Below are 224,265 nucleotides of genomic sequence, written 5' to 3' on the forward strand. Positions count from 1 at the left end.
CGGTGCGCTGGGTGAGGAAGCCGATCGCCGCCGTCGCGGCCAGCGCCAGCTCCCGCTTCTCCATCGCCGCCGTGCCGAAGTCCATGCTGGCCGTACCGTCGAGCAGCGTCCAGATCTCCAGCTCGCGGTCGGCGACGAGCTCGCGCACGTGCGGCTCGGCGGTGCGGGCGGTCACGTTCCAGTCCATCCGCCGCACGTCGTCCCCCGGCTGGTACGCCCTGGCCTCGGCGGGCTCGCTGCCCGGTCCGGGGAACAGGCCGAGGTGCTCGCCCTGGAGCAGCCCGTCCAGCCTCCTGGTGATCGTCAGCTCGAGCCTGCGCAGCGCGGGCTCGGCCGTCAGGTAGGAGATCATGCCGCGGCGTCCTGCTGCGGGGCGATGACCGGCAGCGGCACCGCGGCCAGGACCTGGTCCACGATCTGCCTCGGCGAGACGTTGTCGGCCAGCGCGTCGAAGGAGAGCACCAGCCGGTGCGCCATCACGTCGGGCGCCAGGTTGCGGATGTCCTCGGGCAGCACGTAGTCGCGCCCCCGCATCAGGGCCAGCGCCCGACCGGCCGCCAGCAGCCCCAGCGTGGCCCGCGGGCTCGCGCCGAAGGCCAGCAGCCGGGCCAGGCCGGGCAACCCGTAGCGCTCGGGGGCGCGGGTGGCGTAGACGAGGCGGACGGCGTACTCGGCGACGGCGTGGTGCACGAACACCTCGTCGGCGCGGCGCTGCAACGCGATCAGCCGCTCCGGGTCCAGGACGGGCTGCGGCACCGGCGGGTCGACGCTCATCCTGTAGGCGATCGCCAGCTCCTCCGATTCGCTGGGATAGTCCACGTCCACCTTGAGCAGGAACCGGTCGCGCTGCGCCTCCGGGAGGTGGTAGACGCCTTCGGACTCGATCGGGTTCTGCGTGGCCAGCACCAGGAACGGCGTCGGCACCTTGTGCGTGATGCCGCCGATGCTGACCTGCCGCTCGGCCATGATCTCCAGCAGCGCCGACTGCACCTTGGCGGGCGCCCGGTTGATCTCGTCGGCGAGCAGCAGGTTGGCCATGACCGGGCCGAGCTCGATGTCGAAGGTCTCGGTCGACGGGCGGTAGATGCGGGTGCCGACGATGTCGGACGGCACCAGGTCGGGGGTGAACTGGATGCGCGCGAACGTGCCGCCCACCACCGTGGCCATGGTCTCGGCGGCCAGCGTCTTGGCGACGCCCGGCACTCCTTCGAGCAGGCAGTGTCCCCGCGCCAGGACCGCCACCAGCAGCCGCTCCACCATCTGGTCCTGTCCGACGATCACGCGCTTGACCTCGAACAGCGCCCGTTCCAGCAGTGCGGCGTCGGTCATGACCGGACCTCGGGGCAGTCGTCGAGGGTCACTCGCAGTTCCAGGGCGGACGGCTCCGGGTCGGCGTGGGCGGCGCTGCCCGTCATGAGCAGCGCGCCGCCGGCCAGCAGGACGGCCGCGAAACGTGTTGTGCGTGCCATGGGTCCCCTGTCCTTTCTTAGGTACAAGGGCATGTCATCAAGAGCACGCGAAAACGTACGTAACTCCAGCCTTTATACGGTTTTTCGGTGCCTCCCCTGGGCGAGGTCCGCGCGTGCGTCTGACGTGCCGCATCCCCGCGTACGGTGATCGCATGAAGATTGTCGTTCTGGACGACTACCAGCGGGTGGCCCGCGACCTGGGGCCCTTCGACTCCCTGCCAGGCGTCGAGGTCGAGGTGCTGCACGAGCACATCGCCGGCCTGGACGAGCTGGCGGCCGCGCTGCGCGGCGCGGAGGTCGTCGTCGCGATGCGCGAGCGGACGCCCTTCCGGGCCGAGACCTTCGACCGGCTGCCGGATCTGCGCCTCCTGGTGACCACGGGCATGGTCAACGCGGCCATCGACCTGGCGGCGGCCGCGGCCCACGGCGTCACGGTCACCGGCACGACCATGTCCCGCTCGGCCACCAGCTCGAACAGGAGCTCCAACACCGCCGAGCTGACCTGGGCGCTGATCCTGGCCTGCCGGCGGCACGTGGTGACCGAGGACCGGGCGCTGCGCGACGGCCGCTGGCAGACCACCGTCGGCACCGACCTGGCCGGCAGCACGCTGGGCGTGCTCGGGCTGGGCCGGCTGGGCACGCAGGTGGCGCGGATCGGCCAGGCCTTCGACATGCGGGTGATCGCGTGGAGCCAGAACCTGACACCCGAACGGGCGGCCGAGGCAGGCGCGACCTGGGTGCCCAAGGACGAGCTGTTCGCCGCCGGCGACGTCCTCACCGTCCACCTCAAGCTCAGCGACCGCACGACCGGGCTGGTCGGCGCGGCCGAACTGGCCGCCATGAGACCCACCGCGATCCTGGTCAACACCTCGCGCGGGCCGATCGTGGACGAGAAGGCGCTGGTCACCGCGCTGACCGCCGGCACGATCGCCGGGGCCGGGCTCGACGTCTACGACACCGAGCCGCTGCCCGCCGACAACCCGCTGCTGGGCGCGCCCAACACCGTGCTGCTGCCGCACCTCGGATACGTCACCGAGGCCGCGTTTCGTTCGATGTACGAGCAGGTCGTCGAGGATGTCGCGGCCTGGCGGGCGGCATCCCCGATCCGGGTGCTGACGGCCTGAGCACACACTGGGCAGGCGGGTTCGGGGCTTGTGGGCGGTACGCGGGAGGATCGGGCGATGCACGGGAACGGGGAGACGCGCCTGCGGGTGAGGCTGCTCGGCACCCTTGAGGTGCGCCGCGGCGACGCCGTGGTGGCCGTTCCCGGCGCCCGGCTTCGCGGCCTGATCGTACGGCTGGCGCTGGCCGGCGGCCGGCCGGTCGCATCGGGTGTCCTGGTCGCTGCGCTGTGGCCGCAGGATCTCCCGGCCGACCCGGCGAACGCGCTGCACTCGCTGGTCTCCCGGCTGCGCCGGCTGCTCGGCGAGGCCGGCGCGGTCACCCAGTCCGAGGGCGGCTACCGCCTCGGCGTCGCGGAGGACGACGTCGACGCGCTGCGGTTCGAGCGGCTGGCCGCGCACGGCCGTGACCGGCTCCGGGCCGGCGACCCCCGGGCGGCGGCCGGGCCGCTGAGCGAGGCGATCGCGCTCTGCGGCGAGCCGTCGGTGATCACCCCAGCCGCACTCCACGGCGAGCCATCAGTGATCACCGCGGCCCATCTCCGCGGCGAGCCGTCGGTGACCACCGCGGCCGCACTCCGTGGCGAATCGTCGGTGATCGCCGCGGTCGCCCCGGCGGTAGCGACGCGGCTGGCCCGCACCGCGGTCGAGGCGTGCGCGGATCTGGCCGAGGCGGAGCTGGCGCTGGGCCGCGCCGACGACGCCGCCACCCGGCTGACCGCCCTGCTCGCCGAGCACCCGGCGGACGAGCGGCTGGCCGGGCTGCAGATGGACGCGCTGGCCGCCCAGGGCCGCCAGGCCGACGCCCTCGACCTGTACGAGCGGGTGCGCGAGACCCTCGCCGACCGGCTCGGCGCCGACCCCGGCACCGCCCTGCGCGAGCGCCACCTGCGCCTGCTGCAATCGCCGGCCCCCGCTCCCGCTCCCGCTTCCGCTCCTGAGGTGCGGCGCGAGGCGCCAGCGAGCAATCTGCCCGCCGCCCTGACCAGCTTCATCGGGCGCGACGACGATCTCGCTCGGATCGACGCGCTGTTCACCCGCGGGCGCCTCGTCACGGTGGTCGGGCCGGGCGGGGCCGGCAAGACCCGGCTCGCGGTCGAGGCGGGCCGCCGCCACCGCCACGAGTACCCCGACGGCACCTGGCTGGTCGACCTGGCCGCGGTCACCGAGCCGGCCAAGACCGGCGCGGCGATGCTGGCCGCGATCGGGCTGCGCGGCACCGGGCTCTTCGAGGCCTCCGGCCGGATGCGGGCCGAAGGCAGCGAGCTGGACGTACTCGCCGACCAGCTCAGCGGCCGGGAGAGCCTGCTCGTGGTGGACAACTGCGAGCACCTGATCGACGCCGTCGCGCACCTGGTCGCAGCGCTCCTGCCGCGCTGCGCCGGGCTGCGGGTGCTGGCGACCAGCCGCGAGCCGCTCGCGATCGACGGCGAGGCGCTGGTCCCGCTCGGCCCGCTGGCGCTGCCGGACCCCGGCGACGGCCTCGATGACCTCCGCCGCAGCGCGTCGGTGCGCCTGTTCACCGAGCGGGCCGCGGCGGTGCGCCCCGGCTTCGGCATCGACGAGCGGACGCGCGCGGACGTGGTCCGGCTGGTGCGCGGCCTGGACGGCATGCCGCTGGCGCTGGAGCTGGCCGCGGCCCGGCTGCGGACCCTGTCGCTGGCCGAGCTCGCCGCCGGGTTGTCTGACCGGTTCCGGCTGCTCACCACGGGCAGCCGGACCGCGTCGCCGCGGCACCGCACGCTGCGCGCGGTCATCGCCTGGAGCTGGGATCTGCTCAGCGAGAACGAGCGTACGGTGGCCGAGCGGGTCTCGGTCCTGCCCGGTGGCGTGACGCCGGAGTCGGCCGCCGCGGTCTGCGCCGGCACCACGGTGCTCCCGGGCGAGGTCCCCGAGCTGCTCGCCGCCCTGGTCGACAAGTCGCTGCTGCAACTGGCGCCCGACGCGGGCCGCTACCGGATGCTGGAGACCCTGCGCGAGTACGGGATCGAGCGACTCGCCGACCAGGGCGCGCTCGACGCCGTCCGCGATCTCGCCGCCCGCCACCTGGCCGACCTCGTCGCCCGCGAGGAGCCGCTGCTGCGCGGCCCCGATCAGCTCGCCGCGCTGCGCGTGCTGCGCACCGAGTACGACAACGCGCTCGCCGCCCTGCGCCACCTGTGCGACACCGGCAACGCCACCGCGGCCGTCACACTCGCCATGGACCTCTCCTGGTATTGGCAGATACTCGGCCGGCATGCCGACGCGGTGTACTGGCAGGGGGAGGCACTGGCGCTGCCTGCCGCAGGCCACACGCTGGATCGCGACACCGCCGAGACGGTGTTCCTGCTCAACCGCATCAACGCCCGCTCCCCGCTGACCGCCGAGAGGCTGCACGAGAACGAAACCGCGCTGCGGGCACTGGCCGATCGCCTGCTCGCCCACCCGTCGCTGCCCGGATTCGCCGGCGTCCTGGCCGCGATCACGCTCCACTTCCTGCGGGAGCACGAGGCGTCGCGCGCCTTGGTTCAGCGTCTCGCCGACGGCCCCGACGTCTGGCTGTCCGGGCTGGCCCACATGTTCCGGGCCTCGTTCGCCGAGGACCAGGGCGACCTCGACCAGGTACGCGTCGACGTGGCCGCCGCGCTCGACGCCTTCGGCCGGGCCGGCGACCGCTGGGGCCTGGCCACTGCGCTGCCGATGCGCGCGCTGCTGCGGCAGTACGACGGGGACCTCGACGGCGCGTTGGCGGACCTGCGCGAGGCTCGGGCGCAGGCGCGGGAGGTCGGCTCGCTGAGCTTGGCCGACGAGATCTTCCTCGACGTGCGGTGGATCGACCTCCACCTGCGGCGGGGCGAGGACGCGAGGGCGAGGGCGATGCTCGATGCGGTCCGCGAGCGGGCGGAGCGATCGGCGTCGCCGGAGCTGGTCGTCCTCGTCACCGCTCTCGAAGCCGGCACGTGGCTGCGGCTCGGCGACCCGGACCGCGCGCAGACCCGCATCGAGGCGGCCGAGGCGGAGATGACCGGCGGATCCCCAGCCATCGCGCCCTCCGCCAGCGGATCCCCGGTCGGGGGTGGCCATGGCCAGGTGATCGTCAGCTCGGTGCGGGCGTCGCTGTGCCTGCGGCGGGGTGACGCCGAGGGTGCCGAGGCGGCGCTGGTCCGGGCGTACGGGGCGGCGCTGGAGGGCGGGGACTTGCCGATCATGGCGATGGTCGCGGTGACCGAGGCCGAACTGGCCGCGCTGCGGGGGCGGTACCGGGACATGGCCCTGCTGCTCGGCGCGGCGGCCCGGCTGCGCGGCACCCACGACCTCACCGACCGGCAGATCCAGGCGATGGCCGCCCGCGGCCGCACGGCGCTGGGCGAGGACGCTTTCGCCGCGGCGTACCAGGATGGCTGGCAGCTGGACGGGAAGACGGCCTCGCTCCAGGTCGATCCGGCGCGCCTGCGCCGGGAGCCGGACGGTCCAGTGCAACTGCACCCGAAGCCGGACGATACGGCGCGACTACGCCCGAAGGTGGACGATCCGGCGCGGGCGCATGCCGGTGAGTCGGAGTCGCCGCCGTCGGCCGGTCGGTAAGCCCCGCGGCCACGTGCCGTGCGGCCTGGGGGCCGCGGCCGCCACGTCGCCGGAACGCGGCGTACCCGGCGGCGACGCCCGTGGCCCCTATTCCTGGAAAAACTCCAGGTCGAAGGCCTCGGCGATCGCCTGGTTGCCCGCGTCGTTCGGATGGATGCCGTCGCCGGAATCGAACTCGGCGCGCAGCTTCGTCGGTGCGGCCGGGTCACGGGTGGCCGCGTCCAGATCGACCACCGCGTCGAACTCACCGCTGTCGCGGATCCAGCGGTTCACGTCCTGGCGCATGCGCTCGCTCTCCGCCGTGAAGACGAACGTGCCGCCGAACTGCGTCAGCGTGCAGCCGATGATCCGCAGACCGTGCAGATGCGCGCGGCCGATCAGCATGCGGTAGCCGGCGATGATGTCCTCCGCCGTGGCCCGCTCGCTCTCCGGCATGCCCATGAAGCTGAAGCAGATGTCGTTGCCTCCCTCGGCCAGGACCACCCAGCGCACACCCGGCCGGGCCAGCACGTCGCGGTCGAAGCGCGCCAGCGCGCTGGCGCCGAAGCCGTCGGTCTCACGCAGGACGCGGTTGCCGGCGATCCCCATGTTGATCACCGCGCGCGGCGGCAGGTCATGCCGCGCGGCCAGCCGGCGCGCCAGCGACGAAGGCCATGGCGTGTCCGCGCCGGGCGTGGTGCCGGCGCCATCGGTGATGGAGTCGCCGAGGGCGACGATGGTGGCGGCCGTGGGCGGCGCGAGCACGTCGATGCCGGTGAGCCAGGCATAGGACTGGAACCCGATGGCGTCCCACAGGTCCTGCGTGGCGGTCTGGTCGCCCGGTGCGAGCCACGCCGTGCGCAGTCCGAGCTCGTGCGTCGTGGGAGTGACCTTCTCGTCGGGGATGTACAGGGAGACGACCAGATCGGTCTGCGCAGGCACGTCGTACTCAAGGGGATCGCTGTAGATCTGCGCGCCCGTCGGCAACACGACCGCAGCGCGCCCGCCGAAGGTCAGTGCGCGCGAGCTGCCCGCGCGGATCGCCGCGCCGCTGTCGTGCCGCGCGATCTGCGCGGCCTCGACGCGCACCGGCGCGTGGCCGAAGGAGTTCGACAGCGCGACGCGCACAGCCGTGCCGCCCACGGTGGCACGGGCCACCATGCGCACGGTCTGCGCGCTGACCTTCATCGGCGCGGTCGGCGGTTCGGCCAGTGGTTCGGCCGGTGGGGGCGTGGGATCCTGCGCCGGCGCGGCGGCGGGTGTGTCGGCGGTGGGTGCGGGTGCGTCGGCGGCGGGCGGAGCGTCGTCCGGCGGATCCGGCATCCACGGCCCTCCACCGGGCTCGGCGGGTTGCGCCAGTTGCTGTGCCGTGCCCCAGGTAGCGATCCAGTATCCCTGGCTTGTCGGGCTTGGCCTGGTGCTATCGCGGACCTCGTTCATGGCCCAACCTCTCGAATCGTCGTGATCATCATGCGGATCGATGCTTTTGTCCGGGCCGGTCGCTCTCGTTCAGAACCAGCGCGCGAGCACCTCGTCGAGTGACCGGGACGACGCGTCCGTCCACGCGATGCAGCCGTCGGGACGGACGAGCGTCGACGGGCCTTCCTTGGTGCGCGCATGGTGCACGTTGTGCGGGAGTGACCGTTCTGAAGGCGAGACGAACAGGCCGCCGCCCTTCTCCATCAGCGCGTACAGCCGCTCTTCGCCGCCGTCGGCGAGCGTGAGGAGCCGGTCCTTCGTGAGCGTGCCGACGAGCGGGTCGTCGTCGCCGAGGTCGTAACGAATGCCGGCCCCCGAGAGCATCTCGCCGATGCGGCGATTGCCTTCGGGCAACTTGATCAGGTCGCTCACGATGCTGCGAAGCGCGCTCGTGAGCGGGTCGGGACGCACCAGCGCGACTTGCGCGCGCGTGTTCTCCAGGACGCGCTCACCGACGGGGTGGCGCTCGGCGGTGTAGGAGTCGAGGAGATAATCGCGCCCCTTCACCGCCGTGGCGAGCTTCCAACCGAGGTTCGCGGCGTCGACGAGGCCGAGGTTCAGGCCTTGGCCGCCGAAGGGTGAGTGGACGTGCGCGGCGTCGCCCGCGAGAAGGACGCGGCCCGTGCGGTAGTGCGTCGCCTGCCGCGCGTTGTCGGTCCAGCGGGTCGCCTTCGACATCGCGAGAATCTTGACGTCGGTGCCGCTCACGCGCTGGATCGACGCTTCGACCTCGGCCTGGGTGATCGGCGCGGCCCGATCCGGCGGCGGGCCGTCGAACTCCGCCGTGAAGACGCGCCCCGGGATCGACGTGACGAGGCCGCGCGGCGTTCGCTGCCAACCCTTCGCCAGCTTCTCGGGCGCGTCGAACTCGACGTGAGCCTGATAGCCGGTGATGGTCGGATCCGTGCCGGGGAACTCGAAGCCGGCGAGCTTGCGGACGAGGCTCCGGCCGCCGTCGCAGCCGACGAGGTATGTCGCGCGCAGCGGGCCCGCGCTCGTCGCCACGGTCACGCCGTCGTCGTCCTGCTCGAAACCTTCCATCGCGACGCCGCGACGGATCTCGATCCCGAGCTCGCCCGCGCGCACGGTCAGGACTCTCTCCAATGCCTCCTGCGGCACCATACGGCTGCGGCGCTCCGGGTCGCGCTGGAGGTCCTGGTCGATCACGAACAGCGCGGAGAAATGGCCTCCCGGCTTCTTCACCGGCCCGGATCCGGCACGCGCCGCCTTCGCCATCGGCATCGTCACCTGTTCGTCGTCGAGCGCACGCGCGAACCCGCGTCGTTGCAGCGCCTCGGCTCCCACCGCGCCGATCGCGGCGGCCTTGATCCCGCGGTCGGGCTCGGCCAGCCGTTCCAGCACGAGCGGCCGCACGCCGGCGGTCTTGAGCTCGATGGCGAGGAGAAGCCCGACCGGGCCGGCGCCGACGATGACGACGTCGTGCACCACAAGATCGCTCATGTCTCAGTCCTTCCGTCTCGGACCGGAGCCGTGCAGGCTCCGGCCTCGACAGGCAGGCTGCCGCGGCCCTCTGGCATCGCCCGCACACGCCCCTGGCATCGCCCGCGCACGCCTTGGCATAGCCGGTGACTCGCCGGATCCATGGCCTGCTCGCCGAGCCGGATGACACCCAGAACGTGCGACGCCGCCCGTCGCGAGCGGCGGGCGGCGTCGGGGCGGGGACGAAAATCCTCGCCGGAGAGCTAGTCGTTCAGGTGCTGGCGCAGGTAGGAGTCCACCTGGTCGAGGGCGATGCGCTCCTGGCGCATCGTGTCGCGCTCGCGGACCGTCACCGCCTGGTCCTCCAGGGTGTCGAAGTCCACCGTGATGCAGAACGGCGTGCCGATCTCGTCCTGGCGCCGGTAGCGGCGGCCGATCGCGCCCGCGTCGTCGAACTCGACGTTCCAGCGCCTGCGCAGCTGGGCGGCCAGGTCGCGGGCCTTGGGCGACAGGTCGGCGTTGCGGGACAGCGGCAGGACGGCGGCCTTGACCGGGGCGAGCCGGTGGTCGAGCCGCATGACCGTGCGCTTCTCCATGACGCCCTTGGCGTTGGGCGCTTCGTCCTCGGTGTAGGCGTCGAGGAGGAAGGTGAGCGTCGCCCGGTCGACACCGGCGGCGGGCTCGATGACGAAGGGGACGTAACGCTCGCCGGTGTCCTGCTCGAAGAAGCTGAGGTCGACGCCCGACGCCTTGGAGTGGGCGGTCAGGTCGAAGTCGGTGCGGTTGGCGATGCCTTCGAGCTCACCCCACTCGGAGCCGGTGAAGTTGAAGCGGTATTCGACGTCGACCGTGCGCTTGGAGTAGTGGGACAGCTTCTCCTGCGGGTGTTCGTACAGGCGCAGGTTGTCCTTGTTGATGCCCAGGTCGGAGTACCAGCGGAAGCGCTCGTCGATCCAGTACTGGTGCCACTCCTCGTCGGTGCCGGGCTTGACGAAGAACTCCATCTCCATCTGCTCGAACTCGCGGGTGCGGAAGATGAAGTTGCCGGGCGTGATCTCGTTGCGGAAGGACTTGCCGACCTGGCCGATGCCGAACGGGACCTTCTTGCGCGCCGACTGCTGCACGTTGAGGTAGTTGATGAAGATGCCCTGCGCGGTCTCGGGGCGCAGGTAGGCGAGGCCGGACTCGTCCTCGACCGGGCCGAGGAAGGTCTTGAGCAGGCCGCTGAACTGCCTGGGCTCGGTGAAGGTGCCCTTGTTGCCGCAGTTGGGGCAGGTGATGTCGGCCAGGCCCTGCTCCGGCTGCTTGCCGTGCTTCTCCTCGTAGGCCTCGACGAGGTGGTCGGCGCGGAAGCGCTTGTGGCAGGACTGGCACTCGGTCAGCGGGTCGGAGAAGGTCTCGACGTGGCCGCTGGCCTTCCACACCTCGGGCGCCAGGATGACGCAGGAGTCGAGGCCGACCACGTCCTCGCGGGCCTGGACCATCGACAGCCACCACTGCCGCTTGACGTTGTTCTTCAGCTCGACGCCCAATGGACCGTAGTCCCACGACGCGCGCAGTCCGCCGTAGATCTCGCTCGACGGGTATACGAGCCCGCGGCGCTTGGCGAGGCTGACGATGGTGTCCATGACGTCTGTGCGTCGTGCCATTTTGGTTGGATCTCTTTCCGGCTGGAGGTCGGCGAGGAACATTCGATGAAGCTCCCAGCTTAGGGGACGCTCACGCGCCCCCGCGCGCGAGTATCGCTACGCCCGGTCTTGCAGGTAGACGTCTTCGAAGGCGCTGGGTTCGTTGACCATGAGGATCATGAGGGGATACATCGCCATCCGGGCGGCGGACAGGGCCCTGCGGTAGAAGCCGGCGCCCTCCCATTCGCTGACGAGGGCCCACAGGTTGGGCTCGTCGACCGAGCGGGCGAGCCGGCCGCGCAGATAGCCGGGCTGGGTGGCGAGGGTGTCGAGGATGGCGTGGCCCTGCTTGGCGAAGTCTTGGGACTGGGACTCTGGAACGGTGTAACGGATCACGGCGAGCACGTTCACAGGATGTCAGACGGATCCATACCGACGGGGCGATTCGTTCGGCCGCTAGGCTCGGCCACGTGGCCACCAACGACGACCGCCGCAAGCACCCGCTCGCCCAGCCGCGCCCGGCCCAGAGCGGCAAGCAAAGCGGTAAGCAGGGCGGCAAGCCGAAACGCCCGCTGCCGCCGGGCGAGCAGTTCTTCACGCCCGGGGCGACGGGGCTGCGCAAGGCCATGGAGCAGCGCAGCGCCACGCCGCTGGCGTTCCTGTTCACCCAGGTGCCCAAATGGGTGCCGCCTGCCGTGATGGTGGGCCTGCTGCTGACCGGTTTCGTGGTCACCAACTGGCTGGGCGGCGTGGCCGTGCTGCCGGTGCTTGCCTTCATCGTCTGGCTGGCCTACCTGTCCTGGCCTTCGCTCAAGGTCAGCGGCAAGCTCCTGCGGGTCGCCATGTCGACCTTCCTGGTGTTGGTGGTGGCGACCCGGTTCGGGCTGTTCTAGCCGGTTCTGGCTGATCTAGCCGAGCGGGCTTTCGGGCTGCAGCGTGTAGTGCGGGAAGTTGCCGGGCAGGCGCTCGCCGTCGGGGCCCTGGGTGGCGGCCCGGACGAGCAGTTCGCCGCCGACGAAGGCGCCGCGCCACGAGGCGCCGAGCCCGCCGAACAGCTCCTCGCGGTCGCCTCTGGAGCGTGGCCGGTTGTGCCCGACCTTGAAGGCCCGCACGTCGGGGGCGAGTCTGCCGAAGGTCTCCTCCTCGTCGCAGGACAGGGTGGCCACCAGGGCGCCGTTGCTGGCGTTCATCGCGGCCAGCAGCTCCGCCTCGGTGTCCACGAGCACGATCGTGTCGACCGGGCCGAACGGCTCGGCGTGAAACAGCGGTGAGGATCGGGGTGGGTTCAGCAGCGCCACCGGCGCCACATACGCCGAAATATCCTGACCCGGCAGGAAATGTCCGTCAGCCAGGGACGCCCGGTGGATCGGCACCCCGCCCCTCGCGACGGCCTCGTCCACCTGGTCGGCCAGTTCCTTGGCCTTCGAGGCGTTGATCAGTGGCCCGAAGTCCAGCTGCGGCAACGGGTCGTCCGGCTCGGCGACCGCGAGCGGATGCCCGAAGCGAAGCGAGCCGACCGCCGACAGGTAGGCCCCGAGGAACTCGTGGAACAGCGACCGCTGCACCACGAACCGCGGATAAGCGGTGCAGCGCTGTTTGCCGTAGTCGAAGGAGGCCCGGATCTGCCGGCCGAGCGCCTCCCAGCCGGAGTACTCCCACACCCCCCACGCGTTCAGCCCCTCCTGCTCCAGGACGTGCCTGCGCTCCAGGTCGGCCAGCGAGGTCGCGACGTTGGCGCCCGCGTCCCTGCCGCCCACGAACGACACGCACCCGAGCGACTGCCCCGCCACCAGCACCGGTGACAGCTCGGCCCCTCCCCCGCTGACCAGCGTGAAGGGCAGACCTTCCCGTACGGCCAGCGCGGTGGCGAGGGTGAGGCAGCACAGCCCGCCGTCGGTGGGCGTCTTGGCGATGACCGCGTTGCCGGCCAGCGCCTGCACGAGCATGGCGTGCATGAGGACGCTCATCGGATAGTTCCAGCTGGCGATGTTGCTGACCGGCCCCGGCAGCGGCGTGCGGCCGTCCACCATGCGGTCGATCTCGTTGAGGTACCAGCGCACGCCGTCCAGGCAGCGGTCGACGTCGGCGCAGGCCGTCTTCCACGGCTTGCCGATCTCCCAGACGAGCAGCAGGGCCAGCAGGTCGCGGTGCGCGGCCATGGACTCCACGGCCGCGGCGACCCGTGCCTTGCGTTCGGTCAGCGGCAGGTGCCGCCACTGCCGGTGCTCCTCGACCGCGCCTGCCACGGCCCGGCCCGCGCCGGCCCGGTCCAGCCGGGGCGGCCCGGCGATGGCGGTGCCGTCCAGCGGCGAGAAGACCGGCACAGGCCGCCCGTCCCGCTGCCAGAACCCACCCCAGTGATTGAGCACCCGATCGTCGTGGAAGGCCTCGGGCGCCGCCGCACGGCATCCCGCGTAGGCGTCCCGCCAGGCTGTTCCAGGTTTGAGTTGCAAGGAAATCTCCTCAGTCGGACCAGTCGACGCTGATGAGCTCGGGCAGCGGCTCGAACTCCTTGATCGCCTCCAGCGAGGGCCCCATGGCGGCGTTGGCCTCGCGCTCCACCATCACCTCGACGAGCACCGGCAGTTGTTCGCGTTCGGCCTCGGCCGACGCCCAGGCCAGCGCTTCGCTGAGGTCACCGGGCACCTCCACCCTGCGCGCCGGGCAGCCGAAGGCCTCCATCGCCTTGACATGGTCGATACCGCCCTCTCCGTAGTGCAGGTCCACGGCGAAGTTCATCTCGTACGGGATCTCGGCCTGTCTGATCAGCCCCAGGTACTCGTTGTTGATCATGACGATGACGAACGGGATGCGGTACTGGGCGGCCACCGCGATCTCCTCCATCAGGAACTGGAAGGAGTAGTCGCCCACGACCACCACGACGTCGCGCTCGGGATAGGCGCACTTGACGCCCAGCGCGGCGGGGATCTCCCAGCCGAGCGGCCCGGCCTGGCCGCAGACCAGGTAGCGCCGGGGCAGGTAGGTCGTCTGGAACTGACCGGACCAGATCTGGTAGAGACCGATCGCGGTGACGAAGGTGGTGTCCCTGCCGAAGTGCTCGTTGATCTCCTTGAACACCCTGGGCGGCTTGATCGGCACGTCGTCGAAGTCGTCCCGGCGCGCCATCGTGCGGCGCAGCTCGCCGACCTTGCGCACCCACTTGCCGGGTTCGCGGGCCCCGGTGCGGGCGCGCGCCTCGTCCGCCAGCTCGGCCAGCACCGGCTTGGCGTGCCCGACGAGACCGAGGTCGGGCTCGAAGACCCGGCCGATCTGGGTGGGCTCGACGTCCACGTGGATGAAGCGGCGGCCCTTGCGGTAGACGTCGAGGTCGCCGGTGTGCCGGTCGCCGAAGCGCGCGCCCACGGCCAGGACGAGGTCGCTGTCCAGGAACGCGGCGTTGCCCCACCGGGTCTGGGTCTGGATCCCGGCCATCCCGGCGAACAGCGGATGGTCCTCCGGGAAGGCGCCCTTGCCCATGAGCGTCACCTGTACGGGCACCTGCAGGTGCTCGGCCAGCGCGCGCAGCTCGTCGGCGGCGTCGGCGATGATGACACCGCCACCGGCCAGGATGATCGGCCGTTTCGCCGTGGTGAGCAGGTCCACGGCCGCGCGCACCGCCTGGGGCAGCGGCCGCCGCACCTCGACGGGCAGCGGCGCGTCCAGCTCGGGGTCGTACAGGCAGGTGCCTCGCTGCACGTCGATCGGCAGGTCGATGAGCACCGGGCCCGGCCGGCCCGAGCGCGCGATCCGGAACGCCTCGCGGAACACCCAGGGCGCCTGGGCCGGCTCCTTGAGCTGCACCGCCCACTTGGTCACCGGCTTGGCGATCTCCACGATGTCGACCGCCTGGAACGCCTCCTGGTGCAGCTTGCTGGTGGCGGCCTGGCCGGTGACGCAGATCATCGGGATCGAGTCGGCCATCGCGGTGTAGAGGCCGGTGATCATGTTGGTGCCGGCCGGCCCGGAGGTGCCCACGCAGACGCCGACGTTGCCGGTCACCCTGGACCAGCCGTCGGCCGCGTGCGTGCCGCCCTCTTCGTGGCGCACCGTGATGTGCCTGATCGAGCTGTGCTGGAGCGCCGCGTAGAAGGGCAGGATGGCGGCCCCGGGGATGCCGAAGACGGTGTCCACCCCCTCCGACTCCAGCACCGCGACCACGGCCTCCATGCACGGAACACGTTTCATGAGTTGAGCCTTTCGATCACCTTGAGCAGCGCGGAGTGGTCGAGTGAGCCGTGGCCCTGGGCCCTGGCCGCGGCGACGAGCTGGGCGACCTGGCCGGTGAGCGGCAGGGAGACGCCGGCCTCGCGGGCCGCCGCGACGGCGATGCCCATGTCCTTGTGGTGCAGGTCGATGCGGAAGCCGGGGGTGAACTCGCGCTCGATCATGGTGTGCCGTTTGAGGTCGAGGATCCTGGAGCCCGCCAGGCCGCCCGCGAGCACGTCCAGGCCCGCCACCGGGTCCACGCCCGAGGCCTCCAGGAGCACGATCGCCTCGGCCACCAGGCCGTAGATGCCGCCGACGACGAGCTGGTTGGCCGCCTTCACGGTCTGCCCCGCGCCCGAGGGGCCGACGTGCACGATCGTGGTGCCGAGCGCTTCGAGGACCGGCCTGGCCGCCTCGACGTCCTCGGCCGCGCCGCCGACCATGATCGAGAGCGTCCGCTCGATCGCGCCGCGCTCCCCGCCGCTGACCGGGGCGTCCAGCGCGCGGATGCCCCGGCCGGCGGCCAGCCGCGCGGCCCAGCGCGAGGTCTCCGGCCTGATCGTGCTCATGTCCAGGTAGAGCAGGCCGGGGCGGCCGTGCTCGACGACGTCGGGGGCGACCTGCTCGACCTGCGGCGAGTCGGGCAGCATGGTGATCACCACGTCCGCCCCGGCGACCGCCTCGGCCACGCTGGACGCGCCCTTGCCGCCGATGGATTCGAGCTGCGCGATCCGCTCGGCGCTCACGTCGTAGCCGGTCACCTCGTGTCCGGCCGTGACGAGGTTGGCCGCCATCGGGCTGCCCATGATCCCCAGGCCGACGAAACCGATACTCATCGCTGCCTCCAAGCGAACGCTCCTGGCCCCTCGTGCCGGTACTCCAGCCCGATGTGACCGCGATAGCCCGCGACCTCCAGCCGCGAGAAGATCTCCTGGTACGGCATCCGCCCGCTGCCGGGTTGACCCCGGCCGGGGTCGTCGGCGATCTGCACGTGGACGAACCGGTCGACGTGCGTGTCGATGAGGGCGAGCACGTCCTCGCCCATCCGGTGCAGGTGGTAGAGGTCGGCCAGGAAGCCGACGTTCGCCCTGTCCACTTCGTCGATCAGGGCGAAGGCCGCGCCGGAGGTGGTGATGGGATAGTGCGGGTTGTCGTGGGAGTTGACGGCTTCGACGACCACGGTCGCGCCGATCCCGGCCGCCGCGTCCGCCGCCCGCCTCAGGTTCGCCACGGCCAGGTCCCTGTCGACCTCCGGGCCGTTGCCGTACAGCGCGTTGAGCACCTCGCAGCCCAGCTCGCCCGCCAGGGCGACCGCGACGTCGATGTTGGCCACGAACCCGGCCGAGCCGTCCGGCCTGGCCAGCATCCCGCGGTCGCCCGCGGCCATGTCGCCCGCGTAGAAGTTCAGCCCGACGAGGTCGACGCCGGCGTCCTGAACGGCGTCGACGAACGCCCGCAGCTCGGCCGCCGCGGGCTCCGGCGTGTCGAACGGCCACCACAGCTCCACCGCGTCGAACCCGGCCTTGACGGCGGCGGCCGGCCGCTCCAGCAGCGGCAGGTCGGTGAACAGGATCGAGAGGTTGACGTCGAACCTCATGCGGCCGCCCTGCCCAGGGCCGAGCGCATGAGCCTGGCCGTCTCCGAAGGGGTTCGCCCGACCCGGACGCCGACCGCCTCCAGCGCCTCCTTCTTGGCCTGGGCGGTGCCGGACGAGCCGGACACGATCGCGCCCGCGTGGCCCATGGTCTTGCCCTCGGGGGCGGTGAACCCGGCCACGTAGGCGACGACCGGCTTGGTGACGTGCTGCTCGATGTAGGCGGCGGCCCGCTCCTCGGCGTCGCCGCCGATCTCGCCGATCATCACGATCGCGTCGGTCGCCGGGTCCTCCTGGAAGGCCTGGAGGCAGTCGATGTGGGTGGTGCCGATGACCGGGTCGCCGCCGATCCCGACGGCCGTGGAGAAGCCCAGGTCGCGCAGCTCGTACATGAGCTGGTACGTCAGCGTGCCCGACTTGGAGACCAGCCCGATGCGGCCGGAGGAGGTGATGTCGGCGGGGATGATGCCGGCCGACGACTGGCCGGGGCTGATCAGTCCGGGGCAGTTCGGCCCGATGATCCTGGTGCGTCCGGCGGCGAGCGCGCGGAAGCGGACCGCGTCGTGCACCGGCACACCCTCGGTGATGACCACGCACAACGGGATGTCCGCCGTGACGGCCTCCTCGACGGCGGAGCGGGTGAAGCGCGGCGGCACGAACACCACCGACACGTCGGCCCCGGTCTCGGCCATCGCCTCGGCCACCGAGCCGAAAACGGGCACCGAGCGCTCGCCGAAGTCGACCGACCGGCCGCCCTTGCCCGGCGTCACGCCGGCCACCACCTCCGTGCCGGCCGCGAGCATGCGGGCGGTGTGCCGGCTGCCCTCCGCGCCCGTCATGCCCTGGACGAGCACCCGGCTGTCCTTGGTCAGGAAGATCGCCATCACACACCTGCCGCGAGTCTGGCCGCCATCTCGGCGGCGCCGTCCATGGTGGAAACCTGGCGGACGACCGGGTGCCTGGCGTCGCTGAGGATGCGCCGCCCGACCTCGGCGTTGTTGCCGTCCAGCCGCACGACGATGGGCCGGGCCAGGCCGCGCTCGCCGAGCAGTTCTAGTGCGGTGACGATGCCGTTGGCCACCGCGTCACAGGTCGTGATGCCGCCGAAGACGTTGACCAGCACCGAGCGCACGTCCGGGTCGGCCAGGATGATCTCCAGCCCGTCGGCCATGATCTTGGCGGACGCGCCGCCGCCGATGTCCAGGAAGTTGGCCGGGGCCGCGCCCGCTCCGGCGACCACGTCCAGCGTGCTCATGACCAGCCCCGCGCCGTTGCCGATGACGCCGACCCGGCCGTCGAGCTTGACATAGTTGAGCCCTTTGGCCCTGGCCTGGTCCTCCAAACCATCAGAAACCTCCGCGTACGCCCAGGAGTGCCGGAAGGCGGCGGCGTCGTCGAGGGTGACCTTGCCGTCGAGGGCCACGATCCGCTGGTCGGTGGTGCGGATCAGCGGGTTCACCTCGACGAGCAGGGCGTCCTCCTCGACCATCACCTGCCACAGGCGCTCCAGGACCGGCGCCACCGCTTCCGGCAGCCCGGCCTCGGCCACGAGCAGGCGCGCGGTCTCGGCGTCCACTCCGGTCACCGGGTCGATCGGCAGCCGCACGATGGCGTCGGGGTCGGTCTCCGCCAGTTCCTCGATCTCCATGCCGCCCTGGGCGGACACCATGGCCAGGAAACCGCCCTGCGCGCGATCCACCAGGAAGGCCGCGTAGTACTCCTCGAAGGGCACGGTCGCCTCCTCGACGAGCACCGTGCGCGTGAGGTGTCCCTTGATGTCCATCCCGAGGATGCCGGTGGCCTCCTCCTCGGCGCTCGCGGGCCCGGCCGCCACCTTGATCCCGCCCGCCTTGCCCCGGCCACCGGTCTTCACCTGGGCCTTGATCACGACGGGCACACCCAGCTCGGCCGCGACCGCCCCGGCCTCCTCAGGGGTGGCCGCGACTCTGCCCGGCGGGATCGGGATCCCGTGGCGCCCGAAGAGCTCCTTCGCCTGATATTCGTACAGGTCCATTTGAGCCTCCTTTGTAGACGGTATACCGTATGGAATATCCTTCGTCTAGGTCTCGACAGCGGGCTAGTTACTGGATATTCCATACAGTATGGAGAATGCAGCAGTAATCAGGGACTGGCGCGGGCGGTCCTATCTCGTCGGCCCCGTCCCCCGCGACCGCACCCGGATGCTCTGGCTCGCGCTGGCGGCGATGGCCGCCATCAGCCCTCTCCAGTACGGCTTCGCCGCGCTGCTGGCCAGAGACGCTCCGACCCTGTTCCTGCTGGCCGCCTGCCTGGTCTGCCAGGCCGCCGGCGCACTGCCGGCCATCCGGCTCGTCCGCCGCGGCCGCCTGCCGGTCCGCGCGGCCCTGGCCATCGGCGCCGCCCTCAGCGCCATCGGGCTCCTGACCATCGCCCTGACCGGCCCCATGACCGACCCTGTGACCGACCCTGTGACCGGCCCCCCGACCGGCGCCACACCGGCCGCCCTGGCCGGGGACGCCGGCACCTCGTCCGCTTTTCTGACCGCCGACCTCCTGGGCGGGCTGCTCGGGTACGCCGTGCTCGGCGGGCTGGGTGCGGGCATCGTCTACGGGGTCTGCAGCGAGGTCGTCTCCTCCTGGTATCCCGAACGGCCCGCCGCCCAGGTCAGCCTGGTGACCGGCGCCTTCGGCTACGGCGCGGTGCCCATGCTGGTGTGGGTGGGGCTGGCGCCGGGCGCGATGCTGCCCGCCTTCGTGGTCGCCGCGGTGCTGGCGGCGGCGGCCATCGGGGCGGCGGCCTGGGCGCTGCGGCTGCCTCCGCGCCGGTGGTGGCCCGACACCGTGGAGCCGAGGACGCACGCGCTGGACGCGGCGGTCCTGCGCCGCAACCCCGTGGCGGTCAAGCAGTTCGGCCTGGCCCAGGCGCTGCGCACACGCGCACTGCCCGCGCTCGCGGTGATCCTGGCCTGCGCGGGTGCCGTGTCGCTGTTCGACGTGGTCGCGGTGGCGGCCACCGGCTCGTGGGCCGCGCTCGCCGTCATGGTGGCGCTCAACGGCGTGGGCCGGTCGCTGGCCATGCGCTGCTCGGAGCTGTTCGGCCGCAGGCGGGTGCTCGCCGCCGTGCTGACCGTGCTCGCCGCCGGTCAGGTCCTCCTGCTGGCCGCCATGCAGGACGCCCCGACAGGCCTGGCGGTCGCCGGCCGGTCGGCCGCGACGGGCCTCAACCCGGCGCTGGGCACCGGGGCGACACTCCCTCCGGGAGCGGGACTCGTACCCGAGGCGGGGCTTGTGGCGGCGAGCCTGGCGCAGGCGGGCGGGCCGCTGCTGTGGCTGGGGGCCGTCGCCGCCGGGCTGGGCGGCGGCGCGTTCTACCCGCTCGTCGCCAGCCTGGTGCGGGAGTTCTTCGGCGTCGAGCGCGTCGGCGAGATCCACGCCGTGGTCTACAGCGCGAAGGCTGTGGCCGGCGTGGCGGCCGTCGCCCTGGCCCTGCTGTCGCTGACGGCTCCCGCCACCGCGCTCCTGCTCGCCGCCGCACTGGCCGCGCTGCCCGCCCTGGCCACCCTGCGCCTGCGCGCCCCCGGTCTGCCGGCCACCATCCCCGTATGACCTGCCATCACTGCGGACAGCAGCGTGTGACGTGGCTCTCTGTGATGAGACTCACGGCTGGATAGGCGTCCTAAGCAGTATGCTGTAGGCAGTCGACGAAAACCACTGAAAGCTTAGTCCTGGAGTCTGTCATGTTGCTGTCGGATCAGGCCGGTCAGGCGGCGGCCACCAAGATTCCCCGCCCAGCCACGCTCAGGGAGAGCGTGATCGAGGCCATCCAGGAGCTCATCGTCTCCGGCCAGCTCAAGCCCGGCCAGCACCTCGTGGAGAGCGAGCTGGCCGAGCTGCTCGGGGTTTCCCGACAGCCGGTCCGTGAGGCGCTGCAGCAGCTCAGCGGTGAGGGCTGGGTCGACCTGCACCCCGGCCAGGGCGCGTTCGTGCACGTCCCGACGGTGGAGGAGGCCGACCAGTTGCTCGCCGTGCGCGCGCTGCTGGAGACCGAGTCCGCCAGGCTGGCCGCGCTGCACGCGGGTGAGGACGGCGTACGCCGCCTGCGCGCCCTGTGCGCGCGGGGCATCGCGTCCGTGAAGTCCGACGACGTCGAGGCCGCCGTGGCCACCAACTCGGAGTTGCACGCCCTGGTCACCGCCCTGTCGGGCAACCAGGTGCTGGCCGAGCTGGCCAGCCAGGTGGCCCGCCGGGTGCGGTGGTATCACACGCCCGTGGCCCGCCGGCGCGGCATGGACTCCTGGCAGGAGCACACGGCCCTGATCGACGCCATCGAGGCGGGCGACGAGGACCGCGCGGCCCACATCATGCGCGAGCACACCGAGCACACCCGCGCCTCCTACATGGACCAGCGGGGCAGCCAGCCGGTGGAGCCCGCGCCCAAGGCCAAGCCCGTGCGACGGCGGCGACCCCGCACGTCGTCCGCGGATTGACTCGGCGTTCACACAGGAACGCTTGTCCCGTAACACCACGGGCAGAGGATGACACAGAAAGGAGGTGCAACAGAATGAAGAGCGCGCTTGTCCGCTTTCTCCTTGGAGATACCCCCGGACAGTCCGCCGACGGCCGGAGGATCGGCATCGGCCTGGCCACCGCGATACGCAAGCAGCACTCCGCCGAGCAGGCGGAGCAGTACATGACCCAGTGGGTCGCAGAGCGTGACGTGCACAAGAGCACGCGCGGCTGACGGAGATGCCGCGCACAGGGGTGGTCGCTCCCCGCGCGCGGCACGTTCAGCGCTCGATCGAATCCGATTTCACCGGCTCCGCCGCCTCCGCGGCCTTGGCGTCCCGAGCCGATTTGAGCAGGCTCAGCACCGTGGTCACGGCGAGAGTGCCGACGATGACGCCGAGAGACGCCAGAATCGGGATCTGCGGCGCCCAGGAGACGCCGTCGTGGTGCAAGGCTTCGAGGATGAGCTTCACTCCGATGAAGGCCAGCACCACGGACAGGCCCTTGCTCAGGTAGACCAGCCGGTCGAGCAGGCCTCCGATGAGGAAGAACAGCTGGCGCAGCCCCATGAGGGCGAAGGCGTTGGCGGTGAAGACCAGATAGGGCTCCTTGGTGAGCCCGAAGATGGCCGGGATCGAATCGAGTGCGAACAGCAGGTCGGTGGTGCCGATGGCGACCATCACGATCAGCATCGGCGTCACCATCCTGCGCCCGAGATGCACGGTGAGCCGGCCGCCGTGGTAGGTGTCGGTGGTCGGCAGCACCCGGCGCACGGTGCGCAGGGCGAGATTCTCGGAGAACTCCGCCTCTTCGTCCTCGTGCCCGATCAGTTTCCACGCCGTGTAGATCAGGAAGGCGCCGAAGATGTAGAAGAGCCAGTCGAACCTGGTCACCGCCTCGGCACCCGCCGCGATGAAGCCGCCCCGCATGAGCAGCGCCAGGATGATGCCGATGAGCAGCACCTTCTGGCGATACTCACGTGGCACCTGGAACCGGCTCATGATCAGCAGGAAGACGAAGAGGTTGTCCACGCTGAGGGAGTACTCGGTGATCCAGCCGGCGAAGAACTCCCCTCCGTGCTGCGCCCCCGACACGACCAGCAGCCCGATCCCGAAGATCACCGCCATGCTCACGTACAGCGACACCCAGCCCACGCACTCCTTGAAGGAGGGCTCACGCGGGTTGCGGGCCACCAGGTAGAAGTCAAGGGCCAGCACGAGGCCGAACCCGCCGATCGTGGCGAGCCAGATCCAGGCGGGCACATTCATCGGCGAGCTCCCTTCCCCGACCTCGGCTGCGAGGCCTCAGCTTGACGGACGTACTGGCCGAGGAGCGCCTCGGCCCGGGGGTTGCCCTCGGCGTGACGCAGCAGCCAGTGCGGCATCATCCGCTCGTGCAACCAGAGGAAACCGATGGCGAAGCCGAGGCTCACCATCAGCTGGTAGGCCAGGAAGGGCAGCACGCCCTCGGCCAGGCCGACCCCGGCCACGCTCTCCTGGACCAGCCGGGACAGCGGGAAGCCCGCCATCCAGTAGAGGCCGACGGGCCCGAAGGTCCCCGGCCGGAAGATTCCATGACTGAGCAGGACGCCGTACAGACCCCCGAAGAAGGCGAGGGGGACGGCGAGCGCCAGTGCCGACTGCGCCGCCAGGCCGGCGGGCTGCCCTGCGAGGAGGGTCAGCCCGCCGGCGATGGCGCCGGCTCCGGCTCCGATAGACGCCCCTGGCAGGGCGAGTTCGAGGCTTTGCCGTTCGATCATCAGCCCACGACCACACCGAAGGCGAACAGGCTGTAGAACAGCATGCCGAGGTAGAAGAACGCGCCAAACCCGATGATCAGGTTCGTCCACCATTTCGGTCTGATCGGTTTCGGCAGCATGCGGTTGTTCACCAGCAGCAGCGTCACGCAGTACGCGCCCATCGCGAAGGTCGACAGGAACGCCAGCGTGTCCAGGATCCCGCTGGGCCCGTCCGCGGGGCCGAACAGCAGGATCAGGATGCCGAAGATGATGACTCCCCACAGGAAGCCCGCGTACAGGTGGGACATGCGCAGCTTCTTCGCGCCCTTCACGAAGTTGTACGTCATGTCGGCCTGGCCGCGTGAGAAGGAGTCGAACAGCCCGAGCGTGGCGTTCAGCCCGATCAGCGCGATGAATCCGAGGAAGATCACGCCGAGTGCCGAGCTGCCGGCCGAGGAGACGGCGTCCGCCATGGCGGTGAGCGCCACCTCACGGTCATCACCCGCGATGGCCTGCCGGACATCGGGGTTCTGCCGCGCCGCCGCCTGGGCGATCACCGTGAAGGAGATCGTGACCAGCATGGTGATGCCCCAGAAGAGCAGGAGGGCGTCGAAGGTGACCCAGCGCCGCCAGCCCTTCCACTTGGCCATCTCCGCGGGGTCGTCGGTGTCGAACATGAAGCCACGCGAGGGCATGGCCTCTTCCTCGCCCGCGTGCCGCAGCCCGTGGACCTTCGGGATGTGCGCGCCCATGCCGGCGCCGGAGGCCCGCAGGTGCAGCGTGTACCACATCTGCTGCATGCCGGACGGTCCGGCGAAGGCGCACGCCCCGACGATGACCGGGAACCACGCCGCCGTCATGGCTTCGGCCGGGAGGTAGCCGAAGGAGAACATGCCGGTGATCGTGGTGACCACGTCGCTCCAGGTGCCGACCATGGCGGCGACCACCGCGGTGCCGATCACGAGAGCGCCGATGAGCAGCGACAGCACGTTCTCCAGCAGGTTGTAGATCACCTTGGCGAAGCTGAAGACCACGCCGACCAGGATGAGCCCCGCGATGGCGGTTATCATCCACGGAATCCCGGAGATCTGTTCCAGCGCCGCCGCCCCGGCTGACAGGTGTCCCGGCCAGATGTAGACGGCCATGGCGACTATGAAGAAGAACCACATGAGCGGCTTGAACACGCGGGCGGCGCCGGAGAAGATGCTCTCCCCCGTCGCCATCGCGTAACGCGCCATCTCCAGCATGACCACGGCCTGCAGGGTCACGCCGATCAGGAACAGCCACCTGATCTCCGGCCCGAACAGCAGCACCAGCCGAGGCCACATGTAGGACTCGCCCATCCCGACGCCCAGGGCCACGAGGAAGACGGTGGGCCCCAGGATGTGCACCGAGGGAGGCGCTTCGGGAAGTTTTCTGATGGGCATCGGCTCAAGCCGGCCCGCTTTCCATACTCGTTCGTCCTCAGCCGGTGGCGCTGACGCCGCCGGAGTGTTCGATGTGTCCACCTACGGACCTCCTGGGGGGTTGTTTTTCTTACTGCGCGGCCCCGATGCGCCCCCTCGCCCTGCTCCAGCTCGGCTCTTAGCGGAGCAGTCCGGCAGCCCGTGCCCAGCGGTACTTCGCGCCGAGCACCGCTACGGGCTTCTCGGTCGTGTACGGGTACGCGACCACGCCGTGTTCGTACAGGTACTCGCTGGCCTCCTCCACTTCGGTGTCACCGGCCAGCGACACGACGACCGGTTTGACGTTTCCTTTCGCCCGCTCCTCCGCCACGACCTCGGCGATGAGCTTGGCGAAGACCATCGGCGGGGTCACGATGGTGTGCCAGTAGCCCAGGACGAGCGCGTGGATCCGGTCGTCGGAGAGCCCGAGCCGGACCGTGTTCGCGTACGTCGAGGGTGGTTCCCCGCCGGTGATGTCGATGGGGTTGCCCGCCGCGCCGAACGGCGGGATGAAGGCGCGGAAGGCCTCGTCCAGGTCCGGCGGGATGTCCATGAGCGTCAGCCCGGCGTCCACGCAGGCGTCGGACAGCAGCACCCCGGAGCCGCCCGCCCCGGTGATGATGACGACGTTCTCGCCCTTCGGCGCGGGCAGCACGGGCAGCGCGCGGGCGTAGTCGAGCATGTCGTTGAGCCCCGGCGCGCGGACCACGCCGGCCTGCCGCAGGATGTCGTCGTAGACCTTGTCGTCGCCGGCCAGCGCCCCGGTGTGGGAGCCGGCGGCGCGCGCGCCCATCGCGGTGCGCCCGGCCTTCAGGACGATGACCGGCTTGTTCTTGACGACCCGGCGGGCCGCCTCGACGAAGCCGCGCCCGTCCTTGAGGTCCTCCAGGTGCATGGCCACGGCCTGGGTGTTGTCGTCCTGCTCGAAGAAGGTCAGCAGGTCGTCCTCGTCCACGTCGGCCTTGTTGCCGACGCCGACGATCGCCGAGACGCCCATCTTGGTGGTGCGGCTGAAGCCCAGGATGGCCATCCCGATGCCGCCGCTCTGCGAGGTCAGCGCCACGCTGCCCTTCACGTCGTACGGCGTGCAGAACGTCGCGCAGAGGTTCTCCGGCGTGTAGTAGTAGCCGTAGATGTTGGGGCCGAGCATGCGCATGCCGTGCCGCCTGGCGATCTCGACGATCTCCTGCTGACCTGCCACGTTACCGGTCTCGGCGAAGCCGGAGGGGATCATGATGGCGCCCGCGACACCCTTCTGCCCTGCCTCTTCCAGGGCCGCCGGGACGAACTTGGCGGGGATGGCGAAGACGGCCACGTCCACGTCGTGCGGGACGTCGGAGATGCTCTTGTACGCCGGCAGCCCCAGGATCTCCGGGGCCTTGGGGTTGATGGGGAAGATCTGGCCCTGGTAGCCGCCGTTGATGAGGTTGCGCATCACCGAGTTGCCGATCTTGCCGGTCTCGCCCGAGGCGCCGATGACGGCGACCGAGCGCGGCTTGAAGATCCGGTTCATCTGGCCCAGGATCACCTCCCGCGAGAGCCGGGTGACCTGCGCCGGCGGCTCGCCGATGAGGATCCGCACGTCGGCGGCGACCGCGCCGTTCGCGTCGGCGAAGACCGGGTTGAGGTCCACCTCGACGATCTCGGGGAAGTCGCTGACCAGCTTGCCTACGCGCTCGATCAACGCTGCGAGCGCGCCCCGGTCCGCGGGCTCCGCACCACGGGCACCTCGCAGCACTTGTGCCGCTTTGATGTCGTCCAGCATCCCCAGTGCGTCTTCGTCCGAAACCGGGGCAAGTCTGAAGGTTACGTCCTTGAGCACCTCGACCAGGACGCCACCCAGGCCGAACGCGACCAGCTTGCCGAAGGTGGGGTCGGTGACCGCGCCGATGATGACCTCGTGGCCGCCGCCGACCATCTGCTGCACCTGGACGCCGTCGATGCGGGCGCCGGGGTCGTAGGCGCGGGCACTGGCCAGGATGCGCTCGTAGCCGTCCCGTACCTCATCCTCCGTCTTGAGCCCGACCAGTACGCCGCCCGCGTCGGTCTTGTGCAGGATGTCCGGCGAGACGATCTTCAGCACCACCGGGAAGCCGAGCCTGGCGGCCAGCTCGGCGGCCTCCGTCGCCGAGCCTGCCACCCCTTCGCCCGGCGTGGCGATGCCGTACGCCTGACAGATCTCGCGCCCCTCGGGGGCGGTCAGGCCGGTGCGGCCCTCAGCGAGCGCCTTGTCCAGGATCTCTCTGACCGCGCCTGTCTGCTCCACTAGATGACTCCGTTCGTCTTCAGCTCGGCCAGCTCCTCGGCGCTCACGCCGAGCGGGCCGTAGATCTCCTGGTTGTGCTCGCCGAGCAGGGGCGGCGTGGTGATGTCGACCGGCGAGTCCGACAGCTGCAACGGGCTGCCGACGGTGGTGAACTCACCCCGCTCCGGATGGTCGACCGTGACGACGATCCCCTCCTCGCGCAGGCTCTCGTCCTCGACCAGCTCCTTGGTCGACAGGATCGGCCCGCACGGGATGTTCTCGGCGTTGAGCCGGTCGAGGACCGTCCACTTGTCGTGGCGGCTCGTCCACTCCTCGATCAGCTGGAACATCTTGTCCAGCTTGGCCAGCCGCGCCTCGGGGGTCGCCCACTCGGGGTCCTCCGCCAGCTCGGGGCGGCCGATGATGCCCGACAGCGGCTTCCAGCCCACCGGCTGGACGATCACGTAGATGTAGTCGTTCGGGCCGCCCGGCGCGCAGCGCACCGCCCAGCCGGGCTGGCCGCCACCGCTGGCGTTGCCGGAGCGGGGCACCTCGTCGCCGAAGGTCCTGTTCGGGTACTCGCGCAGCGGGCCGTGCGCGAGCCGCTGCTGGTCGCGCAGCTTGACGCGGCACAGGTTCAGCACGGCGTGCTGCATGGCCACCTGCACCCGCTGGCCGCGCTGGGTCTGCTCGCGCTGGTAGAGGGCGGCCAGGATGCCGGCGACCACGTGGATGCCGGTGCCGGAGTCGCCGATCTGCGCGCCGGTGGCCAGCGGCGGGCCATCCTCGAAGCCGGTGGTGGACATCGAGCCGCCCATCGCCTGGGCGATCACCTCGTAGGCCTTGAACTTGGCGTAGCGGCCGGTGCCGAAGCCCTTGATCGAGGCGTAGATCAGGCGGGGGTTGAGCTCCTGCAGGCGGTCCCAGGTGAAGCCCATGCGGTCGACCGCGCCGGGGCCGAAGTTCTCCACCAGGACGTCGGCGTCCTTCACCAGCTCGGTGAACAGCTCCTTGCCGCGCTCGCTCTTCATGTTGAGGGTGACGCTGCGCTTGTTGCAGTTGAGCATCGTGAAGTAGAGGCTGTCGACGCCCGGCACGTCGCGCAGTTGCTGCCGGGTGATGTCGCCTGTCGGGGACTCCAGCTTGACCACGTCGGCGCCGAGCCAGCCGAGGAGCTGGGTGCAGGACGGGCCGGACTGGACGTGGGTCATGTCGAGGACGCGGACACCTTCGAGTGCCTTCATGTCAGGGACCTGCCTACTTGTACATGGTCTGGTTCATGGTTCCGGGGGCGTAGACGTCGGGATCGACCCACACGTTGATCAGCGACGGCTTGCCGGACTGCCTCGCCCGCTCCAGCGCCGGGCGGATCTCCGCCGGGTCGCGGACCTCCTCGCCGTAACCGCCCAGGAGCTTGGCGAAGTCGCCGTAGCGGATGTCGCCCAGGGTGTTGCCGATGCGGGCCCGGTCCTCGCCGTACTTGGCGGCCTGGCCGTACCTGATCTGGTTCATCGAGGAGTTGTTGCCGATGACGCCGATGAACGGCAGGTCGAAGCGGACCATGGTCTCGAAGTCCCAGCCGGTGAGGCTGAAGGCGCCGTCGCCGAACAGGCAGAGCACCTCCTTGTCGCGCCGGGCCTGCTTGGCGGCCATCGCGAAGGCCATGCCGACGCCGAGCGTGCCGAGCGGCCCCGGGTCCATCCAGTGGCCGGGCGACTTGGGCTGCACCACCTGGCCGGAGAAGGTGACGATGTCGCCGCCGTCGCCGATGTAGATGCTGTCCTCGGTGAGGAACTCGTTGATCTCGTGGACCAGGCGGTAGGGGTCGATGGGGCTGGCGTCGGAGAGCTGGCGGGGCAGGCGCTTGTCGTAGGCCTGGATCTCGACGGCGCGCAGCTCCTCCATCCACTCCTTGCGCCGGGCGGCGGCGTTGTCGATGCGGCCGCTCGCCGCCTGGGCCACCGCCGACAGGATGAGGCCGGCGTCACCGACGATCCCCAAGTCGATGTCCCGATTTTTCCCGACAGTGCGGTAGTCGAGGTCGATCTGGACCACCTTGGCGGTCGGCGACAGCCGCTTGCCGTACCCCATCCTGAAGTCGAACGGGGTGCCGACGATGATGATCAGGTCCGCCTCGTTGAAGGCGTACCTGCGGCTGAGCTGGAAGTGGTGCGGGTCCCCCGGCGGCAGCGTGCCGCGCGCCGAGCCGTTCATGTAGGCCGGTACGTTCAGCGACCGGACGAAGTCGATCGCCGGGTCCGTCGCCCGGCACGTCCAGACCTGGCTGCCGAGCAGGATGCACGGCTTCTCGGCGTGCGCCAGCATGTCCGCCAGCCGCTCGATCGCCTCCGGGTCGCCGGCCTGCCGGGTGGAGGCCCGGTAGTTCTTCGGGATCCGCGCCTTCTCCAGCGGGATCTTCGCGTCCAGCACGTCGCGCGGGATCTCCAGGAACGACGGGCCGGGCGCGCCGTGGAAGCACTCGCGGAACGCCATCGACACGATGTCGGCCACCCGCTCCGTGCTCGGCACCGTCGCGGCGAACTTGGTGATCGGGGTCATCATGTCGACGTGCGGCAGGTCCTGGAGCGAGCCCATCTTGTGCTGGCTGAGCGCCCCCTGACCGCCGATGAGCAACATCGGGCTCTCGGCCCTGAAGGCGTTGGCCACACCGGTGACCGCGTCCGTCGTGCCGGGCCCGGCGGTGACGACCGCGCAACCCGGCTTGCCGGTGATGCGCGCGTAGCCGTCGGCCGCGTGCGCGGCCACCTGCTCGTGGCGCACGTCGATGACCTCGATGCCCTCATCGACACAGCCGTCGTAGATGTCGATGATGTGGCCGCCGCAGAGCGTGTAGATCACGTCCACGCCCTCGGCCTTGAGCGCCTTGGCTACCAGATGACCACCGGAGATCGTTTCCGACATCGTGCACCCTTCTTCGTGTCTCCCGCATACTGCATACCGTATGAACGCAATGGTTACCCTCTAGTCACACGCCTGTCTAGCCCCGTAGGGCAACTCGATCAGTTCGACAGGCTCTCCGACTCGTCCTGACCGCCTCGCCCGGCGCCTCCGCCACAGGTCCATGTCGTACGTCGGTCATTCGGCGACTCCTTGACCCGAAATTTTCCATACTGTATACCGAATGCACGATCCGACGCGAGAACGGAGCGAAAGCATGAAGGTCGCTGTTCTTGGCGCCGGCGCCATCGGCGCGTATGTGGGGGCCGCACTCCACAGGGCCGGAGTGGAGGTGCACCTCATCGCCAGAGGGGAGCACCTCCAGGCCATACGCAGATCCGGTGTGCGGGTGCTCACTCCCAGGGGCGACTTCGTCGCCCACCCCCATGCCACCGACGACCCCCACCAGGTCGGGCCGGTGGACCACATCTTCCTGGGCCTCAAGGCGAACAGCTACGCCGCCGCGGGCCCCATGATCACGCCACTGCTGCATGACGCCACGAGCATCATCGCCGCGCAGAACGGCATCCCGTGGTGGTACTTCCACGGGCTCAAGGGCCCCTACGAGGGCTATCGCATCGAGAGCGTCGACCCGGCGGGAACGGTCACCACCGCACTGCCGCTGGAACGCGCGATCGGCTGCGTCGTCTACGCCGCCACCGAGATCGAGGAACCGGGCGTCATCCGCCACCTGGAAGGCACCCGCTTCTCCATCGGCGAACCCAGCGGCGAGTCCAGCGAGCGGTGCCGGAGTTTCAGCCAGGCGGCGGTGGCCGGCGGGCTGAAGTGCCCGGTGGAGCGCGACCTGCGCCGCGACGTCTGGATCAAGCTCATGGGCAACATCGCCTTCAATCCGATCAGCGCCCTGGCCCGGGCCACCATGGCCGGGATCTGCCGGCACAGCGGCACCAGGGAACTGGTGCGGGCCATGATGGCGGAGACCGTCGACGTGGCCCGCAGGGTCGGCTGCGATCCCGGCATCTCCATCGAACGCCGGCTGCGTGGCGCCGAGAAGGCCGGCGAACACAAGACCTCTACCCTCCAGGACCTGGAGAAAGGCAAGCCGCTAGAACTCGACGTGCTTCTGGCGGCGGTGGTCGAGCTGGCCGACCTGACCGGCGCCGAGGTCCCGACACTGCGCGCGATCCACGCGGTGAGCGACCTTCTGGCCGAGAACCTTGTCCGCGCGGTCTAGCGGGGAATACCGTATGCAGAATGGAGGATCATGACGGCCTGACCTGTTCGCCGCCCGCGCAGAGGAGGGGCCCGTCGGATTCCGGCGCGGGAATCCGATGAGCGTCCACGCGGGCGAGCGGCTGAACGTCACCCCGGGCACCGGTCACGGCTCAGCCGGTGTGCCCCATCCACCGGGGTGATGGCGGGATGCCGTACGGCGTAGGCCGGGCCCCCAGCGCCGCCGTCCGGCATCCCAACAATCCACGATTTTGACAACCATTTTCATTCTGCGGCATACTGACTCACATGATGTCAGGACATTCCCGCCTGCGTGCGGTCGGTATGCTCACGGGCGCCATGGTGCTCACCGCCACTGCGTGCGGCTCCACGACGACCGCCACCGCCCCTGTGGACAAGCCCGAGGTGCTCGCGGCCTTCTATCCGCTGCAGTGGGTGACCGAGCAGGTCGGCGGTCCCGACATCACCGTGCAGAGCCTGACCGCCGCCGGCGTCGAGCCGCACGATCTGGAGCTCGGCGCGCAGCAGGTGGCCGACCTCGAGGACGCCACGCTGACCGTCTACATCAAGGGCGTGCAGCCCGCCGTGGACGAGGCGGTCGCCGCCGACCGCAGCTTCGACGCCGCCACCGCCGTCACCACGATCCCCGCCGGTGAGCACGCGGAGGAGGAGCACGCCGAGGAGGGGCACGCGGAGGAGGAAGAGGCCGGCCACGAACACGAGGTCTCCTACGACCCGCACATCTGGCTCGACCCCTCCCGCTTCGCCACCGTCGCCACCAAGCTGGGCGAGCGCCTGGCCACCGCCGACCCGGCGCACGCGCAGGGCTACAAGGACCGCGCCGCCAAGACCGCGGCCGCCCTCACCACCCTGGACCAGGAGTTCACCAAGGGCCTGACCGCCTGCTCCACCAAGACCATGATCACCGCGCACGAGGCGTTCGGCTATCTGGCCGACCGCTATCAGCTCAAGCAGGTCGGCATCACGCTCGACCCGGAGACCGAGCCCTCCCCCGCCCGCATCGCCGAGGTCGCCAAGCTGGCCAAGGCCGAGAAGGTGACCACCGTCTTCACCGAGGCCCTGGTCAGCCCCAAGGTCGCCGAGGTGCTCGCCGCCGAGGCGGGCGCGAAGACGGCGGTGCTCGACCCTCTGGAGAGCAAGCCCAGTGGGGACTACCTTTCCGCCATGCGCGACAATCTTCAGACATTGCGGACTTCCCTGGGATGCACTCCATGAACGAACGCGCCTTCATGATGACCGCCGGACGGGTGACACTCGACCGGCGGTCCATCTTGCGTGGCGTCGACCTGACCGTCCACCCCGGCGAGGTCGTCGCCATCATGGGCGCCAACGGCTCCGGCAAATCCACCCTGATCCGCGCCCTGCTCGGCCTCACGCCCCTGTCCGGCGGCCAGACCCTCCTGTACGGCACCCCGCCCGCGAAGTTCCGGCACTGGTGGCGCATCGGCTACGTGCCGCAGCGCCTGGCGGTGGGCGGCGGCGTGCCCGCCACCGTCACCGAGGTCGTCACCTCCGGGCGCATCGCCCGGCAGCGGAGGCTCCGCCTCACCGGCGCCGCCGACCGCGAGGCGGTGGCGGACGCGCTGGACGCCGTCGGCCTGTCCGGCCGGGCGGCCGACCCGGTGCAGTCGCTGTCCGGAGGCCAGCAGCAGCGGGTGCTGATCGCCCGCGCGCTGGCCGGCCGGCCCGACACGTACGTGATGGACGAGCCCACGGCCGGCGTCGACGCCGCCACCCAGCAGATGCTCGCCGACACCCTGGCCACGCTGGTGGCCGACGGCAAGACCATCGTGCTGGTGGCGCACGAGCTCGGCCCGCTGGAGCCGCTCATCACCCGCGGCGTCGTGGTCAGGGAGGGCCTCATCGCGCACGACGGGCCGCCACCACAACCAGAAGGCGAGTGCGCCAGACCGGGGCACGAGCACGTGCACCCGCATGCCCCCGAGGTCACCGCCGCGGCCGGGCCGCTGCAGGGCTGGCAGGGAGAAGCATGATCGACTTGCTCGGCAGGGAATTCTTCCAGCTCGCGCTGATCGCCGCGCTGCTGGTGGGGCTCTGCGCGCCCGCCGTGGGGACCTTCATCGTGCAGCGCAAGCTGGCTCTGCTCGGCGACGGCATCGGGCACGTGGCGCTGACCGGCGTCGCGCTCGGCTTCCTGACCGGCACCGCCCCCGTGCTCACCGCCGTCGCGGTCGCCATCGCCGGCGCCGTCGCCATCGAGGTGGTCAGGGCGCGCGGCCGCACCAGCGGTGACGTCGCGCTGGCGCTGCTGTTCTACGGCGGCATCGCGGGCGGCGTCATGCTCATGGGCATCGCGCCCGGCGGCAGCAACGCCAAGCTCAACGCCTACCTGTTCGGCGCGATCGCCAGCGTCACCAGGCTGGACATCTGGATCATCGGCGGACTGGCCGTCGCGGTGCTCCTGGTGGTCGGGATCTTCGGCAGGGAGCTGTTCGTGCTCTGCCAGGACGAGGAGATGGCCAAGGCCAGCGGCCTGCCGGTGCGCTTCCTCAGCCTGCTCATCGCCGTCACGGCCGCGCTCACCGTGGTCATCGCCATGCGCGTGGTCGGCTTGCTTCTGGTCAGCGCGCTGATGGTGATCCCGGTGGCCACCAGTCAGCAGCTCACCAGAGGCTTCCGCTCGACTATGCTGCTGGCCATGCTGTTCGGCGTGATCGCCGCCGTGGGGGGACTGCTCGTTTCGTCCCAGTCCGCCAAGGTGGCGCCGGGCGCCGCCATCGTGCTTCTTGCTCTGCTCGGCTTCGTCCTGGCCCTCGGTGTCGGTAAGTTCGTACGTCGAAGCCGATCCCAGGAGTCCACAGTGAGCGAGCGACGCGGCATGAGCGTCAAGGAGGTCGCATGACCACAAGACGCGATGCCGTCCATGACACCCTCCGGCAGAGCGCGGGCTTCCGCAGCGCTCAGGACGTCTACGCCGAGATGCGCCAGCACGGCGCCAAGATCGGCCTGACCACCGTCTACCGTGCGCTCCAGGCGCTGGCCGACGGCGGCCACGTCGACGTGCTGCGCACCGACGACGGCGAGTCGGTCTACCGCGCCTGCGCCACCGGCGAGCACCACCACCACCTCGTCTGCCGCCGCTGCGGCCGGACCGTCGAGGTGGAGGGCCCCGCCGTCGAGCGCTGGGCCGAGACGGTCGGCACCGAGCACGGCTTCACCGAGATCACTCACACGGTCGAGGTCTTCGGCACCTGCGCGTCCTGCTCCAAGACGTCGCTGGCCGGTTGAGGCCGCCGCGAGCCCCACAGCACGCCCGCGACGATCACCGCGCAGCCGGCGAGTTGCGCCACCGACGGGTGCTCGTCGAGCAGCGCCGCCGACAGGGCCACCGTCGTCATCGGCTGGACGAGCAGGAGCAGGGCGGTCAGCGCCGCGGGCTGCCGCGGCAGCGAGTAGGCGATCAGCGACCAGCCGAGCACTTGCGGCCCGAGCGCGAGCAGCAGCAGCCAGCCGTGCGCGGGCCAGACAGGCGCGAAGTCCGCGCCGCCGAACAACGGGCTGAGCGCCGCGATCGCCAGGGTGGCGACCGCGGTGGCGTGCGCGATCGGCCCCACCGCGCGCCCCGCCCCGGCCTTCAACAGCAGCATGAACCCGGCGTAGGCGATCGAGGTGGCGACGCCGGTGAGCACGCCGAGTGCCGGGTTCGCGCCGTACGCCGCGCTGTCGAAGACGCCGGAGATCAGCACCACGCCGGCGAACACCACCGGGGTGGCGAGCATGAGCCGGTTCGACGGCCGCTCATGGAACACCGCCCAGGCGGCGAACGCCACGATGAACACCTGCAAATTGCCCAGCACGGTCGCCAGGCCCGCGCCCACGTAGTCGATCGAGTGGTGCCAGAACAGCAGGTCGAGCGCGAACAGCAGACCGGCCAGCCAGGCCAGGTTGCGCGCCTTGCCGGGCAGCGGCCCGAGCCTGCGGCGCTCCAACCAGGCCAGCACCAGCATCGGCGGCACCGCGTAGGCGCACCGGTACAGCGCGGAGGTGGCAGGCGAGACCTCGGCCATCCGCACCAGGGGCGCGGACGTGGAAATGATCAGAGCACCGGCGACCGCGACCAGCACGATACGGCGATGTGCACTCACGAGCCCCCCTGCTCCCCCGCAGGGGAGATACGCTTGACCACGCTAGAACCAGCCCCGACAGGAGTCAATATGGCGTTTGGCCATGACATGGTGCATGCACTGGCCACCGTCGTCGAGCTCATCAACACCTCGCCGTCCACCGGCGGCGACGACGACCTGGTGAGCCTGGCCGAGCTGCAGTCCTTCGTCGAATCGCGACAGGTCAGCGGCATCACCACGCTCACCGCCCGCGACCTCGGTCAAGTTCGGATGGTACGCGAAGCCTTCCACCGGGTTTTCACCGCCCCCGACCAACCCACCGCGGTGCGCATCCTCAACTCACTGCTGTCGGAGACCCGGATCACCCCCCGGCTGACCGAGCACGACGGCCACCCCCTGCACGTCCACTACTTCGCCCCCGACGCCACCCTCGCCGAGCACCTGGCGGCCGACTGCGGGGTGGCGCTGGCACACCTGCTGGTCGAGGACGAGTGGCAGCGGCTGCGCACCTGCGCGGCCCCCGACTGCGAAAGCGTCTTCGTCGACGAGTCCCGCAACCGCTCGCGCGTCTACTGCGACAGCCGCACCTGCGGCAACCGCATGCACGTGGCCGCCTACCGGGCCCGCCGCCGCGCCTGACGCCGTCCGACGCGTCAGTCGACGATGAACAGCCGGGCGCCTTCCTGAGTGCTGGAGCGATGCGGCCGGACGCCGTCGCCGACCTGGTAGCTGCTGCCCGCGCGCATCGTGACGATCTCGCCGTCGGCCAGCTCGGTGGTGAGCGTGCCCTCCAGCACCAGCAGGATGTGGCCGCGGTCGCACCAGTGATCGGCGACGTAGCCGGGGCTGTACTCCACCATCCGGACGCGTACCGAACCGAGCTCGCGGGTGCGCCAGGTGGCGGTCCCCGACTCTCCCGCGTGCTCGGTGGTGGGCACCTGCGACCAGTCGGTGATCCCGAAAGGAATGTCAGTCAAGGTCATCAGCAGAGCCTAGACCTGATTGGGCAGCGCTCCGCCGTAGCGCCGGTCGCGCTTGGCGTAGGTCTCGCACGCCTGCCACAGGTCCCGCCGGTCGAAGTCGGGCCAGAGCCGGTCCAGGAACACCATCTCGGCGTAGGCCGACTGCCACAGCAGGAAGTTGGAGAAGCGCTGCTCGCCGGAGGAGCGGACGAACAGGTCCACCTCCGGGATGTCCGGCTCGTCGAGGTAGCGGGCGAAGACCTTCTCGTTCACCTTCGCCGGCCTGACGCGGCCGGCCACGATGTCCTCGGCCAGCCTGACCGCCGCCTGGACGATCTCGGCCTGGCCGCCGTAGTTGACGCAGAACTGCAGCGTCAGCTTGTGGTTGTGCTCGGTCATCTCCTCGGCCGTCTGCAGCTCGGAGATGACACTCTTCCACAGCCGCCCCGGCTTGCCCGCCCAGCGCACCCGCACGCCCATGGCGTGGAGCTCGTCGCGGCGGCGCCGGATCACGTCGCGGTTGAAGCCCATCAGGAAGCGGACCTCGTCGGGCGAGCGCTTCCAGTTCTCCGTCGAGAAGGCGTACGCGCTCAGGTAGGGGACGCCCAGCTCCAGCGCGCCCTCGATGACGTCGAACAGCGAGGCCTCGCCCGCTTTGTGCCCCTCGGTGCGCGGCAGCCCGCGGGCCTTGGCCCAGCGGCCGTTGCCGTCCATGACGATGGCCACGTGCCGTGGCACCAGGTCGCGCGGGATCGGCGGCGGCGTCGCACCCGAGGGGTGGGGTGACGGCGGGCGGACGTTCAAACCGGCTCTCTTTCCACGTGTCGAAGCGAGCGAATGCCGTGCTCCAGATGCCACTGCAGGTAGGCCGCCACGAGACCGCTGCACTCACTGCGGTGGCGCGGCTCCGAGGCGTCGGCGGAAGCCCAGTCACCGCGCAGCAGCGCCGTCATGAGCCCGATCGTCTCCCCCGCCGGCACTGCCGAGCCGGCGGGCTTGCACGCGCCGCACACCACACCGCCCGCCACGATGGCGAACGCCCTGATGGCAGGGGCCTGGCATCGGGCACAGACCTCCAGCGCCGGAGCATAACCGGCGACGGCCAGCGAGCGCAGGAAATAGGCGTCGAGCACCAATCTCGACTCGTGCAGGCCGTCCGCCAGCGTGCGTAGTCCGCCCACCAGCAGCAGGAACTGCCGCAGCGCGGGCTCCTTCTCGCCGTGGGTGAGCCGGTCCGCGGTTTCGAGCATCGCGGTGCCCGCGGTGTAGCGGGGATAGTCGGCCGCCAGCGCCTCGCCATAGGGTCTGATCGTCTCGGCCTGGGTGACGATGTCGAGCGAGCGGCCGGTGTGAAACTGCACGTCCACATGGGTGAACGGCTCCAGCCGGGCGCCGAAGCGCGAGGTGGTGCGGCGTACGCCCTTGGCGACGGCCCGCACCTTGCCCGTGCGCTTGGCCAGGACGGTGATGATGCGATCGGCCTCGCCCAGCTTTTGGGTGCGCAAGACCACGCCCTCATCCCGGTAGAGACTCACCAGGCCATCCTACGGCCGTACCAAAGTGGAGAAAGTTCGTGCAACACCCCTTGTGGTGTGACGCGACTTTCCGCAACCCTCACTAGACTTTGACGCCTGTCCCCCATCGCCAGTTGTTCAACCCCCCGTTACCGCCTCGAAAGGGAGTCATGACCCGCGTGGTCCTGCTGGGCTCTTCGCCCGGCCCCGACACCGCTCCGACCGGCTTGAGGCTCGCCGCACTTCCCGGCAATCCCACCGTCGTCGAGCGACTGCGCAGCCAGGTCCTCACGATGGACCCGCGGCCCGCCACGATCGAAACCGGCGACGTGGCCGCCGCCCTGCGCGCCCTGGCCGAAGTCGCGGACGCCGCGACGGAGAACCTGTTCATCATTCCTGACAACTCGGTCGTCCACGACGAGCTGATCTACCAGATCAACAAGACCAAGCGCGGTGCGCTGGTGCTCGTCGCCAAGGAGCCGCGTCAGGAGGCGGCCGACGAGGCGGCCGGCCAGATGACCGGAGAGCAAGAGGTCCCCGAGACCGTCCCGATCGACGAGGCCGACCCCGAGATCGGCATGAGCCGGGTCGAGGGCCTGCCCGTCCGTGCCCGCATCGGCAAGTCCCGGGTGGTGTCCATCGGCACCGCCACCCACAAGGTGACCAGGCCCAACGCCGTGCTGCTCGGGCCGATGCAGATCAGCACACGCAACGCCCCCGTGCTGGCCGAGACGTGCCGCGAGCTGGCCGACATGGCCGACACGTTCGGCGAGAGCGACGACCTGGTGCAGCTCATCGCCTTCGGCCTGGTCCGCAAGGGCGTGTCGGTCGGCATCCGAGGCCGCCGCGACCTGTTCTTCCGCCGGGTCACCACCCAGGAGGAGGCCAACGAGGCCGGCACCGAGATGTCCGGCATGAACGAGGACCGCGCCAGGCTCAACCACGCGGTCAAGGGCGCCGACGGCTTCTTCACCACCTACTTCGTCTCCACCTACTCCCGCTTCATCGCCCGCTGGGCGGCCAGGCGCGGCCTGACGCCCAACCAGGTGACGTTGATCTCGATCGCGCTCGGCGTCGCCGCCGCCGCCTGCTTCGCGACCGGCGACCGGCCCGGGATGATCGCGGGCGGGGTGCTGATCTACTTCGCTTTCGTCTTCGACTGCGTCGACGGCCAGGTCGCCCGTTACGCCCGCAAGTTCGGGGTGCTGGGCGCGTGGCTGGACGCCACGTTCGACCGGTTCAAGGAGTACGTCGTCTTCGCCGGTCTGTCCATCGGCTGGGTGGTCTCGGGCAACAGCGACGACATCTGGATCCTCGCGCTGGCGGCCATCGGCCTGCAGTCCGTACGCCACCTGCTCGACTTCTCCTTCGGCATCTCCAACCGCCGTAGCAAGGCGCCCGCGCAGCTGCCGACGCTGCCGCTCGGCGCGCCCGACGACCGGGACCTGCGCAGAGCCCTGGTGGCCCGTAAGGAGGAGCGCAAGCAGGGCATCCGCGGTCTGCTGAAGATGTGGTCCAAGGCCGGCAAGTACCGTGCCGTCCACTGGGCCCGTAAGATGATCGTGTTCCCCATCGGCGAGCGGTTCGCGGCCATCGCGATCACCGCCGCCCTCTTCGACGCCCGCATTACCTTCCTCACGCTGGTGATCTGGGGCACCGTCGCCGCCACATACACCCTGACCGGACGCCTCATGAGGTCGCTCGCATGATCACCCAACCGCAGGCCGCCGCAGGCCCCACGCCGGACCCCGACGAGGAGCGCCGGCGCGTCCAGACCGCCCGCCTGCTCGCCTACCGCGACGACGGCCCGCTCGTCCACGCGGTGGCCGGCAAGCTGGGCAAAGGCCTTCCCCCCGTTCCCGCCACGCTGGCGGCCCTGCTGGCCGTCATCGCGGTCAGCGCCACCGGGCTGCTCACCCCGGGCCCGATGCTGCTCGTCCCGCCGCTGATCGTGGTGCTGCTGGTGCTGCCCACCGCGCCGCGCCACCACCTCGGCCGGCTCGACTGGCTCACGCCGCCGATGCTGCGCGCGGCCGAGTTCCTCACCATGATCGTGATCGGCCTGGCGGCCGACGCGCCCAAGTGGCTGCTGTTCGTGCTGGTGTACGTCGTCGGCTACCACACCTACGACACCGTCTACCGCACCAGGCAGAGCATCTGGCCGCCGGCCTGGGTCTTCCACGCCGGCCTCGGCTGGGAGCTCCGGCTGCTCATCATCGGCCTGGGCGCCGCGCTGGGCTGGCTCACGCCGGTGCTGGCGGTGCTGACGGCCTACCTGTTCGTGCTGTTCGCGGTGGAGAGCGTGACGAGCTGGGTCCGTCTCGACAAGGCGTCGGCGCAGGCCGGCGCGGACGCCGAGCAGGACCTGGAGGCCTCTCCGGAAGAGGTCATGGAGCAGGCCACGGGCGAGGCCGAGAAGGCCTAGGCTCTCCCGACTTCCCCTTCACGCACGTGGCCGGCCGCCTTCCGAGGCGGCCGGCTTCGTGCGTTTTCCGGGCTGCGGCATCTGCTTGGGGCCGGATGTGACCGATTAGTCTGGGAATCCAGGGCACCCGGAGCCGGGAGACGCGGATGGCGTTCTTGTCACGGCTGTTCAGGCGGAGCGATCTGCTGACAGAGCGGGAGGAAGCGCGCAAGCAGGGCATGCGGGATGCGCGCCGGCACCCGCTGAACGAGTTCACCGATCCTGACCATCAGCCCGCGTACGTCACGGAGGTACGCGCCCGGGCTCGGGAGCGGATCACCGAGGTCGACAGGGAGCTGGCGGCCAGGCGCACCGCCCTGCTGGAGCGAGCCCTGGGGGCCCAGCAGACGATCATGCGCGAGCTGAGCAGACCCGACTTACACCCCGCCCCCCACACCAACGGCCACCCCCCTTCCGGCCCTGACGGCTCCCCCTCCGGCCCCGGCCAGCACCACGAGCCCGGACGTGCCTCTCACCCGGCCTCTCATCCGGCTCCCGAAGCGCCGCCGGCCGACGCCGGGGGCGGAGCGGATCCGTTCATCTCCATCGCCGAGGCCCGGTGGCGGCGGGCCGAGGCGCGGCGGCGGCAGGAGTTGAAGCAGGCCGGTGAGACCGTGCTGCAGGCTCGCGCGCACCTGGAGCGGCTCGCCCAGGAGTGGGAGAGCGCCCTGATCGAGCACGACCACGCCGTGGAGGGCCTGCACGCCCGGGCCGAGCTGCTCATCGCCGCCTACCGGAGCGGCGTGCTGCGCTCGCACCCGCGCCGGGAGGAGGTCCCGTCGCTGTGGAAGGGCGAGGTCATCGCGATGAACTCCACCGGCGACACCACGGCGGGCGTCTCCGGCCGGGAGGAGATGGGCCGCATCCTCCACGAGGTCGAGGAGCGCATCGAGGTGTGGCACGCCGAGGTCCTGCCCCGAGAGCCGGCCGTACGGTCCGGCACGCGCCTCTCCCTCGCCCCACGACGCCCGCCGGCGACACCTGTGCCGGCGATCGAGCAGGACATACCGGAAGGCTCTGGTGAGAGCGGAGAAGAGGGTCAGGGCCTCGCGAAGGACCACAACAGCGACGGGGGCAGCAAAGCGGCGCAGCGTCCCCTGGGAGGTGGCGGTGGGCTTGAGTAGCGGGCGAAGAGTGCGGCGTGGGGTGGCGGCCGGCGCTGTGGTGGTGCTGGCCGCGGCGGGGGTGGCCGGGTGCGGGACGGACGCGAGGGCGGTGTGCGGGGTGGTGGTTGACTCCACTTCGTACGCCGATCCGGACACGTCGAGGAAGGACGTCACCTCGAAGTTGCCGGCGTTCGCCGAGGGGTGCGACTGGGTCGGCTTCGCGGCCGTGACGGGCAGCTCGGAGAGCAGTTCGTGCCGCCAGGACCCGGTGGCCATCGCCGCCACCGCAGCCGAGAACCCGAACGCGAACCCGGTCGTCGAGGAGCGGGTGCGCGAGCATCGCAGCACCGAGGTGCTGCCGCGTGCGGTGAAGCTGTTCGACTGCCCGGCCGAGGGCCAGGGGTCGGATGTGCTGGGCGCGCTGCGGTATGTGGTGAAGCAGGCCGACGCGCGGCGGCAGCCCGACAAGGCGCACCAGATCATCGTGTTCAGCGACCTGATCAACAACCGGGGCGAGCTGGACCTGGGCAAGCTGGACCTGGGCGAGGCGGCCAGGCAGCAGAAGGTCAAGGAGTTGCTGGACGCCCGCCTGCTGCCGGATCTGACCGGCTATACCGTGACGGTGCACGGGTTCCTGCGGGAGAAGACGTCGAGCCCGGACCGGTTCCCGCTGCTGGAGGCGTTCTGGCGGGAAGCGCTGGAGGGGGCGGGAGCGACCTCCGTGGACCTGCTGTGAGCAACTGAGAGCGCTCTCCCATCGGCAGCGCACGGCCTTCACGCCACGGTCAACCCCGCCGTGCGGATCGTTGACAACGCGTTAACCGATGTGTTTACGTTCGTGAGAGAGCGCTCTCTCTCGCGCTTCCGCCTCCGCACCCCCAGGAGCAGCGATGACATTACGTCCCTTAGGAACGGCGGGCCGCAGGCGGCTCGCGGCGATGGCAGCGGCGGTGGTCACGCTCAGCGGCCTCCTCGTCCACGGCGCCGTGAGCGCCGCCGCCGACGTCCCGGCCACCCCCTCAGGCTGGTCCCAGGTCTGGGCCGACGACTTCAACGGCCCGGCGGGCTCGCCCCCGTCCTCGGCCAACTGGATCGTCGACACCGGCCACAACTACCCGGGCGGCCCCGACAACTGGGGCACCGGTGAGATCCAGAACTACACCGCCGACTCCACCAACCTGGGCCTCGACGGCTCCGGCAACCTGCGCATCACGCCGCGGCGCAGCTCCTCGGGCGAGTGGACGTCGGCGCGCGTCGAGACCAGGCGCAGCGACTTCAAGCCCGCCGACGGCCGCATCCTGCGCATCGAGGGCCGCATCCAGATGCCGAACGTCACCGGCGCCGCCGCCTCCGGCTACTGGCCGGCGTTCTGGGCCCTCGGCTCCCCCTACCGGGGCAACTACTGGAACTGGCCCGGCATCGGCGAGTTCGACATCATGGAGAACGTCAACGGCATCAACTCGGTGTGGGCCGTGCTGCACTGCGGCGTCGCCCCGGCCGGCCCGTGCGACGAGTTCAACGGCCTCGGCGCCAGCCGCGCCTGCCCCGGCTCGACCTGCCAGTCCTCCTTCCACACCTACCGCTTCGAGTGGGACCGCAGCGTCAGTCCCAACCAACTGCGCTGGTACGTGGACGGCCAGCAGTTCCACAGCCTGAGCCAGTCGCGGTTCGACGCGGCCACCTGGAACAACATGACCGGCCACGCCGGCTACTTCCTGCTGCTCAACGTCGCCATGGGCGGCGCGTTCCCGAACGGCGTCGCCGGCAGCAGCACGCCGACGGCGGCCACCGTGCCGGGACACCCGATGGTGGTCGACTACGTGGCCGTGTGGCAGAGCGGCACCGGCAATCCCGATCCCGATCCTGATCCCGAGCCCGGCAACGTGGACGCCCGGTCACGCATCCAGGCCGAGAACCACCAGGCCCAGCAGGGCACCTTCACGGAGAACACCACGGACACCGACGGCGGCCGGAACGTCGGCGCCATCGCCAACGGCGACTGGCTCCGCTTCGACGGCGTGAACTTCGGCGGCCAGGCCGCCACCCAGTTCAAGGCCAGGGTGGCGTCCGGGGCGGCCGCCGGGGTGAGCGGGCTCGTGCAGGTGCGGCTCGACAGCCCGACCGCGTCACCGGTCGCCGAGTTCGCGCTGGCCAACACGGGCGGCTGGCAGTCCTGGCGGACGGTCCCGGCGAACATGTCACCGGTGACCGGCACGCACACGGTCTACCTGACGTTCAGCAGCGGCCAGCCGGCCGACTTCGTCAACGTCAACTGGTTCACCTTCTCCACCACCTAGCTCCACCAGGTCAGGCGCCGCGCGCATCCGCGTCGCGGCGCCTGGCCACGATCCGCTCGGCCCAGCTCGCGGCCTCCGGATCGCGCAGCCCCTCCACCACACCGCCGAGGTACGCCGTGGCCAGGCTGTCGAAGCCGCTGTCGAGCTGCCGCACCCGGCCTGCCCGGCGCCGGTCGGCGGACTGCAGGTACTGGGCGATGCTCTCGGCGTGACCGGCGTCCTGCTGGTAGACGGCCTGGGCGGCGGCGTGGGTCCGCGCCTCGGCGTCCCGCTTGGCACGCAGCTCGCGCAGCCTGCGGTCGTTGGGGTTGTGCATCCGGCGGCCGAGGTCCGCCGCGATCAGCGCGGTGGCGATGAGCAGGGCCAGCAGGAGGATCATCGTGGGCAGCTGCCCGACCCCCTCGGAGGTGGGCCCGATCTCCTGCCCGTCCACGACCAGCGGCCTGACGAGGGCATCCCGGCGGAGCACGGCTACGGCGACGATGAGCCCCAGCCAGACCAGTGCCACGCCGGCCAGCAGCCAGCGCCCGCGCGCCGAGCTGCCGTGCTCCTGCCAGGACCGGAACGTCCTGCCGTACAGGTGCGGCGCGACCAGCATGATGAGGGCCGTGCCGGCGGCGAGCAGCGCGGTCATCGCGACGCTGTCGCCCCAGCTGAGGATCACCTGATAGAGGATCGGCACCTCGACGATCAGCAGCAGGAGCAGCAGCAGGGCGGCGGGCAGCCAGCGGCGCACGGTGGGCCAGCGGCTGCCGGACAACGCGATCGAGCTGGGGCGGCCGTCGCCGGGGCGTCTGCTGGGCTGCTCCAGCTCGGCGACCCGTGGCCGGGTGTCGTCCAGGGCCGTGCGGGCGTCGGTGAAGGCGCGCTGCGACTCGGCCAGCTTGATCTTCTGGGCCTCGAAGGCGGCCCGCGCCTGCTGGATCTCCCGCTCGGTGAGGTCCTCGATCCGGGCCAGCTCGCCCAGCCGCTCGTCCTCCAGCTCATGGAAGCGCGGCACGCTGCCGGTCTGCAGGGTCAGCGTGTCGATCTGACCGTCGGCGGCGTGCCCGCGGCCCAGCTCGCGCTCCTCGCGGCGGCGGGCCACCCAGTCGGGCAGGTGGTAGAGGTCGCCGTCGTACGCCACGGCGGGCGCGATGCGGGCGATCTGCCCGGGATCGGTGGGTTCGTCCTTGTGCCGGCGGAAGAGGGGCATCTGGCCTCCAGCGAAGGGCTGTCCTTCGATGCTAGCCGCCAGGCCGCCCGCCGCGAGGTCCCGCGCTCATCCGCTGTCCCGGACCACCAGGCTCGTGGGCAGCACGACGGACGTGGTCGGCCTGCCTTCCAGCCGGGACAGCAGCAGCCTGGCCAGCGCCTTCGCCAGCCCCGCGACGGGGACTCGTACGGTGGTCAGCGCGGGGTCGGTCCAGGAAGCGGCGGCCACGTCGCCGAAGCCGACGACCGCCAGGTCGGCCGGCACCCGCAGGCCCATCCTCGCCACCGCCCGCAGCACGCCGGCGGCCAGCTCGTCGCTGCTGGCGAAGATCGCGTCCAGGCGGTCCACGTCATGCACGAGCCGCCCGGTCGCCGCCACGGCCGTCTCCCCTTCGAGACCGGCGAGGGCCAGGTGCGGCCGCAGGCCCTCCCGCTGGAGGGCCTCGCGGTGGCCGGTGAGCCGGTCCTGGACGGCGATCAGATGGGTGGGGCCGCAGACCATGCCGATGTGCCGGCGTCCCTGGCGCAGCAGGTGCTCGGTCGCGGCGGCGGCCCCCGCCACGTTGTCCACGTCCACGTACGGGACGAGCGAGGTGATGGCGGGCTTGCCGAGCAGCACGACGGGCGCGTCGGTGCGGGCCAGCCGCTCGGTCAGCGGGTCGGTGTCGTCCGCCGGCAGCAGGATCACCCCGTCCACCAGCCCGGCCTCCACGTGCTGGAGGATGCGCCGGTGGCTCTCGGCGGTGTCGGAGAGCATGAGGGTGATCCGCTTGCCCGCGCTTTCGAGCACGCTGGTGACGTACTGGACGACGGCGGCGGTGAGGGCGTCGCCGCGCTGCCCGGGGACCGACAGGACCAGCGCGATCGTGTCGGTGCGGCGGGTGACCAGGCTCCGGGCGGCCGCGTTGGGCACGTAGCCGAGCTCCTTGACGGCCAGCATCACCCTCGCACGCACCTCGGCGCTGACCGACAGCTCGCCGTTGACCACGCGTGACACGGTGGCCCTGGAGACGCCGGCGCGCGCGGCCACGGTCTCCAGCGTGGGCCGCTTGGGCCGGTCGTCGCCGAGCCCGCCGCGCTTGATGACGGCGCGATACCAATGGGCGCTGTCCTTCATGAGCCGCCGCTGGGTGGCGAAGTCGACGTGCACGAGGCCGAACTTGCGCTGGTAGCCGTCGGCCCATTCGTGGCAGTCGAGCAGCGACCAGACGAGGTAGCCGCGCACCTTGGCGCCCGCCTCGATGGAGGTCAGCAGGGCGCGCAGGTGCTCCTCGATGAAGCTGATGCGGTCGGTGTCGCGGACGCCGTCGCCGGTCACGGTGTCGGCGAAGTCGGCCCCGTTCTCGGTGATCATGAGGTTCAGGTCCGGGTACTCCCGCGACAGGCGGTCCAGCAGCAGTGTCAGCGCGTTCGGCACGATGGGCCAGCCCATGGCCGTCACGGCCGTCGGCACGGTGGTGAACAGGATGTCCTCGCTGCCCGGGTAGGCGGGGTCGGCCGGCTCGCCCGGCTGGGCCTGGACCACGCAGGGCGCGTAGTAGTTGACGCCGAGCAGGTCGATGGGCTGGGCGATGATCTCCAGGTCCCCGTCACGGACATGGGCGAGCCCGGCGGCCCGGTCCACGACCTCCAGCAGGCCGTCGGGATAGCGGCCGCGCAGCACCGGCTCCAGGAACTGGCCGTGGATGAGCCGGTCGATCCTGTCCACCGCTTCGGCGTCCTCCTCCGACAGCCGCCTGCCGGGGTCGGTCACCTGGCCGGGGGTCAGCACCGGGGAGAAGTTGAGCGCCACGCCGACCTCGGCGGCACCGGCCGAGCGGAGCGCGCGGGCCGCCAGCCCGTGCCCGAGCAGCAGGTGGTGCGCGCTGGTGAACGCGTCGGCGGCCGACTTCCTGCCGGGTGCGTGGATGCCGGCGGCGTAGCCGATGAACGCCGCCACCCACGGCTCGTTCAGCGTGAACCAGGTGCTCACCCGGTCGCCGAGCCGGTCGTGCACCACCTGCGCGTAGTCGGCGAACCGGTGCGCCGTGTCACGCTCCGGCCAGCCGCCGCGATCCTCCAGCGCCTGGGGCAGGTCCCAGTGGTAGAGGGTCACGTACGGCTTGATCCCCGCGCCCAGCAGCTCGTCGACCAGCTTGTCGTAGAAGTCCAGCCCCGCCGGGTTGGCCCGGCCGATCCCCTCGGGCAGCACCCTGGGCCAGCTCACCGAGAACCGGTAGGCGCCCACGCCCAGGTCCTTCATCAGCCGGACGTCTTCGGGATAGCGGTGGTAATGGTCGCAGGCCGCGGCGGAGTCGGAGAAGGAGTCCCAGATGGAAGGGCCTCGGCCGTCCTCCGTGCCGGCGCCCTCGACCTGGTAGGCGGACGTGGACGTACCCCACACGAAGTCTTCCGGGAACTTCGTTCTGCTCATCTCTTCGGCAACCTTCCGGCCAGTTTGCGTAGCGCCCAGTCTCCCGTGGTTCGATCGTCGCGCGCCACACGGGCGAGGCTGTATACAGAGCGCGTGGAACTGGATCGGTTGGACCGTGACATCATCGCCGCGCTCGTCGACGACGCCCGTGCGACCTACGCCGAGATCGGCCACCAGGTGGGGTTGAGCGCGTCGGCCGTCAAGCGGCGGGTGGACCGGCTGCGGGTCACCGGCGCGATCACCGGTTTCAGCGCCAGGGTGGCGCCGCAGGCACTCGGCTGGACGACCGAGGCGTACGTCGAGCTGTTCTGCCAGGGCAAGACCAAGCCGTCGGACATCGCGCTGGCCGTGGCCCGCTATCCCGAGGTGGTCGGCGCGGCCACGATCACCGGCGAGGCGGACGCGCTGCTGCACATCCGGGCGACCGACGTACGCCATGTGGAGCGGGTGATCGAGCGGATCGCGGCGGAGGCGTTCGTGGTGCGGACGAAGAGCTCGATCGTGCTGTCCAGGCTGGTCGACAGCCCTCCGGGGAGCGCTCCCGGGAGCGCCGTGGCGGAGCCGCGCAACGGATCGCCGGTCGCCGGCTGAGACTCGCAACAAAACCTCACCTACACGCAATACCGCCCACTTACCTGCGACAACGCCGCTTCCTAAGCTGTCATCCGTCCCCTGATGTGAGGACCTTTCACTACGCACCACACCGGAGCCCTGCATGCCCAGACACTTCCTGATGTGTCGCCCCGACCACTTCGCGGTCGAGTACGCGATCAACCCGTGGATGCATCCCGAAGCCGGCTCCGATCGCGACCTCGCCATCCGCCAGTGGGAGGGTCTCAAGGCGGTGTACGAGAGCCTCGGGCACCAGGTCAGCCTGATCGACCCCATCGAGGGCCTGCCGGACATGGTCTTCGCCGCCAACGGGGCGCTGGTCGTCGGCGGCCGCGTCTTCGGCGCCAGCTTCGCCTTCCCCCAGCGGGTCCCCGAGGGCCCGGCCTACCTGCGCTGGTTCGCCGAGCGCGGGTTCGAGACGCTGGAGCCCGCGCACGTCAACGAGGGCGAGGGCGACTTCCTCACGCTCGACGACGTCATCCTCGCCGGCACCGGCTTCCGCACCGACCTCGCCGCGCACCACCAGGCGCAGGAGTTCCTGGGCCGTCCGGTAGTGTCGTTGACGCTGGTAGATCCGCGTTTCTACCACCTTGACACGGCCCTGTTCCCGCTCGACGGCCGCAACGTCGCCTACTATCCCGGCGCCTTCTCCGCAGGCAGCCGTGAGGTGCTGCGCCGGCTGTTCCCGGACGCCGTGCTCGCGACGGCGCTCGACGCCGAGGTGCTCGGCCTCAACGCGGTCAGCGACGGCAGCCACGTGGTGATCAACTCCGAGGCCGGCGACCTTCAGCTGGAGCTGAAGCGGCGCGGCTACGAGGTGATCCCTGTCGAGCTGTCGGAGCTGCGCAAAGCAGGTGGCGGCCCCAAGTGCTGCACACTGGAGATCAGGGGGGAAACTGCATGACCACCAGCGCAGAACTCATAGAGGTCAGTGAGCGCCGCAGCGCGCACAACTACCATCCGCTGCCCGTCGTGATCCACGAGGCGCACGGCTCCTGGGTCACCGACGTCGAGGGCAAGCGCTACCTGGACTTCCTGTCCGGCTACTCGTCCCTGAACTTCGGCCACGGCAACCAGAAGATCATCGAGGCGGCGCAGGAGCAGCTCAAGCACCTGACGCTGACCAGCCGCGCCTTCTACCACGACCAGTTCGCCCGGTTCTGCGCCGGGCTCGGCGACCTCACCGGCAAGGACATGATCCTGCCGATGAACACCGGCGCCGAGGCCGTGGAGACCGCGATCAAGGTCGCCCGCAAGTGGGGCTACCTGGTCAAGGGGGTCGAACGGGACAAGGCCAACATCATCGTGATGGAGGACAACTTCCACGGCCGTACCACCACGATCGTCAGCTTCTCCACCGACGAGGACGCCCGCGCCGACTTCGGGCCGTACACCCCGGGCTTCACGGTCGTGAAGTACGGCTCCACGGAGGCGATCAGGTCGGCCATCGACGCCAACACGGTCGCGGTGCTGATCGAGCCGATCCAGGGCGAGGCCGGGGTGCTGGTGCCGCCGGACGGCTACCTCACCCAGGTGCGCGAGCTGTGCACCGAGCAGAACGTGCTCATGATCGCCGACGAGATCCAGTCCGGCCTCGGCCGCACCGGCAAGACCTTCGCCTGCGACCACGAAGGCGTCGTGCCCGACGTCTACGTCCTGGGCAAGGCCCTGGGCGGCGGCGTCGTCCCGGTCTCGGCCATCGCCGCGAACGAGGACGTGCTCGGCGTGATCAAGCCGGGTCAGCACGGCTCCACGTTCGGCGGCAACCCGCTCGCGTGCGCCGTCGGCAACGCCGTGATCGACCTGCTCAACACCGGCGAGTACCAGGACAGGGCCGCCCGGCTCGGCGAGGTGCTGCACGCCCGGCTGCGCGAGCTGATCGGCCATGGCGTGGTGACGGTGCGCGGGCGCGGCCTGTGGGCGGGCGTCGACATCGACTCCTCCCTGGCCACCGGCCGCGAGGTGTCCAAGGCGCTGATGGCCCGCGGCGTGCTGGCCAAGGACACCCACGGGTCCACGATCCGGCTCGCGCCGCCGATCGTGATCTCCGAGGAGGACCTCCTCTGGGCGGTCGACCAACTCGCCGACGCGATCAACTCCTTCCGCTGACCCACCACGGCCCGGCCCGCACCCCACAGGGGGTGCGGGCCTGTTTCGGTGAAGGGCTCGGTCAGTCTGTCGTGGGCACCGGTGATGCGGACGGTCGAGCCCGCCGGCCGTCGGGGGCCTCGGTGGATACGACGTCCGGCGAGGACCGCGGGACGACGGAGGCGGACGGCACGGCGACCGTCGGGGCGACAGAGGCGGACGGCACGGGGCTCGTCGGGGCGACGGAGGGGGACGGCACGGGGCTCGCGGACGGGGACGGGGTGTCGGCCTCGAGAACAGGCTGCGCCGTGCAGCTGCCGTCCCCCTCGACGTCGCCGACCTCCGGCAGCTTGTCCACGACCATGACGCGGAGCGCGGCGGTGTGCGCGACGAGGCTCCCCACCGGCGCGCCGGCCACCTTCGCGTCCACGACCGTGCCCCGCTCCCCCAGCAGGGTGCGGGTCGCCGGGTCGAAGATGAGCTGGTGCAGCGTCCCCTGCGACCGCCGCCCGAGCGCGACCCCCGTGCGCCCGGCCGAGTCCTGCACCCCCCGGGCCTCCTCGACCCCGGGCATGGCCTTGATGGCCTCGAACACCGCCTCCCGCTGCGCCCTGGGCAGGTAGGTCTCCCTGACCAGCTCGCCCGCCGCGTCGAAGGCGGCCTCGGCCACGTCCCGATCACCCGCGCCGTCCCGATAGAAGCGCTCGCGCATCCGCTCCGGGTCGGCGGGCAGCGTGCTCAGGTAGGAGTAGTCGTCCCGCCGGTCCCCCAGCTGGTCGGGGCAGGCCGCGAGCAGCGATCGGGTCGGCCCTCGCAACCGGTGCGCGTTCTCCGGCAGTTCCTGCCCGGGCCACGGCTTCGGCTCCAGCTGCTCGATCAGCAGCAGCCCGGGGGCCTGCCCGTCGACCGACTGGTAGATCTTCCGGTGTGTCCGGTACAGGTGCCGGGTCGGCTTCGCCGCCGAAGCGGCCGAGGCGGCCGTGAAGCCGTACATGGTGTCGGACTCGATGAGGATGAACTGCCCCGGCTCGGGGTGGAGCTCGGGAAAGCCCTGCTGGGCGAGGCTCGTCACCGAGGTGGCCGTGGAGATCCTCTGGTCGGTCCCCGTGCCCTGGGCCGACAGGGCCACCGCCACGCCGCCGACGAGGGTGATCGTCACCCCGAAGGTGGCCACGACCTGCCAGCCCAGCCGGGGAAAGCGGAAGCCGCGGCGAGCCTCGCGCAGCAGTCGCTCCCGCGCCCTGGCGCGGGCTTCCGGCCGGTACGGCGGCACTGCGGGGGGGTTGTCGGCGAAGTCCTTGAACTCCCCGTTCTTGAAGTCGTCATCCATGCTGGGGCTCCTCTGCGAAGGGATCGTTGCCGCCGAATGCCCGGCGCACTTTCACGCGGAGCCTGTGCAGCCTGGACCGCACCGTGCCGACCGGCACGCCCAGGGCGATCGCCGTTTCCTCGTAGGTGAGGTCGGTCCAGGCCACGAGCAGCAGCAGGTCACGCTCCCCCGGGTTGAGCAGGGTCAGTGCCCGGGCCAGCCTGGGCTGGAGCTGCTGGGCGGTGACCCGCTCGGCGCTGCGGTCGTCGAACGTGCCCGGCCGCTCCGCCCCCACCCTGGTCATGGCGCGGTTACGCCGCCGCTCGGTCCTGCGGTGCTGGGCGACGACCTTGGTGGCGATGCCGTACAACCAGGGCCTGGCATCGGACCAGGCGGGGTCGTAGCGGGCGCGGCGCCGGAAGGCGACCAGGAACACCTCGCCGGTGACGTCCTCGGCCGGCTCCGGGCCGAGGCGTCTGGCGGCGTAGCGGTGGATCTCGTCGGCATGCCGATCGAACAGCGCGGCAAAGCTCTCCGGATCGTCCAACGAACGCCCGATAAGCGTTGAGTCGTCCGTATCGGACAGTTCGTGAACAGCCACCACGTTGCCGGTCCTCTCTCATGCGGTCACCTTGTTCTTGACCGCACGGCGGGATCCGGTTCCGACTATTTCATTCCAGTTTCATGGAGCCCACTTCACGGATGTCGTCGCCCGTGGAGTCGTACCAGGTGGCCTCGGCTCCCGGGAAGGAGAGCATCGCGACCGCGTTCTGGAACCACGGGCCCTTGATCACCCGCCATCTGAACGGCGGCTTCGGCAGTTTCGCCGACCGCGCCAGCAGCCCGCCGATCAGCGTGGCGACGCCGAACTGGGTGAGCACGTTGGCCCAGCGCAGCGTCCGGCTGAGCGGGTTGCGGATCGGCGAGCAGACGAGCTGGTAGACCGGCCCGGTGTTGGCCTTGGAGACGTAGGAGTAGTGCACGTCGCCGGACAGGATCAGCACCGGCTTGCCCAGCCCGATCAGCAGCCGGGACAGATCCTCGAACGAGCGTCTGAAGGCAGCCCAGTGTTCCAGGTCCACGGCCTGCCTCAGCTGTTCCGACAGCCGCGCGACCGGGCGTCCCCAGGCGCCGTCGCAGAGCGCCTCGTTCCAGTTCTGTACGCCGTGCACGCCCTCGGGCAGCAGGAACGGGATGGACGAGCCGATGATCAGCCGGTCGGTGGGCTTGGCGACCTCCTCTTCGAGCCAGGCCCATTCCAGCGGGTCGAGCATCCGGCGGTCGCCCGGCGTGAGCTGCCTGGCGCACCTGGTGTCGATCATGATGAGCCGGCTGTGGCCGAGGTCACGGGAGTAGCTCCACCGGTTGCTGGTCGTGTCGGCGTCGGCCCGCGCCGCGAAGGCGTCGAGTGCGGCCGCGCCGTCGCCGCCACTGCCCATCAGTGTTCGCAGCAGCGGATCGTCCGCCCGCTCGGCCGGCGAGAGGTTGCCGAGGTGCTGGTAGACCCAGTAGGCGCCGAGCCCGGCCACCACCCGGCGCTGCCACCAGCTGGTCTTGGCCATCTGCTCGCGCCAGGTCTTGGAGGTGTTCCAGTCGTCGCGCAGATCGTGATCGTCGAAGATCATCGCCGTGGGGACGGTGGACAGCAGCCATCGGATGTCGGGGTCGGTCCAGGCCTGCCGGTAGAGCTCGGCGTACTCCTCGAAGTCGGCGATCTCGTTCTTCGGCTCGTCGTTGTCCCGCCGGGCGTGGATGAACTCCAGCATCTCGGGCGAAGGACTGTCGGCGTAGACCTGGTCGCCGAGGAGCAGCAGGAGATCCGGCCCCAGCTCGTCGTCGCCCTGCGACAGATGGCAGCCGAGGGAGCGCAGCATGTCGTACCCGTAAGTGATCTCATGCGGCGCGTCGTGCGGCGCGCTGGTCCGGCACGACCCGAACGCGATCCTGCCCGGCCCCTCCGCGGGGAACAGCCGGATCCGGCTGGGTGGCCGCCCTTCCAGCGGCCACACCTCCTCGCCGTCCAGCTTCACGGCATAGGGAGCCGCATCCTGGGAAAGGTCTGTGATGTCGACCATCGCATAATGGTGACCGTGGACGGTGAAGGTAGGCGACTTGTACGGCCTGCCGTCGGCCTCCACGGTCACCTCGCAGGGCTCTTCGGTCTCCACGAAAATCGAAGCGCTGGCAGAATCCACATAGCGCAACATCGGCCCGATCACCAGTGCGGGCATTACACCCCCCGGTCTGACAGTTCGGCACACTTCGGGCCACAAGCTTGCCAGAGTGTCGCGTTCAGGGCACCCGGATCGGTGGCTTGACTTCCAAGGACCGCGCATCGCCTCAGTAACGACGAGAGCCCCCTAGGCAACACCAAACACCCCGCTCTAGGCTGATCACGACAAGTACGCCCAAATGGGTTTAGGCAACGGCGCCTTACCCAAATATAGGGCGTCCATAACAGGAGGACCTCTTTCATGAGCGTCATGGTGCCGTCAAAGACGCCGGCACAGATCACACCCGGCCGCCAGGCCCTCGACACCGCTCTCTACCAACTCGGCCAGGCCGCCGACCATCTCGGGCTCGGCGACGGGCTCCGCACGATGCTCGGCACGCCCCGCCGATCGCTGACCGTCTCGGTCCCGGTGCGCCGTGCGGACGGCCACATGGACGTCGTCCAGGGCTACCGGGTTCAGCACAACGTCTCACGCGGCCCCGCCAAGGGCGGCCTCCGTTTCCATCCCGGCACCGACATCCACCAGGTGACCGCGCTGGCCATGGGCATGACGTGGAAGTGCGCCCTGGCCGACATCCCGTACGGCGGCGCCAAGGGCGGCGTGGCCGTGGACCCGGCCACGCTCGACATCCGCGAGCTGGAGCGGCTGACCCGCCGCTACGTCAACGAGATCCTGCCGATGATGGGCCCGGACAACGACATCCCGTCCCCTGACGTCGGCACCGACGAGCGGACCATGGCCTGGATCCTGGACGCCTACAGCGTCAACGCCGGCCACGCGCTGCCCGGCGTCGTCACCAGCGCCGCGCCGGGCGACTCGCCCGGCCAGGCCGGCGCGACCTCGCGCGGGGTGCAGATCGCGGCCCTGTCCGCGCTGGGCCGCTCGCCGGAGGGCGCGACGGTGGCGGTGCAGGGCTTCGGCAAGGTCGGCGCGCTCACCGCCCAGTACCTCGCCGACGCCGGCTGCAAGGTCGTCGCCGTCTCCGACCTCTCGGGCGCCGTGTACGCGCCCGGCGGGCTCGACCTCGCCGGCCTGCGGGCCTGGGTGGCCGAGTCCGGCCACGTCCTCGGCTACCGCCACGCCGACGCCCTCGGCCACGACGAGCTGTTCGAGCTGGACGTGGACGTGCTGGTGCCGGCGGCGCTCGAAGGCGCGATCACCGAGGTGAACGCGCCGCGCGTGCGCGCCCGCCTCGTCGTGGAGGGCGCCAACGGCCCCACCACGCCCGAGGCGGACGAGATCCTCACGGCCAACGGCACGACGGTCGTGCCCGACATCCTGGCCAACGCCGGCGGCGTGATCGTGTCCTACCTGGAGTGGGTCCAGATCATGCAGGCCTACTCCTGGAGCGTGGAGCAGGCCGAGCGCAGGATGCGGGACCTGATGGTCAGCACCTACGCCGAGGTCGGCACGCTGGCCGCGCGGCGCGGTCTCACGCTGCGCCAGGCGGCCCACGTCATCGCGGTCGGCCGCGTCGCCGAGGCCCACCAGACGCGCGCACTCCTCCCGTGACCAGAACGCCGGCCCGCCCGTGACGGCGCGCCGGCCCGACCGGCTGTCACGCGCGGGCTCCCGCCGTGACAGCCGGTCGCACCCGCCTCTCCATCCAGGTTGGGTAAACACTGATGTCGCAGGTCAAAGGGGTGATCGTTTCCTGCTAGAAGTGGGTAGGTGTTCAGGTTGCTGCTCGCTCTGGCCCTGCTCGACCCGACCGCCGTCACGGAGGTCTCGCATCGCAACATCCCGTCGCACAAGGTGCTCACCCCGGACGGCGACCGGCTGGGGTACGCGCCTGTGTCCCGTCCCTTCACCGGCGCACGGCGGCTGACCGGGGTGCTGGTCGGCCGTGACCCGGTCACCGGCACGCACCTGATGTGCGGCGGCGTGGTGCTCGGCTCGCGCAGCCGCAGCCTGGTGCTGACGGCCGCCCACTGCCTCTACCACGAGGGCCGGCTGCTGCGGCAGCTCGCCTTCCTGCCGGCCTACGACCGGGGCAGCCCGCCGCTGGGCGTCTGGCCGGCCGTGCGGACGTGGGTGCCGGCTCGCTGGCGCGGCCGGCCGTACTCCCCCGCGTTGTTGCCGTACGATGTCGGGCTGGTCGGGGTGGCGACCTCGGAGCGGCGGTCGCTGGAGGACGTGACCGGCCCGGGCCTGCGCCCGCTGGCCACCGGCAAGGGGACCGCGCTGCGCGGGCTGGAACTGCTCGGCTATCCCAAGGGCAAGCAGTATCCGGGCACCCGGATGTATCGCTGCCTGGGCGACGCGGTGGAGGGCACCGAGCGCGGCCCGGGGGTGCTCGTCACGCGTAACTGCCACGCGGCGGCGGGCGGCAGCGGCGGGCCGGCGGTGTACGGCGAGGAGGTGGCGGGGGTGGTGTCCTCCTCCAGCCCGCTGAAGGACGCCAAGGGCTTCACCGTGCTCACCCGGCTCGGCGGCAAGTCCTTCACCCGTATGTACCAGCAGGCCGACCGGGCCATGCGACTCAGGCAGGCGAGCTCGCCATGACGATCTCCTCGCAGATGGCGTGGCTGACCAGCGCGTCGTCGGCGGTGATCAGGCGGCCGTCGCGGACCGCGGCGAGGAACTCCAGGCAGATCTGCTCGATGCCGCGCTGCCGGGCGACCGGCACCCAGTCGGGCCGCCTGGTGAGGACCTCGCCGCCGGCGTAGTCGATCACGTCGCCCAGGTTGACCACGCGGCGCTTGACGCCCGCGCCCATGACCTCGCAGCTCTCCTCGCTCGCCCCGCTCGCCCGGTTCATCACGCCGATGGCGGTGAAGCCGTCGCCGGACAGCTCCAGCACGACGTGCTCCAGCAGCCCGTCACTGGTCCGGGTGCTGAACCTGGTGCCGGTCACCTGTCCCGGCACCAGGAACCTCAGCGTGTCCACCACATGGATGAAGTCGTCGAACACCACCCGGCGCGCCACGTCGGGATGTTCCCGGCGGTTCTTCTCCATCAGCACCAGATGGCGGGGAAGCCGGGCGAGCTCCGCGTAGCCGGGCGCGTGGCGGCGGTTGAAGCCGGCCATCAGCGACCTGCCCTCCTCGCGGGCCATCCGCACCAGCCGCTCGCAGTCGGCCAGGTTGTCGGCGATCGGCTTGTCCACGTAGACGTGCACCCCGGCGCTGAGCAGCTCCTCGACGATCTCCGCGTGGGCCACCGTGGCCGCGTGCACGAACGCCGCGTCGAGGTCGGCCTTGATCGCCTCGGCCACGGACGTGGAGCGGCCGGCCACCCGGTAGGTCTCGCCGAGCCGGTCCAGCGTCGCGCTGTCGCGGGTGCACAGGTGCAGGTCGACGCCGGCCTGAGCGGCGAGCACGGGGAGGTACGCCTTCTCCGCGATGTCGCCCAGGCCGATCATGGCAATCCTCATGCGCCGAGCGTAGCCTTCAGCGCCTCGTCCATGGGCGTGGGCGCGACGCCGAAGGTCCGCTGGAAGGCGGAGGAGTCGAGCTCGTACGGCGCGACGAACTGGTAGCGGGTGTGCTTGAGCTCGCGGATCATGGGCGAGACCAGGCCCACCGCCTGCACGAGCGGCCAGGGCAGCGTCCGCATCTTGGGCGCCGGACGGCCGAGCAGCGCGGCCATCCGCTCGCCGATCTCACGGAACGTCATCGGCGCGTTGCTGGGCACGTGCCACGGCCGGCCCCAGGCGCGCTCGTCGCCGCCCGCGACGATCAGCGCGTCCGCCACGTCGGGCAGGTACGTCCAGCTGTGCGGGATGTCGGCGGGCCACGTGAGCGAGATGGTCTTGCCCGCCTTGAGCGCGGGCAGGAACCGCTCCCCCAGGTAGGACTGGTCGGTGGCGCCGGGGCCGAAGTAGTCCGAGCCGCGCACCTCGGTCACCCGGATCCGGCCCGCCCGGTGCGCGGCCAGGGCGTCGGTCCACATCTTGGTCCGGACCCGCACCTTGGGGGTGGTGGACGCCAGCGGCAGGTCCTCGGTCATCGGGCCGGTGACGGGACCGTACGGGTAGAGGTTGCCGACCATCGTCAGCACCGCGCCGGTCGCCTCGGCGGCGGCCAGGAACGAGGCGGCCATCGGCGGCCAGTCGGTGAGCCAGCGGTGGTACTGCGGGTTCACGCAGTTGTAGAGGACGTCCGCGCCCTTGCTGATCTCGATCAGCCGGGCCTGGTCGGCCACGTCGGCGGCCACCTTGACGGCGCCATCAGGGCCGCCGCCCGAGCGGGTCACCACGGTGACGTCGTGTCCCTGCGCGAGGAGCTTGGTGGCCAGATGCGTGCCGACCTGGCCGGAACCCACCACGATGTGCTTACCCATGATCAGACCTGCTTCCAGACGATGCGGAGGACCGCGTTGAGGATGAAGAGGGCGGCGAAGACGGCGGCCGGGGTCACGGCCCCCGCCGCGTAGAGCGCCAGTGCGCCGCCGCCGAACCAGACGATCTCCAGAACGACCCGGGCCGCGCCCATGGCCGGGAGGACGGCGTTCTCGCCGCCACCCGCGCCGAACAGGGCCCAGAGCGCGATGAACAGGGCCGGCGCGCCGATCCCGGCGAGCAGCTTCACGGCCCAGGTGGGGCTGACGGTGAAACCCCAGTAGCCGGCGGAGACGAGCACACCGAGCTCCAGCAGGAACATCAGGGCCAGGTTCGCGCCCTTTGCCAGAGTGAGCATCGTTTCCTCCGAATGACTGTCGTTCTCGAACAAGAGCAATGCTCTCGCATGAGAGCACCAATCGTCAAGAGCGGTGCTCTCGTTTCTTTCTGCCGCTCTGGTAGCGTGCAGGGCATGACAGCGAGCCGTACCGCGAGAGAACGTGTCAGAGCCGAGCTCACCAAGGAGATCGCCGACATCGCGCGCCGCCAGCTCGCCACCGAGGGCGCGGGCGGACTGTCGCTGCGCGCCGTGGCGCGCGAGATGGGCATGGTGTCGTCAGCGATCTACCGCTACTTCCCCAGCCGCGACGACCTGCTCACCACCCTGATCATCGACGGCTACAACGCGCTGGGCGAGGCGGTCGAGCAGGCCGACGCCGCCTGTCCCGGCGACGACCACTCCGGCCGGTGGCTGGCCATCTGCCATGGCGTGCGGGACTGGGCGCTGGCCCACCCGCACGAGTACGCGCTGCTCTTCGGCTCACCGGTGCCCGGTTACGAGGCGCCCCAGGACACCATCCCGGCCCGGCTACGCGATGTGATCGTCATGGGCCGACTGGTTTCACAGGCCCACGAGGCCGGCGCGCTCGACCCGCCCGCCCTGGCCGGCCCTCCCCCGGAGACGCTGCGCGCCGACGCGGAGAACCTCCGGACCGTCATGCCGGGCGTCCCGGACGATGTGGCCCTCCGGGCGTTCTCGGCGTGGACCGCGCTGTACGGCTGGGTCAGCTTCGAGCTGTTCGGCCAGTTGGAGAAGACCATCTACGAGCGGCGCACGGCCTTCGAGCGCTCCATGAGCATCATGGGCGCGACGCTGGGCCTGCGCCGGCCAGCAGCGGGACCATGACCTCGTCGACCACGTCCACGATGAGCCGGTCGGGGATGGGCGGGCCGTGAAAGAGAAAGTACTGCCTGATCAGCGCCTGGCCGCTGTCCAGCCGGCGCGGTGTGACGGCGGCCGGGTCGATCTCGCCGCGCTCGACGGCACGCCGGGCGATCTCGGCCATCATCTTGCGGCTGGCGCCCTGGGAGTTCTCCCGGAAGGCCTGGGCGACGGACTCGTCCCGCAGCACCTCGCTGAGCAGCCCGCGCATCGCCTCGCCCGCCGGCCCCGACAGCGCCGCCGACGAGCGCCGCAGCACGTCGAGCAGGTCCTCGCGCAGGCTCCCGGTGTCGGGCACGGAGACCATGTCGGGCAGCGAGTGATAGACGGCCGCCATGACCAGCGTCACGCGGGTGGGCCAGCGGCGGTAGAGCGACGCCTTGCTCGCCCTGGCCCGCTCGGCGACCCGCTCCATGGTGAGCTGGGCGTATCCTCCTTCGGCCAGCTCGTCGAGGGTCGCCTGGAAGATGGCGGAGTTGAGCGCCTCGCCCCGGCGCCGGGGAAGCTTGCGGTGGTCGGTGACCATGTCAGGAATCCTACGGAGCCGCCGCCGTGACGCGTCCGGCATCGCCGTCCACGGTCACGAGCTGGCCGTCGGTCAGCGTGGCGGTCGCCTCGCCGGTGCCCATCACCGCGGGGATGCCGTACTCCCTGGCCACGATCGCCGCGTGCGAGGCGCTGCCGCCCGCGTCGACCACCACGGCGGCGGCCCGCTGGAACAGCGGCGTCCACGACGGGTTGGTGTAGGGGCAGACGAGCACGTCGCCGCCGCCGAGCCTGCCGAACTCCGACGGGTCGCGGACGATCCGCACCGGCCCCGTCGCCAGGCCCGCGCTGGCGGGCGTGCCCACGACGAGGGCGTCACCCAGCTCCCTGACGGGGAAGACGGCCCTGGGGTCGATGAGCCGCACGCCCGCGAGTTCCTCGCGCTTGGCGGTTCTGGCGGTCACCAGTGCGCGCAGGTGCCGCCCGGAGTCGCTGTCCGTATCACTGTCCGGGAGCCGTTCGAGCTCCTCCAGCCGCAGGTGGAAGACGTCCTCCGGGGCGTCGAGCGCGCCCGCGTCCCGCAGCCGGCGGCCCATCTCCAGCAGCGACCTGCGCAGGACGGGCAGCGGCATCGTGAAATAGAAGTGGCTGTCCTCCCGGAAGGCGACGCCGGCGCGGGCCGCCCGCACCCAGCGTGCTTTTCTACGGCGCAGGAGAGGATGGGCGAGCAGCTTGTCGAGCGCGTCGTCGCCTGGGATTGCGGGCGTGGGTGGCTCGGCCGCCAGCAGCCTGACCAGGTCGAGCACCGTCTCCGGCGCGTCCGCCCAGGTGGGCGGGGTGACCAGCAGCGGGGTGGCGGTCTCGCGGTGGCCGTACTCGGCCAGGAAGGCCCGGAGCCTCGCCTCGAAGGCGGCGCCGTCGAGCGCGCCGGTGCGCCTGGCCTCCTCGGCCAACTCCTCCAGGGCGTGGTTGGCGTCCCCGGTGCGGGTGCGACCGCCGGCGATCAGGCCGCTGAACAGGGCGCCCCGGCCGAGCAGCTTGACCGCCAGCAGCAGTCGCAGCAGCGCCAGGCCGGTCCCGGGCAGGTAGTCGATGCGCAGGTCCGCCACCGGCTGCACCGCGTCCAGCGCCCTCCTGGGCACCCGGGCCAGCTCCGGCCACGGAAGCGCCTTGAGGTCGAGGGCGGTCAGCTCGCGATTCGTCTCCAGGAACGCTCGGAAGCGCGGGTCATCCGTCCACCGCGCCGGGTCGTACCGCCTGGCCTTGGCCGCGAACCGGAACGGGGCGGTCAGCACGCGCGGGGTGGGGTGCGGGGTCGGCGGCACCATCCGGTAGACGACTCCGTCCTGCTCCTCCAGGAACTTGTCGAACGCCCCGTGCACACCGAAGTACCCCGTCACCCTTCCCATCAGCCCCGCCGGGCCGTGCGGCAGCCAGGTCGACATGTCGATCGGATAGGGCCTGACGGGGACGTACTCGAGCAGGACCGAGCCGAGCTTGCGCTGGATCGGGTTGAGCCGCCTGAGCGGCGGCGGCGGGAGCGCGGTCATCGGACGGGCCTGGACCAGGCTCACCCTGCCGTCCGCGTACGCCCACTCGATGTCCTGCGGGCGGCCGAAGTGGGCGGCCACCTCGGTGCCGAGCCTGGCCAGCTCGCGCAGGGCCTGGTCGGGCAGCCGCTCGACGGGGCTACCGCTCTCGTCGTGGGTGACGCCGCCGCCCGCCGTGCTTCGGACGACCACCTCACGGCGGCCAGGTGTGTACGCGGCGACCTTCCCGGAGGGTTCGAGCACGTAGTGGTCGGGGGTGACGAGGCCGGAGACGACGGCCTCGCCCAGCCCGCTGCTCGCGTCGACCACGAGCCGGTCCCGATCCCCCGTGACGGGGTTCGCGGTGAACAGCACGCCCGCGCTCTCCGCCTCCACCATCCGCTGCACGACCACGGCGATGCGCACGCCGGCGTGGTCGATCCCGAGCCGGTCGCGGTAGGCGACGGCCCGGTCCGTCCACAGCGAGGCCCAGCACCGGCGCACCGCGTCGACCAGCGCGTCCTCGCCGACGACGTTGAGGTAGGTGTCCTGCTGCCCGGCGAACGCCGCGCCCGGCAGGTCCTCGGCGGTGGCGCTGGAGCGCACCGCCACCGGCCCGCCGCCTTCGCCGAGCTCGGCGTACGCCCTGATGATCTCCCGGCGCAGCTCGTCGGGCACCTCGGCCCGCTGGACGCTGTCGCGGGTGCTCAGCCCGGCCGCGACCTGCGCGTAGGCGTCGGTCGTGACGACGAAGCCGTCAGGCACGGGGAAGCCGTGCGCGATCAGCTCCCCCAGGTTGGCCCCCTTGCCGCCCGCCAGGGCGAGGTCCTCACGGCCGAAGGACCGCAGGGGTGCGACGAGTTTCATGAGTGCTCCTCGGCATACGCGGTGGTGCGAAGGGGACGCGCCGGCAGGGCCAGCGCGAGCAGGAAGGCCACCCCGAGCAGCGGCGCCATCGCCGCGAACACGGGCGGCACGGCCTCGGCGAAGGCGGCGGGCAGCTGGGTTCCGGTGGCCCCGGCAGGCAGCTGATGTCCGGTGGTCTCGGCGGACCGCCAGGTGATGAGCGCACCCACCACGGCCACCCCGGCGGAGGCGCCGATCTGGCGCAGGAACGTCACCGACGAGGTGGCGGTGCCCAGGTCGGCATAGGCCACGGAGTTCTGCGCGGCCAGGACCATGACCTGCATGACCAGCCCTACCCCGAGGCCGACGAGCAGCAGCACCCCGGCGAGCGTCGCCGCCCGGCCCGCCGCCATGGGCAGCAACGCCAGCCCCACCCCGGCCAGCGCCGTTCCGGCCACCGGGTAGCCCCGGTAGCGGCCGGTCCGGCTGATCAGCCGGCCGGAGACGATCGTGGTGGTCAGCACGCCGCCCATCAGCGCGGTCACCAGCAGCCCCGCCTGGGTGGCCGACGAGCCGAGCGCGATCTGCAGGTAGGCGGGGATGTAGGTGATGGTCCCGAACAGCGCGAACCCGATGAGCAGGCTGATCAGCACCGGTACGGCGAACGCGCGGTCCTTGAACAGCCGCAGCGGCAGGATCGGATCGGTCGCCAGCCGCGCGCTCACCAGCCACGCCACCACCCCCACCAGCGCCACGGCCAGGAACACCGAAACGCGGGTCTGGCCCAGCATGACCACCCCCACCACGGCGACGGCCAGCGTGAGCGCCCCGGCGACGTCGATCGGCGCCCGCGCGACCGGCCTGGGCAGCTTCAGCGTGGCGGTCAGCACGGCGAACGCCAGCAGCCCGAGCGGCGGATAGATGGCGAAGATCCACCGCCAGCCGACGCTGTCGATGAAGAACCCGCCGACCAGCGGCCCGCCCACGGCGGCCACGACGTACGCCGCCCCGATCAGTCCCAGGTAGCGGCCGCGCTCGCGGGGGCTGACGATCTCCCCGATGATGGCCTGCGCGCCGATCATCAACCCGCCGCCGCCGATCCCCTGCACCGCCCGGAAGGCGATGAACTGCGGCATCGTGGCGGCCATCGAGCACAGCACCGCGCCGACGACGAACACCACGATCGCCACCTGCATGAGCGGCTTACGGCCGAACCGGTCGCCCAGCTTGCCGTACAGGGGCATGACGACGGTCGCGGCGACCAGATAGGCGGTGATGACGGCGGGCATCTGGTCGAGGCCGCCGAGGCTGCCCGCCACGGCGGGGAGGGCGGGGGTCATGATCGTCTGGTCGAGCGCGCCGAGCAGCATCGCGAGCACCAGCCCAGACAGCACAAGCCCCACGGCGACCCCCTAGAGAACTAGTCGTTCTCTAATCAGAGTAGACGTCACCTTTAGGAAACGCAACGTTCACTAACTGGTTGGGATGGACATGCTCGTCCAGCCCCCAGAACACCCATGCCCCGCCCTCGGGTACGAGAGCGGGGCATCACCGTGGCGACCTGCGCGGGAGCTGTCGGAGCTCACCAGCGGGTACGACCACGACCGGCGGTCCGGGGATCACATATGAACGGATTCTCCCGGACCCGCGATCACCACTTCAGGGAGCAGACGTTGATGGTGCGGGTCGAGAACTTCTTGATCGCGATGGACCTGCTCCTCGGTGCGATCCGGCCGTTCGCGAGGCGCTTGATCTTGTAGACGCCGGGCCGGCCCCGGAAGTAGCTCGTGCCCGTGTTGCGGCGAGCGCTGGCCGCGACGCCCGGACCCTGGACGGTGACCGACACCGGGCCCACGTGCGTACACCTGAAGACCAGCTTGACGAGCGCATACGGCGGTGTCGCCGCGGCCGAGGCGGGCGTGAACCCGATGGCGGCCATGGCGACACCCATCGCGAGCGCGCTTACAAGGGCAGAACGCCGAACAATACGAAACACAATGATCCTTTCATGGAGAACCTGGCCAACCCTGGCCACGCCTCCCGTACACAAGGCATGCTTTAGGAAGATGATCATTTTTCGGGATGTTCTCGCGGTCCGTGGATGACGTAGCGCCGCGTCGGCGGCAGCCGGGACCTCGGCTCAGAACCGGCACGTTTCAGCAGGTCACCGACCCCACCAAGCCCTACTCACCAAGCTCGACATCCCCACCCCAAGCAGGTCCTCAGCCTCCAGCCCGCTGAACAGCCAAGACTTCACCGCCCGGAGAAACGCCCTCCAGGCGGCCAGGCCCTACTGGAGCGATCTTTGCACGCGCCGGCAGCACCGTGGAATACGCCGGGAATACGACGGGTTTCCCTACTTTCTCGGCCGAACGGGTACAGCGTCCTGAAACGTCAAGCAGATGGCCCCCGATGAGGTGGGAAGGATGCACCCTCACCGGGGGCCATGCCCGGCCCTGGAACTACGGGGAAGATCCCGGCCGGACGTTGTGGCGACGACTCCGCCGCCCACCCTCCACGAGAAGGCGGAGTCGCCCGGCCCTGACTGACCGCACCGCTCAGCCAGGGCCGCGTCCGCCGACCGATCCGGAGACCGGTTCGACAACGGAGGGGTCAGGGGAAGGATGGGCGGCCCGGATGGCGCACCAGACGGTACGGCCCAGCCCACGGCCGTGCTCGCGACTCCCCCAGTCCTGGGAGATCTCGCGGACGATCAGCAGCCCACGGCCGTCCTCCGCCTCGGGCTCCTGCCGGATGTACGGGTCGGAGAAGGCGGAGCCGGGATCACGCACTTCCGCATAGATCATCCCCTCCGCCTCGGTGACGGTGAGGCCGATGAAGTCGTACGGCCTGGCGTCGGAGTGCCGGAACGCGTTCGTCACCAGCTCGGACACCGCCAGCACGGCGTCGTCGACCGCAGGGTGATCGTCCCCGAGCCAGCTGCGCACTTGTGAGCGGGCGTACGAGACGGACTCGCGAATGCCCACCAGCCGGATCGAACCGATGATCCTCGGCTCCGTGCTCGCTGCTTTCATCACTTCACCCGTTCAAAGAAGTCGACCTTGATGGCCTTTCCACCATCCCAAGCCTCAGCTACATTAAGTAGTCGATTGACTTCAACCAGTCATCAACGGTTCCGATCTACAGCTTGCTGAAACGTTGATGAAATCCCCCGGAGGTCAGATGCCTAAGGAAAGCGATCTATACCCCTCGGATTCTCCAACCGCGCTCTTCGGCTTCGAGTTGCGGCGATACCGCAAGGCTCGGGGCTGGTCCCAGCTCCAACTCGCGAAGATGGTGCCCTACTCCGTTGGCACCATCAGCATGATCGAGACCGCGCAACGATCACCTTCGGAAGAGTTCGCCCGCTACTGCGACGAGGCGCTGGAGGCGGAGGGGGTGCTGATGCGGCTCTGGCCGATGGTCAGTCACACAGCGGCTCCGATGTGGTTCCGGCCTTGGCTCGACGTAGAGGCCACAGCGGAGTCGATCCGTGCCTGGGAACCGTTGATGATCCCCGGCCTGTTTCAGACCGAGGACTACGCCAGGGCCATCCTGAGCGGTGAGCCAGGCGTAGGACCAGAACAGATCGAAGAGCAGGTCACCGCTCGAATGGAGCGCCAGAGCATTCTTAACCGCACCAACCCCCCGATGCTCTGGGTCGTCCTAGACGAAGGGATCCTGCATCGTCCGATCGGTGACTCCGCCATGATGTCGCCGCAGCTCAACCGCCTTATTGAGCTCGGACAAGCGCCACGGATAACCATTCAAATCCTCCCTCTCAACGCCTACTCAACCCCAGGACTCTTGGGAGGGTTCGCTATCGCTCGAACGCAGGGAATCCCTGACACGGCTTACATCGAATCCGCTGGAGTCTTGGGGCGGGTAACAGAGCGACCAGAAGACGTCAGCCTTCTAACATTCAGATACGAGGGGATTCGCGCCGAAGCGCTGTCACAGCGTGAATCCACGAAGATGATCAAGGAGGCAACGCAGCGATGGACGAGCTGACCCAGGAACTCGGCATGGCTACATGGCGCAAGTCCACCTACTCGGGAAGCGATGGTGGCAACTGCGTCGAAATCGCTGACCTGTCCGGTGGACGCCGAGGCGTCCGCGACAGCAAGAACCCCACCGGCCCCGTACTGGTCTTCACCCCAGGAGAATGGGATGCCTTCATCGCAGGTGTGAAGGGCGGCGAGTTCGGCTAAATACCGTCAGCTTCACTTCACAAAGAGGCACCAGCACAGGACCTTCCCCCAGAGCCTCTCTCCGAGAAGGTCCTCTGCCTTAACCTCCCAGTTCTTCTCTGGACACCCGCCATAGTGGGATGGGGGACTCATCGAGGGCCGTGCCGGGATGGAATCATGAACCGAACATCAGAGTGACCAGGCGACCTCAACGTCCTGACATACTCACACGAGGGGATTCACACCAAAGCGCGGCCCCAGCGCGAGCACCTGGACCTCATCAAGAAGCCGCTGCCATGATGGACGAGCCGGCTCGGGAACTCGACACAGCCATGTGGCGCAAGTCCACCCGATCGGGCCCCGATGGCGGCGACTGCGTTGAGGTCGCCGAGCTGAACGTCGAGGCGTCCGCAACAGCAAGGACCGCACTGGTTCAGCATTGATTTCACCGCCGGCGAATGGGACGCCTTCATCGCAGGCGTGAGGAACGGCGAGTTCGGCTAGGCACCACCAGCCCCACTTGCCCGTATCGAGGGCGTTCCCTGCCCCTGCGCCAGTTCGACGCATAGGCAAAGAGCTCCTAGCGCTTCCCTGCAACTCTCCTGTCTTGTTCGACGTCGTCATCAACACTGACGAAGGTTCACCGATCTTACCGCCACGCCAGGAAGACCTGGACGGCATTCGATTGCGCAGCTGGCGGACCGTTGCACCCTCTGCGTCGGCTCGACCCGGGCGACCATGATCCCACCGCTCGGGTCGATGCACCCGTCGCCCATCCGATCCCAGTCTCATTCCGGCGTTTCAACTGATGCTCAGCGAGTGCCCACCGGGTTTCATTCTCATCAGGGTGAGCGACCGTGAATTCTTGCTCGACGAGATAACCTGAAGATCATATTTGTACCAGAACGTCCGCTCCACGCAAATCTGCCTTTGACGGTGGCTAGTAGCCATGCCCCAACCAGGCAAAACATCCAATTCCCGAACGAAACTCGTACTCGCTATGCCTTTCATCGAGGTTGTGCTTGTTTTGTTGATGCAATGTTGATTACCGTGTGAAAGACGTGGGGGACGCCGCCTCCTGACCTGGTTCTTTGCAGCGAGCCATCCAAGGGGATCATCTTGGCCGACCTCGATCGCGAGGCGATGCGAGCCGTGGCGCAGCGCATCCAGCGCCTGTCGGACGAGCACTGGTGGGCGCTCACCCCTTCCTGCCGGCTGATGGAGACCGACGCCTGGGTGGGGCCGACGGGCACCCGATTCGACACGCAGGTCCACGCTGATCAGCGGGAGCTATGGGACATGCTCACGCGGGCCGTACAGAGCGCCAATCAGAAACTGGCCGCGCTCCCGGACAAGCCATGACGGAGTTCAGCGGGGTCAAACAGCCTGAGTTCGACACGATGACGGGCAGGCACGCCCAGGCCGCCCGGCAGTTGGAGGAGTTGGCGCGGAGGCTGCACGGCGAGTTGCAGGGCGCCGGGCTCGACACCTCTCCGGCGACGCGGCTTCGGGAGTTGGCCGGACGGGTCACCACACAGGCCGAAGACCTGCGGCGGCGGCAGAAGCTGGTCCGTGAACTGCAGCGGCAGAAGGTCAGCTTCGGGACGAGCACTCCAGCCGGGAGCTTCCTGGAAATGCCTGACGGCCTGGATGCCGCCAAGAGCCTGCTGGATGGGACGCTGGCCGGTCGGGCCGCGCTGAACGCATCGCGAGGAGATGCCAAGGCGCTGGCCGAGCTGGAGAAGTACGCCTCGCGGGCCGGGGACGCGGAGTTCGTCAAGGTATTCCTTAGCGTTCTAGGAGCCGGAGGGGCGACGCGGCTGCCCGGCGCCATCGCCACGCAGTTGCGCGCCGCCTCCAAGCACGGCGATTTGGCGCGCGTGGCCTCGCTCTCAGCCCAGGGCCAGAGGGCCTTGGGCATGCTCAGCAGGACGCTGGCCAAGGCGACCGATCCGAAGAATCCCGCGTACATGGGGGCTGATTTCACCAGAGACTTGGTGAAGCAGGGCCGGACCGAGCACAAGTCCGGCGATATGAAGTACTCGGGCTACCAGGCTCAGGCACTCATCTGGCGTGCTCACGAGGGGAAGCCGCCGTACTCGAAGGAGTTCATGGAGATCGTCGGGCGTGACGTGATCGTTTACGAGCGGGAGCAGCGCGAAAGCGCATGGAAGGCGAGCGAGGACTACTCGTGGGTCCAACGACCCATCCTCGACCTGGCCAGCGTCCTGGGCCTCGGCACCCTGCTGAGACCGGGGACGCAGGCCGGCCCTCCGGGGGCGAAGAGCTCGTCCTCGGTGGTGGACGACCTGTTCCACGCGGCGAAGTCCAGCCGGGAAGCCTCTCATGCCCTCCTGGCCCACACCCCGGCCGGGTGGAAGGAGTCCATGCTGGACTACCTGCTGACGACCCGGTGGGGCGTCTCCCGCTATCTGGGCAACTACGCGCCGCTGAACGACATGCTGGTGACCGCGACAACGGGCCAGGACGCCACCTCCCAGGCTCTGGCCGCCAAGATGACAAAGATCGTCGCTGACGAGGTGCGCAGCGCCTTCGAACAAGGCGCTGACGGCAACCTGACGATACGAAACAGAGAAACCTTCGATCGACTGGCACCCCTGAGCTACCCTTTGGCCCGCGCCATCTCGGCCAACATTGACCAGCTTTCCGAGCTTCTTCTGAACAAGGGAAGCTTCGGCGAGGTCAAAGCGGGGGATATGTCCTACGCGCTGGTGCTGGCCACCTCCGACAATGCCGGGTTCGAGGCGCTAGTGAGAGCACAGACCGAACACATGCGAGCGGCGCTCGAGACGGTGCCTCCGGTCGGCCTTACCGCTTCCAATGCCGAGCAGTTCGGGTTCACGAAGTCCGACATCAAGCAGTTCGACCTTGATGAGGATGGACGGGTCACTAAGGACGACATCCTCCATTCCCTGGAGGACCGAACCAAGGAAGAGGCCTCCCCCTTCGGCCACATCGTGGAGATCCGCCGCCAGACTCTGATCGCTCAAGGCTTGGACGACAAGAAGGTGGACGAGTCGTTGAAGACCATGGTGCGCAACGCGATAGGACTGCTCCCCGTACCAGGGACCAGGCAGGTGAGCGAACTGGCCGTCGGAGCCTTCGGCGAACTGATCAGCAAGCAATACGACAAACTAGCCGGAGCCACGTACGATGAGATCGCCAAACACGTAGCCCAACAAATGTCCGCGCACCGGGGAGGCCTAGACGAGGCCAACCAAACAATCGCGAACAATCGGCTGGCAGTGGAGCGACTGACAGAGCAGATGCTCGCCACAACAATACTTAACAAGGGCTTGCTCGACGGACGAGAACTAAAAAACCAGCCATTCGCCGCCGACACCCCACCGAAGCTCAAACCATTTATCGAGATGAGTTCGCAGGAGTACAGCCAGTTCCTCGCGTGGGCCCGCAAATCAGGAGGAATTAGCAGCGTGCTAACTGATTTTGAAACCACCTTCCGCACGACCAGTGCCGTGAACGACTATCTCGGCCTTAAAATTCCCTCCTCCGTAGGTGGCAAATGAGGATTGCTCGTCTTCCTATCGCTCTGGCTACCCTCATGGCGCTTGCCGCAGCCTGCACCTCAGAGGCCGACATAATTTCCGCACCGGCCCCACTTTCCCAGCCGATAGTAGATTCCGCACCATATGTCTGCACGTTCGTCCCGGAGAACGCGTTTCGCCTCGTCTCTGGAGTGACCGGGCCTCTTGCCGAGAGAACCAATGGCACTGATAGGAACGGTGACTGCCGAGCCCCTGAGGCAGCCACCCACTCTCTAGAAGTTTGGTGGATGCAGGAAAGCCGTGGAACGCCTCGCGAGGATCTGGATTTTCTTATGGACGACAGACGCGAGGTTTACAGCAGGAATGGCGGAGTCGCGCTTCCAACCGATCTCGGCGATGGCATGGCTGCGCACCTACCCAATCCGCCATCGAACGATCAGCCGTACCAAATAAGCGCGAAATTCAGTTGCTCTAAAAAAGAGCGATTGATTGATATCTCCCTACCCCAGGTCGTTAAAGGAAGGGACGCTATCAAAGACCTCACCGACCTCATGCGCATCGCCCAGAAGCGCTACGGCGAGCTGTACGACTGCACCCCCGGCGCATAGCCTCACTGCCCCCAAAAACACCCCGGCCGCGCCCCCGATGATCACGGAGGACGCGGTCGAAAGATCGGCACATGGCATTGTGGACCTATGCCAGCCTCCACCCCAGCAGGTCAATGCGGGGCTCAGCCAGTAAAAGCACTAACCATCCATCAGCGCGAGGCGCGGTTAACCGCTGAGATGACCGCCTTGAGCGATGCCGTAGTGGTGTTGGCGTCGATCCCCACCCCCCACAGCACCTGCCCGTCCACATCACACTCCAGGTAAGAGGCAGCCTTGGCATCCGCCCCAGCACTCATGGCGTGCTCGACATAATCGAGCACCCGCACCTTGACCCCCACCCCAGCGATGGCATCGACAAAGGCCGAGATGGGCCCGTTGCCAGCACCCGAGATCTCCCGGATCTCCCCGTCAACGCGCACATCAGCGCTGATCCGGTCCTTGTCGTCGACCGTGGACTCGTGTCGGTGCGCCATCAGCCCCAGCCGCCCCCACCGGTTGTCCGGAGTCGGCAGGTACTCATCCTGGAAGATGGAGTACATGGCAGCCGGACTGATCTCCCCACCTTCGGCGTCGGTCCGAGCCTGCACCACCTTGGAGAACTCGATCTGCAGCTTGCGCGGCAGGTCGAGCTGGTGGTCGGCCTTCATGATGTAGGCGACCCCGCCCTTGCCGGACTGGCTGTTGACCCGGATGACGGCTTCGTAGGTGCGTCCGATGTCCTTGGGGTCGATCGGCAGGTACGGCACCGCCCAGGTGAACGAGTCCACCGGGACCCCCGCAGCCGCGGCGTCGCGCTCCAGGTGTTCGAAGCCCTTCTTGATGGCGTCCTGGTGGGAGCCGGAGAAGGCGGTGTAGACCAGCTCGCCGCCCCAGGGGTGCCGCGGGTGTACGGGCAGCTGGTTGCAGTATTCGGTGACGCGGCGGATCTCGTCGATGTCGCTGAAGTCGATCTGCGGGTCGACGCCCTGGGAGAACAGGTTCATCCCCAGCGTCACCAGGCAGACGTTCCCGGTGCGCTCGCCGTTGCCGAACAGGCAGCCTTCGATGCGGTCGGCGCCGGCCATATAGCCCAGCTCGGCGGCGGCCACGGCGCTGCCGCGGTCGTTGTGCGGGTGCAGCGACAGGATGATCGAGTCGCGGTGCGCCAGGTTGCGGTGCATCCACTCGATCTGGTCGGCGTAGACGTTGGGGGTGGCCATCTCGACCGTGGCGGGCAGGTTGAGGATGACCTTGCGGTCGGGGGTGGGCTGCCACACCTCGTTGACGGCGTCGCACACCTCCACCGCGTACTCCAGCTCGGTGCCGGTGAACGACTCGGGTGAGTACTGGAAGCGTACGTCCACGTCGCTGGCGTCGGCGAGCTTCTTGACCAGTTTGGCGCCCTCGACGGCGATCGCGGTGATGCCTTCGCGGTCCATGCCGAAGACGACCCGGCGCTGCAGCGTGGAGGTGGAGTTGTACAGGTGGACGATGGCCTGCTTGGCGCCCTCGATGGACTCGTAGGTGCGCTCGATGAGCTCCGGCCTGGCCTGGGTCAGCACCTGGATCACCACGTCATCGGGGATCCGGTCCTCTTCGATGATCTGGCGTACGAAGTCGAAGTCGGTCTGTGAGGCGGCCGGGAAGCCCACCTCGATCTCCTTGTAGCCCAGCTTCACCAGCAGCTCGAACATCTGGAGCTTGCGGTGAGCGTCCATCGGGTCGATCAGCGCCTGGTTGCCGTCCCGCAGGTCGACCGCGCACCAGCGCGGGGCCTCGGTGATGACCTTGTCAGGCCAGGTGCGATCGGTCAGCCTGATCGGCTCGAAGGGTTGGTAGCGCTGGAACGGCATCGGGCTGGGCTGCTGAGAGGTCATGTCGGGTGCTCCTCGTCGGTCGAAGGGAAACGGCCGACGCGCATGACAGGCTCCGCGGCGAGGGAGCCGGCCTAGAGGCCCCCGCCGCGGCAGCTAAGAAGCAGTCCGCGCAGCATGGCTTTCACGCTATCAGACGTCTCACCGTGACCCCGCCCGGTTCCACATCGTGAGAAGTACATCGTGAGAAGTCACACGTAGAAGGCCCCACCGTAGGAAGCCCCACCGTAAGAAGCCCCACCGTAAGAAGCCCCACCGTAAGAAGTCACGAGGAGATGAGGACGCTGAGGCAGGTGACACACCCCTCCAGCTTCTCAAACTCCGAAATATCCACCACCGTCACCCTGAATCCGCGCTTCTCCAGCATGGCCGCAGTCTGCGGCGCGGACGCCGCCATCAGGACCCGGTCATCGCCCAGCGGCACCGCGTGCGCCCCCGGCTCCTCCAGCGGTACCAGCAGGTCGGGCAGGTCCACGTACGCCGGATCGCCGATGAGCGTGCCGTCCGGCAACGCCGTGACCGCCGATTTCAGATGCAGCACCCCGGTCAGCCGCACGGGGACGATCCGCCGCTCCGGCAGCAGCGCGCTGAGCTGCCTGATCCCCTGGTCGTTGGTCCGCGCGGACCTGCCGACGTAAACGGTGTTCCCGACCTGCAGTACGTCCCCGCCGTCGAGCGTCCCAGGCGCGGTGATGCGCACCGCTTTCACCCCGAGCTCCCGCAGGGCCGCCGCCACGGACTCACCCTCCGGCCGCCGCTCCGGTGCGCCCGGCCTGGTCAGTACGGCCAGCTGCCCGGCCACCACGACCGTGTCCTCCACGAACGGCGCGTCGGGCAGGTGGTCGGCAGGCTCGGCGTACACCGCCCGCCATCCGTTCGCAGCGAGCGCGGCCACGTAACGGGCGTGCTGGTCAGCGGCCAGCGCGCTGTCCACGACCTCTCGCCGGACATGGGTGACGATCCCCTCGGCGATTCGAGGACCAGGCATTCTTACCAGCGCGATACCGGACATAGGGCGTTTTCTATCACGTGGTCGGTAGAGTCTCGGTCATGCGGGACAACGAGATTCTCTCCACGATCAGCGCTCTGGTCGACGAGGAGCACGAACTGCGCAGCAAGCTGCGGACCGGCGAGCTCGGCACCGATGAGGAGAACGCCCGGGTCAAGCAACTGGAAGTGGCCCTCGACCAGTGCTGGGACCTGCTCCGGCAGCGCCGGGCGCGACGCGGCGTCGGCGAGGACCCGGACGGCGCGGCCGCCCGTCCCGCCGACCAGGTGGAGAACTACCGGCAGTAACAGGTGGAGAACCACCGCCAGTAAATGGCTCGCGTGCCCGGCGACGGGTGCGCTTGTGTGGGCTCATGCAGATCCAGCGCATCGACGCCGAGCACCCCGGCCGCCTGCTCGACGACTTCCACGACGCGTTCGTCGCCGCCATGGAGGGGGTGCCCGGCCCGCAGGTCTCTGCCGCCCGCTTCCGGCGGGTGGTCGGCGGGGGCGGCCCCGGGGCGCGTGCGGAGGCCTGGGTCGTGGTCGAGGGCGGCCAGGTCGTCGCGGGTTACGGTCTGAGCTTCCCCCGCTACGACAACACCCACATGGGCATCCTGTTCCCCCTCGTGGTGCGCCCCGAGCGGCGTCGGCAGGAGATGGGCTCGGCCCTGCTCGCCCACGCCCTCGACCGGCTGCACGCCGACGGCCGACGGCTGCTGCTCGCGGAGACGCCCGCCGAGGGCCCCGGCGCGCGGTTCGCGCCGGCGCACGGCTTCACGGTCGGCGTGGCCGAGGCCCGCCGCGTGCTCGACCTCCGCAAGGTCGACTGGGACGCCTTTGAGCGGATGCTCCCCCGCAGCGGGGGCTATCGCCTGGAGCGATGGACCGGCCCCACGAGTCCGGAGCTGCTGCCCGACCTCGCCACGGTGATGGACGGAATGAACGACGCGCCCCGCGACGCGGGCGTGGAGGCGATGAACCTCCCCCTCGAACGGGTCCGAGCCGACGAGCAGCGCACCCGCGAAGGCGGCGACGACTCCTACACCGTCCTGGCCCGGCGGACCTCCGACGGCGCCCCCGCGGGCTACACGCGCGTCTTCCTCAGGGCGGATCGCGCGGACGGCTGGGCGCACCAGGGCGACACGACCGTGCTCAGGGAGCACCGCGGCCACCGCCTCGGCCTGCTGCTCAAGCTCACCAACCTGTTCTGGCTGCGCGAGCGGGAGCCGCACCTCGACCGCGTCATCACCTGGAACGCGACGTCCAACGCCCACATGCTGGCGATCAACGAGGCCATGGGCTTCGAGCTGCTGGACGAGTGGAACGAGTGGCGGCTCCCGCTCCAGACAAGGAAGAGCGCAGAATGGGCGTTGTGACGGAACGGCACATACTTCTTCGCATCGCGCCGGAGCTGATGATGTTCCTGCCCGCGAGCCGCCGTACCAGCACTCAGCGGATCGTCCTCGACGGCTTCTCCACGCTGGGGCACCACGTGGAGTCGGCGGGCGTCCCGCTGACGGAGGTCGGCCCGATGACGGTCGGTGACCGGGGCGTGCCGCCGTCCTACCAGCCGCGTCCTGGTGACGTGGTGGAGGTGCGGGCGGTGCCCCGGCCGCAGCCGTTGCCCGAGGAGCCGCGCTTCCTGCTCGACGTCCACCTGGGCACGCTGGCCAGGCGGCTGCGCCTGCTCGGCATCGACACGGCCTACCACAACGACATGGACGACCCGTCGCTGGTCGTGCAGGCCAACGAGGAGCGGCGGGTGCTGCTCACCCAGGACCGCGGCCTGCTGCGCCGCCGCGCCCTGTGGCTGGGCGCGTACGTGCGCGGCTCGCGGGCTCCGGACCAGCTCCGCGACCTGCTCGAACGCTTCTCCCCGCCGCTGCGTCCATGGACGAGGTGTACGGCCTGCAACGGCGAGCTGAGCACGGTGGCCAAGCGGGACGTGGAGCCGATGCTGCGCGCCGGCACCCGTAGGAACTACGACGCCTACGGCCAGTGCCGGGTGTGCGGCCAGGTCTACTGGCACGGCGCGCACAGCGGCGACCTGGAGGAGATCGTCCGCTCGGCCCGCCAGTGGGTCGCCGGTTGACCTGGTCAGACGGCCAGCAGCCGGTGTACGTCCTCCCCGTTCAGCTCCTCGGCGGCGCCGGTGCGTACGACATGCCCGCCGTCGAGGATGACGAACCGGTCGGCCAGCCGTAGCGCGATGTCCAGATACTGCTCGACAAGGAGCACGGCGAGTCCCGAAGCGTGCAGCCGCTCGATGGCCTCCTCGATCTCCTGGATGATCGACGGCTGGATGCCCTCGGTCGGCTCGTCGAGGATCAGCATCCTGGGCCCGGTCACCAGGACGCGGGCGATGGCGAGTTGCTGCTGCTGGCCGCCGGACAGGTGCCCGGCTCTGCGTTTGAGCAGCGGTTTGAGCCGGGGGAAGAGCTCCAGCGCCTCGTCGATGGCGTTCTTCGGCGCCTTCGCCGCCTCGGCGGTCACCAGCAGGTTGCCGAGCACCGACAGTTGCGGGAAACACTGGTGGCCCTGCGGGACGTACCCCATGCCGAGCCGTACCCGCTCGTGCGGCTTGAGCTTGGTGACGTCGCGGCCGTCGAACCTGACGGCGCCCGCGGTCGCGGGCAGGACGCCCATGACGGTGTTGAGCAGCGTGGTCTTGCCGACGCCGTTGCGTCCCATGACGCAGACGAGCTGGCCGGGCTCGACGTCGAGCGAGACGCCGAACAGCACCCGCGCCCTGCCGTAACCGGATTCGAGGTCACTTACCGACAGCATCGCTGGGCTTCCTCCCCAGATAGACCTCCTGCACCCGCGGATCGGCGCTGACCTGCTCCACCGAACCCTCCACGAGCACCTTGCCCTCGTGCAGCACCGTCACCTTGGAGGCGTGACGGCGCAGGAACTCCATGTCGTGCTCCACCACGATCACCGTGTGGTCGTCGGCGATCCGGGTGAGCAGCTCCCCGGTCCGCTCGCGTTCTTCCCGCGACATGCCGGCCACGGGTTCGTCCAGGAGCAGCAGTCTGGGGCGCTGCGCCAGCAGCATGCCGAGCTCCAGCCACTGGCGCTGGCCGTGGGAGAGAACGCCGGCTGAACGGTCGGCGAGCTCTTCGAGACCGGTCCTGGTCAGCGCCTCCTCGACGGCCTGCGAGATTCCCTTGCGGCGGCGGGCCAGCGACCACAGGGGCCGGCGGAAGCAGGCCGCCAGGTCGAGGTTCTCGACGACGCTCAGCTCCTCGAAGACGACCGAGGTCTGGAAGGTACGGCCGACGCCGAGCCGGACGATCCGGTGCTCCTTGCGGCCCACCAGATCGTGCCCGTCGAAGGTGACCGTCCCGGCGGCCGGGCGGGTGAGGCCGGTGATCACGTCGATGAGGGTGGTCTTGCCGGCGCCGTTGGGGCCGATCAGGAAGCGCAGCTCCCCTTCCGGCACCGTCAGGTCGACGCCGTCGAGGGCGTGGAAGCCGTCGAACACCACCCGTACGTCACGTAGCTCGAGCACTTCGCAACCTCCCCAGGATGCCGGCGATGCCCTTCGGGGCCAGCGTCATGACCAGGATGAACAGCGCACCCTGCAGGTAGAGCCAGCCGTCGGCGAACTGCTCGCTGAAGGCCGTCTTGGCGTATCCCATGAGGACCGCGCCGAGCACGGCCCCGGCCAGTGCGTGCCGCCCGCCGACCGCCACCGCGACGACGAGCTCCAGCGAGGGCACCACGCCGAGCAGCGCGGGCGAGATGATGCCCACCACCGGGACGAACAGGGCGCCCGCCAGCCCGGCCATGCCCGCGGAGGCGGCGAAGGTCACCGTCTTGACCGTCGCCGGGTCGTAGCCGAGGAACCTGACCCGGTCCTCGCCGTCCCGGACGGCCACCAGCAGCCTGCCGAACCTGCTGTGCACGAGCTGCCGGGTGGCGAGGTAGAGCACGCCGAGCACGGTGGCGACCACCAGGTAGAGCCCGCGCTGGGTGGAGTCGTCGGCCAGGTCCGCGCCGAACAGCTCGAAGAAGTTGGTCATGCCGTTGGTGCCGCCGGTCAGGCCCTGCTGCCCTACCAGGAGGATCACCATGGCGGCGGCCAGCGCCTGGGTGAGGATGGCGAAGTAGGCGCCGCGTACCCGCTGCCGGAAGACGAGCGTGCCGAGGACCACCGCGATCGCCACCGGGCCCAGCACCGCCGTGCCGAGGGCGAACACCGGGTTGGCGAACGGCGTCCACAGCGCCGGCAGCTCCTCCACGCCGCTCCACACCATGAAGTCGGGCAGGCCGCCGCCTTCGGCCAGTTTGAGGTACATGGCCATGGAGTAGCCGCCCAGGCCGAAGAAGACGCCCTGACCGAGGGAGAGCATGCCGCCCTGCCCCCAGGCCAGCCCGATGCCGAGGGCGACGATCGCGTAGCAGAGATACTTGGCCAGCAGGCTCAGCCTGAAGGGTTCGAGCAGCAGCGGGGCCGCGACCAGGGCCAGCACGGCGATCGTGGCGAAGGGCAGGTGTTTTCTGATCATGTGAGCGCCCTCGACCTGAGCACGAACATCCCCTGGGGCCGCACTTGCAGGAACGCGATGACGGCCGCGAACACGATCACCTTGGCCAGGCTCGCGTCGGACCAGAACTCGGCGTAGGAGTTGAGCAGTCCGAGCCCGGCGGCGGCGAGCACCGCCCCGCGCAGCTGCCCGAGGCCGCCCGCGACCACCACGAGGAACGCGTCCACGATGTAGTACGTGCCGAGCGCGGGCCCGACCGGCCCGATCAGCGTCAGCGCGACACCGGCCACGCCGGCCAGCCCCGAACCGATGAAGAACGTGAGCATGTCCACCCGGCCGGTGTCGATGCCGCTGGTCGCCGCGAGCTGCCTGTTCTGCACCACCGCCTGCGTTCTGCGGCCCTGCCGGGTGCGGCCGAGGTACGCCCACACGGCGACCACGCCGGCCACGGCGAGCGCCAGGATGAACAGCCTGTTGTACGGCAGGATGCCGATCGCCCCGGTCAGCCACGACGGCGCCGCCACCTGCACGTTCGGCGCGCCGAACAGGTCGCGGGCCAGCTGCTGCAGCACCAGGCTGACACCCCAGGTGAGCAGCAGCGTGTCCAGCGGCCGGCCGTAGAAGTGCCGGATGGCGGCCCGCTCCAGGATCAACCCCATGAGCCCGGCGACCAGGAAGGCCGCGGGCAGCGCGAGCAGCAGGTCCTGGAGCAGGAAGGCGGTGTAGGCGCCCGCCATGATGAACTCGCCGTGCGCCATGTTGATCACGCCCATCTGGCCGAACGTGAACGTCAGGCCGAGCGCGACGAGCAGCAGCACCGCGCCGATCGACAGCCCGATGGGGAGCTGGTTGACGATGGCCTCCATCAGCTCTGCGCCAGCCCGCTCGCCCAGGGGTAGCCCTTGAGGTACGGGTCGGGCTTGATCGGCTTGCCGGAGTCCCAGACCTGCTTGATCAGGCCGTCGGACTGGACGATGCCGATGCGGGCCGTCTTGTACATGTGCTGGGTCTCACCGTCGATGGTGACCAGGCCCTCGGGACGTTCCAGCGCGATGCCGCCCGCCGCCTTCTTGACCGCCTCGACCTCGACCGTGCCGGCCTTCTTGGCGGCCTCGGCCCACAGGTAGACGGCGTTGTAGCCGGCCTCCATCGGGTCGCTGGTGACCTTGTCCTGGCCGTAGGTGTCCTTGAAGGCCTTGACGAAGGCGGTGTTGGCCGGGGTGTCGGTGGTCTGGTAGTAGTTCCAGGCGACCGGCTGGCCGGCGATGTTGTCCACGCCGATGCCCTTGACCTCCTCCTCGGCGATGCTCACCGACAGCACCGGCATGCTCTCGGCGGTGGCGCCGGCGCTCTTGAGCTGTTTGAAGAAGGCGACGTTCGAATCGCCGTTGAGCGTGTTGAACACGGCCTCGGGCTTGGCCTGGGTCACCTTGTTGACCAGCGTGGAGTATTCGGTGTGGCCGAGCGGGGTGTACTCCTCGCCCAGGATCTCCATGCCGTTCGCGGCGGCGTACGCCTTGATGATCTTGTTGGCGGTGCGCGGGAAGACGTAGTCGCTGCCCACCAGGAAGATCTTCTTCTTGCCCTGTTCCTTGAGGTAGTCCAGGCCGGGGATGATCTGCTGGTTGGTGGTGGCGCCCGTGTAGAAGATGTACGGCGAGCTCTCCAGCCCTTCGTACTGCACCGGATACCACAGCAGCGCCTTGTACCGTTCGAAGACCGGCAGCATCGCCTTTCTGCTCGCCGAGGTCCAGCCGCCGAACACGGTGGCGACCTTGTCCTGCCGGATGAGCTTGGTGGCCTTCTCGGCGAACGTCGGCCAGTCGGAGGCGCCGTCCTCCACCACGGGCACCAGCTTCTTGCCGAGCACCCCGCCGGCCTTGTTGATCTCCTCGATCGCGAGCAGCTCCGCGTCCCGCACGGTCACCTCGCTGATCGCCATCGTGCCGCTGAGCGAGTGGAGGAGACCGACCTTGATCTCACTCTCACTGGACGCGGTACCGGACTGCGAACCCGACGCCCCGCACGCCGCGACGGACATGACGAGGATTCCTGAGATGATCGCGTGAGGAATACGCACTGCCGTTCCTTCCTGCAGACGAGCTCTGCGAGTACGGTGATCCGGCCTGATGTCGGCGTGAGATCACGTACGTTAAGAGCCCATTGCCGGTGCCTCACAGGGGGTTCCGGAGCACTGCGACCCAGAGGAAACCGGCCCGACACGCCTCGGCAACACCGTGGAAACGGCGGGTTTCTAGGGTCCGGCCCATGCGGCTGACCCCACACGAGCAGGAACGGCTGCTCATCCACGTCGCGGCCGGAGTGGCGCGCGACCGTCAGGCCAGGGGCCTGCGGCTCAACCATCCCGAGGCCACCGCGATCATCGCGTCGTTCCTGATGGAGGGGGCCAGGGACGGCCGGACGGTGGCGGACCTGATGGAGGCCGGACGCGCCGTGCTCGGCCGGGACGACGTCATGGAGGGAGTCCCCGAGATGCTGGACACCGTGCAGATCGAGGCCACCTTCCCCGACGGCACCAAGCTCGTCACCGTGCACAGGCCGATCCCGTGATCCCCGGCGAGTACGTCCACCCCGAGGGGACGATCCCGCTGAACCCGGGCCGCGAGCGGGTGACCGTGCGGGTCGTCAACACGGCCGACCGGCCGGTACAGGTCGGCTCCCACTACCACTTCGCCGCCTGCAACCCCGCGCTGGACTTCGACCGGCAGGCCGCCTGGGGCATGCGCCTGGACGTGCCCGCCGGCACCGCGGTCCGCTTCGAGCCGGGCGTCGAGCGTGACGTGAGCCTGGTGCCCCTCGCGGGCCACCGGGTGGTGCCGGGACTGCGCGCCGAGCAGGCGGGAGCGCTCGATGCCTGAGATCTCCCGCGCCCGCTACGCCGCCCTCTACGGCCCCACCACCGGCGACCGGATCAGGCTCGCCGACACCGACCTGTTCGTCGAGGTCACCGAGGACCTGTCCATGGGTTCGGCCGGGGCGGGCGACGAGGCGGTGTTCGGCGGCGGCAAGGTGATCCGCGAGTCGATGGGCCAGTCCCGCACCACCCGCGCCGAGGGCGCCGCCGACCTGGTGATCACCGGCGCGGTGATCCTCGACCACTGGGGCGTGGTGAAGGCCGACGTGAGCATCGTCGACGGCCGGATCGCCGCCATCGGCAAGGCCGGCAACCCCGACACGATGGACGGCGTCGACATCGTCATCGGCCCGTCCACGGAGATCCTGGCCGGCAACGGCAAGATCCTCACCGCGGGCGCGATCGACTCCCACGTGCACCTCATCTGCCCGCAGGTCCTCGACGAGGCGATCGGCTCCGGCGTCACCACGATCATCGGCGGCGGCACCGGACCCGTCGAGGGCACCAAGGCCACCACCGTCACCGGCACCTGGTATCTGGGCAGGATGCTGGAGTCCCTGGACTCCTACCCGCTCAACTTCGCGCTGCTCGGCAAGGGCAACACCGTCTCCGCCGACGGGCTGTGGGAGCAGCTCGCGGCGGGCGCGTCGGGCTTCAAGCTGCACGAGGACTGGGGCACCACCCCGGCCGCGATCGACGCCTGCCTGAAGGTCGCCGACGCGAGCGGCGTGCAGGTCGCCATCCACACCGACACGCTGAACGAAGCCGGATTCGTCGAATCCACGCTGGCGGCCATCGGCGGCCGGACGATCCACGCCTACCACACCGAAGGCGCCGGAGGCGGGCACGCGCCCGACATCATCCGCGTCGCCTCGTACGGCAACGTGCTGCCCTCCTCCACCAACCCGACCAGGCCGCACACCGTCAACACCCTCGACGAGCACCTCGACATGCTCATGGTCTGCCACCATCTGAACCCGTCCATCCCCGAGGACCTGGCCTTCGCCGAGTCCAGGATCAGGCCGACGACGATGGCGGCCGAGGACGTGCTGCACGACCTGGGCGCCATCTCGATGATCGGCTCCGACTCGCAGGCCATGGGCCGCGTCGGCGAGACGATCATCCGCACCTGGCAGACGGCGCACGTCATGAAGGGCCGCCGCGGCTCGCTCGGCGGCCCCGCCGACAACCTCCGCGCCCGCCGCTACATCGCCAAATACACCATCTGCCCCGCCATCGCCCACGGCTTGGCGGCCGAGGTCGGCTCCGTCGAGACGGGCAAGCTCGCCGACCTCGTCCTGTGGGATCCCGCCTTCTTCGGCGTCAAGCCCACCCTCGTCCTCAAGGGCGGCGTCGTCGCCTGGGCCCAGATGGGCGACGCCAACGCCTCCATCCCCACGCCCCAGCCGGTGCTGCCCCGCCCCATGTTCGGCGCCGCCCCCGCGACGGCCGCCGCCACCTCACTGCACTTCGTCGCGCCGCACGCACTGGACTCCGGCCTCGCCGACCGCCTCGCCGTCCGCCGCCGTCTGACACCCGTGGCGGATGTACGGGGACGCGGCAAGGAGTCGATGCCGCTGAACGACGCGCTGCCGAGGATCGAGGTGGCGCCGGACACGTTCGAGGTCCGGATCGACGGTGACCTGATCGAGCCCGCCCCCGCCCGGACGCTGCCGCTGGCGCAGCGCTACTTCCTCTTCTGATGAACGCCCTGTGATGAACGCCGCGATCCTGCTCCTCACCGACTCCCGCCTCCCCGCCGGAGGCCACGCCCACTCGGGCGGCGTCGAACAGGCGGTCACGTCCGGCGCCGTACACGACGTGCCCTCCCTGGAGTCCTTCCTCAGGGGCCGCCTGCACACCGCGGGCGCGGTCGCGGCCGCCCTCGCGGCGGCGTCCTGCGCCTTCGCCTCCTATACGGCCGGCGCCCCGCCCACTTGGGACGACCTTGACGCCGAGGTCGATGCCCGCACGGCGTCGCCTGCCCAACGGGCGGCGTCGCGGGTGCAGGGCAGGCTGCTGCTCCGGGTGGCGCGCCGCCTGTGGCCGTCCCCGGTGCTGGAGGAGCTGGCGGAGGCCGTACCGAGCCCGCATCATCCGCTCGCGCTCGGCGCGGCGGCGCACGCGGCGGGAGCCTCACCCGAGGACGCCGCGCCGGCGGCGGCCTATCACGCGATCAGCGGCCCGGCCACGGCGGCGGTCCGGCTCCTCGGCCTCGACCCGGTGGCCGTCCACCGCCTGCTCGCGGACCTGTCCCGCGAGCTTCCCACGCATCCTCCGGGCGCCTGGACGGGCGCCCGTCCGTCCGTCTGGGCGGATCTGCCGGCCCACTCCGCCCCGGCCCTGGACCTGCTGGCCGAGCGGCATGCGCGAGCTCAGGTCAGATTGTTCGTCTCCTAGGAAGGACCCCTCATGAGCGCCGACCATGACGACCACCACCACGCCCCCGACGGCCACGGCCGCGCGCTGCGCCTGGGCATCGGCGGCCCGGTCGGCAGCGGCAAGACGGCCCTGGTCGCGGCCCTGTGCCGGACCCTCGGCCCCGCGCTCCAGCTCGGCGTGGTCACCAACGACATCTACACCACCGAGGACGCCGACTTCCTGCGCAAGGCCGGCGTGCTCGACGAGGACCGCATCCTCGCCGTGGAGACCGGCTGCTGCCCGCACACCGCCATCCGCGACGACATCGCCGCCAACCTGGACGCCGTGGAGACCCTGGAACACCGCTTCGGCCCGCTGCACCTGGTCATCGTGGAGAGCGGCGGCGACAACCTGACGGCGACGTTCAGCCGCGGCCTGGCGGACAAGCAGATCTTCGTCCTGGACGTGTCGGGCGGTGACAAGGTCCCCCGCAAGGGCGGCCCCGGCGTCACCACCGCCGACCTCCTGGTCATCAACAAGACGGACCTGGCTCCCCTGGTGAGCGCCGACCTCGACGTGATGGCCAGGGACGCGGCGGCCGTACGCGGCGACAGACCCGTCCTGTTCACCTCCATCAGGCAGGACCCCACCGCCGACGAGGTGGCCACCTGGGTACGCGACCAGGTCGACTCCTGGCTGCACCAACACCACTGACATGCCCACCACTCCACTGCCCTCACCGCCCTCACCGCCTGTCGTGGGGCGGCGCGCGATGCACGCCCGGGCCGCTCTCGCGACCGCTCTGGTGGCGGGCCGCACCAGCGTCCCGGTGCTGAGGTCCGCGCCCCCGCTGACGCTCCGCCAGACGGGGCCGCACTCCGTTCACCTCGTCTCGACGGCGGCGGGGCCGCTCGGCGGTGACCGCCTCGAACTCGACCTGGACCTCGCCCCCGGCACCACGCTGGAGCTCGGCTCGGTCGCGAGCACCCTGGTCCTGCCCGGTCCGGGCGAGTCCCGGATGCTGATCACCGCCCGCGTCGGCGCCGGAGCCACCCTCCGGTTCACGCCCGAGCCGACGGTCCTCGCCGCCGGCTGCGCCCACCGCGTCGAGGTGCGGCTGACGCTCGCCTCGGACGCCCGGGTGCGGTGGCGCGAGGAGATCGTCTTCGGCCGGTACGGCGAGCAGCCGGGACGCTGCCATGCCCGCTTCGACGCCACCCTCGACGGCCGCCCCCTGCTCAGGCAGGAGTTCACGGTCGGCGACCCGGCTCTCGACACCTCCCCGGCCGTCTACGGCGACGCCCGCTGTGTGGGCAGCACCCTGATCACCGGCGCTGCCCCTCCGGCGGAGGCCATCGTCGCCGACGGGGTCGCCGTGCTGCCCCTGGCGGGCCCCGCCATCCTGGTCTCCGCCCTGGCCCCCGACGCCGTCGCCCTCCGTGCCAGGCTCGACTGGGGCGAATCCACCGTCTCGCCCGGCCGTCCATCGAGCCCCGCGTAGCCGTACGCGATCGTGATCGTCCGGCGGAGATGGTCTCGCCATTCAGGTCGTGCGGATAGTAGGCGGCGCGGCGGCTCCGGCTTATCGTGATCGGGTGGCCGACTACCTTTCGCCGTCTCCCACCGGACAGGGCACCCGCCGCGGCTACGCGTTCGGCGTCATGGTGGCCGGGGCGTCGCTGGTGTTCTGCGCGATCCTGCCCTGGGCGGGCGTCGAGGCCAGGAGTGAGCTGATCGGCGGTGGGGTGTCCGACGACATCCGCGGCGTCGATGACACCCTCGGCGTCCTCGCGCTGCTCGCGGGGCTGGCCGCGCTCAGCTGCGGGGTGGCGGGGCTGCTCATCCGGCCGCGGGTCGCGGCGCTGGCGGCGCTGCCGGGGGCGCTGGCCGCGCTGGTGCTGGTGCTGTTCGTGACCGACTCGGCCGGCATCCGGGACCGGATCTCGATCGATCTGGGCCGCCTGCTGTCGGTCGAGCCGGTGATCAGGTTCGGCTGGTTCGCCGCGCTGGCGTCCGCGCTCGCGGTGGTCGCCCTCGCCGTCGCGACGCTGGTACGCCGTCAGCCGTAGCAAGCCGACCGGCGCGGGGGCCGTCAGCCGTAGCAAGCCGACCGGCGCGGGGGCCGTCAGTCGTAGAAGCCCAGCCGGCGCAGCTGCTTGGGGTCGCGCTGCCAGTCCTTGGCGACGCTGATCCGCAGGTCCAGATAGATCTTGGTGCCGAGCAGCGCCTCGATCTGCTTACGCGCCCTGGTGCCGACGTCGCGCAGCCGCTCGCCCTTGTGGCCGATGACGATGGCCTTCTGCGAGGGACGTTCGACGAACATGTGCGCGTAGACGTCGAGCAGATCGTCACGCCCCTCGCGCGCCATCATCTCGTCGACGACCACGGCGATGGAGTGCGGCAGCTCGTCCCGGACGCCCTCCAGCGCCGCCTCCCTGATGAGCTCGCCGACCAGCACCTGCTCGGGCTCGTCGGTGAGCTGCCCGCCGGGGTAGAGCGGCGGCGACTCGGGCAGGTGCTCGATGAGCACGTCGCCCAGCACGTCGAGCTGCTCCCCCGACCGCGCGGAGACGGGGACGACGGCCGCGAACTCCGCGATCTGCGACACCGCCAGGAGCTGCGCCGCGATCTGCTCCCGGGTGGCCAGGTCGCACTTGGTCACCACGGCGACCACGGGGGTGTTCTTCACCGCGGTGAGCTTGTCGGCGATGAACCGGTCGCCCTTGCCGATCGGCTCGTTGGCCGGCACGCAGAAGCCGATCACGTCCACCTCGGTGAGCGTCGACAGCACGAGGCTGTCGAGCCGCTCACCGAGCAGCGTGCGCGGCCGGTGCAGGCCCGGCGTGTCCACGATGACGATCTGCGCCTCGGGGCGGTGCACGATGCCCCTGATGACCCGCCTGGTCGTCTGCGGCTTGGAGGAGGTGATCGCCACCTTGGTCCCGACCAGGGCGTTCATCAACGTGGACTTGCCGACGTTCGGCCTCCCCACGAAGCAGGCGAATCCGGCGCGATGGTTGTCTGGCGAAGTCACATGTGCATTCTGGCCCATCAACGGGCCTGGTCACGCCACCAGGCGAACGCGTCGGGAAGCACCCCCGGCGACCACGCGGTCATCGTGAGCCCGTCCAGCTCCTGCTCGGTGACCCATCGGGCGTCGGTGATCTCGTCGCCGTCCGGGGTGGGCGTGCCCGAGACCAGGGCGCACCCGTAGACGGCGATCACGTAGGCGACCTCGTGCCCGTTGGGGTAGAGGGTGCGGAACTGCGGCCCGCCGTAGACGCCGATCAGGCCGCGCACCTCCACCTCGATGGCGAGCTCCTCGCGCAGCTCCCGCACCACGGCGTCCTGTGGCCGCTCGTCAGGGTCGATGCCGCCGCCGGGCGACGCCCACAGCCCCACGTCGCCGTGGCGGGCCACCAGCAGCCTGCCGGATCGGTCGAACACGCATCCGCTGGCCGAGGGCAACATCAGCAGGTCGGGCCCGACCTTGGCCCGCAGCGCTGCCAGGAACGGCGACATCGGCATCTCAGCGCCCGCCCCCCGCAGCGCGCGGCGTGCCGTCGGGATCGGCCACCAGCAGGCCCTTGACGCCCAGCTCCGCCGCCACGGCCTCGTCGGCGGCACTCGGCTCGCCGGCGGTCACCAGCGCGACGGCCTCCAGTGACCGCGCGCCGCTGGACACGGCCATCGCCACCGCCACCTGCACGGCGGACAGCGTGAGCGAGGTGAGCGCGACGTCGGTGGCCGAATAGGTGCGGCCCGTCTCGTCACGCACGGCGGCGCCTTCGGCAGAGCCGTTACGGGCCCTGGCGGCACGCGCCAACGTAATGATCTTGCTGTCTTCAGGATCGAGAGTCACGAGGACCAGGTTAGGCGGTGGCCATCCTGATCACCGCGTCGAGGAGCTGCCTCGTCCGCTGCGGCTCGACCTCGGCCATGCTCGTGTGCACCAGCGAGACGAGCGTGTCACCGGATCGGGCCAGCACCACGTCCAGCGTGTACGGGTAGCCGTTCAGCTTTCCGCGCAGCTCGCCGCCCACCGCCTCGTCGGCCACGTCCCCGATCGGCAGGATGGTCGTGCGCAGATGCGTGCCGCTGCCCGCCCGGACCGCCCGGCAGGACTCCAGCGCCCTGGCCAGCTCGGCGATGTGCCCTTCGGCCTCGGAGCCCGCGTATCGGGCCAGCCCCACCCCGACCTGCTCGCCCAGCTCGTCACCCTGATAGCTGGCCGCCGCCTGCGCGGTCAGCGCCCGCTCGGGCGCCCGCCCGCCCGCCGCGTCCAGTACGGCTCGGCAGTTGTGATCCGCCGGCGTGAACGGCGCCTGCCACGCCTGGTCGGGCCGAGGCGAGAAGCCGTCGGGCAATCTGGGTTCCTTGCTCAGGATCTCCCGCATGTGCGCCAGAGCTTTCACGTCGACCCCGTCGACCTCGGCGATGCCCCTGTCGCCGCATCCCCCCAGGGCACCGGCCAGGAGCCCGCAGGCGATGATCCGCAGTACGCGTTTCATGATTCCCCCCGAGTCGCAACCTCCCCGGCCGACGAATACGGCAATCCACCGGAGTTGCCAATAAACGATCAAACGCTAAAAGGGTGCTCTCGCCCGGTTATCCGGACGAGAGCACCCTTTACGCCGACCAACGTCCCGGCCGGCTAGCAGACCGTGACGTTGCCGTCCCCCCAGGGAGTGTCCTGGCGCCGCGAACCCCACCCGGCGTTTCGGACACATCCCTCTGCGACACCCACCGCACAGGGCGTCGATGAAGAGACTGGCCCACACCGCTTGCAGAACGCTTGTAGAAGGCTTGCGCCGCTGCTCAGTTGTGCTCGGCGGCCGCCGGGACGACGTCGCCCTCGGCCGGCGAGACCCGGCGCACCACGACGGTGCTGATCCGGTTGCGCCGGCCGGCCAGGCTTTCGGCGGTCAGCCGGAGCCCGGCCACCTCCGCCTGCGACCCGGCGATCGGCACCCGGCCGAGCGCGTGCGCGAGCAGCCCGCCCACCGTCTCGACGTCGTCGACCTCGATCTCGGTGTCGAACAACTCGGCCAGCTCGTCCACCGGCATCCGGGCCGTCACCCGCAGCGCGCCGTCGGACATGGGCTCGACGCGGGGCGCCTCCTGGTCGTACTCGTCGGTGATCTCGCCGACGATCTCCTCCAGCACGTCCTCGATGGTGACCAGCCCGGCCGTCCCGCCGTACTCGTCGATGACGATGGCCAGATGGGTCTGCTTGGCCTGCATCTCGCGCAGCAGCTGGTCGATCGGCTTGCTCTCGGGCACGTAGGTGGCCGAGCGCATGATCGACTCGATCCGCTCCTCCCCGCCGTCCTCACCGGACTCGTGCACCCGGCGGGTGATGTCCTTGAGGTACGCGATCCCGATGACGTCGTCCTCGTTCTCGCCGACGACGGGGACACGGGAGAAGCCGCTGCGCAGCGCCAGCGACAGCGCCTGGCTGAGCGTCTTGCCGCGCTCGATGTAGACCATGTCGGTGCGCGGCACCATCACCTCGCGCACCAGCGTGTCACCCAGCTCGAACACCGAGTGGATCATCTCGCGCTCGTCCGGCTCGATGACCCTGCGCTCCTCGGCCAGGTCGACCAGGTCACGCAGCTCGGCCTCCGAGGTGAACGGGCCGTCGCGGAACCCCCGGCCGGGAGTCAGCGCGTTGCCGAGCAGGATGAGCAGCATGGGCAGCGGACCGAAGATCTTGGTCAGCCCGTAGACGATCGGCGCGCTAGCCAGCGCGATCGGCTCGGCGTGCTGACGGCCCAGGGTCCGCGGCATCACCCCGACGATCACATAGCTGACCACGATCATCACCGCCGCGGCGGAGACGTACGCCCAGCCCTGGTCGTCCAGGAGGTCGATGAACAGCAGCGTCGCGACCACCGTCGCGACCAGCTCGCAGCTCAGCCGGAGCAGCAGCAGCAGATTGAGGTAGCGCGGCGCGTCCGCGACGATGGCGTGCAGCCGCTGGGCCCCGCGCTTCCCGTCACGCACGACCGCTTCGGCGCGCACCCTGGAGATGCGCGTCAGCGCAGTCTCGGCGCTGGCGATCAGGCCGCCGACCATGACCAGGACGACGGCCAACAGCAACCAGGCGTTCACCGGGAGCTGCGCACCTCCCGCCATCCTTCGAGCAGTCGGGCCTGCAGGCCGAACATCTCCTTGTGCTCCTCGGGCTCGGCGTGGTCATAGCCCATCAGGTGGAGGATGCCGTGGGTGCACAGCAGCTCCAGCTCCTCCTGGGCGCTGTGCCCCGCCTCGGCCGCCTGTCTGGCCGCCACCTCGGGGCAGAGCACCACGTCGCCGAGCAGGGCCGGATCGGTCGGGGTGTCGGCGTCCCCGCGCGCCCCGCCGCCCGGTCGCAGCTCGTCCATGGGGAAGGCGAGCACGTCGGTCGGGCCCGCCTCACCCATCCACTTCTCGTGCAGCTCGGACATGACGTCCTCGTCCACGATCACGATCGAGAGCTCGGCGAGCGGGTTGATGCCCATCTCGCCGAGGACGTGGGTGGCCAGCGAGACGAGGAGCTCCTCGCCGACCTCCGCGCCCGTCTCGTTGTTGATCTCGATGCTCATCGCCGCTTCCCCCGCTGCTGGAGAGGCTTGGGGTCCTGCAGCGCGTCGTAACGGCCGTAGGCGTCGACGATCTCGCTCACCAGCTTGTGGCGCACCACGTCGGCGCTGGACAGGTGGGCGAAGTGGATGTCGGGGATGCCCTCCAGGATCTCCTGCACCACCCGCAGGCCGCTGGTCGTGCCCGAGGGCAGGTCGACCTGGGTGACGTCACCCGTCACGACGATCTTGGAGTTGAAGCCGAGCCGCGTCAGGAACATCTTCATCTGCTCGGCCGAGGAGTTCTGGGCCTCGTCGAGGATGATGAAGGCATCGTTCAGCGTCCTTCCCCTCATGTACGCGAGGGGGGCGACCTCGATCGTGCCCGCCGCCATCAGCTTGGGGATCGAGTCGGGGTCGACCATGTCGTGCAGCGCGTCGTACAGCGGCCGCAGGTAGGGGTCGATCTTCTCGTAGAGGGTGCCCGGCAGGAAGCCCAGGCGCTCTCCCGCCTCGACCGCGGGCCGGGTCAGGATGATCCGGTTGACCAGCTTCTCCTGAAGCGCCCGCACCGCCTTGGCCATGGCCAGGTAGGTCTTGCCGGTGCCGGCGGGGCCGATGCCGAACACCACGGTGTGCTTGTCGATCGCGTCGACGTAGCGCTTCTGGTTGACGGTCTTGGGCCTGATCGTGCGGCCGCGTGAGGAGAGGATGTCCAGGGACAGCACCTCCGCCGGGCGGTCGGAGGTCATCCGCAGCATGGCGATGCTCCGCTCGACCGCGTCGGGCGTCAGCTCCCCGCCGCTGCGCAGGACCTCGACCAGCTCCTCGAACAGCCGCACCACCGTGCTGCTCTCGTCGGGGCTGCCGGTGACGGTGATCTCGTTGCCGCGCACATGGACGTCGGCCTTGAAGGCGCCCTCGATGACGCGTAGCAGCTCGTCACGGGAGCCCAGGAGGCTGACCATCGGGTATTCGTCCGGAATCAGCACCTTGGCCTGTGTGCGCGATGGAGGTGCCGTGCGTCGGGATTCGTGTAGTTCGGACATGGGCAGGCCAGTGGCCTGATGCCTCCCGGTCTGTTCGGCTGTTCTTCTCCCCACATCGTAGCCGGGAGCAGCGGAATTACTCGTGCCAATATATCCGGGCCCAAATCACCGTGCCCAGGTCACCCGGGCGGCCAGGTCAGCTCACGCCCGCCCAGCACGTGGGCGTGCACGTGGAAGACGGTCTGCCCGGCGGCGGGACCGGTGTTGAACACGATCCGGTAACCGGCGCCCGCCACGTCATCGCCGACGGCCACCGCGTGCGCGGTCTTGAGCACCTCGTCGGCGAGCCCGGCGTCGGCCTGCGCCAGAGCGGCCGCGTCGGCGTGATGCTCCTTCGGGATGACCAGCACATGGGTGGGCGCCTGCGGGTTGGTGTCGCGGAACGCCAGCGCTCTGTCGGTCTCCAGGACGACCTCGGCCGGGATCTCCTTGGCCGCGATCTTGCAGAAGATGCAGTCGGTCATCCGGTCACCCTATCGACAGGCTCCGGATTCCCCTGTGCCCCTGATCAGCGTTGCGAATCGGTAATCCGTTCCGTCGTGGCGTCCGAAGATCGGCGCGGTTAGGGTGTGTGTGCGACACTCAAGGAAAAAACACGATTCAGGGTCGGGCGAGGCCACCTGGCGAGGACACGACTGGGTCATGCCCCCTAAGGAACCGGAAGAGCGTAAACCCTCAGGCAAGGCCGCGCGTCCCACTGATGTGACCACCGAAACCCTCCTGGCCGACAGGTCCATGGGGGCGGTGCCGGTCGGGTGGGATGCCGACATGGCCGTGACCGCGCTTTACAGTGCGCATTTTCGGTCATTGGTGCGTCTCGCTGTGTTGCTGGTGCGCGACATGGCAACCGCGGAGGAAGTCGTGCAGGACGCGTTCGTCGCCATCCATGGCGCCTGGCGCAGACTGCGTGACCCCGACAAAGCACTCGCCTACCTGCGTCAGTCCGTCGTCAACCGATCCCGTTCGGTGCTGCGTCACCGCGCGGTCGTGGAGAAGTACGCGCCCAAGGGACTGCCCGATGCGCCCAGCGCCGAGAACGGCGCGATCGGCGAGCTGGAACGCTCCGCCGTCATCGAGGCACTGAGATCCCTGCCGACACGTCAGAGAGAGGCACTGGTCCTTCGTTACTACGGTGATCTGTCCGAGGCTGAGATCGCCCACGCCATGGGCATCAGCAAGGGCGCGGTCAAGAGCCACACCGCACGTGGCATGGCCGCCTTGCGATCCGTCCTGGAGAAAATGTCATGACCCAGCCCCCCGACGAGCACGGCGAGATCCTTCGCCGTGCGCTCCGCGCGGAGGCGGACGCGGTCGTACCCTCGCCGGAAGGACTGGAGATCATCCGCGCCCGCATCGAGCGGCGTGGAGTGCGCAACCTGTTCTGGTGGCGTGCGGGCGCCGCCGCCGCCAGCGCGTTGCTGGTGGCGGGCACCATCGTGATGGTGGTCCCGGAGCTGCGCCAGCGCGTGATCGAGCAGCCCTACCAGGAGGTGCGCAGCACTTCCAGCAGCACACCGCCGGCCAAGTCCTCGACCAGCCGGCCGCCGTCCCCCAAGTCGACCGTCCGCGAGGACGTGCCGCCGCCCGGGATCGTCTCCGTCCCGGCCACGTCGCCGGCGCCGCAGCCCGCGTCGGAGACGGCCAGGTCGACCAGCAAGTCGACGCCCACCCCGACGCCCACGCCCACCCCGACGCCCTGCCCGTCGACCGTGGAGGAGCAGGCGGAGCTGCCGTCGGACTGCCCCACGATCACGCCGACGCCCACCCCGTCCCCGACCCCGACGATGTCCGAGACGGCCTTGCCGGACACGCCGTGCCCGATGGAGGAGTGCCCTCCCGGTGACCCGGCCCCCACGCCGACGGACATCCTCAGCCCGCTGCTCGGCACGCCCGGCAGCTGAGCTGACCCGTCACCAGCGGCCGGTCCGGGCGAGCAGCACCGCCGCCGCCGCCACTCCCGCCGTCGAGGTGCGCAGCACCGTCGGCCCGAGCAGGACCGGCACCGCCTTCGCCGCCTGGAACGCGGCCAGCTCCTGATCCGAGACGCCGCCCTCGGGCCCCACCACCACGACGATGTCGCCCTCCACCGGCAGCGCCACCCGGGACAGCGGCTCGGCCGCCTCCTCGTGCAGCACCAGCCCCAGCGCCGCGTCCGCCAGCAGCGCCTCGACCCGCGCCGTGGAGGCCGGCTCCGTCACCTCCGGCAGGTGGAACCGGCGCGCCTGCTTGCCCGCCTCGCGCGCCGTCGACCGCCACCGGTGCAGCGCCTTGGCGACCCGGTCGCCCTTCCACTGGGTGATGCTCCGCGAGGCCGCCCAGGGCACGATCACGTCCACGCCCGCCTCGGTCATCATCTCGACGGCCAGCTCGCCCCTGTCGCCCTTCGGCAGGCCCTGCACGACCACCAGCCGGGGGCTCGGCGCCGGCGCCTCGTGCCGGGCGAGCACGTCCAGTCTGAGCGCGTCCTTGAGCACCTCGCGCACGACGCACTCGGCCACCCCGCCGGCCCCGTCGGTCAGGTCGATCCGCTCCCCCTCCCGCAGCCGCCGGACCGCGGCGGCGTGCCGCCCTTCAGGACCGTCGAGCACCAGCTCGGACCCGCTCAGATCGGCCGCGAGGAACACCGGAACCGTCACCCCAGGCACTCCAGATTCTTGACGTTATGCAGTCGAGCGAACACGTGGCGCAATATCGTGTCACGTGCAGTCGCACTTTCCTGAGTCACTTTACGAGGGGTCAGCGCGATGACAGTCTCCCGCCGGCTCCCCTGGCCGCCGCCCGTCAGGGCGCGCCTCGCGCTGCCGCTGGCCGTCTCGACGCTCCTGCTGGTCGCGGGCCTGGGGGCGGGCGCCGCGGACCGGCTGAGCGCCAGGGCCGACGCGACCGGGACCGTCCGTCACGTCGGCCGGGCGCTCGCCGCGCAGGAGCTGGTCCACGCACTCCAGCGGGAGCGCGGCCTGGCGCTGGGCGTGCTGGCCGGCGACGACCGGTTCGCGGCCGACCTGGACGCCGAACGCCGTGCCACGGACCGGGCCAGGGCCCGGCTCGACGCCGCGACGCCGGGCCTGCGCACGGCGCTCGCGGACATCCGGAAGGCCCGTTCCGCCACGGCGCAGGAAGCCTTCACCGCCTACACCGGCGCGATCTCGGCCCTCCTGGACGCCACCTTCGCCGCCCGGCCGGGGGGCATGCAGGCGCTGGAGGCCATCAGCAGGGCCAAGGAGGCGACCAGTCAGGAGCGCGCCCTCGTGACCGCGGCGTTCACGGCCGGGTCGTTCACCTCGGCGGGGCATCTCGGCCTGCTCCAGGTCCGGGCGGTCAAGGCGGACGCGTTCGCCAGGTTCGAGCGCCTGGCGACCCCGGCGGGCCGGGCTGCTCTGGCCCGCGCCCAGCAGAGCCACACCCCCAGGCTCGCCGCCATGGAGAGGCAGGCCGTCGACGGCTCCGGCGGCGCGCCGCTGTCGGCGAGCCCGCGCGCCTGGCACCACGCCACCATCGGCTACGACGACGCCCTGCGGAGCGTGCAGCGGTCGGTGGCCGAAGAGGTGCGCGCTCCGGCGCTGGCCGCCGTGGAACGGGCCACCCGGCACCTGGTCATGCTGGGTGCCCTGGGCGCGCTGCTCGTGCTCGGCATGCCCGTGCTGGGCGTGCTCGCCTGGCGTTCGGTGCTGCGTCCCCTGCGGCGGCTCTCGGACCATGCCGGCGCGCTGGCCGACACGCTGGCCGACCAGGTCTCCCGGGTCGCCCAGGAGCACGGCGACGACACCCCGGACCACGCCCTCGCGGCACGTCTCCAGGAGCCGGGGCCGGGCCGCCACGCCGACGAGTTCGCGGAGGTGGCCGGCGCGCTCGGTGACCTGCACCGCAGCGCCGTACGACTGGCGGCCGAGCACACGGCCCTGCGGCGCGTCACCACCGAGTCGCTGGTGGACCTCGGCGTACGCCACCGCAACCTGGCGCACCGCCAGCTGAGCTTCATCAGCGTGCTGCAGCACAACGAGTCCGACCCCGCCACGCTGGCCAGGCTCTGTGAGCTGGACCGCCTGACGAGCCGGATGCGCCGCAACGCCGAGAGCCTGCTGGTCCTGGCCGGCAAGCGGGGGGCGCGCCGCTCGTCGGAGCCCGTACCGGTGGCGGACGTGCTGCGCCTGGCCCTGACCGAGGTCGAGGACCATCACCGGGTGACGCTGCGCGTCGTGGACGGCGCGCCGGTCAGGGGCGCGGTCGTGGCCGAGGTCGCCCACCTGCTGGCCGAGCTGGTGGAGAACGCGCTGACCTACTCGCCGCCCGATTCGGAGGTGGAGGTGTGGGCGCGCGCGGACGAGGGCGAATGCCGGATCACCATCACCGACCACGGCATCGGCATGACCGCCGAGGAGCTGGCCACGGCCAACGCCCGGCTGCGCGGCGCGGAGAGCTTCCTGGTGCCCCCCACCCGCTGCCTGGGCCACCACGTGGTGGGCAGGCTGGCCGAACGGCTCGGCGTCCGGGTGTGGCTGCACGAGTCGCTGCGCTGCGGCGTCACCGCGCGGGTGGCGCTGCCCGAGGAGCTGCTGGCGGTGCGGCCATCGCCACCGCGACCGGAGCAACCGCCAGAGCTGCTCGGCGGCGTCAGCGCCCGTTGAAGGCGTCGCGCAGCCGCGAGAAGAAGCCCTGCTGGCCCGGGGCGAACTTGCCCGGCGGGCGCTCCTCGCCGCGCAGCTTGGCCAGCTCGCGCAGCAGCTCCTCCTGAGCGGTGTCGAGGCGGTGCGGCGTCTCGACATTGACGTGGATGAGCAGGTCGCCGCGGCCCGTCTCGTTGAGCCGCTGCACGCCGCGCCCGTACATGGTGATGACCTGACCCGACTGGGTGCCTGGCCGGACGTCGATCTCCTCGGCGCCGTCGAGGGTCTCGACGGTGAGGATGGTGCCGAGTGCGGCGGCCGTCATCGGGATCTGGACGGTGCAGTGAAGGTCGTCGCCGCGCCGCTCGTAGATCTCGTGCGGGCGCTCGACGATCTCCAGGAACAGGTCTCCGGGCGGGCCGCCGCCGGGGCCGACCTCGCCCTCGCCGGCGAGCTGGATGTGGGTGCCGTCCTCGACGCCCGCGGGGATGCGCACCTTGATCGTGCGGCGGGTGCGCACCCGGCCGTCGCCGGAGCACTCCTGGCACGGGTTGCGGATGATGCTCCCGAAACCGCCGCACTGCGGGCACGGCCGCGAGGTCATGACCTGGCCCAGGAACGACCGGGTGACCTGGCTGATCTCGCCGCGCCCGTTGCACATGTCACAGGTGTCGGGGTGGGTGCCCGGGGACGCGCCCGCGCCCTGGCACACCTCGCACAGCACGGCGGTGTCGACGACCAGCTCGCGGGTGGTGCCGAACGCGGTCTCGCGCAGGTCGAGCTCGACCCGGATGGTCGCGTTGCGGCCCCTGCGCGCGCGCGAGCGCGGACCGCGCGCGCCGGCCGCGTTGCCGAAGAAGGCGTCCATGATGTCGCTGAACGGGAACCCCGCGCCGAAACCGCCGGCCCCGGCCGCCGCACCCGCGCCGCCGAACGGGTCGCCGCCCAGGTCGTACATCTGGCGCTTGCTCGGATCCGACAGCACCTCGTAGGCTTGCGTGATCTCCTTGAACCGCTCCTGGGTGGCGGGATCGGGATTCACGTCAGGGTGCAGCTCGCGAGCCAGCCGGCGGTAAGCCTTCTTGATCTCGTCCTGACTGGCGTCACGGCGCACCCCGAGGGTGGCGTAGTAGTCGCTGTTTGCCACTTATCGACCTCTTAAGATGCAGCCAGGATCTGGCTGACGTAGCGTGCCACCGCGCGCACGGCGCCCATCGTCACGGGGTAGTCCATCCTCGTGGGGCCCAGCACGCCGAGCCGAGCCAGTTGGTTGTCGCCTGAACCGTATCCCGTGGCGACGATGGACGTGCCCACTAGTCCGGTGTAGGCGTTCTCTGATCCGATGCGCACGGTGAGAGCGGACGGTGTGTCTGTGGACGTCTCGCCGAGCAGCCGCATGAGCACGACCTGCTCCTCCAGCGCCTCGAGCACGTCGCGCAGCCCGACGCTGAAGCCGGCCCCCGCGAGGTTGGCCGCGCCGGCGAAGACGATCTTCTCGTCGTGGCGTTCGACGAGCGTTTCGAGCAGGACCGACAGGATCGTGGCCACGACGGGCCGATCCTCGGCCGGCAGCCGCTCGGGCAGGTCGGCCACCAGGTCGGGCACATTGCCCAGCCCGCAGCCGTCCAGGCAACTGTTGAGCACCGCGCGCAGGTGCGCGATGCGGGTGTCCTCCACCACTTCGGGCAGCTCGATCACGCGCTGCTCGACGCGGCCGGTGTTGGTGATCAGAACGAGCATGACGCGCCGCTCGGCGAGCTGGACCAGCTCGACGTGCCGCACCGTGGAGCGGGTGAGCGTCGGATACTGCACCACCGCGACCTGCCTGGTGAGCTGCGCGAGCAGCCGCACCGTGCGGGTCACCACGTCGTCCAGGTCCACCGCGCCGGCCAGGAAGGTCTCGATGGCCCTGCGCTCGGCTCCGGACAACGGCTTGATCTGCGAGAGCCTGTCGACGAACAGGCGGTATCCCTTGTCCGTCGGCACCCGGCCGGCGCTGGTGTGCGGCTGGGTGATGTAGCCCTCCTCCTCCAGCGCGGCCATGTCGTTCCTGACCGTCGCCGGGGAGACCTTCAGGTTGTGGCGCTCCGCCAGCGCTTTGGAGCCCACCGGTTCGTTGGTCGACACGTAGTCTTCGACAATGGCGCGGAGCACCGCGAGTTTACGATCGTCGAGCACGTGAGCACCTCCTACCGCTGCCTTCCGGGAAACGACAGGTCTAGCACTCTGTGTTCCCGAGTGCCAAGTGTACGGCTCTCACTCACAAGGTGCGATAACGCCGTGGGCCCCAGGCTGCTGGCGCAACATCGACCACACGGGTCACACTTGCAACATGACGGACAATTCACACCCTCAGTCATATGGTCCCCCGTCAGAGCCCGGGCATTCCCCGGGGGAGACGCCACAGGGACAACCACCCCCGTACGGCCCGCCGCAGCAGTATGTCCAGCAGCAGTACGGCCAGGCGCCTCCCTTCGACCAGCAGGGCCGGCCCCCGCAGGGGCAGCCCTTCGACCCACGGGCCCAGCCGCCGCAGTACCCACAAGCCCCGCCCCCGCAGTACGGCCAGCAGCCGCCCTTCGCCCAGTACGGCAAGCAGCCGCAGTTCGGTCAGCAGTACCAACCCGGGTCCGGGCCGGGCGTGGATCCGAAGACCCTCAGGCCGCAACTGCGGTGGATCGGCGTCTCCTGGGGCGTCGCCGCCCTGTGCATCGCCGCGGGCGTCATCCTCTTCGTCAGCGGTTTGCTCAGCAGCGTCGACAACGTCGCGCCGACCAGGACGTTCGCCGCCGGCGAGCGGGTCACCGTCGCCCTCGACCCGGCCCAGAGCCCAGTGCTCTACCTCACCAGCCGCACGCGGGTGCGCTACGAGTGCCAGATCGCCAACAGGGCGAAGCTCCTGCCCGTCTCCGGCGTCCAGACCCTCACGGTGAACGGCACGAAGTGGCAGCAGATCCTGCGGATCGACGCACCCTCCGCGGGTGACTACCAGGTCACCTGCACCGTCACGGAGGGCGCGAGCGCGCGGTTCGGCGTCGGCCGGGACATGTCCAGCGCCGTGGGCGGCGTCCTGGGCGGAGTGGTCCTGCTGGTGGCCATCCCCGGAGTAGGCATCCTGGCCGCGATCATCGTGACGATCGTGGTCCTGATGCGCCGCAGCAGCCAGCGTAAGCGCCTTGCGGTCAGCGCGTGATTTGCTACGGTCCCCCGTGTGTACGAGGGTGATGTTCTAGCGGGAAACTGGCGGCGTCCGGGCCGGGGCAAGATCCCGAAGGTGCCGGCCGAGCGCGATCTGGTCGTGGAGGACGCCGACAGCGGCTTCTGCGGCGCGGTGGTCGCCTGCGACAAGGAGGCGGTCACGCTGGAGGACCGTTTCGGCAAGCGCCGGCTGTTCCCGCTCGACCCCGCCGCGTTCCTGCTGGAGGGCAAGGTCGTGACGCTGGTACGGCCACAGGCGGTGCCCGACAGCGCCCCGAGGCGCAGCGCCTCCGGCTCGATCGCCGTGGAGGGGCTGCGGGCCAGGGTGGCCCGGCAGAGCCGCATCTACGTCGAAGGGGTGCACGACGCCGCCCTGGTGGAGAAGATCTGGGGCCACGACCTCCGGGTGGAGGGCGTCGTGGTCGAGTACCTCGAAGGCGTGGACGACCTGCCGGAGATCGTCGAGGAGTTCGCGCCCGAGCCGGGCCGGCGGCTCGGCGTGCTGGTCGACCACCTGGTGCCCGGCTCCAAGGAGAGCCGCATCGCCGCCCGGGTGACCTCCCCGGACGTGCTCGTGGTCGGCCACCCGTACATCGACATCTGGCAGGCGGTCAAGCCGTCCTCGGTCGGCATCCCGGCCTGGCCGGACGTGCCGCGCGGGGTCCCCTGGAAGGAAGGCGTGATCGCCGCGCTGGGCTGGCGCGTGGAGCCGGCCGACGCGTGGCGGCGCATCCTGGGCTCCGTCTCAAGCTTCGCCGATCTGGAGCCCGAGCTGCTCGGCCGGGTCGAGGAACTGATCGACTTCGTTACGGAGACACCATGAGCCACGATCCGCAGCCCCCGCCGGACGACGACGCGACGCGCCGCATCACCGCCTCCGCCGTCCCCGGCGCCCAGCCCCCTCAGCCCGACTCGGGCCCCCAACCGACCCCCGACCCCGGCACGGGGTCCGGGCCGCAGGCGCGAGGCCCTCAGTCCGGGCCTCGACCGGGACCAGAGTCCGGGCCACAGTTTCACCCGCATTCCGGCCCGCAGTACGGCTCTCAGCCCGACTCGGGCTCCCCGTCCGGCGGTTACGGTCAGCCGCTTCCGCCTCCCGGCCACGAGCCGCCGCCGTCCTACGGACAGCAACCCCCGCCCGGCTACGGCCGGCAGCCCCCGCCCGGTTACGAGCCGCCGCCGTACGGCTATGGCCAGCAGCCTCCGTACGGTCAGCAGCCGCCGTACGGCTACGGTCAGCCGCCGCCTGGACAGCAGCCGCCGCCGTACGGCTACGCGGCGCCGCACGGCCGTCAGGAGCCGTACGTGCCCGGACGGTACGGTCCCCGCCCCGGCACCGACGACAACTCGATGGCCATGATGGCCCACCTGCTCGGCCTGCTGGTCTCGTGGGTCGGCCCGCTGATCCTCTACCTGGTCAAGAAGGACGAGTCCCCCTATGTCAGGGACCAGGCCGCCGAGGCGCTCAACTTCCAGATCACCGCGTTCGCCGCCTACATGATCACCGGCATCCTGACGATCGTGGTCATCGGCATCGTGCTGCTCCCGGTCGTCTGGATCGTGGCGCTGATCTTCCAGATCCAGGCCGCCATCTCCGCCAACCGGGGCGAGAACTACCGCTATCCCATCTGCATCCGCCTGATCAGCTGAGCAGGTCGCGCACCAGGGCGTCGGCCAGGAGCCGTCCGCGCAGGGTGAGCACCATCCGGCCGGCCTTGAACGCCTCGACCTCCAGCAGCCCGTCGGCCAGGGCCGAGGCGACGCGCGGACGGGCGGCGGGCGCGACGTCGGCGAGCGGGTAGCCGGTGTCGAGCCTGAGCTCCAGCATCAGCCGCTCGGTGTCGCGGTCCTCGCCGGTCAGCTCCTCGCGCGCGTGGGCGGGTGAGACGCCCTCGGCCAGGCGCTGAGCGTACGGGGCGGGGTGTTTGACGTTCCACCAGCGGGTGCCGCCGACGTGGCTGTGCGCGCCGGGGCCGACGGCCCACCAGTCGCCGCCGGTCCAGTAGAGCAGGTTGTGGCGGCAGCGCGCCTCGTCCGAGGTGGCCCAGTTGGACACTTCGTACCAGCGGAACCCGGCCTCGGCCAGCATCGTGTCGGCGATGAGGTAGCGGTCGGCGGCGACGTCGTCGTCGGGCATCGGCAGCTCGCCCCGGCGGATCCTGGCCGACAGCCGGGTGCCCTCCTCGACGATGAGTGAGTAGGCCGAGACGTGGTCGGGCTCGGCAGCGACGGCGGCGGCCAGCGAGGCGCGCCAGTCGTCGTCGGACTCCCCCGGTGTGCTGTAGATCAGGTCGAGATTGACGTGCTCGAATCCGGCCTTGCGCGCCTCCAGCACGGCCTGGGCGGCCCGGCCGGGCGTGTGCTGGCGGTCGAGCACCTTCAGCACGTGCTCGCGGGCGCTCTGCATGCCGAAGCTGACCCGGTTGAAGCCGCCTTCGCGGAGTCGCTCCAGGTAGCGCTGGTCGACGGACTCGGGGTTGGCCTCCGTGGTCACCTCCGCGCCGGGCTTCAGCCCGAACTCGGCGTCGATGGCCGCCAGGATCCGGGACAGGTCCTCGGCCGGCAGCAGTGTCGGCGTGCCGCCGCCGAAGAACACCGTCTCGACCGGAAGGTCCACGTCACCGAGGACCCGCCGCGCGAGGCGTACCTCCTCGATGGCGGTGTCGGCGTAGTCGCGCTGGGAGGCGCCGGGGCCGAGCTCGGTGGCGGTGTAGGTGTTGAAGTCGCAGTAGCCGCAGCGGGTCACGCAGAACGGGACGTGCACATAGAAGCCGAACGGCCGCTCACCGAGCCCGAGCAGGGCACTGTCGGGCAGCTCGCCGGAGGCGGGCGCGGGATCGCCGTCAGGCAACGTGGAGGGCACGTCTACCAGTGTGCCCGCTGCCATTGACTGCCCGAACCCGTGGCCCTACGATCCGGACAACTTATAGGAAAGTTTCCTATAAGTTCACGCTCCCCGGGAGGCGCCCCCCGTGAAGAAGATCCTCATCGCCCTCTCCCTGTTACTCGGCCTCACGGCGGTCCCGCTGCCCGCCCAGGCGGATACGAGCACGCACGACCGCTTCAAACGGGTCGCCTACTTCATCCAGTGGGGTGTGTACGCCCGTAACTACCACGTCAAGGACATGGACACCAGCGGCGCCGCCGCCAAGCTCACCCACATCAACTACGCCTTCGGCTTCGTCAACCCCGAAGGCGCCTGCTACTCGGCCGACCCCTGGGCCGACTGGCAGCGGCCCGTCCCGGCCGAGCAGAGCGTGGACGGCGTGGCCGACGAGCCCGGCCAGGCGCTCAACGGCAACCTCAACCAGCTGCGCAAGCTCAAGGCCAAGCACCCCGGGCTCAAGGCCCTCATCTCGCTCGGCGGTTGGACCGGCTCGAAGTACTTCTCCGACGCCGTGCTCACCGCCGAGTCCCGCGCCGAACTCGCCCGGTCCTGCGTCGACCTGTGGCTGCGCGGCAACCTCCCCGGCCTCGAACCGGGCGCGGGCGCGGGCGTGTTCGACGGCATCGACCTGGACTGGGAGTGGCCGGGGTCGGCCGGCGCCGAAGGCAACATCATCCGGCCCGAGGACAAGCGCAACTTCACCCTCTTCGTCGAGGAACTCCGCGCCCAGCTCGCGGCGTTCTCCGCCGAGGCGCAGCTCACCGCCTTCCTCCCCGCCGCCGCTGCCAAGATCGACTCCGGTTTCGAGGTGCGGCGCGTCTTCAGGCAGCTCGACTTCGCCACCATCCAGGGGTACGACCTGCGCGGCAGCTGGGAGACCCGGACCGGGCACAACGGCAACCTGTTCACCGACCGCCGCGACCCCAACGAGGTCCGCTACAGCGTCGACCAGACCGTCCGCGACTATCGTGAGCGCGGCGCCCCGGCCCGCAAGCTCGTCATCGGCGTCCCCGCGTACGGGCAGGGCTGGACCGGCGTCACGGCCGGCGGCAACGGTTTGTACCGGCCGGCGACCGGACCCGCCCCCGGCAAGTGGGCAGCGGGCGTCGAGGACTACAAGGACCTGGTGACCAAGCCCGGCAAGCGCCACCGCGACCTGCGCACCGGCACGATGTGGTTGTACGACGGCAACGAGTTCTGGTCCTACGACGACCCGGCGGTGCTGCTGCAGAAGGCGGCGTACATCCGGCTCAAGGGCCTGGGCGGCGCGATGATGTGGTCCATCGACCAGGACGACTCCCGAGCCTCCCTGACCTCGGCCCTCCACGCGGTCCTGAGATGAGCCGGCACTCCCGCTGAGGACCCGTCGCCCCTCGCGCGGACGCGCACGCGCCAGTGTCCGCGCGAGGCCCAGCCCCTACGGGGGCGTGGCGTTCAGCGGGGAGGCGTTGAGCTGGGAGTCGGTGTCGAAGTCGGCGAGTTGTAAGAGTGTCTCCAGGGCCGCCTGGCGCGCCTCCTCGACCGATCCTCCCCGCTCGCCGAAACAGTCAGCCGCCACGTCGAGCAGGGCCGTCACCACGGCGGCGTCGGGCATCGGGACGTCCACCACGACCTTCCCGTCCGCCCCCACCTCGGCGGGCATCAGATGCAGCCGGATCAACCGCCGCGCCTCCTCCGCCACGGCGACCCCCAGAACAGCGGCACGCTCGAATCGCTCAGCAGCAATCATGTCACCCTCCAGTCGCACAGGTGTTCGGGTTCAAAAGCTAGCCGCCGCCACCGACAGAATCCCCGGCGCCGACGGCGATCCCGACCGCCCCGACGAAGTGGCCCGACGGATAGCGACCACTGCCGCCCCGACGAAGTGGCCCGACGGACAGCGGCCCCTGCCGCCTCGGTGAGGTGGCTAGGCTCGGGACATGCACGACATGACCATCTCTGTCAGAGGTCTCTCCGTGGAGCTCGGCGGCAACCCGGTGCTGCGCGACCTGGACCTGACCGTCGCCCCCGCAGAGCTGGTCGCCGTGGTCGGCCCCAACGGATCGGGCAAGTCGACCCTCCTCCGCTGCCTGGCCGGGCTCCTGCCCGCCACCGGCGGCACGGTGGAGGTCTTCGGCGCGCCGCCGGTCGACGAGCCGGCCTTCTGGCGGCGGGCGACGCTGGTGAGTGAGGAGCCGGCCTGGTATCCGGGCCTCACCGCCCGCGAGCATCTGGAGCTGACGCACACGGTGCACGCCGGACCGCGCCTGACCGTGGACGCCGCGCTGGAGCTGTTCGACCTGGCCGTGCGCGCCGACGCGCCGCCGCTGAACCTGTCCACGGGCCAGCGCCAGCGCCTGCTCCTCGCCACCGCGCTGCTGCGGCCCAGCGAGCTCCTGCTGCTGGACGAGCCGGAACGCGGCCTGGACGCCGCCTTCCGCGAGCGGCTGGCCGTACTGCTGGAGGAGTACACCGCCGGGGGCGGCACCGTCGTCATGGCCACCCACGACCCCGCACTCGCCGCGCGCGCCCGCCAGGTCGCCCCTACCGGCGGCCGGCTGACCGCATGACGGCACGCACGCGCATGACACCGAACACCGCGAGTCGACACCCCCACACCACGAGGAAGGCCATATGAGCGCTCACCCTCTCGTCTCCGTGCGCGAGGTGCGGGCGTTCGTCCGGTCGCGGCGGCGTGTCTCCCCCAGCCTGAGCGACCGCTACACCTCCGGGTTCATGCTGGCGCTGCTGGCGGCGGTGCTGGGCCGGCCCGTCTCGGGGGCGGTCGAGGGGCTCGCCGGGCAGGCGGATCTCGCCCGGATGGGAGCGGGGGTGGCGCTGCTGGCGCTGTCGCTGGCGGTGGGCCTGGCCGCGGCGCGGGCCCTGGGGCCGGTCACGCTCCCCGCGGCCGACGCGGCGTGGCTGGTGCTGACGCCGCTGGATCGGCGGGGTGTGCTGGGTCGCTCGGCGCGGGTCCTGGCGCTGGTCGCGCTGGTGGGAGGCGGCCTGCTGGGGCTGGGCCTGCTGGCCGTGCTGGGCGCGCCCGACCAGCTCGGGTGGCGGCTCGTCGGCGCGCTGGTGCTGGGCGTCTCCGCGAGCGCGGGAGGGATGGCGCTGGCCGTGCTCGGCCAGGCGTCCCAGACGTGGCACGCGTGGCTGTCGGTGGCGCTGGTGGTGCTCCTGGTCGTGGCCGTGGTCGCGGCGTTCGGGCCGGTGCGCGCGCCGCTCGCCGCCGTCGCGGGCGCGCCGTTGACGGCGGTGGCCGCCGCCGCGTCGGGCGCAGCGCTGTTCGCCGCTCTTCTGGTACGGCGTGCGTGGACGATGCTCGGCCGGATTCCCGCCAGGTCCCTGCTGGCCGCCTCCACGAGGGCCGGGCATGTGGCGACGGCGGCGGTGGTGCTGGATCCCGGCGCGCTGGCCTGGATCGCCGAGGACAACCACTGGCGGGGCCGCAAGCTGCGCTCGGCCCGCTGGCCGTCTATGCCCGCGCCGCTCGCCATGGCGTGGCTGGACTGGGTCCGGCTCGCGCGCCGTCCGGGACGGCTGGCGGTGGTGGCCGCCTGCGCCGCGCTGCCCGCCGTGCTCGCGCAGGCGGGCGGTGGCAGCGCCCTGGTGGGGGTGACCGTACTGGCTGGAGGGCTGGCGGTGGCCGCCACCGGCGTGTCCGGCACGCGCAGGGACCAGGACAATCCGACGCTGGCCCGGCTGCTCGCCGTGGGGACCCGTCAGGCCGTGCTGGCGCGGGCCCTGCTGCCCGCGCTGCTCAGCGGCCTCTGGATCGCGACGGCGCTGGCGGCCGCAGGGTCGGTCCAGCCCGCAGGCGTGGGCGCGCTGTGGCTGTTCGGGCCGGTGGCCGCCCCCGCGCTGGCGGCGGCGGCCCTGCGGATGGCCAGGAGGGCGCCGGTCGACCATGCGATGCCCGTCATCGACACTCCGGGCGGCGCGATCCCGACCGGACCGGTGCTCTGGGCGCTCACCGGGGTCGATCTGGCGCTGGTCGGCTGTCTACCCGCCTTCGTGGCCCTGACGGCGCCGCCCGCCGGCCTCGCCGCCCTGCTGGCCGCGCAGGCGGTGACAGGCGCCGCGGTGCTCGTCACGTACGTGCTGCGCGCCCGCCCGGCCCGGCCCCGGTAGGCGCCCCCGGCGCCGGGAAGGAATTACTTCTTGGCCTTGTCGGCGCCGCCGTCGGTCGACAGGGCGGCGACGAAGGCCTCCTGGGGCACCTCGACGCGGCCGACCATCTTCATCCGCTTCTTGCCTTCCTTCTGCTTCTCCAGCAGCTTGCGCTTGCGGGAGATGTCGCCGCCGTAGCACTTGGCCAGGACGTCCTTGCGGATGGCGCGGATGTTCTCGCGGGCGATGACGCGGGCTCCGATCGCGGCCTGGATCGGCACCTCGAACTGCTGCCTGGGGATCAGCTCGCGCAGCTTCTTGGCCATGTCGACGCCGTAGGCGTAGGCCTTGTCCTTGTGCACGATGGCGCTGAAGGCGTCGACCGCCTCGCCCTGCAGCAGGATGTCCACCTTGACCAGCTCGGACTCCTGCTCGCCGGCGGGCTCGTAGTCCAGCGAGGCGTAGCCTCGGGTGCGGGACTTGAGCTGGTCGAAGAAGTCGAAGATGATCTCGCCGAGCGGCAGCGTGTAGCGGATCTCGACGCGGTCCTCCGACAGGTAGTCCATGCCGAGGAGCTGGCCGCGCCTGCCCTGGCAGATCTCCATGATCACGCCGATGAACTCGGCCGGGGCCAGGATCGTCGACTTGGTGATCGGCTCGAAGACCTGTGCGATCTTGCCGCCGGTGGGGAACTCCGACGGGTTGGTGACGGTCAGCTCGCTGCCGTCCTCCATGACCACCCGGTAGACGACGTTGGGCGCGGTGGAGATCAGCGTCAGGTCGAACTCCCGCTCCAGCCGCTCACGGATGATCTCCATGTGCAGCAGGCCCAGGAAGCCGACACGGAAGCCGAACCCGAGCGCGGCCGAGGTCTCCGGCTCGTAGACGAGGGAGGCGTCGTTGAGCTGGAGCTTGTCGAGCGCCTCGCGCAGCTCGGGATACTGGTCGCCGTCGATCGGGTACAGGCCGGAGAACACCATCGGGCGGGGATGGTCGTAGCCGGCCAGCATCTCCTCGGCGGGCTTGACGACCGTGGTCACGGTGTCGCCGACCCGCGACTGCCGGACGTCCTTGACGCCGCTGATGAGATAGCCGACCTCGCCGACGCCCAGCCCCAGGTCGGACGGCTTGGGCTCGGGCGAGATGACGCCGATCTCCAGCGTCTCGTGCGCGGCCTTGGTGGACATCATGAGGATGCGCTCGCGCTTGCCCAGGTGGCCGTCGATCACCCGCAGGTAGGTCACGACGCCCCGGTAGGTGTCGTAGACGGAGTCGAAGATCAGCGCGCGGGCGGGCGCCTCGGCGTCGCCGATGGGCGGCGGGACCGTCTGGACCACGTGGTCGAGCAGCTCGCGCACGCCCACGCCGGTCTTGCCCGACACCCGCAGCACGTCGGACGGGTCACAGCCGATCAGGCCGGCCAGCTCCTCGGCGAACTTCTCCGGCTGCGCCGCGGGCAGGTCGATCTTGTTGAGCACCGGGATGATGTGCAGGTCGTTGTTCATCGCCAGGTAGAGGTTGGCCAGCGTCTGCGCCTCGATGCCCTGGGCGGCGTCGACCAGCAGGATCGCGCCCTCGCACGCCTGCAGCGACCGGGACACCTCGTAGGTGAAGTCGACGTGGCCGGGGGTGTCGATCATGTTGAGCACGTGCCCGTCCCAGGGCAGCCGCACGGCCTGCGACTTGATCGTGATGCCGCGCTCGCGCTCGATGTCCATCCTGTCGAGATACTGAGCGCGCATGGAGCGGTCGTCCACCACACCGGTGATCTGCAGCATCCGGTCGGCAAGGGTCGACTTGCCGTGGTCGATGTGCGCGATGATGCAGAAGTTGCGGATCAACGCGGGGTCGGTCTGGCCAGGCTGAGTGCGCACCGAAGTCCATTTCGACAGGGTTGAGGTCGAGCAGTCTTTCATGGTGACATGCCCGGGTGATTGCCCGAACCGTCATCCGCCGTGGCCTGCGCGTCCTCGCGCTTGCCTTGGCCGTCCTGGTCGCGCTGGTCGTCGTCATCGCCGGCGCGTTCCGCCTTCAGTTTACCGGCGCGCCAGAGGGCTGGGCGAAGAGCACCGGCAATGACGCCCTGTGGCTGGGTCACATGTGGGTCGACGGCCGCCGCACCGAGCAGGACGTGGCGCGCCTGGCGGCCCGCCTCCGCCCCTCAGGCATCAAGGACCTGTACGTCCACTCCGGCCCGTTCACGATGGATGGCCGCTTAGATCCAGCCAAATACCCCAACGCCGGAAATTTCGTCAAATGGGTGAAGAAAGAGCTTCCCGGCACCCGCGTCTCCGCCTGGCTCGGCCAGAAGGTGGACCACGGACGACTCGACATGACCGACCCGAAGGCCCGCCAGAACATCCTGAACGGCGTCGCCGCCATCATGAAGACCGGCTACGACGGCATCCACTACAACTTCGAGCCCCTGAGCGACGGCGACACCGACTTCCTCGACCTGCTCGACCTGACCAGGCAGCACACGAGCCTGCTGTCCACCTCGACCCCGCAGATCGAGCCGTACCCTCTGATGCGCGTGGCCGCCAGAGCCGCGATCGACCACGACAAGTACTGGTCCCAGGGCTACTTCAAGCAGGTCGTCGACCGCGTCGACCAGGTGGCCGTCATGTCCTACGACTCCGGCATGCCCCTGCAGAGCCTCTACGGCGGCCACGTCGTACGGCAGGCGGCGCTCGCCCTCGACCTGGCCCCGGAGGTCAAGAGCGTCGTCATCGGCGCCCCGGCCTACCACGACCACGGCGTCCCCTGGAGCGACGCGGCCGAGAGCGTCGCCCTGGCGGCCCAGGGCGCCAAACTGGCCCTGTCGGACCACGGCAGGCGCGAGCGGTTCGGCCTGGCGCTCTACGTGGATTTCGCCGCGACCGAGCAGGACTGGCAGGAGTACTCCGCCGAGTGGCTATCCTGAAAGGCCACAACCCTGGGCGTTGATTTGAGCAGCCTCCCGGGTTATTGATACTCTGTTCACTTGCGTGTGGCGCGCCCTCTCATCGAGCCCGCGCGCCCATCCATCACCCAGACTTTCACCGAGGCTTCTTCGTGGCGAACATCAAGTCCCAGATCAAGCGCAACAGGCAGAACGAAAAGGCCCGTCTGCGCAACAAGCATGTCAAGTCTTCGCTGAAGACCGCTGTCCGCAAGTTCCGCGAGGCTGCCGAGCAGGGCGACCTTGAGCAGGCCGCGACGCTGCAGCGCGCCGCGTCCCGCGAGCTCGACAAGGCAGCCAGCAAGGGCGTCATCCACAAGAACCAGGCCGCCAACCGCAAGTCGGCGATCGCCAAGCAGGCCGCGGCGCTCTCCGCCAAGTAGGTCTGCTCACCGGAGCGCCGCACCCCCATCCGGGTGCGGCGTTTTCTGCTGTCTGGACTTGGTTACTTTGTCACGATTTCGATATCACGTGCGCATCGCCGCAGCGTATCGGCTGCGTCTCCGTTGAAACGATCTCCTTGCCCTCTCCGGCTTCCCTCCCCGATGGTTCGAGTATCGGGCTGAGGGGGGTCGCATGCGGGGGCCGTTGGTCGTCAAGCGGGCGTTCAGCGAGCCGTTGCTCCTGCTGGCGGCGTTCTGCTCGATCCTGCTCGCCACCACCACCCTGGTCGCGCTGACGATGTACGCCTCCTCCATCGCCGAGGCGGGAGTGCGCCGGACGATGGAGACCGCGCCGCTGAGCCAGGTGGCCGTGACCGTCGGCGCGCCCGTGACGGCCGAGACGTTCCAGGAGCGGGACCGGGCCGTGCGATCCCAGGTGGCCGCGGCCTTCACCGGCGCCGCCGCCGAGATCTCCACGAGCTTCCGCTCCGACTCGTACGTGATGCCCGGCCAGGAGCGCCGCGAGGTGCCGGAGCTGCTCAGGTTCGGCAGCTACGACGACCTCGGCGAGCACGCCAGGCTGATCTCCGGCGCCTGGCCACGCCCCACCACAGGCCCAGGCGACACTGTCGAGGCCGCGATCTCCCTGTCCGCGGCGTCGGCGGCCGGGTTCGAGACCGGCCGGGAGATCACCGTCGAAGGCCGCCTCGACCGCCGGCCGGTCAAGGTCCGCATCACCGGGGTCTTCCAGCTCGACGACCCGTTCGGCGACCGGTGGGCCGGTGAGCAACTGCTCGGCCGGGGCGTCGAGACGGGCGAGTTCACCACGTACGGCCCGCTGACGGTGGCGCGCGAGACGTTCCTGGCCCGCTTCGCCACCAACGTCAGCGCCACCTGGACCGCCGTCCCCGACCTGCGGAAGCTGACGCCCGAAGGGCTGCGCCCGCTGGCCGCCGGGGTGGCCGAGCTGCCCGAGGCGCTCAAGGCGAACGGCTGCCCGGCCTGCACCTCCGTCACGCGCCTGCCGGACATGCTCACCCAGCTCGACACCGCCTCCCTGGTGGCCCGCTCCACCATGCTGATCCCGGTGCTGCAACTGCTGCTGCTGGCGACGTACGCGCTCATGCTGACCGCCCGGCTGCTCGCCGACCACCGGCGGATGGAGGTCGCGCTGCTGCGCTCGCGCGGCGCGGGCACGCTGGGCCTGGCCACGCTGGCGGGCGGTGAGGCGCTGCTGGTGGCCGTCCCGTGCGCGCTCGCCGCGCCGTTCCTCGCGCCGCCGCTGCTCTCGCTGGTCCATGCGCTGCCGTGGATCGAGGCCTCCGGCGTCCGGCTCGCGCCGGCGGCGGATCTGGGCACGTTCCTGGTCTCGATCGCGGTGGCGCTGGCCTCGGCCGTGCTGCTCATGCTGCCCGCCCTGACCGGTGCCCGCCATACCTATGTCGAGGAGCAGACCTCGCGCGGTCGCGGCGGCGGGCGCGGCCTGATGGAGCGGGCGGGCGCGGACGTCGCGCTGCTGGTGGTGGCGGCGCTGGCCATCTGGCAGCTGCGGCACTATGGGGCACCCGTCACCGGCACCGCGGGCGGCGCCCTCGGCATCGACCCGCTCATCGTCTCCGGGCCCGCGCTGGCGCTGCTCACCGGCGGCATGCTGGGCCTGCGGCTGGTCCCGCGCATCTCCAGGCTGGCCGAGCGGCTCACCACCAGGCGGCCGAGCCTGGCGCCCGCGCTCGGCGCGTGGCAGGTGAGCAGGCGCCCGCTCAGGTACGCCGGGCCCGCGCTGCTGCTGACCATGGCGATCGCGATCGGCATCGTGTCCATGGCGACGGCCTCCACCTGGCGCACCTCCCAGCTCGACCAGGCACGTCATCAGGCGGGCGCGGACCTGCGGCTGTCCGGTCCGCCTGACGGACCGGAGCTGGGCACGTTCGGCCGGGGCAGCGCGTTCGCGGCGCTGCCGGGCGTCACGGCCGCCTCGCCCGCCTTCCGGGGCCAGGCCGACGTCGGCGGCGACACCGCCACCCTGCTCGGCCTGGACGCCGCCAAGCTGACGCGGATCTTCCAGCTGCGGCCCGACCTGTCGGCGCGGTCCATGGACGAGATGGCCCGCGCGCTGGGCACGAGCAGCGCCGGCACCGGCGCGCTGGAGCTGCCCGGCGCGCCCGCGACGCTCACGGTGGAGGCTCATCTGGACCGTGAGCTGCCGCTGCGCGTGCAGATCTCCGACGCGCTCGGCGTCTGGCGTGAGCTGCCGCTGACCGCGCGCGGTGCGGACCGGCTCGGCGTGGACCTCAAGGCGCCGGCGGGCCGGAGCGGGAAGATCACCTACCCGCTCTCGGTCCGCGGCTTCGTCGCCACCCCGCCGGAGAAAGGCGCGGCGAACGTCAGGCTGACCCGTCTGAGCGCCGACGGCCGTGACCTCGGCGCGCCCGAGGTCACGCTACGGGCGGCGGGCGCCCATCCGGTCGTGGCCGCCTTCGCCCCGCTCCCCGCGCCCGGCCCGCTGCCGGTGGTCCTGACCGCGGATCTCGCCGCCGCGAACAAGCTCACGGTCGGTCAGACCGGGCAGATCAACCTCGACCGCCGGGTCATCGACGTCAAGGTGGCCGGGATCGTCGACCAGATGCCCACCACGGAGCCCGGCCGGCCCGCCGTCCTCGCCGACTGGGCCGCGCTGCAGGCCCACGGGCAGGCGGCGGGGCAGCCGCCCCGGCCCGCCACCGAATGGTGGCTCGCGAGCGAAGGCGGTGACACCGGCCCCGCCCACGCGGCACTCAAGCGCAGCCCGCAGTGGGACGTCACCGCCGTCGACCAGCGCCGGCTCGCCACGGAGCTGCGCGACGACCCGCTGGCGAGCGGCCTGCAGGGCGCGCTGATCCTCGGCTTCGCGGCCGCGCTGTTCTTCGCCGTCCTCGGCTTCGTCGTCAACGCCGCCGTGGCGGCCCGCGAGCGGATGGCCGAGTTCACCATCCTGCGCGCGCTCGGCGTCAGCTTCAGGCAGGTGTTCGGGCTGCTCGCCGTCGAGCAGGCGTTCGTCATCGGCCTGTCCCTGGTCGCGGGCACCGCGCTCGCCGCCGTCGTGGGCGGCCTGGTGGTCCCGCACATCGTGCTGACCGGGCAGGCGTCGGCCGTCACACCCGGCGTACTGCTCGACATCCCGTGGGCTGCGACGGCGGTCATGCTGGCGCTGGTCGCCGCCGTGCTGTTCGCCATCGTCGCCGGGCTGGCGCGCAGCCTGCGCGGACAGGGGCCCGGACAGGGGCTCGGTCAGGTGCTGCGGATGGGAGAGTCCCAGTGAGGCTTCTGCTGCTCGCCCGGGTGCATCTCGGCGCGGTGGCCGTCCTGCTCCTGCTGACGCTGAGCGCGTGCCTGCTCGTGTCGGGCCTGCCGAGAGTGATGCAGGCGGCCTTCGACCAGGCGCTGCGCGAGTCACTGGCCACCGCGCCCGCCCAGCACGCGGACCTGACCGCGGTCCTGAGATCCAACGGCGGCGACCAGGACCTGCGCGAGCCGGCCCTGTTCCAGGCGCAGGACGAGCGGCTGCGCACGCTCGTGCCCGCGCCGCTCAACGGCCTGCTCGCGCCCGCCGGCCACGCCAGCGCCAAGACCTACAACACGCCGGTGTACGCATCGGGCGGGCGGACGTTCGTCAACCTCGGCTGGCTGTCCGACGGAGACCGGCGCGTCGACTGGGTCGAGGGCAGGGCGCCGCGCGAGGTGAGCCAGATGCGCTGGCGCGGGACGACCATCCCGCTCTTCGAGGTCGGCGTCGTGGGCGAGGCCCGGGACAGGATGGGGCTCGGCCTCGGCGAGACGAAGATCCTCGGTGAGAGCGACTACGCCGCCATCAAGATCGTCGGCATCTTCAGGGCCAAGGACGCGGCCGACCGCTACTGGAGCCACAACGGCGACATCCTGAACGTCCGCCAGGTGCAGCAGACCGGCAAACTGGACCTGGAGTGGTACACCACCGCGCTGATCCCCGACGCCGCCCTGACCAGGCTCTCCGGCGATGACCGCAACCTCTCCTACCAGTGGGTCCTGCCGATCGACCACCGCTCGGCCGGCGCGCTGGACGTCCCCGGTTACGACGCCGCGGTGGACGAGTTCGAGCGGCTGATGAGGCTGCAGCCCGGCGTCTACGCCGGAAGCACGCTGTCCACCGGGCTGCCGACGCTGCTCGGCGAGTTCCGGACCGCGCTCGCCACCGCGCAGACCATCATGTTCCTGGTGCTCGGCGGGCTGCTGGTGGTCTCGCTCGGCGTGATCGTGCTGGCCGTGCGGCTCCTGACCGAGCGGATGGACCACGGGCTCACCCTGACGCGGGCGCGCGGCGGCTCGTTGCCACAGGTGGCGGGGGCCGCCGCCGGGCTGACCGGGCTCGCCGTCGCGCCCGGCGCCCTGACCGGATACGCGCTGTCGTACCTCTTCCCCGGCCCGATGGGGCCGCTCGTGCACCTGGGGCCGGTCGTCGTGGTCGGCACGGCGGTCGCGTTCGCCGCCGCGCGGGTGGCCGTCACGCACCGGGCCCCGCTGCACGAGCGGCGCGACGACGTGGTGGCCGCCCGCCCCTCCGCCCGGCGGATCACCCTGGAGGTGCTGGTCATCGGCCTCGCGCTGGCCGGGGCGTACCTGCTGCGCACGCGCGGGCTCACCACCCAGGTGGCGCGGGACGGGCAGGATCCGTTCCTGCTGCTGGTGCCGCTCGCGCTCACGCTCGCCGCCGCGCTGATCACCATGCGCTGCTATCCGTACCCTCTTCGGCTTCTCGTACGGCTGACGGCCCGGATGCGGCCGGCGGTGCCCTTCCTGGGGCTGACCCGGGCCGCCAGGGCGCGTTCGTTCAGTGTGCTGCCGGTGCTGATCCTGCTGCCGGCGTTGGGCGTGTCGGTGTTGGCGTCGGTGATCTCCAGCGGGGTCGCCGGCACCCAGCGGCTGGCGGCGTGGCAGAGCGTGGGCGCGCCCGTCAAGATCACGTCCGAGCGTGAGCTGCCCGCCGACGTGGTCGAGCGCGTCCGCCAGGTGCCCGGCGTGGCGCGGGTGGTGCCCGCGCAGACCGCCACCGTGCAGGTCGGCCACACGGCCGAACGGGCCGAGATCATCGCGGTCGACCTGGCGCGGTGGCGGGAGCTGCTCACCGGCACGCCGATCAGCCTGCCCTCGGTGCCCGCCGCCTCCTCCGGCATCCCGGCGCTGGTCTCGCAGGAGCTGCGCGGGCGCGGCACGTTCGAGATCGGCTGGCAGTCACGGCTGCGGATCACCACCCAGGGCGTGATCCCGGCGCTGCCCGGCTTCTTCACCGAGGGCAAGTTCATCGTCGTGCCGTTCGACGTCAACCAGCGGCCGGCGGTCAACACCCTGCTGATCAGCGGCGACGCTCAGGAGAGCGCGCTGGCGCGGGTGGTCCCGCAGGCCCGGGTCGAGTCCCGGGCCGGAGCGCTGGCCGCCATCCAGCAAGACCCGCTGACCAGCACCGTGAGCGGAACGCTCCTCGTGGTGACGGTCGCGCTGGCCGGCTACGCGCTGGTCGCGGTCGTCATCACGCTGGTGATCGGCGCCGCCGACCGGGCCAAGGCCCTGTCGTTCCTGCGCACCCTCGGCCTGTCCGACCGGCAGGCCGAGCGGCTGACCGTGCTGGAGATCCTCCCGATGATCGTCGTCACCGCAATGGCCGGCCTCGCACTCGGCCTGAGTCTGCCCGCCGCGCTCGGGCCCGGCGTCGACCTGTCCGCCTACGCGGGCGGCCTGCCCGTCGGCGACTACGAGCTCAACCTGGTCACGCCCACCGCGCTGGCCGCCGGGCTCGCGGTCGTCGCCGTGCTCGGCGCCTACGCGCACACCGCCATCAGCCGCCGCCGCAGCCTCGGCGCCGTACTCAGAGTGGGTGACCTGACTTGAACCCGACCCTGTCCGAACTGGAGGCGCAGGCCGGCGAGCGCAAGGCCGCCTTCGGCGGCGACGCGCACATCATCTGCGACAACCTGGTGCGCATCTACAAGACCGAGGGCGTGGAGGTGGTCGCCTTGCAGGGGCTCGACCTGCTCGTCCAGAAGGGCGAGCTGCTCGCCATCGTGGGCGCGTCCGGTTCGGGCAAGTCGACGCTGCTGAACGTGCTGTCCGGGCTCGACGTCCCCACCGCCGGGCTGGCCAAGGTAGCGGGCATGGACCTGCTCGCGATGACCGCCAAGGACCGGCTGCGTTACCGGCGCGAGGTGGTCGGATTCGTCTGGCAGCAGACCGCGCGCAACCTGCTGCCCTACCTGTCGGCGCGGGAGAACGTCGAGCTGCCCATGAAGCTCGCGGGCAAGGCCCGCCGCGGCCGGGCGGCGGAGCTGCTGGAGCTGCTGGGCGTCGGCTACTGCGCCGGACGGAAGGCGCCCGAGATGTCCGGAGGCGAGCAGCAGCGCGTCGCCATCGCGGTCGCGCTGGCCAACTCGCCGCAGCTCATCCTCGCCGACGAGCCGACCGGCGAGCTCGACAGCGAGACGTCGGAGGAGGTGTTCGACGCGCTGCGCAAGGCCAACAGGGAGCTGGGCGTGACCGTGGTCGTCGTCACCCACGACCCCCTGGTGTCGGAGCAGGTGGACCGCACGGTCGGCATCCGTGACGGGCGGACCAGCAGCGAGACGCTCAGACGCGAGGACGCCGAGGGTCAGATCATCGCCGAGGAGTACGCCGTGCTCGACCGCGTCGGCAGGCTCCAGCTCCCCCGCGACTTCATGAACGCCCTCGACATGGAACGCCGCGTACGCCTTGAGCTGGAATCCGACCATATCGGGGTATGGCCGGCACGAGAGGAGCCCTCCGATGAACAGTGAGCCCCTGGTCGTCGTCGAAGGACTGCGCAAGGCCTACCGCAGCGGCCCCCAGGAGGTCGTCGCCCTGAGGGAGGTGTCCTTCGAGGCGTTCCCCGGCGAGCTGATCGCCATCCGGGGACGGTCCGGATCGGGCAAGACCACCCTGCTCAACCAGATCGGCGGGCTGGACACGCCTGATGCGGGGCGGGTGCTCGTGGCCGGGCACGAGGTGACCGCGATGGCGGAGAACGACCTGCTGGCGCTGCGGCGCGACGTGGTGGGGTTCGTGTTCCAGTCGTTCGGGCTCATCCCGGTGCTGTCGGCGGCCGAGAACGTCGGCGTCCCCATGCGGCTGGCGCGCACGCCCGTGCCGGAACGGGACAAACGCGTCCGCATGCTGCTCTCCCTCGTCGGCCTGGAGCAGCACGTGAACCAGCGCCCCTACGAGCTGTCCGGCGGCCAGCGGCAGCGCGTCGCCATCGCCCGCGCGCTCGCCAACCGTCCCCGCCTGCTCATCGCCGACGAGCCGACCGGGCAACTCGACTCACAGACCGGGCGGCAGATCATGCACCTGCTGAGAGCCCTGGTCCGCAGTGAGGGCGTCACCGCCCTGGTCGCCACCCACGACCCGAACCTGATCACACTCGCGGACCGGGTCCTGGAGATCAGCGACGGCGTCCTGCGCGAGACCGCCCTGCAGGAGACCTGACCCCCGAAGCGGCGGCGGTCAGCGGCCGGTGCGGCTCGCCACGATGACCTGGACAGTGTGTTCGAGAGCGTAGGCGGGGTCGGCGCCGCCGCCCTTGACCTGCTCGTCGGCGTCGGCGACTGCCTGCATGGCCTGCGAGAGCCCTTCCGGGCCCCAGCCGTTCAGCTGCCGCTTGACCCGGTCGATCTTCCACGGCGGCATCCCCAGGTGGCTGGCCAGCTGCCCACCACGCAGATTACGAGGCGCGCCCCCGACCTTGGCGATGGACCGCAGCCCGCCGGCCAGCGCGCTCACCAGCAGCACCGGGGCGACCCCGGTGCCGAGCGCCCAGCGCAGCTGCTCCAGCGCCTCCCCCAGCCGCCCCTCGACCGCCGAGTCCGCCACGTTGAACCCGGTGACCTCGGCCCGCCCCTTGTGATAGCGGGCCACCGCATTGAGGTTGATGGTCTTGTCCTGCGTGTCGAACGCCAGCTGGCTGCAGGCCGCCGCGAGCTCCCGCAGATCATTGCCCACCGCGTCGAGCAGCGCCTGAGCCGCATCCGGCGCGATGCTACGGCCGGCCCTCTTGACCTCACTCTTGACGAAGTCGAGCCGATCCCCTGCCTTGGTCACCTTGGTGATGGTGACCACCTTGGCGCCGGCCTTCTTGACCCCGTCGACCAGCGCCTTGCCCTTGGCCCCGCCCGGATGCGCCAGCACGAGGACGACGTCGTCGGAGGGCTGCTTGGCATAGGCCAGGACCTCGGCGCTGACATCCTTCACCAGATCCTGCGCCGACCGGATCACCACCACGATCCGATCCCCGAACAGGGAGGGCGACGTCAGCTGGGTCAGCTCACCGGTCGTCACCTTGGATCCGACCAGATCGTGCACCTCCGCCCCGTCTCCCCCGGCCCGCGCCGCCGCGACGACGGCGGCCACCGCCCGCTCGGCCAGCAACTCCTCGTCGCCGACCACCAGGGTCACAGGTGCTGGATCGGTTCCCGCCATGTCAGGCAGCATGCCACGCCCCACCGACAACCCGGAACTCACCCTGGTGAGTCGTGTGGTCGTACCGGATGGAACGGGGACCGCCGCCGGCCGCCACGCAGCACGCCTAGCGGAGCCGCAGTCCTTCGATGACGAGCCCGACCATGCGGCGCGCGTCGTAGCGAGGGCTTTCGGCCCCGATGCACAGATTGCCGATGCCGCGCATCAGGACGAGGGCGTCCATGTCGGGGACGATCTCGCCCGCCGTGGCGGCGGCGTCGAGCAGGTCCGCGCAGACGGGGACGAGGTGGTCCAGGAAGTAGGCGTGCAGCGTCTGGAACGCCTCCTGGTCGGACTGCAGCGCCTCGGCCAGGCCGTGCTTGGTGACCAGGAAGTCGACGAAGAGGTCGATCCAGCTCGCCAGTGCGGCGTGCGGTGTGGCGCTCTCCGCCAGCAGCGCCGGGCCTGCCTCGGCACACGCCTCCACCTGGTGACGGTAGACCGCGACGATGAGATCGGCCCGTGTCGGGAAGTGACGGTAGATCGTGCCGACGCCGACGCCGGCCTTGCCGGCGATCTCCCGCACCGGGGCGTCGACGCCGGAGACGACGAACACCGAGGCGGCCGCGTCCAGCAGCGCCTTCTCGTTACGCCGGGCGTCAGCCCGTCTCCGCGGGGCCACCGATTCGCCACTGGCGCCGGCCATCGTCCACTCCCGTCTTGCAAAGCGGAACACTGTTCCGTATATTCCAGTCGGAACCAAGTTCCGTATTGACAGGATGCCAGCCCGGCAGGCCGATGCCAAGTCGCGAAGGAACAACCATGCACGCAATGCCAGAGCCCACGCCGGTCGTCTCGGTGCACCCGACCGCGCTGCCAGCGCCGGATCGCGGCGAGGATCTGCGGGTACGGATCTCCGCACCCGTGACCGGCCACGAACTGCCCGTCATCGTCTTCTCCCACGGTTTCGGCCAGTCCGCGACCGGCTACGCCCCGCTGGCCGACTTCTGGGCCTCCCACGGCTTCGTCGTCATCCAGCCCACCCACCTCGACTCGCGGACGCTGAACCTCCCGCCTGACGACCCGCGTACACCGCTCATCTGGAAGTTCCGGGTCGACGACCTGAAGCTCGTTCTCGACCGACTCGACCTCCTGGAGACGTCCGTCCCCGGCCTCGCCGGACGCCTCGACCGCACCCGCATCGCCGTGGCCGGACACTCCTGGGGCGCCCAGACGGCGAGCACCCTGCTGGGAGCCCGGGTGCTCAACGCCGACGGCACCCCCGGCGAGGACATGTCGGACCCACGGATCAAGGCCGGCGTCCTGCTGACCGTGACAGGCACGGGAGGAGCCGACCTGTCCCCGTTCGCGGCCGAGCACTTCCCCTTCATGAGCCCGAGCTTCGCGGACATGACCACCCCGGCCCTCATCGTCGCAGGCGACCAGGACGACTCCCCGCTGTCGCTCCGGGGGCCGGACTGGTTCACCGACGCGTACCACCTGAGCCCGGGCGGCAAGAGCCTGCTCACCCTGGCCGGGGCGGAGCACTCGCTCGGTGGCATCTCCGCCTACGAATCCACCGAGACGACGGACGAGAGCCCCGAACGGGTCGCCCTGATCCAGCGCCTCACCTGGGCCTACCTTCGCGACACCCTCGGCCTCAAGGACGCCACCTGGCCGGCTTCGGTGGACAGCGCCTTGGGCCACCTCGACTCCAAATAGCGCGCCACCCGACCGGGTGCACGCGCTCTCGCAAGCTGCTCATTGGGCCCTGCCCACACGCCCGCAGCACGCTTGGTCCCGGCTCACCGTGACCTTCGACTACTGCGGCTCGCCGAAGCCCCGATCACCAGTCGCTCCTGGCTGGGAAGTCTCCGCCTCGGACCGAGCCGGTTATCCGATCCTGATGACGCCGTCGGAAACCGACACCCGCGTCCCCCTCGGCACGACATCCGAACCTGCCAGCCTGCACGGGTTGGGCACCGGCTGGGGTGCGGCCGTGGTCCTCATCGATGATCATCTACCATCGGGGATCACCCGGTTGGGTTGCGGCGGACGACCCGGCATCCTCCAGTCGCAGGCCGCACGACGCTCTATGCTGAGGCCCTCGCTGATCATGAGATGTGAGGGGTGCCGTGCTCCCGTTACCGCCCCTCTTCCCGCTGCGGCTGGTCATCGTGTCCGCCTTGGCCGCGCTGGCCGCCCCCGCTCTGCGGACAGCGTGGTGGTACCTCCCTGAGGGGCCCGTCTTCACGGCCGAGGGTTTCACCTGTCCCTTGAGCGCCGAACCCTACGCGAGCACCGACGTCGACTGGCTCCTGGCGATCAACTGGCCGACAATCTCGGCGGAGCTGAACGGCTGGCCGACCGGTGTGATGGCCCTCGCTCTGGCCGCCGTCATCGCGCTGAGGGGGCGGTGGAGCGCGATCGCGGCGTGGGCGGGGGCCGGGCTCTTTCTCGTGGGCGCGGTGGTGTTCTCGATCCCGTTCGCGATCGAGGTCGTCGAGGTCGGGTGCCGTGAGACGACCCGGTTCGCCCTCTGGGACGCCGTCTGGTTCGGCCCCTTCCTGAACTATGTGACGGGGGCCGCGCTGCTTGTGACCAGCGCCGCCTTCGCCCGCGAGGTTCGAGGCGTCGCGCCGTTGGGGGCCGACCACCTCATCAATCCAGCGGGATGACAGGCCTGACGAGGGTGCCGCGGGTGTGCGGGCGTTTCGCAGCGAATTCGCCCTGTGCGGGGTCGCGATAGGCACTCGCCTGAATCAACCACTTGGTGAACCAGGGTTCGCCACCGCATTCGGCACCACCGCCGTCGGCGCCGCGGACCTCGCGGCGGTCAGCGGTCAACTCCCACTTGTAGGGGTTTTGGGCCATATACAGTCCAGACAGCGTCGGCGATGCTGCGGCCACGCGGACGCCGTCGGGCATGACCAGGGTGTTGTCGTCTTCAAGCCATCGGGTCGGCATGCGATCGCCCCAGGGGAACAGGCTTCGTGCGCCGAATGCGTAGGCGTGTTCCCATTCATTGGGAGTGGGCAGACGTCGGCCGGTTCGTCCCAGCTCATCGGTGATCGTGTCGTAGGTGGTGTGGGCCGCGAGCCACGCCGCCGTGGGTTTTCCGTCTGGGGCGAAGCGGACTCTGCCGTGGGTGCCCGTATCGGTTTCGGGCAGGATGAGATCGTCGACGAGTTCCTGGTATCCAGGCTTCCACTTCTGGATGAGCGCGGTGATGATCGGGTGATCGAGGGGAGCCTCACTCACACCGGCCTCGTCAGCGTGCACTGCGGCGAGGAACGCCTTCACATGCGCAGCACGGGGGCGCGAGGTGATCGCGGCGATGTGTTCGCGGATCCCGTCGACAGTACTGTCGGTCCGGCGGGCGCGGGCCTCAGCTCGGTCATCCGGCTCAAGGTCGGCGTACTCGGGGAACAGATCCAACGCTGTGTAGCTACCGAGATAGGAAAGAACCTCTTCGTCGGTCGGCGTCCAGGATTCGGGGTCAAAGCCGAGCTGAGCGTGTCCGCCGGGGACGAAGGCGAACGGTCTCCCGTCGACCTCGATGATCGCGTTGTAGGCGGTTCGTCCGGCGAATTCGTGCAGGTGGACGGACGTGACGACACCGCCTACGGCCTGAGCGGTAGCCTCGGCCGTGGCTGCAGCCGCCTTTCGGTCGAAGTGAAGCCACTCGTCGAGGGTGATATGGGCAGTCGACATGCTGCAGGAGTATGCCGGAACCGGCCTCACCGTTGGTGATATCGAATGTGCGGACTTCGTAGGTGATGTGCTGTCCCATCGAGACGATCTCGGACGGGTCCTCGAATCTGCGCCAGGACGGCTCGGGCATGGTGATGAAGCCAGACGCTGGGGAAGACGGGCTGCTTCGGCCCGTCGGCCAGATCGACGAAGATGTCGAAGCTCTCGATAGCCGCCACAGTGCCGAACAACCGCTGTCCCGGTCGCAATGCCTTGGGAACGCCCAGAGTTGGGGGTTCTCGGCGGCTGTTCGGGAGAGCAGGACCTGCCCGCCCTGAGAGTCGACGGCGATGACCTCGGCAGACGCCCGGTCGCCGACCTGCCGGATCCCACCAGCCGAACGTTGGAAGGTGCCCCCGATCGCGTGACGTCGGCCACGATGCCGGCGAGGGTGTCGCCAACGTCCACGGTCGCCATGAACGAGGCAAGGGGCTGATCGTCTTCCGCCGTCCCCATGATTACAAGGCTCTCAGGAGGCACTCGATGGCGGAGTGGCGTCGATACAGCGTAGCCACACCAGGAGAACGCGGTAGTCGGTTGGCGTGCGGCACGGAGGGTCAGTGTCCCTGCGGACCGCACCTCTAGAGCCTTGCGCCGGCACCACCGAGTCGTAACGATGAGGAGGTCACCAGGTCAGGTCGAGCTGAGCAGGCGTACACGGAACCATCAAATCACTGTGCGCGAGAACCCCGGGCTACCACCGCCAGCCCGGTGTCCGTGGCGACGATGGCGAGGTCGCCGGATTTGTCGGTGCGGTAGATGCGGGCTCCGAGGTGGCGTAGCGCGGCAAGTGTCTTCGGGGCGGGGTGACCGTAGCCGTTGTCCGCGCCTACGCTGACCAGCGCGGCGCGGGGGTTGATCGCGTGGAAGAAGGCGGGGACTTGGCGTGGCGAGCCGTGATGGGGCACCTTCAGGATGTCGGCCTGCGGCAGGGGGCCCCGGAGCAGGTCCTCCTGGGCTTCGGACTCGATGTCGCCGCTGAGGAGGGCCGATCCCGTGGGCCAGCGTACGTGGATCACGACGCTGGAGTTGTTGGCGGCGCTGCCCTCTCCTTGTCCGTCCGCTCGGGCGTTCGCCGGGTCGGGGGCCAGGACCGTCAGCTCCGACGGGCCGAATCGCCATCTGGTGCCCGGGTGTGCGGTCCATGTGGGGATGCGGAGGCGGGCGAGGTCTGCGGTGAAGTGGGCACTCGGTGGCGGGGATTCCTGGTACGGGCTGGTCAGGACCGCCCCTACGCGCCTGTGCCGGAGCACGCCCGTCAGACCGTCCACGTGATCGGCGTGCGGGTGTGTGAGGATCACCAACGGCACGTCACGGATGCCGATCCTGCGTAGGCAGCCGTCCATGACGGAAGGGTCCGGGCCCGCGTCGACGACCACTCCCTGTTGTGGACCTGCCGCGATCACCAGACCGTCGCCCTGGCCGACGTCACACATCACCATCAGCCACCCCGGAGGCGGCCAGGGGGCCACGACAGGTCGTAGGACGAGCATCGCGGCGAGAGCCGCTCCCACGACCGTCAGGGTGACCATCCGCCACGCGCGCCGCCTCAACACCGGCACCGTGACCGCCACGACAACGACCAGCAGGCCCAACCCTGCCAGGCCCGCCGGCCACGGGAGATTGGCCATGGGCACGTTCGCGGCCCACTGGGCCACCATGATGATCCAGCCCACCGCGTACCCCGCCGGGATCACCAGGACCTGGGCGGCCTCGGGCCAGAAGGGCGCGATCAGTGCGGCGACGAATCCGAGCAGGGTCGCAGGGGCCACGGCCACGCCTGCGAGCAGGTTGGCCGGGACGGCTATGAGGCTCACCTGGCCCGACATGAGCACCAGCACCGGCGTGACGGCGGCCTGCGCCGCCGCAGGCACCGCCACGGCTTCCGCCGCCCACCGGGGCAGCCGCAGGCGTCTCCCCGTCTCTCCCACCGGCTTTCCCGATGCCGTCACGCGCGCCTCCACAGGCGTGCTGGCTGTGGAGGAGGTGTCGGTGGGGTCGAAGCCCGTCGGGCGGGCGCGCCAGCGTGAACCCGACGGGACGCTGCCTGGCGCGGGAATGCCGCCGATCGAGGGTGTGGGGACGGAACCCGGCAGGCGGGCGCGCCAGCATGGAGCCGGGGGAACAGTGCCTGCGGCGGCAGGAGTGCCGTTGCCCGGGATTGTCGGGTCCGAACCCGGCAGGCGGGTGCGCCGGTATGAGGGCGAAGGGACCATGTCTGGCGCGGGAGTGCCGTTGCTCGGGGGTGCGGAGTCGGAAATCGGCAGGCGGGTGGCTCGGGGTGAGGGCGAAGGGGGGATGTCTGGGGTGGGGGCGTCGTTGTCCGAAGGGGTGGGGGCGGAGCCCGTGAGGCGGGTGCGCCAGCGTGGGGCTAGGAGGAGGATGCCGGCGGTGGCGGTTACCGATAGGGCGAAGCCGTAGGAGCGGGCCAGTTCGGGGGCGAAGAGGATCAGCAGGAGGACGGTCACCGACAGGGCCGCCATGCCGTCCTTGGCTCGGCCGGTGCCGAGGGCGGCGGCCGCCACCAGGCCCATGAGGAGGGCTCGTAGGACGCTGGGCGAGGGTCTGGCCACGATGGCGAAGGCGAGCATGGCGAGGGCTGCGAAGGCGGCTCGGGGGGCTAGGGGCAGGCCGGCGAGGCGGGAGAGAGCGAGGGCGGCTCCCGCGACGATTGCTAGGTTTGCGCCGCTTACGGCATTCAGGTGGCTTAGGCCTGCTTCCTGGAGGTTGGAGTTCACCTGCTGGTCTATGCGGGAGACGTCTCCTACTACCAGGGCGGGGAGGAGGCCGCGCTGGTCCGGGGGAAGGACGTCGGCGGCTCTGCGGAGGCCTTGCCTGAAAGCGCCCGCTGCGGTCTGGATCCACGAAGGCGGCGTGAGGATTCGAGGTGGCCCTCGGACCAGGAGGACGGCGGCTGTCAGGTGGCCCGAGGTGGGTGCGGACAGGCGGCCCGATACGCGCAGGCGCTGGCTGGGCAGGAGGTCACGCCACTCGGAGCCGTTGGCGAACACGACGATCGGGGTGTGTACGGCCATGCGTTGGCGTCCGGTTCGGAGTGATTCCAGAGTGGCCTCGGCTATGACGCTGTCGCGGGTGAAGTAGGCGGTCTTGGAGCGCCTGATCTTGGGGTCGCTCGTCAGGGTGATCTCGGCGGTGACGGTGGCGCCCCTGGCTGCCAGTGCGGCCGTCGGGCCTGTGGTGACCGCGTGGACGCGGAGGGCGATCGAGGCGGCCGTCGCCGCTACGCACACCAGGACGGCGATCGTCACGTTGCGGTGGGAAGACGAGCGGGCCGGCCATGCGGCGAAGCCGGCGGCGGCAGCGGCCAGGGCCGACACCGTCGCGCCGACCGTGGCTGGGCAGCCCAGGAGGATGAGAGCACTGGCCCAGGCCGCCAGGGCGGGGAAGGTGAGCGGCCAGACGCGTCCCAAGACGATGGCGTCGTCCGGGCCACCGTCCGGAGGATCGGCATGCGGAGAGCGGCTTCCGTTTTTCGGGGGCATGTCAGACGCGGACCTTTGGTTTGATCTCCTCGTACTTCTTTGCTCCTATGCCGCTTACGTCGCGGAGTTGGTCGATCGTCGTGAAGGCGCCGTGGGTGGTGCGGTAGTCCACGATGCGGGAGGCCAGGACTTCGCCTACGCCTGGCAGTTGCTCCAGTTGGTCCGGGGTGGCTGAGTTCAGGTCCAGGATGGCTGTTTCCGGCGGGGCGGCGCCGGCTACGGCGGCTGGGGCGGTGGCGCCCACCAAGATCTGCTCGCCGTCCGTCAGGCGTCTGGCCAGGTTGACAGGGCCGAGGGGGGCTCCTTTGCGCACGCCTCCGGCGGCCGTGACCGCGTCGGTCACCCGGGCGCCCATGGGGAGGGAGTAGACGCCTGGTTTGCGGACCTTGCCCGCTACGTGAACCGTCACCTGGGCCGTCGAGGATGGCCGGGGCGAGGCGGCGGGGGGAGGGCTTGAGATGGGGGTGGGGGCGGCCAGTGGCTCCAAGGTGGGCTGTGAGCGCCAGAGGAAGAAGCCGGCGACGATCACGGCGGCGGCGGCCAGTGCCAGCAGGACTCGCAGGCCCGGTCGGCCCGGGTCCAGGCCCGGGGCGGTCACGGCCGCGCGGAACTCCTGGAAGGTTGCCGGCACGTGGGCGAGGAGGGGAGCGCGCTCAGGAGTGGTGATGGATCGCAGCCGGGACTCGGCTATGGTCCGCTCAGCGGTGGGATCTGGAGTGCGCACGGCGGAGAACCTACGTGACCGCCGACCCTACGCATCCCACCGAACAGCGTTCTGTGGACAACGGAGAACGGTCGGCCACAGCGCTGTGGACAACCTCGAAGCTAAACAACCAGCAAGCCGAAGTGACCGGCCAGCCCAAGTGACCGGCCAGCCCAAGTGACCGGCCAGCCGAGATGACCGTCAAACCCAAGTGACCGTGACCGGCCAGGTGAGCGTCAAACCCAGGCGACCGTGACCGGCCAGGTGACCGTCAAACCCAGGCGACCGTGACCGGCCAGTCGAAGTGGCCGTCCAGCCGGCATGGCGGTCAAGCCGACGTGACCGTAAGACCGAGCATGCCCGGCCCCACGTGTACCCCCACCACGGCCCCAACCTCCACCACCCGCGACCGCACCAGCCCAGGCAGCCGCTTGGCCAGCCGCTCCGCCAAGGAAGCGGCGCGGTCCGGGGCCGCCAGGTGCTGGACCGCGATCTCCACGGCCCCCTCCCCCGCGGCCTGTACCGCCAGATCCTCCAGCCGGGCAAGGGCACGGCTGGAGGTGCGGACCTTCTCCAGCAGCGAGATGCGTCCGTCGACGAGGTGCAGCAGTGGCTTGATCATGAGCGCCGAGCCCACCAGCGACGCCGTGGCCCCGATGCGGCCGCCCCTGCGGATGTGCTCCAGGGTGTCGACGTAGAAGAACGAGCGGGTCTGGGCGACGCACCGCCTGGCGGCCTCCGCCACCGACTCCAGGGGGTCGCCGGCCGCCGCGGCGCGGGCCGCCGCCAGGACCGGGAAGCCGAGGCCCATGGCGATGGAGCGGCTGTCGATCACCTCGACCGGCACGGGAGCGTCCACGGCCGCCGCCAGGGCGGAGTGGACCGTACCGGAGAGCTCGCCCGACAGGTGGATGGAGACGACGCCCGTCGCACCGGCTGCGGCGAGCTCGTCGTAGCAGCGCGCGAAGCGCGCGGGGGAAGGGCGCGAAGTGGTCGCTAACGCGAAATCTCCGGAAAAATCCCACTCATCACAGGACTTATCCTGGCAAATCACTTGTACGGGGACGGCGGTGACGCCAGGCAGGTCGGCCAGATAGGCGGTGGAATCGGTGACTACGGCGACGGCTGGCGACATGGACCGAGGTCGGCTACTGAACCGGTGTCCCACCCCGCCAGACGCGGCGCGGCTTGAGGCCGAAGGACCAGGCGAAGGCGCCTTCGTGGTCGGCGTCCCACTGGACGATGTCCGCCAGGCGGCCCGGCGCCAGGACGCCCCGGTCGGGAGCGCCGAGCACGTTGGCGCCACCGAGTGTGGCGGCGCGCAGCGCGTCGTTGACGCTCATCCCGAACGCCGACACGGCCATCGCGATGACCAGTGACATCGAGGTGATGCCGCAGTGGCCGGGGTTGTGGTCGCTGCCGAGCGCGATCTGCACGCCGTGCTTCATCATCTGGCGGACGGGCGGGAGCTTGCCGCGCTGGAGCGCGGTGGCCGGGCAGACCACGGCGGGCACGCCGTAGCGGGACATGATCGCGATGTCCTCTTCGGACATGTTGTGCAGCCCGTCGGCGGAGGCGCAGCCCAGCTCGGCGGCGAGCTGAACGGCGCCGCGCCGGCTGAACAGGCCCGCGTGGATGCGCGGCAGCAGGCCGACGTTACGGCCGGAGGCGAGGACCCAGCGGGACTCCTCGGTGGTGAAGTGGCCCTCGTCGCAGTAGACGTCCACGCTGTCGGCGCCGGCCGCCGCCGCGTCGGCGCACCAGGCGCCCACGGCCTCGACGTACTCGCGCTGACGGCCGAAGTATTCGGGAGGAACCACGTGCGCCGCGAGGAAGGTGACGTGCACCCTTGGCATCATCGGCTCCTTCTCCAGCTCGCGCAGGAGCCGCACGTCGGCGAGCTCGCCGTCGCGGGTGAGGTGGTAGCCGGTCTTGGCCTCGACGGTCGTGGTGCCGTCGAGCAGCCAGTCGCGCAGGCGCTCGCGGACGCCGTTGCAGAGCGTCCAGGGGTCGGTGCCGCGCGTCACGGTGACGGTGGAGCCCACGCCGCCGCCTGCGGCGGCGATCGACGCGGAAGTGGAGCCGCCGGTGCGGATGGCCAGCTCGGCGTAGCGGTTGCCGGCGTAGACGGGGTGGGTGTGGGCGTCGATGAGGCCGGGCGTGACGAGCGCGCCGCCGAGGTTTTCGACATGGTCGACGTCGACGATGTCGTCGACGACGCCGGGCACGCTCTGCGGCAGGTCGGGCGCTCGCCCGACCCACGCGATGCGGTCGTTGTGCACGAGAATGGCCGCGTTGCTGAGGACTTCGTTTCCGGTCCAGAGGCGGCCGATGTTGGTCAGAAGCCGAACGGTCACCGCATCACCGCCCCACGCTTGAGCAGCACGCAGCGCACGGCTGCTTGCGCCGCGCCCACTGAGTCCGCTCCGGGTCCGGACGACATGGGGGGTCTCCTGCTCTCATCCGCGAAAAGCTTGCGGTGACCGTATCGCTGGACTCATGATCCGGCGATTTCAGTTCAGTTACGTTATTTCACAGGTGCGCTCGCTGTACAGGGTTATTCGGAAGAAAGCTCACTGATCCCAACCGTCACCCTGCCACACCTTCGTCCACAGACTCCCGCGTGTGTCCTGGATCGCAGGAGTCATCATCCGAAACCTGTGCCTTAGATCGGTAAGGCTGCGCTAATCCTAGCAATCCCAGCGTTGCGGGACCACTGCGGCATTTGGGCAGCCCTGCGCCCTTTCGAGCGAGAGCTGCCCAGGAGTACCGCTAAGAGACGCGTTCGACCGGCTTGCCCACCCGCTCCAGCTCCTGATGGAGGCTGGGCAGCACGCGGGCGTGCAGGATCGTGCCGTCGCCGACGTGGTCGACGGAGATCACTTCGCCCTCCTTGTGGGCACGCGAGATCAGGTCGCCTCTGTCGTACGGGATCAGCAGCGAGACCTCGTGATCCAGCTGGGGCATCCGGCGCTCGATGAGCTCCAACAGCTCACCGATCCCGGCGCCCGTGCGCGCGGAGACCATGATGCTGTCGCGCTCGCGCCTGGCGATGCGGTCGAGCACCTCCTGGTCGGCGGCGTCGGCCTTGTTGATCACCACGATCTCGGGCACGTCACCCACGCCCTCGATGGTGGCGAAGACCTCGCGCACGGCGGTGAGCTGGCCTTCGGGGTCGGGGTGCGAGCCGTCGACCACGTGCAGGATCAGGTCGGCGTCGGCGACCTCCTCCAGCGTGGACCGGAACGCCTCCACCAGCTGCGTCGGCAGGTGGCGCACGAAGCCGACGGTGTCGGCGATCGTGAACACCCTGCCTTCGGGCGTGCGCGCGCGGCGCACGGTCGGGTCGAGGGTGGCGAACAGCGCGTCCTCGACCAGCACGCCCGCACCGGTGATCCGGTTGAGCAGTGAGGACTTGCCCGCGTTGGTGTAGCCGGCGATGGCCACGGCGGGCACCTCGCGCCGCTGGCGCCGGTGCCGCATGGTGTCGCGTGAGGTGGACATGCCCTTGATCTGGCGGCGCAGCTTGGCCATCCGCTCGCGGATGCGCCGACGGTCCAGCTCGATCTTGGTCTCACCGGGGCCACGGCCGCCGATGCCGACGCCGCCCGCGGCGCGACCGCCGACCTGGCGCGACAGGTTGCCACCCCAGCCACGCAGGCGCGGCATGAGGTACTGCAGCTGGGCCAGCTCGACCTGGGCCTTGCCCTCGCGGCTCTTGGCGTGCTGGGCGAAGATGTCGAGGATCAGGGCGGTGCGGTCGATGACCTTCACCTTGACCGTCTCCTCGAGCTGGCGGAGCTGGCCGGGGCTCAGCTCGCCGTCGCAGATCACCGTGTCGGCGCCGGTCGTCTCGACCACGTCACGCAGCTCCAGCGCCTTGCCGGAGCCGATGTAGGTGGCGGGGTCCGGGAACTGGCGACGCTGGATGAGGCCTTCGAGCACCAGGGAGCCTGCGGTCTCGGCCAGGAGCCGCAGCTCCTGGAGTGAGTTTTCGGCGTCGGTGATGGTCCCGGAGGTCCAGACGCCTACCAGGACGACCCGCTCGAGCCGCAGCTGGCGGTATTCGACCTCGGAGACATCCTGGAGTTCGGTGGAGAGGCCCGCCACGCGGCGCAGCGCCTGGCGCTCCTCGAGGTCCATGTCGCCGTTCTCGAACTCGTCGAGCGCGGAGTATTCGTGCATTCGTGTCATCTCTAATAGGCAACGTCTGGACACCTCAGTGTCTTCCCCGATGGTGACACGACATCCCAGATGTAATCACCTGGTTATCCCGCGATCACGCTGACATTCCCGGAGCCGGTGGTGAGCGACACCTTGCGCGGCGAGTTCGGGTCCTTGTCGACCGCCACGTTCGTGTCGCCGGAGCCCACCTGGGTCTTGACGTCGTAGGCGCCGTCGGGCACGTGCAGGGTCACGTCACCGGAGCCGGCCTCGAGCTCCGCGCTGTCGGGCGCGGCGGTGTACTTGAGCTCGATGTTGCCCGATCCCGCCTCGGCGAAGACCTTCTTGCCCGCCAGGCCGGAGGCGTCCACGTCGCCGGAACCCACGGTGAGGTTGAGCGGGCCGGTCAGGGACCTGAGCGTGATGTCGCCCGATCCGGCGTCGGCGTCCACCGCCAGCCCCTTGGGGATCTCGATCTTGTAGTTGACGCTGCAGCTGCCCCAGTCCTGCTCGCAGTCGTACCTGACGAACAGCGTGTCGCCGTCGACCGAGTGCTCGGCGTTGGGCTTGTTGTCACGCCACTGGAGCGTCTCGACCACGCGGATGGCGCTGCCGTCCGTCTCGGTGATCACGGTGTCGCCGGCCCCGCTCTTGACGTGGAGCTTGGCCACCTTGTCGGTCACCTCGTAGCTGACGGTGTCCTGGTTGGTCGGGCCGCCGAGGCCGGCGAGGCCGCAACCCGACAGGAGTGCGGCGGATGCGAGGAGTCCACCCGCGATCGCGATCGTCTTCATGCCTTGAATGATCGCCCGTGTTATGCCCTCCACACATCGGGGATGCCCCCGAACACCACCCGGGGTTACCCCCGCCTTTGACCCGTCGAACCCCCATGGCATAGCTTCACTTCCATAATACAAAACTCGGTTTCCACCCAGTGGAAAAGAGACGAGGAGCCCATGGAGATCACCGGCCAGATGCTCGACCGGTTCGACGAGATCCTGACGCCGGAGGCGCTGGACTTCGTGGCGGCTCTGCAGCGGGAGTTCGGCGCCAGGCGCCTTGAGCTGCTCGACGCGCGCCAGGCGAGGCAGGCGGAGCTGTCGGCGGGCGGCACGCTGGACTTCCTGCCGGAGACCAAGGCCGTCAGGGAGGGCGAGTGGCGCGTCGCGCCGCCGGCTCCCGGCCTGGAGGACCGCCGGGTGGAGATCACCGGCCCGGTGGACCGCAAGATGACCATCAACGCGCTCAACTCCGGCGCCAAGGTGTGGCTGGCCGACTTCGAGGACGCCAACTCCCCCCTGTGGGCCAACTGCGTCAGCGGCCACCTCAACCTGCGTGCCGCCCTCGACCGGACGATCGACTTCGAGAGCGGCGGCAAGACGTACGCGCTCAAGCCGGACGCCGAGCTGGCCACCATCGTGGTCCGGCCGCGCGGCTGGCACCTGGACGAGAAGCACGCCCTGGTGGACGGGCGGCCGGTGGCGGCCTCGCTGTTCGACTTCGCCCTCTACTTCTTCCACTGCGCCCAGCGGCAGATCGCCAAGGGCCGGGGACCTTACTTCTATCTGCCGAAGCTGGAGTCGCACCTGGAGGCGCGGCTGTGGAACGAGGTGTTCGTCCGGGCGCAGGAGCTGCTGGGGATCCCGCAGGGCACGATCAGGGCGACCGTGCTCATCGAGACCTACCCGGCGGCGTTCGAGATGGAGGAGATCCTCTACGAACTGCGCGACCACTCGGCGGGGCTGAACGCGGGCCGCTGGGACTATCTGTTCAGCGTGATCAAGAAGTTCCGTACCCGTGGCCGCGAGTTCCTGCTGCCGGAGCGTAACGCGGTGACGATGACCGCGCCGTTCATGCGCGCCTACACCGAGCTGCTGGTGCGTACGTGTCACAAGCGCGGCGCGCACGCGATCGGCGGGATGGCGGCGTTCATCCCGTCGCGCCGCGACCCCGAGGTGAACGCGACGGCGCTGGAGAAGGTGCGCGGGGACAAGACGCGCGAGTCCGGTGACGGCTTCGACGGGTCCTGGGTGGCCCACCCGGACCTGGTTCCGGTGTGCCGGGAGGTGTTCGACGGCGTGCTCGGCTCCAGGCCGAACCAGCTCGACCGGCTGCGTGAGGACGTCAGCGTCTCGGCCGCCGACCTGCTGGCCGTCTCCGAGACGCCGGGCGACATCACCGAGACCGGGCTGCGCAACAACGTGGACGTGGCGCTGCGCTACCTGGCCGCCTGGATGGGCGGGCTCGGCGCGGTGGCGATCCACAACCTGATGGAGGACGCGGCCACGGCGGAGATCTCCCGGTCGCAGATCTGGCAGTGGATCCACAACGGCATCACGCTCGCCGACACCGGCGCGCCGGTGACCAAGGAGCTGGTCGAGCGGATCATCGCGGAGGAGCTGGCGGGGATCGCGGCCGAGCCGGGTTACGACGAGGAGCTGTACGGCCAGGCGACGGCGCTGTTCAAGGAGGTGGCGCTGGACGACGACTTCGCCGAGTTCCTGACGCTTCCGGCCTACGCCCGCATGCCGTAAGTGTCGCCATATATTTACGTATATAGGGCGAGCATGCGGGAGGCGTCATGCTGGACACGCTGATCGAGGCACTGCGTGGCGCGCTGCCCGCCGAGTCGGTGATCACAGACCCGGTGCGGTTGCGTACCTATGAATGTGACGGACTCACCTACCATCGGGCCACGCCCGGCGTGGTCGTGCTGCCGGAGACCGCGGAGCAGGTCGCGCGGGTGGTCGTGCTCTGCAATGACTTCGCGGTGCCGTTCGTGGCCCGCGGGTCCGGCACCGGCCTGTCCGGCGGGGCGCTGCCGCGCGAGGACGGCGTGCTGATCGTCACCTCCAGGATGCGCCGCGTCCTGGAGGTGGACCTGCCCAACCGCCGGGCGGTGGTGGAGCCGGGCGTCACCAACCTGGCGATCACCGAGGCGGTGCGCCACGAGGGCTACTACTACGCGCCCGACCCCTCCAGCCAGCAGATCTGCTCCATCGGCGGCAACGTGGCGGAGAACTCCGGCGGCGCCCACTGCCTGAAGTACGGCTTCACCGTCAACCACGTCGAAGCCTGCGAGATCGTCACACCCGACGGCGACCTGGTGACGCTCGACCGGATGGACCCCGGCTACGACCTTTTGGGCGCGTTCGTCGGCTCCGAGGGCACGCTGGGCATCGCGACCAAGATCACTGTACGGCTGAGCCGCGCGCCGCAGGCGGTCACCACGGTGCTGGCCGCCTTCGAGAGCATCGAGCAGGGCGGCAAGGCCGTGTCGGCGATCATCGGCGCGGGCATCGTGCCCGCCGCGATCGAGATGATGGACGCCCTGTCCATCGAGGCGGCCGAGGCGGCGGTGGCCTGCGCCTACCCGGCCGGCGCCGGCGCGGTGCTGATCGTGGAGCTGGACGGGCCCGCGGTCGAGGTCGAGCGGCAGTTCGCCCGGCTGGAGGAGATCTGCTCCGACGCGTTCGAGCTGCGGGTGGCGGCCGATCCGGCGGAACGGGCGGCGATCTGGAAGGGCCGCAAGTCGGCGTTCGCGGCCGTCGGGCGGATCAGCCCCGCCTACATCGTGCAGGACGGCGTGGTGCCGCGCACCTCGCTGCCCCGGGTGCTGGCCGAGATCGACCGGCTCTCGGCCGCGTACGGGATCAGGGTGGCCAACGTCTTCCACGCCGGTGACGGAAACCTGCATCCGCTGGTGCTGTTCGACGACGCCGAGCCGGGGGCCGGCGAGCGGGCCGAGGCGGTCTCGGGCGCGATCCTGGATCTGTGCATCGAGCACGGCGGCTCGATCACCGGAGAGCACGGGGTGGGTGTGGACAAGGCGAAGTACATGCCGAAGATGTTCTCCGAGGCGGATCTCGACACCATGCAGCTGGTCCGGTGCGCCTTCGATCCGCGCGGCCTGTCCAACCCGGGCAAGGTGTTCCCCACCCCGCGGCTCTGCGGCGAGGTGCCGGGCGTGCGCAAGGGCGTGCATCCGCTGGTGGAGTCCGGACGGGCGGAGCAGTTCTGATGCCGCCGCGGGAGCTGGCGAGGACCGGCGTGACGCTCAGGGAAGCCGGTCCCGACGACGCCGTGTGCGGCGTGACCCCCCGGTGGGTGGCCCTGCCCGAGACGGCCGAGGAGGTGTCGGCCGTGCTGCGGGCCTGCGCCGAGCACGATCTGGCGGTCGTGCCCGCGGGCGGCGGCACCAAGCTGCACTGGGGGCCCGCGCCCGAGCGGTGCGACGTGCTGCTCGACATGTGCTGCATGAACGAGATCGTCGAGCACGCGGCGGGCGACCTGGTGGTGCGGGCGCAGGCCGGGGTCACGATGGACGCGCTGTCGGCGGCGCTCGCGGAGCGGGGGCAGGAGCTGGCGCTGGACCCGCCGTTCGCCGAGGGCGGCACGGTCGGCGGCACGCTCGCCGCCGCCGTGGCAGGCCCGCGCGCCTTCCGGTACGGCACCGCCCGCGACCTGCTCATCGGCATCACCGTCGTGCTGCCCGACGGGACGATCGCCAAGTCCGGCGGCAAGGTGGTCAAGAACGTCGCGGGCTACGACCTGGGCAAGCTCTTCACCGGCTCCTTCGGCACCCTCGGGGTGATCGCCGAGGCCACGTTCCGGCTGCATCCGCTGCCCGTGGACCGCCGCTGGATCGTGGCCGTGGTGGAGCCGCCGGAGGTGGCCGCGGCGGAGCCGTGCCAGGCCGGGGAGCTGGCCGCGATGCTCGCCGCCGCGCAGGAGGAGCCCAGCGCGGTGGAGCTCGACTGGCCGCACGGGCAGGGGCCGATCTGGATGACCGTGCTGGTCGAGGGGGCCGCCGCGGAGGAACGGGCGCGGGTGCTGCGTGCCCGGATGGGCAGCGTGGTCAAGGACGTGGTCAAGGACGTCAGGGACGAGCCGCCGCCGCAGTGGGGGCTGATCCAGCACGACGACATCCTGGCCGAGGTGCGCTTCGAGCCGGCCGAGCTGACCCGGGTGCTGGACGCGGTGCACTACAGCGGGTTCTCGCTGCGCGGCTCCGCCGTCGCGGGCCGGGTCTGGCTGGAGCTGTGGGACGACCCCGGCGAGGAGAAGACCGCCGAGGCGGTGGCCGCGCTGCGCGCCCGGCTGGACGGCATCGGCGCCCGGCTGACCGTGCTGGCCACGCCGTACGAAGGTGTGGAACGGTGGGGGGCCGTCGGGTCGCTGCCGCTGATGCGGCGGGTGAAGGAACGCTTCGATCCCGGGCGCAGGATGTCCCCCGGCCGGTTCGTGGGAGGGATCTGACATGGACCCGGAGCTGATCAACGACTGCGTGCACTGTGGGTTCTGCCTGCCCACGTGCCCGACGTACGTGCTGTGGGGCGAGGAGATGGACTCCCCGCGCGGCCGCATCCACCTGATGGGGCAGCATGTCGGCGGCACGCCGGTGACGCCGGAGATGGCGGGCCACTTCGACGCCTGCCTCGGCTGCATGGCGTGCGTGACCGCCTGCCCGTCCGGGGTCCGCTACGACCGGCTGATCGAGCAGACCAGGGAGGTGGTGGAGCGGGAGCACGAGCGCGACCCGCGTGAGCGGGCGGTGCGCGGCCTGGTGTTCGGCCTGTTCCCCTATCCGCGCAGGCTGCGGCTGCTGCGGCCGGGGATGCGGCTCGCCGAGCGGATGGCGCCGTTCCTGGAGCGGGTCCATCCGAGCCTGGGCGCGATGGCCGGGCTGGCGCCGCCGGTGCCGCGACGGCAGCGGCTGCCGCGGGTGGTGCGGGCCAGGGGCGCGCGCAGGGCCGTGGTGGGCATGCTCACGGGGTGCGTGCAGGGCGAGTTCTTCCCGCAGGTCAACGCGGCCACGGCGCGGGTGCTCGCGCTGGAGGGCTGCGACGTGGTGATCCCCGCGGGCCAGGGCTGCTGCGGCGCGCTGAGCGTACACGCGGGGCGGGCGGACCAGGCCAGGCGGCTGGCCCGCCGGACGGTCAGGACCTTCCGCAAGGCAGGCGTCGACACGGTCGTGGTGAACGCGGCCGGCTGCGGGTCGTCGATGAAGGAGTACGGCGACCTGCTCGGCGAGGAGCCCGGCTTCCGGGTGCTGGACCTGTCGGAGTTCCTGGCCGAGCTGGGGCCGGTGGCCGAGCGGCACCCGCTGCCGCGCACCGTCGCCTACCACGACGCCTGCCATCTGGCCCACGCGCAGGGCGTCCGGGCGCAGCCGCGCGAGCTGCTGCGCGGCATCCCGGGGCTGGAGCTGCGCGAGGTGCCCGACTCGGCGATCTGCTGCGGCTCGGCCGGCACCTACAACATCTTCCAGCCGGAGGCGGCTCGCGACCTGGGCGACAGGAAGGCCGAGTCGGTCGGCTCGACCGGCGCCGAGCTGCTGGTGTCGGCCAATCCGGGCTGCACGATGCAGATCGTCGCGGCGATGCGGCGCGCGGGCGGCGACATCAAGGTCGCGCACACCGCCGAGGTGCTGGACGCCTCGCTGCGCGGGGTGAGCCTGTGAGCGTCCAGTCGGTCGAGCGGGCGCTCGACGTGCTCGAAGCGCTGGCCGAGCACGGCGGCGAGGCGGGACTGTCGGAGATCGCCGCCAGGACCGGGCTGCCGTACGGGACCATCCACCGGCTGCTGCGGACCCTGCTGGCGCGCGGCTACGTGCGTCAGGAGTCCGACCGGCGCTACGCGCTGGGCGGTGGCCTGGTACGGCTCGGCGGCGTGGCCGAGAGCATGGTGGCCGTGTGGGCGCAGCCGTACCTGACCAAGATGGTGGAGCTGTCGGGTGAGACGGCGAACCTGGCGGTGCTCGAAGGCGACTTCGTCGTCTACGTGGCGCAGGTGCCCTCGCCGCGCAGGCTGCGCATGTTCGCCGAGGTCGGCAGGCGGGTGCTGCCGCACAGCACGGCCGTCGGCAAGGTGCTGCTGGCCGGGCGGGCGGCCGGCGAGGCGCTGCCGGTGTTCGAGCGGACCGGCATGCCCCGGCGCACGCCCAACACGATCACCGACGGCCCCGCCATGATGGCCGAGCTGGACCGGGTGCGGGCCCACGGCTACGCCATGGACCTGGGCGAGGAGGAGCTCGGCGTGCACTGCCTGGCCGTGCCGGTCCGCGACGGGGACCGGGTGGTGGCGGCCATGTCGGTGTCCGGCCCGGCCGACCGGATCGACGCGCTGGACCGTGACGAGCTGGCCGAGAGCATGCGGAAGATCGCGCACGCGTTCGGCGCGGAACTCAGGCCGATGATCGGCGGGGGCTGAGAAGCGGCGCTTCGCCAGATATGGTGTTGCGCTATGAGCAACAGCTCAGTGCAATCAGTCGACAGGGCCATCGCGATTCTGGAGATACTCGCCCGAGAGGGCGCGACGCGGGTGACGGATCTGGCCAACGAACTAGACGTGCACAAGTCCACGGCCTTCCGGCTGCTGGCCGCACTGGAGCAGGGCGGGCTCGTCGAGCAGAGCGGTGACCGCGGGCGCTACCGGCTCGGATTCGGCGTGGTGCGGCTGGCGGGCGCCGCCACGGCCCAGCTCGATCTGGCCAAGGAGAGCAGGCGCGTCTGCCGGCGGCTGGCCAAACAGGTGGGCGAGACCGTCAACGTCGCGGTGCCCCAGGACGGCTACGCGGTCAACATCAGCCAGGCGCGAGGGCCGTCGGCGATCAGCGGCCACAACTGGGTGGGCCAGCGCACCCCCGCGCACGCCACCTCCAGCGGCAAGGTGCTGCTGGCCTACGGCGCGCTGCTGCTGCACGACGAGCTGGAGCGGTTCACCCCCATGACCATCACCGACGCCAGGTTGCTGGGGCTGGAGGAGATCAGGCGGCGCGGCTGGGCCTTCACCGTGGAGGAGCTGGAGCTGGGCCTGAACGCGGTGGCCGCGCCGATCATGGGCAGCGACGGCTCGGTGGTGGCGGCGGTCAGCGCCTCCGGCCCTTCCTACCGGCTCACGCCGCAGCGGCTGCCCGAGGTGGGCGAGATCATGGCCCAAGGCGCACTGGAGATAAGCCAGCGCATCGGCTATTACCGTTAGGGGTATGTGCCGAAGCATCAAGACCCTGCGCCCGCCCTTCACCGAGGACGTGACCGAAGACGACGTGCGAGCCGCGGCCCTGCAGTATGTCCGGAAGATCTCCGGCTTCCGGGCGCCCGCCGCGCACAACGCCGAGGCGTTCGACCGTGCCGTGGAGGCCATCACCAGAGCGTCTGAGGAGTTGCTGGCCGCCCTGCAGGTGCGCGGAGCCCGCTGACACCCGCTTCCGGCCCCGAATCAGCGTGCGGTCGCCGTGGAGATCAGGACGGCCCGAGCCTGACGGGACGGTCGCCGGAGCAGCCGAGCTTGAGCTCCACGTCCTCGCCCTCGTCCGCCTCGAACTCCACCTCGGCCTCTCGGCCCGGCCCCGGCTCGACGCCGTCCACGGAGTAGCCCTGGGCCGGGCTCCACGAGCGCAGCGTCACCAGGCCGCCGGCGCAGGAGGCGATCACCGTGCCGCCCGGCGTGCGGACGAACTCCCCTTCGGCCGTGCCCGGCTTCGGGGTCGCCGTCGGCGGCGGGGTCGTGGCGGGCGTTGCGGGGGTGGTGGACGCCGAGGTCGGGCGTGGCAGGGTGGCGAGGGCGGCTCGGGCCTCGTCCTGGGTCAGCACCGGGCCGGACGTGCCGGTCAGTGCGCCGCTGACCAGGCCGAGCGCCGCCACGGCCGCACCGGTCGCGGCGAGCGCGGCGGCCACCCAGGCCAGGACGAGTCGCTTCACCCTGTCACCTTCCCCCACGTACGGCTAAGGCCAGGTTAAGGCGACGATAACGAGGCGCGGAGCATCGCCCGTGACCGTCTACGGTTTCCTCATATGGCTGACATCCTGCTCATCGAGGACGACGTGGCGATCCGCACGGCGCTGAGCCGGGGGCTGCGGGAGCTGGGCCACGCCGTGTCCTCCTCCCCCACGGCGCTGGACGGGCTGCGGCTGGCCGTACAGGACCACCCTGATCTGATCGTGCTCGACCTGGGGCTGCCGGACCTCGACGGCGGCGAGCTGCTGCGGATGCTGCGCGCGGTGAGCAAGGTGCCGGTGATCGTGGCGACCGCCCGCGACGGCGACGCCGAGATGGTGCCGGTGCTCGACGCGGGCGCCGACGACTACGTGGTCAAGCCCTACAGCGCCGCCCAGCTGGACGCGAGGATCAGGGCCGTGCTGCGGCGGGCGGGCGAGAGCGCGCCGGAGCCGCTCCAGGTGGGCGGGCTGCGCGTGGACCCGCGCGCGCGGACGGCCGAGCTCGACGGGACGGAGCTGGAGCTGACGCCACGCGAGTTCGACGTGCTGCACTACCTCGCCGCACGCCCGGGAGAGGTCATCACCAAGCGTCAGCTGCTGACCGAGGTGTGGCAGCTCCCGTACGGCGGGGCCGACAAGACGGTGGACGTCCACCTGTCGTGGCTGCGCAGGAAACTGGGCGAGACCGCCTCGGAGCCGCGCTACCTGCACACCGTGCGGGGCGTCGGGGTGAAGCTGGTCGGGCCGTCATGAGGCGCTGGCTGGCGCTGCTGGTGGCGGCCACCACCTCGCTGGTGCTGATCGCGCTGCTGGTGCCGATGGCGCTGCTGATCCGCGCCGTGGCGGAGAACGGCGCGATGAACCGCGCCACCACCGCCGCCGAGTCGGTCGCCTTCGCGGTCGGCACCTCCGACCTGCCGCTCGCCGTGGAGCGGGTGTCGCGTCCCGTGACGGTGTTCCTGCCGGACGGGCGGACGGTGGGCGCCCCGGCCGAGCGCTCCGAGGCGGTACGGCTGGCCGCGACGGGCCGCAGCGTCACCGCCGAGGTCGACGACGGCAGGGAGGTGCTGGCGTCCGTCCAGTCTCCGCAGGGCACCGTGGTGATCAGGGTGTTCGTCGGCGACGACGAGTTGCGGCGCGGCGTACGCGCGGCGTGGGCGGCGCTGCTGGTGCTCGGGCTGGCACTGGTGGTGCTGGGCATCGCGCTGGCCGACCGGCTGGCGCTGGCGGTCACCAGGCCGGTCGACGGCCTGGCCCGGGTCTCCCACCGGCTGGCGGGCGGCGACCTGGAGGCGCGCGCCGAGCCCGGCGGGCCGCCGGAGGTGCGCTCGGTGGCCCTGGCGCTCAACCATCTGGCCGGGCGGATCGGCGACCTGCTGGCGGCCGAGCGGGAGTCGGTGGCGGACCTGTCGCACCGGCTCCGTACACCGCTGACGGGCCTGAGGCTGGACGTCGAGTCGCTCCGGGACCCCGAGGAGGCGGCGAGGGTGGGCGCCCGGGTGGACGCGCTGGAGCGGGCCGTCAGCGCCGTCATCACCGACGCCAGGCAGCGCTCGGCCGAGCGCGGCGCCTGCGACGCGACGGCCGTGGTGGGTGAGCGGGTGCGGTTCTGGTCGGTGCTCGCCGACGACCAGGGACGCACGGTCACGGTCGCCCTGCCGGAGGAGGAGCTGACCGTGGCGGTCGGCGCCGAGGCCCTCGGCGCCTGCGTGGACGCGCTGCTCGGCAACGTCTTCGCGCACACCCCGGAGGGGGTGTCGTTCTCCGTACGGCTCGCGCCGCATCCTTCGGGGGCCGTGCTGGTGGTCAGCGACACGGGGGCCGGCTTCGACCCCGCCCTGCTGGAGAGGGGCAACAGCGCGGGCGGCTCGACCGGGCTCGGCCTGGACATCGCGCGCCGTACCGCCGAGTCCTCGGGAGGCCGGCTGACGGTGTCGTCGTCGGGCGGCGCCATCGTGGAAGTGGTGTTAACCCGGCCTTAGCGCGCGGTTACCGCTGATCGGGGTTTCGTAGGGGCATGCACATCACTACGAAGATCATCGTTGCCAGTGCCGGTGTCATGGCCCTCGTGGCCGGCGGGTCCGCCGCCTTCGCCGCCGTCGACCGGCCCGCCCCCAAGGTGGGCGCCGAGCAGGCCATCCAGATCGCCCAGAAGCAGGTGCCCGGCTCGTGGGTGCGCGAGGTCGGCTTCGACGGGCGCGCCACCCAGCCCGACGTGTGGGAGGTCGAGCTGATCAAGGGCGACACAGAGTACGAGCTGGACGTCGACGCGGCCACGGGCAAGCTCCTCAAGCAGGAGAGCGAGCGCGTGGACAGCGACGACAGCGACGACGACTGATCAGCAGGAGGACAGGATGCCCGCCATGGCCTCCTTCTCCGCCGAGGTGACCCACAGGTCGTACTTCGCCTTCACCTCGATCTGCCGCGCGATGTACTCGCACCGGTAGGCCTTGCGCGGCGGGAGCCAGGTGGCCGCGTCGGAGTCGCCCTTCTGGCCGTTGAGCGGGCCGTCGACGGCCAGAAGGTTCAGGGGATCGTTGGCGAACTCCTTGCGCTCGGTCTTCGTCAACTGCTGGGCGCCTTTCTGCCAGGCGTCCGACAGCGGGATCACGTGATCGATCTGGACCTTGCTGCTGGTGTCCTGTCCACGCTCGAACTCGATCGTCCTGCCGCTGAAGGGGTCGTCGAGCACGCCGGTGAGCACGATGCAGTCGTGGGTGCCGGGCTTGAACGTCTCCTCGGTCAGGTCCCGCTTGAGGATGTCGTTGCGGGTGTCGCAGCCGTTGCGGTCCACATCCGACCAGGCGGGACCGAACTCGTCCCGGTCGTAGCCGGTCTTCGGCGCCCGGCCCTTCACCGGGATCCCGTCGAGCTTCTCGCGCGCTTCCTTGATGTCGGCGGAAGTGGCCTTGCCGGACTCCGCGTCCTGATCGGGAAGCAGCGTCGCCTCCAGATCGCCACAGCCTCCGAGCGCCACCACTGTCACTAAACCGGCCAAAACTACACGTACGCGCACTTACGCCCCCAGACTCGTGATTGCAAAGTCTAGGTATATCAATTTCCGCTCAGCGGGCCTTTTACCGCCCAAGAGCGTCAAGTAGCCATTCGGCTAGGTAGTTGGCGTACGAAGAGCGCACGTAAATCCGGTATGTACCGCCATCTCGCTCCACAATCGCCGGCGTCTTCGCCAGGAGCGTCTGGGCGTGACCGGTGAACACCGAGGGGTGCAGGTCGAGGGGGCACCCGGTGATCAGCACCTCAAGAGCCCCCGGCCCCGCCAGCTCCAGCACGGTCCGCTGCCCCGACACGTCCACCCAGCCGGTCCCGGCCGGAACACCGCCGAAGGCCTGGCCGGCGAGGCCCGTCACCAGCCACCAGCCGGGGCCGAGCCGTAGCCCGACGCCGGGGTCGTCGCCCCGGACCTCCCACATGGGCGTCGGGGGCAGCTCGCGGAGCCGTACGGCATCGGAACTCGCCGCCGCGAAGCGATCGGCGAGGTGGGCGGCCGGGCTCTCGGCGCGGCAGGCCCCCGGAGCGGGCACCGGCGCGTCTTCCAGGGAGGCGGGAACAGCGGGGTCGCCGTCGCGGCGGGTGTTCTCCGGGTCGTAGAAGACCGGCGCGACGACCGTCACCGCGACGGCGGAGGACCCGGAGACGGCGGTGAGCCGGTCGCCCGGAGCCACGTCCCGTGCCAGGGCGAGGCCGAACGTCCGGCCGAGCACCGCGCTGGCGTAACCGCTGGTCACGTGGCCGAGCATGCGCACCGTGCCCGCCCCCCGTGCGGGCCCCTGATCCAGGGCCGCCGGTGCCGGCTCGGGGTGGGGTGCGGACGGGATGAGCTGGGCGCCCTCCACGAGGGGGGCCGTGGGGTCGTCGGGGAGGAGGCCGATCAACGTTTTGCGGCCGTCGCGGATGGTGTCGGGGCGGGCGTGCGAGCGCTTGCCGACGTAGTCGGGCTTGCGGGGGGAGACGATCCACGACATGCCGAGGTCCTGCGGGGTGACGGTGCCGTCGGTTTCCTGACCGACGATGGGGAAGCCCTTCTCGGCGCGCAGCACGTGCATGGTCTCCGTCCCGTAAGGCACCGCGCCCAGGGCCAGCACGCTCTCCCAGAGCGACCTGCCGTACTGCCAGGGCACGTTCACCTCGTAGGCCAGCTCGCCGGAGAAGCTGATCCTGAACACCCGGCCGGGCACGCCGAGCACCTCGGTCTCCGCGCATCTCATGAAGGCCAGGCTCGGCGCGCCCGGCGCGACGGCGGCGAGTACGGCGCGGGCTCGTGGGCCGACGATCGCCACCGTGGCCCAGTGGTCGGTGACGGAGGTGAGGCGTACATCGAGCTCCGGCCATTCGGTCTGCCGCCACTCCTCCAGCCAGTCGAGCACCGCCGCCGCGTTGCCGGTGGTGGTGGTCATGAGGTAGTGGTTCTCGCCGAGCCTGGCGGTGGTCCCGTCGTCGAAGACCATCCCGTCGGCCGTGCACATCAGGCCGTAGCGGCAGGCGCCGACGGCGAGCGTGGAGTACGTGTTGGTGTAGATGCGGTCCAGGAAGACGCCCGCGTCACGGCCCCGGATGTCGATCTTGCCGAGGGTGGAGGCGTCCATCGCGGCCACCCCGGTGCGGGCCGCGCGGCACTCCCGCGCCACGGCCTCGTCCATCGTCTCGCCGTCCAGCGGGAAGTACCAGGGCCGCTTCCACTGGCCGACGTCCTCGAACGCCGCTCCCCTGGCGACGTGCGCGCCGTGCAGTGCGGTCGTCCTGACCGGGTCGGACAGCTCACCCCGGTCGCGGCCCGCCAGCGTGCCGAAGGCCACCGGCAGGTACGGCGGGCGGAAGGTGGTCGTACCCGTCTGCCCCGGCGCGATGCCGAGCAGCTGGGACATCACTCCCGTCACCAGCGCGCCCGAGGTCTTGCCCTGGTCGGCGCCGGTGCCGGCGGTGGTGAAGCGCTTGACGTGCTCGACCGAGCGCATCCCGGCGCCCACGGCCCTGGCCAGGTCGGCGACCGTGACGTCTCGCTGAAGGTCGACGAACGCCGTGGGGTCCGGCGCGAGCTCCCCCCAGTGAACGGCCGGCGGGCGCAGCGCCGGCTCGTCGCTGGTGGGCACCCGGGAACCGCCCTGAGCCAAGGACCGAGCCATCTCACGCCTGGCCCCGTCGCCCGCCGGGCGGAGCGCGTTGCGGGCGGCGGCCGCGCCTGCGGTGTGGCCGTCCTCGATCGCCTCGCGGGTGCCGTACAGGCCCCTGCACGCGCCCGCCGACTGCTCGGCCTGCGCGGAGGGACCGGGGACGAAGGCCTGGAGGGCGTCGTCGAAGGTGACCCTGCCCTGGGACTGGCTGAAGAGGTGCACGGCCGGGTTCCAGCCGCCGGCCACCGCGAGGAGGTCGGCCTCGACGTGCAGGTCGCCCAGCCGGACGCCGGTGAGCAGGCCGTCCGCGTCGGCCGTGGTCCCGGTGACGGTGCGGCCCGCCAGGGCTCCGGCCAGGCCCCGCGGGCGCGGGTCGACGATGGCGGCGATCTCCACGCCGGCCGCCTCCAGGTCGCGGGCGGCCTCGTACCCCGAGTCGGCGCAGGCGTAGACGACCGCGCGGCTGCCAGGCCGTACACCGTACCTGTTGACGTAGGCGCGGGCGGCGGAGGCGAGCATGACGCCGGGCCGGTCGTTGCCCGGGAAGGGCAGCGACCGCTCGTGCGCGCCGGTGGCGAGCACGACGCGGCGGGCGCGCAGGTGCCACAGGCGCTCGCCCGAGGGGCGGCGTTCGACGGCGACCAGGTAGTTGTGGTCGTAGTAGCCGATGGCGGTGGTCCTGACCAGGACGCGGACCTCCGGGAGCGCGGCCAGGCCGCTCTCCGCGGCGGCGACCCAGTCCAGCGCGGGCGCGCCGTCCAGCAGGGCGCGGCTGCTCAGCAGGTCGCCGCCGAGCCTCGGCTGGTCGTCCAGCAGGATCACCCGCGCGCCGGTCTCCCCCGCGGCCAGCGCGGCCGCGAGCCCGGCCGGGCCGCCGCCGACCACCAGCACGTCGCAGTGCAGGTAGCCCTTGTCGGCGCGGCGCTCGTCCACGGCGTCCGGATCCACCCGGCCCCTGCCGCGCAGGCTCCACGCCTGGAGCCCGGCGCGCAGCTCCACGGTGGTGGCGGCGAGCATCGGGTCGGCGTCGACGCGGACCAGCGCGTTCGGCTCCTCGGGCCCGGCGGAGAAGATCCCGCGCGGGCGGCCCAGGTCCACGCTGTGCCCCACGACCCGCACACCGCCGGCCAGCAGGGCCGAGGCGAGCGTGTCACCCGGATGCCCGTGCAGCGGGCGGCCGTCGAAGTGGAACGGGAGCGTGACCGAGCGATCGATCAAACCACCCGAAGGCAGACGGGTCATCGCAAACTCCTACAACGGCGCGAAAGTCAGGGCGATCTACGGATCTCATGGGTGACCGTGTGGCGTTCCACGACGAACCAGGTGCGGCAGCCGTGGGTGTGGAACCAGCGTTCCCTGAACCAGCTTTTGGGGTTGTCGCGCAGGAACACGTACGCGGCCCACTCGGCGTCCGTCAGCTCGCCCGGCGTGTCGGGGTAGGCGATCCCGGCCTGGCCGCCGTAGTGGAACTCGTTCTCGTCGCGGGGGCCGCAGTGCGGGCAGTCGATGAGCAGCATCAGTGCGCCACCGCCGCCGCGCCGTGCTCGTCGATGAGCGCCCCCGTGGTGAACCTGTCCAGCCCGAACGGTGCCGCCAGGGGATGCGGCTCGCCGTGCGCGATCGTGTGGGCGTAGACCCAGCCCGCGCCCGGCGTGGCCTTGAAACCGCCGGTGCCCCAGCCCGCGTTCACGTACAGACCCTCCACCGGGGTGGTGCCGATGATCGGCGAGGCGTCGGGCGACACGTCGACGATGCCCGCCCAGGTGCGCAGCACCCGTACCCGGCTGAACAGCGGGAACAGCTCCAGCGCCGCCGCCATCTGCGCCTCGATGACGTGGAAGGCGCCACGCTGGCCGTAGGAGTTGTAGGAGTCGATGCCCGCGCCCATCACCAGCTCCCCCTTGTGCGCCTGGCTGACGTAGACGTGCACGGCGTTGGACATGACCACGCAGTCGAGCACCGGCTCCAGCAGCTCCGACACCAGCGCCTGCAGCGGGTGTGACTGCAGCGGCAGCCGGATCCCGGCCTGCTCGGCCAGCACGGAGGTGTGCCCGGCGGAGGCGAGCGCGACCTTGCCCGCCGCGATCCTGCCGCGCGAGGTCTCCACCGCCGTCACCCTGCCGCCGGTGATCTCGAAGCCGGTCACCTCACAGCCCTGGATCAGGTCGATGCCGTAGGCGTCTGCCTTGCGGGCCAGCGCCCAGGCCACGTGGTCGTGCTTGGCGATGCCGCCGCGCCGCTGCAGGGTGGCGCCCATGACCGGGTAGCGGGCCCGGTCGGAGACGTTGATGATCGGGCAGAACTTCTTGACCTCGTCGGGGTCGAGCCATTCGGCGTCGACGCCGTTGAGCCGGTTGGCGTTGACCCGCCGCCTGGCCTCGCGCACGTCGGCGAGGCTGTGGGCGAGGTTGAGCACGCCGCGCTGGCTGAACTGGAGGTCGTAGTCGAGCTCCTCGCTGAGCCCTTCCCACAGTTTCAGGGAGTGCTCGTAGATGGCGGCGCTCTCGTCCCACAGGTAGTTGGAGCGGATGATCGTGGTGTTGCGGGCCATGTTCCCGCCGGCCAGCCACCCTTTCTCCAGGACGGCCACGTTGGTGATGCCGTGGTTGCGCGCCAGGTAGTAGGCGGTGGCCAGGCCGTGCCCGCCGGCGCCGACGATGACCACGTCGTAGGCGGGCTTCGGGTCGGGGTCGCGCCAGAGGAAGTCGGGGTGGGTCACCGGCGGATCTTCTCCATCTGGGGGTCGTACAGCGGCTCGGCGGCGACCTCGGCGGGAACCCGCCGCCCGAAATAGGAAATATCCAGTTGTGTCCCGGGGGTGGCCAGCTCGATCGGCAGCCAGGCGTAGGCGATCGGGCGCTCGATGGTGTGCCCGTAGGCGGCGCTGGTGACGTAGCCGACCGTGCGGCCCTGGTGCCGTACCGGCTCCTTGCCCATGACCACCTCGGCGCTGAGCAGCGGCGCCAGCTTGCGGGTGACCTCCGCCGACAGGGCGTCGCGGCCGACGAAGTCCTTGTCCTTCCTGACCGCGAAGCCCAGCCCGGCCTCGTACGGGTTGTGCTCGGGCGTCATGTCGACGCCCCAGAGCCGATAGCCCTTCTCCACCCGGAGGCTGGTGAACGCGGCCCGGCCGCCGGCGATCGGCAGCCCGGTCCCCCAGAGCGTGTCCCACAGCTTCAGACCCAGGTCGGCGGTGGTGTAGAGCTCCCAGCCCAGCTCGCCGACGTACGAGACCCGCATCGCCGTCACAGGCACCTGGCCGACATATCCGCTCTTACACGTGAAATAGGGGAAGCCTTCGTGCGACAGGTCCAGGTCGGTGAGCGGCTGGACCAGCTCCCTGGCCCGCGGCCCCCACACGCCCACGCAGCAGGTGCCCGGCGTGATGTCGCGCACGTACACGCCGCCGGGCGCGTGCCGGGTGATCCAGTCGAGGTCCAGGTTGCCGTTCGCGCCGATCTGGAACCGGTCCTCCGCCAGCCGCGCCACCGTCAGGTCCGACCGGATGCCGCCCTTGGCGTCGAGCAGCAGCGTGTACGTGACCGAGCCAGGCTTCTTGTCGACGTTGTTGGTGGTCAGGCGCTGCAGGAACGCCGCCGCCCGCGCCCCGCCGACCTCGATCCGCTTGAGCGGCGTCATGTCGTAGAGCGCCACGTTCTCCCGGGTGGCGTACGACTCCGCGGCGGCGATCGGCGACCAGTGGCGGGCGGCCCACTCCTGCCGCCGCGCCGCTCCCACCAGCGGCTCCGGCTCGCCGCCGCGTTCCCGTACGAGATCCTCCAGCAGCGGCGCGTTCGCCTCGAACCAGTGCGGCCGCTCCCACCCGGCCGCCTCCAGGAAGTGGCCGCCCAGCTCCAGCTGGCGCGCGTAGAAGGGGCTGGTACGCATCGGCCGCGGCGAGTCCATCGGCTGCAGCGGATGGATGACGTCGTAGACCTCGACGAAGTTCTGCTTGCCGCGCTCCTCGACGAAGGCGGGGGCGAGCTGGACCGGCTCGAACCGGTTCAGCTCGCACTCGTGCAGGTCGACGCCGCTGTGCCCGTCGACCAGCAGCTCGGCCACCGCCTTGGCGACGCCGGCCGAGTGGGTGACCCAGACCGCCTCGGCCACCCAGAACCCGTCGAGCTCCGGCGCCTCCCCGATCAGCGGGAACCCGTCGGAGGTGAAGGAGAAGATCCCGTTGATGCCGTCTTCGTACCGGGACTTCCTGAGCGCGGGCAGCAGCTCGCCGGCGTCCCGCCAGGCGGGGTCGAAGTCCTCCTCGGTGAACTTCTGCACCGACGGCATCGTCGTGCCCTTGGGGCCGATCTCGTGCTGGGCGACCGGCATCGGCCGGTGCGCGTAGGAGCCGACGCCGACGCGGTCGCCGTGGTGGCGGAAATAGAGGTCGCGGTCCTGGTGGCGCAGGATGGGCCCGCTGCTGAGCCCGGCCAGCGGCCCGGACTTGGCGTACTGGTGGGCCAGCGGCTGCAGCGGCACGGTCAGCCCCGCCATCGCGCCGATCGCCGGTCCCCAGAATCCGGCGGCGCACACGACCACGTCCGCCTCGATGACGCGGTAGCCGGCGGCGGTCCGCACGGCCACGCCGGTGACCCTGCCGCCCTTGTGCTGGACGTCCACCACGGTGTGTCCGGCCAGGAATCTGGCGCCCCGCTCGACGGCCCGCCCGGCCTGCGCCTCGCAGCAGCTCACGGCCGCCGCGAGCCCGTCGGTGGGCACGTGGAACCCGCCGAGCACCCGGCGCCGGTCGAGCAGCGGCCACAGCTCCGCGCACCGCTCGGCGTCCACCAGCTCGCCCTCGACGCCCCAGGACTCGGCCCAGCCGTGCTTGCGGTGCAGGTCCTGCCACCGCTCCTGGGTGGTGGCGACCTCCAGGCCGCCCACCTGATCGAAGCAGCCGAGCTCGGTGTACTTGCGCACGGTGTAGGAGGCGAACTCGGTCATGGTCTTGGACGAGTTCGTCTGGAACACCAGGCCGGGGGCGTGCGAGCTCGAACCGCCGGTGGCGAAGAGCGGCCCCTGGTCGACGACGGTGACATCGGTCCACCCCCGGACCGTGAGCTCGTCGGCCAGGGCACAGCCGACGATGCCGGCTCCGATGATCACTAAACGAGGCCGGCTTGTCATGGGCCCTCCGGTTGTTCCTTATTACGCAACACGCACCGGACTACGCAACGAACATAAGGCCCCAGAGACCTCCGAACAAGGTCTGTCTTTCACCGGCCGCCGCCACCCGTCCTCCCGGGCGGCCCAGTCGGCCCAGGCGGGCATGTGCCGGCGGGAGACGTCGTACGCCATGCCGCCGAGCAGCCGGTCGGCGGCGTACGGCCGAGCGGCCGGTCGCCGCCGGCGTATGCGGCCATGCCAGGGTGAGCATCGGGCATCGCCGCCCGTCGCGGGCGTGGGCGTGCTACCGCGGGCGGCCGTCCAAGGGGAACGCCCGCGGAAATCTACGGGACCCTGTCAGGAACGCCCGTAGGAGTCTTCGAGGCGCTCGATGTCGTCCTCGTCGAAGTGGCCGAAGGCGACCTCAAGGATGCGGGTGGCCGGGCCGGAGGAGCTGAGACGGTGGGTCTGGCCCGCGCGGATCAGCACCCGGTCACCGACGGCCGGCTCCAGGCGCTCGCCGTTGACCTCGAAGACGCAACCGGGGTCGAGGGCCACCCAGAGCTCGTCGCGGTGCTCGTGCCGCTGCAGGCTGAGCGTCTGCCCCGGTGACACGGTGATGATCTTGACCGTGGACACCTCGTTGAGGGTGTAGCGCTCGAAGGCACCCCACGGGCGCTCGTCACGGATCACGGCGGCCAACCTATCGATGTCCTGCATTGTGCCTCCAAGTCCCGAAATATCGCGCCAAAAGCTATCAGGCCAGGTGGATGTCACCGCCTACCGGGAGTGCCGTGCCCGGCGGCGAGGCCGGGCACGGCGGGAGACTAGAGCCCGTACTCCTTGACGATCCGCTCGTGCCGCTCGACCTCAACGTCGACCTCGCGGGCCAGGTCGAGCCAGGCCAGCGGGTGGGACCAGCGCTCGGTGGCGTCGTCGAGCAGCGCGTCGACCTCGACGGCGGTGACGTTGGGCGGCACCGCGACCCAGCCGAACACACCGGGGATCTGCTCGCCGCTCGTCGGGTGGGTCACCTGGTAGTTGTCATCGCTGTAGACCCACATCGGCCAGCCGCGCTCGGCCATGACCTCGGTGAACTCGGTCCAGTCCTCGTCGCTCGGCGCGGCGCCGTCGAAGAAGTAGCTGGTGTAGCCGCCGGGCCGCAGGATGCTCACCGCGGCGAAGGGCGGCACGAAGTTCTGCTGCTCTTCGGGGTCCTCCGGCAGCGGCTCCAGCAGCTGCGGGTCGAACACGACCAGGTCGCCCGCGTTGTAGTCCATGCCGCGCGGCTGCGGCAGCGCCAGCCTGGCGGTGGCCGGGCCGGTGCGGATGGACAGCACCTGACGCTGACCGCCGTCGGGCGCGGGGAGGATGAGCCTGATGAGGCCCATCTCCTCCTCGATCGGCCCCTCGGTGGACTTGATCGGCATGCCGAGCTTGGCGGCGCCCTTGCGGACGGTCACCCAGTCCTCGGCGGCGGTGGCCATGACGATCATGCGCCAGACGTCTTCGTCGGTGAGCTCGTCGAGCACCTCCAGCAGCGCCGCGGCGCCCCTGGCGTTCTCGTCGATCTGCTGGGCGGCGCCCGCGACGAGGCGGCGCGCCTCCACCCCGGCTCCGGCGGCCACCGCGTGCTGGGCCTCGTCGAGCGCCTCCGGCCAGCGCTCGCGGGCGCTGTGCAGGCGGGCCAGCGCCAGGTGCTTGGCGTCGTGGGGCAGGGTCGCGGCCATCTGCTCCAGCCGCTCGTCCTGACGCGCCTCGATGAGCAGCGTGGTGAGGTAGGCGATGTCGTCGGCGTCGGCGGCGGCGATGTCGCCGGTGTCGACGAGCATCTTCCAGTAGATGTCGGCGCCGGTCGTCGGGTAGCCCAGGAAGCCCATCGTGGTGGTGTGGCGGCGGGTGGCCTCGATGTCCTTGCCGGACAGCGGGGCCAGCCAGCCGACCCAGCGCTCGGGGTCGGCGTTGTAGCCGTCGGCGGCGTCGAAGTAGGCGACGCGCTCCGCGACGGGGCCGGGGGCCGGGGGCTCGGTGGTCGCGTCGGCGGCGGCGCGCAGCTCGGCGATCCGCTCCGCGACGCCGGTGGCGTCACGCAGCTCCCCGGCGGCGGACTCGGCCAGGTCGGCCAGCAGCCGGGCCTGCCACACGCCCTGCCTGGCGATGGCCAGCTCGCCGGCGATCAGCGAGAGCTCGACGCGGGAGCGGTAGCCGCCCATCATGCCGAAGTAGTCGACCCACTGGCGCAGCACGCGGCCGAGCTGCCAGGTGTTGGTGATCTGGGAGGAGTCGCTCAGCTTGTTGACGGCGTGCGCCCACTCGACGAACACCCTCGGGTGCTCGCCGACCACGTCGAGGTCGGGCAGCGCGTCGACGGCCTCGGCGACGCGGCCGAGGGTGGCCAGGATGAGCGCGCGGCGGACGCCGTCGCGGTGCTCCTTGGCCACCGGGTCGTCGGCCTGGAAGCCGCCCGCGGCCTGCAGCGCGGTCAGCGCGTCCTCGGCGCGGCCGGCGGCGAGCAGCGCGCGGGCGCTCTCGGCGCCCAGCTCCCAGCTGGCCTCGCGCCCGGCGGCGCGCAGCCGCTCGACGGCGGACTCGGCGTAGGTGACGGCCTCGCCCGCACGCCCGGCGTCGACCAGGGCCGCGACATACTGCGTCACCAGGCCGGTGTAGGCGGGGTCGGTCGGCTCGAGCTGCTCGATGGCGGCGCCGACGGTCTCCAGGCGCTGCGCGGCGTAGCCGGGGCCGTCGGTGTTGGCCCAGACGAGGGCGAGCGCCTCCACCGCGGCCGGCGCGGCCGGGCAGGAGCGCACCTCTTCGCGCTGAGCGAACGCGAGCAGCTGCTCGGCGTCCCCGACGGCGACCGCGCCCTGCGCGCGGTCGCCGATGCGGCCGAGCAGGTGCCAGTAGCGGGCGTAGAACTCCAGCCACGGCTGCTCCAGGGTCTCCGCCTGCTGCGAGATGGCCGGAGCCATCACGTCGAGCTGCGGGAAGCGCCCTTCGTAGGCCTGTGCGGGGAGGTCTCCCAGCGCCATGGCGAGGCCAACGTTGCCCGCTTCAGAAAGCTGCTGCTGGGTTTCGCCGACCCAGGCCCAGATGTCCACGTCCATGAGACGTCAGTCTGCCAGGTCAACGAGCGTGCCCAAAACGCAGAAGCTCGATGAGCTCGTCCGATTCGTCATTGTTGAGGGGAGAAAATACTGAAGCCATCAGATCATCGGTGACATCCTCGACCGCCGCACGGCGTGCGATCAGGTCGGGGTCCGGCTTCGCATAGGGCTCCGGCCATTCGAAGAACCTGGCGGCGATCTCACCGGACGCCTGCCCGAAGGGCGTCGCGTCGTGGTCGGCCGCGAGGGTCGCCTGCAGGGGATGCAGGCCCGCGGCGATCACCGCGTTGGCGTGCAGGCCACCGCGCAGTTCGCGTACGACGTGCATGAGCTGGGCGGCACGCGCGGGCGGGTCGCCGGGCAGGGGCACGGCCCGCCATCCGGCGAACAGCGGGGCGCCGATCGGCGAGGCCTGTCGTACGACCCGTTCGAGCAGCTCGGCGATCCTGGCACAGCCGTCGTGGTCGCCGAGCCTGCGGCGTCCCCATGCCGCCAAGGCCCCGGCGTAGAGCTCGACCGCCCGCTCGACCGGCATCTTGCGGCCGCCGTTCCAGTTCTTCTCGACGTGCCCGTACGGGAAGAAGACGGCGACCGAGGTGACGACGTCGGCGTCGCACTCGCCGAGCACGCCGCACCGGCCGCGGAAGTAGAGCTCGCGCGGGCCGAGACCGTGCTCCTCGCAGAGGGCCTTGGCCTCTCGGGAGATCATGAAACCGCCGCCGAGTTGCCCGATCGGCGCCTTGACTCGGACGGCCGTGGTCCGCGGATCAGCCATGTCCACCCCTCTCAGTCCAGGAAGTGAACTCAGCATCCCCTAGGAGAACATCATTCTGCAAGCGTCAGCTCGCCGGAGGCGACGATGACCGCGGGGCCGCGCAGATAGCTGGTGTCGTGGTCGAGGATCACGGTGAGCGAGCCGCCGGGCACGTCCACCGTCCAGGTGCCCGTGGTGTCGCCGGACAGCGCCGCCGCGGCCACGGCCGTGGCGACCGCACCGGTGCCGCAGGAGCGGGTCTCGCCCGAGCCCCGCTCGTAGACGCGCATCACCGCCCGGCTGGTGCCGACCGCGTTGAACAGCTCGATGTTGACGCCCGTGGGGAAGACACCCGGGTCGAAGCTCGGCTGGTGGCCGAGGTCGAGCTGGACGACCGGGTCGCCGATCGAGCACGCCAGGTGCGGATTGCCGACGTCGATGTGCAGGCCGAGGTACTCCTGGCCGCCGACGCTCGTGACGCTCTCGCCCCGCACCACCGGCAGGCCCATGTCGACGGTGACGTCACCGGTGGCCTCGACCCGCACCTTCCTGGTGCCGCCCCGGGTGGCCACGCCGAACTCGCCGGGGGCCTCCAGGCCCGCCTCGACCAGGTAGCGGGCGAAGACCCGGGAGCCGTTGCCGCACATCTCGGCCATGCCGCCGTCGGAGTTGCGGTAGTCCATGAACCACTGGGCGTCGCCCGCCTGGTCGGCCACCTCTGGAGCCAGCTTGGTGCGCACCACGCGGAGCACGCCGTCCGCGCCGATCCCGGCTCTCCTGTCGCAGATCTTCGCGATCAGCGACGTCGGCAGGTCCAGCTCGCCGTCGAGATCGGGAAGGATGACGAAGTCGTTCTCGGTGCCGTGCCCCTTGAGAAAGCGCATGGCACAATTTTATGCCGACGCGTCGCCCGCTATCCGCGCCAGGGACCGGTCAAGCAGATCCGGGGCGTCGTAGGGCAGCCAGCACACGCGCGGGTCGCGCCGGAACCACGACTCCTGGCGTCGCGCGAACCTCCTGGTCAGCCTGACCGTCTCGGCGAAGGCCTGCTCCTCGGTCCACTCCCCGGTCAGATGGCGGATCACCTGGGCGTAGCCGAGCGCCCGGCTCGCGGTGCGGCCCGCCGCCAGGCCCTGCCCGAGCAGGCGGCGCACCTCCTCCACCAGCCCGGCCGCCCACATGCGCTCGACCCTGACCTCGATCCGCCGGTCGAGCTCGGGCCTCGGCACCTCCAGCCCGATCTGCACGCTCGGGTAGAGCGCCTCGTAGGACGGCATCGTCGCCGAGAACGGCCTGCCGGAGTGCTCGATCACCTCCAGCGCCCGCACGATGCGGCGCCCGTTGCTCGGCAGGATGGCCGCCGCCGCCGCCGGGTCCAGCTCGCGCAGCCTGTCGTACAGCGGCGCGGCCCCGCGCTCGTCGAGCTCGGCCTCCAGCCTGGCCCTGATCTCCGGGTCGGTGCCGGGGAACTCCAGGTCGTCGATCGCCGCCCGGACGTACAGCCCGCTGCCGCCGACCAGCACGGGCACGCCGACGGCGTCGATGACGGCCCTGGCCAGCCGCTGGTACTCCGCCACGCTGGCCGTCACCGTCACGTCCCAGACGTCCAGCAGGTGGTGCGGGACTCCTCGCTGCTCGGCGGGCGTGAGCTTGGCGGTGCCGATGTCCATGCCGCGGTAGAGCTGCATGGAATCGGCGTTGACGCACTCGCCCCCCAGCCGGAGCGCGAGGTCCACGGCGAGGTCCGACTTCCCGGCCGCGGTGGGACCCACGACGGCGATCACTGACTTGCGCACACCGACCAGTGTGTCAACGCTCCGGGTGTGCCCGAGCCGGTCAGAGGTCGAGCAGCGTCGGCTGCAGGTAGCCCTCATGGGTCAGCAGCCAGCGCTTGGTCTCCACGCCCACCCCGCCGCTGAACCCGCCGAGCCCGTTTCCCGCCACCACCCGATGGCAGGGCACCACGATGGGCAGCGGATTGCCGCCCATGATCGAGCCGATGCCCCGCGCGGGCACTCCGGTGCCGCTGCGGGCCGCCAGCTCCCCGTAGGTGACGACCGTGCCGTACGGGATCTCGTACAGCGTCTGCAGCACCTTGCGGCGCGAGCCGGAGGTGAGCCGCCAGTCGATCGGTGTCGTGAAACGCCGGGACTCGCCCGCGAAATAGGCGTCGAGCTGCTCGACCACGGAGGTGGTGCGCCCCGGATCGGCCGCCTCGGGGAGGCGGAGGCGCTCGCGCAGCGCCGCCTCGGAGCCCCAGCCGGAGGCGACCAGGCCGTCCTCGGTGACGGCCAGCACGAACGGCCCGACGGGGGTCGGCACCTCGGCGAACGCGACCGTGGTCATCAGATCCTCACCTGGCATCTCCTGGAAAGTCATATCGTACGCCGCGGGTCGGGAAACGCCGGTATCCGTCCTGAACGTCTAGCATCTCGCTCGTGGCCCGTGAACTCGTCGTGCTCGGCACCTCCAGCGCCGTGCCCACCCGGCACCGCAACCACAACGGCTACCTGCTGCGCTGGGACGGTCAGGGCTACCTCTTCGACCCCGGCGAAGGGACGCAGCGGCAGATGCTGCACGCCGGGGTGAGCGCCAACGACGTGCACTGGATCTGCGTGACGCACTTCCACGGCGACCACTGCCTCGGCGTCCCCGGCCTGGTCCAGCGCATCGCCCGCGACCGTGTCCGGCACCCGGTCCGGGCCGTCTTCCCCGCCTCCGGCGAGGCCTACTGGCGCAGGCTCCGGCACGCCGCCCCGTTCGCCGACACCGACGTCATCGAGGAGCACCCGGTCGCGGGCCCGCTCGCCGCCGTCGGCCCGCTCACCGCGCGCCGCCTGTCACACCCCGTCGAGTCGTACGGCTACCGCGTCCAGGAGCCCGCCGGCACCCGCATGCTTCCCGAGAAGCTGGCGGCGCACGGCATCCGCGGCCCCGACGTGGGCGAGCTCCAGCGCTCCGGCTCCGTGCGCGGCGTCACGCTCGCCCAGTGCAGCGTCCCGAGGCCCGGCCAGTCCGCCGCCTTCATCATGGACACCCGCCTGTGCGACACCGCCTTCGAGCTCGCCTCCGGCGTCGACCTGCTGATCATCGAGGCCACGTTCCTGTCCTCCGAAGGGCCGCTGGCCAAGGAGTACGGCCACCTGACGGCGTTCGAGGCCGGCCTCGTCGCCGCCGACGCGGGCGTACGGCACCTCGTCCTGACGCACTTCTCCGAGAGGTACGGTTTCGCCCACGAACCGGCCTTCCTGGAAGAGGTACGGCGCACCTACGACGGGGACGTCACCCTGGCCAGGGACCTCATGCGGATCCCGGTGCCCCGCCGCCGTCACTGACCACGTAGAGCAGGGCGGCCATGCTGGTGCCGCAGACGAGGTCGCGCCGGTCGATGAGCCCGCGGATGTCCGCGAGCGGCACCCATGCGACCCTTTCGGCCTCCCAGGGGTCGGTGGGCGGACCGATGCGGATGGCGCCGTCGGCGCGGAAGATGTGGTGCGCCGAGTCGGACAGGCCGTTGGTCGGCTGCGTGTACAGCAGCGGCCGCAACGGGCCCGGCCGCCAGCCGGTCTCCTCCTCGGTCTCCCGAGCCGCGGCGGCCGCTGGCTCCTCCCCCTCTTCGATCTTGCCGATGGGGATCTCCCAGCCCCACGAGTCGGTGATGAAGCGGTGCCGCCAGAGCAGCAGCACCCGGCCCCGGTCATCGGTGACCACCGCACCCGCTCCCGGCGCGGTCCGGATCAGGCGATGGTCCAGGCGCGTGCCGTCGGGCAGCTCCACGTCGGCGACCCGGACGTCGAGCCAGCGGTCGGTGTAGAGGGCTTCTTCGGAGTGGACCTGCCAGCGCATGCGGCGTGCTCCCAGCGTGGATGCCTTGCTCTCGGCCCTACGCTACAAGCGCGCCGCCTCGGCGGAGTGCGGATGCCGCTCCCAGAGCCCGGCGAAATACCCCACCCCGTAGGGCGCCGCCTCGGCGAGCACCCGGCCCGCGAACTCCCCGCCGCTCGCCGCGCCCGCCAGCACCTGCAGCGCCGCCCGCCCGCCGACCCACAGCCGGTCGGCCTCGGCCGCGTCCAGGGCCGCGAGCGCTTCCCCGTCCGCTCCGGCGACCGCGCGCACGAGCAGGTCGTTGTACGGGCGAGCCGCCGGGTCGTGGTGCCCCGGGGCCCTCGGGGTCAGGCAGGCCGATCCGTCGGCCATCACCAGCAGCGCCACCCTGCCCTCGCCCGCCAGCTTCGCACCGAGCGCCAGGCAGTCCTCGGGCTCGGCGGCCGAGGCCACCGCCTGGAAGGCGACCGCGCCGGGGCCGTCTTCCAGGCCGCTCTCCAGGAGCCAGCGCCCGACCGTCAGCGACAGGGGCAGCACCGGCTCGCCCCGGCCGACCCTGACGGCCACGCCCCACGGGCGCAGCGAACCCGCCGCCTGCGCGCCGTACCGTCCGGTGAGACCCGCGCCGCCCACGACGACCAGCAGGTCAGGACTCGTGTCGCGGAGCGCGGCGACCGCGGTGCGGCAGGCGGAGCGGAGCTCGTCCAGCTCGGCCTGGGCGGCGCCGGCCAGGGCGGGGACGAGCAGCGGGGTGTGCGGGCAGACGGCCGCGGCGACAAGCACAGCCGACAGCGTAGCGACGGCCCTCCCGCCCCCACCGCCCCAGGCCCTTCGCCCTTCGCCCTTCGCCCTTCGCGGCTAGTGGAGCTGGTAGGGGTCGCGTCCTTCGCTGACGGCCTGGATCATTCTGGTGGCGTAGCCGTGCGCCGCCTCGTGCAGGCCGTGGCCGTAGCTCACTCGGGCCACCCCCAGCTCGGCCAGCCGTTCCAGGCTCGGCGTACCGGGGGCGAAGAGGATGTTGACCGGCCCTCCCACCTCGCCGACCAGGGCCTTGATACCGGCCTCGTCCGCGAGCCCGATCGGGTACACGCAGTCGGCTCCGGCCGCCAGGTAGCTGCGCGCCCGGTGCACGGCCTCGGCACGGGCGCGGTCGGGGTCCGACTCGCCTCTGATGTAGGCGTCGATCCTGGCGTTGATCACCAGCTCCTGCCCGGCCGCGGCCCGCACCTCGGCCAGGAACGCGGCCTGACGCTCGGCCTCGATCAACTCGCCGGAGCGGGGGTCGGAGTCCTCCAGGTTGCAGCCCACCGCTCCCGTGCCGAGCAACCGCTCGACCAGTTCGGCGGGATCGAGACCGTAGCCGCGCTCCATGTCGGCGGTCACCGGCACGTCGACGACCCTGACGACGCGTGCGACGGCGGCCAGCATCTCGGCCACCGGGGTGGCTTCGTGGTCCTCGTAGCCGAGCACCCGGGCGACGGCCGCACTTCCGGTGGCGACCGCCGCGAACCCCGCCTCGCGTACGGCCACCGCGGAGGCGGCGTCCCAGGCGTTGGGCAGGATCAAGGGCTTGCCGGGCACGTGCAGCGCACGCAGCACGGCTACTGCTGCTGTGTCAGTCGTCATACCCGCTGATCTTAGGGACGGGGTGGCCTGGCACGCAGGTCCAATAACAGCGAATAAAGGCTGACCACTTCAGGCCACACGGTCCTACGGACGCGTGAATCGCGCGGTCCGCGGTGCCGGAGAGCGACGGACGCGTGAATCACGCGGTGTACGGGTGCCGGAGGGTGACGGAACCCGGTGGATCGCGCGTGCCTGAGGGGCTCGGAGGTGGCGGCCGCTGTGATTCACCGTGGCTTGAGGGTGCCTGAGGAGTGAGTCACGCGGCCTGAGGTGGGTGGCGCGGCTCCCGGACCGAAGGGTGACGGACCGTGTGCCACAACCGTGGGGGTGGGTCAGCACGGATCGGGCCCCGCGCTGCTCCGCCTTGGGGGTGGGTCAGCAGCCGCTCTTGGCGCACTGGCCGGTGACGGCGCCGGCCGGGCCGTCCGCCGGGGTGTCGGCGGCGTCCTCCGGTGCCGGCTTGGACGGGCTCGTCGTGGGCTTCTTCGCCGGCTTGTCGCCGGTGTCAGACTCGTCCCTGTCGCGCGCGTCTGTGCCCGCGGAGCCCGTGTCGGTCGACGCCCTGTCAGCGGTGTCGCCTGTGCCGGGTGTGTCAGCGGTACCGGTGTCGGCCGTGTCACCGAGGTCGTCGGTGGTGTCGCCGACTCCGTCGTCGGCGGTGCCCTCGGCCGTTTCCTTGGAAGGAGCGTCGTCGCCCTTCGAGGTCTTCTCGTCCGGGGCCTCCTGCTCGGCGGGAGGCGCCTGATCGCCCGGAGGCGCCTGCTGGCTCATCTGTACGGGGGTGTCGCCGCCGCTGACCATCACGTAGCTGACGCCACCCACGGCCAGTGCGGCCACGAGGACGGATGCCGCGATGGCGACGATCTTTTTGGGGTTTCTGCCGGACCTGCGATGGTCGCCCGGTCCGTCGAGGATGTCCTGACGATCCGGCTCGGTCGGATCTTGCATGGCCTACAGCTCCTGCGGTCGTATCGGGAAAGCTCTCCGGCTTCCGCGGGCGATGGACCACACTAGCCGCAACAGTGGAATGCTCGCGCACCAATCACGAAGGAATCACGACTTGTCCCCCCTTCGAGCTATTCGCCCAGGTAGCTACAACCGGTTCGCACCTGCGGCGGGCGTCGCCACGGTCCTGGCCATCGCGGGACTCGGAATTCTCCTGGCGTTCACTGGTCCTCGAAACCCGGTACGGAAAAGCGCTCCCGAATTCGATCAGGAAAACGCGCTTTTCCATGGATCAAGAACGCCGTCGCATTCTCCTTGGTCAACGCCGGTTTCGAGCCCATCCTCCAGGCTCACGGCGCGAGCGAGCTCTGTCCCCGCCCACCGCCCCTCCCGCTCCTCTGCCCCGGGCACCGTCGCCCCCGGCTGGGTGCGCGTACTCCCGGCTCCCACCCGCGACGCCGGCTCGCCGGCGCCGCGGACCGGCACGCCTGCCCCGGCACGGGCGGCCACCCCGGACGCGCGGCCCTCCCCGCTGATCACAGCGGCCCGCGAACCCGCTGTCCCGGAACCCGCCGCCCCTGAACCCGCCGCACCCGAACCCGCCGCCCCTAAGCCGGTCCCTGAGCCGACCGTCCCGGCGCCTCGCGCCACTGTCCCGGCGCCTCGCGCCACCGTCCCGGCGGGGCCGAACCCGTGCGCCACGTTCCAGGACTTCCGGTCCGACTACTGCAACCGGCTGCTCGACGGCCTTCGCCGATGACGTACGTGAATGCGCGGTGAGATCCGGTCACCTCATCCGGCCGGCATCCGTCATCAGGAGTGAGACCGCACTGACGACGGAAGGAACCGAATCGTGAACGCGCGTATGAAGAACCCGGCCATGGTCCTGCCCGGCGCCCTGCAGGCGCTGACCTCGCTGGCCAAGGCCACCGAGCAGGCCGGGGTGCCGGCGACCACCCTCTACCTGGTCCACCTGCGCAGCAGCCAGATCAACGGCTGCGGCGTCTGCGTGGACATGCACGCCAAGGAGCTGCGGCAGGCGGGCGAGAGCGACGAACGCGTCTTCGCGGTGGCCGCCTGGCGGGACACCCCGTACTTCAACGACGCCGAACGCGCCGCGCTGGCGCTGGCCGAGGCGGTCACCCGGCTGGCCGACCGATCGGACCCGGTGCCGGACGAGGTGTGGGACGAGGCCGCCGACCTCTACTCGGAGCAGGAGCTCGCCGCCCTGATCACCGCCATCGCCACGGTCAACCTCTGGAACCGCCTCAACGCCACCACGAGGCAGGTGGCGGGCTCAGCCTGGTAAGCGGCCTGGTGGTCAGCGTACGGAGCAGCCGTCCGCCGCCGGGAGAGGCGCGGGCCGGCCGATCGCGGGCATCCCCAGCAGGACGCCGGGCCCCGCGGCGGGCGCGCCCTGCCGTGACTCCCACGCGTCGCCGGCCCGGGTGCGGCGCAGGCCGCGCACCGGCCCGTCCGCCACCAGGTGGTGCGGCGCCGCGTACGTCACCTCGACCGTCACCATGTCGCCGGGCCGCGGGACCTCGTCGCCCACGGCGAAGTGCACGAGCCGGTTGTCGGCGGCGCGGCCCGACAGGCGGCGGGTGGCGTCGTCCTTGCGGCCCTCGCCCTCCGCGACCAGCACTTCCAGGGTCCGGCCGACCTGCTTCTTGTTCTCCTCCCAGGAGATCTCCTCCTGCAGGGCGACCAGGCGCTCGTAACGCTCCTGGACGACCTTCTTGGGCACCTGGTCCGCCATGGTCGCGGCCGGGGTGCCCTGACGGATGGAGTACTGGAAGGTGAAGGCGTTGGCGAAGCGGCTGCGTCGTACGACCTCCAGGGTCTCCTGGAAGTCCTCCTCAGTCTCGCCGGGGAAGCCGACGATGATGTCGGTGGAGATGGCCGCGTCGGGCATGGCCGCGCGGACGCGCTCGATGATGCCGAGGTAGCGCTCGGCGCGGTAGGAGCGGCGCATCGCCTTGAGCACCCGGTCCGAGCCCGACTGCAGCGGCATGTGCAGCTGGTGCATGACGTTGGGCGTCTCGGCCATGGCGGCGATGACGTCGTCGGTGAAGGCGGCCGGGTGCGGGGAGGTGAAACGGACCCGCTCCAGGCCCTCGACGGCGCCGCAGGCGCGCAGCAGCTTGCCGAACGCCAGCCGGTCGCCGAACTCGACGCCGTAGGTGTTGACGTTCTGGCCGAGCAGGGTGACTTCGAGGACGCCCTGGCCGACGAGGGTCTCGACCTCGGCCAACACCTCACCGGGGCGCCGGTCCTTCTCCTTGCCGCGCAGCGACGGCACGATGCAGAAGGTGCAGGTGTTGTTGCAGCCGACGGAGATCGCGACCCAGGCGGCGTAGGCGGACTCGCGCTTGGTGGGCAGCGTCGAGGGGAAGACCTCGAGCGACTCCTTCAGCTCGACCTGCGCCTCGCCCTCGATGCGGGCGCGCTCCAGCAGCACGGGCAGGGAGCCGATGTTGTGGGTGCCGAAGACCACGTCCACCCACGGCGCCTTGCGGACGATCTCGCCCTGGTCCTTCTGGGCCAGGCAGCCGCCCACGGCGATCTGCATGCGCGGGTTGCTCATCTTGGCGGGCCGCAGATGGCCGAGGTTGCCGTAGAGGCGGTTGTCGGCATTCTCCCGGACGGCGCAGGTGTTGAACACGACCACGTCGGCGTCCGCGCCATCGGGCGCGGGCACGTAACCGGCGTCCTCCAGCAGGCCCGACAGCCGCTCGGAGTCGTGGACGTTCATCTGGCACCCGTATGTGCGCACTTCGTAGGTGCGGGCGCTCTCCTGGGTCAAAGTCATGGCATGTTCAAGGGTAGTCGGTTTACGGCTCGGGACAGCCGTGAGAGGCTAAAAGTCCAGCTTGACGGCACGATGTGATCGGATCGGTACCCCACAGTTAGTGACCAGCGTCCTTCCTACCTCTACCGTTTGGGTCCATGACGGAGAACGGTGACGTAACTCCACTCGTGCAGATGGAGAACGTCAACAAGCACTTCGGGGCATTGCACGTCCTGAAGGACATCAACTTGACCGTCTCTCGTGGCGAGGTGCTGGTCGTCATCGGTCCTTCCGGCGGCGGGAAGTCCACGCTCTGCCGGACGATCAACCGGCTGGAGACGATCGACGGCGGGAAGATCATCTTCGACGGTCAGGTGCTGCCCGAGGAGGGCAAGGGACTGGCCAGGCTTCGGTCCGAGGTCGGCATGGTGTTCCAGTCGTTCAACCTGTTCGCGCACAAGACGATTCGGGAGAACGTCACCCTCGGCCCCACCAAGGTGCGCCGCCAGGCCAGGGCCGAGGCGGACACCCGGGCGATGGAGCTGCTCGAGCGGGTCGGCATCGCGGCACAGGCGGACAAATACCCTGCCCAGCTCTCGGGCGGCCAGCAACAGCGGGTGGCGATCGCCCGAGCGCTGGCCATGGACCCGAAGATGATCCTGTTCGACGAGCCGACCTCGGCACTGGACCCCGAGATGGTGCAGGAGGTGCTCGATGTCATGATCGGGCTGGCTCGTGACGGAATGACGATGATGGTCGTCACGCATGAGATGGGCTTCGCCCGTAGAGCCGCCAATCGGGTGGTGTTCATGGCCGACGGGCAGATCGTCGAAGAGAACACACCTGACGAGTTCTTCACCAACGCGCAGACCGAGCGGGCGCGTGACTTCCTTTCGAAGATCCTCACGCACTGACATGAAGAGGCAGGTAAACATGCACATGCGTCGAGTGGGAGCGGTGTTCTCCATGGCGGCCCTCGCCGCCGGGTTGAGCGCCTGTGGCGGTGGCGGGGAGACCTACGCCACCGTGGCCGACAAGATCAGCGGCGGCGGCACCGTCGTCGTCGGCACCAAGTGGGACCAGCCGAGCTTGGGCCTGAAGGTGGGTGCGAACCCGGAGGGCTTCGACGTTGACGTCGCCAAGGCCGTGCTCAAGGAGGTCAACGGCGGCAAGGACGTGCAGATCGAGTGGAAGGAATCTGCCTCGTCCAACCGCGAGCCGTTCCTGCAGAACGGCACGGTGGACATCATCTTCGCCACTTACTCCATCACCGAGGAGCGCAAGCAGAAGGTCACCTTCGGCGGCCCCTACGTTCTCGCGCACCAGGACGTGATGGTCCGCAAGGACGACACCTCGATCGCCGCCCCGAAGGACCTCACGGGCAAGAAGATCTGCAAGGCCGCGGGCTCCAACTCCTACAAGCGGATCACCGACCCGCCGCCGGACGGCGAGCTCGACCTTGACGCCACCACCGTCGACGCCGCCAACTACTCCGAGTGCATCCAGAAGCTGGGCGGCAGCAACCTCGACGCGGTCACCACCGACGACCTGATCCTGGCGGGCTTCGCCAAGCAGGCCGGTGGCAACTTCAAGGTGCTGGGCCAGGGCTTCACGGACGAGAAGTACGGCATCGGCCTGAAGAAGGGCGACACCAAGACGTGTGAGGCCGTCAACACCGCGGTGAAGAAGCTGTGGGACAACGGCACCATGAAGACCCTGCTGGACAAGTGGTTCGGCGGCATCGAAGGACTGAAGCTGTCCGAGGCAGCGCCGCCCGCCGAGGGCTGCAGCTAGTCACATCAGAGGCGGCGGCCGGGATCCGGCCGCCGCCGTCCTATGCGGTGGAGCACGATGGACGAACTGATCAAGTACGCGCCCGACCTCGCGGAAGGCTTTTTGGAGAACGTCAAGCTCTCCCTCGTGGCCGCGGTCGCTTCCCTCATTCTCGGCACGATCCTGGTGGCGATGAGGGTCTCCCCCACCCCGGTGCTGCGCGCGGCGGCCACCTTCTACGTCAACGTGGTGCGTAACACCCCCCTGACACTGGTGCTGGCCTTCTCCGCGCTCGGCCTCAGCGACCAGCTCGGCCTGATCTTCTCCGAGACGCCCAGGACCAACTCCTTCTGGATCGTCGCGATGGGCCTGTCGCTCTACACGGCCTCCTTCGTGTGCGAGGGTCTGCGCGCGGGCATCAACACCGTTCCCCTCGGCCAGGCCGAGGCGGCCAGGGCGATCGGGCTGACGTTCATGCAGTCCCTGTCGCTGATCATCCTGCCGCAGGCGTTCCGCGCCGTCATCGCGCCGCTCGGCAGCGTGATGATCGCCATGATCAAGAACACCACGGTGGCGACCGCCGGCGGGTATCTCGCCGACGCCGCGGCCGTCATGAAGATCACCTTCGACACCACCGGCGCGTCGATCCCGATCTTCATCGGGCTCATCCTGGCCTTCATGGCCCTGACCATGCCCATCGGCTACTTCACCGGCTGGTTGGCCCGACGCCTGGCGGTGGCCCGATGACCTCCGTTCTGTTCGACGCTCCCGGACCGCGCGGGCGGGTGCGCAACCACCTGCTCACGCTGCTCAGCGCCGTGGCGGTGGCGGCCGCCCTGTTCTGGGTCTACCGCGGCTTCGACGCCAAGGGGCAGTGGGAAGGCAAGATCTGGGAGCCGTTCCTGCTGGCCGACACCTGGGAGCACTACATCATCCCGGGCCTGGTCGGCACGCTGAAGGCCGCAGGGGCGGCCGCGGTGCTCGCGCTGGCCTTCGGCGCGATCTTCGGCCTGGCACGGCTGTCCGACCACGCCTGGATCCGCGTCCCGGCGGGCCTGGTGGTCGAGGTCTTCAGGGCCATCCCGCTGCTGCTGCTGATCTTCTTCATCTTCTACCTGGCGCCGACCATGTTCGGCGGCGGCGACTACGCCTTCATCGCCGTGGTGCTCGGCCTGACCCTCTACAACGGCTCAGTGCTGGCCGAGGTCGTCAGGGCGGGCGTGCACTCGGTGGCCAAGGGGCAGTCCGAAGCGGCCTTCGCCATCGGCATGCGCAAGAACCAGGTGATGCGCATGGTGCTGCTGCCGCAGGCGGTCACCGCGATGATGCCGGCGATCGTCAGCCAGCTCGTGGTGCTGCTGAAGGACACCGCCCTCGGCTACATCATCGCCTACGTGGACCTGCTCAACGTCGGGTTCAAGATCCTTCCGGCGGTCCACTTCGGCTCGCTGATCCCGGCGGCGATCGTCATCGGCATCATCTACGTGATGCTGAACATGGCGCTGAGCTACCTGGCCAACCTGCTCGAACGGCGTAGCCGGCGCAGCCGCAAGACCTCGGCCAAGCCGGTCGCGCCTCCCGGCGCGGAGGCCATCGGCCTGCGGTCCGGCGGCGGGCTGGACAGCACCGACTAGAGACGGCGTGGATCAACCGGCACACAGCGGCGGGGATTTCCGGCAGGATTCGGTTATGCCCGCCGCTTCGTGGCTCTCGCCCATCTCCACGACCCAGGTCGCCCGCGCGGGGGTCCGCGCGGGCTGGCCCAGCGCGCGCGACGGGCAGGCGTGGTGGACGGAGGACCGTCCAGAAGAGGGCGGCCGGACCACCATCGTCCATCGCGTCGCCGACGGCACCCGCCGCGAGCTGCTGCCCGCCCCCTGGTGCGCCCGCACCCGCGTGCACGAGTACGGCGGCCGTCCCTACACCGTGACCCCTGACGGCGCCGTCGTCTTCGCCAACCTGGCCGACCAGCGCCTCTACCTGCTCGACGGCACCATCACTCCCCTCACCCCGGACGGCGAGAACGCCCGCTACGCCGACCTCCTCGTCCACGACGGGCACGTCTGGTGCGTACGCGAGCACCACACCGACGACGGCAAGATCTCACGGGCGATCGTGTCCGTCCCGCTGAGCGGCGGCCGGCCCCGCGAGCACGTCACCGGCCACGACTTCTACGCCTTCCCCACTGTCTCCCCCGACGGCCGGCACCTCGCCTACGTCTGCTGGGACCACCCGCGCATGCCGTGGGACGGCACCGAGCTGCGCCTCACCCGCCTGTCCGACGGCCTGTCCTGGCCGATCCAGGGCGGCACGTCGGAGTCGGTCCTGGCGCCCCAGTGGAAGGACCACGAAAGCCTCTACCTGATCTCCGACCGGTCCGGCTGGTGGAACCTGTACGAGCTCGGCCTCCAGGGCGGCCCGCCGCGGCCGCTGTGCCCGATCGAGGAGGAGTTCGCCTGGCCCCTGTGGTACCTCGGCGGCCTGCCGTACACGATCCTCGACGACGGCCGGCTCGCGGTCCTGCACGGGCGCGGTGACCTGCGGCTGGGGCTGCTGGACCCGCGCACGCGGGTCCTCACCGACGTCCCCACCGGCTACGGCGGCTGGGAGCCCGCGCTGGCCGCCGACGGCACGTCCCTGATCGGCGTGGCGTACGGCGCCGCCACGGCCAGGTCGATCGTCCGGTTCGACACGGTGAGCGGACGGGCCGAGGCGGTCAACGGCGGCGCGACGCCGCCCGACCCCGCCTACCTGCCGGCACCGCGGGCGGTCGAGCTGCCCGGCGAGGACGGCCCCGTGCACGCCTTCCTCTACCCGCCGACGAACCCGGCCGAGACGGTCGAAGAACCGGCCCCCTACGTGGTCTTCGTGCACGGCGGGCCGACCGGGCACGTCGGCACCGCACTCGACCTGGAGAAGGCGTTCCTCACCTCGCGCGGGATCGGCGTGCTCGACGTCAACTACGGCGGCTCCACCGGCTACGGCAGGGCCTACCGGGAGCGGCTGAAGGGGCAGTGGGGGCTGGTCGATGTCGCCGACACCGTCGCGGCCGCCCGCTGGCTCGCCGCCGAGGGGCTGGCCGACCCGGACCGCATCGCCATCCGCGGCGGCAGCGCCGGCGGATGGACCGTGATGGCCGCCTGCTGCCGCTCCGGCGTGTTCGCCGGCGGTGTCTCCTACTACGGCGTGAGCGCCCTGGCCCCGCTGAACGCGCACACCCACGACTTCGAATCCCGCTACGTGGAGTGGCTCGTCGGCCCGGACGACCCGCACGTCTACGCGCAGCGCGAGCCGCTCGCCCTGGTCGGCGGGGTGACCTGCCCGATGCTGCTCCTGCAGGGACTCGACGATCCGGTCGTGCCGCCCGAGCAGTCGGCCGCCTTCGCCGACGCCCTGTCCGAACGCGGCGTCTCCTGCACCTACCTCGCCTTCGAGGGGGAGTCACACGGCTTTCGCCGCGCCGAGACCCGCTCCGCGGCGCTCGCCGCCGAATACGCCTTCTACCAGCAGCTCTTCACCTGACGCCAGCTCTGTGAGGCCGGCTTCTCGCCCGAGACCGACTTTCGCCGACGCCGGCTTCTCGTCTGAGGCCGGCTTTCGCCCCAGGGCCGCTTTTCGCCTTCTCGCCGGAGGCGTCAGCGGGCGAACTCCGTCGCCCGCGACTCCCGCACCACCGTGATCCGGATCTGCCCCGGATAGGTGAGCTCCTCCTCCACCTGCTTGGCCACGTCACGGGCGATCACCTGGGCCTGGATGTCGTCGATCGCGCCCGGCTTGACCATCACCCGGATCTCGCGCCCGGCCTGCATGGCGAAGACCTTCTCCACCCCCTCGTAGGACTGCGCGATCTCCTCCAGGCGCTCCAGCCGCTTGACGTACGCCTCCAGCGACTCGCGGCGGGCGCCGGGACGGCTGCCGCTGATGGCGTCGGCCGCCTGCGTCAGCACCGCCTCGACCGTGCGCACCTCCACCTCGCTGTGGTGCGCCTCGATGGCGTGCACCACATCCTCCTGCTCGCCGTAGCGGCGCGCGATCTCCGCTCCGATCAGCGCGTGACTGCCCTCGACCTCGTGCGTGAGCGCCTTGCCGATGTCGTGCAGGAGTGCGCAGCGCTTCATCAGCGGCTGGTCCAGCTTGAGCTCGGCGGCCATGATCCCGGCGATGTGCGCCGACTCGATGAGGTGCTTGAGGACGTTCTGCCCGTAGGAGGTGCGGTATCTGAGCTGGCCGAGCAGCAGGGTCAGCTCCGGGTGCATGTCGGTGATGCCCAGCTCGACCAGGGCGTCCTCACCCGCGCGGGCGCACAGGTCCTGCACCTCCGCGCGGCTGCGCTCGTGGGCCTCCTCGATCCGCTGCGGATGGATGCGCCCGTCCAGCACGAGCTTCTCCAGGGTGAGCCGGGCGGTCTCCCTGCGCACCGGGTCGAAACAGGACAGCAGCACGGCCTCGGGCGTGTCGTCGATGATCAGGTTGACGCCCGTGGTGGACTCGAACGCCCTGATGTTGCGCCCTTCGCGGCCGATGATCCGGCCCTTCATCTCATCACCCGGCAGGTGCAGGACGCTGACCACCGACTCCGCCGTCTGCTCCGCCGCCACCCGCTGCACCGCCAAGGTCACGATCTTGGTGGCGCGCTTCTCGCCCTCCTTGCGGGCCTCCCCCTCGATCTCCCGTACGATCAGCGCGGCCTCGCGCTTGGCCTGGTTCTCGATCTCCTTGACCAGCTCGGCCTTGGCCTGCTCCGAGGTGAACCCGGAGACCCGCTCCAGGATGACCCGCCGCTCCTCCTCGACCTGCAGCAGCTCAGCACGCCGATCGGCGAGCTCGACCTCGGTCTCGGCCAGCTTGCGGTCACGCTCGGCCTGTCGCCGGGCCTCCTCGTCCAGCCGCTGCTCCCGCTCGGCCAGCCGGCCCTCCCGGCGCTCCAGGTCGGCGCGCAGCTCCTTGAGCTCGGTCTTGAGGAGCCGGCTCTCCTCCTCGACCTCGGTGCGCATCCGCGCCGCCGACTCCGCCGCCGACTCCGACCTGCGCAGAATCTCCTCCGCGTCGGACTCGGCCTTGAGACGGATCTTCCCGGCCTCCTCACGCGCCTGCTCAAGCTCGGTGTGTACGGCTTCGACCTGCTCCGGAGTGGGCTTGGCGGCCTTCGGGACGCTGCCCGAGGTGCGCCGGACGACGATGTAGAGAGCCGCCATCATCCCGCAGGTCAGGACGAGCACCGCCACCGACAGCACTACGACAAGCGGCCCCATGTACGCCCCGCCCTCCTCGCGTCGTCAACACCCACAAACGCGACCCTCTCAACGGAGGGTCACGGGCGCGGCGCGGAAAGCCGGAACGGCGTCATTCCCAGGACCGATATCAAGCCAAGACTGACCGGGCGCCGACTGTCACAGCCGACACCTCGCCCGTCTGTCGTTCGTCCGTCGTTCACCGGTATGGCAATCCGCACTGCGCGGAGTAACTCCTCACTGCCGTCGAGGTTATGCGTCGAACAGGTCACGAGCAAGCAAACGCGTTATCAAGCGTGTCTTACGAGTCATCATGCTGGATCTTCGTAAGATCGATGATCACATACTTGCCTTTCAACTCATATGCCACCAGACGCCCTTGGTGTCCCGTTGGTAGTGATGTCGTCCCGGGTGCCCGGCCCGAGATCCGCTCGCTTGCCGGTGCACCAGGCCTTCCAGGCCCCGCCAGGTCGTCCAGGGCCTTTCAGGAGCCGGCCGTCCGGTCGGCGAGCACACCGCCACCCACCCCCGACCACCAGAAGCCTCAAGGGCTCCTGAACCCACATCCGCCGCCCCCGAGAGCGCCACAACCCCAGAGAGCTTGCCTGACACGACGACCTGCCCAGAGGGCTCGCCCGACACCACGACCTGCTAGAAAGATCGCCCGGCGCCCCGCACAGCTCCGAAATGGCACGCACGGAGGACCTGCATCAACGTGCCTGCCTCCCGTACGCGAACGACGCAGGCACCGGGGTAGAGACGCGCAGCACAGACACTCACCCTCAGGAGCAGAGCCGCATCAGGCCGGACTGGGTCATGGGTAGTCGTCCTCGACCTCGATGCCCTCCTGCTCCAGCGCCTCCCGGACCACGCGGAAGGCCAGGCCGGGGGCGTACCCCTTTCTGGCGAGCATGCCCGCAAGGCGACGGGTGCGGGCCTTGGCGTCGAGGGAACGGGTGGAGCGGAGTTTTCGCTCCACGAGCCGCCGGGCCGTTTCGAGCTCCTGGTCAGGGTCGAGGCGCTCAACGGCCTCATTGACCGTCTCGGAGTCGACGCCACGGTGGCGGAGCTCGGCGGCGAGGGCACGCTTGGCCAGGCCCCGGCCGTGGTGCCGGGAGTCGACCCAGGCTTCCGCGAACGCCTCATCGTTGATGAGACCGAGCTCGGAGAACCGGTCGAGCACTTTCTCCGCCGCCTCGTCCGGCACGTCCCGTTTACGGAGGGCCTCGGCCAACTGAGCCCGGGTCTTGGGCGCCATGGTGAGCAGGCGGAGAACGATCCCCCGCGCCACCGACTCGGGATTGGCGTGCGGGGTGGTGCCTGCAGATGAATCGGGATCCGGCCCATCAGGCAGCCACCCGCTTCCCGCCCCACTCGCAGCACGCCGCCCCTTACCCGCTCGGCCGCCCCCGCCCTGCCGACCACGGCCTCGGCCACCGGCAGACCGGCGCCCCTTACCGGTCCCCCCTTCCTTCGGCCACCCACCGTCAGATGACTCGCCACCGCCCCCAAAACCATCGGGCCGGTCACCACCTGCGAACCCACCACCCGACGCGTCTCCCACAGGTCCACCGCCGTACGGGACACCACCCGCAGAACCTGCCTCGTACGGCTCACCGCTCACCAGGCCGGCACCGTAGGAATCATCGCCGGTCAGGGCAGCCGAGTCGTCTCGGTCACCACTAACAAAACCGGACCAGTCGTGCCGTTCGCCAAAGCCACCATCCGACCGGCCGACACCCGCCTGACCAGCGCCGTACTGGCCACCACCTACAGGACCCCCGCCGTACGACTCACCGCCCGAAAGACCCGCGTCGTACGGATCATCGCCCGATGAACCCGCGCCGTGCGACTCACCACCCGGAGGAACTGCGTCGTGCGGCTCACCGCCCGCAGGTCGACCACTGGAACCGTTGCCCGTTGTGTGGCCGGATCTCGGTCGGCGGTCCGCAGGCGATTCGTCTACTGGCCTGTCGGGCTCGGTGGCCAGTAGAGGTTGTCGATCTGCGGGAGCCGGTGGCGCGTGGTCCGGGGAAGCCGTCTCAGGGTCGGCAGACCAAGGAGTCGACTGCGTGGCGGAAGGCGTATCGGGCGGTTGTGAGTCGTCCGATGGTGGGCGACGGAGTGCGCGCAATTCGCTGAGAGAAGGCCACCCATTGCCGCCCGTGGGCTGCGATGCCGCAGATGATCGCGACGAGGTGCCTCTTGGCTGCATCCCAGAAGCACCCGCCCCGGAAAGACCCGGCTTAGGAAGACCCATCCCGCCCGACCCGTCTGGTCCGGAGTCGGGGGTGACTCTTTCTGCCGCTTCCCCGGCGCGTTGGCCCTTTCGGCGGGAGCGGCGGCGGGGGGAAGGGGGGACGTCTGGCCAGGCGCCCCAGTCTCGGGAGGGAGGCGCCTGGTCCGGGTCCGTGTCACTCATACGGCGACCGATCAGACGTCACCGGGCTTCGGGGTGGACTTCGCGGCTCGGGCGGCGGGGGCCGGGGCGGCGGGAGCGGCGGCGGCCGCCGGGGCCTCGGCCGGCACGTCGAGGCGGGGGCCGACGCCCAGCTTGTCCTTGATCTTCTTCTCGATCTCGTTGGCCATGTCGGGGTGGCTCTTCAGGAAGTTACGGGCGTTTTCCTTGCCCTGGCCGAGCTGGTCGCCCTCGTAGGTGTACCAGGCTCCGGACTTGCGGACGAAGCCGTGCTCGACGCCCATGTCGATGAGGCCGCCCTCGCGGGAGATGCCGATGCCGTAGAGGATGTCGAAGTCCGCGACGCGGAAGGGCGGGGCCATCTTGTTCTTGACGACCTTGACCCTGGTGCGGTTGCCGACCGCCTCGGTGCCGTCCTTGAGGGTCTCGATGCGGCGGATGTCCAGGCGGACCGAGGCGTAGAACTTGAGCGCCTTGCCACCCGTCGTGGTCTCGGGAGACCCGAACATGACGCCGATCTTCTCGCGGAGCTGGTTGATGAAGATGGCGGTGGTGCCGGTGTTGCTGAGGGCGCCGGCGATCTTGCGCAGTGCCTGGGACATCAGGCGGGCCTGGAGGCCGACGTGGCTGTCGCCCATCTCGCCCTCGATCTCGGCCTTGGGCACCAGAGCGGCCACCGAGTCGATGACGATGATGTCGACGGCGCCGGACCGGATCAGCATGTCGGCGATCTCCAGCGCCTGCTCACCCGTGTCGGGCTGGGAGACGAGCAGCGCGTCGGTGTCGACGCCGAGCTTCTTGGCGTATTCGGGGTCGAGGGCGTGCTCGGCGTCGATGAAGGCCGCGATGCCGCCCGCCCGCTGAGCATTGGCCACTGCATGCAGGGCGACCGTGGTCTTACCCGAGGACTCGGGGCCATAGACCTCCACGATCCTGCCACGCGGCAGGCCGCCGATGCCGAGCGCCACGTCCAGGGAGATCGACCCGGTCGGGGTGACTTCGATGGGGGCGCGGGCTTCATCGCCCAGGCGCATCACAGACCCCTTGCCGAACTGCCGCTCGATCTGAGCTAGAGCCGTTTCGAGGGCCTTCTCGCGGTCGTTGATTGCCATGGGAAACTCCCCCTGGAGAGTTGTGGTCCGAACAGTCGAGTGAAAGCTACGGCCTGCCACCGACATTTTCTGGCGAAGCCACGGGCCCATCTTAGCCGAACGGCTGTTCGATCACACCCTGAACACGCGTACCACGGTGGCCCCGGCCACGCTCCTGGCCCCGTACTTTCACCCGTGTTGTGCCGTACGTGTTGTCATGCTCCGTGAGCTGGGGAGACTCACAGGGACAGCGGGAGGTAGCACGTGAGGAGCGCGTACACCGGGGAGCGGCGCGGCCATCTGGAGGCGCTCGCCGAGGTGCTGCCCGGCCACGGGCTGGTGAGCCGCATGGTCGGCGACGAACACGCGGTGCTGTGGGTGTGGCAGCCGCAGAGCGGCCGGCAGACGCTCGTCTTCGCGACCCCGGCGCACCGCGGCTGGTTGTTCCTGTGGTCGCCCGGCGGTCAGTGCCGCGCCGACGATCCGGAGCGGGCGGCCCGGGCGCTGAAGGAGGCGCTGGAGTCAGCGGAGCCGGGGTGAGACCTCCTCCACCTGGCAGACCGCCCGCCAGACGGACTTGGCGCTCTCGCCGTCGGCGAGGGCTTGGGTGACGGTGCGACCGCCGAGTGGGGCGAGCACGTAGTCGCGCGCCCAGGACTCGGCGTACGGGTCACCGAAGTGCTCGCGCATACGTCTCCAGAATTCGGTCAGGCGCATGTCACAAGTATGGAAGGTGTCAGGGGATGGGTAGGACCACCCCATGGCAAAGACCCCCAAGTCCTCACCCCCGAAGTCGACCCTGGCCAAGGCGAACAAGGCCCGCCGCCGCCGATTGCGATTAGCGCGGCGAACGGCGATCCAGCAGGAGAAGGGCGAGCGTTCCGAGAGGCACGCCGGCATCAGGCAGGAGCCCCGCGAGGGCACGCCGCGCAGGCGCAAGGCGTCGCGGCGGTAGGTCACAGCACGCGAGCGCCGTACATCTCCCCGAGGTGGTCGGCGAGCAGCTCCAGCCGGGCGCCGTCGGGGTCCTTGAAGTAGATGGAGGCGCCGCTCTCGACCTGGTGCGGCACGCCGGCCATCTCCAGCTTGCCGCGCAGCCGCTCCCAGGTGGCGGGGTCGACGGAGATCGCGATGTGGTGCAGTCCGCCGAGCACTTCCTGGTACGGGCCCAGGTCGAGGCCGGGGAAGTCGAAGAAGGCCAGCAGGTTGCCGTTGCCGACGTCGAAGAAGAAGTGGCTGGAGCCCTTGTAGTCGCGGTTCTCGAAGATCTCCGTCAGCGGGAACTCCAGCAGTTCCTGGTAGAACTTGACGGTGCGTTCGACGTCGGACGAGACCAGGGCCATGTGGTGCAGGCCCCGCGCGCTGCTCGGCGGTCGGTGCGCTAACACGTACCGGTCTCTGATCTCCTCGCGGCGAGCCTCGATGGCTGCGTGGTCGATGGTCACTGTCGGTGTATGTCCGCCGATGCCGCCGCTCAATCACCCGGGCTCGTGACAATGCGTTTTCTGTCGGTGCGACGAGGCAGTATGGGCGCGTGAGCTCGCTCGACCACTTCAGCCAGGTGACCAGGCAATGGTTCGCCGGGGCCTTCGCCGCGCCGACCGCCGCCCAGGAGGGCGCGTGGGAGTCGATCGCGCGCGGCGACAGCACTCTCGTGGTGGCGCCGACGGGCTCGGGCAAGACGCTGGCGGCCTTCCTCTGGTCGCTCGACAGGCTGGCCGCCGAGCCCACCGAGCAGCCGGGCACCAAGGTGGTCTATGTCTCGCCGCTGAAGGCGCTGGCGGTGGACGTGGAGCGCAATCTGCGCGCGCCGCTGGCCGGGCTCAAGCAGACGGCGCGGCGGCTGGGGCTGCCGGTGCCGGAGATCTCGGTGGCGATCCGGTCCGGGGACACGCCCGCCCAGGATCGCCGGCGGTTCGCCGCCCGGCCGTCCGACATCCTCATCACGACACCGGAGTCGCTGTTCCTGCTGCTGACCAGCCAGGCGCGGGAGGCGCTGCGCGGGGTGCAGACGGTGATCGTGGACGAGGTGCACGCGGTGGCGGCGACCAAGCGCGGCGCCCATCTGGCCCTGACTCTGGAGCGGCTGGACGCCCTGCTGCAGCGGCCCGCGCAGCGCATCGGGCTGTCGGCGACCGTGCGGCCGGTCAGCGAGGTGGCGACCTTCCTCGGCGGCGCGCGCCCGGCGGCCGTGGTGCAGCCGCCGTCGGACAAGCGCATCGAGGTCGAGGTGGTCGTCCCGGTCGAGGACATGACCGAGATGGAGGCCCGGCCGAGGGAGGCGGGCGCCGACGACTTCGCGCCCGACCCGGCCAACCGGTCGATCTGGCCGCATGTGGAGGAGCGGCTGTTCGATCTGATCGAGGCGCACAGCTCGACGATCGTGTTCGCCAACTCGCGGCGGCTCGCCGAGCGGCTCTGCACCAGGCTCAACGAGCTGGCCTACGACCGTCGGCAGGGCACCGAGGCGGTGGACCTGTCGATCTGGGAGACGCCGGCCGACGGCGCGTCCGGCATGCCCGCGCAGGTGATGGCGCAGGCGGGGGCGAGCAAGGGCGCGCCGACGGAGATCGTACGCGCTCATCACGGCTCGGTGTCCAAGCAGGAGCGGGCTCAGATCGAGGAGGCGCTCAAGTCGGGCCGGCTGCCCGCCGTGGTCGCCACGTCCAGCCTGGAGCTGGGCATCGACATGGGCGCGGTGGACCTGGTCGCCTGTGTGGAGGCGCCGCCGAGCGTGGCGAGCGGGCTGCAGCGTATCGGCCGGGCGGGCCACCAGGTGGGCGCGGTGTCCAAGGGCGTGATCTTCCCTAAATACCGTGGCGACCTGGTGCAGACGGCCGTGGTGGCCGAGCGGATGAAGAGCGGCCTGATCGAGGAGCTGCGCTATCCGCGTAACCCGCTCGACGTGCTGGCCCAGCAGATCGTGGCGATGACCGCGCTGGAGGAGTGGACGGTCGACGAGCTGGAGACCGTGGTCAAGCGCGCCGCCCCCTACGCCACGCTGCCGAGGAGCGCGCTGGAGGCGACGCTCGACATGCTGGCCGGCCGCTATCCCAGCGAGGAGTTCGCGGAGCTGCGGCCGCGCGTGGTGTGGGACCGGGTGACGGGCACGCTGCGGGGGCGGCCGGGCGCGCAGCGGCTGGCGGTGACCAACGGCGGCACGATCCCCGACCGGGGGCTGTTCGGGGTGTTCCTGGTCGGTGAGAAGGCCTCCCGGGTCGGCGAGCTCGACGAGGAGATGGTCTACGAGTCCCGCGTCGGCGACGTGTTCGTCCTGGGCGCGACGTCATGGCGGATCGAGGACATCACGGCCGACCGGGTGCTGGTCTCCCCCGCGCCCGGCCAGCCGGGCAAGCTGCCGTTCTGGCACGGTGACACGGCGGGCCGGCCCGCCGAGCTGGGCGCGGCCATCGGCGCCTTCCTGCGCGAGCAGGCCAAGCAGGAGTCCACCGAGCGGCTGCGCGAGGCCGGCCTCGACTCCTACGCCGCCGACAACCTGGTGGCCTACCTCCGCGAGCAGCGCGAGGCGACCGGCTACGTGCCCGACGACCGGACCCTGCTGGTGGAGCGGTTCCATGACGAGCTGGGCGACTGGCGGGTCGTCATCCACTCCCCCTACGGCGCGCGGGTGCACGCGCCCTGGGCGCTGGCGATCAACCGGCGGCTGCGCGAGCGCTACGGCCTGGACGTGCAGGCCGTCCACTCCGACGACGGCATCGTGCTGCGCATCCCGGACACGCTCGCCGAGCCGCCCACCGACGTGGCCGCGTTCGACGCCGACGAGATCGAGCGGATCGTCACCGAGGAGCTGGGTGGCTCCGCGCTGTTCGCCTCCCGGTTCCGGGAGTGCGCGGGGCGGGCGCTGCTGCTGCCGCGCCGCACGCCGGGCCGGCGGAGCCCGCTGTGGCAGCAGCGCCAGCGGGCCGCGCACCTACTCGGGGTGGCCTCGCAGTACGGTTCGTTCCCGATCGTGCTGGAGACGATGCGGGAGTGCCTGCAGGACGTCTTCGACGTGCCGGGGCTGGTGCGGCTGATGCGCGATCTGGCCGCGCGGCGGGTACGGCTGGTGGAGGTGGAGACGTCGCAGGCGTCGCCGTTCGCCGCGTCGTTGCTGTTCCACTACGTCGGCGCGTTCATGTACGAAGGCGACGCGCCGCTGGCCGAGCGGCGGGCGCAGGCGCTCGCCCTGGACACCACCCTGCTCGCCGAGCTCCTGGGCCAGGCCGACCTGCGCGAGCTGCTCGACCCCGACGTGATCGCCGACACCGAGCGGGAGCTGGCCAGGCTCGACCGGCCGCTGCGTGACCTGGAGGACCTGTCCGACCTGCTGCGCTCGCACGGGCCGCTGCAGGCGCCCGACGTGAGCGTGCGAGGTGGGGATCCGGCCTGGCTGGAAGAGCTGGAGCGGGCGCGCCGCGTGATCAGGGTACGGCTCGCGGGCGAGACGCAGTGGGCCGCGATCGAGGACTCGGCCAGGATGCGTGACGCGCTGGGGGTGCCGCTGCCGGTCGGGATCCCGCATGTCTTCCTCGAGCCGGTCGCCGACCCGCTGGCCGACCTGGTGGCCCGGCATGCCCGCACCCGTGGGCCGTTCCAGGCGGGCACGGCGGCGGCCAGGTTCGGCCTGGGCGTGGCCGTGGTGGGTGACGCGCTGCGCAGGCTGGCGGCCTCCGGGCGGGTGGTCAACGGCGAGTTCCGGCCCGGAGGGCGGGGCGAGGAGTGGTGCGACGCGGGCGTGCTGCGGATGCTGCGCCGCAGGTCGCTCGCCAGGCTGCGCAAGGAAGTCGAGCCGGTGGCGGCGGAGACGCTGGCGCTGTTCCTGCCCGCCTGGCATGGCGTCACCGGGTCCGGCGGAGGTGCGGGGGGCGGCGACGCACGCGTGTCTTCTTCCGGCGGCGGCGCGTACGCCGCACGGGCGATGGACGGGCTGGTGCGGGCGGTCGAGCTGCTCCAGGGGGCGGCGGTGCCCGCCTCGGCGTTGGAGACGCTGGTGCTGCCGTCGCGGGTGCCCGGCTACCATCCGGCCCTGCTCGATGAGCTGACCTCCTCCGGTGAGGTGATGTGGGCGGGGCAGGGGTCGTTGCCCGGCAGCGACGGGTGGGTGTCGCTCTACTTCGCCGACACCGCGCCGCTGCTGCTCCCGGAGCCGGCCGAGATCACCATGACGCCGGTGCACGATCAGGTGCTGGAGGCGCTCGGCGGCGGTGGGGCGTTGTTCTTCCGCGGGCTGTCCGACAGGCTCGGCCTGCTCGACGACCAGGCGCTGGCCACGGCGCTGTGGGATCTGGTGTGGGCCGGGCGGGTGTCCGGCGACACGCTGGCGCCGCTGCGCGCCACCCTCGGCTCCGGGCGGCCGGCGCAACGGCCTGCGACGAAGCGGCGGCGGGCGGTGCTGCCGAGCCGGAGCGGGCCGCCGACCGTGGGCGGGCGGTGGTGGCTGCTTCCGGAGGCCGCAGGAGACGTCACCCAGCGCGCCAACGCCCAGGCGGAGGTGCTGCTGGAGCGGCACGGGGTGGTGACGCGGGGGGCGGTGACGGCTGAGCGGCTGCCGGGCGGGTTCACGCCTGTTTACCAGGTGTTGCGGGCTTACGAGGAGAGCGGGCGGTGCCGCCGCGGCTACTTCGTCGAAGGTCTCGGCGGGGCCCAGTTCGCGCTGCCCGGGGCGGTCGACCGGATGCGCGCGATGGCGCCCAGCGTCGCCCCGACCGGCGGGATGCGCCTGGAAGGCTCCCCCTACGGGCTGCCATCCTCCGATACGTCCCCCTCCGGTACGACACCCTCGGACACAACACCCTTCGGCACGACACCCTCCGGCACAGCAACATCCGGCGCGACGACATCCGGCACGACGCCCTCCGGTACGGGTTCCTTTGCAGGGGCGCCCACCGATGTGGCGTTCACGAGCGCTGGGGGGCGGGTAGGCGCGGGCGGTCAGCGGGGTGCGGCTCGCAGGGCCGTGGTGCTGGCCGCCGCTGACCCTGCCAACCCGTACGGAGCCGCCCTGCCGTGGCCGCAGCATCCGGGCGAGGTCGGGCACAAGCCCGGACGTAAGGCGGGGGCGCTGGTCGTGCTGGTCGACGGCCATCTGGTGCTCTACGTGGAGCGCGGCGGCAAGACGCTGCTGTCGTTCGCCGACGGCGACCGGTTGCAGCCTGCCGTGGACGCGCTGGCGCTGGCTGTTCGCGATGGCGCCCTCGGGAAGCTGACGGTCGAGCGGGCCGACGGCGGCTCGATCGTGGACTCGCCGCTGGCGGCGGCGCTGGAGTCGGCCGGTTTCCATCCGACCCCCCGGGGCCTGCGGCTGCGCGCCTGACCCGAAGATCGTCAAGGCCCACGCAACGAAAGGACGCCCAAGGGCTTCCCAAAATTTGAACGGCTATTTAAAGTTTTGAACGTGCCGCCAGAAAGCCGTACGTTCATCGAAGAAGCGCGTCGCGCCCAGATCATCCAGTGCGCCATCGACGTCCTCGCCACCGAGGGCTACGCCCGGGCCTCCATGGCCAGGATCGCCAGGCAGGCGAAGATCAGCACCGGCGTGATCTCGTACCACTTCGGCGGCAAGCGGCAGCTGCTGGAGGCGGTGATCGGCGAGGTGGCCAGGATGGCCACCGAGATGATGGTGCCGCGCATCCTCACCCAGCCCACCGCGACCGAGGGACTGCGCGCCTACTTCGAGAGCAACCTGGAGTTCATGCGCGTCCACCGCAGGCCGCTGCTGGCCATGGTGGAGATCATCACCTACACCCGCGACGGCGGCGGCCCAGGTCCGTACGCGCAGCAGCACGACACCGCCATCAACGACGTCATACGGCTCCTGGAGTGGGGCCACCGGACGGGAGAGTTCCGCGACTTCGATCCGCGCAGCATGGCGATCGCCATGCGCGGCGTGGTGGACGCGGTGCCCGCTCGCCTCATCCAGGACCCGGAACTGGATCTCGACCTGCTCGCCCGGGAGTTCGTCGCCCTTTTCACCCTCGCCACCAGGAGGCAGCCATGACCGCGGCACTGGACATCGCCGGTTTAGCGAAGACGTTCGACGAGCACGTCGCCGTCGACCATGTGGATCTGACGGTCCCCCAGGGATCGTTCTACGGTCTGGTCGGTCAGAACGGGGCCGGTAAGACCACCACCCTGTCCATGGCGGTCGGGCTGCTCAGGCCCGACAGCGGCACGGCGCGGATCTTCGGTGCGGACGTGTGGGCGGATCCGGCCGCCGCCAAGGGGCTCGTCGGGGTGCTCCCGGACGGGATGGCCATGCCGGAGCGGCTGACGGGGCGGGAGGTGCTCACCTATCTGGGGCTGCTGCGCGGGCTGAGCAAGGACCTGGTCGCCGCGCGCGCCGAGGAGTTGCTGTCGGTGCTGGAGCTCGACGGGGCGGAGAAGACGCTCGTCATCGAGTACTCGACGGGCATGCGCAAGAAGATCGGCCTGGCCACGGCGCTGCTGCACGCGCCGCGGCTGCTGGTGCTGGACGAGCCGTTCGAGGCGGTGGATCCGGTGTCGGCGGCGACGATCAAGACGATTCTGCGCGGGTTCGTGGCCGGCGGCGGCTCGATCGTGCTCTCCAGCCATGTGATGGCGCTGGTGGAGCAGCTCTGCGACCACGTGGCGGTGATCGACAAGGGCCGGGTGGCGGCCGCGGGGACGCTGGGCGAGGTGCGCGGGGACGCGACGCTCGAGGATCGGTTCGTGGACCTGGTCGGCTCGGTGTCCACCGGTACCAGGGGGCTGTCGTGGCTGTAGCGGTGACCATGGTGCGGATGAAGGTGGCGATCCTGCGCCACTCGATGACCGGCCAGCGTGGCGGGATGGTGGCGACCGCGGGGACGCTCGGGGTGGTGCTCGCCGCGGGCACGATCTATCTGGCGACGCTGGACGGCGACTGGCTCGCCGCCGGGTACGCCGTGTGGATGCTCGGCTGGATCATCGGCCCGGTCTTCTCGGGCGGCGGTGACGAGACGCTGCGGCCGGAGTACTTCGCGCCGCTCGGGCTGTCGCTGCATCGGCTGGCGGCGGGCCTGCTGGTGTCGGCGTTCGTCGGGGTGGCGCCGGCGATCAGCCTGCTGGCCCTGTCCGGCCTGACCGTGCTCGGCGTACGGCAGGGCGGCCTGGCGGCGCTGGTCGCGCTGCCGGCCATGGTGTTGCAGCTGGCCGTGTTCGTGCTGCTGTCGAAGGTGGCCGTGGCGGTGCTCGGCATCGCGCTGCGCTCCCGGGTGGGGGCGATCGGCGCCGGGTTGATCAACGGTGCCGTCATGGCCTTCCTGGGGCAGGGCTGGGTGTTCGCCTTCGCCTTCGGGCAGGGCGGGCAGATCCCGTCGGTCGTGCGTTACCTGCCCTCCGGCTGGGGGGTGCTCGCCGTACAGGGTGACTACGCGGCGCTCGCCGCGATGGTGGTGCTGATCGCGCTGCTGCTGGGCGCGTGGGCGGCGCTGCTGAGTAGGAGGGCGGGGACGAGCCGCCCGTCCGCGCGGGGGCGCAGGCCGATGCGGGCCGCGTCGGCGCGGGAGGCCGTCCTGGCCAAAGAGCTGCGCACGTGGACACGCGATCTGGTGCGCACGCACCAGCTCACGTTCGCGCTGGCCTACGGCGTGTTCTTCGCGGCCGCGCCGCTGGTGCTCGGCTGGACCGGGATGCTGCCGTGGGCAGGGCCGATCTTCATCGTGATGGCCGCCTCGATGACCTCGAACCTCTATGGGCTCGACGGCACCGCGCACTGGCTGACGCTGATGACGCCGGGCGCCTCTGACGTGCGCGGCAGGCAGCTCGCCTGGCTGGTGACCGTGGCGCCGGTGGCGGTGGTGCTGGCGGTGACGTTCACCGCGGTCAACGGCGGACCGTGGCCGATGATCATCGCGGTCACGGCCGCGCTGCTCGGCGGAGGCGCCGGGATGGTGCCGTTGATCTCGGTGTACGCGCTGGTTCCGGGGATCGATCCGCAGCGGCGCGGCGGCAACCCGTTGCGGACGAGCGAGGACGACGGCGCTCTCACCGGTCTGGCGTACCTGATGATGGTGCTGGTGGCGGCCACCGCGGTGCCCGCCGGCGTGGTGGCGGCGCTGTTCGGCTGGCCGGGGGTGGCGGTCGGGGTGCTGACCGGGGCGCTGTGCTTCTGGGGTCTGGGGGTACGCACCGAGCGGAGGCTGGCGGCGCGCGGGCCCGAGCTGCTCGACATGATGCGCACCGGCCGCCGACCGGCCGCCTCCAGCATGACGTTCAAGCTGCCGGAGATGCCGAAGACCGCGCGCATCGTCACGATGACGTGCTGGACGCTGGGCGCGATCCCGCTGTTCCCGCAGGGCATCCTGGCGGCGGTCTTCCTGACCAACGGGCAGCTGGAGCATTCGTGGTTCCTGGCCACCTACATGTCGCCGGGGCTGCGCTGGCCGACGGCCGTCTTCATGATTCTGCTGGGGCTGACGATGTACGGGCTGGGGCTGTGGATCCCCGCAAGGTATAGGAAGGTCGCATGACTTCCTCCCGGAATGTGTTCACGACCAGGCCTGAGCTGTCAGGCGACTTCGGCATGGTGGCCAGCACCCACTGGCTGGCCTCCGCCACCGGCATGAGCGTGCTGGAGCGTGGCGGCAACGCCTTCGACGCGGCGGTGGCCGCCGGATTCGTCCTTCAGGTGGCCGAGCCACACCTGAACGGCCCCGGCGGCGAGGTGCCGATCCTGCTGTGGAGCGAGGCCGACCAGCGGGTGTCCACCGTGTGCGGGCAGGGCGTCGCCCCGGCCGCCGCGACCATCGAGCGCTTCACCGAGCTCGGGCTGGACATGGTGCCCGGCACCGGGCCGCTCGCGGCGACCGTGCCCGGCGCGTTCGGCGGCTGGATGCTCATGCTGGAGCGGTGGGGCACCTGGTCGCTCGCCGACGTGCTGGCGCCCGCCATCCATTACGCCGAGCGGGGCGTGCCGGTCCTGGAGCGGATCGCGGCCACGATCGAGTCGGTCGAGCGGCTCTTCACCGACGACTGGACCACCTCCGCGGCCATCTGGCTGCCGGGCGGCAAGGTGCCGGAGCCGGGCGCCAAGCTGGCCAACCCGGCGCTGGCCGCCACCTACCGTCGGCTGGTCGCCGAGGCGGAAGCCGCGTCGAGCACCCGTGCGGGGCAGCTCGAAGCCGCCCGCCGGGCCTGGTACGAAGGCTTCGTGGCCGAGGCCGTGGCCGGTTTCTGCGCCGGCAAGGCCTGGCTGGACAGCTCGGGCCGCAGGCACGGGGGGCTGCTCACCGGTGACGACCTGGCGCGCTGGTCGGCGTCGGTGGAGGAGCCGGTCAGCTTCGACTACCACGGGCACACGGTGTGCAAGACGGGGCCGTGGGGTCAGGGGCCGGTGTTCCTGCAGCAGCTGGCGTTGCTGTCCGGGTTCGACCTGGACGGCATGGGCCTGCTCGGCGCCGACTACGTGCACACGGTGACCGAGGCCGCCAAGCTGGCCTTCGCCGACCGGGAGGCCTGGTACGGCGACGCGGACGTGCCGATGGACGACCTGCTGAGCGAGCCGTACAACGCCGCCCGGCGGGCGCTCGTCACGGACGCCGCGAGCCTGGAGCTGCGGCCCGGATCCCCTGGTGGGCGGTCGCCTCGCCTGCCGGTGTTCCCCGGCGGCTCGATGGCAGCTGTCTCGGGCGTCGGGGAGCCCACAGTGAGCAGACCGGTGGGTAGGCCTGTTCCCGGCGAGCAGGTGGTGGCCGCGGACGGCAGTGTGCGCGGCGACACCTGTCATCTGGACGTGGTCGACCGGCACGGCAACATGGTCTCCGCCACGCCCAGCGGCGGCTGGCTGCAGAGCTCCCCCACCATCCCCGAGCTGGGCTTCTGCCTGGGCACCAGGGCGCAGATGTTCTGGCTGCAGGAGGGGCTGCCCGCCTCACTGCGGCCCGGCACGCGCCCGCGCACCACCCTGTCGCCTTCGTTCGCGCTGCGTGACGGCAGGCCGTGGCTGGCGTTCGGCACGCCGGGCGGCGACCAGCAGGACCAGTGGAGCCTGAACTTCTTCCTGGCCCTGGTGCACGGCGGGCTGAACCTGCAGGAGGCCATCGACGCGCCGATGTTCCACTCCGAGCACTTCCCCAGCTCGTTCTTCCCGCGCGGCTCCCGGCCGGGCGTCCTGCAGGTGGAGGACCGGCTGGACCCGGCCGTGCTCGCCGAGCTGCGGCGGCGGGGGCACGAGGTGGAGTCGCAGGGGTCGTGGACGCTCGGCAGGCTCAGCGCGGTCGCCCGTGACGGCGACTTCCTGAAGGCCGCCGCCAACCCGCGCGGCGTGCAGGGTTACGCGGCGGGCCGCTGACCCCTGATCGGCTCAGGCGACGGTGGCCTCGATGAGGTCGTCGACCACCGCCGCCAGGTGGCCGGATCGGGCGAGGACCCGTCGCTGGCGGGCGGCGCCCGACCCCTGCCTGAGCAGCCGGTCCAGCCCTTCCTCGACGAACGGCAGGTCACCGGACTGCTCCATGGCCTGCCGTACGTGCTCCAGCAGGCGGCGGGCCATCACGGGGGCGGGCACCAGCGCGCCGTGCCGTACGTCCAGGCTGTCGCCCGTCAGCCCGTCGCGGGCGGCGCGCCAGTAGGCGGCGCGCAGCACCTCCGACGGGATGGGCAGCCCCCGGTCGCCGCGCGCCACGTCGGCCAGGGCCGTGACGACCAGGCCGCGGACCAGCCCGATGATGGTGAGGCTGTCGCTGACGTCGAGCGGCACGTCGGCCACCCGCACTTCGACGGTGGGCAGTTTGGGCGACGGGCGGGTGTCCCAGAAGACCGTCTTGGGGTCCATCAGGGCGCCCGACTCCGCCAGCGCGCGCAGCGCGAGCTCGTAGTCGGCGAAGGTCGGGAAGTACGGCGGCGCGCCGGAGACGGGCCAGCGGCCCCAGCTGATCACCCGCCAGGAGGCGTAGCCGGTGTCGCGGCCGACGAAGAACGGTGAGTTCGCGGCCAGGGCGATCAGCGTGGGCAGCCACGGGCGCAGGTGGTTGCCGACGTAGACGGCGACCTCCTCGTCGGGCACGTCCACGTGCACGTGCAGGGCGCAGATGCTGATCTCGTCCTGCAGCGCCCGGTAGAGCACGCGGCCCTGCTCGTAGCGGGCGTCGTCACTGAGCGGCGGCGGCATGACGTTGCCAAGCACGGGGATGCCGCTGGCGACGACGGCCAGCCCGCAGGAGCGGGCCGCGACCGCCACCTCCTTGCGCGCGGCGCGTAACTGCGTCCCGAGCTCGGTGAGGTCAGCGGACGGCGCTGTCCTGGCCTCCACCTGGAAACGGGTGATCTCGTGAGCCACGTCCAGCACGTCCGTCGCGGCGTCCAGCACCTCGGCGGCACGGGGGGTGACGTGGCGGGTGCGGGGATCGACGACGAGGTACTCCTCTTCGATCCCGATCAACGGAACCATGCCCACACCTCGCAGGGAAGTCCAGGAGCCTCCGTACCGTTTGTGCCCCTTGTCCGCCCTCGGGAACCGCTAGATCCGTACTGGTCCGTAACAAGCGGCGGGCTCGCCCGAGACGAGGGCCCAGTAGCGGTCGCCGTAGGACCAGTGCCACCACTCGGTCGGGTAGTTGACCAGGCCGGCCGGTTCCAGGGCGGCGGCGAGGATCTTGCGGTGCGCGCGGGCGTCCGCGGAGATGTGCGGGGCGGCGGTGTAGCAGGCGCCGTCGCTCTCCTCGGGGTTGTCGTTGACCTGGGTGCCCATGTCGTACTCGGTGCCGTCGGGGGCGCACAGGGTCAGGTCGACGGCCGCGCCGGCGGTGTGCGGGGCCACCTCCACCGGGGAGACGTACCGGCTCGCCGCGACATGCGCCTCGTCGGGCGTCAGCTCCGGGGAGGCGGCCAGGAGCTGGTCCCTGTACTCCTCGAAGTAGCGGCGCTGCGTGCTGACCGGCCGGTAGCCCTCGACGATCAGCAGCTGGTAGCCGTCAGGGAGCAGCCGCGCGGCCCGCTCCAGCCGGGCCAGCAGGCCCGACCGCAGGTGCGCGTACGCGCCCTCCTCGTCGGCCAGCCGGCCGTCCACCCGCAGGCGCCCGCGCACGTCGGCCAGGGGATCGTGGTTCTCCCGCACCGGGATCGCCGCCACACGCGGATCGGAGATGAGCACGATGTCGCTCGGAGGCTGCCACATGAGCGTAAATTCTCACACAGTGTCGGAGAAGACCTGCTCGCGGGCCTGCTCCAGGGCCGCCACCAGAGCGCCTCTCAGCACCGGGTTGCCCGCCACCCCGCTGGTCACCACGGCGGGACGGGTCGGGCAGATACGGGCCACGGCGTCCTGCACCTTGGCGGCCAGCCGTGCGCCGCCCGCCCGGCCGATGTCGCCGCTGAGCACGATCAGCCCCGGGTCGAGCACGACGGCCACCGCCGCCACGCCCACCGCCAGTCTGGCCGCCACCGCGTCGAGGTATCCCTCGTGGCCGTTGCGGATCAGGTCGGGCACGCCGGCGCCGGTCACGCCGTGCTGGGCGGCCAGGCCGCTGAGCGCGTCGTGGTTGACCAAGCGCTGGAAGGAGCCGGAGTTGGGGTGGTTGACGTCGTCGGGCAGCGGCTCGCCCGGCACCGGCAGCCAGCCGATCTCGCCGGCGCCTCCGGTGATGCCGCGGTAGAGCCTGCCGCCGAGCATGACGCCGAGGCCCTGGCCGACGCCGGCCCACATGATCACGAAGTCGTCGACGCCGACCGCCGCGCCGTAGCGGTGCTCGGCGAGCGCCACGAGGTTGACGTCGTTCTCGATGGTGACCGAGGCGCCGAGCGTCTGGCGGAGGCTGGCCAGCACGCCGACGTGCCAGGAGGGCAGATCCAGGGAGAAGCGCACGTCGCCGGTGCGCGGGTCGACCACGCCCCTGGTGCCGATGACGAACGCGCGCAGTTGTGACAGGCTCACCCGGGCCGAGTCGCACGCCCGCCGCACCGCGTCCTGCACGGTCTTGACCGGGTCACGGGCGTCGGCCGGGTTCACGGTGACCTCGACCACCGTCTTGCCTGTGATGTCGGCCACACCTACGGTGAGGCTGTCGGGCAGCACCTCCAGCCCGGCGACGTACGCACTGGAGGGGACCACTCCGTACAGGGCGGCGTGCGGCCCCCTGCCGCCCGCGCGCTCCCCCGCGACCTCGACCAGCCCTCGATCTTCGAGCCGGGCCAGCAGCTGACCTGCCGTGACCTTGGAAAGCCCGGTACGCTCCCCCAACTCGGCTCGCGTGAGGGGGCCGTCGGCGAGCAGGAGCTCCAGCGCCGCGCGGTCGTTCAACCGCCGCAGCAGCCGCGGGGTTCCCGGACTCCGGCTCATCGGCGCGCCCCTCTCGTCACGATCGGCTAACGGGCGTTTCTTTTAAGAAAGTTTCTTGTTAGTTTAACACCACTTCGTAAGGCATTGACGATCAGCCTGGTGCGGACCCTAGGCCGGCACCCGGGAAGGGAGAACCCTGTGAGGATCGCGAAGATCACAGCCACTACGGTCACCACGGCCGCCCTGGCCCTGGGCCTGGCAGCCTGCGGCGGTGGCGCGGAGGCCCCCGCCGAGCCCGGCGCGGCGGCCAGCACGGCAGCGGCGAGCGGCCCCAAGTACGCGGGCAAGGAGCTCACCTTCTGGCGGCTCGGCGACACCAACCCCGCCGCCCAGAAGTACACCGACGAGCTGGTGGCCGCCTTCGAGCAGCAGACCGGCGCCAAGGTGAAGGTCGAGTGGATCCCCTGGCCCCAGGTGAACGACAAGTTCACGGCCGCCGCGGCGGGCGGCACCGGCCCTGACGTGACCGAGATCGGCAACGACCAGGTCCCGCTCTGGCAGAGCCAGGAGGCCCTGGCGCCCATCACCGACATCGTGGCCGCCGGCGACCAAGCCCAGATCCCCAAGAACCTGATGGGCCTGGAGACGATCGACGGCGAGACGTACGCCGTGCCGTGGGGTGGCGGCAGCCGTGCCGTCCTCTACCGGGCGGACTGGTTCAAGGACCTCAAGATCGAGATCCCGAAGACCTGGGACGAGCTCGTCGCCGCGGCCAAGAAGATCCAGGAGGAGAAGGGCAAGGACGTCGACGGGTTCGCCTTCAACGGCGGCTCCGACGCCAACCACCTGCTGGGCTCGCTGGCCTGGACCGCCGGCGGCGAGTACGCCGTCAAGGAGGGCGACAAGTGGGTCGGCAAGCTGACCGACCCGGCCTTCAAGACCGGCTTCGAGCAGTACACCTCCCTGGTCACCGAGGGCCTGTCCAGCAAGTCGCGGCTCAGCCAGAACACCACGGAGATCCGTACCCGCTTCGCCAACAACAAGGTCGGCATGTACCTCACCGCCTCCTGGGACCTGGCGGGGATCGAAGAGGACAGCAAGGGCAAGCTCAAGGGTGACAAGCTGGCCTTCTTCCCGCTCCCGGCCAAGGACGGCGGCGAGGCCCAGTCCTTCCTCGGCGGCAACGACATCGCCGTGTGGGGCACCGCCAAGGAGATGGACGCGGCCAAGGACTTCGTGAAGCTGGCCTCCGGCAAGGAGTGGGGCGTCAAGTACGCCACCGACGGCGGCCTGCTCCCGGTCTACCCGGAGGCGCTGGCCAAGCTCTCCGAGGACCCGGCACAGGCGCCGTTCGCCGCCGCCTTCGCCAAGGCCAAGGCCTTCCCCGCCGACCCGAACTGGACCGAGGCCAACGAGACCAAGGCCGTGCTGCAGAACGCGGCCCGTCAGGTCATCGAGGGCAAGGCCACCGCCGACGAGGCACTCGGCAAGGCCAACACCGAGCTCGAGAACATCCTCAACCAGTCCTGACGACTCATGACCGACACGTCAACGCTCACCCGGGGCGGAGGCAACCCCTCCTCCCCGGGGCGGCGCCGCCCCGGGCGCCCGGTCAAGGCCAGCGGCCTGCCGGTCTGGTCCATCCCGTACGTGCTGCTGATCCCCGGTCTGCTCGTCATCGGGGCACTGCTGCTCTACCCGATGGTCCAGGTCGCGATCATCGCCTTCCAGAAGGTGGGCCTGCCGCAGATCAGGCCCGTCAACACCAAGCCCGCCGAGTGGGTCGGCACCGACAACTTCACCCAGATCTTCGACAACGAGATCTTCTGGAACGCCCTGCGGAACACCGTCGTCTTCGCCGTCCTGGCGGTGACGCTGACGCTGGTCGTCGGCACCGCCGTGGGTGTGCTGCTCAACAAGCTCGGCAAGAAGATGTCCACCCTGGTGATCGTCGGCATCATGTTCGCCTGGGCCGTCCCGCCGGTCGCGCAGGGCATCATCTGGAAATGGCTGTTCGACGCCGAGGCCGGCATCATCAACTGGGCGCTGAACCTGCTGCCCGACTGGCTGTCCACCCTGGTGTTCGGCCGGGCCGACTGGACCGGCGAGCCATGGCTCAACGACGCCTGGTCGATCTACATGGTGCTGATCATCACGGTGGTGTGGGCAAGCTTCCCGTTCATCGCGGTGTCGGTGCTGGCCGGCCTCAAGGGCATCCCCTCCGAGCTGTACGAGGCCGCCCGCGTCGACGGGGCATCCGCCTGGCGAACGTTCAGGAAGATCACCTTTCCGCTGCTCCGGCCGGTCTTCGCGGTGCTCACCGTGCTGTCGATCATCTGGGACTTCAAGGTCTTCAGCCAGCTGTACGTCCTCATGGGCGGGCCGGCCAACCGTGAGGCGTACAACCTGTCGATGTACTCCTACGCCGAGGCGTTCAGGTCACCGCCCAAGATGGGGTCCGGTGCCGCGATCGCCCTGGTCCTGACCGTGATCCTGCTCATCGTCACGGCCGTGTACGTCAGGCAGCTGGTCAAGCAGGAGGACATGACATGAGCCCGCTCGCCCGCAAGCGCTTGGGCAAGGCCGCGCTCAACGTGACCGGCCTGCTGGTGTTCGTGTTCGCGATCTTCCCCGTCTACTGGATGGTGTCGACCGCGTTCAAGACCAACGACCAGATCTTCACCACCGAGTTCATCCCGTTCCCCACCTCCTTCACCTTCGAGCACGTGCAGCGGGTGCTGACCGAGGGGGTGGCCGGCAACTCCATCTGGGTCTACATGGGCAACAGCGCGGTCGTGGCGCTGGGCACGGTCCTCATCGGGGCGGTGTTCTCGCTGCTGGCGGCGACGGCGGTGTCCCGGTTCAACTTCAAGGGGCGCAGCACGTTCCTGATCGTGCTGCTGATCGCCCAGATGATCCCGGCCGAGGCGCTGCTCATCCCGCTGTTCCTGCGGGTCAGAGATCTCGGCCTGTACGACCACCTCGCCGGGCTGATCCTGGTCAACGTCGGCCTGACGCTGCCGTTCGGCATCTGGATGCTGCGCACGTTCGTCGCCGCGGTGCCCAAGTCGCTGGAGGAGGCGGCCTGGATCGACGGCGCCTCACGGTTCACCACGTTCTGGCGGGTGCTCTTCCCGCTGGTCGCCCCCGGCCTGGTGGCGACCAGCATCTTCTCCTTCATCACCGCCTGGAACGAGCTGATCTTCGCGCTGGTGCTGATGAGCGAGTCGTCCGGCTACACGATGCCGGTGGCCCTGCAGTACTTCTTCGGCCAGAAGGGCACCGACTGGGGGGCCATCATGGCCAGCTCCACGATGATGACCATCCCGGTCGTCATCTTCTTCCTGATAGTCCAGCGCCGCATGGTGACCGGCCTGATGGCCGGCGCCGTGAAGGGCTGACAGCCACGGTCCTCGTACGGCCCGCCACCGGCGTGCCGTACCCGACCCTGCCTTTTTACCGACGAGGGCCGTACCCAGCCCTCCCTTTTCCGATGAGGAGCCATGAGTCGAAGTGATCGGGGGCTGCGCCGTCTCGCGGCCGGCACGTTGCTCGTCGCCTTCCCGGGAACCACCGCGCCCGCATGGGTGCTGCGAGAGCTCGAACTCGGCCTGGGCGGCGTGACGCTGTTCGGCTTCAACGTCGCCGACGCCGAGCAGCTCACGTCGCTCACCGCCGAACTGCGGGGGGCGGCCGGGGAGCCCGTCATCTCGCTGGACGAAGAGGGCGGCGACGTCACCCGCCTGGCCTACCACGTCGGCAGCCCGTACCCGGGCAACGCGGCGCTCGGCGCCGTGGACGACGTGGAACTCACCCGCCAGGTCTACCGGGCGATCGGCTCGGAGCTGGCCGCCTGCGGCATCAACCTGGACATGGCGCCGGACGCCGACGTCAACTCCGAGGCCGACAACCCGGTGATCGGCACCAGGGCCTTCGGCAACGAGGCCGCGCTGGTCTCGCGGCACACCGTGGCGGCCGTGCAGGGCCTGCAGTCGGTACGGGTGGCCGCCTGCGTCAAGCACTTCCCCGGCCACGGCGCCACCCGCGTCGACTCGCACCTGTCCGTACCGGTGGTGGACGTCACGCCGGAGCTGCTGCGCACGCGAGAGCTGGCGCCGTTCAGGGCCGCGATCGAGGCCGGCACCAAGTCGATCATGACCGCGCACGTGGCGGTGCCCTTCCTGACCGGTGACACGCCCGCGACGCTGTCTCCGGCCGCGCTCACCGAGCTGCTCAGGGGCGAGCTCGGCTACGACGGCGTGGTGGTGTCCGACGCGCTGGACATGCAGGCGATCGTGGACAGCGTCGGCCTGGCCGGCGGCTCCGCCCTGTCGCTGGCCGCCGGGACCGACCTGCTCTGCCTGGGCCCCCTGCCCACCTACGACGACGTACGGGAGGTCATCGACGGCATCGTGGCCGCCGTGGGCGACGGCCGGCTGCCGCTGTCCCGGCTGGAGCAGGCCGCCGACCGGGTGGACGCACTGCGCGCGTGGTTCGGCTCAGGGTTTGACTCACGGTTCGACTCACAGGCCGAGCTCACCGGGCAGAACGGGATCGGCCTGCACGCCGCCCGCCGCGCGGTACGGCTCACCGGCGCGCCCGCGCCTCTGGTCGAGCCGCTGGTGATCGAGGTGGACACGCCGCCGACGATCGCCGTGGGCGACGTGCCGTGGGGCGTGGGGCCGTGGCTGCCCGAGGCCGAGATCCTGCGCGTCGAACCGGCCGCCGGCGACGTGCCCGGTCTGCTGGCCAAGGCCGCGGGCCGGTCGCTGGTGGTGGTCGTCAAGGACGCGCACCGCAACGCCGGCAGCCGCGAGCTGGTCTCGGCCCTGGTCGCGGCCCGCCCGGACCTGACGGTGATCGAGATGGGGCTGCCGATCTGGCGGCCGGCCGGCGTCACTCACATCGCGACGTACGGCGCCGCCAGGCCGAACGCGCAGGCGGCGGCCGAGCTGATCAGGAGGTGAGCAGCTCGCCCCGCGCCCGGTCGAGCGCGGCCAGCACGGCGCCGCGCAGCACCGGGTGAGGGTCGGTCACGGCTGTGGTGACCACCTGGGGGCGCACCGGGCAGATCCTGGCCACGGCCTCCTCGACGCGGGAGGTGAGCGCCTCGCCCCCGGCGTGCCCCACCTCACCGGCGAGCACCACCAGGCCCGGATCGAGGATCACGCAGACGGCGGCCACGCCCAGGGCCAGCCGGTGGGCGATCTCGTCGAGTAGCGGCTCGCCCTCGGCGCCGGCCGCCACCGCGACCCGGACACCCTGACCGGCGTTGTCCACCTCGAACCCGTGGCTCTGCGCGAGCTCGGCCACCGCCTCGGCGCTCACCAGCGACTGCAGACCGCCCGCCAGCGACGGCAGCCGGCCGGGCGAGGTCCGGATGTCCTCCGGCAGCGGCACGCCGGGCACGGGCAGGTAACCGATCTCGCCCGCGCTGCCCGAACGGCCGCGGTGCAGCTTGCCCCCCAGCATGACCGCCATGCCCAGGCCGCGGTCCGACCACAGCAGCACGAAGTCGCCGCGCCCCTGGGCGGCCCCGTCGGCCTGCTCGGCGATGGCGGCGAGGTTGACGTCGTTCTCGATCGTCACCTCCCGCTTGAGATCACCGGCCAGCGCCTCGTGGATGCCCTCGTGCCAGCCCGGCAGGTCGAAGGAGAAGCGCACGTCGCCGCTGCGCGGATCGACCACGCCAGGGGTGCCGATGACCACGCCGCGCAGCTTGGCCGCGCTCACCTTGGCGGTGCGGCAGGCCTTCATGATCGCGTCGTGCACGACCGGCACCGGGTCGTCGTGCCCGGTGGGATCGACGGCGATCTCGGCCACCGTGCGGCCGTGGATGTCGGCGATCGCGGTGGAGATCAGGTCCGGCCCGACCTCCAGCCCGGCCACGTACGCGCTGGAGGCGATGACGGAGTAGAGGGCGGCATTGGGCCCGCGCCCGCCCGCCTGCGCGCCGACGACCTCGACCAGCCCGCGCTCCTCCAGCCTGGCCAGCGTCTGGGACGCGGTCACCTTGGACAGCCCGGTCAGCTCGCCGATCTGGCCGCGCGTCATCGGCCCGGTGGCCAGCAACAGATCCAGCGCGGCCCGGTCATTGATCTCCCTTAGCAGTCTGGGCACACCAGGGCGTCGCTCCACGCTGAATCCCACCGTCTTATCGAAAAGGCTTGCTGGAAGTTTAGCGCTCTCTGCCTTGCTGACCAGCGCAGGGAAGGCGAGGACAACTCATGACCACCTCCGCGACCGAGCCGTCATGCCGCGCCGATCAGCAAGGGTGTCACGGCGCTATCCGCCCAGGCCCTCGCGTTCGCCAACTCCGATCTTCCGCCCGATCTGACGGCCTTGCGGCTAACCAGTGTTGACCAGGAGGGATAATCGAGAACATGCGCCTTTCCGCTCGTGTCGACTACGCCCTCCGCGCCGCCGCCGAACTCGCCGCGGCCGGTGCCGGTCCGACCACCGTGGGCGAGCTCGCCAAAGAGCAGGACATGCCCCCTAAATACCTGGAAAACATCCTTTTGCAGATGCGTCGGGCCGGGCTCGTCCGTGGCCAGCGCGGCCCCGAGGGCGGCTACGTCCTGGCCAGGCCCGCTGCGGAGATCTCGCTCGCCGACGTCATCAGAGCCGTCGACGGCCCCCTGGCGAACGTCCGGGGCGAGCGCCCGGAGCACGTCGGCTACCGCGGCCCCGCGCAGTCCCTGCAGCAGGTCTGGATCGCCCTGCGAGCCACCGAGCGGGCCATCCTGGAGGAGGTCACGCTGGAGCAGGTCGCCAGCGGCGCCCTCCCCGACCGCGTCCGCCAACTGGCCGCCGACCCCGCCGCCTGGGACTGACCCCCGCAACCACCCGACCCTGACCACCGCCACAACAAAGAGCCACCCACCAGACCGGGCCACCCCCGCACACCGACCGGCCTCCCCCCAGCACCGCCCATGCGCCCCACACCGGCCTACCGGCACCGCCCAGCCGACCCAGCGGGCCTCGCCCCCCACACCAGCCTGGCGGCCCAGCAGCCTTACGCCCGACACCGGCCAGCGGGCCTCGCGCCCGACACCGATCAGCCGGCCCAGCGGGCCTCCCGCCCCACACCAGCCTGCCGGCCCGGCGGGCCTCGCGCCCGAGATCGGCCCGGCGGGCCTCGCGCCTGACATCGGCCTGGCGGCCCGGCGGGCGAGCCCGGTGTCCGAGCCTCGCCATCGTCACCGTGGTCGCGGGGTGCGGGGAGCCTGACGCTGTCCGTCCACGCTGGACGGGCTGCCGGCACAGGCGTCGGTACGCGGTCGGGGCCGGCTGATTTCTAGACTGGAGGCATGCCCGAAGGAGATGCCGTCTACCGCACGGCCGCGCGTCTGCGCGGGGCACTGGACGGGCAGGTGCTGACCCGGTCGGAGTTCAGGGTGCCGCGGCACGCCACCGCCGATCTCACCGGCCGCTCGGTGCTGGAGACGGTCTCCCGGGGCAAGCATCTGCTGACCCGCGTCGAGGGCGGCCTGACCGTGCACACGCATCTGCGCATGGACGGAAGCTGGCAGGTGACGGCCCCTGGGCGACGCGTCGCGGGGGGCGATCAGGTGCGGCTCATCCTGGCCAACGCCAGGTGCCAGGCCGTAGGCGTACGACTGGGGATGGTGGACCTGCTGAGGACGGCCGACGAGGGCCGGGTCGTCGGCCATCTCGGGCCGGACCTGCTGGGGCTCGACTGGGACCCGGTCGAAGCCGTGCGGCGGCTGCGCCGGGATCCGGACACGACGATCGGGGAGGCGCTGCTCGACCAGCGCAACCTGGCCGGTATCGGCACCATCTACCGCGCTGAGACGCTGTTCCTACGCGGGATCTGGCCGTGGCGGAGGGTCGGGGACATCGAGGATCTGGACGGGGTGGTCACACTCGCCCAGCGGTTGCTGGACGCCAACAAGCGCCATGCGGGCACGGTCACCACGGGCGACCGCCGTCCGGCGAACCAGACCTGGGTCTACGGCAGGGCGGGCAGGCCCTGTCGTCGATGCGGCACCCGCATCAGCCGCGGGGAGATGGGAGCACACGCACAGGAGCGGCTGGTCCTGTGGTGCGGCGGCTGCCAGCCTCGCTAGGCAGCCACCATGTCCTTGACTTCGGGGAACACAGTGTCGGAAATGGCTCCGGGCACCGACTCGGCAAGGGGAAGACGCTCGTGCTCCGGCGCGTCGGCCAGCACCGGGGCAGCTTGGAGCTCTGCCAGTGCGAACTGGTCGGACACCTCACGCAACACCTGCGACAGCGGCACTCCCAGTGCGCCACAGATCGATGCGAGCAGCTCGGAAGACGCTTCCTTCTGGCCGCGTTCGACTTCGGACAGGTAGCCAAGCGAGACACGCGCCAGCGTGGACACCTCGCGAAGTGTACGTCCCTGCCGCACCCGCAGCCGTCTCAGCACATCGCCGAGCAGCTGACGCAGCAGAATCATCTGTCGCTCCCTCCCCGGCGTGGATGTCTTCACCACGCCCCGCGCGATCGGATCGTGCCGCCCATTGTTCTTCTTCGCTTCGTACATGCTCCTCGCCGTCATCATCGGACGTCTCCGCCCCTGGCCCGTCGCACGTGGCTCATCGCGTGACTCATCAGGCCCGCCTGCCGGGCGCTTGCTGCTTGCAGTTGGCTCACGGACCTCACTCACACATCCACCGTACCCGTATCCACCGACACCGCGTCAGACCGTGCTTCGCATGTTCGCTCGGGACGTAACACGGTAATCATCCGGAATGTTCCCCTTCGTTAGCCTTCACCACACTTGCTAGGAGATCAATCGCCTGGTCCATCGTCTCTATCCTGATACGTTCGCGAGACCCATTCAGGCTCAGCTGTCGCTGATGTATCTCATGATGCGGACCGCTCACCGCGACGTACACCGTCCCGACCGGCCGGCCGTCCTGTGGCTCCGGCCCCGCGACCCCCGTCACGGCGAGGCCGTAGGTCGCCTCGCACAGCCGCGCGACACCGGCCGCCATGGCCGCGGCCACCTCGGGGTGCACCGCCCCCTCCCGCAGGAGCAGGTCCTCGGGCACGCCCAGCAGGGCCTGCTTCAGATCGGTGGCATAGGAGATGACCCCGCCCCTGAACGCCTTGGACGCCCCCGAGACCGTGGTGATCGTGGCACCGATGAGCCCGCCGGTCAGCGACTCCGCCACGGCCAGCGTGGACCGCTGCCGCACCAGTGCCGTCAGAACCTCAGCGACCTGAGTCATGCTCACTCCCCGCGGGCCCGCCTGGCCACCTTGCGCAGTTTGAACGCGCGTACGACATAGTCGCCCCCCGTCACCACGGTCACGATCACGGCCGCGCCCATCGTCACCCAGCGCAGTGGATCGGGCACGCCCGGCAGGATGTAGAGCACGATCGCGGCGATCTGCAGGACCGTCTTGACCTTGCCGCCGTAGCTGGCCGGGATGACCGCGCGCCGGATGAGCACCAGCCTGAGCAGCGTGATGCCGATCTCACGGCCGAGGATCACGATGGTGACCCACCACGGCAGCTCGTCCAGCACCGACAGGCACACCAGCGCCGCGCCCGTGAGCGCCTTGTCGGCGATCGGGTCGGCGATCTTGCCGAAGTCGGTGATGAGGCCATAGCGCCGGGCCAGCTCACCGTCGAGGTGGTCGGTGAACGACGCCACCGCGAACACCGCCAGCGCGGCCAGCCGCCATCCTGTGCCCGGCACGAGGAGGCAGAAGACGAAAAAGGGGACGAGCGCCAACCTGAGGACCGTGAGGACGTTGGCGATGTTCCACGGGCTCACCACGCGGCGCTCGTCCCTGGTCATGGACCGGCCTTGATTCGTGCGATCAGGTCAACCCCCTCGGCGTCGACCACGACCGCCCGCACGATCTGGCCCCGGACCAGCCCGATGCCCTGCACCGTGACGGATCCGTCGACCTCCGGCCCCTGGTGGGCGGCCCGGCCTTCGTAGCCGCCGTCGCCGAGGTCGTCGTCGATGAGCACGTCGACCTCGGTGCCGATCCGCTCCTCCGCGCGCTGCGCGGTGAGCTCCTCGGCGAGCTCGGTGAGCACGCGCACGCGCTCGTCGACGATCTCCTGGTCGAGCTTGCCGTCGAAGCCGGCCGCCTCGGTGCCGTCCTCGTCGGAGTAGCCGAACACACCGATCACGTCCAGCCTGGCGGCCTCCAGGAACGCGACCAGCTCGCCGAACTCCTCCTCGGTCTCGCCGGGGAAGCCCACGATGAAGTTGGAGCGCACGCCCGCCTCAGGGGCGCGCTCGCGGACCGCGTCCAGCAGGGACAGGAAGCGCTCGGGGTCGCCGAAGCGCCGCATCCGGCGCAGCACGGTGCCGCTGGCGTGCTGGAAGGACAGGTCGAAGTAGGGGGCGATGCCCTCGGTGGAGCTCAGCACGTCGATGAGGCCGGGCCGCAGCTCGGCGGGCTGAAGGTAGCTCGCCCGCACCCGGTCGATGCCCTCGACGGCCACCAGCCTCGGCAGGAGCTTCTCCAGGGCTCTCAGGTCGCCCAGGTCCTTGCCGTAGGAGGTGGAGTTCTCGCTGACCAGGACGAGCTCTCGGACGCCGCGGTGGGCCAGCCAGTCGGCCTCGGCCACCAGGTCGTCGGGGTCGCGGGAGACGTAGGCCCCGCGGAAGGCCGGGATGGCGCAGAAGGTGCAGCGCCGGTCGCAGCCGGAGGCCAGCTTGAGTGAGGCCACCGGGCTCTCGTCGAGCCGCTTGCGCAGCACGCGAGGGCCGCTGGCGGGGGCGACCCCGTCGGGGAGGTCCCCGTGGCCGGGGATGTGGGACCTGGGCGCGGCGGCGCGCTCCACAGGCGAGATGGGCAGCAGGGTGCGGCGATCACGCGGGGTGTGCGGCTTGAGCGAGCGGCCGGCGACGACGTCGTCGAGCCGGCCGCCGATGTCGGCGTAGTCGTCGAAGGAGATGACCGCACTGGCCTCGGGCAGCGCGTCGGCGAGCTCGTTGCCGTAGCGCTCGGCCATGCAACCCGCGGCGACCACTTTGGCCCCGGAGTCGGCGGCGGCCAGCAGCGTGTCGATGGAATCCTTCTTCGCCGAGTCGATGAAGCCACACGTGTTGACGACGACGACGTCTGGGTCGTCGTCGCCCAGCTGCCAACCGGCAGCCTCAAGTCGCGCGGCCAGCTCCTCGGAGTCGACCTCGTTGCGCGCGCAGCCCAGGGTGATCAGCGATGCGGTTCGGCGGGATGACATGGTGAACACTACGGTATCGGGAGTTGGCCACCACCCGATGCACGGGCTACCTGGCTCGTGGTTTGGCGGGGCCGAACGAGCGCTTCACCATCTCCCCGCTGCGGCCCGCCGGACCCAGATTCTTGCCGTTGACCTGCAGCGACACCGCGCCCCCATCGGATATGACGAGATTCATCCGTGATGCCGTGCGCCAGGTCGAAGACCGCCCCGCCTGCAGCGTGCCGGCGAACATCTTCTTGCCCTTGGCGTCGAGGACGTTCAGGTAGGAGGCGCGCTTGGCCTTGACCTTGACCACGACCAGGTCCTCCTTGGCGATGGCCTTGGGCCGTGAGCGGCGCGGCTCCTCGGTGAACGGCGAGTTGGGCGGCACGCTGGGCGCCGCCGTGCCGTGCCCGCCGGCGTTGCGCACCTGGTCGGACTCGCCGCCCATGACCCGCACCACACCGAACACCACGACCACGGCCACCGCCACGCCCAGCGCCATCGTCCAGCTCGGGCCACGCCGCTCGCCGAGACTGGCCGTACGGTCGGCCTGGAAGACCGCGGCGGCGCGGACCGGCGCCGGAGCGCCGCCGTGCTGCTGGTCGTAGAGATGGACCACCTCGTCCGGATCGAGCCCTACCGCCTTGGCCAGCGCCCTGACGTGCCCCCTGATGTAGAAATCGCCCTCGAACTTCGAGAGGTCGTCACGCTCGATCGCGAGGATGATCGCCTCCCGGATGCGCGTGTTCGCGCTGAGCTGCTCGACCGTCAGCCCCGCCGACTGCCTGGCGGCCGCCAGCATTGCTCCTGTGCTCTGCTCCTGCACAGCAAACGCCTCCCCCACCACGACGTAGCGTAGTGGCTTACATTCAACCAGTTACCGTCGGGGAAGTCGGCATTGGGGTCATTCGCCACGCAGGTCGGCCAGCAAACCTGGTAGATCATCCGGCTTCACCAGCACCTCGCGCGCCTTCGAACCCTCGCTGGGGCCGACCACGTTGCGGCTTTCGAGCAGGTCCATCAGCCGCCCCGCCTTGGCGAAGCCGACGCGCAGCTTGCGCTGCAGCATCGAGGTGGAGCCGAACTGGGTGCTCACGATCAGCTCCGCCGCCTGGATCACCAGGTCGAGATCGTCGCCGATGTCCTCGTCGATCTCCCGCTTGACCGGCGCGGCGGCCACGTCGTCGCGGTATTCGGCCTGCATCTGCGTCTTGCAGTGCGCGACGATCTCGGCGGTCTCCTTCTCCGAGACGAACGCGTTCTGGATGCGGATCGGCTTGCTGGCCCCCATCGGCAGGAACAGCGCGTCACCCTGGCCGACCAGCTTGTCGGCGCCCGGCTGGTCGAGGATGACCCGCGAGTCGGTGAGCGAGGAGACCGCGAACGCCAGCCGGGACGGCACGTTGGCCTTGATCAGGCCGGTGACCACGTCCACGGAGGGCCGCTGGGTGGCGATGACGAGATGGATGCCGGCGGCGCGGGCGAGCTGGGTGATGCGGACGATGGAGTCCTCGACGTCGCGCGGGGCGACCATCATGAGGTCGGCCAGCTCGTCGACGATCACCAGGAGGTAGGGGTAGGGCTGGTAGACGCGCTCGCTGCCGGGCGGCGGCACCAGCTTGCCCGCCTTGACGGCCGCGTTGAACTCGTCGACGTGCCTGAACCCGCTGGCGGCCAGGTCGTCGTAGCGCCGGTCCATCTCCCCCACCACCCATTCGAGGGCCTCGGCGGCCTTCTTCGGGTTGGTGATGATGGGGGTGATCAGGTGGGGGATGCCCTCGTAGACCGACAGCTCGACGCGCTTGGGGTCGACCAGGACCATGCGCACCTCGTCGGGCGTGGCGCGCATGAGGATCGAGGTGATGAGCCCGTTGACGCAGACGGACTTGCCCGCGCCGGTGGCTCCCGCGATCAGCAGGTGGGGCATCTTGGCGAGGTTGGCGACGATGGTGCGGCCCTCGACGTCCTTGCCCAGTCCGACGATCATCGGGTGGTGGTCGGCCTGCGCCACCTGGGCGCGCAGCACGTCGCCGAGCGACACCAGATCCTTGTCCGCGTTCGGGATCTCCACCCCGATCGCCGACTTACCGGGAATCGGAGACAAAATCCGTACATCTGCGGATTTGACGGCGTAGGCGATGTTCTTGGTGAGAGCGGTGACCTTCTCCACCTTCACCGCCGGGCCCAGCTCGATCTCGTAGCGCGTCACCGTCGGCCCCCGGGTGAAGCCGATCACCTGGGCGTCGATGGTGAACTGCTCCAGCACGCTGGTCAGCGCGTTGACCACGGTCGTGTTGGCCTTGGTCTGCGGCTTCGGCAGACTGCCCGGCTTGAGGAACTGCAGGTCCGGCAGCAGATACGGGCCCGTCTGCGGAGAGAGCACCAGCTGCTCGACCTTGCGGGGCGCGGGCGTGGGGTGCGGCGGGTCCTTCTTGACCGGAGCCGCGGGCTCCTCCTCGTCCGTCAGCCCCGGCACGATCTCCGGCGAGTGGCCCTCCCGCTTGCCGTTCTTGGGGTCGTCCTCGGCCAGCACCGGGGTGTCGTACGGCTTGACCAGCTCGCCCGGCTCCGGCGTGGGCTTCTTGGGCCTGGGGCGCTTCCTGGACTGCTGAGGGGCCGCGTCGGGGGCGTGCCGCTCGAACAGCATGTGCCGCAGCTCGCTCAGCCGCTCGGGGATGCGGTGCACGGGCGTGGCGGTGATCACCAGCACGCCGAACCCCGACAGGATCAGCAGCAGCGGGATCGTGATCCACGACGGCAGGATGCTCATCGGCGGCGCCGACACGATGAACCCGACGAGCCCGCCCGCCTGCGACACCTGCTCCATCGTGTTGCCGGCGTCGCCGGCCGGATAGGGGGTGCCGTTGGCGACGTGGATGACGCCGAGGACGCCGATGAGCAGCGCGCTCCACCCGATCCCCATCCGGCCGGTGTCGGCGTTCTGGTCGGGGTGGCGCAGGTAGCGCCAGGCCAGCAGGCCGAACAGCAGCGGCAGCGCCCAGGCCAGCGAGCCGAACACGGCGTGCACGACGGTGTTGACGGCGGCGGAGACCCCGCTCCCGGTGTCGCGCCAGGTCATCGCGGCCAGCACGATCGCGCCGCCGAGCACGGCCAGGCCCACTCCGTCGCGCCGGTGCGCCGGGTCCAGCTCGCGGGCGTTGGCGCCGAGGGCCCGCGCGGCGCCGCCGATGCCGTTGGCGAGCAGCATCCACAGCCCGACGATCAGCTTGCCGACCATGGTGAAGACCCAGCTGATCGGGTCCTGATGGGTCATCGACGGCTTGCGTGCCGACGAGGCGCCCTTCGCCCTGGGCCGCCCCGCCGACGTGGCTCCCCGCTTGGCGGGGGTCGAGCGGGACGAGGGCGACCGCTTCGCCGGCCCCTTCGATGCGCTTTTCGGCGTACGGGTGGCCATGATGCCAAAGGTACGTCGGAGACCCCCGGGAAAGCACAGGGGCGCGCCGGGCGTTCGTCGAAGAGCGGCCTTCTTCGCAACCGCAGGTATGAGAGGCTCTCGGTCTGCCACTCTGAGAGTGACCGAACTGCCACATCGAGTGATGTTCTAGGACGCACAGTGGATACGACCCGGGAGTCGAGCACCGCTTTCGACGGCACTCCCCATGCCCCAGCGGCAGCGCGCCGATTCGTCCGCCAGGTGCTCGGTGAGTGGCGCCTGAGCCACCTGGCCGAGGACGCCGTGCTGCTGACCAGCGAGCTCGTCACCAACGCGGTCGTGCACGCGGGCACCGGCATCGAGCTGACCTGCCGCCTGGACGCGAACGCCACCCCGCCCAAACTCGAGATCGAGGTCGACGACCACCACCCGGAGCGGCAGGTGCTCGGCGGCGAGCCGCCGCCCGCCGAGCCCCTGGCCACCTCCGGGCGCGGGCTGGCGCTGGCCGGCATGCTGGCCGACGCCTGGGGTGTCACCTACACCAGGACCGCCAAACGGGTCTGGGTGCGGATGGAGTTCGCCGACGTGCCGGAGTCGTCGCCCGCGTGCCTGCCCGCGCCCCGCCGGCCCATCGACCGGCTGCATGTCGCGGTGGTGGTCGCCGACGCCGAGCGGCGCGTCGTCTCGTGGAACTCCGACGCCGAGTCGCTGCTCGGCTGGACGGCGGAGCAGGTCGCCGGCAGCCCCCTGGAGGAGCTGGTCGTCTGGCGCGGGCACGGGCCGTACGCGCTGTCGCTGGCCGAGACGCTCGCCCTGGGACGCTGGCGCGGCGAGACCCGGATGCGCCACCGGGACGGCCGGTCGATCCCCGTCTACATCTCCCACCTGCGCACCGAAGGGCCGGCCGAGAACCGGCGGTCGATCTGGATGGTGGCCGACAGCGAGCACGGCTTCGTCCTCGCCTCGCCGCCCGTGCCGCTCAGACGGGAGGCGGGCAGGCGGATCAAGGACCTGCTCGACCAGGACAGGCCGCTGACCGAGCTCCTCGACACCATCGCCCGGATCGTCCAGCTGTCCAGCGGCGCCGACGCCGCCTACGTGCTGCTGCGGGCCGACGGCTGCGACCGGTTCGGCGTGGCGGCGGGCGCGGGCGCCACGGCCGGGCTGGTGGGCGTGCTGACCCCGGGCGGGTTCGACCTCAAGTGCGAGACCCCGGCGCTGATCGACGACCTGCTCGCCGTGGACGTGGAGCTGGCCCAGCGGCTGGAGGCCAGGTCGCTGGCGTCCGCGCCGCTCATGGTGGCGGGCGAGGTCGTGGGCCACCTCGCGGTGACCGCCGCCCGGCCCGGCCGGTTCGAGCGGGACCTCACGGTCAGCCTGCTGCACATCGCCGAACAGGTGGCGGCCACCGTGCAGCGCGAGCGGCTGGCCGAGCAGGAGCGCGCGCATCGGGGCAGGCTCTCCTTCCTCGCCGAGGCGGGCGAGCTGCTCGCGGGCGTGCACGACGAGGAGTTGCTCGCCGCCCTGGCCGCGCAACTCGTGGTGCCGAAGATCGCCACCTGGGCCGCCGTCTACCTGACCGACCTGACGGGCATGACCAGGCTCGCCCACGTGTGGCACAGCGAGGAACGGCACAACGCCGAGTTGCGCAAGTCCCTGCCCGCCATCCCGCGCTCGCCGCTGAGCGAGGTGACCTGGCCGGTCGGCGAGGAGACGGTCCTGTCCTTCCCGCTGCGGACGCAGGGCAGGTCCCATGGCGCGCTGGTGATCGGGCGCGGCGAGCCCACGCTCCCCCTGGAGCTGGCGGACCTGCTGGCCGACCTGTGCCGGCTGGTCGCGCTCAACGTGCACACCGCCATGCTCTACACCCGCCAGGCGACCACCTCGCGGGTGCTGCAGCGCAGCCTGCTGCCGATGCGGGTGGCGCCGATGCCGGGCCTGGAGTCCGCGGTCATCTACCGGCCCGCCGAGGAGGGCGCGGACGTCGGCGGCGACTTCTACGACCTGTTCACGGTGGCCGACCACTGGTGCTTCGCACTGGGCGACGTGTGCGGCAGCGGCCCGGAGGCGGCCGCGGTCACCGGGCTGGCCAGGCACGCCGTCCGGCTGCTCGCCAAGGAGAACTACACCGTGGCCGACATCCTGGACCGGCTCAACCAGCGGCTGCTGGAGGAGGGCGACGAGGGACGCTTCCTCAGCCTGCTCTGCGGCGAGCTGACCCCGCTGCCGCAGGGCGGCGCGCTGTGCACGATCGCCTCCGCCGGCCACGTGCCGCCGCTGCTGCTGCGCGCGGGCGGCAAGGTGGAGGTGATGGCGACGCCTCAGCTGCTGCTGGGCGTCGAGGCGGACGCCCGCTTCTTCGTCGAGACGTTCGAGCTGGCGCCCGAGGAAGTGCTGCTCTGCGTCACCGACGGCGTCACCGAGCGCCGCGACGGCAAACGGTTTCTCGATGACGACGACGGCCTGGCGCACCTGCTGTCCGGCTGTGAGGGACTGAGCGCCGACGCCGTCGCCGAGAGGGTACGGCGGGCGGTCGACTCCTTCGCCGCCCAGCCGTGCACGGACGACGTGGCGCTGCTGGTGCTCAGGGCCATGCCGGCCCGGCTGATCAGCCCGTGAAGGAGTAGGTGGTGGTGGAGGTGTAGCGCTCCCCCGGCCTGAGCACGGTCGAGGGGAAGCCCGGCTGGTTGGGCGAGTCGGGGAAGTGCTGGGTCTCCAGGCAGAGCGCTGCGTGCGGACCGAACGGGGTGGCGTCGCCGTCGAGCATGCCGCCGGCGTAGAACTGCACGCCCGGCTCGGTGGTGGTCACCTCCATGGTGCGGCCGCTGACCGGCTCCACCACGGTGATGTCGCCGTCCAGCACGAAGCAGTGGTCGTAGGCGCCGTCGAACCTGGCCCCCACGGCGTGCGGGACGGTGAAGTCGAACGGGGTGCCCTTGACCGGGGCGAGCTCCCCGGTGGGGATCTTGTCGTCGTCGACCGGCAGATAATGCTCGGCGCCGATCCGCACCAGGTGGCCGAGGACGTCGCCGCTGCCGGCCAGGTTGAAGTAGGAGTGGTTGGTGAGGTTGAGCACGGTCGGCGCGTCGGTCTCGGCGGTGTAGTCCAGCCGGATGGCGTCGCCGGTCAGCGTGTAGGTGACCGAGGCGGTCAGCGTGCCGGGGTAGCCCTGGTCGCCGTCGGGGCTGGTCAGCGTGAGCGTCACCGAGGAGTCGGTCACGCCGGAGACCGCCCAGACCCGGCGGTCGAAGCCGTCGACGCCGCCGTGGAGGCTGCTCGGCCCGTTGTTGACGGGCAGCCGGTGCTCGACGCCGTCGAGGGTGAAGCGGCCGCCCGCGATACGGTTGCCATAGCGGCCGACCACCGCGCCGAAGTAGCGGCTGCGGGTGAGGTAGTCCTCCAGCGTCGGCAGGCCGAGCACCACGTTGACGCCCGACACTTCGAGCGTCTGCAGGATGGCACCGTAGCTGAGGACCGAGGCGCGCAGCCGGCCGGACGACAGGACATGACGCTCGACGGTCTCCCCCGACGGCAGCGTTCCGAAGATCATTTGCGGTTTTCCCCCGTTGAATCGCGGACGATCAAACTCGTCTCCAGCACCGTGACGCCGCCGGCCGACTCGGAGTCGACCGACTGGAGCAGCAGGTCCACGGCGATGCGGCCGGCCGCCGCCGTGGGCATGGCGATGGTGGTCAGTTTGGGGCGGCTCAGCCGGCCGGGGACGATGTCGTCGACGCCGATCACGCTGATCTCGCCGGGCACGTCCACGCCGCGGGCGGCCAGGCCTTCGATGAGCCCGATGGCGACCAGGTCGTTGTAGGCGAGCACCGCGGTCGCGCCGGAGGCGATCACGTCGGTGACGGCGGCCAGGCCGCCGAGCTCGGTCGGCGGATTGGGGCCGAGGAAGGTGACGTCGGCCTCGCTCATCGCGGCGGCGGCGGCCTGCATCTCCTTGCTGGTCCACGACCCGCTGGGGCCGGTGACGAGCGCGAGCCTGCGGTGGCCGAGGCGGCTGAGGTGCTCGACGGCGAGCCTGACCCCGCGCCCCACGTCCATCAGGACCGTGGGCATGCCCTTGACCCTGCGGTTGACCACGACGAACGGGATCTCCTCGCGCAGGCGCTCGATGGTCCTGTTGGTCAGCCGGGGACTGCACAGGAGCACGCCGTCGACCTGCTTGGTGAGGGTCTGGATCAGCTCCTCCTCGACCTGCGGGTCCTCGTCGGTGTCGGCCACGAACACGTGGTAGTCGCGCATCCTGGCCTGCGCCTGGGCGGCCTTGATGAGGGGCGGGAAGAAGGGGTTGGCGATGTCGGCCACGATGAGGCCGATATTGTGGGTGCGCCCGGTCGTCAGCGCCCGCGCGGCCCGGTTGGGCCTGTAGCCCAGGTCCTCGGCGATGGCGAGCACCCTGGTGCGCGTGACCGGGTTGACCAGGTGGGGCGCGGAGAAAGCGCGTGACACCGTGGAGACATGCACTCCTGACGCCTCCGCCACGTCACGAATCGTCACCGCCACGCTTGGCCTCCGACCATGCCCTGTACATTAATGCAAGCGCTTGTATCACTGTCAATGGACCGTGATAACGCCTTGCCTGCCGCCAAAGCCCACCTTATCGATTCGCACCTGCCTGGGTCACCCCGCAGGCGAGAGCAGCGCGGCTTGACGTTCTCCCAACACCGCCTCGATACTTTTGCAACCGGTTGCGGTAACACGAACCCTTACAGGAGGGTGAGCCAAGGATGACACGAACACTGGTGACGGGCAGCGCCGGAAGGCTCGGGCGCAGCCTGGTCACCACGCTGGCGCAAGCGGGTCACGAGGTGATCGGCGTCGACGTCTCCGCCGGCACCCCGGACGAGGCCGCGGCCACGCTGCCTGCCGACCTGACGGATCTGGGCGAGGCCTACGACGTGATGGCGCGCTTCCGGCCCGACGTCGTCGTGCACCTGGCCGCGATCGCGACGCCGTTCAGCCGGACCGACGGGCTGACCTTCCGCACCAACACCCAGCTGGCCTTCAACGTGTGCCAGGCGGCGAGCAGCCTCGGCGTCGGCCGCGTCGTCGTGGCCAGCAGCCCCACCGTCATCGGCTACGGCGCGCCCTCCGGCTGGACGCCGAGCTACCTGCCGATCGACGAGGAGCACCCCACCAAGCCGTGGAACTCCTACAGCCTGTCCAAGCTCGTGGCGGAGCAGACCATGGTGTCCTTCGCGCGCACCTCGGAGACGAAGTTCGCGGCCGTGCGCCCGTGTTTCGTGGTGGCTCCCGAGGAGTGGGCGGGTGCGCCCACGCAGTCGGGCCACACGATCGCCGACCGCCTGGACCGGCCGGAGCTGGCCGGCGTCTCGCTGTTCAACTACATCGACGCCAGGGACGCCTCGGACATGATCTCGGTGCTCATCGAGCGGCTTCCCGGCCTGCCCAACGGCGAGGTGTTCTTCACGGGCGCCGCCGACGCGCTGGCCAGGCGGCCTCTCGCCGAGCTCCTGCCCGAGGTCATGCCCACCACCGAGACCAGCGGGACAACCGAGGCCATCGAGTCCATCGCCTCCCCCCTGACCGGCACCGCCCCCGCCTTCACCTCGGCCAAGGCCGAGCGCATGCTCGGCTGGATCGCCAAGCGCAGCTGGCGTACCGAACTGGAGATCGGATGAACCTCAGCGGAGTCCTCTTCTTCCCCGTCACCCCGTTCGCGCCGTCCGGTGAGCCGGCCGTGGACGCGCTGGCCGAGCACATCGACCGGGGCCTGGAGCACGGCCCCGGCGCGGTGTTCGCGGCGTGCGGCACGGGTGAGTTCGCCGCCCTGTCGGAGGCCGAGCACGCGACCGTCGTCCGGGTCGCCACCGCGACCACGCGTGGCAGGGCGCCCGTCTTCGCGGGGGCCGGCGGACCGCTCGGCGCCGCGCTCAACCAGGCGGCGGCGGCTCGTGACGCGGGCGCCGACGGCCTGCTGCTCATGCCTCCCTACCTGTCCATGGGCACCCACGAGGGCTTCGTGGCCTATGTGCGCGCGGTGGCCGCGATCCTGCCGGTCATCGTCTACCAGCGCGGCTCCGTGGTGCTCACCCCGGCCCAGGTGGTGGAGCTGGCCCGGGTGCCCGGCGTGGTCGGGCTGAAGGACGGCCTGGGCGACATCGACCTCATGCAGCGCATCGTGCTCGCGGTGCGCGGGGAGATCGGCGACGACTTCACCTTCTTCAACGGACTGCCCACGGCCGAGCTCACCATGGGCGCCTACCGCGGGCTCGGCATCGAGCTCTACTCCTCCGCCGCCTTCGCCTTCGCGCCGGACATCGCCACCGCCTACCTGAACGGCGCCCATCAGCTGCTCACCGAGTTCTACGAGCCGCTCGTCCGGCTGCGCGCCAAGGTGCCCGGCTATGCCGTCGCCCTGGTCAAGGCGGGTGTACGGCTCGGCGGCGTGGCGGCGGGACCGGTGCGGGCTCCGCTGGTCGACGCCTCGCCCGAGGACGTGGCCGAGCTGGAGGCGCTGATCAAGCACGGACGTTCGCTGGTCGGCGAGCCGTGATCCGCGACCTCAAGGTCACCCCCCACACGGCCCGGCTGAGCCGGCCGTGGGGGCCGGACGTGCCGGTCAACCACGTGCTGGTCGTGGAGATCACCCTGGACGACGGCCGTACCGGCACCGGGTTCTCCTGGACGCCGCAGATCGGCGCGCGGGCGGTGCGGGCGCTGCTGGAGTATGACATCCGCGACGCGGTGCTCGGCCTGGACCCGCACCCGGAGGTGGTGTGGGACCGGCTCTGGCGGCACCTGCGCGAGGCGGGGCCCGGCGGGATCACCACGGTGGCGCTGGCCGGGGTGGATCTGGCGCTGTGGGACCTGCGCTGCGGCGAGCGCGGCCTGGTCGACGTGCTGGGCCGGCGCAGGGACGGCGTCCCGGTGTACGGCAGCGGCGTGAACCTGCACTACTCCCTGAACGAGCTCGTCGCCCAGGCCGGCCGGTGGAAGTCGGCGGGCTACCCGGGTGTGAAGATCAAGGTGGGCCGGCCGGATCTGCGCGAGGACGTCGAGCGGGTCGCCGCGGTCCGCGAGGTGATCGGCCCGGACACGCTGCTCATGATCGACGCGAACCAGCGGTGGGACCTGCACCGGGCCCGCCGCGCCGTGGCCGCGCTGGCCCCGTACGACCTGCACTGGCTGGAGGAGCCGCTGCCCGCCGACGACGTGCCGGCCCACGTGGAGCTGCGGCGGTCCGTGGACGTGCCGATCGCGGTCGGCGAGAACGTCTACACCGTCTACGGCTTCCGAGACCTGCTGGCGGCGGGCGCCTGCGACGTCGTGCAGCCCAACGTGGTCAGGGTGGGGGGCATCACCCCGTTCCTGCGCATCGTGGAGCTGGCCCGGACCTACGACCTGCCGGTCTACCCGCATCTGCTGCCCGACCTGTCGGGGCAGCTCGCGCTCACGCTGCCGCTGCCGTGCATGGCCGAGGACGTCGAGGACGCCTCGTTCGCCGCGCTCGGGCTGCTCGCCGAGCCGTACCCTGTCGACGTGGACGGCGCGACGCTGCGCGTCGGCGAGCACCGGGGGCTCGGCCTCCGCTGGAGGTGACATGCGCGTCGTGCTGGCCGGAACGCACGGCTTCGGCTCCCATCACCTGGACCGGCTGCGGCGCCTGACCCATCTGGTGCGGCTGGTGGGCGTCTGCGACGTGCGGCCCGTCGAGGAGGAGAGCCTGGCCGGGCTCGGCTCCCCCGAGATATCCGCCGACCTGCCCGCGCTGATCGAGCGCACCGGGGCGCGGATCGCGATCCTGGCCACCCCCATCCCCACGCACGCCGACCTGGCCGTCGCCGCGCTGAAGGCGGGCGCGCACGTCCTGGTCGAGAAGCCGACGGCGGCCACGCTGGCCGACTTCGACCGGATGGAGCGGGCCGCCGCCGGGGCGGGGCTGGCCTGTCAGGTGGGTTTCCAGAGCCTGGGCTCGGCCGCGGTGCCCGCCGTGCGCGAGCTGATCGCGAGCGGCGCGATCGGCCGCGTCACCGGCATCGGCGTCGCGGGGGCGTGGCCGCGGCCCGCCTCCTACTTCACCCGCAGCCCGTGGGCGGGCAGGAGGGTGCTCGACGGCGTGGACGTGGTCGACGGGGCGCTCACCAACCCGTTCGCGCACGCCCTGGCCACCGCGCTGGCCGTCGCCGGTGCCGAGGAGCGCGGCGCCGTCGCCTCGGTGGAGACCGAGCTCTTCCACGCCAACGACATCGAGTCCGACGACACCTCCGCCATCCGCGTGCACCTGGCCGACGGCCCGCCGATCGTGGCGGCCGTGACCCTGTGCGCGGCCGAGCGGGACGAGCCCTACGTGGTCGTGCACGGCGACCGGGGACGCATCCGGCTCACCTACACCCTGGACGAGGTCCAGGTGAACGACGGGCCGGTGCGCCGCTACGGCCGTACCGACCTGCTGGAGAACCTCGTCGAGCACCTGCGGTCCGACGGCGAGCTGCTCGTCCCGATCCACCGGACGGGCGCGTTCATGGAGGTCATGGAGGCCATCAGGGTCGCGCCCGACCCGCTGCCGATCGCCGCCGACCACCAGGACCGCTCCGGCGAGGGGCGGGTGCTGCCGGGCATCGCGCGGGTGGTGGACACCTGCGCGGACCGGCTGACGCTCTTCTCCGAGCTGGGGCTGAGCTGGGCCGTGCCCCTCACGGTGGCGGACACGGTGGTGGCGGACTACACCACCGCCCCCGACCTGCCCCTGACCGCCGCGCCGAGGCCCTTCCTCCACCCTGTACGGACACTCGGCGGCATCGTCGTCACCGAGTCGCGGCCGGACGACCACCCGCACCATCTGGGCGCCGGCGTGGCCGTGACCGATTTGGGCGGGCGCAACTTCTGGGGCGGGCGCACCTACGTCCGCGACCAGGGGCCCGCCTGGCTCGACGACCACGGCGTCCAACGGCATGTGTCGTTCACCGCCCGCGACGCCTCGGGGTTCACCGAGACGCTGGTGTGGGAGCGGCCCGGCGAGGAGCCGCTGGTGCGTGAGGAGCGGACCGTGCGAGCGGCGCCCACGGCGCGGGGGTGGGCGCTGGACTTCGCGTTCACCCTGCGCAACCTCACCGGCGGCCCGCTGAGCGTGCGCAGCTCGGCCACCAAGGGGCGGGTGGGGGCGGGGTACGGCGGCTTCTTCTGGCGGGCGCCGGCCGGCACGGCGGGGCTGCGAGTGTTCACCGCCGACGCCGAGGGCGAGGAGCGGGTGCACGGCTCGCGCGCGCCGTGGCTGGCGCTGGCGGCCGACGACTGGACGCTGCTGTTCGCGCAGGACGACGATCCGTGGTTCGTCAGGGTCGCCGAGTATCCGGGGGTGGGGACGGCGCCGGCCTGGGACACGCCGCTGGAGTTCGCCGAGGAGCTGGCCCGCCGCGTCACCGTCGTGGTGGCCGACGGCCGGCTGTCCCGTCAGGAGGCCGCCGCCCTGGCCACCGGCCTCTGAGCCGGTTCAGCCGAGCCGGTTCAGCTGAGCCGGGCGGTGAGCCAGGTGAAGGCCTGCTCCTGCATGGCGGCGGTGAAGGCGTGCGGGGCGTCGTGGAAGACGCCCTCGTAGCCGCCGTCCGGGTAGCGGCGGGAGAGGGCCTCGTGCGCCCGGCGCATCCCCTCGGGCGGGAACAGCTCGTCCCGCCCGGCGTACTGCACGAGCAGCGGTCGCGGCGCACGGGCGGCCACCAGGGCGGGCCAGTCGCACAGCCGGGACAGGCCCGGCGGGTAGAACATCCAGGTGTGCGAGGCGACGTAGCCGTCGAGCAGGTCGCGGTAGGAGGACACCATCGCGGCGATCACCACCGCGCTGACGTCCGGGTCGAACGCGCCGAGCAGACCGGCCCGCAGCCCGCCCCCTGACAGACCCACACAGCCCACCGAGCGCACGTCGCCCCTGGACCGCAGGTAGGCCGCCGCGGCCAGGTCCTCACCCGCCACGACACCGGCCAGCGACGTGCCGAGCAACGTGCAGTACTTCTCCAGGACGTGCTCGTGCGGCCCGGCCGCCACGTCGTACCGATCGGCGGGTGACAGCGGGAGTCCGGCCGGCACGTCGTCGCGACCGGCGGGTGACGGCGAAGGGCCGGCGGTCTGCGCGGTGATCGACCGGGGCATGTCCGCCAGGGGGAACCTGCGGCTGCCCCAGCCGATGACGTCGTGCGCCAGCACGGTGAAGCCGCGTCTGGCCAGCTCACAGGCATAGGCGCGGCCGCCGTAGATCTGCTCGCGCAGCCGCAGGACCTCGGGCGTGGGCGGCTCGGGGCCGTCGGCGATCTTCTCCTTGCCCGCCCACTTCATGCCCGCGTGACAGTGCAGCGCCAGCACGCCGGGCAGCGGACCGGTGGCCTCGCGCGGCCTCAGCAGGTACGCGTGCGTACGCGGGCCGTACCCGACCGACCAGGAGAGCTCCTCACCGGCCAGGTCGCCCGCGGTCCACGTACGTTCGACCCTGACGTCCTCGGCGGTGAGGTCGAGCACGCCGATCACGTCCCGGGCCCGCCCGCTGAGCACCGGCCCGGGGGCGGCGTCGGGAAAGACGCCGCGCTGCCGCACCGCCACCTCGGCGAGCCCGGAGAACTCGCCGAGGTGACGCAGCTCGGCCACGCCGCGTTTCAGTGGTCGGTACGGCTCACGCATCGGCCAGACGGGTGCCGTCGGCGGTGAGGTGGACGGGCTGCCCGGTGGCGGCGGAGCGGTTGGCGGCGACGCCGACGAGCACGCTGCGGATGCCGTCGCGGTAGCCGGCGGGGCGGCCGAGCGGGTCGTCGCCGGGGCCGCGGAAGACGTCGTTCAGCAGCAGCCGGTCGCCCCCGCCGTGGCCGCCGGCGCCCTGCTCGATCGGCACCTCCTCGCGCTCCTGCCAGTGCCGGTGCAGGGTGAGCCGCTCCCACGACTCGGCCGCGTGCTCCTTGCTCGCGGCGCTCGGGTCGATGGCCGCGTGCGGCGGGGTCCAGGACCGCTCGCAGACCTCCAGCTCGATCCGGCCCTGGGTGCCGTTGAAGGCCACCCGGTAGCCCTCGGACGGGGCGTGCGCGGTGAGCGAGTAGGTGAGGGTGGCCCGGTTGGCGTAGCGGACCAGGACCGACATGTTGTCGTCGATGTTCACGCCGGGGGCGAAGACGTCCTGGTCGCGGATGTAGCCGTCCTCGTGCTCGGCGTCCAGGTAGAGGCGCTTGAGCCGTTCGTCGGTGGAGATGTCCAGGATGAACGGGTCGCTGCCCAGCTCCGGGGCGCCCTGGCCGCGGGCCGGGCGCTCGCCCCGGGGCAGGGCGTCGCCGTAGAAGCGCAGGTCGGTCTGGGCGAAGACGAGCTCGGGGGCCACGCCCAGCCACCAGTTGACCAGGTCGAAGTGGTGGGTGGACTTGTGCACCAGCAGCCCGCCGGAGTTGGCGCGGTCGCGGTGCCAGCGGCGGAAGTAGTCGGCGCCGTGGATGGTGTCGAGGGTCCACTCGAAGTGCACGGAGGTGATGTCGCCGATCGCCCCCTCGCTGATCAGCCGCTTGACGGCCGAGTTACGCGGTGAGTAGCGGTAGTTGAACGTCACCACCAGCTCGCCCGTGCCGCGCTCGGCGGCCTCGGCGATGGCCTGGCAGCTTTCCGCGTCGACGGTGAGCGGCTTCTCCACGACCACGTCGAGCCCGGCGTCCAGGGCGGCGACCACGTAGCGGGCGTGGGTGGCGTCCACCGTGCAGACCACGACGGCGTCGGCCATCTCCAGCACCTTGCCGTACTCCTGAGGGTCGAAACACGGCACCTGGCCGCCGATCTGCTCGGCGTAGTAGCTCATCCGGGTCTGGTTGGTGTCGCACAACGCGACGATCGTGCCGGTGTCCTGCCAGTCCCCCAGCAGGGCGTCAACGTACATCTGCGCGCGGTGGCCAAGGCCGACAAGGGCATATTTCTTGCTCAACTGTCTCTCCCCGATCGTGGTGACGGCCGGGGGCCTCGGCAGGCCCCCGGCCATGGTGGGTCAACTCAAGTGGGTCAGCCTGCGATGGCGGCGTTCGCCTCCGACAGGAACTTCTGGGCGGCGGCGTCCGGTGTCGCCTTGCCGAACATGACCTCCTCGGAGTTGCGCTTGAGGATGTCCTCCATCTCCAGCGCGCCCTTCGGCGGCGCCTGGATCGGGCTCAGCTCGCCCTTGACCTCGTCGATGAAGGTCAGCGTCTTCTGGTCGACCTCCGGCAGCTTGTCCTTGACGGCGGCGAGCACCTTGGCGTTGGTGGGCAGGCCACGGTCGCTCAGCAGAGTGGCGGCGGCGTCCGGGTCGTTCACCAGGAAGTCGATCAGCTTGGCCGCTTCGGCGGGGTGCTCGGACTTGGCCGAGGCGGTGTAGAACATGGCGGGCTGCAGGAACATCCCGCCGGTGGTGGCCCCTTCCGTCTTGGGCATCCGCAACAGGGTCATCTCCTGCCCGGCCGACTTGGCCAGGGCGTTGAGCTGGTTGCTCCACCACATGCCCATGGCGCCGGTGCTGGTGCCGAGGAGTGACTGCTCGGGGCCGGTCGCGCCGATCTCCGCGCTCTTGGCGGCGTCGGGCGAGCCCTTGGTCTCGATCAGCTCCTGATGGATGGCCCACCAGGACTTGATGGTGTCCGCCGACATGCCGATCTTGTTGCCGTCGTAGAACTTCTCGCCGCGCTGGGCGGCGTAGATCTGCAGGAAGGCGGGGTTGAAGTTGTACTCGGCACCGGTGACGCCGCCGGTGGCCGAGATCTCCTTGGCCAGGTCGACCCACTGGTCCCAGGTCCAGGAGGTGTCGTCGGGCAGCTCCTTCTCGGCCTTCTCCAGGGCCGCCGGGTTCGCGATCATGGAGAAGGCGTTGACACCGGTCGGGATGGCGTACTGCTTGCCCTCGAGCTGGCCGCTGGCGAGCACCTGCTGGTCGAGGTCGGCGGCGGGGACCTTGCCGGAGAGGTCGGCGAGCGCACCGCGGCCGGCGTACTCGCTGAGGCCGCGGATCTCGATGCTCATCACGTCGGGGGCGTCCCCGGCGGCGACCTTGGTGGCGATCTTCTCGTAGTAGTTGTCCCAGCTGGAGAACTCGCCCTCGACGTCGATGGCCGGGTTCTTCGCCTCGAACTTCTTGATGACCTCCTCGGTCAGCTTCTGCCGGGCGTCGCTGCCCCAGTAGGCGAAGACGATCGACACCTTGCCGTCCTCGGCCGCATCGCCGCCGCCGCCGCTGCCGCAGGCGCTTGCCGTGGTCATCACGGCAACCGACAGCAGGGCGACCGTCCACTTGGTCGTGCGAGAGCTGAAGGTCACAGCTCTACCTCCTCTTGAAGAGTTTGCAGGGGGGTGCAGAGGAACTACTTCAAACCCGTGGTCGCCAGGCCTCTGATCAGGTACTTCTGTCCCGCCAGGAAGAACCCGAAGATCGGGCCCAGTGAGACGATCGACATCGCGAACATCGGGCCCCAGGAGGACTCGCCGCTGGAGTCGAGGAACTGACGCAGCGCGACGGCCACCGTGAGGTTGTCGGAGTTGGTGAGGTACAGGTTCTGGCTGAAGAAGTCGTTCCAGGTCCAGATGAAGGTGAAGATGCCGGTGGTGGCCAGCGCCGGCATGCACAGCGGCAGGATGACCTGCAGGAACACCCGCCAGTAGCCCGCGCCGTCGATGGCGGCCGCCTCGTCCAGCTCCCTGGGCAGGGTGCGGATGAACTGCACCATCAGGAAGATGAAGAACGCGTCCGTGGCCAGGAACTTGGGCACGATCAGCGGCCAGATCGTGTTGATCCAGTCGAGTTCGGCGAACACGATGTACTGCGGCACGACCGTCACGTGGTGCGGCAGCATGATCGAGCCCAGCATGATGGCGAACCAGATCTTCTTCAGGGGGAAGTCCAGCCGGGCGAAGGCGTAGGCGGCCAGCGAGCAGGCGACCAGGTTCGCCAGGACCGACAGGCCGGTGATGACGGCGGAGTTCCACAGGTAGTAGCCGAAGGAGTGCTTGAGCGCCGTCCAGCCTTCGCTGTAGTTGTCCAGCGTCACGGTGCTCGGCCACAGCCCCGGCTCGCGGAAGATGAGCTCTTCCGGCTTGAGCGAGCTGGAGATCATCCACAGCAGCGGATAGAGCATGATCAGGCCGAAGCCGATCAGGAGCAGGTGCTTCAGCAGGTGGTTCCGGCGCGGCAGTGGCCGGAACAGGAGCGGGATCGGCTTACTTCGTGTCGCCATAGAAGACCCAATACTTCGACGCGAGGAAGTTCACGCCGGTCAGGCCGGCGATGAGGAGCAGAAGGACCCACGCCATGGCGGCCGCGTAGCCCATCTCGTAACTCTTGAAGCCCTTCAGGTAGAGGTAGAGCGTGTAGAAGAGGGTGGAGTCGGCAGGTCCCCCGTCGCCGCCGCTGACGATGAACGACTGGGTGAAGGACTGGAACGACTTGATCACTTCGAGGACCAGGTTGAAGAAGATGATCGGTGTCAGCAGCGGCAGCGTGATCGAGCGGAACTGGCGGAGCCTGCCGGCGCCGTCGACCGACGCCGCCTCGTAGTAGCTCTGCGGGATCTGCCGCAACCCGGCCAGGAAGATCACCATGGGCGCGCCGAACGTCCACACGTGCAGGAGGATCAGCGTGCCGAGCGCGGTGTCGGGGTCGGACACCCAGCCCGGCCCCTGGATGCCGAACAGGGCGAGCACCCCGTTGACGAGGCCGTCGGAGCCGAAGATCTTGCGCCACAGGATGGCGATGGCGACGCTGCCGCCGAGCAGCGACGGCAGGTAGTAGATGGACCTGTAGAACGACAGGCCGCGCAGTCCCCGGTCGAGCGCGAGGGCCAGGGCCAGGGCGAAGATCAGCTGCAGCGGAACGGACACGACCACGTAGATGGTCGTCACTTGGAGCGAGGCGATGAACCGGGAGTCCTCGAAGAACATCTCCCGGTAGTTGCCGAGCCCGACCCACTGAGCCTCTTCCAACAGGCTGTAGTCGGTGAACGACAGGTAGAGCGAGGCCAGGATCGGCCCCACGGTGACCACGAAGAGGCCGAGGAACCACGGCGCGAGGAACACGTAGGCCGCACGGGCCTCCCGCCGTTTGTGAACGTTCACATGGGGGGGTCGGGGAAGGCTTCCTGGGGGCGAGATCGTTTCGGACATACATCCCTCTTCCAGGTCCAGCCCGGGCACGGCGGGATCGGATAGCGCATTCCTATAGGGGATGTAAAAGATTCGTCAACCCTTTGCAGGCGTTACAAACCCGTTACCGATATATCGTTATGTTTATCCTCGCAGGTCAGTGCCTATTTATGGGTTGTCACATGTTCTTAACATTTTGAGTCACCTCATGAACCTCTACAACCGGTTGCACCTTCAAGCAAGCGATCAGGGCAACCAAAAAGCCGCCCCGATCTGCGCGATCGAGGCGGCTGTCAAACAGAAACGCTCACCAGGAGCCGCCGAGCTCCTTCAGCGTGAAGATGCCGCCGGCCCGGTCGTGCAGCGGGTCGCTGAGATCCGGCTCGCCGTGCTCGGCGATGAGCGCCGCGGCCCTGGACTCGGAGTCGTCCTGGGAGACGTACCCGATGGCCTCGGCCTCCCGCAGCGACCACCAGCGGCGCGCGTTGTCGGAGACCCCCCAGACGACGTGGAAGCCGGGCGCGGTCAGCGCGGCCTCGACCAGGCGGGTGAGGTCGTCCGGCGAGATCCAGGTGGCCAGGCCGCGCGTGTCGGACGGGCCGTCGTTGCAGGTGCCGAGCCTGATCACGGTCACGTTCATGCCGAACCTGTCGTGGTAGAGGCTGGCCATCCCCTCCATGACGACCTTGCTCACCCCGTAGAAGGTGTCGGGCCGGGGGAAGGCGTAGTCCGGCAGTTCCTCGCCGGACGGCGGCCGGGTGTGGAAGCCGGCCGCGTGATGGCTGCCCATCAGCACCAGATGCGCCACCCCTGCCTTCCTGGCGGCCTCCATCAGCACGTACATGCCGTCGATGTTGGACCTGACGATGTCGGCCCATGGATGCTCGCGGCTCTGCCCGCCCAGGTGGATCACGGCGTCGACGTCCTTCATCGCCGTCGCCATGGCGGCCTCGTCGGCGAGGTCCGCGATCACCTGCTCCTCGCCTGCCCCGAGCTCCACCCGCTGAAGGTCGGACAGGCGCAGGGTCCTGCCTTCACGGGCGAGACGGGGACGGAGCAGCGTGCCGACCTTCCCGGCGGCGCCGGTCATGAGTATGCGCATGGATCAGTTGTACACAAATCTGTATGAGATTCACATCCTTGAATATTGACCGTGATGTGTGCCACTCGTTAACGTTCCAGGAACAACTTCCACGTCCGCGACAGATGTCCACATATGTGAACAGGAGGCGGTCTGATGTCACGTCATTTGCTCGGGGTCGCTATTGCGACGGCCCTGACCGTAACGCTGACAGGCTGCGGCTCCGGGGGCTCAGAGTCTGCTACCGACGAAGCACTGGAGATCTGGATCAGGCAGGCGCCTGACTCCGACTCCCACAAAACAGCACAGAAGCTGGCCGACGCCTTCACCAAGGCCAGCGGCATCAAGACCAAGGTAGTCGCCCTCTTCGACGATTTCGAGACGAAGCTGCAGCAGCAGGCCGCCCAGAAGGACCTGCCGGACATCGTCATCAACGACACCGCCCAGATCGGCAACATGCAGACGCAGGGCTGGCTGCGCGAGGTGGACAAAGCCTCGCTCGCCGGTGGCGACAAGGTGTCCGAGGGCGCCTGGAAGGCGGCCACCGCCAGCGACGGCAAGATCTGGGGCGCCCCGTTCTCCTCCCAGGCGTTCGCGATCATCGCGCGCAAGGACTGGCGCGAGAAGCTCGGCCTGGAAGTGCCGAAGACCTGGGACGACCTCGCCGCACTGGCCAAGGCCTTCACCGAGAAGGACCCCGACGGCAACGGCGAGAACGACACGGCCGGCTTCCTCGCCCCGGCCGGCACCAAGCGTGGCTACGCCTCCTGGTATGCCTCCTCCTTCATCTACGCCAACGGCGGGGACTTCCTCAAGGCCAGCGGCAGCGGCACCTTCTCCGCCACCATGAACGACCCCAAGACGGTCGAGGCCGTCCAGTGGCTCCAGGACCAGTTCTGCGACGCCAAGACCGTCAACCCGGGCGCGGTCAGCAACGACACGTCGGTCACCCACGAGGTGTTCGAGAACAACCAGGGCGGTCTCTACCTGACCGGCCCGTACGTGCTCGCCCGGTTCGTCGGCAGCATCGGCACCGACAAGATCGAGGTCTTCCCGGTGCCCAAGGGCCCGTCGGGCGGCCCCGGCACCCTCGGTGAAGGGGAGAACGTCTACTTGATGGCCGGCTCCAAGAATGAGGACGGTCAGAAGAAGTTCGCCGAGTTCGCCATCTCCGCCGAGGGCCAGCGGATCGGCATGAACAAGGACGCCAACGGCGCCATCGTCCGCCTGCCGGTCAACACCGAGGTCGACCTGGCCGCCGAGCGGCAGGACCCCCGCTGGAAGGTGTTCCAGGACGCCTACCCGAACGCGGTCTACGCGCCTCCCGTGCCGAACTGGGCGCCGATCCGCCAGAGCTCGGCCGACTCGATCAACACCGTCTGGGCCGACTGCGCCAAGGACGTCAAGACGGAGATGGAAGCCGCCAACGCCAAGTTGACCCAGGAACTGCAGAACCAAAAGGCATCATGACCTCGACGCTCACACGGGCGAAGTCCCGGCCCGCGGCCCCCTACCAGCGCCCCGTGATGGCGCGCTGGCGGGGGCCGCTCATGGCCTGGGCGTTCCTGGCCCCCGCTCTGGTGCTGTTCCTCTACTTCAAGTTCATCCCCATGATCACCGGTCTGGTGATGAGCTTCCAAGAGATCCGGTACATCGACACCACGTGGGTAGGCTTCGACAACTACGCCACGATCCTCTCCGACGACGCCTTCATGTCGGCCATCTGGCACAGCGCGGTCCTGGCGGTCGGCACGACCGCGGGGTCGCTGCTGCTCGGCTTCGGTTTCGCGCTGCTCATCGAGGGGCCGGCGAAATACCTCTGGTTCGTCAGGACCGCGGCGTTCCTGCCTGTCGTGACCACGATGGCGGCCGTGGCCGAGGTGTGGCGGATCATGTACCACCCCGGCGACACCGGCCTGCTCAACACCATCCTCGGCTGGGTGGCCCTGGGCCCGCAGCCCTTCCTGGCCAGCGAGGACACCTCGCTGTTGTCGATCATGGGGATGAGCATCTGGCGCGGCACCCCGTACGACATGATGGTCTTCCTCGCCGGGCTGGTCGGCATCGACCGCACCCTCTACGAGGCCTCCGCCGTCGACGGCGCCTCCATCTGGCACCGCCTGAGGCACATCACGCTGCCCGCGCTGCGCCCGGTGTTCTGGATCCTGTTCACCCTCGCCGCCATCCGCGGCCTGCGGGTCTTCGTCGAGGTGTACGTGCTCACCAACGGCGGGCCGAACGGGTCCTCCGAAGTGTTGATGACCTTGATCTACAAGCTCGGGTTCCAGTCAGGCGAGCTGGGGATCGCCTCGGCAGGCGGCATCGTGCTGTTCGTGGCCACCCTGGTGCTCACCGTGGGAGTCCAGCTGATGCGCAGGAGGCAGGCGGCGTGAAATTCGACAGCGCCCTGGGACTTGAGACACGGCGTGGGCCCCTGGCCACCCTGTTCAAGATCCTGGCCTACACGAGCATGGTGCTGATCTTCACCGGCCCGCTCTTCGGGCTGCTGGTCAGCGCCTTCAACGAGACGCTCGACCCGACCTCCTTCTCCTTCTGGCCGGACAGCTTCACCCTGGACAACTTCGTCCAGGCGGGCAACAGGAACGTCTACCTCTACCTGTTCAACTCGTTCGTGGTGGTCGGGTTCGGGCTGCTCCTGCAGGTGCTGGTGAGCGTGTTCGCGGCCTATTCGCTGGCGCGCAAGAAGTTCAAGGGCATGTCGGTCGTGATGCTGATCATGCTCGCCACCATGATGCTGCCCGAGGAGATCATCGCGATCCCCTTGTCCCTGGTCCTCGCCGACATGCCGCTGCTGAACGTGAACCTCATCGGCACCTACGCGGGCATGATCCTGCCGGTGGGCGCCTGGGGCTTCTCCATCCTGGTCATGACGGAGTTCATGAAGGAGGTGCCGGTCGAGCTGGAGGAGGCCGCGCGCATCGACGGCGCGGGCGAGCTCCGGACCTTCTTCACGATCATCCTGCCGCTCTGCCGTCCCGCCCTCGGCGTGATCGGCGTCTTCGGCTTCACCATGATCTGGGACCAGTATCTGCTGCCCCTGATCGTGGCCCCCGAGTCGGACATGTGGACGCTGCCCATCGCGCTGCGCTCGCTGCGCGGGGACGAGGAGGTCGGGCTCGGCGTGCTGCTCGCGGCCACGCTGCTGGCGTTGCTGCCGTCGATCCTCGCCTTCCTCGCCTTCCAGAAGCAGTTCATGCGCGGGCTCACCAGCGGTGCGGTCAAGGGTTGATTGTCCATGTATCTGAACGGCATCCCATATGCTGACACATCGAAGCCGCAGTCGAGATGGGATGAGCATGGAGCCGCAGCTGGTCAAGTCCGCCGAGCGGACAGTACGCATCTTGGAGACACTGGCCGCCTCCCGCGACACTTTGACACTCTCGGAGCTGCAACAGCGCACCGGGTTCCCGCGGAGCAGCCTGCACGCGCTGATGCGCACTCTCGTGGAGCTCAACTGGGTCGAGACGGACGGCACGAAGTCCACGTTCGGCATCGGCCCGCACGCCCTGCTGACCGGCACCGCCTACCTGGACAAGGATCCGGCGCTGCCGTTCGCTCAGGAGACGCTGGAGGACCTGCGGGCGGAGACGGGACACACCGTCCACTTCGCACGCCGGGACGAGGGCCACGTGCTGTATCTGGCCACGAGGGACTCGCGCGAAGCGCACCACATCATCCCCCGCGTGGGCAGGCGTCTGCCCGCCCACGTCACCGCACTCGGCCAGGTGCTGCTGGCGCAGCTCACGGACGACGAGGTCGCGGCCCTGATCCCGAAGCCTCTGGCACCGATCACCGATCACACGATCACCGACCTCGCCAAACTGACCGGCGAGCTCGACCAGATCAGGGCCAGAGGATGGGCCTACGAGCGCGAGCAGGGCACGCCGGGCGTGGTCTGCGTGGCGGTCGCGGTCGATTACCGGATCCCGGCCACCGACGCGATCAGCTGCTCCATGCCGGTGGGCCTGGAGCCCGCCGAAGTGGAGCAGGTGACCGATGCGGTGCTCAAACATACCCACAAGCTGGGTGCCACTCTCCGCCGGGAGGGCATCCGCTAGAAGGAGGCGTTGATGCGGCTAGATGGTGTTCTCTTCTTTCCTGTTACTCCGTTCGGACCTGATGGTGAGGTGGCCGAGGAGCCACTGATCCAGCATGTCGACCAGGGAGTGTCAGCCGGGGCGGGAGGAGTGTTCGCCGCGTGCGGCACGGGTGAGTTCAACGCCCTCGACCTCGACGACTACACCAAGGTCGTAGCGGCTTCGGTCACCGCGACCGCGGGCCGGGTGCCGGTCTTCGCCGGTGCGGGGGGCTCACTGCCCTTCGCCAAGGCGGTCGCGCGCGCCGCCGCCGCCAGTGGGGCGGACGGTCTGCTCCTGATGCCTCCCTACCTGGTCACCGCGCCGGCCGAGGGCCTGATCCAGTACGTGCGCGAGGTCACGGACGCCGCCGGCCTGCCGGTCATCGTCTACCACCGGGGCAACGCGCGCTTCACCCCCGACTCGACGGCCGTGCTCGCGCGGATGCCGGACGTGATCGGGCTGAAGGACGGGCTGGGGGACTTCGACCTGCTGCAGCGCATCATCCTGACCGTGCGGCAGCAGGCGCCCGGTAGCGAGTTCACGTTCTTCAACGGGCTGCCGACCGCGGAGCTGACCGTGCCGGCGTTCCGGGGGATGGGCGTGAACCTCTACTCCAGCGCCGCGTTCGCGTTCGCGCCGGAGGTCGCGCTGGCCTTCCACCAGGCGGTGACGAGCGGCGACGACGCGCTGGCCCAGCGCCTGCTGACCAGCTTCTACCTGCCGCTGGTCCAGCTCCGCGACGAGGTGCCCGGCTATGCCGTCTCGCTGGTCAAGGCGGGGCTGAGGCTGCGCGGCCAGGACGTCGGAGGGGTACGTCCGCCGCTGGTCGATCCGTCGGCCGAGCACGTGGCGGAGCTGGAGAAGATCATCGCTGCCGGGCTCGAGATCGTGGGGGCCTGACCGCATGGGGCCGTGCGGAACGCGTCCGCACGGCCCCAGGCCGTCTGCGGAGCCGTCAGCGGGTCAGAGTGCCGTCCACGCGGCGCGGGACGTTCAGCGGGTTGCCGTCCTTGAGCTCGTCCGGCAGCAGCTCCTCCGGCCAGTCCTGATAGGCCCTGGGCGCGAGCCAGCGGTCGATGGCCGTGGCTCCGACCGAGGTGGTCGTCGAGGTGGCGGCCGGCCAGGGTCCGCCGTGGTGCATGGCCCAGGTGACGGCCACGCCGGTGGGCCAGCCGTTCCAGATGAGCCGCCCGGCCTTGGCGCCGAGCGCCTCGGTGATCTGGGCGGCCTCGCCGGGGTCGGTGCCGTGCACGGTGGCGGTCAGCGATCCGTCGAGCCGCTCCAGCACGGGCCGCAACTCGGCGATCTCGCGGTAGGTCACCACGATCGACGCGGGGCCGAAGCACTCCTCGCCGATGCCCGGCAGCTTGTCGGCGAACGTCTTCACATCCGTGGTGAACACCTTGGGCGTGACCGCCCAGTCGCCCTCCCCCGGCTTGCCCTCGGCCAGCAGCCGCAGCTCACCGAGCCGTTCCACGGCGCCCAGGTAGCCGTCCCTGATCCGCTCGGCCAGCATCGGCCCGCCCGTGGTCCCCTCGACGGCCTCCACCAGCGCCGTGCGGAGCTCGTCGTCCTCGGGCACGAACATCAGCCCGGGATTGGTGCAGAACTGCCCCACTCCCATCGTGAGCGAGGTGGCGAACCCGCTCGCCACCGCCGCCTTCGGCGCCGACGGCAGCACCACGACCGGGTTGACGCTGCCCAGCTCACCGAAGAACGGGATCGGCACCTCCCGCTCGTCGATGAGGCCCTGGATCGCCTTGCCGCCCGCGACGGACCCGGTGAACCCGGCCGCCACCACCCGCGGGTGCTGGACCAGGTCGGCCCCCGCCCGCATGCCCTGCACCAGCCCGAGCAGGTCGGGGTACGGCAGCGCGAGCCGGACGATCTGGGCCACCCGCTCGGAGGTGTGCGGATGGCCGGGGTGCGCCTTGACCACCACCGGGCAGCCCGCGGCCAGCGCGGAGGCGGTGTCGCCGCCGGCCACCGAGAAGGCGAAGGGGAAGTTGCTCGCCGCGAAGACCGCCACCACCCCGGCCAGCGGCTGCTTCATCCGGCGCACGTCCGGCCTCGGCGGCGTGGCCGCGGGATCGGCGTGGTCGACGATCGCCTCCAGGTAGCCGCCGTCCCTGATCACCCGGGCGAAAAGCCGAAACTGCCCGGCCGTACGGGCAACCTCGCCGCGCAGCCGTACCTCGCCGAGCGCGGTCTCGCGGTCGGCGAGCTGCCACAGCTCGTCGGTGTGGGCGGCCAGCGCGTCGGCGACGGCTTCGAGCGCCTGCGCCCGCTCGGCCGCGGGGGTCGCACGCCACGCCTCGCCCGCGGCCGCCGCGGCGGAGACGATCATGTCGACCCCGTCACGATCCGTCTCGGGGAGGGCGTCGCCCACGGTCTCGCCGGTCCTGGGGTCGTATCCGTAGATCATCGCATGGCCCTTCGGAGTCTTGACACTTTCTCAGCTCGATTCTTACAGTTGCCGCATTCTGTCCACAAACCTGACCCTTGTTCACATATATGAACGGCGATCACATGATCATCACGCAGATCCACGTCACCCCTGTCGCATTCAAGGACCCCCCTCTGCTGAACGCCGCCGGGGTTCACGAGCCATGGGCCCTGCGCACGATCGTCGAGGTGATCACCGACGAGGGCCTGACCGGGCTCGGCGAGACCTACGGCGACCTGGGCCACCTGACCAAGGTACGTGAGTGCGCCGAGGTCCTCATCGGCCTCGACGTGCACGCCACGAACGAGATGTACGCCAGGATCGCCGCGACCGTCGGCGACGCCGTGAGCGACATGCACGGCCTGACCGGCGCCGCCACCAAGGAGAAGAGCGTCGACCGGGTGTTCTCCCCGTTCGAGGTCGCCACCCTGGACATCCGCGGCAAGGCGGCCGGCGTGCCCGTCGTCGACCTGCTGGGCGGCCGTGTCCGCGACGCCGTGCCGTACAGCGCCTACCTGTTCTACAAGTGGGCGGGCCACCCCGACGCCGAGCCCGACAGGTTCGGCGCCGCACTCGACCCCGAGGGAGTCGTCGAGCAGGCGTCGCTGTTCATCAAGGAGTACGGCTTCGCCTCGATCAAGCTCAAGGGCGGCGTCTTCGAGCCCGCCGAGGAGGTGGCCGCCACCAAGGCGCTGCACGAGGCGTTCCCCGGTGTGCCGCTCCGCCTGGACCCGAACGCCGCCTGGACCGTGGACACCTCCGTCTGGGTCGGCCGCGAACTCGACGGCGTGCTGGAGTACCTCGAAGACCCCACACCCGACATCTCCGGCATGGCCAGCGTCGCCGCCCAGGTCTCCATGCCGCTGGCGACCAACATGTGCGTCGTCACCCCCGAGCACCTGCCCCCCGCCATCGCCGCCGGCGCCATCGGCGTGCTGCTGCTCGACCACCACTACTGGGGCGGCCTGGTGCGCACCTCACACATCGCCTCCCTGTGCGCGACCTTCGGCCTGGACCTGTCCATGCACTCCAACTCCCACCTCGGCATCAGCCTCGCCGCCATGACCCATCTGGCCGCCGCCACCCCCAACCTCACCAGCGCCTGCGACACCCACACCCCCTGGCAGAACGGCCAGGACGTGGTCGCGCCCGGCGCCCTCACCTTCGTCGACGGCGCCGTCCCCGTGCCGTCCGGCCCGGGCCTCGGCGTCGAACTCGACCGCGACGCCCTCGCGGTCATGCACGAGCAGTACCTCAAGTGCGGCCTCACCGCCCGCGACGACACGACGTACATGCGCCGTTTCGACCCGACCTACACCGCGAAGCGACCCCGCTGGTGAACATCGCCTACGCCTACCCCTGGGACATCGTCGGCGACCCCGCCGCCCCCGAACGCCTCGCCGCGCTCGGGGTGGACGCCGTCGCCCTGGCCGCCAGCTACCACTCCACCCGCGCGGCCACCCCGCGGCACCCCGGGCACCGCGTCCTCGACGTGCCGCACTCAGCGTTCTACCTGCCGGTGCGGCCCGAGGCCTGGGGCCGCCTGGTGCCCGCCGCCCCCACCTGGACCACGCCGGACGCCTACCTGCTCGCGAGCGAGGAGCTGCGCGCGGCCGGGCTGAAGGTGTACGCGTGGACGGTGCTGACCCACAACGCCCACCTCGGGCAGGCGCATCCGGATCTCGTGGTGCGCAACGCCTTCGGGGATCGGTACCCGTACGCGCTGTGCCCCTCGTGGGAGGACGTGGCGGACTACTGCGAGCGGCTGGTGCGCGAGGTGCTGACGGCCGGGGAGCCGGACGGGCTGATCCTCGAAGG

At 70.6% G+C, this 224,265-nt stretch carries 206 protein-coding genes (2 of these 206 running past the window's edge); 99 read left to right on the top strand and 107 right to left on the bottom strand.

All coding sequences use genetic code 11. The features are described 5' to 3' along the window. The 3 genes in view from ACTMTF_RS09920 to ACTMTF_RS09930 are tightly spaced (each overlapping or abutting the next) and all read right to left on the bottom strand, a layout consistent with a single transcriptional unit that may run on beyond the window. Positions 1-352, bottom strand: the beginning of a protein-coding gene (locus ACTMTF_RS09920; protein ID WP_441110330.1) for a DUF58 domain-containing protein. 731 nt of this gene lie to the left of the window's left edge; 352 of the gene's 1,083 nt are visible here — the first part of the coding sequence; it begins with the start codon at positions 350-352; its stop codon lies off the left edge, out of view. Then, positions 349-1,329, bottom strand: a complete 981-nt coding sequence (locus ACTMTF_RS09925; protein ID WP_441110331.1) for an AAA family ATPase — start codon at positions 1,327-1,329, stop codon at positions 349-351. Before ACTMTF_RS09925 ends, ACTMTF_RS09920 begins: the two co-directional genes overlap by 4 nt. Next, on the bottom strand, positions 1,326-1,469 hold the full coding sequence (locus tag ACTMTF_RS09930) for a hypothetical protein (RefSeq protein ID WP_397009591.1): 144 nt from the start codon (positions 1,467-1,469) through the stop codon (positions 1,326-1,328). Before ACTMTF_RS09930 ends, ACTMTF_RS09925 begins: the two co-directional genes overlap by 4 nt. Before the next feature lie 152 nt (positions 1,470-1,621). On the opposite strand from ACTMTF_RS09930, the gene ACTMTF_RS09935 reads away from it, so the two are divergent. Both ACTMTF_RS09935 and ACTMTF_RS09940 read left to right on the top strand, forming a co-directional pair. Beyond that, complete coding sequence (locus ACTMTF_RS09935; protein WP_441110332.1) at positions 1,622-2,593, top strand: D-2-hydroxyacid dehydrogenase family protein; 972 nt, start codon at positions 1,622-1,624, stop codon at positions 2,591-2,593. A gap of 57 nt (positions 2,594-2,650) precedes the next feature. Continuing rightward, on the top strand, positions 2,651-6,154 hold the full coding sequence (locus ACTMTF_RS09940; RefSeq protein ID WP_441110333.1) for an AfsR/SARP family transcriptional regulator: 3,504 nt from the start codon (positions 2,651-2,653) through the stop codon (positions 6,152-6,154). A gap of 87 nt (positions 6,155-6,241) precedes the next feature. Here ACTMTF_RS09940 and ACTMTF_RS09945 read toward each other — a convergent pair whose 3' ends face one another. From ACTMTF_RS09945 to ACTMTF_RS09960, 4 genes are all read right to left on the bottom strand, one after another. Beyond that, positions 6,242-7,573, bottom strand: coding sequence for an SGNH/GDSL hydrolase family protein (locus ACTMTF_RS09945; protein ID WP_441110334.1), 1,332 nt, complete (start codon positions 7,571-7,573; stop codon positions 6,242-6,244). A 69-nt stretch (positions 7,574-7,642) separates the two neighbouring features. Further along, positions 7,643-9,073 (bottom strand): FAD-dependent monooxygenase, encoded by a 1,431-nt coding sequence (locus ACTMTF_RS09950; RefSeq protein ID WP_441110335.1) that lies wholly within the window; start codon positions 9,071-9,073, stop codon positions 7,643-7,645. 242 nt (positions 9,074-9,315) lie between these two features. After that, positions 9,316-10,701, bottom strand: coding sequence for a glycine--tRNA ligase (locus tag ACTMTF_RS09955; RefSeq protein ID WP_441110336.1), 1,386 nt, complete (start codon positions 10,699-10,701; stop codon positions 9,316-9,318). A gap of 96 nt (positions 10,702-10,797) precedes the next feature. Then, a complete protein-coding gene (locus tag ACTMTF_RS09960) occupies positions 10,798-11,085 on the bottom strand; it encodes an antibiotic biosynthesis monooxygenase family protein (RefSeq protein WP_397009579.1) in 288 nt (95 codons plus the stop codon). A 65-nt stretch (positions 11,086-11,150) separates the two neighbouring features. Here ACTMTF_RS09960 and ACTMTF_RS09965 point away from each other — a divergent pair, with 65 nt between their 5' ends. Continuing rightward, a complete protein-coding gene (locus tag ACTMTF_RS09965) occupies positions 11,151-11,573 on the top strand; it encodes a DUF6703 family protein (RefSeq protein WP_441110337.1) in 423 nt (140 codons plus the stop codon). 15 nt (positions 11,574-11,588) lie between these two features. Here the strand turns inward: ACTMTF_RS09965 and ACTMTF_RS09970 are convergent, their stop codons facing one another. From ACTMTF_RS09970 to sucC, 6 genes are read right to left on the bottom strand one after another with little or no spacing between them, the layout of a single operon-like run. Beyond that, positions 11,589-13,139 (bottom strand): aldehyde dehydrogenase family protein, encoded by a 1,551-nt coding sequence (locus ACTMTF_RS09970; RefSeq protein ID WP_441110634.1) that lies wholly within the window; start codon positions 13,137-13,139, stop codon positions 11,589-11,591. A gap of 4 nt (positions 13,140-13,143) precedes the next feature. Beyond that, positions 13,144-14,865, bottom strand: coding sequence for a glyoxylate carboligase (gene gcl / locus ACTMTF_RS09975; protein WP_441110338.1), 1,722 nt, complete (start codon positions 14,863-14,865; stop codon positions 13,144-13,146). Beyond that, positions 14,862-15,722 carry a 2-hydroxy-3-oxopropionate reductase gene (locus ACTMTF_RS09980; RefSeq protein WP_397009573.1) on the bottom strand — a complete coding sequence of 287 codons (861 nt, stop codon included), beginning with the start codon at positions 15,720-15,722 and terminating at the stop codon, positions 14,862-14,864. Before ACTMTF_RS09980 ends, gcl begins: the two co-directional genes overlap by 4 nt. Beyond that, entirely contained in the window at positions 15,719-16,483 is a 765-nt protein-coding gene (locus tag ACTMTF_RS09985; RefSeq protein ID WP_441110339.1) for a hydroxypyruvate isomerase family protein, read from the bottom strand. The genes ACTMTF_RS09980 and ACTMTF_RS09985 overlap by 4 nt, the downstream gene beginning before the upstream one ends. Then, complete coding sequence (gene sucD / locus ACTMTF_RS09990) at positions 16,480-17,364, bottom strand: succinate--CoA ligase subunit alpha (protein ID WP_397009569.1); 885 nt, start codon at positions 17,362-17,364, stop codon at positions 16,480-16,482. The genes ACTMTF_RS09985 and sucD overlap by 4 nt, the downstream gene beginning before the upstream one ends. Then, positions 17,364-18,494 carry an ADP-forming succinate--CoA ligase subunit beta gene (gene sucC / locus ACTMTF_RS09995; protein ID WP_441110340.1) on the bottom strand — a complete coding sequence of 377 codons (1,131 nt, stop codon included), beginning with the start codon at positions 18,492-18,494 and terminating at the stop codon, positions 17,364-17,366. The genes sucD and sucC overlap by 1 nt, the downstream gene beginning before the upstream one ends. A gap of 88 nt (positions 18,495-18,582) precedes the next feature. On the opposite strand from sucC, the gene ACTMTF_RS10000 reads away from it, so the two are divergent. The 3 genes from ACTMTF_RS10000 to ACTMTF_RS10010 all read left to right on the top strand — a co-directional run bounded on the left by ACTMTF_RS10000 (position 18,583) and on the right by ACTMTF_RS10010 (position 21,199). Further along, positions 18,583-20,064: a hypothetical protein gene (locus ACTMTF_RS10000; RefSeq protein ID WP_441110341.1), complete on the top strand. Its 1,482-nt coding sequence runs from the start codon at positions 18,583-18,585 to the stop codon at positions 20,062-20,064. Between the two features lie 131 nt (positions 20,065-20,195). Next, on the top strand, positions 20,196-20,945 hold the full coding sequence (locus tag ACTMTF_RS10005; protein ID WP_441110342.1) for a GntR family transcriptional regulator: 750 nt from the start codon (positions 20,196-20,198) through the stop codon (positions 20,943-20,945). A gap of 74 nt (positions 20,946-21,019) precedes the next feature. Then, entirely contained in the window at positions 21,020-21,199 is a 180-nt protein-coding gene (locus ACTMTF_RS10010; protein WP_441110343.1) for a hypothetical protein, read from the top strand. Between the two features lie 46 nt (positions 21,200-21,245). Here ACTMTF_RS10010 and ACTMTF_RS10015 read toward each other — a convergent pair whose 3' ends face one another. The 6 genes from ACTMTF_RS10015 to ACTMTF_RS10040 form a co-directional block, all read right to left on the bottom strand. Next, positions 21,246-22,232 (bottom strand): TerC family protein, encoded by a 987-nt coding sequence (locus ACTMTF_RS10015; RefSeq protein ID WP_441110344.1) that lies wholly within the window; start codon positions 22,230-22,232, stop codon positions 21,246-21,248. Continuing rightward, on the bottom strand, positions 22,229-22,723 hold the full coding sequence (locus tag ACTMTF_RS10020) for a hypothetical protein (protein WP_441110345.1): 495 nt from the start codon (positions 22,721-22,723) through the stop codon (positions 22,229-22,231). The genes ACTMTF_RS10015 and ACTMTF_RS10020 overlap by 4 nt, the downstream gene beginning before the upstream one ends. Then, complete coding sequence (locus ACTMTF_RS10025; protein WP_441110346.1) at positions 22,723-24,129, bottom strand: Nramp family divalent metal transporter; 1,407 nt, start codon at positions 24,127-24,129, stop codon at positions 22,723-22,725. Before ACTMTF_RS10025 ends, ACTMTF_RS10020 begins: the two co-directional genes overlap by 1 nt. Before the next feature lie 157 nt (positions 24,130-24,286). After that, positions 24,287-26,413, bottom strand: coding sequence for an acetate--CoA ligase family protein (locus tag ACTMTF_RS10030; RefSeq protein ID WP_441110347.1), 2,127 nt, complete (start codon positions 26,411-26,413; stop codon positions 24,287-24,289). Then, on the bottom strand, positions 26,413-27,636 hold the full coding sequence (gene frc, locus ACTMTF_RS10035; protein WP_441110348.1) for a formyl-CoA transferase: 1,224 nt from the start codon (positions 27,634-27,636) through the stop codon (positions 26,413-26,415). Before frc ends, ACTMTF_RS10030 begins: the two co-directional genes overlap by 1 nt. Positions 27,637-27,649: 13 nt before the next feature. After that, positions 27,650-29,314, bottom strand: coding sequence for a thiamine pyrophosphate-binding protein (locus ACTMTF_RS10040; RefSeq protein ID WP_441110349.1), 1,665 nt, complete (start codon positions 29,312-29,314; stop codon positions 27,650-27,652). A 253-nt stretch (positions 29,315-29,567) separates the two neighbouring features. On the opposite strand from ACTMTF_RS10040, the gene ACTMTF_RS10045 reads away from it, so the two are divergent. From ACTMTF_RS10045 to ACTMTF_RS10065, 5 genes are all read left to right on the top strand, one after another. Further along, positions 29,568-30,545, top strand: a complete 978-nt coding sequence (locus ACTMTF_RS10045; protein WP_441110350.1) for a 2-dehydropantoate 2-reductase — start codon at positions 29,568-29,570, stop codon at positions 30,543-30,545. 287 nt (positions 30,546-30,832) lie between these two features. Beyond that, a complete protein-coding gene (locus ACTMTF_RS10050; RefSeq protein WP_441110351.1) occupies positions 30,833-31,780 on the top strand; it encodes a metal ABC transporter substrate-binding protein in 948 nt (315 codons plus the stop codon). Continuing rightward, on the top strand, positions 31,768-32,559 hold the full coding sequence (locus ACTMTF_RS10055) for a metal ABC transporter ATP-binding protein (RefSeq protein ID WP_441110352.1): 792 nt from the start codon (positions 31,768-31,770) through the stop codon (positions 32,557-32,559). Before ACTMTF_RS10050 ends, ACTMTF_RS10055 begins: the two co-directional genes overlap by 13 nt. After that, entirely contained in the window at positions 32,556-33,428 is an 873-nt protein-coding gene (locus ACTMTF_RS10060) for a metal ABC transporter permease (RefSeq protein WP_397009519.1), read from the top strand. Before ACTMTF_RS10055 ends, ACTMTF_RS10060 begins: the two co-directional genes overlap by 4 nt. After that, positions 33,425-33,814, top strand: coding sequence for a Fur family transcriptional regulator (locus ACTMTF_RS10065; RefSeq protein WP_397009517.1), 390 nt, complete (start codon positions 33,425-33,427; stop codon positions 33,812-33,814). Before ACTMTF_RS10060 ends, ACTMTF_RS10065 begins: the two co-directional genes overlap by 4 nt. Here the strand turns inward: ACTMTF_RS10065 and ACTMTF_RS10070 are convergent. Next, positions 33,754-34,671 carry a DMT family transporter gene (locus ACTMTF_RS10070; RefSeq protein ID WP_441110353.1) on the bottom strand — a complete coding sequence of 306 codons (918 nt, stop codon included), beginning with the start codon at positions 34,669-34,671 and terminating at the stop codon, positions 33,754-33,756. The two genes, ACTMTF_RS10065 and ACTMTF_RS10070, sit on opposite strands and share 61 nt — an antisense overlap. A gap of 69 nt (positions 34,672-34,740) precedes the next feature. On the opposite strand from ACTMTF_RS10070, the gene ACTMTF_RS10075 reads away from it, so the two are divergent. Beyond that, positions 34,741-35,289 carry a CGNR zinc finger domain-containing protein gene (locus ACTMTF_RS10075; protein WP_441110354.1) on the top strand — a complete coding sequence of 183 codons (549 nt, stop codon included), beginning with the start codon at positions 34,741-34,743 and terminating at the stop codon, positions 35,287-35,289. Between the two features lie 14 nt (positions 35,290-35,303). On the opposite strand, the gene ACTMTF_RS10080 is transcribed toward ACTMTF_RS10075, so the two are convergent. From ACTMTF_RS10080 to recO, 3 genes are read right to left on the bottom strand one after another with little or no spacing between them, the layout of a single operon-like run. Beyond that, positions 35,304-35,633: a DHCW motif cupin fold protein gene (locus ACTMTF_RS10080; RefSeq protein WP_441110355.1), complete on the bottom strand. Its 330-nt coding sequence runs from the start codon at positions 35,631-35,633 to the stop codon at positions 35,304-35,306. 9 nt (positions 35,634-35,642) lie between these two features. Further along, complete coding sequence (locus ACTMTF_RS10085; protein ID WP_441110356.1) at positions 35,643-36,416, bottom strand: isoprenyl transferase; 774 nt, start codon at positions 36,414-36,416, stop codon at positions 35,643-35,645. Continuing rightward, positions 36,413-37,147 carry a DNA repair protein RecO gene (gene recO / locus ACTMTF_RS10090; protein WP_441110357.1) on the bottom strand — a complete coding sequence of 245 codons (735 nt, stop codon included), beginning with the start codon at positions 37,145-37,147 and terminating at the stop codon, positions 36,413-36,415. Before recO ends, ACTMTF_RS10085 begins: the two co-directional genes overlap by 4 nt. 149 nt (positions 37,148-37,296) lie before the next feature. On the opposite strand from recO, the gene ACTMTF_RS10095 reads away from it, so the two are divergent. The 5 genes from ACTMTF_RS10095 (at position 37,297) to ACTMTF_RS10115 (ending at position 42,993) form a co-directional block, all read left to right on the top strand. After that, positions 37,297-38,835 carry a CDP-alcohol phosphatidyltransferase family protein gene (locus ACTMTF_RS10095; protein ID WP_441110358.1) on the top strand — a complete coding sequence of 513 codons (1,539 nt, stop codon included), beginning with the start codon at positions 37,297-37,299 and terminating at the stop codon, positions 38,833-38,835. Continuing rightward, positions 38,832-39,551, top strand: a complete 720-nt coding sequence (locus ACTMTF_RS10100) for a DUF5941 domain-containing protein (protein WP_397009505.1) — start codon at positions 38,832-38,834, stop codon at positions 39,549-39,551. Before ACTMTF_RS10095 ends, ACTMTF_RS10100 begins: the two co-directional genes overlap by 4 nt. Positions 39,552-39,697: 146 nt before the next feature. Beyond that, positions 39,698-40,714: a hypothetical protein gene (locus ACTMTF_RS10105; RefSeq protein WP_441110359.1), complete on the top strand. Its 1,017-nt coding sequence runs from the start codon at positions 39,698-39,700 to the stop codon at positions 40,712-40,714. Further along, positions 40,707-41,432, top strand: a complete 726-nt coding sequence (locus tag ACTMTF_RS10110; protein ID WP_441110360.1) for a hypothetical protein — start codon at positions 40,707-40,709, stop codon at positions 41,430-41,432. The genes ACTMTF_RS10105 and ACTMTF_RS10110 overlap by 8 nt, the downstream gene beginning before the upstream one ends. A 154-nt stretch (positions 41,433-41,586) precedes the next feature. Beyond that, a complete protein-coding gene (locus ACTMTF_RS10115) occupies positions 41,587-42,993 on the top strand; it encodes a glycoside hydrolase family 16 protein (RefSeq protein WP_441110361.1) in 1,407 nt (468 codons plus the stop codon). Between the two features lie 10 nt (positions 42,994-43,003). Here ACTMTF_RS10115 and ACTMTF_RS10120 read toward each other — a convergent pair whose 3' ends face one another. Further along, positions 43,004-44,188, bottom strand: coding sequence for a hypothetical protein (locus ACTMTF_RS10120; RefSeq protein ID WP_441110362.1), 1,185 nt, complete (start codon positions 44,186-44,188; stop codon positions 43,004-43,006). Positions 44,189-44,254: 66 nt separating this feature from the next. Continuing rightward, complete coding sequence (locus tag ACTMTF_RS10125; RefSeq protein ID WP_441110363.1) at positions 44,255-46,600, bottom strand: GH1 family beta-glucosidase; 2,346 nt, start codon at positions 46,598-46,600, stop codon at positions 44,255-44,257. A gap of 93 nt (positions 46,601-46,693) precedes the next feature. On the opposite strand from ACTMTF_RS10125, the gene ACTMTF_RS10130 reads away from it, so the two are divergent. The 3 genes from ACTMTF_RS10130 (at position 46,694) to rocD (ending at position 49,321) form a co-directional block, all read left to right on the top strand. After that, positions 46,694-47,191, top strand: a complete 498-nt coding sequence (locus ACTMTF_RS10130; protein ID WP_441110364.1) for an Lrp/AsnC family transcriptional regulator — start codon at positions 46,694-46,696, stop codon at positions 47,189-47,191. A 124-nt stretch (positions 47,192-47,315) separates the two neighbouring features. Beyond that, positions 47,316-48,116, top strand: a complete 801-nt coding sequence (ddaH, locus tag ACTMTF_RS10135) for a dimethylargininase (RefSeq protein WP_441110365.1) — start codon at positions 47,316-47,318, stop codon at positions 48,114-48,116. Then, positions 48,113-49,321, top strand: coding sequence for an ornithine--oxo-acid transaminase (rocD, locus tag ACTMTF_RS10140; RefSeq protein ID WP_441110366.1), 1,209 nt, complete (start codon positions 48,113-48,115; stop codon positions 49,319-49,321). The genes ddaH (ACTMTF_RS10135) and rocD overlap by 4 nt, the downstream gene beginning before the upstream one ends. 61 nt (positions 49,322-49,382) lie before the next feature. Here rocD and ACTMTF_RS10145 read toward each other — a convergent pair whose 3' ends face one another. From ACTMTF_RS10145 to ACTMTF_RS10155, 3 genes are all read right to left on the bottom strand, one after another. Further along, entirely contained in the window at positions 49,383-50,630 is a 1,248-nt protein-coding gene (locus ACTMTF_RS10145; protein WP_441110367.1) for a CU044_5270 family protein, read from the bottom strand. After that, positions 50,623-51,156, bottom strand: a complete 534-nt coding sequence (locus tag ACTMTF_RS10150) for an RNA polymerase sigma factor (protein ID WP_441110368.1) — start codon at positions 51,154-51,156, stop codon at positions 50,623-50,625. Before ACTMTF_RS10150 ends, ACTMTF_RS10145 begins: the two co-directional genes overlap by 8 nt. 124 nt (positions 51,157-51,280) lie before the next feature. Further along, positions 51,281-52,840 carry an alkaline phosphatase D family protein gene (locus tag ACTMTF_RS10155; RefSeq protein ID WP_441110369.1) on the bottom strand — a complete coding sequence of 520 codons (1,560 nt, stop codon included), beginning with the start codon at positions 52,838-52,840 and terminating at the stop codon, positions 51,281-51,283. A gap of 243 nt (positions 52,841-53,083) precedes the next feature. Here ACTMTF_RS10155 and ACTMTF_RS10160 point away from each other — a divergent pair, with 243 nt between their 5' ends. Together ACTMTF_RS10160 and ACTMTF_RS10165 are read left to right on the top strand one after the other, a co-directional pair. Next, positions 53,084-54,355 carry a Glu/Leu/Phe/Val family dehydrogenase gene (locus tag ACTMTF_RS10160; protein ID WP_441110370.1) on the top strand — a complete coding sequence of 424 codons (1,272 nt, stop codon included), beginning with the start codon at positions 53,084-53,086 and terminating at the stop codon, positions 54,353-54,355. Between the two features lie 159 nt (positions 54,356-54,514). Next, positions 54,515-55,348: a trypsin-like serine peptidase gene (locus ACTMTF_RS10165; RefSeq protein WP_397009476.1), complete on the top strand. Its 834-nt coding sequence runs from the start codon at positions 54,515-54,517 to the stop codon at positions 55,346-55,348. On the opposite strand, the gene ACTMTF_RS10170 is transcribed toward ACTMTF_RS10165, so the two are convergent. The 3 genes from ACTMTF_RS10170 to ACTMTF_RS10180 are packed head-to-tail and all read right to left on the bottom strand — an operon-like array spanning position 55,326 to position 57,483. Continuing rightward, a complete protein-coding gene (locus tag ACTMTF_RS10170; RefSeq protein ID WP_441110371.1) occupies positions 55,326-56,219 on the bottom strand; it encodes a Gfo/Idh/MocA family protein in 894 nt (297 codons plus the stop codon). The genes ACTMTF_RS10165 and ACTMTF_RS10170 overlap by 23 nt on opposite strands. Further along, positions 56,216-57,127: an NAD-dependent epimerase/dehydratase family protein gene (locus tag ACTMTF_RS10175; protein ID WP_441110372.1), complete on the bottom strand. Its 912-nt coding sequence runs from the start codon at positions 57,125-57,127 to the stop codon at positions 56,216-56,218. Before ACTMTF_RS10175 ends, ACTMTF_RS10170 begins: the two co-directional genes overlap by 4 nt. A gap of 2 nt (positions 57,128-57,129) precedes the next feature. After that, positions 57,130-57,483, bottom strand: a complete 354-nt coding sequence (locus tag ACTMTF_RS10180) for a YrdB family protein (protein WP_441110373.1) — start codon at positions 57,481-57,483, stop codon at positions 57,130-57,132. 114 nt (positions 57,484-57,597) lie between these two features. Between ACTMTF_RS10180 and ACTMTF_RS10185 the strand changes: the two genes are divergently transcribed. Beyond that, a complete protein-coding gene (locus tag ACTMTF_RS10185; protein ID WP_441110374.1) occupies positions 57,598-58,311 on the top strand; it encodes a TetR/AcrR family transcriptional regulator in 714 nt (237 codons plus the stop codon). Here ACTMTF_RS10185 and ACTMTF_RS10190 read toward each other — a convergent pair. The 5 genes from ACTMTF_RS10190 to ACTMTF_RS10210 all read right to left on the bottom strand — a co-directional run bounded on the left by ACTMTF_RS10190 (position 58,265) and on the right by ACTMTF_RS10210 (position 64,243). Next, positions 58,265-58,873, bottom strand: a complete 609-nt coding sequence (locus ACTMTF_RS10190) for a TetR/AcrR family transcriptional regulator (RefSeq protein WP_441110375.1) — start codon at positions 58,871-58,873, stop codon at positions 58,265-58,267. The genes ACTMTF_RS10185 and ACTMTF_RS10190 overlap by 47 nt on opposite strands. 10 nt (positions 58,874-58,883) lie before the next feature. Continuing rightward, positions 58,884-61,229: a PEP/pyruvate-binding domain-containing protein gene (locus ACTMTF_RS10195; RefSeq protein WP_441110376.1), complete on the bottom strand. Its 2,346-nt coding sequence runs from the start codon at positions 61,227-61,229 to the stop codon at positions 58,884-58,886. Then, on the bottom strand, positions 61,226-62,611 hold the full coding sequence (locus ACTMTF_RS10200) for an MFS transporter (protein ID WP_441110377.1): 1,386 nt from the start codon (positions 62,609-62,611) through the stop codon (positions 61,226-61,228). Before ACTMTF_RS10200 ends, ACTMTF_RS10195 begins: the two co-directional genes overlap by 4 nt. A 248-nt stretch (positions 62,612-62,859) precedes the next feature. After that, a complete protein-coding gene (locus ACTMTF_RS10205; RefSeq protein WP_397009461.1) occupies positions 62,860-63,147 on the bottom strand; it encodes a hypothetical protein in 288 nt (95 codons plus the stop codon). A 619-nt stretch (positions 63,148-63,766) separates the two neighbouring features. After that, complete coding sequence (locus ACTMTF_RS10210; protein ID WP_441110378.1) at positions 63,767-64,243, bottom strand: ATP-binding protein; 477 nt, start codon at positions 64,241-64,243, stop codon at positions 63,767-63,769. A 148-nt stretch (positions 64,244-64,391) separates the two neighbouring features. On the opposite strand from ACTMTF_RS10210, the gene ACTMTF_RS10215 reads away from it, so the two are divergent. The 6 genes from ACTMTF_RS10215 to ACTMTF_RS10240 all read left to right on the top strand — a co-directional run bounded on the left by ACTMTF_RS10215 (position 64,392) and on the right by ACTMTF_RS10240 (position 69,533). Further along, on the top strand, positions 64,392-65,219 hold the full coding sequence (locus tag ACTMTF_RS10215; protein WP_441110379.1) for a helix-turn-helix domain-containing protein: 828 nt from the start codon (positions 64,392-64,394) through the stop codon (positions 65,217-65,219). After that, on the top strand, positions 65,207-65,419 hold the full coding sequence (locus tag ACTMTF_RS10220) for a DUF397 domain-containing protein (protein WP_441110380.1): 213 nt from the start codon (positions 65,207-65,209) through the stop codon (positions 65,417-65,419). The genes ACTMTF_RS10215 and ACTMTF_RS10220 overlap by 13 nt, the downstream gene beginning before the upstream one ends. A gap of 311 nt (positions 65,420-65,730) precedes the next feature. Continuing rightward, positions 65,731-65,841 (top strand): DUF397 domain-containing protein, encoded by a 111-nt coding sequence (locus ACTMTF_RS10225; protein WP_441110635.1) that lies wholly within the window; start codon positions 65,731-65,733, stop codon positions 65,839-65,841. Positions 65,842-66,517: 676 nt separating this feature from the next. After that, positions 66,518-66,760: a hypothetical protein gene (locus tag ACTMTF_RS10230; RefSeq protein ID WP_441110381.1), complete on the top strand. Its 243-nt coding sequence runs from the start codon at positions 66,518-66,520 to the stop codon at positions 66,758-66,760. Beyond that, entirely contained in the window at positions 66,757-68,946 is a 2,190-nt protein-coding gene (locus ACTMTF_RS10235; protein ID WP_441110382.1) for a hypothetical protein, read from the top strand. Before ACTMTF_RS10230 ends, ACTMTF_RS10235 begins: the two co-directional genes overlap by 4 nt. 266 nt (positions 68,947-69,212) lie before the next feature. Continuing rightward, complete coding sequence (locus ACTMTF_RS10240; RefSeq protein ID WP_441110383.1) at positions 69,213-69,533, top strand: hypothetical protein; 321 nt, start codon at positions 69,213-69,215, stop codon at positions 69,531-69,533. 149 nt (positions 69,534-69,682) lie between these two features. Here ACTMTF_RS10240 and leuA read toward each other — a convergent pair whose 3' ends face one another. After that, positions 69,683-71,389, bottom strand: a complete 1,707-nt coding sequence (leuA, locus tag ACTMTF_RS10245) for a 2-isopropylmalate synthase (protein WP_441110384.1) — start codon at positions 71,387-71,389, stop codon at positions 69,683-69,685. A gap of 262 nt (positions 71,390-71,651) precedes the next feature. Beyond that, positions 71,652-72,398 carry a dimethylargininase gene (gene ddaH / locus ACTMTF_RS10250; protein ID WP_441110385.1) on the bottom strand — a complete coding sequence of 249 codons (747 nt, stop codon included), beginning with the start codon at positions 72,396-72,398 and terminating at the stop codon, positions 71,652-71,654. A gap of 38 nt (positions 72,399-72,436) precedes the next feature. On the opposite strand from ddaH (ACTMTF_RS10250), the gene ACTMTF_RS10255 reads away from it, so the two are divergent. From ACTMTF_RS10255 to ACTMTF_RS10265, 3 genes are all read left to right on the top strand, one after another. After that, entirely contained in the window at positions 72,437-72,682 is a 246-nt protein-coding gene (locus tag ACTMTF_RS10255; RefSeq protein ID WP_397009443.1) for a DUF2630 family protein, read from the top strand. 65 nt (positions 72,683-72,747) lie between these two features. After that, the gene (locus ACTMTF_RS10260; protein WP_441110386.1) at positions 72,748-73,752 is read left to right on the top strand and encodes a GNAT family N-acetyltransferase; all 1,005 of its coding nucleotides are present in this window, start codon (positions 72,748-72,750) and stop codon (positions 73,750-73,752) included. Beyond that, entirely contained in the window at positions 73,740-74,468 is a 729-nt protein-coding gene (locus tag ACTMTF_RS10265) for a Mut7-C RNAse domain-containing protein (RefSeq protein WP_441110387.1), read from the top strand. Before ACTMTF_RS10260 ends, ACTMTF_RS10265 begins: the two co-directional genes overlap by 13 nt. A gap of 5 nt (positions 74,469-74,473) precedes the next feature. Here ACTMTF_RS10265 and urtE read toward each other — a convergent pair whose 3' ends face one another. From urtE to urtA, 5 genes are read right to left on the bottom strand one after another with little or no spacing between them, the layout of a single operon-like run. Then, entirely contained in the window at positions 74,474-75,163 is a 690-nt protein-coding gene (urtE, locus tag ACTMTF_RS10270) for an urea ABC transporter ATP-binding subunit UrtE (RefSeq protein WP_441110388.1), read from the bottom strand. Then, complete coding sequence (gene urtD / locus ACTMTF_RS10275) at positions 75,147-75,890, bottom strand: urea ABC transporter ATP-binding protein UrtD (protein ID WP_441110389.1); 744 nt, start codon at positions 75,888-75,890, stop codon at positions 75,147-75,149. The genes urtE and urtD overlap by 17 nt, the downstream gene beginning before the upstream one ends. Beyond that, positions 75,874-76,890 (bottom strand): urea ABC transporter permease subunit UrtC, encoded by a 1,017-nt coding sequence (gene urtC / locus ACTMTF_RS10280; RefSeq protein ID WP_397009433.1) that lies wholly within the window; start codon positions 76,888-76,890, stop codon positions 75,874-75,876. The genes urtD and urtC overlap by 17 nt, the downstream gene beginning before the upstream one ends. After that, positions 76,887-77,735, bottom strand: a complete 849-nt coding sequence (urtB, locus tag ACTMTF_RS10285; RefSeq protein WP_441110390.1) for an urea ABC transporter permease subunit UrtB — start codon at positions 77,733-77,735, stop codon at positions 76,887-76,889. The genes urtC and urtB overlap by 4 nt, the downstream gene beginning before the upstream one ends. After that, on the bottom strand, positions 77,735-78,910 hold the full coding sequence (gene urtA, locus ACTMTF_RS10290; protein WP_441110636.1) for an urea ABC transporter substrate-binding protein: 1,176 nt from the start codon (positions 78,908-78,910) through the stop codon (positions 77,735-77,737). Before urtA ends, urtB begins: the two co-directional genes overlap by 1 nt. Before the next feature lie 227 nt (positions 78,911-79,137). Between urtA and ACTMTF_RS10295 the strand changes: the two genes are divergently transcribed. The 7 genes from ACTMTF_RS10295 to ACTMTF_RS10325 all read left to right on the top strand — a co-directional run bounded on the left by ACTMTF_RS10295 (position 79,138) and on the right by ACTMTF_RS10325 (position 84,174). Continuing rightward, entirely contained in the window at positions 79,138-79,440 is a 303-nt protein-coding gene (locus tag ACTMTF_RS10295) for an urease subunit gamma (protein ID WP_441110391.1), read from the top strand. After that, a complete protein-coding gene (locus tag ACTMTF_RS10300; RefSeq protein ID WP_441110392.1) occupies positions 79,437-79,748 on the top strand; it encodes an urease subunit beta in 312 nt (103 codons plus the stop codon). Before ACTMTF_RS10295 ends, ACTMTF_RS10300 begins: the two co-directional genes overlap by 4 nt. Then, positions 79,741-81,447 carry an urease subunit alpha gene (locus ACTMTF_RS10305; RefSeq protein ID WP_441110393.1) on the top strand — a complete coding sequence of 569 codons (1,707 nt, stop codon included), beginning with the start codon at positions 79,741-79,743 and terminating at the stop codon, positions 81,445-81,447. The genes ACTMTF_RS10300 and ACTMTF_RS10305 overlap by 8 nt, the downstream gene beginning before the upstream one ends. Positions 81,448-81,460: 13 nt before the next feature. Next, positions 81,461-82,144 carry an urease accessory protein UreF gene (locus ACTMTF_RS10310; RefSeq protein WP_441110394.1) on the top strand — a complete coding sequence of 228 codons (684 nt, stop codon included), beginning with the start codon at positions 81,461-81,463 and terminating at the stop codon, positions 82,142-82,144. Between the two features lie 12 nt (positions 82,145-82,156). Further along, positions 82,157-82,819 (top strand): urease accessory protein UreG, encoded by a 663-nt coding sequence (gene ureG / locus ACTMTF_RS10315; RefSeq protein ID WP_441110395.1) that lies wholly within the window; start codon positions 82,157-82,159, stop codon positions 82,817-82,819. A gap of 1 nt (position 82,820) precedes the next feature. Then, positions 82,821-83,606 (top strand): urease accessory protein UreD, encoded by a 786-nt coding sequence (locus tag ACTMTF_RS10320; RefSeq protein WP_441110396.1) that lies wholly within the window; start codon positions 82,821-82,823, stop codon positions 83,604-83,606. 94 nt (positions 83,607-83,700) lie between these two features. After that, entirely contained in the window at positions 83,701-84,174 is a 474-nt protein-coding gene (locus ACTMTF_RS10325; RefSeq protein ID WP_441110397.1) for a hypothetical protein, read from the top strand. A 56-nt stretch (positions 84,175-84,230) separates the two neighbouring features. On the opposite strand, the gene era is transcribed toward ACTMTF_RS10325, so the two are convergent. The 8 genes from era to ACTMTF_RS10365 all read right to left on the bottom strand — a co-directional run bounded on the left by era (position 84,231) and on the right by ACTMTF_RS10365 (position 90,181). Beyond that, positions 84,231-85,139, bottom strand: a complete 909-nt coding sequence (gene era, locus ACTMTF_RS10330) for a GTPase Era (RefSeq protein ID WP_397009415.1) — start codon at positions 85,137-85,139, stop codon at positions 84,231-84,233. A 17-nt stretch (positions 85,140-85,156) separates the two neighbouring features. Further along, positions 85,157-85,627: an NUDIX domain-containing protein gene (locus ACTMTF_RS10335; RefSeq protein WP_397009413.1), complete on the bottom strand. Its 471-nt coding sequence runs from the start codon at positions 85,625-85,627 to the stop codon at positions 85,157-85,159. A gap of 7 nt (positions 85,628-85,634) precedes the next feature. Beyond that, a complete protein-coding gene (locus tag ACTMTF_RS10340; protein ID WP_397009411.1) occupies positions 85,635-85,967 on the bottom strand; it encodes a cytidine deaminase in 333 nt (110 codons plus the stop codon). A gap of 10 nt (positions 85,968-85,977) precedes the next feature. Then, the gene (locus tag ACTMTF_RS10345; RefSeq protein ID WP_441110398.1) at positions 85,978-86,616 is read right to left on the bottom strand and encodes a hypothetical protein; all 639 of its coding nucleotides are present in this window, start codon (positions 86,614-86,616) and stop codon (positions 85,978-85,980) included. 307 nt (positions 86,617-86,923) lie between these two features. Further along, on the bottom strand, positions 86,924-88,243 hold the full coding sequence (locus ACTMTF_RS10350; RefSeq protein WP_441110399.1) for a hemolysin family protein: 1,320 nt from the start codon (positions 88,241-88,243) through the stop codon (positions 86,924-86,926). Continuing rightward, the gene (ybeY, locus tag ACTMTF_RS10355) at positions 88,216-88,692 is read right to left on the bottom strand and encodes an rRNA maturation RNase YbeY (protein ID WP_397009405.1); all 477 of its coding nucleotides are present in this window, start codon (positions 88,690-88,692) and stop codon (positions 88,216-88,218) included. The genes ACTMTF_RS10350 and ybeY overlap by 28 nt, the downstream gene beginning before the upstream one ends. Continuing rightward, the gene (locus ACTMTF_RS10360) at positions 88,689-89,717 is read right to left on the bottom strand and encodes a PhoH family protein (protein ID WP_397009403.1); all 1,029 of its coding nucleotides are present in this window, start codon (positions 89,715-89,717) and stop codon (positions 88,689-88,691) included. The genes ybeY and ACTMTF_RS10360 overlap by 4 nt, the downstream gene beginning before the upstream one ends. Before the next feature lie 119 nt (positions 89,718-89,836). After that, positions 89,837-90,181 carry a histidine triad nucleotide-binding protein gene (locus ACTMTF_RS10365; RefSeq protein ID WP_441110400.1) on the bottom strand — a complete coding sequence of 115 codons (345 nt, stop codon included), beginning with the start codon at positions 90,179-90,181 and terminating at the stop codon, positions 89,837-89,839. A 271-nt stretch (positions 90,182-90,452) separates the two neighbouring features. On the opposite strand from ACTMTF_RS10365, the gene ACTMTF_RS10370 reads away from it, so the two are divergent. Together ACTMTF_RS10370 and ACTMTF_RS10375 are read left to right on the top strand one after the other, a co-directional pair. Then, a complete protein-coding gene (locus tag ACTMTF_RS10370; protein ID WP_189145064.1) occupies positions 90,453-90,965 on the top strand; it encodes a SigE family RNA polymerase sigma factor in 513 nt (170 codons plus the stop codon). Next, positions 90,962-91,618, top strand: a complete 657-nt coding sequence (locus tag ACTMTF_RS10375; protein WP_441110401.1) for a hypothetical protein — start codon at positions 90,962-90,964, stop codon at positions 91,616-91,618. Before ACTMTF_RS10370 ends, ACTMTF_RS10375 begins: the two co-directional genes overlap by 4 nt. Positions 91,619-91,627: 9 nt before the next feature. Here the strand turns inward: ACTMTF_RS10375 and ACTMTF_RS10380 are convergent, their stop codons facing one another. After that, positions 91,628-92,353 carry a 16S rRNA (uracil(1498)-N(3))-methyltransferase gene (locus tag ACTMTF_RS10380; RefSeq protein ID WP_441110402.1) on the bottom strand — a complete coding sequence of 242 codons (726 nt, stop codon included), beginning with the start codon at positions 92,351-92,353 and terminating at the stop codon, positions 91,628-91,630. 108 nt (positions 92,354-92,461) lie between these two features. Here ACTMTF_RS10380 and ACTMTF_RS10385 point away from each other — a divergent pair, with 108 nt between their 5' ends. Continuing rightward, positions 92,462-94,342, top strand: coding sequence for a sensor histidine kinase (locus ACTMTF_RS10385; RefSeq protein WP_441110403.1), 1,881 nt, complete (start codon positions 92,462-92,464; stop codon positions 94,340-94,342). Here the strand turns inward: ACTMTF_RS10385 and dnaJ are convergent. Continuing rightward, a complete protein-coding gene (gene dnaJ / locus ACTMTF_RS10390; protein WP_397009393.1) occupies positions 94,329-95,468 on the bottom strand; it encodes a molecular chaperone DnaJ in 1,140 nt (379 codons plus the stop codon). The genes ACTMTF_RS10385 and dnaJ overlap by 14 nt on opposite strands. A gap of 11 nt (positions 95,469-95,479) precedes the next feature. Then, a complete protein-coding gene (gene hrcA, locus ACTMTF_RS10395) occupies positions 95,480-96,499 on the bottom strand; it encodes a heat-inducible transcriptional repressor HrcA (RefSeq protein WP_397009391.1) in 1,020 nt (339 codons plus the stop codon). Between the two features lie 154 nt (positions 96,500-96,653). Between hrcA and ACTMTF_RS10400 the strand changes: the two genes are divergently transcribed. From ACTMTF_RS10400 to ACTMTF_RS10410, 3 genes are read left to right on the top strand one after another with little or no spacing between them, the layout of a single operon-like run. Then, positions 96,654-97,514, top strand: coding sequence for a hypothetical protein (locus ACTMTF_RS10400; RefSeq protein ID WP_441110404.1), 861 nt, complete (start codon positions 96,654-96,656; stop codon positions 97,512-97,514). A gap of 18 nt (positions 97,515-97,532) precedes the next feature. Then, positions 97,533-98,342 (top strand): DUF3097 domain-containing protein, encoded by an 810-nt coding sequence (locus tag ACTMTF_RS10405; protein ID WP_441110405.1) that lies wholly within the window; start codon positions 97,533-97,535, stop codon positions 98,340-98,342. Further along, complete coding sequence (locus tag ACTMTF_RS10410) at positions 98,339-99,169, top strand: DUF4870 domain-containing protein (protein WP_441110406.1); 831 nt, start codon at positions 98,339-98,341, stop codon at positions 99,167-99,169. The genes ACTMTF_RS10405 and ACTMTF_RS10410 overlap by 4 nt, the downstream gene beginning before the upstream one ends. Here the strand turns inward: ACTMTF_RS10410 and hemW are convergent. Further along, a complete protein-coding gene (gene hemW / locus ACTMTF_RS10415; protein WP_441110407.1) occupies positions 99,162-100,382 on the bottom strand; it encodes a radical SAM family heme chaperone HemW in 1,221 nt (406 codons plus the stop codon). The two genes, ACTMTF_RS10410 and hemW, sit on opposite strands and share 8 nt — an antisense overlap. A 109-nt stretch (positions 100,383-100,491) precedes the next feature. On the opposite strand from hemW, the gene ACTMTF_RS10420 reads away from it, so the two are divergent. Continuing rightward, a complete protein-coding gene (locus ACTMTF_RS10420) occupies positions 100,492-101,748 on the top strand; it encodes a glycoside hydrolase family 18 protein (protein WP_441110408.1) in 1,257 nt (418 codons plus the stop codon). Positions 101,749-101,823: 75 nt separating this feature from the next. Here the strand turns inward: ACTMTF_RS10420 and ACTMTF_RS10425 are convergent, their stop codons facing one another. Continuing rightward, positions 101,824-102,135 carry a hypothetical protein gene (locus ACTMTF_RS10425; RefSeq protein WP_397009379.1) on the bottom strand — a complete coding sequence of 104 codons (312 nt, stop codon included), beginning with the start codon at positions 102,133-102,135 and terminating at the stop codon, positions 101,824-101,826. Positions 102,136-102,325: 190 nt separating this feature from the next. Here ACTMTF_RS10425 and ACTMTF_RS10430 point away from each other — a divergent pair, with 190 nt between their 5' ends. Continuing rightward, entirely contained in the window at positions 102,326-102,955 is a 630-nt protein-coding gene (locus ACTMTF_RS10430) for an ABC transporter ATP-binding protein (protein ID WP_441110409.1), read from the top strand. 64 nt (positions 102,956-103,019) lie between these two features. After that, on the top strand, positions 103,020-104,519 hold the full coding sequence (locus tag ACTMTF_RS10435; RefSeq protein WP_441110410.1) for a DUF6297 family protein: 1,500 nt from the start codon (positions 103,020-103,022) through the stop codon (positions 104,517-104,519). A 23-nt stretch (positions 104,520-104,542) separates the two neighbouring features. On the opposite strand, the gene lepA is transcribed toward ACTMTF_RS10435, so the two are convergent. After that, positions 104,543-106,372, bottom strand: coding sequence for a translation elongation factor 4 (lepA, locus tag ACTMTF_RS10440; RefSeq protein ID WP_441110411.1), 1,830 nt, complete (start codon positions 106,370-106,372; stop codon positions 104,543-104,545). A gap of 56 nt (positions 106,373-106,428) precedes the next feature. On the opposite strand from lepA, the gene ACTMTF_RS10445 reads away from it, so the two are divergent. The 6 genes from ACTMTF_RS10445 (at position 106,429) to ACTMTF_RS10470 (ending at position 115,328) form a co-directional block, all read left to right on the top strand. Beyond that, entirely contained in the window at positions 106,429-107,421 is a 993-nt protein-coding gene (locus tag ACTMTF_RS10445) for a hypothetical protein (RefSeq protein ID WP_441110412.1), read from the top strand. Positions 107,422-107,552: 131 nt separating this feature from the next. Beyond that, a complete protein-coding gene (rpsT, locus tag ACTMTF_RS10450; protein WP_397009369.1) occupies positions 107,553-107,822 on the top strand; it encodes a 30S ribosomal protein S20 in 270 nt (89 codons plus the stop codon). Between the two features lie 193 nt (positions 107,823-108,015). Next, the gene (locus tag ACTMTF_RS10455) at positions 108,016-111,120 is read left to right on the top strand and encodes an FtsX-like permease family protein (RefSeq protein WP_441110413.1); all 3,105 of its coding nucleotides are present in this window, start codon (positions 108,016-108,018) and stop codon (positions 111,118-111,120) included. After that, positions 111,117-113,720: a hypothetical protein gene (locus tag ACTMTF_RS10460; RefSeq protein WP_441110414.1), complete on the top strand. Its 2,604-nt coding sequence runs from the start codon at positions 111,117-111,119 to the stop codon at positions 113,718-113,720. Before ACTMTF_RS10455 ends, ACTMTF_RS10460 begins: the two co-directional genes overlap by 4 nt. Further along, positions 113,717-114,640, top strand: coding sequence for an ABC transporter ATP-binding protein (locus ACTMTF_RS10465; protein ID WP_441110415.1), 924 nt, complete (start codon positions 113,717-113,719; stop codon positions 114,638-114,640). The genes ACTMTF_RS10460 and ACTMTF_RS10465 overlap by 4 nt, the downstream gene beginning before the upstream one ends. Next, entirely contained in the window at positions 114,630-115,328 is a 699-nt protein-coding gene (locus tag ACTMTF_RS10470) for an ABC transporter ATP-binding protein (protein ID WP_441110416.1), read from the top strand. The genes ACTMTF_RS10465 and ACTMTF_RS10470 overlap by 11 nt, the downstream gene beginning before the upstream one ends. A gap of 18 nt (positions 115,329-115,346) precedes the next feature. Here ACTMTF_RS10470 and holA read toward each other — a convergent pair whose 3' ends face one another. Beyond that, positions 115,347-116,318, bottom strand: a complete 972-nt coding sequence (holA, locus tag ACTMTF_RS10475) for a DNA polymerase III subunit delta (protein WP_397009359.1) — start codon at positions 116,316-116,318, stop codon at positions 115,347-115,349. A 106-nt stretch (positions 116,319-116,424) separates the two neighbouring features. Continuing rightward, positions 116,425-117,003 (bottom strand): TetR/AcrR family transcriptional regulator, encoded by a 579-nt coding sequence (locus ACTMTF_RS10480; RefSeq protein ID WP_441110417.1) that lies wholly within the window; start codon positions 117,001-117,003, stop codon positions 116,425-116,427. A gap of 116 nt (positions 117,004-117,119) precedes the next feature. Between ACTMTF_RS10480 and ACTMTF_RS10485 the strand changes: the two genes are divergently transcribed. Then, complete coding sequence (locus tag ACTMTF_RS10485) at positions 117,120-118,019, top strand: alpha/beta hydrolase family protein (RefSeq protein ID WP_441110418.1); 900 nt, start codon at positions 117,120-117,122, stop codon at positions 118,017-118,019. A 413-nt stretch (positions 118,020-118,432) separates the two neighbouring features. Beyond that, on the top strand, positions 118,433-118,975 hold the full coding sequence (locus ACTMTF_RS10490) for a hypothetical protein (protein WP_441110419.1): 543 nt from the start codon (positions 118,433-118,435) through the stop codon (positions 118,973-118,975). Here ACTMTF_RS10490 and ACTMTF_RS10495 read toward each other — a convergent pair. From ACTMTF_RS10495 to ACTMTF_RS10525, 7 genes are all read right to left on the bottom strand, one after another. Further along, entirely contained in the window at positions 118,959-120,011 is a 1,053-nt protein-coding gene (locus ACTMTF_RS10495) for a hypothetical protein (RefSeq protein ID WP_441110420.1), read from the bottom strand. The genes ACTMTF_RS10490 and ACTMTF_RS10495 overlap by 17 nt on opposite strands. A 710-nt stretch (positions 120,012-120,721) precedes the next feature. Then, positions 120,722-123,481: a ComEC/Rec2 family competence protein gene (locus ACTMTF_RS10500; protein WP_441110421.1), complete on the bottom strand. Its 2,760-nt coding sequence runs from the start codon at positions 123,479-123,481 to the stop codon at positions 120,722-120,724. Positions 123,482-123,554: 73 nt separating this feature from the next. Then, positions 123,555-124,277, bottom strand: coding sequence for a helix-hairpin-helix domain-containing protein (locus ACTMTF_RS10505; RefSeq protein WP_441110422.1), 723 nt, complete (start codon positions 124,275-124,277; stop codon positions 123,555-123,557). A 307-nt stretch (positions 124,278-124,584) separates the two neighbouring features. Beyond that, positions 124,585-125,391, bottom strand: a complete 807-nt coding sequence (locus tag ACTMTF_RS10510) for a DegV family protein (protein WP_441110423.1) — start codon at positions 125,389-125,391, stop codon at positions 124,585-124,587. A 13-nt stretch (positions 125,392-125,404) separates the two neighbouring features. After that, positions 125,405-126,613: an imidazolonepropionase gene (hutI, locus tag ACTMTF_RS10515; protein WP_397009344.1), complete on the bottom strand. Its 1,209-nt coding sequence runs from the start codon at positions 126,611-126,613 to the stop codon at positions 125,405-125,407. Positions 126,614-127,028: 415 nt separating this feature from the next. Continuing rightward, complete coding sequence (gene hflX, locus ACTMTF_RS10520; protein WP_441110637.1) at positions 127,029-128,441, bottom strand: GTPase HflX; 1,413 nt, start codon at positions 128,439-128,441, stop codon at positions 127,029-127,031. An 83-nt stretch (positions 128,442-128,524) separates the two neighbouring features. Continuing rightward, the gene (locus tag ACTMTF_RS10525; protein ID WP_397009342.1) at positions 128,525-129,214 is read right to left on the bottom strand and encodes a DUF4097 family beta strand repeat-containing protein; all 690 of its coding nucleotides are present in this window, start codon (positions 129,212-129,214) and stop codon (positions 128,525-128,527) included. A gap of 162 nt (positions 129,215-129,376) precedes the next feature. Here ACTMTF_RS10525 and aceB point away from each other — a divergent pair, with 162 nt between their 5' ends. From aceB to ACTMTF_RS10560, 7 genes are read left to right on the top strand one after another with little or no spacing between them, the layout of a single operon-like run. Beyond that, on the top strand, positions 129,377-130,954 hold the full coding sequence (gene aceB / locus ACTMTF_RS10530; RefSeq protein ID WP_441110424.1) for a malate synthase A: 1,578 nt from the start codon (positions 129,377-129,379) through the stop codon (positions 130,952-130,954). Positions 130,955-131,001: 47 nt separating this feature from the next. After that, complete coding sequence (locus ACTMTF_RS10535) at positions 131,002-132,441, top strand: FAD-linked oxidase C-terminal domain-containing protein (RefSeq protein WP_441110425.1); 1,440 nt, start codon at positions 131,002-131,004, stop codon at positions 132,439-132,441. Next, positions 132,441-133,679 carry an FAD-binding oxidoreductase gene (locus tag ACTMTF_RS10540; protein ID WP_441110426.1) on the top strand — a complete coding sequence of 413 codons (1,239 nt, stop codon included), beginning with the start codon at positions 132,441-132,443 and terminating at the stop codon, positions 133,677-133,679. The genes ACTMTF_RS10535 and ACTMTF_RS10540 overlap by 1 nt, the downstream gene beginning before the upstream one ends. A gap of 1 nt (position 133,680) precedes the next feature. Beyond that, positions 133,681-134,883, top strand: coding sequence for a (Fe-S)-binding protein (locus ACTMTF_RS10545; protein WP_441110427.1), 1,203 nt, complete (start codon positions 133,681-133,683; stop codon positions 134,881-134,883). Further along, entirely contained in the window at positions 134,880-135,632 is a 753-nt protein-coding gene (locus ACTMTF_RS10550) for an IclR family transcriptional regulator (RefSeq protein ID WP_397009332.1), read from the top strand. Before ACTMTF_RS10545 ends, ACTMTF_RS10550 begins: the two co-directional genes overlap by 4 nt. Positions 135,633-135,665: 33 nt before the next feature. Then, a complete protein-coding gene (locus tag ACTMTF_RS10555) occupies positions 135,666-136,403 on the top strand; it encodes an IclR family transcriptional regulator (RefSeq protein WP_441110428.1) in 738 nt (245 codons plus the stop codon). A gap of 4 nt (positions 136,404-136,407) precedes the next feature. Further along, positions 136,408-136,620, top strand: coding sequence for a DUF2277 domain-containing protein (locus ACTMTF_RS10560; protein WP_441110429.1), 213 nt, complete (start codon positions 136,408-136,410; stop codon positions 136,618-136,620). A gap of 43 nt (positions 136,621-136,663) precedes the next feature. Here the strand turns inward: ACTMTF_RS10560 and ACTMTF_RS10565 are convergent, their stop codons facing one another. Further along, positions 136,664-137,122, bottom strand: coding sequence for a hypothetical protein (locus tag ACTMTF_RS10565; RefSeq protein ID WP_441110430.1), 459 nt, complete (start codon positions 137,120-137,122; stop codon positions 136,664-136,666). A 93-nt stretch (positions 137,123-137,215) separates the two neighbouring features. On the opposite strand from ACTMTF_RS10565, the gene ACTMTF_RS10570 reads away from it, so the two are divergent. From ACTMTF_RS10570 to ACTMTF_RS10580, 3 genes are read left to right on the top strand one after another with little or no spacing between them, the layout of a single operon-like run. Further along, positions 137,216-137,893, top strand: a complete 678-nt coding sequence (locus ACTMTF_RS10570) for a response regulator transcription factor (protein ID WP_441110431.1) — start codon at positions 137,216-137,218, stop codon at positions 137,891-137,893. Beyond that, positions 137,890-139,122, top strand: coding sequence for an ATP-binding protein (locus ACTMTF_RS10575; RefSeq protein ID WP_441110432.1), 1,233 nt, complete (start codon positions 137,890-137,892; stop codon positions 139,120-139,122). Before ACTMTF_RS10570 ends, ACTMTF_RS10575 begins: the two co-directional genes overlap by 4 nt. 35 nt (positions 139,123-139,157) lie before the next feature. Then, positions 139,158-139,478, top strand: a complete 321-nt coding sequence (locus ACTMTF_RS10580) for a PepSY domain-containing protein (protein WP_441110433.1) — start codon at positions 139,158-139,160, stop codon at positions 139,476-139,478. On the opposite strand, the gene ACTMTF_RS10585 is transcribed toward ACTMTF_RS10580, so the two are convergent. The 11 genes from ACTMTF_RS10585 to ACTMTF_RS10635 form a co-directional block, all read right to left on the bottom strand. Continuing rightward, positions 139,479-140,117 (bottom strand): HNH endonuclease family protein, encoded by a 639-nt coding sequence (locus ACTMTF_RS10585; RefSeq protein WP_441110434.1) that lies wholly within the window; start codon positions 140,115-140,117, stop codon positions 139,479-139,481. Positions 140,118-140,217: 100 nt separating this feature from the next. Next, entirely contained in the window at positions 140,218-143,511 is a 3,294-nt protein-coding gene (locus ACTMTF_RS10590; RefSeq protein WP_441110435.1) for a 2Fe-2S iron-sulfur cluster-binding protein, read from the bottom strand. A gap of 26 nt (positions 143,512-143,537) precedes the next feature. After that, complete coding sequence (locus ACTMTF_RS10595) at positions 143,538-143,786, bottom strand: sarcosine oxidase subunit delta (protein WP_441110436.1); 249 nt, start codon at positions 143,784-143,786, stop codon at positions 143,538-143,540. After that, on the bottom strand, positions 143,786-144,988 hold the full coding sequence (locus ACTMTF_RS10600; protein WP_441110437.1) for a sarcosine oxidase subunit beta family protein: 1,203 nt from the start codon (positions 144,986-144,988) through the stop codon (positions 143,786-143,788). Before ACTMTF_RS10600 ends, ACTMTF_RS10595 begins: the two co-directional genes overlap by 1 nt. Continuing rightward, positions 144,985-147,396 (bottom strand): GcvT family protein, encoded by a 2,412-nt coding sequence (locus tag ACTMTF_RS10605; protein ID WP_441110438.1) that lies wholly within the window; start codon positions 147,394-147,396, stop codon positions 144,985-144,987. The genes ACTMTF_RS10600 and ACTMTF_RS10605 overlap by 4 nt, the downstream gene beginning before the upstream one ends. A gap of 336 nt (positions 147,397-147,732) precedes the next feature. Further along, a complete protein-coding gene (locus ACTMTF_RS10610) occupies positions 147,733-148,095 on the bottom strand; it encodes a phosphomannose isomerase type II C-terminal cupin domain (protein WP_397009306.1) in 363 nt (120 codons plus the stop codon). Positions 148,096-148,202: 107 nt separating this feature from the next. After that, a complete protein-coding gene (locus ACTMTF_RS10615; RefSeq protein ID WP_441110439.1) occupies positions 148,203-150,479 on the bottom strand; it encodes a tetratricopeptide repeat protein in 2,277 nt (758 codons plus the stop codon). 19 nt (positions 150,480-150,498) lie between these two features. Then, positions 150,499-151,254: an SCO6745 family protein gene (locus tag ACTMTF_RS10620; protein ID WP_441110440.1), complete on the bottom strand. Its 756-nt coding sequence runs from the start codon at positions 151,252-151,254 to the stop codon at positions 150,499-150,501. A 50-nt stretch (positions 151,255-151,304) separates the two neighbouring features. Continuing rightward, on the bottom strand, positions 151,305-152,117 hold the full coding sequence (dapF, locus tag ACTMTF_RS10625) for a diaminopimelate epimerase (RefSeq protein ID WP_441110441.1): 813 nt from the start codon (positions 152,115-152,117) through the stop codon (positions 151,305-151,307). A 9-nt stretch (positions 152,118-152,126) separates the two neighbouring features. After that, positions 152,127-153,029, bottom strand: coding sequence for a tRNA (adenosine(37)-N6)-dimethylallyltransferase MiaA (gene miaA / locus ACTMTF_RS10630; RefSeq protein ID WP_441110442.1), 903 nt, complete (start codon positions 153,027-153,029; stop codon positions 152,127-152,129). Positions 153,030-153,069: 40 nt separating this feature from the next. Then, entirely contained in the window at positions 153,070-153,579 is a 510-nt protein-coding gene (locus tag ACTMTF_RS10635) for a methylated-DNA--[protein]-cysteine S-methyltransferase (RefSeq protein WP_441110443.1), read from the bottom strand. Positions 153,580-153,671: 92 nt separating this feature from the next. On the opposite strand from ACTMTF_RS10635, the gene ACTMTF_RS10640 reads away from it, so the two are divergent. Beyond that, entirely contained in the window at positions 153,672-154,568 is an 897-nt protein-coding gene (locus ACTMTF_RS10640) for a ribonuclease Z (RefSeq protein ID WP_397009294.1), read from the top strand. Here the strand turns inward: ACTMTF_RS10640 and ACTMTF_RS10645 are convergent. The 4 genes from ACTMTF_RS10645 to ACTMTF_RS10660 form a co-directional block, all read right to left on the bottom strand. After that, positions 154,534-155,079 carry an NUDIX domain-containing protein gene (locus ACTMTF_RS10645; RefSeq protein ID WP_441110444.1) on the bottom strand — a complete coding sequence of 182 codons (546 nt, stop codon included), beginning with the start codon at positions 155,077-155,079 and terminating at the stop codon, positions 154,534-154,536. The genes ACTMTF_RS10640 and ACTMTF_RS10645 overlap by 35 nt on opposite strands. A gap of 42 nt (positions 155,080-155,121) precedes the next feature. Further along, positions 155,122-155,841 carry a hypothetical protein gene (locus ACTMTF_RS10650; protein ID WP_441110445.1) on the bottom strand — a complete coding sequence of 240 codons (720 nt, stop codon included), beginning with the start codon at positions 155,839-155,841 and terminating at the stop codon, positions 155,122-155,124. 75 nt (positions 155,842-155,916) lie between these two features. Next, positions 155,917-156,684, bottom strand: a complete 768-nt coding sequence (locus tag ACTMTF_RS10655) for an isocitrate lyase/PEP mutase family protein (protein WP_441110446.1) — start codon at positions 156,682-156,684, stop codon at positions 155,917-155,919. Positions 156,685-157,059: 375 nt separating this feature from the next. Further along, positions 157,060-157,632, bottom strand: a complete 573-nt coding sequence (locus ACTMTF_RS10660) for a hypothetical protein (protein ID WP_441110447.1) — start codon at positions 157,630-157,632, stop codon at positions 157,060-157,062. A gap of 850 nt (positions 157,633-158,482) precedes the next feature. Here ACTMTF_RS10660 and ACTMTF_RS10665 point away from each other — a divergent pair. Beyond that, positions 158,483-158,938, top strand: a complete 456-nt coding sequence (locus tag ACTMTF_RS10665) for a carboxymuconolactone decarboxylase family protein (RefSeq protein WP_441110448.1) — start codon at positions 158,483-158,485, stop codon at positions 158,936-158,938. 12 nt (positions 158,939-158,950) lie between these two features. Here the strand turns inward: ACTMTF_RS10665 and miaB are convergent, their stop codons facing one another. Further along, on the bottom strand, positions 158,951-160,441 hold the full coding sequence (gene miaB / locus ACTMTF_RS10670; protein ID WP_397009280.1) for a tRNA (N6-isopentenyl adenosine(37)-C2)-methylthiotransferase MiaB: 1,491 nt from the start codon (positions 160,439-160,441) through the stop codon (positions 158,951-158,953). A 173-nt stretch (positions 160,442-160,614) separates the two neighbouring features. Between miaB and ACTMTF_RS10675 the strand changes: the two genes are divergently transcribed. Genes ACTMTF_RS10675 through ACTMTF_RS10695 form a run of 5 tightly spaced genes read left to right on the top strand, consistent with a single transcriptional unit; the run spans position 160,615 to position 165,715 of the window. Further along, positions 160,615-161,334 carry an amino acid ABC transporter ATP-binding protein gene (locus tag ACTMTF_RS10675; RefSeq protein WP_397009802.1) on the top strand — a complete coding sequence of 240 codons (720 nt, stop codon included), beginning with the start codon at positions 160,615-160,617 and terminating at the stop codon, positions 161,332-161,334. 19 nt (positions 161,335-161,353) lie between these two features. Then, positions 161,354-162,214 (top strand): glutamate ABC transporter substrate-binding protein, encoded by an 861-nt coding sequence (locus tag ACTMTF_RS10680; RefSeq protein ID WP_397009278.1) that lies wholly within the window; start codon positions 161,354-161,356, stop codon positions 162,212-162,214. Between the two features lie 57 nt (positions 162,215-162,271). Further along, positions 162,272-162,940 carry an amino acid ABC transporter permease gene (locus ACTMTF_RS10685; protein WP_441110449.1) on the top strand — a complete coding sequence of 223 codons (669 nt, stop codon included), beginning with the start codon at positions 162,272-162,274 and terminating at the stop codon, positions 162,938-162,940. Then, positions 162,937-163,827 carry an amino acid ABC transporter permease gene (locus ACTMTF_RS10690; RefSeq protein ID WP_441110450.1) on the top strand — a complete coding sequence of 297 codons (891 nt, stop codon included), beginning with the start codon at positions 162,937-162,939 and terminating at the stop codon, positions 163,825-163,827. The genes ACTMTF_RS10685 and ACTMTF_RS10690 overlap by 4 nt, the downstream gene beginning before the upstream one ends. Before the next feature lie 55 nt (positions 163,828-163,882). Beyond that, positions 163,883-165,715: a S9 family peptidase gene (locus ACTMTF_RS10695; protein WP_441110451.1), complete on the top strand. Its 1,833-nt coding sequence runs from the start codon at positions 163,883-163,885 to the stop codon at positions 165,713-165,715. Between the two features lie 113 nt (positions 165,716-165,828). Here ACTMTF_RS10695 and rny read toward each other — a convergent pair whose 3' ends face one another. Both rny and recX read right to left on the bottom strand, forming a co-directional pair. After that, complete coding sequence (rny, locus tag ACTMTF_RS10700) at positions 165,829-167,445, bottom strand: ribonuclease Y (RefSeq protein ID WP_441110452.1); 1,617 nt, start codon at positions 167,443-167,445, stop codon at positions 165,829-165,831. Positions 167,446-168,238: 793 nt separating this feature from the next. After that, positions 168,239-169,048, bottom strand: a complete 810-nt coding sequence (gene recX / locus ACTMTF_RS10705) for a recombination regulator RecX (RefSeq protein WP_441110453.1) — start codon at positions 169,046-169,048, stop codon at positions 168,239-168,241. Between the two features lie 78 nt (positions 169,049-169,126). Here recX and ACTMTF_RS10710 point away from each other — a divergent pair, with 78 nt between their 5' ends. After that, on the top strand, positions 169,127-169,261 hold the full coding sequence (locus ACTMTF_RS10710) for a hypothetical protein (RefSeq protein ID WP_441110454.1): 135 nt from the start codon (positions 169,127-169,129) through the stop codon (positions 169,259-169,261). 596 nt (positions 169,262-169,857) lie between these two features. Here the strand turns inward: ACTMTF_RS10710 and recA are convergent. Next, complete coding sequence (recA, locus tag ACTMTF_RS10715) at positions 169,858-170,955, bottom strand: recombinase RecA (protein ID WP_441110455.1); 1,098 nt, start codon at positions 170,953-170,955, stop codon at positions 169,858-169,860. Positions 170,956-171,198: 243 nt separating this feature from the next. Between recA and ACTMTF_RS10720 the strand changes: the two genes are divergently transcribed. Continuing rightward, a complete protein-coding gene (locus ACTMTF_RS10720; RefSeq protein WP_397009262.1) occupies positions 171,199-171,474 on the top strand; it encodes a hypothetical protein in 276 nt (91 codons plus the stop codon). Here ACTMTF_RS10720 and ACTMTF_RS10725 read toward each other — a convergent pair. After that, on the bottom strand, positions 171,457-171,651 hold the full coding sequence (locus tag ACTMTF_RS10725; RefSeq protein WP_189141664.1) for a DUF3046 domain-containing protein: 195 nt from the start codon (positions 171,649-171,651) through the stop codon (positions 171,457-171,459). The two genes, ACTMTF_RS10720 and ACTMTF_RS10725, sit on opposite strands and share 18 nt — an antisense overlap. Positions 171,652-171,694: 43 nt before the next feature. Here ACTMTF_RS10725 and ACTMTF_RS10730 point away from each other — a divergent pair, with 43 nt between their 5' ends. After that, entirely contained in the window at positions 171,695-171,889 is a 195-nt protein-coding gene (locus tag ACTMTF_RS10730; protein WP_441110456.1) for a hypothetical protein, read from the top strand. A gap of 1 nt (position 171,890) precedes the next feature. Here ACTMTF_RS10730 and ACTMTF_RS10735 read toward each other — a convergent pair whose 3' ends face one another. After that, positions 171,891-172,379, bottom strand: coding sequence for a VOC family protein (locus ACTMTF_RS10735; protein ID WP_355041970.1), 489 nt, complete (start codon positions 172,377-172,379; stop codon positions 171,891-171,893). 89 nt (positions 172,380-172,468) lie between these two features. On the opposite strand from ACTMTF_RS10735, the gene ACTMTF_RS10740 reads away from it, so the two are divergent. The 5 genes from ACTMTF_RS10740 (at position 172,469) to ACTMTF_RS10760 (ending at position 182,224) form a co-directional block, all read left to right on the top strand. Next, entirely contained in the window at positions 172,469-177,247 is a 4,779-nt protein-coding gene (locus tag ACTMTF_RS10740; RefSeq protein WP_441110457.1) for an ATP-dependent helicase, read from the top strand. An 81-nt stretch (positions 177,248-177,328) separates the two neighbouring features. Continuing rightward, complete coding sequence (locus tag ACTMTF_RS10745) at positions 177,329-177,931, top strand: TetR/AcrR family transcriptional regulator (RefSeq protein ID WP_441110458.1); 603 nt, start codon at positions 177,329-177,331, stop codon at positions 177,929-177,931. Next, a complete protein-coding gene (locus tag ACTMTF_RS10750) occupies positions 177,928-178,677 on the top strand; it encodes an ABC transporter ATP-binding protein (RefSeq protein WP_441110459.1) in 750 nt (249 codons plus the stop codon). The genes ACTMTF_RS10745 and ACTMTF_RS10750 overlap by 4 nt, the downstream gene beginning before the upstream one ends. Beyond that, positions 178,668-180,404, top strand: coding sequence for a hypothetical protein (locus ACTMTF_RS10755; protein ID WP_441110460.1), 1,737 nt, complete (start codon positions 178,668-178,670; stop codon positions 180,402-180,404). Before ACTMTF_RS10750 ends, ACTMTF_RS10755 begins: the two co-directional genes overlap by 10 nt. Beyond that, positions 180,401-182,224: a gamma-glutamyltransferase family protein gene (locus ACTMTF_RS10760; protein ID WP_441110461.1), complete on the top strand. Its 1,824-nt coding sequence runs from the start codon at positions 180,401-180,403 to the stop codon at positions 182,222-182,224. Before ACTMTF_RS10755 ends, ACTMTF_RS10760 begins: the two co-directional genes overlap by 4 nt. A 12-nt stretch (positions 182,225-182,236) precedes the next feature. On the opposite strand, the gene ACTMTF_RS10765 is transcribed toward ACTMTF_RS10760, so the two are convergent. The 3 genes from ACTMTF_RS10765 to ACTMTF_RS10775 all read right to left on the bottom strand — a co-directional run bounded on the left by ACTMTF_RS10765 (position 182,237) and on the right by ACTMTF_RS10775 (position 185,209). Then, positions 182,237-183,322, bottom strand: coding sequence for a carboxylate-amine ligase (locus tag ACTMTF_RS10765; protein ID WP_441110462.1), 1,086 nt, complete (start codon positions 183,320-183,322; stop codon positions 182,237-182,239). A 69-nt stretch (positions 183,323-183,391) separates the two neighbouring features. Further along, positions 183,392-184,048 carry a M15 family metallopeptidase gene (locus ACTMTF_RS10770; protein WP_441110463.1) on the bottom strand — a complete coding sequence of 219 codons (657 nt, stop codon included), beginning with the start codon at positions 184,046-184,048 and terminating at the stop codon, positions 183,392-183,394. A 12-nt stretch (positions 184,049-184,060) separates the two neighbouring features. Then, the gene (locus ACTMTF_RS10775) at positions 184,061-185,209 is read right to left on the bottom strand and encodes an ROK family protein (protein ID WP_441110464.1); all 1,149 of its coding nucleotides are present in this window, start codon (positions 185,207-185,209) and stop codon (positions 184,061-184,063) included. 138 nt (positions 185,210-185,347) lie between these two features. Here ACTMTF_RS10775 and ACTMTF_RS10780 point away from each other — a divergent pair, with 138 nt between their 5' ends. From ACTMTF_RS10780 to ACTMTF_RS10795, 4 genes are all read left to right on the top strand, one after another. After that, positions 185,348-186,679, top strand: a complete 1,332-nt coding sequence (locus ACTMTF_RS10780) for an extracellular solute-binding protein (RefSeq protein WP_441110465.1) — start codon at positions 185,348-185,350, stop codon at positions 186,677-186,679. Positions 186,680-186,685: 6 nt separating this feature from the next. Beyond that, the gene (locus ACTMTF_RS10785; protein ID WP_441110466.1) at positions 186,686-187,702 is read left to right on the top strand and encodes a carbohydrate ABC transporter permease; all 1,017 of its coding nucleotides are present in this window, start codon (positions 186,686-186,688) and stop codon (positions 187,700-187,702) included. Continuing rightward, positions 187,699-188,550: a carbohydrate ABC transporter permease gene (locus ACTMTF_RS10790; protein ID WP_397009238.1), complete on the top strand. Its 852-nt coding sequence runs from the start codon at positions 187,699-187,701 to the stop codon at positions 188,548-188,550. The genes ACTMTF_RS10785 and ACTMTF_RS10790 overlap by 4 nt, the downstream gene beginning before the upstream one ends. A gap of 102 nt (positions 188,551-188,652) precedes the next feature. Further along, a complete protein-coding gene (locus tag ACTMTF_RS10795; RefSeq protein WP_441110467.1) occupies positions 188,653-190,116 on the top strand; it encodes a glycoside hydrolase family 3 protein in 1,464 nt (487 codons plus the stop codon). Here ACTMTF_RS10795 and ACTMTF_RS10800 read toward each other — a convergent pair. Beyond that, positions 190,106-191,287 carry an ROK family transcriptional regulator gene (locus tag ACTMTF_RS10800; protein ID WP_397009234.1) on the bottom strand — a complete coding sequence of 394 codons (1,182 nt, stop codon included), beginning with the start codon at positions 191,285-191,287 and terminating at the stop codon, positions 190,106-190,108. The two genes, ACTMTF_RS10795 and ACTMTF_RS10800, sit on opposite strands and share 11 nt — an antisense overlap. 245 nt (positions 191,288-191,532) lie before the next feature. Here ACTMTF_RS10800 and ACTMTF_RS10805 point away from each other — a divergent pair, with 245 nt between their 5' ends. Next, a complete protein-coding gene (locus ACTMTF_RS10805; protein ID WP_397009232.1) occupies positions 191,533-191,982 on the top strand; it encodes an RrF2 family transcriptional regulator in 450 nt (149 codons plus the stop codon). A 477-nt stretch (positions 191,983-192,459) separates the two neighbouring features. Further along, the gene (locus tag ACTMTF_RS10810) at positions 192,460-193,239 is read left to right on the top strand and encodes a DNA-formamidopyrimidine glycosylase family protein (protein ID WP_441110468.1); all 780 of its coding nucleotides are present in this window, start codon (positions 192,460-192,462) and stop codon (positions 193,237-193,239) included. On the opposite strand, the gene ACTMTF_RS10815 is transcribed toward ACTMTF_RS10810, so the two are convergent. The 6 genes from ACTMTF_RS10815 to ACTMTF_RS10840 all read right to left on the bottom strand — a co-directional run bounded on the left by ACTMTF_RS10815 (position 193,236) and on the right by ACTMTF_RS10840 (position 199,748). After that, complete coding sequence (locus tag ACTMTF_RS10815; protein ID WP_189141740.1) at positions 193,236-193,592, bottom strand: helix-turn-helix domain-containing protein; 357 nt, start codon at positions 193,590-193,592, stop codon at positions 193,236-193,238. The genes ACTMTF_RS10810 and ACTMTF_RS10815 overlap by 4 nt on opposite strands. A 286-nt stretch (positions 193,593-193,878) precedes the next feature. Beyond that, complete coding sequence (locus ACTMTF_RS10820) at positions 193,879-194,370, bottom strand: CinA family protein (protein WP_441110469.1); 492 nt, start codon at positions 194,368-194,370, stop codon at positions 193,879-193,881. A gap of 2 nt (positions 194,371-194,372) precedes the next feature. Next, the gene (gene pgsA / locus ACTMTF_RS10825; protein WP_397009225.1) at positions 194,373-194,945 is read right to left on the bottom strand and encodes a CDP-diacylglycerol--glycerol-3-phosphate 3-phosphatidyltransferase; all 573 of its coding nucleotides are present in this window, start codon (positions 194,943-194,945) and stop codon (positions 194,373-194,375) included. After that, positions 194,942-196,351, bottom strand: a complete 1,410-nt coding sequence (gene rimO / locus ACTMTF_RS10830) for a 30S ribosomal protein S12 methylthiotransferase RimO (protein WP_441110470.1) — start codon at positions 196,349-196,351, stop codon at positions 194,942-194,944. Before rimO ends, pgsA begins: the two co-directional genes overlap by 4 nt. Positions 196,352-196,397: 46 nt before the next feature. Further along, positions 196,398-197,159: a helix-turn-helix domain-containing protein gene (locus tag ACTMTF_RS10835; RefSeq protein ID WP_441110471.1), complete on the bottom strand. Its 762-nt coding sequence runs from the start codon at positions 197,157-197,159 to the stop codon at positions 196,398-196,400. A gap of 78 nt (positions 197,160-197,237) precedes the next feature. Further along, positions 197,238-199,748 carry a DNA translocase FtsK 4TM domain-containing protein gene (locus tag ACTMTF_RS10840; protein ID WP_441110472.1) on the bottom strand — a complete coding sequence of 837 codons (2,511 nt, stop codon included), beginning with the start codon at positions 199,746-199,748 and terminating at the stop codon, positions 197,238-197,240. 159 nt (positions 199,749-199,907) lie between these two features. Here ACTMTF_RS10840 and ACTMTF_RS10845 point away from each other — a divergent pair, with 159 nt between their 5' ends. Then, positions 199,908-202,346 carry a SpoIIE family protein phosphatase gene (locus ACTMTF_RS10845; protein WP_441110473.1) on the top strand — a complete coding sequence of 813 codons (2,439 nt, stop codon included), beginning with the start codon at positions 199,908-199,910 and terminating at the stop codon, positions 202,344-202,346. Here the strand turns inward: ACTMTF_RS10845 and ACTMTF_RS10850 are convergent. Together ACTMTF_RS10850 and ACTMTF_RS10855 are read right to left on the bottom strand one after the other, a co-directional pair. Further along, positions 202,336-203,277, bottom strand: coding sequence for an aldose epimerase family protein (locus tag ACTMTF_RS10850; RefSeq protein WP_441110474.1), 942 nt, complete (start codon positions 203,275-203,277; stop codon positions 202,336-202,338). The two genes, ACTMTF_RS10845 and ACTMTF_RS10850, sit on opposite strands and share 11 nt — an antisense overlap. Then, on the bottom strand, positions 203,274-204,245 hold the full coding sequence (locus ACTMTF_RS10855) for a LacI family DNA-binding transcriptional regulator (RefSeq protein ID WP_397009213.1): 972 nt from the start codon (positions 204,243-204,245) through the stop codon (positions 203,274-203,276). The genes ACTMTF_RS10850 and ACTMTF_RS10855 overlap by 4 nt, the downstream gene beginning before the upstream one ends. A gap of 224 nt (positions 204,246-204,469) precedes the next feature. Here ACTMTF_RS10855 and ACTMTF_RS10860 point away from each other — a divergent pair, with 224 nt between their 5' ends. The 4 genes from ACTMTF_RS10860 to ACTMTF_RS10875 are packed head-to-tail and all read left to right on the top strand — an operon-like array spanning position 204,470 to position 209,190. Then, entirely contained in the window at positions 204,470-205,384 is a 915-nt protein-coding gene (locus ACTMTF_RS10860) for an NAD-dependent epimerase/dehydratase family protein (protein WP_441110475.1), read from the top strand. Continuing rightward, complete coding sequence (locus ACTMTF_RS10865; RefSeq protein WP_441110476.1) at positions 205,381-206,259, top strand: 5-dehydro-4-deoxyglucarate dehydratase; 879 nt, start codon at positions 205,381-205,383, stop codon at positions 206,257-206,259. Before ACTMTF_RS10860 ends, ACTMTF_RS10865 begins: the two co-directional genes overlap by 4 nt. After that, positions 206,259-207,305 (top strand): mandelate racemase/muconate lactonizing enzyme family protein, encoded by a 1,047-nt coding sequence (locus tag ACTMTF_RS10870; RefSeq protein WP_441110638.1) that lies wholly within the window; start codon positions 206,259-206,261, stop codon positions 207,303-207,305. Before ACTMTF_RS10865 ends, ACTMTF_RS10870 begins: the two co-directional genes overlap by 1 nt. Position 207,306: 1 nt before the next feature. Next, complete coding sequence (locus tag ACTMTF_RS10875; protein ID WP_441110477.1) at positions 207,307-209,190, top strand: DUF6807 family protein; 1,884 nt, start codon at positions 207,307-207,309, stop codon at positions 209,188-209,190. 20 nt (positions 209,191-209,210) lie between these two features. Here the strand turns inward: ACTMTF_RS10875 and ACTMTF_RS10880 are convergent, their stop codons facing one another. The 6 genes from ACTMTF_RS10880 to ACTMTF_RS10905 form a co-directional block, all read right to left on the bottom strand. Beyond that, positions 209,211-210,371: a hypothetical protein gene (locus tag ACTMTF_RS10880; protein WP_441110478.1), complete on the bottom strand. Its 1,161-nt coding sequence runs from the start codon at positions 210,369-210,371 to the stop codon at positions 209,211-209,213. Then, the gene (locus ACTMTF_RS10885) at positions 210,364-211,644 is read right to left on the bottom strand and encodes a Gfo/Idh/MocA family protein (protein ID WP_441110479.1); all 1,281 of its coding nucleotides are present in this window, start codon (positions 211,642-211,644) and stop codon (positions 210,364-210,366) included. The genes ACTMTF_RS10880 and ACTMTF_RS10885 overlap by 8 nt, the downstream gene beginning before the upstream one ends. Positions 211,645-211,718: 74 nt before the next feature. Further along, entirely contained in the window at positions 211,719-213,002 is a 1,284-nt protein-coding gene (locus ACTMTF_RS10890) for an ABC transporter substrate-binding protein (protein ID WP_441110480.1), read from the bottom strand. Between the two features lie 44 nt (positions 213,003-213,046). Then, positions 213,047-213,916 (bottom strand): carbohydrate ABC transporter permease, encoded by an 870-nt coding sequence (locus tag ACTMTF_RS10895; protein WP_441110481.1) that lies wholly within the window; start codon positions 213,914-213,916, stop codon positions 213,047-213,049. Then, entirely contained in the window at positions 213,900-214,841 is a 942-nt protein-coding gene (locus ACTMTF_RS10900) for a carbohydrate ABC transporter permease (RefSeq protein WP_441110482.1), read from the bottom strand. Before ACTMTF_RS10900 ends, ACTMTF_RS10895 begins: the two co-directional genes overlap by 17 nt. A gap of 286 nt (positions 214,842-215,127) precedes the next feature. Further along, a complete protein-coding gene (locus ACTMTF_RS10905; protein WP_441110483.1) occupies positions 215,128-215,922 on the bottom strand; it encodes an NAD-dependent epimerase/dehydratase family protein in 795 nt (264 codons plus the stop codon). A 135-nt stretch (positions 215,923-216,057) separates the two neighbouring features. Between ACTMTF_RS10905 and ACTMTF_RS10910 the strand changes: the two genes are divergently transcribed. The 5 genes from ACTMTF_RS10910 to ACTMTF_RS10930 all read left to right on the top strand — a co-directional run bounded on the left by ACTMTF_RS10910 (position 216,058) and on the right by ACTMTF_RS10930 (position 220,901). Next, complete coding sequence (locus tag ACTMTF_RS10910) at positions 216,058-217,371, top strand: sugar ABC transporter substrate-binding protein (protein ID WP_441110484.1); 1,314 nt, start codon at positions 216,058-216,060, stop codon at positions 217,369-217,371. Further along, positions 217,368-218,294, top strand: a complete 927-nt coding sequence (locus ACTMTF_RS10915; protein ID WP_441110485.1) for a carbohydrate ABC transporter permease — start codon at positions 217,368-217,370, stop codon at positions 218,292-218,294. Before ACTMTF_RS10910 ends, ACTMTF_RS10915 begins: the two co-directional genes overlap by 4 nt. Further along, the gene (locus ACTMTF_RS10920; RefSeq protein ID WP_441110486.1) at positions 218,291-219,151 is read left to right on the top strand and encodes a carbohydrate ABC transporter permease; all 861 of its coding nucleotides are present in this window, start codon (positions 218,291-218,293) and stop codon (positions 219,149-219,151) included. The genes ACTMTF_RS10915 and ACTMTF_RS10920 overlap by 4 nt, the downstream gene beginning before the upstream one ends. 67 nt (positions 219,152-219,218) lie before the next feature. Further along, positions 219,219-219,980, top strand: a complete 762-nt coding sequence (locus ACTMTF_RS10925; RefSeq protein WP_441110487.1) for an IclR family transcriptional regulator — start codon at positions 219,219-219,221, stop codon at positions 219,978-219,980. Positions 219,981-219,992: 12 nt separating this feature from the next. Then, a complete protein-coding gene (locus ACTMTF_RS10930; protein WP_441110488.1) occupies positions 219,993-220,901 on the top strand; it encodes a 5-dehydro-4-deoxyglucarate dehydratase in 909 nt (302 codons plus the stop codon). A gap of 55 nt (positions 220,902-220,956) precedes the next feature. Here ACTMTF_RS10930 and ACTMTF_RS10935 read toward each other — a convergent pair whose 3' ends face one another. After that, on the bottom strand, positions 220,957-222,426 hold the full coding sequence (locus tag ACTMTF_RS10935) for an aldehyde dehydrogenase (NADP(+)) (protein ID WP_397009186.1): 1,470 nt from the start codon (positions 222,424-222,426) through the stop codon (positions 220,957-220,959). Positions 222,427-222,530: 104 nt separating this feature from the next. On the opposite strand from ACTMTF_RS10935, the gene ACTMTF_RS10940 reads away from it, so the two are divergent. Beyond that, positions 222,531-223,787, top strand: coding sequence for a glucarate dehydratase family protein (locus tag ACTMTF_RS10940; RefSeq protein WP_441110489.1), 1,257 nt, complete (start codon positions 222,531-222,533; stop codon positions 223,785-223,787). Then, positions 223,784-224,265: the 5' portion of a hypothetical protein gene (locus ACTMTF_RS10945; RefSeq protein WP_441110490.1), read on the top strand. The gene runs 706 nt beyond the window's last position; only the first 482 of its 1,188 coding nucleotides appear in the window; it begins with the start codon at positions 223,784-223,786; the stop codon falls past the right edge of the window. Before ACTMTF_RS10940 ends, ACTMTF_RS10945 begins: the two co-directional genes overlap by 4 nt.

The organism is Nonomuraea sp. ZG12, assembly GCF_052068115.1.
GTDB lineage: Bacteria > Actinomycetota > Actinomycetes > Streptosporangiales > Streptosporangiaceae > Nonomuraea.

Excerpts from the sequence above, each read along its gene's own strand:
- holA (WP_397009359.1), bottom strand. The coding sequence starts at position 116,318 with ATGGCGGGAACCGATCCAGCACCTGTGACCCTGGTGGTCGGCGACGAG.
- ACTMTF_RS10360 (WP_397009403.1), bottom strand. The coding sequence starts at position 89,717 with ATGTCCGAACTACACGAATCCCGACGCACGGCACCTCCATCGCGCACA.
- ACTMTF_RS10925 (WP_441110487.1), top strand. The coding sequence starts at position 219,219 with ATGGAGCCGCAGCTGGTCAAGTCCGCCGAGCGGACAGTACGCATCTTG.
- ACTMTF_RS10840 (WP_441110472.1), bottom strand. The coding sequence starts at position 199,748 with ATGGCCACCCGTACGCCGAAAAGCGCATCGAAGGGGCCGGCGAAGCGG.
- ACTMTF_RS10820 (WP_441110469.1), bottom strand. The coding sequence starts at position 194,370 with ATGACTCAGGTCGCTGAGGTTCTGACGGCACTGGTGCGGCAGCGGTCC.
- ACTMTF_RS10455 (WP_441110413.1), top strand. The coding sequence starts at position 108,016 with ATGCGGGGGCCGTTGGTCGTCAAGCGGGCGTTCAGCGAGCCGTTGCTC.
- ACTMTF_RS10155 (WP_441110369.1), bottom strand. The coding sequence starts at position 52,840 with ATGCCCGCACTGGTGATCGGGCCGATGTTGCGCTATGTGGATTCTGCC.
- ACTMTF_RS09955 (WP_441110336.1), bottom strand. The coding sequence starts at position 10,701 with ATGGCACGACGCACAGACGTCATGGACACCATCGTCAGCCTCGCCAAG.
- ACTMTF_RS10095 (WP_441110358.1), top strand. The coding sequence starts at position 37,297 with ATGACCCGCGTGGTCCTGCTGGGCTCTTCGCCCGGCCCCGACACCGCT.
- ACTMTF_RS10345 (WP_441110398.1), bottom strand. The coding sequence starts at position 86,616 with ATGAAACGCGTACTGCGGATCATCGCCTGCGGGCTCCTGGCCGGTGCC.
- ACTMTF_RS10215 (WP_441110379.1), top strand. The coding sequence starts at position 64,392 with ATGCCTAAGGAAAGCGATCTATACCCCTCGGATTCTCCAACCGCGCTC.
- miaB (WP_397009280.1), bottom strand. The coding sequence starts at position 160,441 with ATGACTTTGACCCAGGAGAGCGCCCGCACCTACGAAGTGCGCACATAC.
- urtA (WP_441110636.1), bottom strand. The coding sequence starts at position 78,910 with ATGTCCGTCGCGGCGTGCGGGGCGTCGGGTTCGCAGTCCGGTACCGCG.
- ACTMTF_RS09980 (WP_397009573.1), bottom strand. The coding sequence starts at position 15,722 with ATGAGTATCGGTTTCGTCGGCCTGGGGATCATGGGCAGCCCGATGGCG.
- ACTMTF_RS10005 (WP_441110342.1), top strand. The coding sequence starts at position 20,196 with ATGTTGCTGTCGGATCAGGCCGGTCAGGCGGCGGCCACCAAGATTCCC.
- ACTMTF_RS10170 (WP_441110371.1), bottom strand. The coding sequence starts at position 56,219 with ATGAGGATTGCCATGATCGGCCTGGGCGACATCGCGGAGAAGGCGTAC.
- ACTMTF_RS10940 (WP_441110489.1), top strand. The coding sequence starts at position 222,531 with ATGATCATCACGCAGATCCACGTCACCCCTGTCGCATTCAAGGACCCC.
- ACTMTF_RS10210 (WP_441110378.1), bottom strand. The coding sequence starts at position 64,243 with ATGAAAGCAGCGAGCACGGAGCCGAGGATCATCGGTTCGATCCGGCTG.
- ACTMTF_RS10680 (WP_397009278.1), top strand. The coding sequence starts at position 161,354 with ATGCACATGCGTCGAGTGGGAGCGGTGTTCTCCATGGCGGCCCTCGCC.
- rimO (WP_441110470.1), bottom strand. The coding sequence starts at position 196,351 with ATGTCATCCCGCCGAACCGCATCGCTGATCACCCTGGGCTGCGCGCGC.
- ACTMTF_RS10690 (WP_441110450.1), top strand. The coding sequence starts at position 162,937 with ATGACCTCCGTTCTGTTCGACGCTCCCGGACCGCGCGGGCGGGTGCGC.
- ACTMTF_RS10255 (WP_397009443.1), top strand. The coding sequence starts at position 72,437 with ATGCGGGACAACGAGATTCTCTCCACGATCAGCGCTCTGGTCGACGAG.
- ACTMTF_RS09935 (WP_441110332.1), top strand. The coding sequence starts at position 1,622 with ATGAAGATTGTCGTTCTGGACGACTACCAGCGGGTGGCCCGCGACCTG.
- recA (WP_441110455.1), bottom strand. The coding sequence starts at position 170,955 with ATGGCAATCAACGACCGCGAGAAGGCCCTCGAAACGGCTCTAGCTCAG.
- ACTMTF_RS10495 (WP_441110420.1), bottom strand. The coding sequence starts at position 120,011 with ATGTCGACTGCCCATATCACCCTCGACGAGTGGCTTCACTTCGACCGA.
- ACTMTF_RS10265 (WP_441110387.1), top strand. The coding sequence starts at position 73,740 with ATGGGCGTTGTGACGGAACGGCACATACTTCTTCGCATCGCGCCGGAG.
- ACTMTF_RS10020 (WP_441110345.1), bottom strand. The coding sequence starts at position 22,723 with ATGATCGAACGGCAAAGCCTCGAACTCGCCCTGCCAGGGGCGTCTATC.
- ACTMTF_RS10080 (WP_441110355.1), bottom strand. The coding sequence starts at position 35,633 with ATGACCTTGACTGACATTCCTTTCGGGATCACCGACTGGTCGCAGGTG.
- ACTMTF_RS10305 (WP_441110393.1), top strand. The coding sequence starts at position 79,741 with ATGCCTGAGATCTCCCGCGCCCGCTACGCCGCCCTCTACGGCCCCACC.
- ACTMTF_RS10770 (WP_441110463.1), bottom strand. The coding sequence starts at position 184,048 with ATGTGGCAGCCTCCGAGCGACATCGTGCTCATCTCCGATCCGCGTGTG.
- ACTMTF_RS10470 (WP_441110416.1), top strand. The coding sequence starts at position 114,630 with ATGAACAGTGAGCCCCTGGTCGTCGTCGAAGGACTGCGCAAGGCCTAC.
- ACTMTF_RS10055 (WP_441110352.1), top strand. The coding sequence starts at position 31,768 with ATGCACTCCATGAACGAACGCGCCTTCATGATGACCGCCGGACGGGTG.
- ACTMTF_RS10525 (WP_397009342.1), bottom strand. The coding sequence starts at position 129,214 with ATGAAGACGATCGCGATCGCGGGTGGACTCCTCGCATCCGCCGCACTC.
- ACTMTF_RS10875 (WP_441110477.1), top strand. The coding sequence starts at position 207,307 with ATGCGCGTCGTGCTGGCCGGAACGCACGGCTTCGGCTCCCATCACCTG.
- ACTMTF_RS10510 (WP_441110423.1), bottom strand. The coding sequence starts at position 125,391 with ATGTCGCCAGCCGTCGCCGTAGTCACCGATTCCACCGCCTATCTGGCC.
- ACTMTF_RS10065 (WP_397009517.1), top strand. The coding sequence starts at position 33,425 with ATGACCACAAGACGCGATGCCGTCCATGACACCCTCCGGCAGAGCGCG.
- ACTMTF_RS10160 (WP_441110370.1), top strand. The coding sequence starts at position 53,084 with ATGAGCGTCATGGTGCCGTCAAAGACGCCGGCACAGATCACACCCGGC.
- ACTMTF_RS10050 (WP_441110351.1), top strand. The coding sequence starts at position 30,833 with ATGATGTCAGGACATTCCCGCCTGCGTGCGGTCGGTATGCTCACGGGC.
- ACTMTF_RS10635 (WP_441110443.1), bottom strand. The coding sequence starts at position 153,579 with ATGACCACGGTCGCGTTCGCCGAGGTGCCGACCCCCGTCGGGCCGTTC.
- ACTMTF_RS10370 (WP_189145064.1), top strand. The coding sequence starts at position 90,453 with ATGGGGGCGGTGCCGGTCGGGTGGGATGCCGACATGGCCGTGACCGCG.
- ACTMTF_RS10125 (WP_441110363.1), bottom strand. The coding sequence starts at position 46,600 with ATGAGCAGAACGAAGTTCCCGGAAGACTTCGTGTGGGGTACGTCCACG.
- ACTMTF_RS10350 (WP_441110399.1), bottom strand. The coding sequence starts at position 88,243 with ATGGCGGGAGGTGCGCAGCTCCCGGTGAACGCCTGGTTGCTGTTGGCC.
- ACTMTF_RS10660 (WP_441110447.1), bottom strand. The coding sequence starts at position 157,632 with ATGCAAGATCCGACCGAGCCGGATCGTCAGGACATCCTCGACGGACCG.
- ddaH (WP_441110385.1), bottom strand. The coding sequence starts at position 72,398 with ATGTCCGGTATCGCGCTGGTAAGAATGCCTGGTCCTCGAATCGCCGAG.
- ACTMTF_RS10195 (WP_441110376.1), bottom strand. The coding sequence starts at position 61,229 with ATGAAACTCGTCGCACCCCTGCGGTCCTTCGGCCGTGAGGACCTCGCC.
- ACTMTF_RS10575 (WP_441110432.1), top strand. The coding sequence starts at position 137,890 with ATGAGGCGCTGGCTGGCGCTGCTGGTGGCGGCCACCACCTCGCTGGTG.
- ACTMTF_RS10655 (WP_441110446.1), bottom strand. The coding sequence starts at position 156,684 with ATGACGACTGACACAGCAGCAGTAGCCGTGCTGCGTGCGCTGCACGTG.
- ACTMTF_RS10485 (WP_441110418.1), top strand. The coding sequence starts at position 117,120 with ATGCACGCAATGCCAGAGCCCACGCCGGTCGTCTCGGTGCACCCGACC.
- ACTMTF_RS10615 (WP_441110439.1), bottom strand. The coding sequence starts at position 150,479 with ATGGACGTGGACATCTGGGCCTGGGTCGGCGAAACCCAGCAGCAGCTT.
- ACTMTF_RS10620 (WP_441110440.1), bottom strand. The coding sequence starts at position 151,254 with ATGGCTGATCCGCGGACCACGGCCGTCCGAGTCAAGGCGCCGATCGGG.
- ACTMTF_RS10810 (WP_441110468.1), top strand. The coding sequence starts at position 192,460 with ATGCCCGAAGGAGATGCCGTCTACCGCACGGCCGCGCGTCTGCGCGGG.
- ybeY (WP_397009405.1), bottom strand. The coding sequence starts at position 88,692 with ATGAGCATCGAGATCAACAACGAGACGGGCGCGGAGGTCGGCGAGGAG.
- ACTMTF_RS10750 (WP_441110459.1), top strand. The coding sequence starts at position 177,928 with ATGACCGCGGCACTGGACATCGCCGGTTTAGCGAAGACGTTCGACGAG.
- ACTMTF_RS10695 (WP_441110451.1), top strand. The coding sequence starts at position 163,883 with ATGCCCGCCGCTTCGTGGCTCTCGCCCATCTCCACGACCCAGGTCGCC.
- ACTMTF_RS09950 (WP_441110335.1), bottom strand. The coding sequence starts at position 9,073 with ATGAGCGATCTTGTGGTGCACGACGTCGTCATCGTCGGCGCCGGCCCG.
- ACTMTF_RS10045 (WP_441110350.1), top strand. The coding sequence starts at position 29,568 with ATGAAGGTCGCTGTTCTTGGCGCCGGCGCCATCGGCGCGTATGTGGGG.
- ACTMTF_RS10060 (WP_397009519.1), top strand. The coding sequence starts at position 32,556 with ATGATCGACTTGCTCGGCAGGGAATTCTTCCAGCTCGCGCTGATCGCC.
- rocD (WP_441110366.1), top strand. The coding sequence starts at position 48,113 with ATGACCACCAGCGCAGAACTCATAGAGGTCAGTGAGCGCCGCAGCGCG.
- ACTMTF_RS10015 (WP_441110344.1), bottom strand. The coding sequence starts at position 22,232 with ATGAATGTGCCCGCCTGGATCTGGCTCGCCACGATCGGCGGGTTCGGC.
- ACTMTF_RS10555 (WP_441110428.1), top strand. The coding sequence starts at position 135,666 with ATGAGCAACAGCTCAGTGCAATCAGTCGACAGGGCCATCGCGATTCTG.
- sucC (WP_441110340.1), bottom strand. The coding sequence starts at position 18,494 with ATGGACCTGTACGAATATCAGGCGAAGGAGCTCTTCGGGCGCCACGGG.
- ACTMTF_RS10895 (WP_441110481.1), bottom strand. The coding sequence starts at position 213,916 with ATGGCGACACGAAGTAAGCCGATCCCGCTCCTGTTCCGGCCACTGCCG.
- ACTMTF_RS10915 (WP_441110485.1), top strand. The coding sequence starts at position 217,368 with ATGACCTCGACGCTCACACGGGCGAAGTCCCGGCCCGCGGCCCCCTAC.
- ACTMTF_RS09925 (WP_441110331.1), bottom strand. The coding sequence starts at position 1,329 with ATGACCGACGCCGCACTGCTGGAACGGGCGCTGTTCGAGGTCAAGCGC.
- ACTMTF_RS10570 (WP_441110431.1), top strand. The coding sequence starts at position 137,216 with ATGGCTGACATCCTGCTCATCGAGGACGACGTGGCGATCCGCACGGCG.
- ACTMTF_RS10185 (WP_441110374.1), top strand. The coding sequence starts at position 57,598 with ATGACAGCGAGCCGTACCGCGAGAGAACGTGTCAGAGCCGAGCTCACC.
- ACTMTF_RS10240 (WP_441110383.1), top strand. The coding sequence starts at position 69,213 with ATGCAGGAAAGCCGTGGAACGCCTCGCGAGGATCTGGATTTTCTTATG.
- ACTMTF_RS10910 (WP_441110484.1), top strand. The coding sequence starts at position 216,058 with ATGTCACGTCATTTGCTCGGGGTCGCTATTGCGACGGCCCTGACCGTA.
- ACTMTF_RS10865 (WP_441110476.1), top strand. The coding sequence starts at position 205,381 with ATGAACCTCAGCGGAGTCCTCTTCTTCCCCGTCACCCCGTTCGCGCCG.
- ACTMTF_RS10260 (WP_441110386.1), top strand. The coding sequence starts at position 72,748 with ATGCAGATCCAGCGCATCGACGCCGAGCACCCCGGCCGCCTGCTCGAC.
- ACTMTF_RS10235 (WP_441110382.1), top strand. The coding sequence starts at position 66,757 with ATGACGGAGTTCAGCGGGGTCAAACAGCCTGAGTTCGACACGATGACG.
- ACTMTF_RS10175 (WP_441110372.1), bottom strand. The coding sequence starts at position 57,127 with ATGGGTAAGCACATCGTGGTGGGTTCCGGCCAGGTCGGCACGCATCTG.
- dapF (WP_441110441.1), bottom strand. The coding sequence starts at position 152,117 with ATGCGCTTTCTCAAGGGGCACGGCACCGAGAACGACTTCGTCATCCTT.
- ACTMTF_RS10645 (WP_441110444.1), bottom strand. The coding sequence starts at position 155,079 with ATGCGCTGGCAGGTCCACTCCGAAGAAGCCCTCTACACCGACCGCTGG.
- urtE (WP_441110388.1), bottom strand. The coding sequence starts at position 75,163 with ATGCTGTCGGTAAGTGACCTCGAATCCGGTTACGGCAGGGCGCGGGTG.
- ACTMTF_RS10725 (WP_189141664.1), bottom strand. The coding sequence starts at position 171,651 with ATGCGCCTGACCGAATTCTGGAGACGTATGCGCGAGCACTTCGGTGAC.
- ACTMTF_RS10310 (WP_441110394.1), top strand. The coding sequence starts at position 81,461 with ATGAACGCCGCGATCCTGCTCCTCACCGACTCCCGCCTCCCCGCCGGA.
- ACTMTF_RS10815 (WP_189141740.1), bottom strand. The coding sequence starts at position 193,592 with ATGATTCTGCTGCGTCAGCTGCTCGGCGATGTGCTGAGACGGCTGCGG.
- hflX (WP_441110637.1), bottom strand. The coding sequence starts at position 128,441 with ATGCACGAATACTCCGCGCTCGACGAGTTCGAGAACGGCGACATGGAC.
- urtC (WP_397009433.1), bottom strand. The coding sequence starts at position 76,890 with ATGATCAGAAAACACCTGCCCTTCGCCACGATCGCCGTGCTGGCCCTG.
- ACTMTF_RS10180 (WP_441110373.1), bottom strand. The coding sequence starts at position 57,483 with ATGCTCACTCTGGCAAAGGGCGCGAACCTGGCCCTGATGTTCCTGCTG.
- ACTMTF_RS10860 (WP_441110475.1), top strand. The coding sequence starts at position 204,470 with ATGACACGAACACTGGTGACGGGCAGCGCCGGAAGGCTCGGGCGCAGC.
- ACTMTF_RS10430 (WP_441110409.1), top strand. The coding sequence starts at position 102,326 with ATGCACGACATGACCATCTCTGTCAGAGGTCTCTCCGTGGAGCTCGGC.
- ACTMTF_RS10775 (WP_441110464.1), bottom strand. The coding sequence starts at position 185,209 with ATGAGCCGGAGTCCGGGAACCCCGCGGCTGCTGCGGCGGTTGAACGAC.
- gcl (WP_441110338.1), bottom strand. The coding sequence starts at position 14,865 with ATGAAACGTGTTCCGTGCATGGAGGCCGTGGTCGCGGTGCTGGAGTCG.
- ACTMTF_RS10225 (WP_441110635.1), top strand. The coding sequence starts at position 65,731 with ATGTGGCGCAAGTCCACCCGATCGGGCCCCGATGGCGGCGACTGCGTT.
- pgsA (WP_397009225.1), bottom strand. The coding sequence starts at position 194,945 with ATGACCAGGGACGAGCGCCGCGTGGTGAGCCCGTGGAACATCGCCAAC.
- sucD (WP_397009569.1), bottom strand. The coding sequence starts at position 17,364 with ATGGCGATCTTCCTGACCAAGGACAGCCGGGTGCTCGTCCAGGGCATG.
- ACTMTF_RS10590 (WP_441110435.1), bottom strand. The coding sequence starts at position 143,511 with ATGACCCGTCTGCCTTCGGGTGGTTTGATCGATCGCTCGGTCACGCTC.
- ACTMTF_RS10610 (WP_397009306.1), bottom strand. The coding sequence starts at position 148,095 with ATGCAGGACATCGATAGGTTGGCCGCCGTGATCCGTGACGAGCGCCCG.
- ACTMTF_RS10010 (WP_441110343.1), top strand. The coding sequence starts at position 21,020 with ATGAAGAGCGCGCTTGTCCGCTTTCTCCTTGGAGATACCCCCGGACAG.
- ACTMTF_RS10145 (WP_441110367.1), bottom strand. The coding sequence starts at position 50,630 with ATGGATGACGACTTCAAGAACGGGGAGTTCAAGGACTTCGCCGACAAC.
- rny (WP_441110452.1), bottom strand. The coding sequence starts at position 167,445 with ATGGGGCCGCTTGTCGTAGTGCTGTCGGTGGCGGTGCTCGTCCTGACC.
- ACTMTF_RS10595 (WP_441110436.1), bottom strand. The coding sequence starts at position 143,786 with ATGCTGCTCATCGACTGCCCGCACTGCGGCCCCCGCGACGAGAACGAG.
- ACTMTF_RS09985 (WP_441110339.1), bottom strand. The coding sequence starts at position 16,483 with ATGAGGTTCGACGTCAACCTCTCGATCCTGTTCACCGACCTGCCGCTG.
- ACTMTF_RS10100 (WP_397009505.1), top strand. The coding sequence starts at position 38,832 with ATGATCACCCAACCGCAGGCCGCCGCAGGCCCCACGCCGGACCCCGAC.
- ACTMTF_RS10675 (WP_397009802.1), top strand. The coding sequence starts at position 160,615 with ATGGAGAACGTCAACAAGCACTTCGGGGCATTGCACGTCCTGAAGGAC.
- ACTMTF_RS10785 (WP_441110466.1), top strand. The coding sequence starts at position 186,686 with ATGACCGACACGTCAACGCTCACCCGGGGCGGAGGCAACCCCTCCTCC.
- ACTMTF_RS10935 (WP_397009186.1), bottom strand. The coding sequence starts at position 222,426 with ATGATCTACGGATACGACCCCAGGACCGGCGAGACCGTGGGCGACGCC.
- ACTMTF_RS10115 (WP_441110361.1), top strand. The coding sequence starts at position 41,587 with ATGACATTACGTCCCTTAGGAACGGCGGGCCGCAGGCGGCTCGCGGCG.
- ACTMTF_RS10425 (WP_397009379.1), bottom strand. The coding sequence starts at position 102,135 with ATGATTGCTGCTGAGCGATTCGAGCGTGCCGCTGTTCTGGGGGTCGCC.
- leuA (WP_441110384.1), bottom strand. The coding sequence starts at position 71,389 with ATGACCTCTCAGCAGCCCAGCCCGATGCCGTTCCAGCGCTACCAACCC.
- ACTMTF_RS10760 (WP_441110461.1), top strand. The coding sequence starts at position 180,401 with ATGACTTCCTCCCGGAATGTGTTCACGACCAGGCCTGAGCTGTCAGGC.
- ACTMTF_RS10410 (WP_441110406.1), top strand. The coding sequence starts at position 98,339 with ATGAGCCACGATCCGCAGCCCCCGCCGGACGACGACGCGACGCGCCGC.
- ACTMTF_RS10685 (WP_441110449.1), top strand. The coding sequence starts at position 162,272 with ATGGACGAACTGATCAAGTACGCGCCCGACCTCGCGGAAGGCTTTTTG.
- ACTMTF_RS10320 (WP_441110396.1), top strand. The coding sequence starts at position 82,821 with ATGCCCACCACTCCACTGCCCTCACCGCCCTCACCGCCTGTCGTGGGG.
- ACTMTF_RS10560 (WP_441110429.1), top strand. The coding sequence starts at position 136,408 with ATGTGCCGAAGCATCAAGACCCTGCGCCCGCCCTTCACCGAGGACGTG.
- ACTMTF_RS10040 (WP_441110349.1), bottom strand. The coding sequence starts at position 29,314 with ATGTCGGAAACGATCTCCGGTGGTCATCTGGTAGCCAAGGCGCTCAAG.
- ACTMTF_RS10025 (WP_441110346.1), bottom strand. The coding sequence starts at position 24,129 with ATGCCCATCAGAAAACTTCCCGAAGCGCCTCCCTCGGTGCACATCCTG.
- ACTMTF_RS10605 (WP_441110438.1), bottom strand. The coding sequence starts at position 147,396 with ATGACAAGCCGGCCTCGTTTAGTGATCATCGGAGCCGGCATCGTCGGC.
- ACTMTF_RS10765 (WP_441110462.1), bottom strand. The coding sequence starts at position 183,322 with ATGGTTCCGTTGATCGGGATCGAAGAGGAGTACCTCGTCGTCGATCCC.
- ACTMTF_RS09945 (WP_441110334.1), bottom strand. The coding sequence starts at position 7,573 with ATGAACGAGGTCCGCGATAGCACCAGGCCAAGCCCGACAAGCCAGGGA.
- ACTMTF_RS10795 (WP_441110467.1), top strand. The coding sequence starts at position 188,653 with ATGAGTCGAAGTGATCGGGGGCTGCGCCGTCTCGCGGCCGGCACGTTG.
- ACTMTF_RS10730 (WP_441110456.1), top strand. The coding sequence starts at position 171,695 with ATGGCAAAGACCCCCAAGTCCTCACCCCCGAAGTCGACCCTGGCCAAG.
- ddaH (WP_441110365.1), top strand. The coding sequence starts at position 47,316 with ATGCCCAGACACTTCCTGATGTGTCGCCCCGACCACTTCGCGGTCGAG.
- ACTMTF_RS09940 (WP_441110333.1), top strand. The coding sequence starts at position 2,651 with ATGCACGGGAACGGGGAGACGCGCCTGCGGGTGAGGCTGCTCGGCACC.
- ACTMTF_RS10535 (WP_441110425.1), top strand. The coding sequence starts at position 131,002 with ATGCTGGACACGCTGATCGAGGCACTGCGTGGCGCGCTGCCCGCCGAG.
- ACTMTF_RS10790 (WP_397009238.1), top strand. The coding sequence starts at position 187,699 with ATGAGCCCGCTCGCCCGCAAGCGCTTGGGCAAGGCCGCGCTCAACGTG.
- ureG (WP_441110395.1), top strand. The coding sequence starts at position 82,157 with ATGAGCGCCGACCATGACGACCACCACCACGCCCCCGACGGCCACGGC.
- ACTMTF_RS10385 (WP_441110403.1), top strand. The coding sequence starts at position 92,462 with ATGACAGTCTCCCGCCGGCTCCCCTGGCCGCCGCCCGTCAGGGCGCGC.
- ACTMTF_RS10880 (WP_441110478.1), bottom strand. The coding sequence starts at position 210,371 with ATGCGTGAGCCGTACCGACCACTGAAACGCGGCGTGGCCGAGCTGCGT.
- ACTMTF_RS10930 (WP_441110488.1), top strand. The coding sequence starts at position 219,993 with ATGCGGCTAGATGGTGTTCTCTTCTTTCCTGTTACTCCGTTCGGACCT.
- ACTMTF_RS10580 (WP_441110433.1), top strand. The coding sequence starts at position 139,158 with ATGCACATCACTACGAAGATCATCGTTGCCAGTGCCGGTGTCATGGCC.
- aceB (WP_441110424.1), top strand. The coding sequence starts at position 129,377 with ATGGAGATCACCGGCCAGATGCTCGACCGGTTCGACGAGATCCTGACG.
- ACTMTF_RS10000 (WP_441110341.1), top strand. The coding sequence starts at position 18,583 with ATGGAGAATGCAGCAGTAATCAGGGACTGGCGCGGGCGGTCCTATCTC.
- ACTMTF_RS10480 (WP_441110417.1), bottom strand. The coding sequence starts at position 117,003 with ATGGCCGGCGCCAGTGGCGAATCGGTGGCCCCGCGGAGACGGGCTGAC.
- ACTMTF_RS10075 (WP_441110354.1), top strand. The coding sequence starts at position 34,741 with ATGGCGTTTGGCCATGACATGGTGCATGCACTGGCCACCGTCGTCGAG.
- ACTMTF_RS10365 (WP_441110400.1), bottom strand. The coding sequence starts at position 90,181 with ATGACCGACTGCATCTTCTGCAAGATCGCGGCCAAGGAGATCCCGGCC.
- ACTMTF_RS10335 (WP_397009413.1), bottom strand. The coding sequence starts at position 85,627 with ATGTCGCCGTTCCTGGCAGCGCTGCGGGCCAAGGTCGGGCCCGACCTG.
- ACTMTF_RS10805 (WP_397009232.1), top strand. The coding sequence starts at position 191,533 with ATGCGCCTTTCCGCTCGTGTCGACTACGCCCTCCGCGCCGCCGCCGAA.
- urtB (WP_441110390.1), bottom strand. The coding sequence starts at position 77,735 with ATGGAGGCCATCGTCAACCAGCTCCCCATCGGGCTGTCGATCGGCGCG.
- ACTMTF_RS10900 (WP_441110482.1), bottom strand. The coding sequence starts at position 214,841 with ATGTCCGAAACGATCTCGCCCCCAGGAAGCCTTCCCCGACCCCCCCAT.
- ACTMTF_RS09930 (WP_397009591.1), bottom strand. The coding sequence starts at position 1,469 with ATGGCACGCACAACACGTTTCGCGGCCGTCCTGCTGGCCGGCGGCGCG.
- ACTMTF_RS10105 (WP_441110359.1), top strand. The coding sequence starts at position 39,698 with ATGGCGTTCTTGTCACGGCTGTTCAGGCGGAGCGATCTGCTGACAGAG.
- ACTMTF_RS10435 (WP_441110410.1), top strand. The coding sequence starts at position 103,020 with ATGAGCGCTCACCCTCTCGTCTCCGTGCGCGAGGTGCGGGCGTTCGTC.
- ACTMTF_RS10850 (WP_441110474.1), bottom strand. The coding sequence starts at position 203,277 with ATGATCTTCGGAACGCTGCCGTCGGGGGAGACCGTCGAGCGTCATGTC.
- ACTMTF_RS10295 (WP_441110391.1), top strand. The coding sequence starts at position 79,138 with ATGCGGCTGACCCCACACGAGCAGGAACGGCTGCTCATCCACGTCGCG.
- ACTMTF_RS10905 (WP_441110483.1), bottom strand. The coding sequence starts at position 215,922 with ATGCGCATACTCATGACCGGCGCCGCCGGGAAGGTCGGCACGCTGCTC.
- ACTMTF_RS10120 (WP_441110362.1), bottom strand. The coding sequence starts at position 44,188 with ATGCCCCTCTTCCGCCGGCACAAGGACGAACCCACCGATCCCGGGCAG.
- ACTMTF_RS10540 (WP_441110426.1), top strand. The coding sequence starts at position 132,441 with ATGCCGCCGCGGGAGCTGGCGAGGACCGGCGTGACGCTCAGGGAAGCC.
- frc (WP_441110348.1), bottom strand. The coding sequence starts at position 27,636 with ATGAAGGCACTCGAAGGTGTCCGCGTCCTCGACATGACCCACGTCCAG.
- ACTMTF_RS10375 (WP_441110401.1), top strand. The coding sequence starts at position 90,962 with ATGACCCAGCCCCCCGACGAGCACGGCGAGATCCTTCGCCGTGCGCTC.
- ACTMTF_RS10545 (WP_441110427.1), top strand. The coding sequence starts at position 133,681 with ATGGACCCGGAGCTGATCAACGACTGCGTGCACTGTGGGTTCTGCCTG.
- ACTMTF_RS10400 (WP_441110404.1), top strand. The coding sequence starts at position 96,654 with ATGACGGACAATTCACACCCTCAGTCATATGGTCCCCCGTCAGAGCCC.
- ACTMTF_RS10190 (WP_441110375.1), bottom strand. The coding sequence starts at position 58,873 with ATGGTCACCGACCACCGCAAGCTTCCCCGGCGCCGGGGCGAGGCGCTC.
- ACTMTF_RS10220 (WP_441110380.1), top strand. The coding sequence starts at position 65,207 with ATGGACGAGCTGACCCAGGAACTCGGCATGGCTACATGGCGCAAGTCC.
- ACTMTF_RS10205 (WP_397009461.1), bottom strand. The coding sequence starts at position 63,147 with ATGGCCGCCATCGGGTTCACGCCCGCCTCGGCCGCGGCGACACCGCCG.